The 225,892-nt window shown below is 59.7% G+C and carries 213 protein-coding genes, 6 tRNA genes and 9 rRNA genes (2 of these 228 cut by a window edge); 92 read left to right on the plus strand and 136 right to left on the minus strand.

The window, feature by feature from the left end; all coding sequences use genetic code 11:
• Positions 1 to 1,993, plus strand: the 3' portion of a protein-coding gene (locus tag JDW18_RS20690) for a cytochrome P450/oxidoreductase (protein ID WP_218241477.1). Its footprint begins 359 nt before the window's first position; only the last 1,993 of its 2,352 coding nucleotides appear in the window; the start codon falls outside the window, past its left edge; its stop codon occupies positions 1,991 to 1,993.
• Positions 1,994 to 2,004: 11 nt separating this feature from the next.
• On the opposite strand, the gene JDW18_RS20695 is transcribed toward JDW18_RS20690, so the two are convergent.
• The 18 genes from JDW18_RS20695 to JDW18_RS20780 all read right to left on the minus strand — a co-directional run bounded on the left by JDW18_RS20695 (position 2,005) and on the right by JDW18_RS20780 (position 20,596).
• The gene (locus JDW18_RS20695; protein ID WP_218241478.1) at positions 2,005 to 2,835 is read right to left on the minus strand and encodes an urease accessory protein UreD; all 831 of its coding nucleotides are present in this window, start codon (positions 2,833 to 2,835) and stop codon (positions 2,005 to 2,007) included.
• A gap of 10 nt (positions 2,836 to 2,845) precedes the next feature.
• Entirely contained in the window at positions 2,846 to 3,538 is a 693-nt protein-coding gene (gene urtE / locus JDW18_RS20700) for an urea ABC transporter ATP-binding subunit UrtE (RefSeq protein WP_218241479.1), read from the minus strand.
• A 183-nt stretch (positions 3,539 to 3,721) separates the two neighbouring features.
• The gene (gene urtD, locus JDW18_RS20705) at positions 3,722 to 4,597 is read right to left on the minus strand and encodes an urea ABC transporter ATP-binding protein UrtD (protein ID WP_218241480.1); all 876 of its coding nucleotides are present in this window, start codon (positions 4,595 to 4,597) and stop codon (positions 3,722 to 3,724) included.
• A complete protein-coding gene (gene urtC / locus JDW18_RS20710) occupies positions 4,594 to 5,790 on the minus strand; it encodes an urea ABC transporter permease subunit UrtC (protein ID WP_218241481.1) in 1,197 nt (398 codons plus the stop codon). The genes urtD and urtC overlap by 4 nt, the downstream gene beginning before the upstream one ends.
• A gap of 3 nt (positions 5,791 to 5,793) precedes the next feature.
• Positions 5,794 to 7,407, minus strand: a complete 1,614-nt coding sequence (gene urtB, locus JDW18_RS20715) for an urea ABC transporter permease subunit UrtB (RefSeq protein WP_218241482.1) — start codon at positions 7,405 to 7,407, stop codon at positions 5,794 to 5,796.
• Between the two features lie 107 nt (positions 7,408 to 7,514).
• Positions 7,515 to 8,783, minus strand: coding sequence for an urea ABC transporter substrate-binding protein (gene urtA / locus JDW18_RS20720; protein ID WP_218241483.1), 1,269 nt, complete (start codon positions 8,781 to 8,783; stop codon positions 7,515 to 7,517).
• A 270-nt stretch (positions 8,784 to 9,053) separates the two neighbouring features.
• A complete protein-coding gene (locus JDW18_RS20725; protein WP_218241484.1) occupies positions 9,054 to 10,454 on the minus strand; it encodes an FAD-binding oxidoreductase in 1,401 nt (466 codons plus the stop codon).
• Between the two features lie 87 nt (positions 10,455 to 10,541).
• Entirely contained in the window at positions 10,542 to 11,324 is a 783-nt protein-coding gene (locus tag JDW18_RS20730; protein ID WP_246610581.1) for an ABC transporter permease, read from the minus strand.
• A 116-nt stretch (positions 11,325 to 11,440) separates the two neighbouring features.
• Positions 11,441 to 12,253 carry an ABC transporter ATP-binding protein gene (locus tag JDW18_RS20735; RefSeq protein WP_218241486.1) on the minus strand — a complete coding sequence of 271 codons (813 nt, stop codon included), beginning with the start codon at positions 12,251 to 12,253 and terminating at the stop codon, positions 11,441 to 11,443.
• Positions 12,254 to 12,309: 56 nt separating this feature from the next.
• Positions 12,310 to 13,302 (minus strand): ABC transporter substrate-binding protein, encoded by a 993-nt coding sequence (locus JDW18_RS20740; RefSeq protein WP_218241487.1) that lies wholly within the window; start codon positions 13,300 to 13,302, stop codon positions 12,310 to 12,312.
• Between the two features lie 49 nt (positions 13,303 to 13,351).
• A complete protein-coding gene (locus JDW18_RS20745; RefSeq protein WP_218241488.1) occupies positions 13,352 to 14,209 on the minus strand; it encodes a creatininase family protein in 858 nt (285 codons plus the stop codon).
• A gap of 33 nt (positions 14,210 to 14,242) precedes the next feature.
• The gene (locus tag JDW18_RS20750; RefSeq protein ID WP_218241489.1) at positions 14,243 to 14,704 is read right to left on the minus strand and encodes a RidA family protein; all 462 of its coding nucleotides are present in this window, start codon (positions 14,702 to 14,704) and stop codon (positions 14,243 to 14,245) included.
• Positions 14,701 to 15,996 carry an amidohydrolase family protein gene (locus JDW18_RS20755; RefSeq protein WP_218241490.1) on the minus strand — a complete coding sequence of 432 codons (1,296 nt, stop codon included), beginning with the start codon at positions 15,994 to 15,996 and terminating at the stop codon, positions 14,701 to 14,703. The genes JDW18_RS20750 and JDW18_RS20755 overlap by 4 nt, the downstream gene beginning before the upstream one ends.
• 11 nt (positions 15,997 to 16,007) lie before the next feature.
• Positions 16,008 to 16,595, minus strand: a complete 588-nt coding sequence (locus tag JDW18_RS20760) for an NAD(P)H-dependent oxidoreductase (RefSeq protein ID WP_218241491.1) — start codon at positions 16,593 to 16,595, stop codon at positions 16,008 to 16,010.
• A 12-nt stretch (positions 16,596 to 16,607) separates the two neighbouring features.
• Positions 16,608 to 16,922: a 2Fe-2S iron-sulfur cluster-binding protein gene (locus JDW18_RS20765; protein WP_218241492.1), complete on the minus strand. Its 315-nt coding sequence runs from the start codon at positions 16,920 to 16,922 to the stop codon at positions 16,608 to 16,610.
• A 140-nt stretch (positions 16,923 to 17,062) separates the two neighbouring features.
• Positions 17,063 to 17,692, minus strand: a complete 630-nt coding sequence (locus tag JDW18_RS20770) for a TetR family transcriptional regulator C-terminal domain-containing protein (protein ID WP_218241493.1) — start codon at positions 17,690 to 17,692, stop codon at positions 17,063 to 17,065.
• Between the two features lie 76 nt (positions 17,693 to 17,768).
• Complete coding sequence (locus tag JDW18_RS20775) at positions 17,769 to 18,500, minus strand: DUF4198 domain-containing protein (RefSeq protein ID WP_218241494.1); 732 nt, start codon at positions 18,498 to 18,500, stop codon at positions 17,769 to 17,771.
• A 14-nt stretch (positions 18,501 to 18,514) separates the two neighbouring features.
• A complete protein-coding gene (locus JDW18_RS20780; RefSeq protein WP_246610141.1) occupies positions 18,515 to 20,596 on the minus strand; it encodes a TonB-dependent receptor in 2,082 nt (693 codons plus the stop codon).
• Between the two features lie 365 nt (positions 20,597 to 20,961).
• Between JDW18_RS20780 and JDW18_RS20785 the strand changes: the two genes are divergently transcribed.
• From JDW18_RS20785 to ureC, 4 genes are all read left to right on the plus strand, one after another.
• On the plus strand, positions 20,962 to 21,264 hold the full coding sequence (locus JDW18_RS20785) for an urease subunit gamma (protein ID WP_218241495.1): 303 nt from the start codon (positions 20,962 to 20,964) through the stop codon (positions 21,262 to 21,264).
• Between the two features lie 63 nt (positions 21,265 to 21,327).
• Positions 21,328 to 21,939, plus strand: a complete 612-nt coding sequence (locus tag JDW18_RS20790; RefSeq protein ID WP_218241496.1) for a HupE/UreJ family protein — start codon at positions 21,328 to 21,330, stop codon at positions 21,937 to 21,939.
• Positions 21,940 to 21,952: 13 nt separating this feature from the next.
• Complete coding sequence (locus tag JDW18_RS20795) at positions 21,953 to 22,258, plus strand: urease subunit beta (protein WP_218241497.1); 306 nt, start codon at positions 21,953 to 21,955, stop codon at positions 22,256 to 22,258.
• A 1-nt stretch (position 22,259) separates the two neighbouring features.
• On the plus strand, positions 22,260 to 23,978 hold the full coding sequence (ureC, locus tag JDW18_RS20800; protein WP_218241498.1) for an urease subunit alpha: 1,719 nt from the start codon (positions 22,260 to 22,262) through the stop codon (positions 23,976 to 23,978).
• Here the strand turns inward: ureC and JDW18_RS20805 are convergent.
• Positions 23,963 to 24,478 carry a gamma-glutamylcyclotransferase family protein gene (locus JDW18_RS20805; protein WP_246610143.1) on the minus strand — a complete coding sequence of 172 codons (516 nt, stop codon included), beginning with the start codon at positions 24,476 to 24,478 and terminating at the stop codon, positions 23,963 to 23,965. The genes ureC and JDW18_RS20805 overlap by 16 nt on opposite strands.
• Positions 24,479 to 24,550: 72 nt before the next feature.
• Here JDW18_RS20805 and ureE point away from each other — a divergent pair, with 72 nt between their 5' ends.
• The 4 genes from ureE (at position 24,551) to JDW18_RS20825 (ending at position 27,613) form a co-directional block, all read left to right on the plus strand.
• The gene (gene ureE / locus JDW18_RS20810) at positions 24,551 to 25,102 is read left to right on the plus strand and encodes an urease accessory protein UreE (RefSeq protein ID WP_218241499.1); all 552 of its coding nucleotides are present in this window, start codon (positions 24,551 to 24,553) and stop codon (positions 25,100 to 25,102) included.
• Positions 25,056 to 25,802, plus strand: coding sequence for an urease accessory protein UreF (locus JDW18_RS20815; protein ID WP_425514755.1), 747 nt, complete (start codon positions 25,056 to 25,058; stop codon positions 25,800 to 25,802). The genes ureE and JDW18_RS20815 overlap by 47 nt, the downstream gene beginning before the upstream one ends.
• Positions 25,799 to 26,458 (plus strand): urease accessory protein UreG, encoded by a 660-nt coding sequence (gene ureG, locus JDW18_RS20820; protein ID WP_218241500.1) that lies wholly within the window; start codon positions 25,799 to 25,801, stop codon positions 26,456 to 26,458. The genes JDW18_RS20815 and ureG overlap by 4 nt, the downstream gene beginning before the upstream one ends.
• 636 nt (positions 26,459 to 27,094) lie before the next feature.
• Positions 27,095 to 27,613 carry a GNAT family N-acetyltransferase gene (locus JDW18_RS20825; protein ID WP_218241501.1) on the plus strand — a complete coding sequence of 173 codons (519 nt, stop codon included), beginning with the start codon at positions 27,095 to 27,097 and terminating at the stop codon, positions 27,611 to 27,613.
• A gap of 83 nt (positions 27,614 to 27,696) precedes the next feature.
• Here JDW18_RS20825 and JDW18_RS20830 read toward each other — a convergent pair whose 3' ends face one another.
• The 3 genes from JDW18_RS20830 to JDW18_RS20840 form a co-directional block, all read right to left on the minus strand.
• Positions 27,697 to 29,052, minus strand: coding sequence for a uracil-xanthine permease family protein (locus tag JDW18_RS20830; RefSeq protein ID WP_218241502.1), 1,356 nt, complete (start codon positions 29,050 to 29,052; stop codon positions 27,697 to 27,699).
• A 115-nt stretch (positions 29,053 to 29,167) separates the two neighbouring features.
• Positions 29,168 to 30,568 (minus strand): guanine deaminase, encoded by a 1,401-nt coding sequence (guaD, locus tag JDW18_RS20835; RefSeq protein ID WP_218241503.1) that lies wholly within the window; start codon positions 30,566 to 30,568, stop codon positions 29,168 to 29,170.
• A 320-nt stretch (positions 30,569 to 30,888) separates the two neighbouring features.
• Positions 30,889 to 32,019, minus strand: a complete 1,131-nt coding sequence (locus JDW18_RS20840; protein ID WP_246610145.1) for a 3-deoxy-7-phosphoheptulonate synthase — start codon at positions 32,017 to 32,019, stop codon at positions 30,889 to 30,891.
• 155 nt (positions 32,020 to 32,174) lie between these two features.
• Between JDW18_RS20840 and JDW18_RS20845 the strand changes: the two genes are divergently transcribed.
• The 3 genes from JDW18_RS20845 to JDW18_RS20855 are packed head-to-tail and all read left to right on the plus strand — an operon-like array spanning position 32,175 to position 36,262.
• A complete protein-coding gene (locus JDW18_RS20845; RefSeq protein WP_218241504.1) occupies positions 32,175 to 32,945 on the plus strand; it encodes a gluconate 2-dehydrogenase subunit 3 family protein in 771 nt (256 codons plus the stop codon).
• Between the two features lie 3 nt (positions 32,946 to 32,948).
• Entirely contained in the window at positions 32,949 to 34,736 is a 1,788-nt protein-coding gene (locus tag JDW18_RS20850; protein WP_246610147.1) for a GMC family oxidoreductase, read from the plus strand.
• 11 nt (positions 34,737 to 34,747) lie between these two features.
• Complete coding sequence (locus JDW18_RS20855; protein WP_246610150.1) at positions 34,748 to 36,262, plus strand: c-type cytochrome; 1,515 nt, start codon at positions 34,748 to 34,750, stop codon at positions 36,260 to 36,262.
• A gap of 45 nt (positions 36,263 to 36,307) precedes the next feature.
• On the opposite strand, the gene JDW18_RS20860 is transcribed toward JDW18_RS20855, so the two are convergent.
• Positions 36,308 to 36,625, minus strand: a complete 318-nt coding sequence (locus JDW18_RS20860) for a DMT family transporter (protein ID WP_218241505.1) — start codon at positions 36,623 to 36,625, stop codon at positions 36,308 to 36,310.
• A gap of 327 nt (positions 36,626 to 36,952) precedes the next feature.
• Between JDW18_RS20860 and JDW18_RS20865 the strand changes: the two genes are divergently transcribed.
• A complete protein-coding gene (locus JDW18_RS20865) occupies positions 36,953 to 37,756 on the plus strand; it encodes an SDR family NAD(P)-dependent oxidoreductase (RefSeq protein WP_218241506.1) in 804 nt (267 codons plus the stop codon).
• Between the two features lie 63 nt (positions 37,757 to 37,819).
• Here the strand turns inward: JDW18_RS20865 and JDW18_RS20870 are convergent, their stop codons facing one another.
• The 34 genes from JDW18_RS20870 to JDW18_RS21035 all read right to left on the minus strand — a co-directional run bounded on the left by JDW18_RS20870 (position 37,820) and on the right by JDW18_RS21035 (position 68,839).
• Positions 37,820 to 41,578 (minus strand): pilus assembly protein, encoded by a 3,759-nt coding sequence (locus JDW18_RS20870; RefSeq protein ID WP_218241507.1) that lies wholly within the window; start codon positions 41,576 to 41,578, stop codon positions 37,820 to 37,822.
• 10 nt (positions 41,579 to 41,588) lie between these two features.
• Positions 41,589 to 42,242 carry a pilus assembly PilX family protein gene (locus JDW18_RS20875; protein ID WP_218241508.1) on the minus strand — a complete coding sequence of 218 codons (654 nt, stop codon included), beginning with the start codon at positions 42,240 to 42,242 and terminating at the stop codon, positions 41,589 to 41,591.
• A complete protein-coding gene (locus JDW18_RS20880; protein ID WP_218241509.1) occupies positions 42,239 to 42,763 on the minus strand; it encodes a PilW family protein in 525 nt (174 codons plus the stop codon). The genes JDW18_RS20875 and JDW18_RS20880 overlap by 4 nt, the downstream gene beginning before the upstream one ends.
• 303 nt (positions 42,764 to 43,066) lie before the next feature.
• Complete coding sequence (locus JDW18_RS20885; RefSeq protein WP_218241510.1) at positions 43,067 to 43,858, minus strand: DNA adenine methylase; 792 nt, start codon at positions 43,856 to 43,858, stop codon at positions 43,067 to 43,069.
• Between the two features lie 9 nt (positions 43,859 to 43,867).
• Positions 43,868 to 44,011, minus strand: a complete 144-nt coding sequence (locus JDW18_RS20890; RefSeq protein ID WP_218241511.1) for a Com family DNA-binding transcriptional regulator — start codon at positions 44,009 to 44,011, stop codon at positions 43,868 to 43,870.
• A gap of 142 nt (positions 44,012 to 44,153) precedes the next feature.
• Positions 44,154 to 45,500, minus strand: coding sequence for an NHL repeat-containing protein (locus tag JDW18_RS20895; RefSeq protein ID WP_218241512.1), 1,347 nt, complete (start codon positions 45,498 to 45,500; stop codon positions 44,154 to 44,156).
• Between the two features lie 2 nt (positions 45,501 to 45,502).
• Complete coding sequence (locus JDW18_RS20900; protein WP_218241513.1) at positions 45,503 to 48,223, minus strand: phage tail protein; 2,721 nt, start codon at positions 48,221 to 48,223, stop codon at positions 45,503 to 45,505.
• Positions 48,213 to 48,455, minus strand: coding sequence for a hypothetical protein (locus JDW18_RS20905; RefSeq protein ID WP_246610152.1), 243 nt, complete (start codon positions 48,453 to 48,455; stop codon positions 48,213 to 48,215). The genes JDW18_RS20900 and JDW18_RS20905 overlap by 11 nt, the downstream gene beginning before the upstream one ends.
• Entirely contained in the window at positions 48,455 to 48,670 is a 216-nt protein-coding gene (locus tag JDW18_RS20910) for a hypothetical protein (protein ID WP_218241514.1), read from the minus strand. Before JDW18_RS20910 ends, JDW18_RS20905 begins: the two co-directional genes overlap by 1 nt.
• A 9-nt stretch (positions 48,671 to 48,679) precedes the next feature.
• Positions 48,680 to 49,492 carry a phage BR0599 family protein gene (locus JDW18_RS20915; RefSeq protein ID WP_218241515.1) on the minus strand — a complete coding sequence of 271 codons (813 nt, stop codon included), beginning with the start codon at positions 49,490 to 49,492 and terminating at the stop codon, positions 48,680 to 48,682.
• Positions 49,489 to 50,691 (minus strand): hypothetical protein, encoded by a 1,203-nt coding sequence (locus JDW18_RS20920; protein WP_218241516.1) that lies wholly within the window; start codon positions 50,689 to 50,691, stop codon positions 49,489 to 49,491. Before JDW18_RS20920 ends, JDW18_RS20915 begins: the two co-directional genes overlap by 4 nt.
• On the minus strand, positions 50,691 to 53,840 hold the full coding sequence (locus JDW18_RS20925; protein WP_218241517.1) for a phage tail length tape measure family protein: 3,150 nt from the start codon (positions 53,838 to 53,840) through the stop codon (positions 50,691 to 50,693). Before JDW18_RS20925 ends, JDW18_RS20920 begins: the two co-directional genes overlap by 1 nt.
• A gap of 127 nt (positions 53,841 to 53,967) precedes the next feature.
• Positions 53,968 to 54,516, minus strand: a complete 549-nt coding sequence (locus JDW18_RS20930; RefSeq protein ID WP_218241518.1) for a DUF6631 family protein — start codon at positions 54,514 to 54,516, stop codon at positions 53,968 to 53,970.
• Between the two features lie 3 nt (positions 54,517 to 54,519).
• Positions 54,520 to 55,308, minus strand: coding sequence for a phage tail tube protein (locus JDW18_RS20935; RefSeq protein ID WP_218241519.1), 789 nt, complete (start codon positions 55,306 to 55,308; stop codon positions 54,520 to 54,522).
• Positions 55,309 to 55,336: 28 nt separating this feature from the next.
• Positions 55,337 to 55,543 (minus strand): DUF7210 family protein, encoded by a 207-nt coding sequence (locus JDW18_RS20940; RefSeq protein ID WP_218241520.1) that lies wholly within the window; start codon positions 55,541 to 55,543, stop codon positions 55,337 to 55,339.
• A 7-nt stretch (positions 55,544 to 55,550) separates the two neighbouring features.
• A complete protein-coding gene (locus tag JDW18_RS20945; RefSeq protein WP_218241521.1) occupies positions 55,551 to 55,988 on the minus strand; it encodes a phage tail terminator protein in 438 nt (145 codons plus the stop codon).
• A 7-nt stretch (positions 55,989 to 55,995) separates the two neighbouring features.
• Positions 55,996 to 56,514 carry a gp436 family protein gene (locus tag JDW18_RS20950; protein ID WP_218241522.1) on the minus strand — a complete coding sequence of 173 codons (519 nt, stop codon included), beginning with the start codon at positions 56,512 to 56,514 and terminating at the stop codon, positions 55,996 to 55,998.
• Positions 56,515 to 56,528: 14 nt separating this feature from the next.
• Positions 56,529 to 57,443: a Mu-like prophage major head subunit gpT family protein gene (locus JDW18_RS20955; protein WP_218241523.1), complete on the minus strand. Its 915-nt coding sequence runs from the start codon at positions 57,441 to 57,443 to the stop codon at positions 56,529 to 56,531.
• Between the two features lie 44 nt (positions 57,444 to 57,487).
• Positions 57,488 to 57,892, minus strand: coding sequence for a hypothetical protein (locus JDW18_RS20960; protein ID WP_218241524.1), 405 nt, complete (start codon positions 57,890 to 57,892; stop codon positions 57,488 to 57,490).
• Positions 57,893 to 57,930: 38 nt separating this feature from the next.
• Positions 57,931 to 59,076: a phage protease gene (locus JDW18_RS20965; protein ID WP_246610154.1), complete on the minus strand. Its 1,146-nt coding sequence runs from the start codon at positions 59,074 to 59,076 to the stop codon at positions 57,931 to 57,933.
• Between the two features lie 60 nt (positions 59,077 to 59,136).
• Positions 59,137 to 59,688, minus strand: a complete 552-nt coding sequence (locus JDW18_RS20970; protein WP_218241525.1) for a phage virion morphogenesis protein — start codon at positions 59,686 to 59,688, stop codon at positions 59,137 to 59,139.
• A gap of 110 nt (positions 59,689 to 59,798) precedes the next feature.
• Positions 59,799 to 61,046, minus strand: coding sequence for a PBECR2 nuclease fold domain-containing protein (locus tag JDW18_RS20975; protein ID WP_218241526.1), 1,248 nt, complete (start codon positions 61,044 to 61,046; stop codon positions 59,799 to 59,801).
• On the minus strand, positions 61,039 to 62,640 hold the full coding sequence (locus JDW18_RS20980) for a DUF935 domain-containing protein (protein ID WP_218241527.1): 1,602 nt from the start codon (positions 62,638 to 62,640) through the stop codon (positions 61,039 to 61,041). The genes JDW18_RS20975 and JDW18_RS20980 overlap by 8 nt, the downstream gene beginning before the upstream one ends.
• A 166-nt stretch (positions 62,641 to 62,806) precedes the next feature.
• Positions 62,807 to 64,345: a terminase large subunit domain-containing protein gene (locus JDW18_RS20985; protein WP_218241528.1), complete on the minus strand. Its 1,539-nt coding sequence runs from the start codon at positions 64,343 to 64,345 to the stop codon at positions 62,807 to 62,809.
• A complete protein-coding gene (locus JDW18_RS20990) occupies positions 64,345 to 64,929 on the minus strand; it encodes a phage protein Gp27 family protein (RefSeq protein ID WP_218241529.1) in 585 nt (194 codons plus the stop codon). The genes JDW18_RS20985 and JDW18_RS20990 overlap by 1 nt, the downstream gene beginning before the upstream one ends.
• A gap of 3 nt (positions 64,930 to 64,932) precedes the next feature.
• Complete coding sequence (locus JDW18_RS20995) at positions 64,933 to 65,247, minus strand: hypothetical protein (protein WP_218241530.1); 315 nt, start codon at positions 65,245 to 65,247, stop codon at positions 64,933 to 64,935.
• The gene (locus JDW18_RS21000; protein WP_246610156.1) at positions 65,237 to 65,578 is read right to left on the minus strand and encodes a hypothetical protein; all 342 of its coding nucleotides are present in this window, start codon (positions 65,576 to 65,578) and stop codon (positions 65,237 to 65,239) included. Before JDW18_RS21000 ends, JDW18_RS20995 begins: the two co-directional genes overlap by 11 nt.
• Positions 65,575 to 65,793 (minus strand): TraR/DksA family transcriptional regulator, encoded by a 219-nt coding sequence (locus tag JDW18_RS21005; RefSeq protein ID WP_218241531.1) that lies wholly within the window; start codon positions 65,791 to 65,793, stop codon positions 65,575 to 65,577. Before JDW18_RS21005 ends, JDW18_RS21000 begins: the two co-directional genes overlap by 4 nt.
• A gap of 105 nt (positions 65,794 to 65,898) precedes the next feature.
• Entirely contained in the window at positions 65,899 to 66,315 is a 417-nt protein-coding gene (locus JDW18_RS21010; RefSeq protein WP_218241532.1) for a hypothetical protein, read from the minus strand.
• Positions 66,312 to 66,935 (minus strand): transglycosylase SLT domain-containing protein, encoded by a 624-nt coding sequence (locus JDW18_RS21015; protein WP_218241533.1) that lies wholly within the window; start codon positions 66,933 to 66,935, stop codon positions 66,312 to 66,314. The genes JDW18_RS21010 and JDW18_RS21015 overlap by 4 nt, the downstream gene beginning before the upstream one ends.
• A gap of 3 nt (positions 66,936 to 66,938) precedes the next feature.
• Entirely contained in the window at positions 66,939 to 67,379 is a 441-nt protein-coding gene (locus JDW18_RS21020; protein ID WP_218241534.1) for a putative holin, read from the minus strand.
• 106 nt (positions 67,380 to 67,485) lie between these two features.
• Entirely contained in the window at positions 67,486 to 67,869 is a 384-nt protein-coding gene (locus JDW18_RS21025) for a hypothetical protein (protein ID WP_218241535.1), read from the minus strand.
• 16 nt (positions 67,870 to 67,885) lie between these two features.
• Entirely contained in the window at positions 67,886 to 68,281 is a 396-nt protein-coding gene (locus JDW18_RS21030) for a hypothetical protein (RefSeq protein ID WP_218241536.1), read from the minus strand.
• An 84-nt stretch (positions 68,282 to 68,365) separates the two neighbouring features.
• Positions 68,366 to 68,839, minus strand: a complete 474-nt coding sequence (locus tag JDW18_RS21035) for a helix-turn-helix domain-containing protein (protein WP_218241537.1) — start codon at positions 68,837 to 68,839, stop codon at positions 68,366 to 68,368.
• 160 nt (positions 68,840 to 68,999) lie between these two features.
• Here JDW18_RS21035 and JDW18_RS21040 point away from each other — a divergent pair, with 160 nt between their 5' ends.
• Positions 69,000 to 69,245, plus strand: coding sequence for a DNA-binding protein (locus tag JDW18_RS21040; protein WP_218241538.1), 246 nt, complete (start codon positions 69,000 to 69,002; stop codon positions 69,243 to 69,245).
• 51 nt (positions 69,246 to 69,296) lie between these two features.
• Here JDW18_RS21040 and JDW18_RS21045 read toward each other — a convergent pair whose 3' ends face one another.
• On the minus strand, positions 69,297 to 69,629 hold the full coding sequence (locus tag JDW18_RS21045; protein ID WP_218241539.1) for a hypothetical protein: 333 nt from the start codon (positions 69,627 to 69,629) through the stop codon (positions 69,297 to 69,299).
• A gap of 96 nt (positions 69,630 to 69,725) precedes the next feature.
• Here JDW18_RS21045 and JDW18_RS21050 point away from each other — a divergent pair, with 96 nt between their 5' ends.
• The 19 genes from JDW18_RS21050 (at position 69,726) to JDW18_RS21140 (ending at position 79,823) form a co-directional block, all read left to right on the plus strand.
• The gene (locus JDW18_RS21050; protein ID WP_218241540.1) at positions 69,726 to 70,205 is read left to right on the plus strand and encodes a hypothetical protein; all 480 of its coding nucleotides are present in this window, start codon (positions 69,726 to 69,728) and stop codon (positions 70,203 to 70,205) included.
• Complete coding sequence (locus JDW18_RS21055) at positions 70,202 to 70,513, plus strand: hypothetical protein (RefSeq protein ID WP_218241541.1); 312 nt, start codon at positions 70,202 to 70,204, stop codon at positions 70,511 to 70,513. The genes JDW18_RS21050 and JDW18_RS21055 overlap by 4 nt, the downstream gene beginning before the upstream one ends.
• On the plus strand, positions 70,510 to 70,815 hold the full coding sequence (locus tag JDW18_RS21060) for an IclR family transcriptional regulator (protein ID WP_218241542.1): 306 nt from the start codon (positions 70,510 to 70,512) through the stop codon (positions 70,813 to 70,815). Before JDW18_RS21055 ends, JDW18_RS21060 begins: the two co-directional genes overlap by 4 nt.
• A gap of 27 nt (positions 70,816 to 70,842) precedes the next feature.
• A complete protein-coding gene (locus JDW18_RS21065; protein ID WP_218241543.1) occupies positions 70,843 to 71,838 on the plus strand; it encodes a hypothetical protein in 996 nt (331 codons plus the stop codon).
• 21 nt (positions 71,839 to 71,859) lie between these two features.
• Positions 71,860 to 73,647 (plus strand): helix-turn-helix domain-containing protein, encoded by a 1,788-nt coding sequence (locus tag JDW18_RS21070; RefSeq protein ID WP_218241544.1) that lies wholly within the window; start codon positions 71,860 to 71,862, stop codon positions 73,645 to 73,647.
• A 10-nt stretch (positions 73,648 to 73,657) separates the two neighbouring features.
• Positions 73,658 to 74,974 carry an ExeA family protein gene (locus JDW18_RS21075; protein WP_218241545.1) on the plus strand — a complete coding sequence of 439 codons (1,317 nt, stop codon included), beginning with the start codon at positions 73,658 to 73,660 and terminating at the stop codon, positions 74,972 to 74,974.
• Positions 74,967 to 75,389 (plus strand): hypothetical protein, encoded by a 423-nt coding sequence (locus tag JDW18_RS21080; protein WP_218241546.1) that lies wholly within the window; start codon positions 74,967 to 74,969, stop codon positions 75,387 to 75,389. The genes JDW18_RS21075 and JDW18_RS21080 overlap by 8 nt, the downstream gene beginning before the upstream one ends.
• Positions 75,382 to 75,585, plus strand: coding sequence for a hypothetical protein (locus JDW18_RS21085; RefSeq protein WP_218241547.1), 204 nt, complete (start codon positions 75,382 to 75,384; stop codon positions 75,583 to 75,585). The genes JDW18_RS21080 and JDW18_RS21085 overlap by 8 nt, the downstream gene beginning before the upstream one ends.
• Entirely contained in the window at positions 75,582 to 75,827 is a 246-nt protein-coding gene (locus JDW18_RS21090) for a hypothetical protein (RefSeq protein WP_218241548.1), read from the plus strand. Before JDW18_RS21085 ends, JDW18_RS21090 begins: the two co-directional genes overlap by 4 nt.
• Entirely contained in the window at positions 75,824 to 76,441 is a 618-nt protein-coding gene (locus JDW18_RS21095) for a hypothetical protein (protein ID WP_218241549.1), read from the plus strand. The genes JDW18_RS21090 and JDW18_RS21095 overlap by 4 nt, the downstream gene beginning before the upstream one ends.
• Positions 76,431 to 76,664, plus strand: a complete 234-nt coding sequence (locus tag JDW18_RS21100; RefSeq protein WP_218241550.1) for a hypothetical protein — start codon at positions 76,431 to 76,433, stop codon at positions 76,662 to 76,664. Before JDW18_RS21095 ends, JDW18_RS21100 begins: the two co-directional genes overlap by 11 nt.
• Positions 76,665 to 76,678: 14 nt before the next feature.
• Positions 76,679 to 77,332, plus strand: a complete 654-nt coding sequence (locus tag JDW18_RS21105) for a DUF3164 family protein (RefSeq protein WP_218241551.1) — start codon at positions 76,679 to 76,681, stop codon at positions 77,330 to 77,332.
• A gap of 140 nt (positions 77,333 to 77,472) precedes the next feature.
• A complete protein-coding gene (locus JDW18_RS21110; protein ID WP_246610158.1) occupies positions 77,473 to 77,763 on the plus strand; it encodes a host nuclease inhibitor protein in 291 nt (96 codons plus the stop codon).
• Positions 77,760 to 77,939, plus strand: a complete 180-nt coding sequence (locus JDW18_RS21115; protein ID WP_218241553.1) for a hypothetical protein — start codon at positions 77,760 to 77,762, stop codon at positions 77,937 to 77,939. The genes JDW18_RS21110 and JDW18_RS21115 overlap by 4 nt, the downstream gene beginning before the upstream one ends.
• Before the next feature lies 1 nt (position 77,940).
• Positions 77,941 to 78,225, plus strand: a complete 285-nt coding sequence (locus tag JDW18_RS21120) for a hypothetical protein (RefSeq protein WP_218241554.1) — start codon at positions 77,941 to 77,943, stop codon at positions 78,223 to 78,225.
• Positions 78,212 to 78,379 (plus strand): hypothetical protein, encoded by a 168-nt coding sequence (locus JDW18_RS21125; protein WP_218241555.1) that lies wholly within the window; start codon positions 78,212 to 78,214, stop codon positions 78,377 to 78,379. Before JDW18_RS21120 ends, JDW18_RS21125 begins: the two co-directional genes overlap by 14 nt.
• A 58-nt stretch (positions 78,380 to 78,437) precedes the next feature.
• Entirely contained in the window at positions 78,438 to 78,710 is a 273-nt protein-coding gene (locus JDW18_RS21130) for an HU family DNA-binding protein (protein ID WP_218241556.1), read from the plus strand.
• Between the two features lie 78 nt (positions 78,711 to 78,788).
• Positions 78,789 to 79,436, plus strand: a complete 648-nt coding sequence (locus JDW18_RS21135; protein WP_218241557.1) for a gp16 family protein — start codon at positions 78,789 to 78,791, stop codon at positions 79,434 to 79,436.
• 12 nt (positions 79,437 to 79,448) lie between these two features.
• Positions 79,449 to 79,823 carry a Mor transcription activator family protein gene (locus JDW18_RS21140; protein ID WP_218241558.1) on the plus strand — a complete coding sequence of 125 codons (375 nt, stop codon included), beginning with the start codon at positions 79,449 to 79,451 and terminating at the stop codon, positions 79,821 to 79,823.
• Between the two features lie 136 nt (positions 79,824 to 79,959).
• On the opposite strand, the gene JDW18_RS21145 is transcribed toward JDW18_RS21140, so the two are convergent.
• The 6 genes from JDW18_RS21145 to JDW18_RS21170 all read right to left on the minus strand — a co-directional run bounded on the left by JDW18_RS21145 (position 79,960) and on the right by JDW18_RS21170 (position 84,158).
• A complete protein-coding gene (locus JDW18_RS21145; protein WP_218241559.1) occupies positions 79,960 to 80,529 on the minus strand; it encodes a PilW family protein in 570 nt (189 codons plus the stop codon).
• Between the two features lie 5 nt (positions 80,530 to 80,534).
• Positions 80,535 to 80,954, minus strand: coding sequence for a type IV pilus modification protein PilV (gene pilV, locus JDW18_RS21150; protein ID WP_218241560.1), 420 nt, complete (start codon positions 80,952 to 80,954; stop codon positions 80,535 to 80,537).
• Between the two features lie 7 nt (positions 80,955 to 80,961).
• On the minus strand, positions 80,962 to 81,573 hold the full coding sequence (locus JDW18_RS22895) for a GspH/FimT family pseudopilin (RefSeq protein WP_425514756.1): 612 nt from the start codon (positions 81,571 to 81,573) through the stop codon (positions 80,962 to 80,964).
• Entirely contained in the window at positions 81,561 to 82,055 is a 495-nt protein-coding gene (locus JDW18_RS21160) for a type IV pilin protein (protein ID WP_246610161.1), read from the minus strand. The genes JDW18_RS22895 and JDW18_RS21160 overlap by 13 nt, the downstream gene beginning before the upstream one ends.
• 334 nt (positions 82,056 to 82,389) lie before the next feature.
• Complete coding sequence (locus JDW18_RS21165) at positions 82,390 to 82,875, minus strand: PIN domain-containing protein (RefSeq protein ID WP_218241561.1); 486 nt, start codon at positions 82,873 to 82,875, stop codon at positions 82,390 to 82,392.
• On the minus strand, positions 82,872 to 84,158 hold the full coding sequence (locus tag JDW18_RS21170; protein WP_218241562.1) for a THUMP domain-containing class I SAM-dependent RNA methyltransferase: 1,287 nt from the start codon (positions 84,156 to 84,158) through the stop codon (positions 82,872 to 82,874). The genes JDW18_RS21165 and JDW18_RS21170 overlap by 4 nt, the downstream gene beginning before the upstream one ends.
• Positions 84,159 to 84,309: 151 nt before the next feature.
• Between JDW18_RS21170 and JDW18_RS21175 the strand changes: the two genes are divergently transcribed.
• From JDW18_RS21175 to JDW18_RS21190, 4 genes are all read left to right on the plus strand, one after another.
• Complete coding sequence (locus tag JDW18_RS21175) at positions 84,310 to 84,648, plus strand: tRNA-binding protein (RefSeq protein WP_218241563.1); 339 nt, start codon at positions 84,310 to 84,312, stop codon at positions 84,646 to 84,648.
• Between the two features lie 61 nt (positions 84,649 to 84,709).
• Positions 84,710 to 85,462, plus strand: a complete 753-nt coding sequence (locus tag JDW18_RS21180) for a hypothetical protein (protein WP_218241564.1) — start codon at positions 84,710 to 84,712, stop codon at positions 85,460 to 85,462.
• A gap of 138 nt (positions 85,463 to 85,600) precedes the next feature.
• Entirely contained in the window at positions 85,601 to 86,527 is a 927-nt protein-coding gene (locus tag JDW18_RS21185) for an aspartyl/asparaginyl beta-hydroxylase domain-containing protein (protein ID WP_218241565.1), read from the plus strand.
• Positions 86,528 to 86,687: 160 nt separating this feature from the next.
• Positions 86,688 to 87,356 carry a TetR/AcrR family transcriptional regulator gene (locus tag JDW18_RS21190; RefSeq protein WP_218241566.1) on the plus strand — a complete coding sequence of 223 codons (669 nt, stop codon included), beginning with the start codon at positions 86,688 to 86,690 and terminating at the stop codon, positions 87,354 to 87,356.
• Between the two features lie 92 nt (positions 87,357 to 87,448).
• Here the strand turns inward: JDW18_RS21190 and JDW18_RS21195 are convergent, their stop codons facing one another.
• The 9 genes from JDW18_RS21195 to JDW18_RS21235 form a co-directional block, all read right to left on the minus strand.
• Positions 87,449 to 89,827: a membrane-bound PQQ-dependent dehydrogenase, glucose/quinate/shikimate family gene (locus tag JDW18_RS21195; RefSeq protein ID WP_218241567.1), complete on the minus strand. Its 2,379-nt coding sequence runs from the start codon at positions 89,825 to 89,827 to the stop codon at positions 87,449 to 87,451.
• 279 nt (positions 89,828 to 90,106) lie between these two features.
• On the minus strand, positions 90,107 to 91,702 hold the full coding sequence (locus JDW18_RS21200) for an RNA polymerase factor sigma-54 (RefSeq protein ID WP_218241568.1): 1,596 nt from the start codon (positions 91,700 to 91,702) through the stop codon (positions 90,107 to 90,109).
• A 67-nt stretch (positions 91,703 to 91,769) separates the two neighbouring features.
• The gene (gene lptB, locus JDW18_RS21205; RefSeq protein WP_218241569.1) at positions 91,770 to 92,561 is read right to left on the minus strand and encodes an LPS export ABC transporter ATP-binding protein; all 792 of its coding nucleotides are present in this window, start codon (positions 92,559 to 92,561) and stop codon (positions 91,770 to 91,772) included.
• Positions 92,558 to 93,214: a lipopolysaccharide transport periplasmic protein LptA gene (gene lptA / locus JDW18_RS21210; RefSeq protein ID WP_218241570.1), complete on the minus strand. Its 657-nt coding sequence runs from the start codon at positions 93,212 to 93,214 to the stop codon at positions 92,558 to 92,560. Before lptA ends, lptB begins: the two co-directional genes overlap by 4 nt.
• Before the next feature lie 111 nt (positions 93,215 to 93,325).
• A complete protein-coding gene (locus JDW18_RS21215) occupies positions 93,326 to 93,976 on the minus strand; it encodes a thiol:disulfide interchange protein DsbA/DsbL (protein ID WP_218241571.1) in 651 nt (216 codons plus the stop codon).
• A 160-nt stretch (positions 93,977 to 94,136) separates the two neighbouring features.
• Positions 94,137 to 94,877, minus strand: a complete 741-nt coding sequence (locus tag JDW18_RS21220) for an SPOR domain-containing protein (protein WP_218241572.1) — start codon at positions 94,875 to 94,877, stop codon at positions 94,137 to 94,139.
• 24 nt (positions 94,878 to 94,901) lie between these two features.
• Complete coding sequence (argS, locus tag JDW18_RS21225; protein WP_218241573.1) at positions 94,902 to 96,611, minus strand: arginine--tRNA ligase; 1,710 nt, start codon at positions 96,609 to 96,611, stop codon at positions 94,902 to 94,904.
• A 146-nt stretch (positions 96,612 to 96,757) separates the two neighbouring features.
• Positions 96,758 to 97,204 (minus strand): DUF2214 family protein, encoded by a 447-nt coding sequence (locus tag JDW18_RS21230; RefSeq protein WP_218241574.1) that lies wholly within the window; start codon positions 97,202 to 97,204, stop codon positions 96,758 to 96,760.
• Positions 97,205 to 97,289: 85 nt separating this feature from the next.
• Positions 97,290 to 98,225: a LysR family transcriptional regulator gene (locus tag JDW18_RS21235; protein WP_218241575.1), complete on the minus strand. Its 936-nt coding sequence runs from the start codon at positions 98,223 to 98,225 to the stop codon at positions 97,290 to 97,292.
• 396 nt (positions 98,226 to 98,621) lie between these two features.
• On the opposite strand from JDW18_RS21235, the gene JDW18_RS21240 reads away from it, so the two are divergent.
• Positions 98,622 to 99,863, plus strand: a complete 1,242-nt coding sequence (locus JDW18_RS21240; protein ID WP_218241576.1) for a sensor histidine kinase — start codon at positions 98,622 to 98,624, stop codon at positions 99,861 to 99,863.
• 11 nt (positions 99,864 to 99,874) lie between these two features.
• Positions 99,875 to 100,561 carry a response regulator transcription factor gene (locus JDW18_RS21245; RefSeq protein WP_218241577.1) on the plus strand — a complete coding sequence of 229 codons (687 nt, stop codon included), beginning with the start codon at positions 99,875 to 99,877 and terminating at the stop codon, positions 100,559 to 100,561.
• Positions 100,562 to 100,648: 87 nt separating this feature from the next.
• Here JDW18_RS21245 and JDW18_RS21250 read toward each other — a convergent pair whose 3' ends face one another.
• Positions 100,649 to 101,008, minus strand: a complete 360-nt coding sequence (locus JDW18_RS21250) for a hypothetical protein (protein ID WP_218241578.1) — start codon at positions 101,006 to 101,008, stop codon at positions 100,649 to 100,651.
• Between the two features lie 458 nt (positions 101,009 to 101,466).
• On the opposite strand from JDW18_RS21250, the gene JDW18_RS21255 reads away from it, so the two are divergent.
• The 5 genes from JDW18_RS21255 (at position 101,467) to JDW18_RS21275 (ending at position 105,416) form a co-directional block, all read left to right on the plus strand.
• Positions 101,467 to 103,656, plus strand: coding sequence for a malate synthase G (locus JDW18_RS21255; protein ID WP_218241579.1), 2,190 nt, complete (start codon positions 101,467 to 101,469; stop codon positions 103,654 to 103,656).
• A 184-nt stretch (positions 103,657 to 103,840) separates the two neighbouring features.
• A complete protein-coding gene (locus JDW18_RS21260; RefSeq protein WP_218241580.1) occupies positions 103,841 to 104,074 on the plus strand; it encodes a cysteine-rich CWC family protein in 234 nt (77 codons plus the stop codon).
• Between the two features lie 60 nt (positions 104,075 to 104,134).
• Complete coding sequence (locus tag JDW18_RS21265) at positions 104,135 to 104,323, plus strand: 4-oxalocrotonate tautomerase (RefSeq protein ID WP_218241581.1); 189 nt, start codon at positions 104,135 to 104,137, stop codon at positions 104,321 to 104,323.
• Between the two features lie 36 nt (positions 104,324 to 104,359).
• Positions 104,360 to 104,548 (plus strand): 4-oxalocrotonate tautomerase, encoded by a 189-nt coding sequence (locus JDW18_RS21270; RefSeq protein ID WP_003060524.1) that lies wholly within the window; start codon positions 104,360 to 104,362, stop codon positions 104,546 to 104,548.
• 100 nt (positions 104,549 to 104,648) lie between these two features.
• Positions 104,649 to 105,416 carry a class II glutamine amidotransferase gene (locus JDW18_RS21275; RefSeq protein WP_218241582.1) on the plus strand — a complete coding sequence of 256 codons (768 nt, stop codon included), beginning with the start codon at positions 104,649 to 104,651 and terminating at the stop codon, positions 105,414 to 105,416.
• 184 nt (positions 105,417 to 105,600) lie between these two features.
• Here the strand turns inward: JDW18_RS21275 and rrf (JDW18_RS21280) are convergent.
• The 22 genes from rrf (JDW18_RS21280) to JDW18_RS21385 all read right to left on the minus strand — a co-directional run bounded on the left by rrf (JDW18_RS21280) (position 105,601) and on the right by JDW18_RS21385 (position 132,892).
• Positions 105,601 to 105,713 (minus strand): 5S ribosomal RNA (gene rrf, locus JDW18_RS21280).
• Between the two features lie 172 nt (positions 105,714 to 105,885).
• Positions 105,886 to 108,763 (minus strand): 23S ribosomal RNA (locus JDW18_RS21285).
• A 421-nt stretch (positions 108,764 to 109,184) separates the two neighbouring features.
• Positions 109,185 to 109,260 (minus strand) — tRNA-Ala (locus tag JDW18_RS21290).
• Between the two features lie 28 nt (positions 109,261 to 109,288).
• Positions 109,289 to 109,365, minus strand: a tRNA-Ile gene (locus JDW18_RS21295).
• Between the two features lie 102 nt (positions 109,366 to 109,467).
• Positions 109,468 to 111,002, minus strand: a 16S ribosomal RNA gene (locus tag JDW18_RS21300).
• Between the two features lie 349 nt (positions 111,003 to 111,351).
• A 5S ribosomal RNA gene (gene rrf / locus JDW18_RS21305) occupies positions 111,352 to 111,464 on the minus strand.
• 172 nt (positions 111,465 to 111,636) lie between these two features.
• A 23S ribosomal RNA gene (locus JDW18_RS21310) occupies positions 111,637 to 114,514 on the minus strand.
• 424 nt (positions 114,515 to 114,938) lie between these two features.
• Positions 114,939 to 115,014: transfer RNA gene (locus JDW18_RS21315), tRNA-Ala, on the minus strand.
• A 28-nt stretch (positions 115,015 to 115,042) separates the two neighbouring features.
• Positions 115,043 to 115,119 (minus strand) — tRNA-Ile (locus JDW18_RS21320).
• A 102-nt stretch (positions 115,120 to 115,221) separates the two neighbouring features.
• Positions 115,222 to 116,756: ribosomal RNA gene (locus JDW18_RS21325) — 16S ribosomal RNA — on the minus strand.
• Between the two features lie 349 nt (positions 116,757 to 117,105).
• Positions 117,106 to 117,218 (minus strand): 5S ribosomal RNA (gene rrf / locus JDW18_RS21330).
• A gap of 172 nt (positions 117,219 to 117,390) precedes the next feature.
• Positions 117,391 to 120,268 (minus strand): 23S ribosomal RNA (locus tag JDW18_RS21335).
• A gap of 421 nt (positions 120,269 to 120,689) precedes the next feature.
• Positions 120,690 to 120,765 (minus strand) — tRNA-Ala (locus tag JDW18_RS21340).
• A gap of 28 nt (positions 120,766 to 120,793) precedes the next feature.
• Positions 120,794 to 120,870: transfer RNA gene (locus JDW18_RS21345), tRNA-Ile, on the minus strand.
• A 102-nt stretch (positions 120,871 to 120,972) separates the two neighbouring features.
• Positions 120,973 to 122,507 (minus strand): 16S ribosomal RNA (locus JDW18_RS21350).
• The 16S, 23S and 5S rRNA genes sit together here with 6 tRNA genes alongside, the layout of an rRNA operon.
• Positions 122,508 to 122,924: 417 nt before the next feature.
• Positions 122,925 to 123,869: a glutathione synthase gene (gene gshB, locus JDW18_RS21355; protein ID WP_218241583.1), complete on the minus strand. Its 945-nt coding sequence runs from the start codon at positions 123,867 to 123,869 to the stop codon at positions 122,925 to 122,927.
• Positions 123,870 to 123,946: 77 nt separating this feature from the next.
• Positions 123,947 to 125,125: a benzoate/H(+) symporter BenE family transporter gene (locus JDW18_RS21360; protein WP_218241584.1), complete on the minus strand. Its 1,179-nt coding sequence runs from the start codon at positions 125,123 to 125,125 to the stop codon at positions 123,947 to 123,949.
• Positions 125,126 to 125,263: 138 nt separating this feature from the next.
• The gene (locus tag JDW18_RS21365; protein WP_218241585.1) at positions 125,264 to 127,132 is read right to left on the minus strand and encodes a potassium transporter Kup; all 1,869 of its coding nucleotides are present in this window, start codon (positions 127,130 to 127,132) and stop codon (positions 125,264 to 125,266) included.
• A 79-nt stretch (positions 127,133 to 127,211) separates the two neighbouring features.
• Positions 127,212 to 128,507, minus strand: a complete 1,296-nt coding sequence (gene gshA / locus JDW18_RS21370; RefSeq protein ID WP_218241586.1) for a glutamate--cysteine ligase — start codon at positions 128,505 to 128,507, stop codon at positions 127,212 to 127,214.
• 78 nt (positions 128,508 to 128,585) lie between these two features.
• Positions 128,586 to 130,052, minus strand: a complete 1,467-nt coding sequence (locus tag JDW18_RS21375) for a TrkH family potassium uptake protein (RefSeq protein WP_218241587.1) — start codon at positions 130,050 to 130,052, stop codon at positions 128,586 to 128,588.
• A 9-nt stretch (positions 130,053 to 130,061) separates the two neighbouring features.
• Positions 130,062 to 131,522, minus strand: coding sequence for a Trk system potassium transporter TrkA (trkA, locus tag JDW18_RS21380; RefSeq protein WP_218241588.1), 1,461 nt, complete (start codon positions 131,520 to 131,522; stop codon positions 130,062 to 130,064).
• A gap of 89 nt (positions 131,523 to 131,611) precedes the next feature.
• The gene (locus JDW18_RS21385) at positions 131,612 to 132,892 is read right to left on the minus strand and encodes a glutamate-5-semialdehyde dehydrogenase (protein WP_218241589.1); all 1,281 of its coding nucleotides are present in this window, start codon (positions 132,890 to 132,892) and stop codon (positions 131,612 to 131,614) included.
• A 105-nt stretch (positions 132,893 to 132,997) separates the two neighbouring features.
• On the opposite strand from JDW18_RS21385, the gene JDW18_RS21390 reads away from it, so the two are divergent.
• Positions 132,998 to 133,303: a hypothetical protein gene (locus JDW18_RS21390; RefSeq protein ID WP_218241590.1), complete on the plus strand. Its 306-nt coding sequence runs from the start codon at positions 132,998 to 133,000 to the stop codon at positions 133,301 to 133,303.
• Between the two features lie 157 nt (positions 133,304 to 133,460).
• Positions 133,461 to 133,649: a hypothetical protein gene (locus JDW18_RS21395; RefSeq protein WP_218241591.1), complete on the plus strand. Its 189-nt coding sequence runs from the start codon at positions 133,461 to 133,463 to the stop codon at positions 133,647 to 133,649.
• Positions 133,650 to 133,719: 70 nt separating this feature from the next.
• On the opposite strand, the gene JDW18_RS21400 is transcribed toward JDW18_RS21395, so the two are convergent.
• The 4 genes from JDW18_RS21400 to leuS form a co-directional block, all read right to left on the minus strand.
• Positions 133,720 to 134,253, minus strand: a complete 534-nt coding sequence (locus JDW18_RS21400) for a pentapeptide repeat-containing protein (RefSeq protein ID WP_218241592.1) — start codon at positions 134,251 to 134,253, stop codon at positions 133,720 to 133,722.
• A 121-nt stretch (positions 134,254 to 134,374) separates the two neighbouring features.
• Positions 134,375 to 135,424, minus strand: coding sequence for a DNA polymerase III subunit delta (gene holA / locus JDW18_RS21405; RefSeq protein ID WP_218241593.1), 1,050 nt, complete (start codon positions 135,422 to 135,424; stop codon positions 134,375 to 134,377).
• 168 nt (positions 135,425 to 135,592) lie between these two features.
• Positions 135,593 to 136,102, minus strand: a complete 510-nt coding sequence (locus tag JDW18_RS21410; protein WP_218241594.1) for an LPS-assembly lipoprotein LptE — start codon at positions 136,100 to 136,102, stop codon at positions 135,593 to 135,595.
• Positions 136,103 to 136,275: 173 nt separating this feature from the next.
• Positions 136,276 to 138,984: a leucine--tRNA ligase gene (gene leuS, locus JDW18_RS21415; protein ID WP_218241595.1), complete on the minus strand. Its 2,709-nt coding sequence runs from the start codon at positions 138,982 to 138,984 to the stop codon at positions 136,276 to 136,278.
• A 620-nt stretch (positions 138,985 to 139,604) separates the two neighbouring features.
• Between leuS and JDW18_RS21420 the strand changes: the two genes are divergently transcribed.
• Positions 139,605 to 140,831, plus strand: coding sequence for a mechanosensitive ion channel family protein (locus JDW18_RS21420; protein WP_218241596.1), 1,227 nt, complete (start codon positions 139,605 to 139,607; stop codon positions 140,829 to 140,831).
• Positions 140,832 to 140,839: 8 nt separating this feature from the next.
• Here the strand turns inward: JDW18_RS21420 and JDW18_RS21425 are convergent, their stop codons facing one another.
• Positions 140,840 to 141,421, minus strand: a complete 582-nt coding sequence (locus JDW18_RS21425; RefSeq protein WP_218241597.1) for a hypothetical protein — start codon at positions 141,419 to 141,421, stop codon at positions 140,840 to 140,842.
• A gap of 139 nt (positions 141,422 to 141,560) precedes the next feature.
• Between JDW18_RS21425 and JDW18_RS21430 the strand changes: the two genes are divergently transcribed.
• The 3 genes from JDW18_RS21430 (at position 141,561) to JDW18_RS21440 (ending at position 143,901) form a co-directional block, all read left to right on the plus strand.
• A complete protein-coding gene (locus JDW18_RS21430; RefSeq protein ID WP_218241598.1) occupies positions 141,561 to 142,739 on the plus strand; it encodes a cyanophycinase in 1,179 nt (392 codons plus the stop codon).
• Positions 142,740 to 142,839: 100 nt separating this feature from the next.
• Positions 142,840 to 143,421, plus strand: a complete 582-nt coding sequence (locus JDW18_RS21435) for a DJ-1/PfpI family protein (protein WP_158393985.1) — start codon at positions 142,840 to 142,842, stop codon at positions 143,419 to 143,421.
• Between the two features lie 129 nt (positions 143,422 to 143,550).
• Entirely contained in the window at positions 143,551 to 143,901 is a 351-nt protein-coding gene (locus JDW18_RS21440; protein ID WP_218241599.1) for a ribbon-helix-helix domain-containing protein, read from the plus strand.
• Between the two features lie 15 nt (positions 143,902 to 143,916).
• On the opposite strand, the gene JDW18_RS21445 is transcribed toward JDW18_RS21440, so the two are convergent.
• The 6 genes from JDW18_RS21445 to trxA form a co-directional block, all read right to left on the minus strand.
• Complete coding sequence (locus tag JDW18_RS21445; protein ID WP_218241600.1) at positions 143,917 to 144,423, minus strand: META domain-containing protein; 507 nt, start codon at positions 144,421 to 144,423, stop codon at positions 143,917 to 143,919.
• A gap of 82 nt (positions 144,424 to 144,505) precedes the next feature.
• Entirely contained in the window at positions 144,506 to 145,285 is a 780-nt protein-coding gene (locus JDW18_RS21450; RefSeq protein WP_218241601.1) for a glucose 1-dehydrogenase, read from the minus strand.
• A gap of 161 nt (positions 145,286 to 145,446) precedes the next feature.
• Complete coding sequence (locus JDW18_RS21455; RefSeq protein WP_218241602.1) at positions 145,447 to 147,315, minus strand: GDYXXLXY domain-containing protein; 1,869 nt, start codon at positions 147,313 to 147,315, stop codon at positions 145,447 to 145,449.
• Complete coding sequence (locus JDW18_RS21460) at positions 147,312 to 148,304, minus strand: DUF2157 domain-containing protein (RefSeq protein ID WP_218241603.1); 993 nt, start codon at positions 148,302 to 148,304, stop codon at positions 147,312 to 147,314. Before JDW18_RS21460 ends, JDW18_RS21455 begins: the two co-directional genes overlap by 4 nt.
• 77 nt (positions 148,305 to 148,381) lie before the next feature.
• Entirely contained in the window at positions 148,382 to 149,359 is a 978-nt protein-coding gene (locus JDW18_RS21465; RefSeq protein ID WP_218241604.1) for a nuclease-related domain-containing protein, read from the minus strand.
• Positions 149,360 to 149,516: 157 nt separating this feature from the next.
• Positions 149,517 to 150,467, minus strand: coding sequence for a thioredoxin (trxA, locus tag JDW18_RS21470; RefSeq protein ID WP_218241605.1), 951 nt, complete (start codon positions 150,465 to 150,467; stop codon positions 149,517 to 149,519).
• A 288-nt stretch (positions 150,468 to 150,755) separates the two neighbouring features.
• Between trxA and JDW18_RS21475 the strand changes: the two genes are divergently transcribed.
• The 5 genes from JDW18_RS21475 to JDW18_RS21495 all read left to right on the plus strand — a co-directional run bounded on the left by JDW18_RS21475 (position 150,756) and on the right by JDW18_RS21495 (position 155,918).
• Positions 150,756 to 151,754 carry an ABC transporter ATP-binding protein gene (locus JDW18_RS21475; protein WP_218241606.1) on the plus strand — a complete coding sequence of 333 codons (999 nt, stop codon included), beginning with the start codon at positions 150,756 to 150,758 and terminating at the stop codon, positions 151,752 to 151,754.
• The gene (locus JDW18_RS21480; protein ID WP_218241607.1) at positions 151,751 to 153,154 is read left to right on the plus strand and encodes a hypothetical protein; all 1,404 of its coding nucleotides are present in this window, start codon (positions 151,751 to 151,753) and stop codon (positions 153,152 to 153,154) included. Before JDW18_RS21475 ends, JDW18_RS21480 begins: the two co-directional genes overlap by 4 nt.
• A 98-nt stretch (positions 153,155 to 153,252) precedes the next feature.
• Complete coding sequence (purE, locus tag JDW18_RS21485; RefSeq protein ID WP_218241608.1) at positions 153,253 to 153,747, plus strand: 5-(carboxyamino)imidazole ribonucleotide mutase; 495 nt, start codon at positions 153,253 to 153,255, stop codon at positions 153,745 to 153,747.
• Positions 153,744 to 154,910 carry a 5-(carboxyamino)imidazole ribonucleotide synthase gene (locus JDW18_RS21490; RefSeq protein ID WP_218241609.1) on the plus strand — a complete coding sequence of 389 codons (1,167 nt, stop codon included), beginning with the start codon at positions 153,744 to 153,746 and terminating at the stop codon, positions 154,908 to 154,910. The genes purE and JDW18_RS21490 overlap by 4 nt, the downstream gene beginning before the upstream one ends.
• A 9-nt stretch (positions 154,911 to 154,919) precedes the next feature.
• The gene (locus JDW18_RS21495) at positions 154,920 to 155,918 is read left to right on the plus strand and encodes an L-threonylcarbamoyladenylate synthase (RefSeq protein WP_218241610.1); all 999 of its coding nucleotides are present in this window, start codon (positions 154,920 to 154,922) and stop codon (positions 155,916 to 155,918) included.
• Between the two features lie 16 nt (positions 155,919 to 155,934).
• Here JDW18_RS21495 and JDW18_RS21500 read toward each other — a convergent pair whose 3' ends face one another.
• From JDW18_RS21500 to JDW18_RS21515, 4 genes are all read right to left on the minus strand, one after another.
• Positions 155,935 to 156,411, minus strand: coding sequence for a hypothetical protein (locus JDW18_RS21500; RefSeq protein ID WP_218241611.1), 477 nt, complete (start codon positions 156,409 to 156,411; stop codon positions 155,935 to 155,937).
• Positions 156,412 to 156,445: 34 nt separating this feature from the next.
• Positions 156,446 to 158,467: a S8 family serine peptidase gene (locus tag JDW18_RS21505; RefSeq protein WP_218241612.1), complete on the minus strand. Its 2,022-nt coding sequence runs from the start codon at positions 158,465 to 158,467 to the stop codon at positions 156,446 to 156,448.
• A 167-nt stretch (positions 158,468 to 158,634) separates the two neighbouring features.
• The gene (locus JDW18_RS21510) at positions 158,635 to 159,306 is read right to left on the minus strand and encodes an OmpW/AlkL family protein (RefSeq protein WP_218241613.1); all 672 of its coding nucleotides are present in this window, start codon (positions 159,304 to 159,306) and stop codon (positions 158,635 to 158,637) included.
• Positions 159,307 to 159,340: 34 nt separating this feature from the next.
• Positions 159,341 to 160,492 (minus strand): SGNH/GDSL hydrolase family protein, encoded by a 1,152-nt coding sequence (locus JDW18_RS21515; protein ID WP_218244021.1) that lies wholly within the window; start codon positions 160,490 to 160,492, stop codon positions 159,341 to 159,343.
• Positions 160,493 to 160,700: 208 nt separating this feature from the next.
• Here JDW18_RS21515 and JDW18_RS21520 point away from each other — a divergent pair, with 208 nt between their 5' ends.
• Positions 160,701 to 160,889: a hypothetical protein gene (locus tag JDW18_RS21520; protein WP_218241614.1), complete on the plus strand. Its 189-nt coding sequence runs from the start codon at positions 160,701 to 160,703 to the stop codon at positions 160,887 to 160,889.
• An 11-nt stretch (positions 160,890 to 160,900) separates the two neighbouring features.
• On the opposite strand, the gene dacB is transcribed toward JDW18_RS21520, so the two are convergent.
• On the minus strand, positions 160,901 to 162,349 hold the full coding sequence (gene dacB / locus JDW18_RS21525) for a D-alanyl-D-alanine carboxypeptidase/D-alanyl-D-alanine endopeptidase (protein WP_218241615.1): 1,449 nt from the start codon (positions 162,347 to 162,349) through the stop codon (positions 160,901 to 160,903).
• Positions 162,350 to 162,541: 192 nt separating this feature from the next.
• Between dacB and tsaB the strand changes: the two genes are divergently transcribed.
• The 4 genes from tsaB (at position 162,542) to corA (ending at position 165,887) form a co-directional block, all read left to right on the plus strand.
• Positions 162,542 to 163,252, plus strand: a complete 711-nt coding sequence (tsaB, locus tag JDW18_RS21530; protein ID WP_218241616.1) for a tRNA (adenosine(37)-N6)-threonylcarbamoyltransferase complex dimerization subunit type 1 TsaB — start codon at positions 162,542 to 162,544, stop codon at positions 163,250 to 163,252.
• Positions 163,249 to 163,764 carry a ribosomal protein S18-alanine N-acetyltransferase gene (gene rimI, locus JDW18_RS21535; RefSeq protein WP_218241617.1) on the plus strand — a complete coding sequence of 172 codons (516 nt, stop codon included), beginning with the start codon at positions 163,249 to 163,251 and terminating at the stop codon, positions 163,762 to 163,764. The genes tsaB and rimI overlap by 4 nt, the downstream gene beginning before the upstream one ends.
• Positions 163,755 to 164,687: a uracil-DNA glycosylase family protein gene (locus JDW18_RS21540; RefSeq protein ID WP_218241618.1), complete on the plus strand. Its 933-nt coding sequence runs from the start codon at positions 163,755 to 163,757 to the stop codon at positions 164,685 to 164,687. The genes rimI and JDW18_RS21540 overlap by 10 nt, the downstream gene beginning before the upstream one ends.
• 213 nt (positions 164,688 to 164,900) lie before the next feature.
• Positions 164,901 to 165,887 carry a magnesium/cobalt transporter CorA gene (gene corA, locus JDW18_RS21545; protein WP_218241619.1) on the plus strand — a complete coding sequence of 329 codons (987 nt, stop codon included), beginning with the start codon at positions 164,901 to 164,903 and terminating at the stop codon, positions 165,885 to 165,887.
• A gap of 116 nt (positions 165,888 to 166,003) precedes the next feature.
• Here the strand turns inward: corA and JDW18_RS21550 are convergent, their stop codons facing one another.
• From JDW18_RS21550 to JDW18_RS21565, 4 genes are all read right to left on the minus strand, one after another.
• Entirely contained in the window at positions 166,004 to 166,759 is a 756-nt protein-coding gene (locus tag JDW18_RS21550; protein ID WP_218241620.1) for a 5'-methylthioadenosine/adenosylhomocysteine nucleosidase, read from the minus strand.
• Between the two features lie 93 nt (positions 166,760 to 166,852).
• Complete coding sequence (locus JDW18_RS21555) at positions 166,853 to 167,650, minus strand: aspartate dehydrogenase (RefSeq protein WP_218241621.1); 798 nt, start codon at positions 167,648 to 167,650, stop codon at positions 166,853 to 166,855.
• Positions 167,651 to 167,843: 193 nt separating this feature from the next.
• A complete protein-coding gene (locus tag JDW18_RS21560) occupies positions 167,844 to 169,520 on the minus strand; it encodes a long-chain-fatty-acid--CoA ligase (protein ID WP_218241622.1) in 1,677 nt (558 codons plus the stop codon).
• Positions 169,521 to 169,618: 98 nt separating this feature from the next.
• Positions 169,619 to 170,344 (minus strand): Crp/Fnr family transcriptional regulator, encoded by a 726-nt coding sequence (locus JDW18_RS21565; protein WP_218241623.1) that lies wholly within the window; start codon positions 170,342 to 170,344, stop codon positions 169,619 to 169,621.
• Between the two features lie 187 nt (positions 170,345 to 170,531).
• Here JDW18_RS21565 and JDW18_RS21570 point away from each other — a divergent pair, with 187 nt between their 5' ends.
• Genes JDW18_RS21570 through JDW18_RS21580 form a run of 3 tightly spaced genes read left to right on the plus strand, consistent with a single transcriptional unit; the run spans position 170,532 to position 175,034 of the window.
• A complete protein-coding gene (locus tag JDW18_RS21570; protein WP_218241624.1) occupies positions 170,532 to 172,697 on the plus strand; it encodes a TonB-dependent receptor in 2,166 nt (721 codons plus the stop codon).
• Positions 172,698 to 172,699: 2 nt separating this feature from the next.
• Positions 172,700 to 173,965, plus strand: a complete 1,266-nt coding sequence (locus tag JDW18_RS21575) for an MFS transporter (protein WP_218241625.1) — start codon at positions 172,700 to 172,702, stop codon at positions 173,963 to 173,965.
• Positions 173,955 to 175,034: a siderophore-interacting protein gene (locus JDW18_RS21580; protein ID WP_218241626.1), complete on the plus strand. Its 1,080-nt coding sequence runs from the start codon at positions 173,955 to 173,957 to the stop codon at positions 175,032 to 175,034. The genes JDW18_RS21575 and JDW18_RS21580 overlap by 11 nt, the downstream gene beginning before the upstream one ends.
• 105 nt (positions 175,035 to 175,139) lie before the next feature.
• Here the strand turns inward: JDW18_RS21580 and fba are convergent, their stop codons facing one another.
• From fba to JDW18_RS21595, 3 genes are all read right to left on the minus strand, one after another.
• On the minus strand, positions 175,140 to 176,204 hold the full coding sequence (fba, locus tag JDW18_RS21585) for a class II fructose-bisphosphate aldolase (RefSeq protein WP_218241627.1): 1,065 nt from the start codon (positions 176,202 to 176,204) through the stop codon (positions 175,140 to 175,142).
• Positions 176,205 to 176,334: 130 nt separating this feature from the next.
• Positions 176,335 to 177,690 (minus strand): histidine kinase dimerization/phospho-acceptor domain-containing protein, encoded by a 1,356-nt coding sequence (locus tag JDW18_RS21590; protein WP_425514820.1) that lies wholly within the window; start codon positions 177,688 to 177,690, stop codon positions 176,335 to 176,337.
• Between the two features lie 5 nt (positions 177,691 to 177,695).
• A complete protein-coding gene (locus JDW18_RS21595) occupies positions 177,696 to 178,391 on the minus strand; it encodes a response regulator transcription factor (protein WP_218241628.1) in 696 nt (231 codons plus the stop codon).
• Between the two features lie 171 nt (positions 178,392 to 178,562).
• Here JDW18_RS21595 and JDW18_RS21600 point away from each other — a divergent pair, with 171 nt between their 5' ends.
• The 3 genes from JDW18_RS21600 to JDW18_RS21610 are packed head-to-tail and all read left to right on the plus strand — an operon-like array spanning position 178,563 to position 180,558.
• Positions 178,563 to 179,150 (plus strand): phosphatase PAP2 family protein, encoded by a 588-nt coding sequence (locus JDW18_RS21600; RefSeq protein WP_218241629.1) that lies wholly within the window; start codon positions 178,563 to 178,565, stop codon positions 179,148 to 179,150.
• A gap of 56 nt (positions 179,151 to 179,206) precedes the next feature.
• Positions 179,207 to 179,938, plus strand: coding sequence for a phosphatase PAP2 family protein (locus JDW18_RS21605; RefSeq protein ID WP_218241630.1), 732 nt, complete (start codon positions 179,207 to 179,209; stop codon positions 179,936 to 179,938).
• A 44-nt stretch (positions 179,939 to 179,982) separates the two neighbouring features.
• On the plus strand, positions 179,983 to 180,558 hold the full coding sequence (locus tag JDW18_RS21610) for a phosphatase PAP2 family protein (RefSeq protein WP_218241631.1): 576 nt from the start codon (positions 179,983 to 179,985) through the stop codon (positions 180,556 to 180,558).
• Between the two features lie 173 nt (positions 180,559 to 180,731).
• Here JDW18_RS21610 and pyk read toward each other — a convergent pair whose 3' ends face one another.
• The 4 genes from pyk to JDW18_RS21630 form a co-directional block, all read right to left on the minus strand.
• Positions 180,732 to 182,168: a pyruvate kinase gene (gene pyk, locus JDW18_RS21615; RefSeq protein ID WP_218241632.1), complete on the minus strand. Its 1,437-nt coding sequence runs from the start codon at positions 182,166 to 182,168 to the stop codon at positions 180,732 to 180,734.
• A gap of 312 nt (positions 182,169 to 182,480) precedes the next feature.
• Entirely contained in the window at positions 182,481 to 183,251 is a 771-nt protein-coding gene (locus JDW18_RS21620; protein WP_218241633.1) for an abortive infection protein, read from the minus strand.
• Positions 183,252 to 183,270: 19 nt separating this feature from the next.
• Positions 183,271 to 184,653 (minus strand): aminopeptidase P N-terminal domain-containing protein, encoded by a 1,383-nt coding sequence (locus JDW18_RS21625; protein WP_218241634.1) that lies wholly within the window; start codon positions 184,651 to 184,653, stop codon positions 183,271 to 183,273.
• Positions 184,650 to 185,528 (minus strand): sulfite exporter TauE/SafE family protein, encoded by an 879-nt coding sequence (locus JDW18_RS21630; RefSeq protein ID WP_218241635.1) that lies wholly within the window; start codon positions 185,526 to 185,528, stop codon positions 184,650 to 184,652. Before JDW18_RS21630 ends, JDW18_RS21625 begins: the two co-directional genes overlap by 4 nt.
• Before the next feature lie 227 nt (positions 185,529 to 185,755).
• On the opposite strand from JDW18_RS21630, the gene JDW18_RS21635 reads away from it, so the two are divergent.
• Together JDW18_RS21635 and JDW18_RS21640 are read left to right on the plus strand one after the other, a co-directional pair.
• On the plus strand, positions 185,756 to 187,051 hold the full coding sequence (locus JDW18_RS21635; RefSeq protein ID WP_218241636.1) for an MASE1 domain-containing protein: 1,296 nt from the start codon (positions 185,756 to 185,758) through the stop codon (positions 187,049 to 187,051).
• Positions 187,044 to 188,531 carry an acyl-CoA-binding protein gene (locus JDW18_RS21640; RefSeq protein ID WP_246610164.1) on the plus strand — a complete coding sequence of 496 codons (1,488 nt, stop codon included), beginning with the start codon at positions 187,044 to 187,046 and terminating at the stop codon, positions 188,529 to 188,531. The genes JDW18_RS21635 and JDW18_RS21640 overlap by 8 nt, the downstream gene beginning before the upstream one ends.
• A 102-nt stretch (positions 188,532 to 188,633) precedes the next feature.
• Here JDW18_RS21640 and JDW18_RS21645 read toward each other — a convergent pair whose 3' ends face one another.
• A complete protein-coding gene (locus tag JDW18_RS21645) occupies positions 188,634 to 189,386 on the minus strand; it encodes a nucleotidyltransferase family protein (protein ID WP_246610166.1) in 753 nt (250 codons plus the stop codon).
• Between the two features lie 165 nt (positions 189,387 to 189,551).
• Between JDW18_RS21645 and tkt the strand changes: the two genes are divergently transcribed.
• From tkt to JDW18_RS21670, 5 genes are all read left to right on the plus strand, one after another.
• Positions 189,552 to 191,597 carry a transketolase gene (gene tkt / locus JDW18_RS21650; RefSeq protein WP_218241637.1) on the plus strand — a complete coding sequence of 682 codons (2,046 nt, stop codon included), beginning with the start codon at positions 189,552 to 189,554 and terminating at the stop codon, positions 191,595 to 191,597.
• A gap of 141 nt (positions 191,598 to 191,738) precedes the next feature.
• Positions 191,739 to 192,740, plus strand: a complete 1,002-nt coding sequence (gene gap / locus JDW18_RS21655) for a type I glyceraldehyde-3-phosphate dehydrogenase (protein ID WP_218241638.1) — start codon at positions 191,739 to 191,741, stop codon at positions 192,738 to 192,740.
• 184 nt (positions 192,741 to 192,924) lie between these two features.
• Positions 192,925 to 194,952 (plus strand): S8 family serine peptidase, encoded by a 2,028-nt coding sequence (locus JDW18_RS21660; protein ID WP_218241639.1) that lies wholly within the window; start codon positions 192,925 to 192,927, stop codon positions 194,950 to 194,952.
• Positions 194,953 to 195,017: 65 nt separating this feature from the next.
• A complete protein-coding gene (locus tag JDW18_RS21665) occupies positions 195,018 to 195,497 on the plus strand; it encodes a hypothetical protein (RefSeq protein ID WP_218241640.1) in 480 nt (159 codons plus the stop codon).
• Between the two features lie 191 nt (positions 195,498 to 195,688).
• Positions 195,689 to 197,191, plus strand: a complete 1,503-nt coding sequence (locus JDW18_RS21670; RefSeq protein WP_218241641.1) for a rhomboid family intramembrane serine protease — start codon at positions 195,689 to 195,691, stop codon at positions 197,189 to 197,191.
• Positions 197,192 to 197,203: 12 nt separating this feature from the next.
• Here JDW18_RS21670 and JDW18_RS21675 read toward each other — a convergent pair whose 3' ends face one another.
• Positions 197,204 to 198,517 carry a hypothetical protein gene (locus tag JDW18_RS21675; RefSeq protein WP_218241642.1) on the minus strand — a complete coding sequence of 438 codons (1,314 nt, stop codon included), beginning with the start codon at positions 198,515 to 198,517 and terminating at the stop codon, positions 197,204 to 197,206.
• A gap of 221 nt (positions 198,518 to 198,738) precedes the next feature.
• Between JDW18_RS21675 and JDW18_RS21680 the strand changes: the two genes are divergently transcribed.
• Complete coding sequence (locus JDW18_RS21680; protein WP_218241643.1) at positions 198,739 to 199,140, plus strand: OsmC family protein; 402 nt, start codon at positions 198,739 to 198,741, stop codon at positions 199,138 to 199,140.
• A 64-nt stretch (positions 199,141 to 199,204) separates the two neighbouring features.
• On the opposite strand, the gene JDW18_RS21685 is transcribed toward JDW18_RS21680, so the two are convergent.
• Positions 199,205 to 199,486: a hypothetical protein gene (locus tag JDW18_RS21685; protein WP_218241644.1), complete on the minus strand. Its 282-nt coding sequence runs from the start codon at positions 199,484 to 199,486 to the stop codon at positions 199,205 to 199,207.
• A 235-nt stretch (positions 199,487 to 199,721) separates the two neighbouring features.
• Here JDW18_RS21685 and JDW18_RS21690 point away from each other — a divergent pair, with 235 nt between their 5' ends.
• The 3 genes from JDW18_RS21690 (at position 199,722) to JDW18_RS21700 (ending at position 202,966) form a co-directional block, all read left to right on the plus strand.
• A complete protein-coding gene (locus JDW18_RS21690) occupies positions 199,722 to 200,654 on the plus strand; it encodes a pirin family protein (protein ID WP_218241645.1) in 933 nt (310 codons plus the stop codon).
• Positions 200,655 to 200,970: 316 nt separating this feature from the next.
• Entirely contained in the window at positions 200,971 to 202,371 is a 1,401-nt protein-coding gene (locus JDW18_RS21695; protein ID WP_218241646.1) for an aspartate ammonia-lyase, read from the plus strand.
• A 211-nt stretch (positions 202,372 to 202,582) separates the two neighbouring features.
• Positions 202,583 to 202,966 (plus strand): VOC family protein, encoded by a 384-nt coding sequence (locus JDW18_RS21700; protein WP_218241647.1) that lies wholly within the window; start codon positions 202,583 to 202,585, stop codon positions 202,964 to 202,966.
• Positions 202,967 to 202,991: 25 nt separating this feature from the next.
• On the opposite strand, the gene JDW18_RS21705 is transcribed toward JDW18_RS21700, so the two are convergent.
• The 5 genes from JDW18_RS21705 to JDW18_RS21725 form a co-directional block, all read right to left on the minus strand.
• On the minus strand, positions 202,992 to 203,681 hold the full coding sequence (locus JDW18_RS21705) for a YoaK family protein (RefSeq protein WP_218241648.1): 690 nt from the start codon (positions 203,679 to 203,681) through the stop codon (positions 202,992 to 202,994).
• A gap of 16 nt (positions 203,682 to 203,697) precedes the next feature.
• Positions 203,698 to 204,126: a DoxX family protein gene (locus JDW18_RS21710; RefSeq protein ID WP_218241649.1), complete on the minus strand. Its 429-nt coding sequence runs from the start codon at positions 204,124 to 204,126 to the stop codon at positions 203,698 to 203,700.
• 42 nt (positions 204,127 to 204,168) lie between these two features.
• Complete coding sequence (locus tag JDW18_RS21715) at positions 204,169 to 206,064, minus strand: amidohydrolase (RefSeq protein ID WP_218241650.1); 1,896 nt, start codon at positions 206,062 to 206,064, stop codon at positions 204,169 to 204,171.
• Between the two features lie 112 nt (positions 206,065 to 206,176).
• Positions 206,177 to 206,446, minus strand: coding sequence for a XapX domain-containing protein (locus tag JDW18_RS21720; RefSeq protein ID WP_218241651.1), 270 nt, complete (start codon positions 206,444 to 206,446; stop codon positions 206,177 to 206,179).
• Between the two features lie 101 nt (positions 206,447 to 206,547).
• A complete protein-coding gene (locus JDW18_RS21725) occupies positions 206,548 to 207,240 on the minus strand; it encodes a hydrolase (protein ID WP_218241652.1) in 693 nt (230 codons plus the stop codon).
• Between the two features lie 193 nt (positions 207,241 to 207,433).
• Between JDW18_RS21725 and JDW18_RS21730 the strand changes: the two genes are divergently transcribed.
• From JDW18_RS21730 to JDW18_RS21760, 7 genes are all read left to right on the plus strand, one after another.
• Positions 207,434 to 208,351 carry a LysR family transcriptional regulator gene (locus JDW18_RS21730; RefSeq protein WP_218241653.1) on the plus strand — a complete coding sequence of 306 codons (918 nt, stop codon included), beginning with the start codon at positions 207,434 to 207,436 and terminating at the stop codon, positions 208,349 to 208,351.
• 73 nt (positions 208,352 to 208,424) lie between these two features.
• Positions 208,425 to 208,667, plus strand: a complete 243-nt coding sequence (locus tag JDW18_RS21735; RefSeq protein ID WP_218241654.1) for a hypothetical protein — start codon at positions 208,425 to 208,427, stop codon at positions 208,665 to 208,667.
• A 71-nt stretch (positions 208,668 to 208,738) separates the two neighbouring features.
• On the plus strand, positions 208,739 to 209,350 hold the full coding sequence (locus tag JDW18_RS21740) for a class I SAM-dependent methyltransferase (RefSeq protein ID WP_218241655.1): 612 nt from the start codon (positions 208,739 to 208,741) through the stop codon (positions 209,348 to 209,350).
• 75 nt (positions 209,351 to 209,425) lie between these two features.
• Positions 209,426 to 210,241, plus strand: coding sequence for a tRNA-uridine aminocarboxypropyltransferase (locus JDW18_RS21745; protein WP_218244024.1), 816 nt, complete (start codon positions 209,426 to 209,428; stop codon positions 210,239 to 210,241).
• Between the two features lie 174 nt (positions 210,242 to 210,415).
• Positions 210,416 to 211,375: a transporter substrate-binding domain-containing protein gene (locus JDW18_RS21750; protein WP_218241656.1), complete on the plus strand. Its 960-nt coding sequence runs from the start codon at positions 210,416 to 210,418 to the stop codon at positions 211,373 to 211,375.
• Between the two features lie 50 nt (positions 211,376 to 211,425).
• Positions 211,426 to 212,205, plus strand: coding sequence for a sterol desaturase family protein (locus JDW18_RS21755; RefSeq protein WP_218241657.1), 780 nt, complete (start codon positions 211,426 to 211,428; stop codon positions 212,203 to 212,205).
• Between the two features lie 403 nt (positions 212,206 to 212,608).
• A complete protein-coding gene (locus JDW18_RS21760; RefSeq protein WP_246610168.1) occupies positions 212,609 to 213,694 on the plus strand; it encodes an acyltransferase family protein in 1,086 nt (361 codons plus the stop codon).
• A gap of 53 nt (positions 213,695 to 213,747) precedes the next feature.
• Here the strand turns inward: JDW18_RS21760 and JDW18_RS21765 are convergent, their stop codons facing one another.
• Positions 213,748 to 214,410, minus strand: coding sequence for a DUF924 family protein (locus tag JDW18_RS21765; RefSeq protein ID WP_218241659.1), 663 nt, complete (start codon positions 214,408 to 214,410; stop codon positions 213,748 to 213,750).
• 299 nt (positions 214,411 to 214,709) lie between these two features.
• On the opposite strand from JDW18_RS21765, the gene JDW18_RS21770 reads away from it, so the two are divergent.
• Positions 214,710 to 215,261 (plus strand): DUF1439 domain-containing protein, encoded by a 552-nt coding sequence (locus tag JDW18_RS21770; RefSeq protein ID WP_246610170.1) that lies wholly within the window; start codon positions 214,710 to 214,712, stop codon positions 215,259 to 215,261.
• Positions 215,262 to 215,326: 65 nt separating this feature from the next.
• On the opposite strand, the gene JDW18_RS21775 is transcribed toward JDW18_RS21770, so the two are convergent.
• Positions 215,327 to 216,145 (minus strand): substrate-binding domain-containing protein, encoded by an 819-nt coding sequence (locus JDW18_RS21775; RefSeq protein ID WP_218241660.1) that lies wholly within the window; start codon positions 216,143 to 216,145, stop codon positions 215,327 to 215,329.
• A 163-nt stretch (positions 216,146 to 216,308) separates the two neighbouring features.
• Between JDW18_RS21775 and JDW18_RS21780 the strand changes: the two genes are divergently transcribed.
• The 4 genes from JDW18_RS21780 (at position 216,309) to JDW18_RS21795 (ending at position 219,811) form a co-directional block, all read left to right on the plus strand.
• Entirely contained in the window at positions 216,309 to 217,196 is an 888-nt protein-coding gene (locus JDW18_RS21780; protein ID WP_218241661.1) for a LysR family transcriptional regulator, read from the plus strand.
• 55 nt (positions 217,197 to 217,251) lie between these two features.
• The gene (locus JDW18_RS21785; RefSeq protein WP_218241662.1) at positions 217,252 to 217,968 is read left to right on the plus strand and encodes a glutathione binding-like protein; all 717 of its coding nucleotides are present in this window, start codon (positions 217,252 to 217,254) and stop codon (positions 217,966 to 217,968) included.
• A 141-nt stretch (positions 217,969 to 218,109) separates the two neighbouring features.
• The gene (locus JDW18_RS21790; protein WP_218241663.1) at positions 218,110 to 219,168 is read left to right on the plus strand and encodes a pirin family protein; all 1,059 of its coding nucleotides are present in this window, start codon (positions 218,110 to 218,112) and stop codon (positions 219,166 to 219,168) included.
• Between the two features lie 157 nt (positions 219,169 to 219,325).
• On the plus strand, positions 219,326 to 219,811 hold the full coding sequence (locus JDW18_RS21795; protein ID WP_218241664.1) for an FKBP-type peptidyl-prolyl cis-trans isomerase: 486 nt from the start codon (positions 219,326 to 219,328) through the stop codon (positions 219,809 to 219,811).
• A gap of 144 nt (positions 219,812 to 219,955) precedes the next feature.
• Here the strand turns inward: JDW18_RS21795 and JDW18_RS21800 are convergent, their stop codons facing one another.
• Positions 219,956 to 220,873, minus strand: a complete 918-nt coding sequence (locus JDW18_RS21800) for a phosphoribosylaminoimidazolesuccinocarboxamide synthase (protein WP_218244026.1) — start codon at positions 220,871 to 220,873, stop codon at positions 219,956 to 219,958.
• A 445-nt stretch (positions 220,874 to 221,318) separates the two neighbouring features.
• On the opposite strand from JDW18_RS21800, the gene hpf reads away from it, so the two are divergent.
• The 3 genes from hpf to hprK all read left to right on the plus strand — a co-directional run bounded on the left by hpf (position 221,319) and on the right by hprK (position 223,389).
• Positions 221,319 to 221,678, plus strand: a complete 360-nt coding sequence (hpf, locus tag JDW18_RS21805; protein ID WP_218241665.1) for a ribosome hibernation-promoting factor, HPF/YfiA family — start codon at positions 221,319 to 221,321, stop codon at positions 221,676 to 221,678.
• 156 nt (positions 221,679 to 221,834) lie between these two features.
• Positions 221,835 to 222,308 carry a PTS sugar transporter subunit IIA gene (locus JDW18_RS21810; protein ID WP_218241666.1) on the plus strand — a complete coding sequence of 158 codons (474 nt, stop codon included), beginning with the start codon at positions 221,835 to 221,837 and terminating at the stop codon, positions 222,306 to 222,308.
• Between the two features lie 121 nt (positions 222,309 to 222,429).
• The gene (gene hprK / locus JDW18_RS21815; protein WP_218241667.1) at positions 222,430 to 223,389 is read left to right on the plus strand and encodes an HPr(Ser) kinase/phosphatase; all 960 of its coding nucleotides are present in this window, start codon (positions 222,430 to 222,432) and stop codon (positions 223,387 to 223,389) included.
• Between the two features lie 3 nt (positions 223,390 to 223,392).
• Here hprK and JDW18_RS21820 read toward each other — a convergent pair whose 3' ends face one another.
• Both JDW18_RS21820 and JDW18_RS21825 read right to left on the minus strand, forming a co-directional pair.
• Entirely contained in the window at positions 223,393 to 224,607 is a 1,215-nt protein-coding gene (locus tag JDW18_RS21820) for a DUF1501 domain-containing protein (RefSeq protein ID WP_218241668.1), read from the minus strand.
• 21 nt (positions 224,608 to 224,628) lie between these two features.
• On the minus strand, positions 224,629 to 225,892 hold the 3' portion of the coding sequence (locus JDW18_RS21825; RefSeq protein ID WP_218241669.1) for a DUF1800 domain-containing protein. 338 nt of this gene lie beyond the right edge of the window; the window shows 1,264 of its 1,602 coding nt (coding positions 339-1,602); the start codon falls outside the window, past its right edge; its stop codon occupies positions 224,629 to 224,631.

A 225,892-nucleotide genomic window follows, 5' to 3' on the forward strand; every position in this document is an offset into this window, starting at 1 on the left:
CAACGAGGACGAGCCTGCCCATATGCCGCGCCGCCGTGCGCTGATGGAGCCGTTCACGCCCGAAGCGCTCAAACACCACGAGCCCATGGTGCGCAAGCTGGCGCGCGAATATGTGGACCGCTTCATCAACGATGGCCGCGCCGATCTGGTCGACCAGATGCTGTGGGAAGTGCCACTCACCGTCGCCATGCACTTCCTGGGCGTGCCCGAGGACGATATGGACGCGCTGCGCGAATACAGCATTGCCCACACCGTCAACACCTGGGGCCGCCCCAAAACCGAAGAGCAGGTGGCCGTGGCCCATGCCGTGGGCAACTTCTGGCAATACGCGGGCAAGGTGCTGGACAAAATGCGTGCCAACCCCGAGGCCGATGGCTGGATGCAGTACGGTATCCGCAAGCAAAAGGAAATGCCCGAAGTCGTCACCGACTCCTATCTGCATTCCATGATGATGGCCGGCATCGTCGCCGCGCACGAAACCACGGCCAACGCCACAGCCAATGCGATCAAGCTGCTGCTGCAGCACCCCAAGGTCTGGCAGGAAATCTGCGACGACCCTTCGCTGATTCCCAATGCCGTGGAGGAATGCCTGCGCCACAACGGCTCGGTCGCTGCATGGCGACGCCTGGCCACCAAGGATGTGGTGATTGGCGGCCAGGCAATTCCCGCTGGCAGCAAGCTGCTGATCGTCACCTCCTCGGCCAACCATGACGAGCAGCATTTTGTGGATGCCGACCTGTTCGACATTCACCGCGACAACGCCAGCGACCACCTGACCTTTGGCTATGGCTCACACCAGTGCATGGGCAAGAACCTGGCGCGCATGGAGATGCAAATCTTCCTGGAAGAATTCACACGCCGCATGCCGCATATGAAGCTGGCCGAGCAAACCTTCAGCTATGTGCCCAATACCTCCTTCCGCGGCCCCGAGCATCTGTGGGTTCAATGGGATGTGAACCAGAACCCCGAGCGCAGCAACCCAGCGGTGCTGCAAGCCCAACAGCCCGTGCGCATTGGCGAATCGTCCCAAGGCGGCGTAAGCCGCAGCATGCTGGTGGACAGCGCCGAGCTGATTGCGCAAGATGTGCTGCGCGTGCGCCTCAAAGCGCCCGATGGGCGCGATCTGCCGCGCTGGACACCCGGCTCGCACATTGATCTGCAATGCGGCGACACCGGTATCTCGCGCCAGTATTCGCTGTGCGGCGACCCAACCCAAGCCGATGTGTATGAGGTCGCCGTGCTGCGCGAAGAAGCCAGCCGTGGCGGCTCGGCCTGGGTGCACAGCGCACTTCAGCCTGGGATAAAAGTACAGATGCGCGGCCCGCGCAATCACTTCAAGCTTGATGAAACAGCAAAGCACCTGATTCTGGTGGCTGGCGGCATAGGCATCACGCCCATTGCCGCCATGGCTGCCCGCGCCAAGGCGCTGGGAATTTCCTATGAAATTCACTACAGCTGTAGCCAGCGCCAGCGCATGGCGCTGCTGAATGCATTGCAGGCTCTGCATGGCGACAAGCTGCACACCTATGTGGGCGCGGAAGGCCAGCGTGCCGACTACTTTGCCCTGCTGGCCACCGCCCAGCCCGGTGCACAAATCTATGCCTGCGGCCCGCAGCGCATGCTGGACGGGCTGGAGCAGGCCAGCAGCCACTGGCCCGAGGACAGCCTGCGCGTGGAGCATTTCTCCAGCACCCTTGGCGCCCTGGACCCCAGCAAGGAGCATGGCTTCGAGGTGGAACTGCGCGAGTCAGGCATCACGCTGCAGGTGCGCAATGACGAAACCCTGCTCGACGCGCTTCGAGGCGCCAATATCGATGTTGAATGCGATTGCCGCGAAGGTCTGTGCGGCTCCTGCGAAGTACAGGTGATCGAGGGCGATATCGACCACCGCGACATGGTGCTGACCCGCGCCGAACGCGCGGCCTGCACCAAGATGATGAGCTGCTGCTCTCGCGCCAGAAACGCAGAACAAAAAATCGTGCTGGCCCTGTAAGCCTCGGCAACTCACATGCTCCAGATTCTGGGGGCTGTGCCCTCCAGCCCCCAGAGTTCTTTTCTCCAAAGCATCCACAGTTTTTTCCACAGTATCATCACAGGCTCAACCACAGGTGATACACCGCGCAAAACCAGCATGTTTTCATTCGGGGAAGTCACACCACTCCACACACCTTCCGGGGCTGCGCCCAGCAGTTCATGCGATGCCTCCAGCAAGGCTTCGCGCTGAGCGCGTGCAATAGGAGTACCGCTGGCAAAAATAAGGCTGGCCAGGCAGCGATGTCCCGCCAGCCCCAGGTCACCGTTGAGCAGCAAATCATCCTGTGCATTGACCACGCCACGCTCCAGAAAACGACCAGGCCACTCGATATGCTGCTCGAACACTCCATCCTCAAAGGGCTGAGCAGCCAGTGGCAAACCCAGCGCAGTCACATCCCAGGTCAGCAGCTGCGCATCTTCGGCAAGGTCAAACTCCAGATGGTTGACGGCATCGCAGGCGTTGTACGCAATCGCCTCCAGCGGTAGCCACTCCAGCCTTGCACCTTGCAACAGCTTCAGCTTTGTGCGCTGCAGTGCCTGCTTGCCATTGCTCTTGTAAAAGCGCGTAGCACCAGGCGTGGTCACCAGCGCGTGCGCGCCTGCTTCGACCTCGACGTCAATGTCGAGTACATCCCCCCCCACCAGCCCACCCGGCGGATGCACCAGCACGTTGTGGCAGATACCCGGGCCTTCTGGGTACAGGCTTTTGAGAATGCGCAGCGGCCCATCATGGGTGAAATGCACCGAAGTCTTATCCGCCTGCAGCGCGTAATTCAGCGCCAGTTTTGCGTGCCATGTCATAGCGGCTTTCTCAAATCGCCACCAACGAACGCACGTTCTTCTCCTGCATCTCGCTGCCAGGGCCGGATGCAATCACCTCGCCGCGTTCCATCACTACGTAGTGGTCGGCCAGTTCTTCGGCAAAGTCGTAGTACTGCTCGCACAGCAAAATCGCCATGTCACCGCGATTGGCCAGCATGCGGATGACGCGGCCGATGTCTTTGATGATGCTGGGCTGAATGCCCTCGGTGGGCTCGTCCAGAATCAGAATTTTGGGCTGAGGCGCCAGCGCACGCGCAATAGCCAGTTGCTGCTGTTGACCACCCGAGAGATCGCCGCCACGGCGGTGCAGCATTTGCTTGAGCACCGGGAACAGCTCGTACAGCTCAGCCGGAATTTTGGTGCGCGCTGAGCAGTAAGACAGCCCCATACGAAGGTTGTCTTCGACCGATAGCCGCGAGAAGATTTCACGCCCCTGGGGTACAAAGCCAATGCCGCTACGTGCACGCTCATAGGGCGTGCGCTTCGCAATATCTTTGCCCTGCCATTCAATGCTGCCGCTTTTGATGGGCACTAGGCCCATCAGGCTTTTCAACAAGGTGGTCTTGCCCACGCCATTGCGGCCCAGCAGCACCGTGACTTTGCCAATCTCCGCCGTGATGTTCACATCCCGCAGGATGTGCGAGCCGCCGTAGTACTGGTGCAGGTTTTGAACTTTAAGCATTTTTGAACTCCGACGCTTACACATCAAGCGCAAGCAGCTACATTTTTCATAGTACACATCTGTCGCACAGGCATATCCCAACCCAGGACACCGAGCAAGAGCCGCCCCGCGGCGAAGGTGTCGTCCCCTTTCCGAAGAGAAGGGGGAAGGCGCGGAGCCGCCTAGGCGAAGCGGCTCAGAGGGTTAACGTCCCAGATACACCTCAATCACCCGCTCATCCGCCTGCACCTGCGCCAGCGTTCCCTCGGCCAGCACCGATCCATCGCACAGCACGGTGACCTTTTCGCTGATGGTGTCGATAAAGCTCATGTCGTGCTCCACCACCATCAGCGAATGCTTGCCTTTGAGGCTCAGAAACAGCTCGGCCGTGCGCACGGTTTCTTCATCGGTCATGCCAGCCACGGGTTCGTCGAGCAGCAGCAGCTTGGGCTCTTGCACCAGCAGCATTCCGATCTCCAGCCATTGCTTCTGGCCGTGGCTCAGCAAGCCTGCCTGCCGCGTCACACTGCCGGCCAGGTGAATGGTGTGCAGCACCTCAGCGATGCGGTCCTTTTGCGCGCCGCTGAGCTTGAACAGCATGGAGGCCGCGATGCCCTTGTGCGTCTTGAGCGCCAGCTCCAGGTTTTCGAACACACTGAGCTCCTCGAACACCGTGGGCTTCTGGAACTTGCGGCCAATGCCCATGGCGGCAATCTCGGGCTCCTTGTAGCGCAGCAGATCAATGGTGGAGCCAAAGAACACTGTGCCGCTGTCGGGCCGCGTCTTGCCGGTGATGATGTCCATCATCGTGGTCTTGCCCGCGCCGTTGGGGCCAATGATGCAGCGCAGCTCGCCGGGTGCGATATCGAGATTCAAGCCGTTGATGGCCTTGAAGCCGTCAAAGCTCACATGCACGTCTTCGAGGTAAAGAATGCGGCCATGGGTCACATCTACTTCACCCGCTATCACAGGGCGCGCCAAACTGGCGCTGCGGCCACCCGATTCGGTGTGCAGCGCGGCTTCGCGCAGTTGATAGTCGGCCAGGCGCTGCGCGCCTTCCTGCATCAGATCCGGGGTCATGCGCGGGCTCCTTTCAAGGCAGCGGTGGCACCGCCCTCTTGCGTCATGGATTCGCCAACGGGGCTATGCACGGTTTTCGACTGAGCCTTGCGTTTTTCGCGCCAAGCGTGAAGCTGCTGCGGCAAGCGAATTAGGCCACCGGGCATGAACAGGGTCACGATGATGAACAGCGCGCCCAGCACATACAGCCAGTATTCGGGTGCAGCCACGGTGAGCCAACTTTTGCCCCCATTGACAGCAAACGCACCCATGATGGGGCCGACCAGTGAAGCACGACCTCCCACGGCCGTCCACACAGCCATTTCGATGGAATTGCCCACGCTCATTTCGCTGGGGTTGATGATGCCCACCTGCGGCACATAGAGAGCGCCGGCCAGACCGCACATCATGGCCGAGATGACCCAGATCGACAGCTTGTAAGGCAGCGGGTTGTAGCCGCAAAACATGGTGCGCGTTTCCGCATCACGCACGGCCTGCAGCACACGGCCGTATTTGCTGCGCACCAACCAGCGCGAAAACAGAAAGCAGCCCAGTAGCGCCAGCCCCGACAGCGCAAACAGCAGCACATGCATGGTTTGCGTGTTCAGCGAAAAGCCAAGCAGCGTCTTGAAACCCGTGAAGCCATTGTTGCCGCCAAAGCCCGTCTCATTGCGAAAGAACAGCAGCATGGCGGCATAGGTCAGCGCCTGGGTGATGATGGAGAAATACACACCCTTGATACGCGAGCGGAAGGCGAAATACCCAAACAGCCCGCCAATCAAACCCGGCACCAGAAACACCAGAACCACAGTGGCAACAAAGCTGCCGGACAGGGCCCAGTGCCATGGCAACGTTTTCCAGTCCAGAAAGCCCATGAAAGCTGGCAATGCATCGGGGCCTGCGGCCTCGCGCATCAGGTACATGCCCATCACATAGCCGCCCAGCGCAAAGAACAGGCCGTGCCCCAGGCTCAGAATGCCGGTGTAGCCCCAGATCAGGTCAATGGCCAGCGCACAGATGGCGTAGCACATGAACTTGCCCAGCAGGCCCACCATGTAGTCCGACAGATGCAGCGCGCTGCTTTCAGGCAACCACAGATTGAGCGCGGGAGCGACGGCGCAAATGACGATCAACGTCAACAGAAATGCTGTCCAGCCTTTGCCGCTAAGCAAGCGCTCTGGCGCAGGAAGTTGAAGCGTGGGATTTGTAGTCATAGGTCAGGCTTCCGCGCTGCGACCTTTCAGGGCGAAGATTCCCTGCGGACGCTTTTGAATAAACACCACGATGAACAGCAGCACGGCAATCTTGGCCAGTACAGCGCCCGTCCAGCCTTCGAGCAGCTTGGACAGCACACCCAGGCCCAGCGCCGCATAAACCGTGCCCGCGAGCTGACCCACGCCACCCAGCACCACCACCAGAAAACTGTCCACGATGTAGTTCTGCCCCAGATCCGGGCCCACATTGCCGATCTGACTCAGGGCGCAACCTGCAAGCCCTGCAATGCCAGAGCCCAGCGCAAATGCATAGGTGTCGGTACGTGCCGTGTTAACCCCCACGCAGGAAGCCATGGCGCGGTTTTGCGTGACGCCGCGCACAAACAGGCCCAGCCGCGTTCTGGCAATCATGAAGGCCACGCCTGCCAGCACGGCGAACGCAAACACGATGATGGCGATGCGGTTGTATGGCAGCGTGAGATTGGGCAGCAGCGCAACGCCGCCGCTCATCCAGCTGGGGTTTTCCACGCCCACGTTCTGCGCGCCAAACAGGCTGCGCACGGTTTGCTGCAACACCAGACTGATGCCGAAGGTGGCCAGCAAAGTCTCCAGCGGGCGACCGTAGAGGAAGCGAATCACGCCGCGCTCCAGAATCACCCCAACCAGTGCCGCGGCCAGAAAGGCGACAGGAATCGCCACCACCAGATACCAGCCAAAAACTGCCTCTGGCACAAAGCGCTGAAACAGCAGTTGCACCACATACGTGGCATAGGCGCCGATCATGATCAGCTCGCCATGGGCCATATTGATCACGCCCATCAAACCATAGGTGATGGCCAACCCCAGCGCAGCCAGCAGCAACACCGAGCCCAGACTGATGCCGCTGAAAATGGCGCCCAGCCTGTCGCCCCAGGCCAGGCCATCGGCAATACTGGCCAGTGCCGTCTTGATGGCTTTTTGCACGCCAGGGTCGGTCTCTTCGGACAGGCGCTGGTTCAGCAGAAGCTGTGTCTCCGGCGTCTGCTGATGCGAGAGCTGCTCCACCGCCTTCAGGCGCTGGGGCACATCGTCACTGCCCAGCAGGCTCGCCGCCATGCTGCGCTCCAGCAGGGCCTTGACCTGTTCATCTTTCTCGGTGGAAAGCGCTTTTTCCAGCAAAGGCAAACGCGATGCATCCGGCTCCAAAGCCAGTTGCTCTGCGGCTTTGCGGCGGGCCTGCACATCGCTGCTGCCCAGCGCCAGCGCGGCCTGTGCCGTGTCGATCACGGAGCGCAGATAGTTATTGCTGACCACTTCCTCGGCATCCGCAGGAAGTGTGACGGGCTGACCTGTCACCGGGTCGGTCGCCGCATCGCCACGCATCACATAGACCTTGCCCTGAGACACGCGCACCTCATCGCCGGAAAGGGCGCTGAGATATGCCGCCAGGCGGCCACCATCGGCCTGTGCATCCGGCGCCAGCACGGCCTGCTTGATGGCCAGCGCGCGTTGCTCTGCGTCATCTGCAGCAGCCATGGCATAGGCCTGTTCAGTTGTCAGTGCGTGACTGGCAAAGCTCATCAATGAGCCCAGCCCGGCGGCCAATGCCAGCTTCCATGACTTGCGCAGTATGTTCATAAGGAATCTCGGATATCTAACGCGGAAGCCCTTGCCAATAAAGCGCAAGCAGCTATCTTTTCAGGACTGGAGAGCCCACCAGACCTCTCCAGCCCATGGGCGGTGAATCAGGAGCTTTTGCCGTTAGGCTCGTCCTTTTTCTTGTCATTGCCTTCGATGAACGGGCTCCATGGCTGAGCCTTGATCGGGCCCTTGGTCTTCCACACCACGCTGAACTGGCCATCGGCCTTGATCTCGCCCACCATCACCGGCTTGTGCAGGTGGTGGTTCTTCTCATCCATCTTCACGGTGAAGCCATCAGGCGCCACAAAGGTCTGGCCCGCCATGGCGGCAATCACCTTGTCGGTGTCCGTGCTCTTGGCTTTTTCCACGGCCTGCTTCCACATATGAATGCCAATCCAGGTGGCTTCCATCGGGTCGTTGGTCAGTGGTTTGTCTTTGTGGCCTGCAATGTTCTTGGCCTTGGCGTAATCACTCCACTGCTTGATGAAAGCGCTGTTGGTGGGGTTCTTCACGCTCATGAAGTAGTTCCACGCCGCCAGATGGCCGACCAGTGGCTTGGTGTCCACGCCGCGCAGTTCTTCCTCGCCCACGCTGAAGGCCACCACGGGCACATCCTTGGCCTTCAAACCGGCGTTGCCCAGCTCTTTGTAGAAGGGCACGTTGGAGTCGCCGTTGATGGTGGAAATCACCGCCGTCTTGCCGCCGGTAGAGAACTTCTTCACATCGGCCACGATGGTCTGGTAATCGCTGTGACCGAAGGGGGTGTAGGTTTCCATGATGTCGGAATCCTTCACACCCTTGGACTTGAGGAAGGCACGCAGAATCTTGTTGGTGGTGCGCGGGTACACATAGTCGGTACCCAACAGTACAAAGCGCTTGGCAGCACCACCTTCCTTGCTCATCAGATATTCAACGGCCGGAATGGCTTGCTGGTTGGGCGCAGCACCCGTGTAGAACACGTTCTTGGAAAGCTCCTCACCCTCGTATTGCACGGGATAGAACAACAGGCCGTTGTTCTGCTCGAACACCGGCAACACGGACTTGCGCGAGACGCTGGTCCAGCAGCCGAACACCACAGCCACCTTGTCCTGGGTGATCAACTGCTTGGCCTTTTCGGCAAACAGCGGCCAGTTGGAAGCAGGGTCCACCACCACGGGCTCCAGCTTCTTGCCCAGCACGCCGCCCTTGGCGTTGATGTCGTCAATCGCCATCAGCACCGTATCCTTGAGCACAGTCTCGGAGATGGCCATGGTGCCCGAGAGGCTGTGCAGCACGCCCACCTTGATGGTGTCTGCAGCCAGCACCTGCGAGCACAGTCCAAGGCCCAATGCCATGGATGCAGCCAGAGTAGTTAGAGTTCCGCGACGATTCATTTCAGCACTCCCAGGAGGGTTTGTTCGATCACATTGACCGCAAAACCTCAACTGCAAGGACCGTGCCAAACCTGATTTGCAGAGGAGCACCGCCAAGAACCGGTGCAAGGCGCTGCCGATTTTTCCTCTTCGGTCAGCTCAATCGGCAATCACGCGAGCATAGAAATGCGCAGATAGCACCATTTCAGTGCAAAACACTCCATCAGCATGAGTCTTGAGCTATGCGAGTGCATGGCAGCGGAGTAAACGGGATCTCATGCACCGGGGGTCTTACGCAACCCCAGCTGCCTTCACACAAGCCGGAAGCGCCGCACTGCGCAGCTTGCCCGGATTGAGCAGATTGAAAGGGTCCATCTCGGCCTTGGTTTGCAGCAATGCAGGGTCAAGCTGATTGTTGACCTTGCCATCTTCGACCACATAGACATGCGGATTGTTGATTTGCACTCCATGCTTGCGATAGATGTCCATGATGGCGTTCAGGCGCTCTGGCGTGGTGAAACGCACCAACTCCAAGCCGCTGCAGTTGAATTGCCCCTCCTTGGTGCGCAAAAACTCCAGGTGAAACAGCACCTCATCGCCCAACTCGCTGCGCAGCGCCTGCAACTGCTCGGCAAAACGACCAGGGACATAGCCGGTTTGCAGATAGGTCAAGCTCTTATCAAGCTTGAGCGCATGCAAGGTGGTGTGATTCCAGCAATATTCAATCAGCGATTTATAGCCGGACACGGCCTGCTCTGCAGGCCATTTGCCACGCTCGCAATAGCTCAGCGTGCCGCCGTGCCTCTCCACCAGCAGTTGCATGGCTTCTTCGGCTTCTGGTGCCACCAGCACGATGACAGCGTGGCAATCCTTGGGCAGATGCTCGGCCAGGCTGGTGAAGTACGCAGGAATCGGCGCTGCCATCAGGCTTAGCTCTTTTTTGCGAATGCCAGGTGCATTGCCAATCTGCTGCGCAAACGCCAGCGCACCATCAAAGTCGGTGAAGGTCGCAATGCATTCTGTCCAATTGGTGGCCTCGGTCAGCGCCACTTCAATCTCCAGCACAATGCCAGTTGTGCCGTAGGTATGGTGCAAAAGCATGGCGTCAGCACCGCGCAGCTCCAGAATGCGCGGCTCGGACTCTACGGTCATCACACGCACGGCCAGCACATTGCCCGGCGCAGCCAGAGGACCGTAGGTGATGGAGCCAGCTCCGCCAAAGCCGCCGCCGAACAAACCACCCAAAGTGGCACTGCGATAAGTGGATGGCAGCCAACGTAGTTCCTGGCCGCGGGCTCTCGCCAATTGGTCAAAATCTGCCAAACGTATGCCAGCCTGCGCCCGTCCCACACTGCCGCGTACCCAGCACAGGCTGTTGTAGCCACTTAAATCCAGTATCACTCCGCCATGCAAAGGTGTGCTTTGGCCATAGTTGCCTGTACCGCTGCCGCGCACAGTGAGGGGAATGCCTTGGCGTGCGCAATGGGCAACAACATCCGCAATCTCGGCCTCGGTACGCGGGCGCACGGCGATATCACCACGCTTGCCATGCAATGCTTCTTTGAGCACCGGACTGAACCACGAAAAGTCTTGCGAGAGACGAGAGACTTTCATGCTGTCGGTAATCCAGTCCAGCGCTGGCAGAGCGCTTGGCAGTTGGCTGCTGGTTTGGGCAATCAGATGGCTTGTCATGGGATATTTCTCAAAATTTTGGATGAATTAAGCCCCATGTCTATCAATTAATTGGACATGTTGCTATCAAAACTGATGTTTCAGAACTTAGTCGTTAGCCGACTCGCTGGCATGCCAGCTACCCAGCGCTTTGCGTGTGCACCAGGCCATCAGCACAAACAGCGCGACGCCAGTCAGGGAGATCAGCAGCAGTGCAGCAAACATGCGCGGGATATTGAGCTGAAAGCCAGCTTGCAGAATCTGATACGCCAGACCTGCCCCCTGTCCGCCGGTGCCAGCCACAAACTCTGCCACGACCGCACCGATCAACGCGAGCCCGCAGGAGATACGCAGCCCGCCAAAGAAGTAAGGCAGAGCACTGGGGATACGCAAACGCTTGAGCACCTGCCAACGGCTGGCGCGGTTGAGCTTGAAGTAAGCCAGCAGGTCAGGCTCCACACTGCGCAAGCCCAGCGTTGTGTTGCTGATGATGGGAAACAAAGCCACCAGTGCCGCACAGATCACCATGGACAGCACAGGGTCCTTGACCCAGATGATGATGAGCGGCGCTACGGCCACAATCGGCGTAACCTGCAGCAGCACGGCATAGGGGAACAGAGCGGTTTCGATCAGCTTGCTTTGCACAAACAAAAAGCTGATCAGTACACCCGCCACCGTTGCCAGGCCAAAGGCCAGCAAAGTGATCTTGACGGTTACCCACAAGGACCAACCCAGCGGGGCCCAATCGATCACCAGGGTCTGCATCATCAGCACCGGTGATGGCACCAGATAAGGCGGCAACTCCAGAACCGTCACCAGCGCCTGCCAAATCAGCAGCAGGACCACGCCCACGAGGGAAGGCAGCAGTACACGCTGCACCTTTGGCTGCATCAACCAAGGCGTGCTTTGTTTCTTGGTCTTCGCAGACTTAGCAGATCGGCCGGTCGCGGAGGACTTAGCAGCGTCATCGGCCATAGAAGCCGGCAAAGTTGAAGAAGGTATGGCGCTCATGACAAGCTCTCCTCTTGCGATGCGCTGGCACGCAGCAAACTCGATTGAAGCTGCTGGGCGCGTTGATTGAACTCTGGGCTGACCATGAACTCGGCTGGGCGCGGGAAGGGCGCATCAATGCGGAACTCTTCCACCACGCGGCCTGGGCGCGCCGCCATCATCACCACACGGCTTGAGAGATAGACCGCCTCGTGAATCGAATGGGTCACAAACATCACCGTGAGCTTTTTCTTGTTCCACAGCTCCAGCAGCTCGGCATCAAGCTTATGGCGCGTGATTTCATCGAGTGCGCCGAAAGGCTCGTCCATCAGCAGCAGATCAGGCTCGGTCACCAAGCCGCGCGCAATCGAAACCCGCATTTGCATGCCACCCGATAGTTCACGCGGCAGGGCTTTGGCAAAGCGTGACAGCCCCACCAGCGCCAGCGCATCGTTCACGCGCGCATCAGCCTCTGCACGCGACACGCCCGCCAGATCCAGCGGCAGCCGCACATTGGTGTGCACATCGGACCAGGGCATCAGCGTGGGCTGCTGAAAAACGAAAGCCATCTTCTTGCCGCTCGCCTGCAACTGCTGCACCGGCTTGCGCCATAGCAGCAGCTTGCCATCGCTAGGCTCCAGCAGGCCCGCCACCATCTTGAGCAAGGTACTCTTGCCGCAGCCGGAAGGGCCCAGCAGCGTGACAAACTCACCTTCTTCAATGCGCAAATCAACGGGCAGCAGCGCCTGCGTGCCTCCGGGGTAGGTTTTCTCGGCAGACAGCACCTCGACGGCGGGAGTTGCTGTTGCCAGGGTTTCAGAGCCAGTCATAGCCACCTTTCACTATCGCAGCGGCTTGCGCCACCGCGTCATTCATCTACCCCCAATCAGGGCATAACCTTGATGTTCTGAATCAGGCTCAGGTTGTAGGCATCAGACTGCTTGACCTTGGCTGAGTCAATCAGTTTGGCCCTGACCAGAAAGTCGTAGCTGGCTTTGACACGTGCTTCTGTCATGGCTCCGATACCGAGCTTGCCGGCATCGCCACCGGTAACCATGCCCATCTCCTTGAGCTTGCCAACGCTATAAGCCAGCTGCTCGTCAGTCATATTGGGGTTGTCTTTTTTGATCAGCGCATTGCCGGGTGCAGGGTCTGCCAAATAGCTCTTCCAGCCTTCCATCGTGGCCTTCACAAACGATTCCACGGCCTTGTTGCGCTCCTTGATGGTCTTGTCCATGCAGGAGATGGTGGTCGCATAGGCCGGAAAGCCCTGGTCGCTGAACATCAGTGTGTTGGCCTTGACTCCAGCCTTTTGAATCGCAAACGGCTCCGAAGTCAGATAGCCTTGCTGGGCCGAGTTCTTGTCCACCAGAAAGGGCTGGATGTTGAAGGTGTAGGGACGGGTCTGCGCATCCGTAAAGCCATACTTGGCCTTGAGCCATGGCCAGTAGCCGCGCTGCGCAGAAGAAGCGATCAGGATGGTCTTACCCTTGAGGTCTTCAAATTTTTTCACGTCCTCATGCGCGATCAACACCTGCGGATCTTTCTGGAACACCGCAGCCACCGTGGTAACAGGCACACCACCTTCACGCATCTGCACCATCTGCAAATCACTGGACCCCATCACACAATCAGCTTGGCCTGCAGCCATCATCTGTGTGATATTGACCTGTGGCCCCCCCATCTTGATGCTGACATCCAGACCCGCTTTTTTGTACAAACCCGTTGCCAACGCTTGGTAGAAGCCGCCATGCTCAGCCTGGGCGTACCAGTTGGTCATATAGGTGAACTTCTCTTGAGCAAGGCTGATGTTGCTCAGGCCGCAGGCAAGCAGGGCCGCGCAGGCCAGAGGTTTGAGGTGTTTGGCAGTTTTCATCATGGCGCTTCTCCGTAAGGGTGGGTAAACAGTGAATTCGGTCTGAACAATCTCAGGCCAGAGCAGGCTCTACATGACCCTGGTGCTGGGCACGGCCCCAGGTGGCCTCTTCACGCGCTGCCCACTGCAGCTCGTGCAATTCAGTGATGGCAGCAGCCCAGCTCTTGGCCAGCGATTCCAGAATCTCCTGCCCCTGCTCTGCCGTGGCCGGCGTGGGGTCACCAATCACGCCGCTCGGACCAAAGTCACGCGCCGTCCAAGCGCAGGCGGGCCGACCATCGGGCGACAGCAGGCTTGATGGAAATGCGGGGGGATAGTTGATGACGGCACGCTCCATATGCACGGTCTCGGGTGCCAGAGCCAGCATCAAAGCGGTCTCGGCATGGCCAGCATGCATGGCCAGCTTCTTCTCCAGTGCAGACAAATACTGCCCTGCCACATGCGGCACGCGCCAGGTAAAACTGGGCACCACAATAAAGTCGCCATGGCGCAAACGCAGCTCGCGTGCGGCAATCTCCAAGACCTGTGGCTGACCGCCATGACCATTGACAAACAACAGCTTGCGAAAGCCCGCGCGGTACACGGACTCGCCAATCTCATTGATAGTGGCCAGCAAGGTCTCGCCAGTCAGCGTCACGGTTCCGGGGAAATGCAAATGCTCTTCGGACTTGCCATAGACGATGGGGGCCATGGCGAAAGCCGGCACATCGGCAGGCAAATGTGCGAGCGCATGGCCCACCACCCCTGCAGCAATGGTGGAGTCCACCGAGCACGGCAGATGTGGGCCGTGCTGCTCCATAGCGCCCACGGGCAGAACTATCACGGTGTTGGCCTTATCGGGCAGCTCAGCCACTTCTGTCCAGCTCAGGTAAGGAAGAAAGCGGTTGGCGGGGGTATATCCGTGCAGCATGGGGTTCTCCGGTATCAGTGATGGATGGCTGCTTTAACGCAGTGGCAGATAGGCCGAGGCTTCGACTTCGATCAGAATTTCTGGCGTGGGCAACATGGCCGAGACTTCCACCACCGTGGATGCCGGCGGCTCACCCGGGAAGAACAGCTTGCGCACACGGCTGTAGTGCGGAAAGTGATCCAGATTGCGGAAGTACTGCACCAGCTTGAAGACATCGCTCATCTGCCCGCCTGCGCTCTCTACCGTCTGGCGAATGCTGTCCAACACCGCCCAGCTTTGGGCGAGGATGGGGCCTTCCTTGATATCGGAGCTGAACTCGCCCGTGCGCCCCAGCAGCGTTGCAGCGTCTGCCGGAATGTCGTCATAGCCACGCACAATGCGCTTGGCAGCGGGGTCCACCGCAATCACGCCAGACAGAAAAATAAAGTCGCCTGCTCTGCGCCAGGCCGCATAGCGCGCCAGCGGTTGGGCAATGCCGGTGTTTGCGCTGCTCATGCGGCACTCCGTTCGATACAAGGGTTGAACCAGTTGGCCAGAGGCTCGCCATTGCCGACGCGGCCCGCGCGCAGTACCACGCGGCGCTGGGTACGGGATGGAAAGCCGCTGGCATTGGCTTGCGGGAAGATAATCAGATCTGCTACAGAGCCGGTTTGCAGCGGCATGGCACCTGCTTCGCGGCGCAACCAGTCGCTGCGGCAAACGCTATCGCTCCACAGATCAAACGCTGGATTGAGCTGTGCCGCCGCCACGCCTGTTGTCAGCGCGTCCAGCGGGTCAAAGCTGCCCAGCGGACAGAACGGGTCTTGCACGTTGTCACTGGCCACTAGCAGCGGTATGCCGCGTGTTCTGGCTTCTTTCACCAGCGTCAATCCACGCTGGCGCGGCGTGCTGCCGGTTTGCGCATCCTGCAGCAGTAGATTGGTCACCGGCAAGGTCACCATCGTGATGGGAACCTGCGCCACAGCATCCAGCGTGCGCAAAGCCTGCTCCAGCGGCTGCGCGGCCAGTGCACAGGTATGACCACAGACCACGCGACCTTCAAAGCTCAATTCCTTGAGCAAGGCCGCAGTCGTAGCAAGACCTTGGGCTGCAGGGTTGAGCTCTTCATCCACATGCAGGTCCACATCCAGATCATGTGCTTGCGCGGCTTCAAACAGATTGCGCAGGGCCGCGGCGCTCCAGTTCGTGGAATGCACAAAGCCGCCCAGCAAAGCGCCCGGGCCGCTGGCTGCCACCTGGGCCGCCAGCTTCATGGCCAGACTGCGGTCTTCATACAGATGAAGGGGGATGAGGCTGACGCGCTCCAACACCAGTTTGGCGGCCCATTCCTGCGCCAACTCCTTGAGCACATTCCAGGCTACCGGTTGGCCTTCTAGCTCCCACCAATCGCAATGGGTCCGTGCATGCGATACACCCGCTTCATAAGCCCATTGCAGGCCCAAGCCTGCACGGCGGCGCACATCGGTTGCCGTCCATTGGGCTTTGTCCACCATCATGGCGTCGATAGCGCCTAGCAAGCCAGGCTGCACCTCGCCCATGCGTTCCAGCGTGAAAGCCTTGTCCAGATGCAGATGCGCATCCACCATGCTTGGCAAGACCAGAGCGCCTTCCAGATCCCAAAGCTCTGACCCGACGGCACGCGGGTGTAATGCAGCCTCGGCCCTGATCGATGCAACACGGCCTGCAAGGATCTCGACGCGCACCAAAGCGTTTTCAGCAGCGATACCCAAGCCGGAGAACAACCAGCGCGGCAGGCGTGCATTGCAAAGTGTCAGATGTGGCGACATATGCATCTTCCTCAGGCAAAGCGGCGCATGGCCTGACCCACCCGCTCTTTAAACGCAGTCAGGCGCGGCGTCGTCGCCACATTCATGTGGTAATACGCGTGGTAGTCAATGCGCGCCTTGCCGCCCGTGAGAATGCGCAGATAGCGCTTGATGCATTTGCGTGGTGGATCGCCCATGAACAGAGCTGTCCAGCGCGGGCGGCCATAGGTCACCACTGCGGCGATGCGCTTGAGATGGGTCAGCGCAGGTTTGACGTTCTGCGGATCGCTGATGTCAAAAGCCACACCGGGCATGAGAACGCGGTCAAAAAAGCCTTTGAGCATGGCGGGCAGGCCAAAGCACCAAGTGGGAAAGCAGAACACCACAGCCTCGGCCCACAGCAGACGATCCACATATTTCTGTACGGGAATCTGGTTGTGCGGAACCTCGTGATAGCCCAAGCGTTCCTCACGTGACATCACGGGGTTAAATCCTTCGGCATACAGATCGCAGTCATCAACCTCATGCCCTGCCGCACGCAGTTGCTGCACCACTTCGGCATGCAACGCGGCCTGGTAGCTGGTTTCTACGGGATGAGAGAAGATCACAAGCACTCGCATCTTGTGCTCCTCTCACAGATCCAAAGTCAGCGTTGCATTGCGATTGCGCGCACAGCACAAAGCCACATGGGTGCGGCGCTCAGCTTCAGTCAGGCAGCTGTCGTGATGCTCAGGATCACCATCGACCCAGCGCGTTACGCAAGTGCCGCAAATACCTTGCTCGCACACGGTTTCGATCTCAACACCGGCCAGTTGCAGCACATCGGTGATGCTCTCGCCCGGCTCTACCGGCAGGCGCAGGCCCTGGCGTTGCAATATGAGTTCAAAGCCTTGCGCAGCACCATTTTCAGAAGGTGCTTCGAGTGTGTTCACAGCCGTGTTTTGCATGATTGACCATCCGATTTGATCGATTGGTCAAATTAAGCAAGCGCTGTGCCAGATCAACACGACAGGGAGAAGCTCTGGCTAGCGCGCAGCCTCCAGCCTGAACATGCACCAAGCCCGCGCGACCAAGCTTTAAACAACCCTCAAATTGGTGCCATTCCGCAGCCCAGCAGCACAGAATTGGTGAGCTCGCGCGCGATGTGTTCGCGGTCTATGGGCTGATCAATTTCCAGGCCCAACATCACCCTGGCCTGCACAGCGTAGTCGGCGTAATGCTGGGTCATGCCCCAGATCTGCATCAGCAGCACACGCGCATCGAGCTTGCGCATGCGACCCTGCTCCATCCACTCGCCCATCAGCTCAACTTTTTGCTGGGTCGATGCCAGCGCCAGCGGCCAGTATTTGTCCAGACGTGAACCACCACCCAGCACCTCGTTCGTGAAAATGCGCGACAGCTCGGGGTTGTCCAGCGCGTAATCAAGCTTACGCCGCACATAGTTGCCAATGATCTGGGCGGGATCATCAAGCGCGGGATCAAACGCAAACGCAGCCGACCAGCCTTCAAGCAATGCATAAAGCAGCTCGTCATACAAAGCCTGCTTGCTTTCTATGTAGTAGTGCAGCTGAGGTTTGGTGAGACCCGCACGCTCTGCAATCGCCTGCGTGGAAGCGCCTTTGAAGCCATGGCTGCTGAACTCTGCAATCGCAGCTTCGCGGATGGCGAGCTGAATCTGTTCTCGAGTACGACGAGCGACGGGTGTGGAATCAGTCATAAGGACGGAAAAAACTGCAGGAGCCGGCGGCATCCATCGCACAACCGGAATTGACATCAAGAATAACGGCTGTCACTCAATGCACGGCAAAGCGCAGCAAATATTCGTAGCTGTTCTCCGTGGTTTTGGCGTCGCCCTGCACCGCTTCACGCCAGATGGCCTGTAGCGTGTTATTGCCGGCCATTGGCGTCATCAAAGCAAGGCCTTGTGCATCCGTCATCGTCGGGGCTCCACTTTCACCCCAGGAAAGGCGCACGCCCGCCTGAGGCTTGCCATTGAGAAGAACCTGCAACCTAAGCGGCTGGCCTGCATGGGGTGCCAGGCCCTGCTGCGGCACCACCTCAAACATCTGGCCCAGCGGCTTTTGCAAGACAGCGCCCCACTGCACCACGGTCTTGTGAAATTTGCGCGCATGCACGCCGCGCACCGCACCGGGGTTCTTGTCCATGGGCAGGGGCAGCATCTCGCCCTCAGGCCTGGTGCTGCTGAAGTAGCCGTTGTCCAGCTCCACCGCAATCAGCGCGGCCCGTGTATCGGGCTTGACGCGTATGCCGCCCTTCACGGTTTTCACATCGCAAGCCACTTCACGCCCGCGCAGATCGTAAGCGTGCACGCGTTGCAACTTGGCGGGGTCAAAGGTTTCGGTCTTGCCTTCATGACCACCGAACTGCATGACATAGCCGCCACGTGCATCAGGCTCCAGCCAGACGTTATGGGCATGCACAGGATTGGCGCAAAGCAGCCATGCGGCAGCGGTGGTGCACAGAATACGCGCCACGATGTTCTGGCGGGTCAGAGAAAAAGACATGAAAGCTCCGGAAATCAAAGAGAAAACTGCAGGCCCAGTTGCAGGCTGCGCGGTGCGCCGGGCGCTACCAGACGCTGGCCATCAATCAAGGTGGTGGTGCTGGCATAGCGGGTGTCTGCCGCATTGCGCAGCCACAGGTTCAGGCTGGCATTGCGTGCCACGCTGGCGGGCAGGCGGTACTGAAGGCCCAGATCAAGCCAGTGGTAGCTGCCCGCCCATTCGGTATTGCTGGTATTGATAGGTGCGCGCCCCACATGGCGCAGCACGCCATGCACAGTGATGTCGCTGCGCGGCATCCAGCGCGCATGCAAGGTGCTGGCGTATTCAGGCACCGCCACCACACGCTGACCCAGCAGCGCCGCGTTGGCGTTCTGCGTCACTTCTGACCGGTTGCGGCCATACGCCCATTCAATATGCCAGGCGCGCCCAGGCAACCAGTGCAGCTGCAACTCCGCGCCCTTGCGCAGCGTTGCGCCCAGGTTTTCGTACTCACCAGGCGCGGTGTTGCGAATCTCCTGGCTGGAGGTGATGCGGTAGAGCGATGCATCCAGCAGCCACTGGCTGGATGGCTTCCACTGCACACCCAGCTCGGTCTGGCGAAAGATGTTGGCACGCAGCTCGCTGTTGCGCAGCGCGTATTTGGCAAAGTCGCTGGGCAGTGCAAAGCCTTGCGACCAGCTGGCACGTACTGCCGTCTGTGCATTGAGCTGGGCCAGCGCGCCCAGCTTGGGGCTGGCCTGGCTGCGGCCCGGCATGCGGTGGCACTCATCGCCCCCTGTCTCGGCACCCAGCAGGCGGCAACTGCCATCGAAGTGATCCCAGCGCAGCGCTGCCGAAGTCTGCAGCCAGCCCGTGGCCTGCCAGCTGCCTTGCCCATAAAGGGCGGTGTTGTTGAGCCGTGTGTTGCGGTCATCCAGCGCAGCAGCCGTGCGCTGGCGGTTGATCAGACCGTCCCAGTAACCGTAGTCGGTGGACTCGCGCACCTGCTCCAGCCCCAGCATCCAGTTCAGCTCGCGCGCGGCCAGCTGGCTTTTGCCATTCAGATTCAAGCCCGCGCCCAGCACGCTGCGGTCATAGCGCTCTTCGCGCTGCATCCAGCTGCCGCTGCGCGGGCGGGTGAACCAGCGCACAAAATCCTGCTGTGTGCCATACACAAAGCCCAGCAGGCGCGTGTTCGCATTCAGTGCGTACTGCGCATCCAGCCGCAGCGTGCCGAAGTGCTTGTGGGCCCCATCCCCTTGCACATGGCTGTCCTTGCCCTGCGCATCCTGGCGCCACTGCGCTTCGGTCAGATAGCTGGGCGAATCGCCACGCGCCTCATGCCAGCGCCCGGACAGCGAGATATCCAGCTTTTCATGCACATGGTGCTTCCAGGTGCCGCTGACGGTGCTGCGCTCAAAACCCGCGCTGGGACGTGTACCATCGCCCCGCGAATGCTGGGCAGCCAGATTGAGCTGATCGCCACCCGCCAGCTCGCGCCCCAGCGCGGCCTGCGTATCCCACAGGCCATACGATCCCGCGCTGACATCAAGGTCCGTGTAGTTGCCGCTGCGGCGCGTGCGCAGTTCCACCAGCCCCGCGCGGTTGTAGTTGCCCTGCAGCACAGACACCGGGCCGCGATAGACATTGACCTTGTCCAGCTCCAGCGGCACCACCACGTTCAGATCGAAATAGCCATCGGCGTGGGATGTGGCTTCGTTAAGCGCAATGCCATCCAGCGTGGCCGCCACATCACCGCCATGCCCGCCGCCCCCAAAGCCGCGCAGCACCAGCGCATTGGCCACGCCGCTGAGCTGGTAGTGGTGCACATGCATGCCGGGCACCTTGCTCCACAGCGACTCCACTTCCGCCCTGGGTTGCTCGCCCAGTTCATCACGCCCCAGCTCGGTGACCGAGAAAACGCGCTGCGCCTTATCCAGCGCCTCGCCTTTGACCTGCGCCAGCACCCTCACCTCAGGCAGCGCCGCAGCGGCCTCTTGCTCGCCCTGCGCCAGCGCCTGTCCCACCATCAGCCCCGTGCAGGCCAGGCTCAGCACCGCCCGCTTTGCCGCAACCCCCAGCGGCGGCTGGCCTCTTGTTTGTCGTTCCTGATTCATGCACCAGAAAGAGCAAGCTTCATGCCACACCAGCCGGTGTTACCCACCTGAATGCGCACCAAAAAGCGCCACAGCACCCAGCCTTGTCATGGCTTGGTGCGATTTTCCGTTCGGACTGCACCATCGCTGTGCATGCACTGAAACGATCCGCCAATGGCTCGCTGGCATAGCACTTGCTACATCTCAGTGCACAGACATTGAGTCAAACGCAATGGGACTGACTCCTCGCGTTCAGCCGCCGCAAACGGCTGCGCGAGCAAGCGACCTCAAAAGATGGAGTGAAACGCAATGGAACTGACTCCTCACGTTCAGCCGGCGCAGACGGCTGCGCGAGCAAGCGACTTCAAAAGATGGAGTGAAACGCAATGGAACTGACTCCTCGCGAAAAAGACAAGCTGCTGATCTTTACCGCAGCCCTGCTGGCCGAGCGCCGCATGGCGCGGGGGCTCAAGCTCAACTACCCCGAATCCATCGCGCTCATCAGCGCTTTTGTGATGGAAGGTGCTCGCGACGGCAAGACGGTGGCCCAGCTCATGAGCGAAGGCCGCAGCGTGCTGACCCGCGCCGATGTGATGGAAGGCATACCCGAGATGATTCCTGACATCCAGATCGAAGCCACCTTTCCCGACGGCACCAAGCTGGTCACCGTGCACGAGCCCATTGCCTGAATGCGCAGCAGCAACTTCAAACCTTTTAGCCCGCTAGCCCTTACACATCAAGCACAGACAGCTATGAAATTCAATAAATTCCTTGCCGCCACCACCGCTGCAGCAACAGCTCTGCCCCTGTCTGCATTCGCCCATGTAGGCGCCGATGGCGGTGCTGGCCACCACCATTTTCTGGACAGCCTGACGCATGCCTTTGCCCATCCGTTCACAGGCCTCGACCATCTGGCCGCCATGCTGGCCGTGGGCGCCTGGAGTGCGTTGACCGTCACGCCCGCCTGGCGTGCTCCTGCGGCCTTTGTCGCATTGCTGCTGGCCGGTGCGCTGGCAGGCTTTGCGGGCCTGTGGGTGCCAGGTGTGGAGCCGATGATTGCTGCCTCGGTGCTGGTGCTGGGCTTGCTGGTCGCGGTGCAAAAAAAGATGCCGTGGATTCTGGCTGCAGCACTGGCGGGCGTTTTTGCCTTCTTCCACGGCGCAGCCCACGGGTTTGAGCTGGCGGGCGATAGCGGCTGGGCCACCGTGGGTGCGCTGGTTGGCATTGCGCTGGGATCTGGCCTGCTGCACATCACCGGCATGGTGCTGGGCAAGGCGGTGATGCAGCGCCACCAATGGCTGGCCAAGCTCGGCGGCGCGGCCACGGCGGCGCTGGGTGCCGTCATGCTGATGCGTCTGGCCTGAACGGGAGCCGCACATGATTCCCGGTGAACTGCTTCTTGACGCGGGTGCGCACACCCTCAACCCCGGCCGCCGCACCGTGACGCTGGTGGTCAGCAACGCCAGCGACCGGCCCATCCAGGTCGGCTCGCACTACCACTTTGCCGAGACCAATGCCGGCCTGTCGTTTGACCGCCAAGCCGCTCACGGCATGCGCCTGAACATTGCCAGCGGCATGGCCGTGCGCTTTGAGCCGGGCCAGCAACGCACGGTGGAGCTGGTGGACATTGGCGGTGATCGACAAATCTACGGCTTTCGCGGCCTGGTTCAAGGAGCGCTCTGACATGGCAACCATGGACAAACGAGCCTACGCCGAAACCTTTGGCCCCACGGTGGGCGACCGCGTGCGCCTAGCCGACACCGAACTCATCGTTGAAGTCGAACAAGACTTCACGCTGGCCGCAGGCGGCTATGGCGAAGAGGTGAAGTTTGGCGGCGGCAAAACCATTCGCGATGGCATGGCGCAAAGCCAGCGATCGCGCGAACAAGGCGCCATGGACACGGTGCTGACCAACGCCCTCATCATCGACCACTGGGGCATCGTCAAAGCCGACATTGGCTTGCGAGGCGGGCGCATTGCCGCCATTGGCAAAGCGGGCAACCCCGACACGCAGCCGGGCGTGGACATCGTCATCGGCCCGGGCACCGAGATCATCAGCTGCGAGGGCAACATCGTCACCGCAGGCGGCATCGACACGCACATTCATTTCATCGCGCCGCAGCAGATTGAAGAAGCGCTGACCAGCGGCGTGACCACCATGATTGGCGGCGGCACCGGCCCGGCCACCGGCACCTTTGCCACCACCTGCACGCCCGGCCCCTGGAACATGGAACGCATGCTGCAGACGGCAGACGCCTTCCCCATGAACCTGGGCTTTCTGGGCAAGGGCAACGCCAGCCTGCCGCACGGCCTGCACGAGCAGATCAGCGCCGGCGCCATTGGCCTGAAGCTGCATGAGGACTGGGGCAGCACGCCAGCGGCCATCAGCAACTGCCTGGATGTGGCGGAAGAGACCGACACGCAAGTCGCCATCCACACCGACACGCTCAACGAGAGCGGCTTTGTGGAAGACACTGTGGCCGCCTTCAAGGGCCGCACCATCCACACCTTCCACACCGAAGGCGCGGGCGGCGGCCATGCGCCCGATATTTTGAAAGTGGTGGGCGAGGCGAACGTGCTGCCCAGCTCCACCAACCCCACGCGCCCCTACACCATCAACACGCTGGACGAGCATGTGGACATGCTGATGGTGTGCCACCACCTGGATGCGGGCATTGCCGAAGACCTGGCCTTTGCCGAAAGCCGCATCCGCAAGGAGACGATTGCGGCCGAAGACATCCTGCACGACATCGGCGCGATCAGCATGTTCAGCTCGGACAGCCAAGCCATGGGCCGTGTGGGCGAGGTGATCCTGCGCACCTGGCAGACCGCGCACAAGATGAAGCTGCAGCGCGGCCCATTGCCCGGTGACAGTGCGCGCCACGACAACTTTCGCATCAAGCGCTACATCGCCAAATACACCATCAACCCGGCCATTGCCCACGGCATCAGCCACGAGGTGGGCAGCATCGAAGTGGGCAAATGGGCTGACATCGTGATCTGGAAGCCCGCCTTTTTTGGTGTGAAACCGGCCTGCATTCTGAAGGGCGGCTTCATCGCCATGGCGGCCATGGGCGACCCCAACGCCAGCATTCCCACGCCGCAGCCCGTGCACTACCGGCCCATGTTTGGCGCCTTTGGCGGTGCCATCGCCAAGACATCGCTGACCTTTGTGTCGCAAGCTGGTCTGGCGGCGGACATTGGCCAGCGCTTTGGCCTGCACAAAACGCTGTCCGCCGTCAAAGGCATTCGCAGCGTGAAGAAGCAGCACATGATTCACAACGACCTGGCGCCGCACATGGAGGTGGACGCCCAGACCTACGCCGTGCGCGCCAATGGCGACCTGCTGACCTGCGAGCCCGCAGTCAGCCTGCCCATGGCGCAGCGCTACTTTTTGTTCTGAGCGGAATTGAGCGAAAACGCGGTGTCCGGATGCTGAATGCCTTTGCTCTCAAACCACTGCAGCCAGTCGCTGACTTCCAGCACTGGTGCAGTGCCCACGGTGGTAGGCAAGGCTTCATAGACCAGCACCGTCATCATCTGCTGACCACCCTGCACCAGCGCCACCGGCAATGTCAGCAGACGCTTGGTGTACTCGCCCATGTCCTCGGGCCACAGCCCCTCAATGCGGTCCATGGCCTGCTCCAGCGCGGCGTCCATGGCATAGACCTCGGCCAGCACGGGCTGCCTGCCCTCAAGGCGCAGCCCGGGGTACCAGCCAAGGTCGTGCAGAGTGCCTGTCAGCTCGGTTTTGCCCAGACAGACAGTGCCGTGCTGCAGCCTGGCAATATCGTTCACGCCACCTGCACGCAAAGTGCCGTAGACCGCCACATAGGCCGCGCCGCAGGATTTCCAGCCCGTCGAAGATTCTTTTTCCATCACCGCATCCAGAGAGTTTTTCAACAGTTTGGCTGCAGCAAAAAGCACGCCAGCCTGTTGAATGATCTGCGAAGCACGCTCCTTTTTTGATTGCCCATGCTGACTGCCAACAAACTGCTGCCTCAGGGCCAAGGCCTTTCTACCGCACTGCTCAAGCGTGCCGCCACCATTGAGCTGGACTGGGATGTGCGCCAGAAATCACGCTTCGCCACCACCGACAGCCAGGGGCGCGAGCTGGCCATTTTTCTGCCACGCGGTCAGGCCGTGCGCGGGGGCGATGTGCTGGTGGCTGAAGATGGCTCGCTGATTCGCGTGCTGGCCGCACCGCAAAAAGTGCTGTGCATTTCGGCCTGCGCAGTGCATGGCACGCCGTTTGATCTGATGCGCGCCGCCTACCATCTGGGCAACCGCCATGTGCCCATCGAGCTGCAGCCCGACCATCTGAAGATCGAACCCGACCATGTGCTGGCCGACATGCTGCGCAGCATGCATATGACGGTGGTGGAGGCCGACTTGCCGTTCGAGCCCGAAGGCGGTGCCTATGGTGGCCATGTCACCAATGATGGGCACAGCCGCCATCACCACGGCCATGGACACGCGCATGACCACGACCACACGCATTCCCACGGTCACCCCCATGAGCACTGAACCCAGCCTGGCCCTGAATCAGCACAGCTTTCTGCAGCTGATGTGGCTGGCTTCGCCCGCGTTGCCGATTGGTGGTTTTTCATACTCCGAAGGACTGGAAGCTGCCATCAATGCTGCGCTGGTCACTACAGAAACAGAAGCAGGCAACTGGCTGGTGCAGCAGCTGCACCTGACCCAGTCGCGTGGCGATATGGCGGTGATTGCGCAGGCAGCAGTGGCCTGGCAGAAGAACGAGCTGCCACGCATTGCAGCGCTCAACCAATGGGTGCGCACCACGCGCGAGACCAGTGAGCTGCGGCTGCAGACCGAGCAAATGGGCCGCTCTCTGACCGAATGGCTGCGCAACCGCTATGCCGGCGAAGCTGCGCACCACACATCCATTGAGTGGCTGGCCCAGCAAGATGCCAGCTACCCCATTGCCTTCTCGTTTGCAGCCCACTGCACCGGCGCTGCGGCACGCGATGCGCTGCTGGCCTATGCCTTTGGCTGGGCCGAAAACATGGTGCAGGCCGCCATCAAGGCTGTGCCACTGGGCCAAAGCGCAGGCCAGCGCATTCTGGCGCGCCTGACCGCCGACATTCCGCAAGCCGTGGAATATGCACTGGCCTTGCCAGACCACGCACGGCAAGCTTTTTCGCCCATGCTGGCCATTCTTTCGGCCCAGCATGAACATCAATACTCACGCCTTTTCCGATCATGAGCACTGCACTGCACCACATCCCCAACCGCACCAAAAAGCTGCCGCCGCTGCGCGTGGGCATTGGCGGCCCCGTGGGCTCGGGCAAAACCACGATTCTTGAAATGCTGTGCAAGGCCATGCGCGAAAAGTGGGACCTGATCGCCATTACCAACGACATCTACACCAAGGAAGACCAGCGCCTCCTGACCATCAGCGGCGCGCTGCCTGCCGAGCGCATCATGGGCGTGGAAACCGGCGGCTGCCCGCACACCGCCATCCGCGAAGATGCTTCCATCAACCTGGAAGCCATTGACCGCATGCTCAAGGAATTCCCCGACGCCGACATCGTGTTCATCGAATCCGGTGGCGACAACCTGGCCGCCACCTTCAGCCCCGAGCTTTCAGACCTGACCATCTATGTGATCGACGTGGCCGCGGGTGAGAAGATTCCGCGCAAAGGCGGGCCAGGCATCACCAAAAGCGACCTGTTTGTCATCAACAAGACCGATCTGGCCCCGCATGTGGGCGCCAATCTGGACATCATGCGCAGCGACACCATCAAGCAGCGCACCACACCCAAAGGGCTCAAGCCTTTTGTGATGACCAACCTCAAGACGCTGGACGGTCTGGACGAAGTGGTGGCATTCATCGAAAAGCAGGGCTTGCTGGCCGCCTGAACGCCAGATTTCAGACGAAAAAAAGCCGCCTCAGACGGCGGCTGTTTCTCACCAGTGCGGAATTACTGGTTTGCCAGATCCAGATGGAACTCACGGGCTTCCTGGATGAATTCGATCAGGGAATTGATGGCTTGGCGCATGATGAACTTTCTATGAACTCAAGAGATGCACTTCAAGCGATGGACAGTACGCATCTCAAGCACTGTCATTCGCGGGCAGTCACCGCAGTGAAGCACCCTAGGGTTAACCCTTGAATCTAAGTATAAACCACTAGTTGTTTTTTGCAAAGCGCCATATTGCGCTGAAATGGCAACAGCCTTCATCTTCCTGCAACAGGGCTGCAATTTGCACCGCCAAACGCAGCAATTTCGCGCATTTTTGCGGGATTCCTTCACTCAAATCGTCATGAATCCGCAGCGATTCGCTGACGCGATGCCTGGTTTATGCGCAGGCTGCTACGCTATGGGCTGTTAACAATTCAGAGAAGCCAGCGACTGCTGCTGGCTGGCGGAAAGCGGAAATGGTGTGTGATCGAGGTTTGCTGCAGATGACCAGGGCTCTGGGTCGTCCCATGAATGCCATCATCCAGCCAGGCAGCCCCTGCTGCGCCCTTGCCAGCATTGCGCAGGAGGTCGCATGAGTACCTCCAGGCTCTCTGACTCCAGCCGCCCCGCCGCATGGCACATCACCTCTATGAACCCGGCCGAGGCCCCCTGGCCCTTGCTGCTGCTGGCTGATCCTTCGCGTGAAAAGGTCAAGCGCTATTTGCCGCGCTGCGTCTGCTATGCGGCGCGTCAGACGGCTCAGTTCACACCCAGCGGGCTAGGTGCACTCATCGGTGTCTGCGCCTTGCAGCCGCCCCAGGATGAACAAGCCCAGTGGGAGCTGATGAACATGGCCGTCTCCCCCGCCTGGCAGCGCAATGGCATTGGCTCTGCCTTGCTGCACCACGCCATTCGAGAGCTGCGCAAGCGTGGCGTTCAGCAGCTGGAGGTGGGCACGGGCAGCTTTGGCGATCAGCTGCTGTTCTACCAGCGCCTGGGCTTTCGCGTCAGCCGCATCGACCACGACTTCTACCTGCGCAACTACACGACACCGCTGTGGGAGCGGGGCGTGCAGCTCAAGGACATGATTCGTCTGACGCTGGCGCTATGAACAACTCCTGATTTGATAGCTATCAGCGCTTTTATTGACTGGACTGCTGGCTGTTTGAGTCCATAAACCTGCAGCTCGCAGGTTTACGCGGGCTTTGCAGCCGCTGCGCGCGGCAGGATCAGGTTGAGCACCATGGCGGCCATGGCGCCCAGCGTGACGGACGAGCCCAGCAGGTACTGCAGCATGTCGGGCAGCGACTTCACCCAGGCCTGCGGGGCCAGCGTTGCAAAGAACGAGAAGATGATGGGTACACCCACCACCAGCATGGCGCGCTCGTCCAGGTGCACATGGCGCAGGATGCGGATGCCTGCCATGGCAATGGTGATGCACACCACGGCAAACATGCCCCCAATCACCGGCGCGGGGATGGCCGCAATCGCTGCCGAGAACTTGCCGAAAAAGCCCAGCACCGCCAGCACCAGACCGGCCGCCACAAACACCATACGGCTGGCTACGCCGGTGATGGAGATCACACCGGCATTGGTCGAATAGCCGGTGACCGGCGTGCCGCCCACCAGCGCTGCCACGCCGCAGCTCAGGCCTTCGCCAATCGCGCCGCGGTCCAGCTGCTTGTTGGTGATGGGCTGGTCGATCACCGCCGATACCGCCAGCCAGGTGCCTGTGGTTTCGGCAATCACCACCAGGTAGATCACCACAAAAGTCAGGATGGCGGGCAGCGAGAAGTGCAGCGCGTAGTCCACACCCACCAGCTTGGGCAGCGTGAACCAGGGCGCGGCGGCAATGCTCTCCCACGAGAACAGGCCCATGGCCCAGGCCACCAGCGTGCCACCAATCAGCGCAATCACCACCGAGGACACGCGCATCCACACCCCCAGGCGGTTGTTGTAGCGCAGGCCCAGCATCATGGCCACGATCAGCAGCACGGCAGACGTTGCAGCCAGCACCAGCGACTGGTTGAGCGTGGTGTCGCCATGCACGGTGAACACATTGGCCGTCAGCGCAATCGGCAGCAGCGACAGGCCCACCACCAGGATGATGGTGCCCCCCACAATCGGCGGCACCAGCCAGCGCACCAGTCGGTGGAACCAGCCCGTCATGCCCAGCAGCATGACCATCAGCGCACCAGGAATCAGTGCGCCAAACACCGTGCCCAGCCCCGCGTAACCGCCGCCCGCCGCAAATGCGATGGTCAGAATGGCGCCCAGCGGGATATACGACGGCCCCTGCGCCACCGGCATGCGCATGCACCAGACCGTCTGAATGATGGTGCCAATACCCGCCGCCAGAAAGGTGGACTGGATCAGCGAGGCCGAATCAGACGCCGACAGCGCCAGCGCCGAGGCGATGATGAAGGGCACGACATACACATCCATGGCCATCACATGCTGCAGACCCAGCAGCAGAGCTTTGGACCAGGTGACGCGGTCGTCCGGGCGGGCAATCAGCTGCCCTTCGTAAGCGGTTTGGGGTTCGTTCATGGCAGAAAGTGAAAGTCCACAACACAGCAGCAGCGCCTATTTTCAGGGGCACTGCGCTATCAATAAATGGGGTATGTCTGTGGGCGCCGCATAGGGTGCCCACATCACAGGGGCTTTAGCCCCGGGCGTGCACCCGCTGGCCCTGCACCCACACCTGCGCCACATTGGCGCGGGTGGCGTTGTGCATGATTTTTTGCAGCACGTCGGCATCGCTGTCTTCGCCATCCCACAGCCAGATATTGCTGTCAGGAGCGCTGCAGTCCACGGCGATGGCATCCATGGCGTAGCCGGGCTCGATGCGGCCAATGGGCAAGTCCAGCGCATGGCCGCCAGCGGCCGTGGCCAGCCACAGCGCAAACACATGGTCGATCTTCGCCGGGCGGCCTTGTGCAGCGCGGCCGCGCGCGGTGCTGGGCTGGTCAGGGTCGGTGCCTTCGTGCAGCGCCAGTGCGGCCGTCATGGCGTGGCGGCAGGCGTCGAACATGCTGGGACTGTAGCCGCCCGAAATATCGGTGGCCAGGCCCATGCCCAGCGCTTGTTGATTGCCTGTGCGCGCCGGGAACACGCTGTTGGCAAAGTAGAAGTTGGACAGCGGGCAGTGCGCCACCGATGCACCGGTGCGCGCCATCAGTGCCACGTCGTCGGGCGTCAAAAAATTGGCGTGTGCCACCACGGTGCGGCGCGTCAGCAGGCCAAAGCCGTGCAGCGCATGGGCATCGGTGGTGCCGGTGCGCTCCAGCACATGGCCGTGCGCCCAGTCGCTTTCGGAGCAATGCGTTTGCACATGGGCGCCCGTGCGCTGGGCCAGGTCGCCCAGGCCTTGCAGTAATTCGTCCGTGCACGACGGGATAAAGCGCGGCGTGATGACGGGCAGCACGCGCTGGTCGGCGTTGTCCGGGTGGCTGCGCAGCCAGTCCATAAAGGCTTCGGTATCGGCCACGGCCTGGGCTGCGCTGGCGTCCTTGTAATACGGCGGGCACTGCGTGGGCTCGTCCATGGCCACCTTGCCCACCAGGGCGCGCTGGCCATGGGCCAGGCAGCGTTCGGCCAGCACCTGGTTGCCGGCGTTGTCCACGCTGCCAAAGTACATGGCGGTGGTGGTGCCGTTGGCCAGCAGCGTGGGCACGACCACGTCGTACACGCGCTGGGCGAACGCGGGGTCGCTGTAGCGCGCCTCCAGCGGGAAGGTGTTGTCCTGCAGCCAGACTTCTAGCGGCACATCCAGCGCCTTACCGTTTTGCGGCCACTGCGGGGCGTGCACATGCAGGTCCACCATACCGGGCAGCAGGTAGCTGCCGGCGGGCAGGCTGCGCAGCGTGCCGGCGGCGGCATGGGCCTCTTTCTGCTCTGCCCAGCGGGGATCGCTTTGCTGCAGCACGGCCTCAATCACGCCCTGCGCATTCACGCAGATCAGCACATCGGCCTGCACGCGCAACCGATCGGGCGTGGGCGCATCAAAGGCCGTGCATTGCAGCGCCCAGGCGCCGGAAGGGGTGTGAGTAGAGGACAGGTTCATTGCGCAAACTGCGGGCAGCAGAGCCCGCTTTCAGCCATGCGCCCCGGCTTGGCAAGGCGCGCAGAAAACAATGCGCCAACCCGGTCAGCAAAGTGATTGCTCATACCCGTGCTGGCGCCACAGGCTGCACTTTAGCCATTGAGCGAGCGCTCTGCAGACGCGCACAGGTTTGCCCACAAATGCCGATTGGGCACCTACCCCGCTATCGAATTTGATAGCTCTTTCCGCAATCACCCAGTCATTTCCGTCATGAATTGGCCTGAAATGACTGCAGATACTGCGGTGGCAGCTCTTGTTTTAAGAGCTACCTTCTCCATCACTCAGGCCTTGACCGCCCGGCGTGCACGCACCGCTTGCGCCAGTTGCTGCAGCACGGGAATGGTCTGCTCCATGCTGATGCAGGCATCGGTCAGCGACACGCCGTATTGCAGCTCCTGGCCTTCCACGATGTCCTGGCGACCTTCGTGAATATGACTTTCGATCATCACGCCGGTGATGCGTGCGTCACCGCCTGCCACTTGCTGGGCCACATCGGCGGCCACGTCGATCTGGCGGCGGTGCTGCTTGCTGCTGTTGGCGTGCGAGAGGTCAATCATCACCTGCTCACGCAGACCTGCCTTGGCCAGCAATTCGCAAGCCGCCTGCACATCTGCCGCGCTGTAATTGGGCTGCTTGCCGCCGCGCAGAATCACATGGCAATCCTGATTGCCACGTGTCTCAAAAATCGCGCTCTGGCCCATCTTGGTCATGCCCATGAAGGCGTGCGAAGACTGTGCAGCCAGAATGGCGTCGCTGGCCACCTTCACGCCACCGTCGGTGCCGTTCTTAAAGCCCACAGGGCAGCTCAGGCCGCTGGCCAGCTGGCGGTGGCTCTGGCTTTCGGTCGTACGCGCACCGATAGCGCCCCAGCTGACCAGATCGCTGATGAACTGCGGCGACAGCAGATCGAGAAATTCCGTACCCACAGGCAGGCCCAGCGCCAGCACATCCAGCAGCAGGCGGCGCGCCAGCTCCAGTCCTTCGTTGATGGCAAAGCTGCCGTCGCGGTAGGGGTCGTTGATATAGCCCTTCCAGCCCACGGTGGTGCGCGGCTTTTCAAAGTACACGCGCATCACGATCAGCAGATCATCCTTGAGCGCATCGGCCTGCACTTTCAGCTGCCGTGCGTAATCCATGGCCTGCTCGTGATCGTGAATCGAGCAAGGGCCGACCACCACCACCAGTCGGTCATCCTGACCGTGCAGCACGCGCGAAATGGCTGCGCGGCTGGATTCCACCAGTTGATGGGCCTCATCGGTCACGGGCAGCGACTCTTCCAGCAGAGCCGGGGTCAGCAGCGGACGCACGATCTTGATGCGCGTGTCATCAATGCGGGTTTTGTCCAGCGTAGTCAGACGAGGTGCGGGCTTGCGCGCCGGTGCGGCAGATGTGGGTGTGGAGCTTGCAGTCATGCCCTCTATTGTCGCAGCGCACCGAAGCCTTCACCGTGCACGCTGCTTCAACCGGTGATTCTGCGGCGACTGACAGGCAATACGCCTGCAATCTGACAAGAGCGCCAAGTTCGAGGCCCAACAGTGAGGGCTGGATTCAACCTCGCCCCACAACCATGGACAACAACAACCAGCCTGGCAATCCGCAGCGGCGCGCTTTCTTTCGCCGTTCATTGCCCATCATTCCCGTTGCCGCTGTTGCCGCAGCGGGCGGTGCAGCAGCTACTCTGGCCACCGTCGATAGCAACCATCTGCCCGTAGTGCCCGGCCCTGCCGTCAACACCGCCCTGCGCGATGCGGCCAAGTACCAGCCCACTTACTTCAGCGCCGATGAATACCGCTTTCTGCAAGCGGCCGTCGCACGGCTGATTCCCAAGGACGACCTCGGCCCCGGCGCGCTGGAAGCGGGAGTGCCCGAGTTCATCGACCGCCAGATGAACACCCCTTACGCAGCGGGCAGCAACTGGTATATGCAAGGCCCGTTCAACCCGGCCGCCGTCAAAGAGATGGGCTACCAGCTCAAGCTCAATGTGCGTGAGATTTATCGCCTGGGCATTGCCGCTGCCAACCAGTGGTGCAGCAAAAACCTGGGCAAGGCCTTTGCGGATTTGTCTGCCGAAGAGCAGGACAACGCCCTGGCCGCCATGGAAAAAGGCGTGGACAGCGCCGATGGTTTTGACGCCCTGCCGTCGTCCACCTTCTTCTCCATGCTGTGGGGCAATACCAAGGAAGGTTTTTTCAGCGACCCCATGCACGGCGGCAACAAGGACATGGTGGGCTGGAAGCTCATTGGCTTCCCCGGCGCGCGCGCTGATTTCATGGACTGGATTGAGCGTGACGTGGCCTACCCGCTGCCGCCCGTTTCCATTCGCGGACAAAGGGGTTAAGCCATGGCCAAAACAATGCCTAAAAAAGATGTGGTCGTGATCGGCTTTGGCTGGACGGGCGCCATCATCTCCAAAGAACTGACCGAGGCCGGCCTGAACGTGCTGGCCCTGGAGCGCGGCCCCATGCAGGACACAGACCCGGACGGTGTCTATCCACAAACCATGGACGAGCTGACCTTCAACTCGCGCAAAAAGCTGTTTGTCGATGTGTCCAAAGAGACCGTCACCATCCGCCACACCAGCGCCGACACCGCCCTGCCCAACCGCCAGCTGGGCGCCTTCCTGCCCGGCAACGGCGTGGGCGGTGCAGGCCTGCACTGGTCGGGCGTGCACTTTCGCGTAGACCCGATGGAGCTGCGCATGCGCAGCCACTACGAAGAGCGCTACGGCAAAAAATTCATCCCCGAAGGCATGACGATTCAGGACTTCGGCGTGACCTATGACGAGCTGGAGCCGCACTTCGACTTTGCCGAGAAGGTGTTTGGCACCTCGGGCACGGCCTATACCGTCAAGGGCGAAAAGGTGGGCGCAGGCAAGGGCGGCAACCCCTTTGCGCCCGACCGCTCCAGCGACTTTCCGCTGCCCGCGCAGATGAACTCGGTCTCGGCCATGCTGTACGGCAAGGCGGCAGAAAGCGTGGGCTACCACCCCTACAACATGCCGTCGGCCAACACCTCCGGCCCCTACACCAACCCCTACGGTGCGCAGATGGGGCCGTGCAACTTCTGCGGCTTTTGCAGCGGCTACGCCTGCTATATGTACAGCAAGGCATCGCCCAACGTAAACATCCTGCCCGCGCTGCGGCTGGACCCGCGCTTTGAGCTGCGCACGCTGTGCCAGGTCACGCGCATCAACCTGGCAGCCGATGGCAAAACCGCCACCGGCGTGACCTATATCGACGCATCGGGCAACGAGGTGATTCAGCCCGCCGACATCGTCGCCGTGTGCAGCTTCCAGTTCAACAACGTGCGGCTGATGCTGCTGTCGGGCATCGGCAAGCCGTATGACCCCGAGAGCAACACCGGCACCGTGGGCAAGAACTTTGCCTTCCAGAACATGGCCACCATCAAGGTGTTTTTTGGCAAAGACCAGCACCACACCAACAACTTCATCGGTGCAGGCGGCAACGGCATTGCGGTGGATGACTTCAACGCCGACAACTTTGACCACGGCCCCGCAGGCTTTGTGGGTGGATCGCCGTTCTGGGTCAACCAGGCAGGCGCCAAGCCCATTGCAGGCACACCCACCGCACCCGGCACCCCCAACTGGGGCAGCGGCTGGAAGAAGGGCGTGGCCGAGGCCTACACGCACAACGTGTCCATGGATTCGCACGGCGCCCACCAAAGCTACCGCGCCAACTACCTGAGCCTGGACCCCACCTACAAAGACGCCTATGGCAACCCGCTGCTGCGCATGACGTTTGACTGGCAGCCCAACGACATCAAGATGAACCAGTTCATGCAAGAAAAAATGGGCGCCATTGCCAAGGCCATGGGCGGCAAGGCCATGAGCGTATCGGGCAAGAAAGAAGGTACGCACTTTGACACCAACAGCTACCAGACCACGCACCTGAACGGTGGCGCCATCATGGGCACCGACCCCGGCACCAGCGCCGTCAACCGCTACCTGCAAAGCTGGGATGTGCACAACGTCTTCGTGCTGGGCGCATCGGCCTTCCCGCAAGGCCTGGGCTACAACCCCACCGGCCTGGTGGCAGCCCTCGCCTACTGGTCGGCCCGCGCCATCCGCGATCAATACCTGAAGCAGCCCGGCGCGCTGCTCAAAGCCTGAGGAGGATGGACATGAAGCACACATCCACACTCCGCACAAAAACACTGCAACGCGGCGCTATTGCTACGGTAGTGATAGCTGCCAGCGCGCTGGGGATCAGCGCCTGGGCACAAAAAGAGGCTGCACCTGCTTCTGCAGCATCCGCAAGCACTCCTGCCCCAACATCCGCGCCAGCGGCCAGCAACATCCCCGCCACGCGCGGCCAGGTCGGCCCGCAAGACATGGTGACCGTGGCCCCGCACCTGCCCGAGGCCAAGATAGACGGCGCCAGCGCCAAAGACCCGCTGGTGCGCGGCGAATACCTGGCCCGCATGGGCGACTGCGTGGCCTGCCACACCGCACCCGGCGGCAAGCCTTTTGCAGGCGGCCTGCCATTGGGCTCGCCCATTGGCACCATGTACTCCAGCAACATCACGCCGGACAAGACCGCAGGCATTGGCAGCTACAGCTTTGAAGAGTTTGACCAGGCCGTGCGCCACGGCAAGGACAAGCGCAAAGGCAGCCTCTACCCCGCCATGCCCTACCCGTCGTACGCGCAGGTCAGCACGCAAGACATGCAAGACCTCTACGCCTACTTCATGCAAAAGGTCGAGCCCGTCAGCGCCCAGGTGCCAGACAACGACATCCCCTGGCCGCTGTCCATGCGCTGGCCCGTCTCCATCTGGCGCGGCATGTTCGCCCCCAATGCCGACAAGATCCAGGCCAAGGCCGAAGCCGTAGCCCCCACGGCAGACGCCAAACTGCGCGGCGCCTATCTGGTCGAAGGCCTGGGCCACTGCGGTGCCTGCCACACGCCGCGCTCCTTCACCATGGCCGAAAAAGGCCTGGACAGCAGCGACAGTCGCTTTCTGAGCGGCGGCAACGCCCCCATGGACGGCTGGGTCGCCAAAAGCCTGCGCGGCAACGATGCCGACGGCCTGGCAGCCTGGAGCGAGGCCGACATCGTCGCCCTGCTCAAAACCGGCCGCAACAACCACACCGCAGTGTTTGGCGGCATGGGCGATGTGATCGCGCACAGCACGCAGTACATCAGCGATGGCGATTTGAAAGCGATTGCGGTGTATCTGAAATCGCTGCCCGCGCAGGACAAGCAAAAGAGCCGCTTTACCGCCAGCTCCGACACGGCCAACGCACTGTGGAGGGGCGACACCAAGCAGTACGGATCGGCCTTGTACCTGGACAACTGCGCGGCCTGCCACCGCACGGATGGCAAGGGCTACCAGCAGGTTTTTCCCGCGCTCGCGGGCAATGCAGCGGTGCTTAGCGATGACCCCAACAACCTGATTCGCATCGTGCTGCAAGGCGGCAAGCTGCCCGCCACGACAACGCGCCCGTCCACCTTCACCATGCCCGCATTTGCATGGCGCATGAGCGACCAGCAGGTGGCCGATCTCGTCACCTTTGTGCGCAGCAGCTGGGGCAATCAGGCGGGTGCCGTTTCTGCCACGCAGGTCAAAGACATTCGCAAGTCACTGCCTGCACCACCGCCAGCAACGGCACAAACAGCGCAAGCCAGCAAGCCCTAAGCAGCGCTGCAGCCATCCCCAAAAGACCGCTCAGGCGGTCTTTTTTTACGAAGAGGAAAGCTTCATCAGCACCAGACCGCTGACGATCAGCACCGCCGCGCTCACACGCATGGGCGTCAGCGCCTCGCCCAGCACCGTCACTCCCACCACAAACGCGCCCACGGCGCCTATGCCCGTCCAGATGGTGTAGGCCGTGCCCAGCGGCAGCGTGCGCATCGCCACCGACAGCAGGCCAAAACTGGCAATCATCGCCACGATGGTGATGGCGCTGTATTTGAGGTTGGTAAAACCGTGCGACTGCTTCATGGTGAAAGCCCACACCACTTCCAGAACACCCGCGACCAACAGATAAACCCAAGCCATATAAACCTCCGAAAAAGTTGCATGACCAGGTCGTCCCGGCGATTTGAAAAGACTGCGCGACACACGCAGTGCAAGGTCGTCCCTGCAGTGCAAATCCTATCGTGCAGAGCCAATTCCGTAACACCCTGGGTGGTTGCTGCACAACACCTGTAGCGGCATCAGCAACGAACACCAGACAGTGCTTGCAGACGGACTGACCCGCCATGCCAGCCATCGTCCACATCAACGATGACGCTCTGAGCGACTGCCCGCACAGTGCCATTTGCAGTTGCCCATGCCCCAGCATCTGCACGCACCTGTTTTCGGGGTTGCAGAGAAAAACACAGCATGAAACGACTGCAAGACCGCATTGCACTGATTACCGGCGCAGCCGCCGGCATTGGCAAAGGCGTAGCCCGCCGATTTGCCGCAGAAGGCGCCAGCCTGTGGCTGGCTGATATCAATATCGCAGCAGGTGAGGCTGCGGCCGAAGAAATACGTGCGGAATTTGGCGTGGAAGTCGCCTTCGCACCGGCAGACGTCAGCCAGCATGCCGCTATGCAGGCCATGATCGATGCCGCACAGGCACGCTTTGGTCGCATTGATATTCTGGTCAACAACGCATGGGGGCGCCGCCCCGGAAGTGCGCCCGGCTTTGCCAGGGTAGAGAGCCTGAGTGATGTGGATGCCGACTGGGCCTGGCGCATTGGCACCCAATCGGCGCTGTGGGCCATGCAGGCCGTGTTCCCCGGCATGAAGGAGCGCGGCTGGGGCCGGGTCATCAATATGTGCTCGCTCAACGGCGTCAACGCCCACCCCTATTCGGTGGACTACAACATGGCCAAGGAAGCGCTGCGCACCCTCACCCGCTCTGCCGCGCGCGAGTGGGCGGCCTTTGGCATCTGCTGCAACGCCATCTGCCCCGGTGCAGCCACCGAGGCCTACCAAAAGTTCGCCACAGCACAGCCCGAAAACGCAGCCGACATGCTGCGCCTGAACCCCATGGGCTATATGGGCGACCCCGAGCGAGACATCGGCGGCGCGGCGCTATTTCTGGCCAGCGAGGACTGCCGCTATGTGACGGGCAATACGCTGTTTGTCGATGGCGGCAGCCATATCAATGGTGTGCCGTGGCTGCCCAAGCAGAAATAAACGCTGCAAACAAAAAGCCCTGAGGAAACTCTCAGGGCTTTTTTGATTTGGTACAGCCGTTTATCAATCCACAGCTTTCAACTCTCTCCAGTTGATAAGCCGCACAATCATGGACGCCTTCTTGTTGAAAGCGAGGTCCTGAGCCTTGCCCCCCGCATCGCCAGCCACACCACCCAAAGTTCCATCCTTTTTGACAATTACGTTGTCTGTAGGAGCGCTGCTCATGCCTAGATAGGCGACTGTGTCAGACGGATTGGTCTTGCTGGCAAGAACAGACTCCCCACTGGCGTAATCGACGGCATAAGCCCGCCCCTGCCCAGCAGGACTGCATGCATCGCCGCTGGTTAATGTTGCAGTGAACAAGGCTATGCCATCTGCCGCTGCAGGCGTAATAGTGATTCGCCATGCCACCCCGCTATCTCTAGGCAGATCGTGATACCAACCACGCGATGTTTTCGGGATCGTCACAGAAGTCGTCAATGACGCTACCTGCGTGAGCTCACTGCGTGTTAGAGCGGAAGTTGGAGCCGCAGCAAACGCAGTGTTATTGCCATCGATGACTGCATAAAAGCTCTGGCGCTGAGTCAAGCTGACATCCTGTCCATCCAGCAGCTTGCCGGTACCAAACAGAACCATGCGGTTACGCGTGGAAGGGTGAATTTCAGAAATAGGCGCGGAAGTAATAGGCTGCGCTCCTCCATCTGGAGATGCCGTTTGAAACAGCACTACGGGCGCATCGAAAGAGCCAGTCGTTTTGGTCAAATCAAAACGCCACAGCTTGCCATTCAGGTCGCCAACGTACACCGCGTCAGCAATCCCATCCATGTAGTTCTTGATAAAGGCAGACGCATGGGTCAAACCTGGCGCTGCTTGGCCTGTACCAATGGTTTCCAGCAAATCACCCGTGCGTGGATTTACCAAGAAAAGATAGCCTTGACCATCTGCATTGTTGTAGCCAGAAGTCAGAATCAATGTCCAGCCATATTTGACGGTTTTCACCATCACTGGCACACCAAAGCTGTAGCCTAGATTCTCAAAGCCCGTCGTAGAACTGCTGATTTCCCAGAGCACCTTACCTGCAGCATCGGCCTCTGTACTCATCGCACCAGGGTCTGTGATGTCCATTGCATAAAAGCCCTTTCCACCTTTACCCAAGCCGCCCACGACCATCGTCTTCCATGCAGGGTTGCTAAGGCCGGAAGCGTAAGTCTTGGCAAAATCGATATCAAACACCTGAGGAGTTGCATCCACGTAATAGCGGTGCTCATAGGCAGGATTACCAATTGCCGCCAAACCATTAGTATTCGCATGAGTGGCACTGCTGCCGTCTGGCCCGTAGTAGGTCTGGGCTGGTATATATGCAAAGACTTCCTGACCTGCGGATGTCCCGGAAGTACTGGCATTCAGTGCATGCAACATGCCATCATTTGCACCAAACAGCACCAGGGGCGTGCGCGACGCATATGCAGTCTTGAAAGCTGCATAGCCCTTGTTGTACACCTCCGAGTAGCGCATGCTTGGTGCACTGGAAAGTACCAACTTGGAGTTCACCACGTCTCCCAGCGGAGCGCTTCGTGTCCTATAGGTGTGTGTCCCTGTTGTAGTCCCCACCTCATTGGCCTTGTCACCACGCAGGTAGTTCAGATAGCTCGCGGAATCATCATTGGCTACATAGCTAGTATTCAGTGCTGCCTTCATAGTGGTAGAAAGACTATTCAACCGGAATGGAACTCCGCGAGCACCGCTCGAATGGTCCTTGTTCCAAGTAATCACACGACGGCCTGTATCCCAACCAGATCCGGCAAGTTGCGTTGCCATGGTCGTATCTGAACTCCAGATATCCGTCAATTGAGAGCCATCACTGCCAAACGACAAAGTTGCAGCCTTGATAGAGCCAGACCAGTTTTCACTGCCATAACTGGCGGAATACGAAGTCGTTCCCGCGCTGGTAAAAACGTTAGAGGATGGTGTGACCGCCGTGGTGAATGCATTGACTGATGCTGCAATACTGGTAAAGGCCTGCGTCAAGCCATCCACCATCTGCGCTGCATTACCTGCGAGGAAGTAGTTGCTTGGTCTTTGGCGCTCTTGCTTATTGTTGTTGGGATTAGATGCTGAAAACTTTCCCTTAGCGTACATGGGAACCGTATCACCGGCCGTTGTCCACCACTCACTTTTCCAAGCCTGAGTTCCGTCATATCCTGCCGGAACATTAAAGCCACCATACTTTGCAGCAAGCCAATATGGATTGAGATCCTGAGCATATTGCCCTTCCATCACATCCATCCAGTAGGTGTTCACAGTTTGCTTACCTACCAGATCTGGTCTCATGTCGTTCACGTGATTGCCATAGGCTAATCCCGCAATATACCCAGAGCCATCATTGCCCCATGCCATATTGCGTGTGGCAACATCACCACCTTCCTTATTTTCTACCCATTTCGTCCACTCATCCGATTTATTGAAATCATCCGCATTCACCAATGGTGGCTTGGTTCGCCCAGTTCGCACCAAACTTCCACCACCCGTATTTTTATCGTAGTGTGTATTGCTGTCGCCAATACCTAAAACAAAATTCTTCTGACAAGAGTAAAGAATGGGGTCCGACCAAGTTGCGGGCGCAGGGAAGCTGTCCTTTCTCCCTACATTACTTCCACTGGTATTATTTGTCCATTCAGGAACATTTCCAATATTTTGAAAATAACGCATGACCGCATAATACATCTCACTCACATTATCATTTGACATGTATTTTTCAGATGCATTACCAAACTGATTCAAATAGTTCATAACACCACTATTTGAAACATCACTATCCAAACCTGAGTCAGGATTGGAATTCATCACCCCCGACGACTTACTCCATTCTGCATTAAGATTATCCTCAGGATTGGTAGACATAGGCACCGGTTTTTCAGGACCAATGAAACCCATTTTTGCCCGTAAAACACCACCCTGCCTATTCGTCCCACCTTCATAAAGATAACCAAAAGCACTGTATCGAATTTTGTTGGAAAACTTCTGCATCAAGCCTTCAGGCTTGTAGTTACTCCCATACTTGACACAATTTTCTTCCAATCCACCAGCTGCACTTGAACTGTCACAAACCTTCACTCTAATTCTGACAGAATAGTTTTCATCTTTACTAGTGCTTCCATTTCCATAATGCTGCAAATTAGAGGGGCTATCATTCTGATATCCACTCGAGTCTTTGGTGGTAAATTGCATTACCACACCTTTCCCCCATATGCGGGAGCTAAAATTGCTCCCCGAAAAAGGGGTTACTTTAGGAACATCTGATGCTGAAAGTTTATTGTTTGCAGAACCCTTTGTTCCACGATACGGATAGTTAGACCCTGCATCTCCTTGAGCAGATCCATACGCCTTCTGAAGAATCGTTAGACTTTCCGTATCAGTGGCACGGTAGCCCCCAGTCAAGGCCCAACGGAATGGGTCAATGGTGGGCATTGCCACCCAGTTCATGAAATTTCCACTCCACTTACCCGAGCAGGTGTGATTGCTGGCTTTACCTGCGGGCTGAAAATAACTGTTATCAGGGTTTTTTTTATCGTATGAATAGTCGTAGCATTTTTCCGGGTCAAAATACCCCAGATATTTTGTGCTGTGAACGTAGTCACCCAAGTTAGCAACGCTAATAGCTGTCGGATATTCCACCGATAATGCCAGTGCCAAGTTACCTGGGACACTGGTATTGGAAAAAATAGGAGCATCCGACAAATTGACGGCCAAGGCTGGCTGCAGAAAAGAGGCAGCAAAAGCGACGACTCCCAAGGCCTGGGCAAATTGATATTTCTTGATCACGGAAACCTCATCAATTCGGCTTAGTAAAGGTGTTCTGCAGATAGGCTTCTGAACCGCGCGGCCCTTGTATGCGCACAGAGACACGGTAGACCGGCGCAAAGCCTGGCCGGATGCCGGAGCCAGCCCCCTGGCTGCTGCCGCCCAGAATGGGATTGGGGTCCGGTTCATGAATGCAATGCTCACGCCCCAGTGCGCCAGACTCTCCAGCCTGATCACACAGACGTTCAATCACATATCTGATGACGGTGTTGCTGGCATCGTCCTTGATGTCGTTGCTGCTCACTCCAACTTCATCAAATTTGGTATCACTGATCAGAGCCAGCGGAACGCCCTGCTTATTGGTATTCAAGGCCACGGCGCTGTAGTTGCTGCTCTTGCTGGAATTGGCCAGATTTGCCTCGGTGGACAGCGCCCCTCCTGATCGCAGCAGAGAAAATATCTTGACATTGGCCACGTCGGCACGCGCCAGAATGTCCTGCTGAAATGCGGCATTGCCACTGGTAAACAGGCTGGAGCCGCTTGACTGCATGACCGAGACTGCGGCGACCAACAAGATGATGAGAGCAATCAACGCAAACAATAGCGAAAAGCCGCTCTGGCGACGACGCAAATAATGGCGGCTGCGGGCTTTGGCTTGCAACACGCTCAAGTTGGCATGGGTCATGAGTCAATCTGCAAATTGTTGCGCACAGGAATGACAATTTCCATCACGCGATATCGCTGGGAGCGTTGTGTAGAGCTCAGGCTTACCTCCCGCTTCAGGCTGTCGCCAAGGCTTGCAAAGGCTTGCAGAGTGGCGGGGCTGACATTGGCTTGATTGACGCCCTGCGAGCGCGCAATAACTGCCAGACGCACAGCCAATATCTGCCGTATCTTGAGAGACGAAGCCATGACCTCTGTCGCGGTCCAGCCAGACGCCGAGGGGCTGACCCAGGAATCGACTTTCCCATCCTCATCGGTATCCACACCGTAAACCGCCATCAAGTGAGAGACACCCTCTGTGATTGCTTGGGGAGTCTTGCCCTTGAGGTTCAGCAAGTCATACTGAAACAGCACATCGCCCTCCCCGACGCCCAGCAGCCGCATGGCTGGATAGGCGGCCGCTGTTCCCCCCAGAGGGGCAATGAATGCAGGGGAAGTAGCGGCGATGGTCTCCAGGGACTCGGCTCCATCCCGCGAAGCCAAGTAATAGTTGCCGCCCAATGTCACAGAGTTCGGAGTACCAGAACCCTCCGATGCACCGCCACTTGAAGCGCGGCGCGATAACTGGGCGCTGTGAGGTGTGATAAATCGCCTCAGTCTCGGTTTCAATGGGTGCAATGAAATTACAGAATCAGCGCCTCAGACAAAAAAGCCAGCATCCGCTGGCTTTGCTGTTTCTGAATCGGAGATGGGGCAGGATATCTGCCGTGGGGTAACGCCACGGGTTGCGCCTTGCAGCTGGCCCTTTCAGACCTGCCCCATCGCCGGTGACTATATCAGTCCACCCTAGAACAGGCCTGCGGGCTCGGCTGATCTGTCCCAGCTGTAGATCACCAGCTCCCCACGCTCGACCCGGTTTGCGCCACCGCCTACGGTGTAGTCCAGCTTTAGCGCTTCCATCTCAAAGTCCTTGAAGCACTCCCTGATGGCCGGATGGTCGTTGATACTGATCACCGCCTTGCCCTTGATCGTCCTGAGCTTCTTGGCCATCAGCTCGTACTGCTCCCAGGGGAACGGCACGCCATACCCTTCGGTCTCCCAGTACGGCGGGTCCATATAGAAGAGCGTGTGGGCGCGGTCGTAGCGGTCCATACAGGAAGCCCAGTCGAGCTGCTCTATATATGTACCGCCCGCCATGCGCAGGTGTGCGGCCGACAGGTTCTCTTCGATGCGCAGCAGATTGATGGCCGGGGCCGTGGTCGCGGTACCAAAGGTCTGGCCAGAGACCTTGCCGCCAAAGCTCTGCTGCTGAAGGTAGAAGAACCGAGCCGCCCGCTGGATGTCAGTCAAGGTCTCGGGGCGGGTGTCCTGCAGCCACTTGAAGACCTGGCGGCTCGTCAGCGCCCATTTGAACTGGCGCACGAACTCCTCCAGGTGGTGCGTCACCACTCTATATAGATTGACCAGGTCGCCATTAACGTCGTTCAGCACCTCGACCGCGGCTGGATGGCGGGAAAAATAGACGGCCGCTCCACCGGCAAAGACCTCCACGTAGCAGCTATGGTCAGGAAAGCGCTTGAGCAGCATGTCGACAAGGCGGCGCTTGCCGCCGATCCAAGGAATAATGGGATTTGTCATTTATCTCAGCTACTGGCCCGCTTGGGGCTCTTTCGGGGCGCTCTGGGCGCTCAGCTGATTGAAGGCCCCGCAGCGGGGGCACTTGATGGCCAGGCGGATGTATTCGCCCTCGGCCAGTTTCTTGCGGCAGTTGCCGCATCTAATTTCAGTCATTGCAAGCCAGTTTCAACTGTTGAAAGACGATAGACTTGCCGGGCTCTCGAGAGCGGCGGGTCTTCGCCTGACTTGCAGGTCTACTCTGCGGGTCGGGGGCTTGGCCAGGTGTTACCGCACCCGACCAGGTCGCCCGTCTTTTTTATAGTTTGTTGAGGAATGGTGAGCGGCACAGGGCCGCAGGTAGTGCGGGGACGCCAGCGCCCGGAGAAATAATCAGCACACCCGCCGCACTTTCAGGCATTCCATAGATCTTCCCATTGGGTGCCAGCACCCCCGTATAGAAGGCCGACGCAGGCGTCCAACTACCACCCAGAGCGGAGCGGGTCGCAGTGCCCGCAAGAGGGTCGATGATCAAAATGTTAGAGACAGAAGATGGGATGCAATAAATTTTGCCGTCCGGTCCGAGGGCTCCGCCAGAAAACTTTGACGAATCGCTCAGATTCGCTCCCATGGCGGATCGGGTTGCTGACCCCAATGCAGTGTCAATGATCAGAATCTCACCAGCTCCAGTCGGGACGCCGTAGATTTTCCCATCTGGGCCAAGCACTCCGCTCGCCCACTTGCCCGCACCGTTGAGGCTCGCACCCATGGTTGACCGAGTCGCGGTGCCAGCAGCCGGGTCGATGATCAGAATGTCGCTGGCATTGTCAGGAATTCCATAGATCTTCCCATCGGGCCCAAGAACTCCACCCACCCACTTGGCGGGGCCGCTGAGGTTAGCCCCCATGGCTGACCGGGTGGCAGTGCCAGCAGCCGGATCGATGATCAGGATGTCTGTAGCGTTGGCTGGAATGCAATAGATTTTCCCGTTAGGGCCAAGCACTCCGCCTCGCCACTGCCGGGAGCCCGACCAACTGGCCCCCATCGCTGATCGGGTCGCAGTGCCCGCAACTGGGTCGATGATCAAAATGTCTGTTGCCGTGTCTGGGACACCATAGATTTTCCCGTTCGGGCCAAGTACTCCACCCACCCACTTCACATCGCCGCTGAGGTTAGCCCCCATGGCTGATCGGGTCGCAGTGCCAGCAGCCGGATCGATGATCAGGATGTCGCTGACAGAGGCAGGGATTCCATAGACCTTACCGTCGGGCCCAACGCATGCGGATGCCCACTTGGTGGCATCAGTCATAGATACACCAAAGTTAGAGACGGTTGCAGACGCAGTCACCCCATGGTGCCTGGAGGCGGCATCGCGCAGTAAGAACTCCACTGGCTCCTGCTCATACCAAAGCCCGGTGAATGCGGCTGTCCGTACAGATATCGGCTCGCTGAAGCTCTCTCTTGATGAGGAGACACTGGAAACGATGTAGTGATAGTCCGTGTCTGGGAGCACTGAGTCGTCCAGATACTCCATCACGTTCGCTGGAACTGTTGCCAGTGCCGGAGGCATGTTGCCTACATCCATCGGTGATGTGCTGCGATAAATACGCTGCGATGTCTCTCCATCGCTCACATCTGCCCATTTGAGAAGCACGGAAGTCGTCATGACTACTCCAAGGTGTATGCGCGCAGGCTCTCTGGCGCATTGATAGTGGCGCTTGCTGCGTCAACGACATAGCCCCGCAAATTGCGTGGTGCCGAGTCGTCATTTTTGAAAACGTGCACAACGGGTTGCCAGCTCCGCAGGCCTTCACGCACGCTGTACAGCTCAATTCGAGTGCGCAATGGAAAAGAAATGCCTGACAGGGCCATGGCCGTGTCAGTGATCCCATCTGTCTGACTGACCAGTGTGTCTGTGAGATCGTCGTAAATTGACACGCTATACGTTGTGCCGGCCTCTGGCACAACGCTCGCAGCCGCCGCATCAAGCAACATGTCGGCCTGTGTAATGCGGTTTCGAGACGCCCAGCTCAAAGATGACGCATTGAGTACCAATGCAGGGTAGCGCTCACCGTTGATGCGGAAATCGCCAGGCGGATAAGGCCTCGCAGCCCTGCTCGCAAATGTCAGCGACTGCGTGGGGGCCAGGGATGGGTTTAGCGTGCCGCTACCCGTGCGGGATAGCAGCTTGGCCTCCACAGTGACGCCGTGGGTGTACTCGCGCTGGTCGTCACCGCCCCAGCCGTCATAACACAGCAATGGCGTGCCTGCGACATGCGGTGCGGGAACCGTATCCGCACAGCCCCGGCCTATGGTCAATGTGCCTGCGGCGGTATCCACAGCATCGATGCGTACGATTTCATCACCCAGCAAAGCGGCAGTGCCGAGCACAATCTGCGACAGGTCGACTGAATCGTCCAAGCTGACCTGGGCATCAAGGCGTCCGACTGGCACAGCCAGCTTACCGCCAGGGCACCAAGCGCCTTGCTCTGCCGCTGTGCTGAACTCAGAGGGCACAACTCGGGTCTGCAGCTCAAAGCCATGCATCATCCCCGGTCGTACCGCGTTTGCAGTCAGAAAACCTGCTGAATGGTCGAGCATGGCCAAGTCCGCAGCGCCCATGCTCTGCGCCAGCTCACGGTATGGGGCCTCCATCAGCCCCTGAATCGTTGGCACCCGTGGTGTGACATCAGGCGGCACATAGGCGTTATCTTCGGGCTCGCGTAGTACTGCTGCGGGCAGTCCAAACACATCCTGAAGGGCAGTGATCGTTATGCGGCCGTCAGTGATGGTGCCGAACTCAGACCGCCCAGCGCGCAGCACCATATTTGCAATGCCCCGTGACGGATCTGAGATGCGAAACACATGACCAGGCATGATGTCTTTGCCGCGCCTATCCAGCACAACGGTGAACCGCTTGATAAACCCGCTCTTGGCCTGCAGATCGCGCCGGGCAATGCGGCGGGCCAGTGCCTCAGTTGGAATTCCGGGGTAGCTGACCTCTTCAGTGACTGTGACCCCCTTGGCTGCCATGATGGAGCCCAGGTTTTTCTCGCGCACAGCCCCTTCTTTTTTATTGAGCACGTCCGTGTACTTCACCACGATTTCATTGATGCCGCTGGTCTGAGCGGTCGACTGATCGTCTTCAATGGCCAATAAACCTGTGTCGGGCGTAAAGAGCGGCAAGTCGTCCAGGTCATAGTCACCACGGATCGGCTTCAGTACAAGCTTTGCGGTGCGGCGCGATGTGTAAACCGCCGCCCCTGCGTGGTTGATGACTTCACCTGCAAATTCAGCGACGGAGCCCGATCTGCTCCACTTCATGCACAGGCCCAGCCCCTCAGTGTGAAAAACGTCTGCTGCGGCAATCCACGATGCTTCGTCAATCCGGGTTGCTGCATCCAGGCCACGGCCGATTAGGGGGTCTGTATAGAGGCGGCGCAGTATGTGGGCAGGGTTCATGCCATACACCTGCACTCCGTCTTGCCCCCCAACCTCTACACGTAAGGATTGACTCGGAGACAACTGCAAATCGTTGATTGCAAGAGCTTTGAGGGTCAACGTCGCATTGCCTGCAATTTCGGCAATAAACGACTCTCCGTTATAGAAGGTGCGGTTGTAGTGCTCGGCTACGTTCGTGTGATTGAGATAAAAGACCGTGGGCGGGTTGCTGATTTCAAGCGTGTACTGGTTGTGGCCAGGCAGGGCTGCCGTGGGAGCACCGCCTTTCATCACACTTTGCAGCGGCTGCAGCGCCCCGCCAGCGTAGGGGCGGCATTCCACTGCACCAAACAGCTTCAACTCATAGGAGCGCACCTCTGCAGTGCCCGTCAGGGTTACAGTCTGGATTGAGTCATGGGTAACGCATTCTCCTGGCATGCCACCTGGAGCCAAGCAGGGAAGATTCCAGCCTGAGCCTGCGAACACGGTGGCGACCTCATTTCCCGAGGCCATCAGCATCTCGCACTTCTCTGGGTACCAGCTCTGATCCTTGTGCCACCCTGCCTTGGTCTTTTGCACCAGGTACGACCATTCCTTGGGGTACGGTGACATGGCACACACAAGACCGTCAAAAAACGTTGTGGTAACGCCTCTGAACGCGCTGACAAGTCCACCCAGCATGGCCGCAAGAGAGTCATTACGGGTCTGGTCTGGGGCACCCATCATGATCTGCAAAGTGCCGTCGATGCCGCCTTCCTGCTCCTCACCGCCGAACAGATTGGGTTGGTTGATGTTGATGCTCGTGTTGCCAGTGGCCTTGCCCGTCCATGCTGTTTTGTCACCCACACGGATCTGGCGAATGGCATCAACGGGGCCACGGCAAAGGCCCATGAACAGGCCCATGTAGTACTTGTAGCCGATGGTCGTTTTTTTCTTCTTACCGCCCATTCACACGCTCCTGGTCTTTGGCATGCTCGACAAGCGCAAGTGCCAAGGGGTCTCCGGTTGCCTCGAAGCGGCTTGCTTCAAGACCCTCTCTCACAAACTCAGCCCAGCTCAGGCCGTTAGCAGCAAACCATTGGCGTGATCCGGCAGCGCAATAGCCCACGCGACCAGAGAAGGGAACGCTGTAAAGGTGCTTTGGCCAGATACGCAGCTCGGCTTTGTCCATGTCTGCCATCACTTTCTGATGGGCGATGTGCGGAAGTTGCCCGCGCCCAGCACCATCCAGTTGTCCACCCAGCAGGTACCGAACACCTCCACCTGGGGGGTTCCTTCGGCCCCTTGGGGGAAATTGAAATCTTCCAGCGTGGAGGCCTTGGGCGTAGCTGTTTTCGGCCGCGCTGCATAGGAGATGACGACCGAGACAATCAGGATGGCAATCTGCACCCACATATCAAAACCTCACCACAGCCGTTTGCCATAGATGGATTCGCCCGGCATGTGGGGGAAGCCTCCATGGTTTGGCAGGTTGTTAAAGCGGTCATTGCAGGTGCTGCGCAGCCCATCACAGCCTGGGTACAGCGTGACTGTGTCGCCTATGGCTAAGCCGTCCGTGCCGCCAATCAGTTGGGCGCGAGTGCCGTTGGCCACTTCAATGCCTCGCATTTCAGTCGTGCCGTCAACATGCCATTCCGCCGCGCCATAACAAAAAGCACCGATATCGGTGATGTTTGAGGTGCCGAACCAGATGTGAGTGCCATTCAGCTCAGTGACGACCACGGGTGTGGCATGCAGCGCCTTGACTGCCCTGCAGCTATCGTCATAGACGCTATGCGGGCAAGAGCGCTCATAGCGCAAGCGAAGTCCACTTCTTTGCATAGACGCAGACAGCGAGTCGCAGACCAGCTCAGCTTGCCCAGCCCTCGGGAACGCCACGCTGCTCACACTACCCACCCAGCACACCTCCGCATCGGCCGCAGTCGCGTCGTAGTCGTAAACCGTCAGAAATATCTCTTCACTGGGCGGCGTGCTGCGAAACAGCTGGGCCACGGCTGCAGAGGCTGGGAGCGTCACACGCACCGTATCGGCCGACGCCTCGCCCGTCATGCGGATACCGTCATCGCTGATCGGCAGCGGTGACCAGTCGTGGCCGTCGAACTTGAAGGAGCGGTCGGCACTGGTATACCGCCACACCACAGTCGCGCTACGGTCAAACTGGTACAGGCGGGCAGACTGGCCCTCGCTGGTGCTGGTTTCAAAGTCGTTGAAGCTCATACGCTGGCGGCCTCCAGGTCTGCGCGCACGCCCCGAAACTTGAGCGTGGCCTTGGCCAGCCCATCGGCATCGGTGTGGTGGGTGATCTCAGCGCTGTCATCTGCCAGGCGGCACAGCGCCATAAAGCTGATACGGGAGATGTCCGAAGCAGACACGCCAGCAGGCAGTGCCTGGTCAAGCGCCAGAGTCTCCAGCGTGGCCCCTGCCGCTGCGGCCGTGATACGGCGGTGCAGGGCCTCGCCGGTGACCAGCTCGATGCGGATGTCCTGTCGGCCCATGCGCGCCTTGCCAGTGTTCACCAGATCGGCATAGCCACAGGGCTGCACCTGCAGGGTCTGGCCTTGCGTCTGGCCAGCCGCGAACAGGTCGGCGGCATGTGTCGGCACCCAGATGGCAGCCTGGCGGCCGCGCAGCCCATACAGCAGGCTCCGAAAAGCCGTGTGCTCGTCACGTCCCCACATTGCCCAAGCATGCTGCTGCAGCACAAAGCCATAGCCCGAGGTATCGGTGATGCGCGGGATGCCGACTTCGTTATCAAGGCGCTGGGTCAGACGCTCATAACCCAGCGTCAGGTCGTTGGACTCATCGGGGCGGAACTCCAGCACTGGCTTGCCACGGTACAGAGTGGCGGGCAATTGAGCTGGCCAGGAGCTGGGCTCCAGCAGTTCAAATGCCACACTGGCGCGGGCCAGCTCATCGGTCAGACGCACGGGTTCTGGCAGCGTCTTGAGCATGGCTTTGCGCACCGGCAGCAGGCGCGAGCCTGCTGGCCAGCTACGCAATGCGGGGCTGGCAAGGGTCAAGTCAGCTGCAGAGACCTGTTCAACGTCGACCAGCTCCCAGGTGTCCAGCTCGTCGCTGGCAAGTGCCGCCAGGCCGCCCGCTGCAAAGTCATAGCCTGCGGTACTGGCCACAATGACGCTGCTGCCTGCAGCCACCGGCATGCCAAGGTACTGGGCATCGGTCCAGATTGGCAAAGCCAGCGGCTGAGCACCCAGCACATGCGCCCACAAGTCAAAGCGCGTGCGCTCAGCTTGGTGCACGAGCACTTCAAACGAGAAGCTGCGGCGCGGTGCCAGGCGCAGGGCCCGGCGCTGCTCTGCCCCGCTGGGGCTTTGCAGCACATCGGTCAGCCATTCCAAGGTTTCCTTGAACGAGCTACCCCAGTTAGGCGGGAAGGTCCACAGAGGCAGGGCCATCAGCTCACCCCCAACAACTGACGGAACTTACCGGGGTTGCGGCTGATCATGACTGCAAGGGCTTTCTCGCCTTGCTTGCTGCCCATCATTGAGGCAATGCGATCCGGGTCATCGATCAGGTAAAAGGCCTGCTGGTTGTCCACTGTTGTATTGCCTGCAGCAGGCGCGGCGGGCTTGAAATTGCCCACGGACGGCAGGCCCAGGGAGACATTGCCGCCCATGACCAGACCGCCGTCTGCATAGGGCAACCAGTCATTAAGCGCGGCCATCCCAACCTGGTTGAAGCGCGTCAGGAAAGCCAATGCGCCAGGCTGGCCAACGACTTCCTTGCGGTGGACGAACTCATCTGCATGGACCACGCCTGCATACTGGTATTTGCTGCCAGGGCCGGTCCAACCGCCGCTGGAGAAGCCCGCGCCCATCGCGCCAATGCCGGCACTCAGGGCGCTGCTGGCACCAGAGCTGGCCGAAGACGCCGCCACAGCCTGCAGCGCCACGGCAGCCGCTGTAGCAGCAGTGGCCATGGCTGTGGTGGCTGCGGCCGCAGCCGTGGTGGCCGCAGTGTCGGCAACAGTGGCAGCAGTAGACGCGGCAGTGGCTGCAGCCTCGGCAGCAGCACCAGCGGTGTCCACCACTGCGCCAACGCCTGCGGCCGCAGTGCTTGCCACCGAGGTCACAGCCCCCGCACTCGCTGCCGTCTTGCTTGCGCCGTTGATCAGCCCCATGACGCCTTCTTTGGCTTGCATGGCCAGCTGCTGAGCCGCCCACTCGCCCATGCCTGCAGCTAGATTGCTCAGCAGCGACCTGACGGCCTCGCCCAAGGTAGCCGTGCCATCTGCCAGGCTCTTGAGTGAGTTGTTAAGACTGCTGCCGAACGCTTGTCCAAATGCTTGGTTGACTTCATTGGCCTGTGTGCGCAGGCCCTTTATCTTTTCCTCCAAGTCCTTGACGCGGTCGACTGCGGCCGGGTTGCCGGTGATTTCGGCCAGCTCACGCATCTTGGGCAGCAAGGCCTCAATCTGCGCAGCCGTGCTGGTGTTGATGTTCAGGATCTGGCGCTTGGCCTCAAGCTCGCCGGTCAGGCCCGCCGTGACCTGATTGGCCAGGGACTGCTCGGTGCGCGACTGGTCCGAGAAAATACGCTCTGTCTGCTGCTGCAGGCTCTCCAACTGGGCGCGGGCGCTCTCAATGTTCACCAGCTGGTCGACCTTGGCCAGGCCCGCCATATTGCCGGTCTTGCCCAGGTCGTCGCGCAGCTTCCGAAACCGCTCCTCGATCCGGGTGACCGCAGCCTCGGCCGAACGGCCCTGCGCCTGGCTGATGCCTTCATCCACGGCGGCCAAGCCTTGGGTGATGCGCTCATTGCGGGCCTTGGTGTCCTGCAGGTCCTTGGTGGCTTTGTGCAGGCGGTCGGTCTCGGCCGCAACTTCCCGCAGCTTGGCAATGCGGGCATCGTCCAGCTTGAGGGCATTTTTGTTGACGGCCAGCCAGGCTTCCAGCTTGGCCGTGGCCTGGTCGGTGCTGCTGCCCACGTTGTCCTGGGCGTTCGCCAGCCCCTGCTCAGCCTGGGCGCGGGCCTGCTGCAGCGTCTGCAGCTGGCTCTGGTAGGCGGTGTCTACGGGGTTGACCTTGGGGCCGCCACCAGTCTTGGGCAAGTACCGCTTACGGAATGCGGCCTCGGTCTGGGCAATCGTTGCAGGGTTCAGAAGCTTGCTGCCAGGATCGACTTTGCGGATGTCGTCAAGCTGGGCGTGGTATTGCTCCAATGCAGCTGTGAGCTGTTGCTGTGGTGACAGTGCAGCCTTATTGGCGGCAGTGACAGCGTCAATGGCTTTTAAAGCAGCTTGATTTCGTTTTGCTTTTTCCGCATCGTCTTCGGCCGTCTTGTCGTTCACCGTCTTTTGGCCCTGCACCGACTGCAGATTGGCCTCGGCTGCAGCCAACTTCGCAGTGATGTCGCCAGTCGCAAGCCCGCGTGCCTGTCGTTGAGCCAGCTTCTGACGGAGAAAATCGACCTGCTTTTCCGCTGTTGAAATCAGTGCGTCATCTGTCGAAGGCCGACCAATGGAAAGAATTGCATCCCATGTCTCACGAACTACATCGCGGACGCCACGCCAAGCTTTCTCCAGCGTGCCGGCATTGGCAGCCAGTTTCGCAGTGCGCTCATCCATGGCGGCAGAGAAGGTCTTTTGGGCCAACTCTGCGGCTTCATCCTCCTTGCGCTGGTCCATGAGCGCTCTGATCTGGGCGTAAACAGAAGCGGTCAGGTAGTTGTACGACTCATTGAGCTTGCGGCTGGCCTCGACGGGCGAACGGCCTAGCTCATTGAATTGCTCAACGGTGGTGCTGATTGACTGGCCCATCACGCGCTCCATGCGCACAGTGGTGGTTGCCAGTTGCTCAATGTTTTTGCTGGAGACTTGACCTGTGGATGCCAGCGCGGCCAAGGCCTGGGCGGCGTCGTAGGTTGTACCGACTACGCCGTCAATGCGTGTAGCCATGATGGCCAGTTGGCTTGTTGTCGCACCCACGGCGTTGCCAGTCATCACAATGGACTGGTAATACGCGTCGCTTTCCTTGGAACCCTTAGCGTAGCCCGCAATCAGTACAGCAACGGCTGCGGCCGTGGCGGTCAGTGGGTTGACCATTCCCATCACAGCACCGCTCACAGCCTTGGCAGCTGGGGCAATGCCGCCGTACATGTCCTTGAGCTGCCCGCCTTGCTGCAGCGCAACGGTAAACGGGTTTTGTCCCGTGGCCAGGCCCACGGTGATATCGGTCATCTGCGCTGGCAGCATGCGATTCGCTGCTGCGAGCTGCTTAGCAGAGAGACCCGCCGCTTGGTTGGCCTTGGCTGCGCCGTTGACCGCCTTTGCCTGAGCTTGTGCCGCAGCTGCTGCGGCGGCACTGGCATCGGTCTGGGCCTTGATATCTACACTGGCTGTTTTGGCTGCCGTGCCCATGCCCTTGGTGGCGGTACCGGCCTGCTTGGCGCTGTCGGCCAGCTTGTCAATGGGCGCAACGTCGATCTTCTGAGCGCCCTGGCCAACAGCCTCGGCGTCAGCGCGCAAGGCCTTCAGCTCGGCCCGCGCCTGGCTCACATCGGCTTGAAAGCGAAGCGCGACGTTCATGTCGCTGCTGTTGCCCATGACTATTTCCTCAGCTCGTTCATTCGTTCCTTGGCAGCGTCACCACCGGCCATACCGGCGTTGACGTCTGCCAGCCGCATGGCGCTGCGCTGGCGTTCCAGCTGCAGGGCCTGCTTGTAAAACAGCTTCAGCTGCCGCTCGGTGTAGTGGCCGAGTTCGCTGCGCTGGTGCCCGTTGGCGATGAGGGTGGCGTAGATGGCACCCCAGCCGATGCCACTGCCTTCGCGGCCTGCGCCACGATTTGCTCCTTCCGCACGGCGCAGGCCCGCTCGACGGCCTGGCGAATTCGGGCGCGCCGCACGAAAAAATGGCCGTTCACTCCCCACCAAAGCATCAGCAGGTTCTCAACGTCATCTGCGGATAGAGATTCCAGCCAGTCCATATCACGGTCGGCGGCCTGCACGATCAAGGGCAGCACGCCATCGGTGTGGGTTGAAATGGCGTTCAACACCACCTCATAGCTGGGCTCATGGGGGCTGGCGATCATTTCTGCAATAGCCGCGACCATGGGTTCAGCGGCAGGAAGCAGGCGTAGCCATTCCACATTGCCGTATTCACGCATGGTCACAAGTTCGCCGCCCAGCGGCAGGGTGCGCTCGGGGTGCAGCACCTCCATGTCGCTTGGCTCGCGCTCTGCAGCGTCCGCTGCAGAGGCTTTGGAGACTATTTGGGCCATGGCTTAGGGCTGGATAGCGTTGATGGCCACATAGCGGCCAAAGCGGCCGAAGGGGCCAGATGCTGGGCGCGTGGGGTCTGCAAGGCACTTGGCGTCAATGCTGATGCCCGCCAGATCATTGCCGCTGGCAATAAAAGGAAGCTCCTGCAGCGGGGTTGTGCTGACCTTGTACCACTCGGCAATCACGGGTGCGTTGTCTTCGGTCAGGTTGATGCCTTCGTAACGCAGCTGGATGAGCTTGGGCGCGGCATTGAAGAAGGCCACCTGACGGGCTCCTGCCTGTTTATATGCGGCCTTGAAAGGCTGAGTCAGACCCGGCGCAGTGGGCAGGCTCAGCAGCTCAATACTGCCGTGCTCAAGGAAGGCGTCATAGTGCTCAGGGTCTAGAGTGACGGGTGCACCTGAGCTGTCGGTAATGACCAGTTCGGAGACGTTATAGGGCTTGTCCAGCTTGATCACGTCGCCCACTGCAACGGGGTTGGGGAATAGTTCCCCAGTCACGGAACCGGCTGCAATTTCCGTGATGGTGCCGCGCAAGTGCTGGGCCAGCTTGTCTGGGTCGATTTGGTGAGCTGTAAGCTTGATCGTGCATTCACCGCCAATGCTGAAGCTACGCACTTCGGACTTTTGACCGCTGTAGCTTTCTTTGTGAGAGGCCGTCTCATCGGTACCGCCGAATGTCAGGGCAGAAACATCGCCCCACCACCCCCAGCCACTGTTACCCACAGACCCAAAAGGGCGGGAAAAAACACGGCCTTGGCCGTAGAAATAGGTTTCAACTGTCTTGCTCATGAGAGTGATCTCCTGTGAATGTGGTCAATCAGGTCTTGTCAGCCGCAACTGCAGGGGCGGCGGTCTGGGCGGTTTCCACCACACCGGCATTGCGCAGCCAGGCGGCGGTGGACTTGCCAACGATCAGCTCAGCGCCTGCTTCGTAGTCCTTGCCTGCGTGGGTGTGGGGCTTGGCCAGCTTGACCTTCTCGGTCTCTTCGGTCTTGGCAGCGGCATCGGGCTTGGTGTTGCTCATGAGGTCCTCACTTTTGGAGCAGGTTGGTCAGTTGATAGGAGTCGACGTACAGCACAGTCGAGTTGTCGTAGTCCATGACCTGGCCTTCTTCCCAAGTCAGGGCCGTTGCGCCAAGCACAGGCGGAACCCAGCCAATCAAGGCAGTGCGGGTCAGGCCAATGAACTTGCGCAGCTCGTCGCCCAACTGGTCACCGGCACCAGGGCGGTAGCTGCGCACGGCCAGTACCACGCCAAAGCGGGTCACAGCGGGCTGCACACGGGCACCACGCGGCCCTGCAGCCCCGCCAGACTCACCCGCAAAAATCACATAGGAGCTGGGTGTCTGGAAACCGCGCAGGTCCATCACGGCGGCATATTCAGCAGCGCCGCTGACCTCGCGGAATTCGGGCACCAGGTCCTTGAGGCGCTTCACGACCAGGCTGGTGTCAAAGGGTTCAAAGTTCATGGCGGCATTACCTGAAGCTGTTGAGCTGCTTGCGGCCGAAGACCGGCTCGGGGTAGCTGAAGCGCACATCGGTGCCGCTGCCGCCTGTGGCCACAACGTCATCCGCGCCCAGGCTGAACTTGCCGTCAGCTGTGAGCTGCAGCAGCTTCAGGGCATCGCGGTAGTCGCGCACGATGGGGTCGTTGGTCTCCATGCTGATGCGGCTCTTGTGGAGCAGATAGCGAGCAATGGAGCGGCTCCAGCCGGTCACAAGCTTGGGCACAGGGGCCAGCGGCAGCGCATAGCCGCGCTTGGCCAGGAAGCCGTCAATCAGCGAATCCGCCTCAGAGACGGCGTCTTGAATGCGAGCCATGGCTGCATCGGCATCGGCCTGGTCTGCGGCGCTCCAGGCGCTGCGGTCGCCACCGCGCAGGGTGGCGTCCATGAGCGCGGTGTCCGCAACGTGCTTGTCCTCGGGCGTGGCCACTTGAGCCAGCTCGCGGGCACCGGGGCGCTCAGCCAGGTCGATGGGGGTGATGTAGGCCATGGCAGGTGCGGCCCTTACAGCCAGCCGGACACGACCACTTCCAGTCGGTCCTTGAGGTCGTTGGTTTCGGTGGTGACTTCGGCACCCACCTGAACGGGCACCAGCTCGGCTGTCATCAGCTTGTTGGCTGCGCGCTGCAGCGCCGTTGGCACGACCAAGGTAGTTGCCTTGAGGCCAAGCGGGCGACCGGTATCGCCCTTGCAGCCCTCAATCGCGTTGATTGCTGCCCACAGGTTGTCCGCATTCAAAGGCTTGTTGCTGGCATAGGCCATTTGCCAGAAGCCAAAGCCCACGTTGCAGCGCGAATCCACACCGTACTGAAACTCTGCCTTGGTGAAGACGTTGGGGTCGGTCTCCGCAGTCATGGCCACAAAGTTGGGGTTCTTGCGGTTCTGGAAGATCAGCGGCTTGATGGAGCGGCTGGTGTCCAGCACAAACCACCAGGGACCGTCACCGCCAGAGTCCACGTTGCTGACGCTTGTGGTCTTGCCTTGAGCGTTCTTAACGGGATGGTCAGCCGCAAAGAAGGGTTTGCCGTCGTAGCACTTTTCCGTGGTGCCAGTGGCCAGCAGGCCAAACGCCAGCTGGTCAGGGTGCGCTGCAGCCGCACGGCCCAGCTCGCCCATCAAGGGCGTGTAAACACCGAAGGTGTCATCTTCGATGGTGGTACGCGGCACGCCGACGGTCAGCTCAAAGGGCTTGTTCTTGATGCTGTAGCCATGGGCTTCCAGGCCATGAATGGCGCGCTCGCCAATCCACTGGCGCATATTGGGCATTTGACCCAACCAGCCATATTCCTCGGAGGCCGTGGTGCTGGACACCACGGTGGCGAGCTTCTGGTAAATGCTCTGCGCTTCGTTCAGGCCGCCCTGAAAAGCGGTTTTGAAGCCCGTGAAAAGGGTTTTCAGATTGGTGGGGGTGAGTTGCATTGCTGTGCCTCTACGTTGATTGAGGGAATGACCTGCCGGTGGGCTTAGGCCGTGGTGGGCACAGCGGCGGTGCCAATGGCCACCCAGACGCCCAAGTCGTCGATATCGATGACTTCGCCCGCAATGGAGCTACCGGTCTTGGAGACCGTGTGGTCGTCCGCCACATAGGCATTGCTGCCAATGTCCCAGCGCTTGATCTCGCCAGCGCCTGCACTGTTTTCAAAGCAGAAGACAGCACGCTCGCCCTTGACCAAGTCGGAGCCAGCGTCAACACGCTCAGTACAGACGGCACGTACCGGCTTTTTGTCGGCCGCAACAGCGGGCTTGGCTGCGCCCGTGGCGTCCAGCGTGTACATGGCACCGGCCATGATTGCGGCAGCGACGGTGTCGGCCACCTGGAAGGTGTTGCCACGGCGTGGCGTGTTGCGGTCTTGGGTCAGGCTGGGCATGTCAGTCCTTGGAGTGGTGGGTCAGGAATAGCGCCAGCTCAGGCCGCAGCCTTGGTCTTGGCAAAGTCTTCGGGGCTCAGGCCCATGGCGCTGCAGGCCGCCAGTTCGTCCTGGCTCAGGCCGTGGGCACCCGTGGCCTGGGTGCCAGCCGGTGGCTTGCCGCCGGTCTGGGTACCCGACAGCGCGGCAACGGGCTGGGCTGTCTGCAGGAAGGTGGTCAGTGCGGCCATATTGGTTTTGCCCAGATCACGTGCCCAAGGCTCCATGGCAGGCAGCAAGCGGCCATCGGCCAGTGCGGGCTGGATCAGCTTGTCGACCTGGTCAGCCTGCTGCTGGGCTGTTAGCGCAGCCAGTTGGCCCTGCAACTGGGTGAGCGCATCGACCGGCACGTACTTGGCAGGGTCCGGGGTCTTGGCCACCAGCGCACTGCAGGCGGCAGTGACAGCCGTGGCACCGTCTTCAGCCTTGAGCGCCAGCGCAGTACGGGCGGCATCCGCGATGGCCATGTGGGTTTGCACAGCCGTCAGCGCGGCCTGCTCGGTGGTGGTTTCTGGCATGCCGAGAGCAGCCAGCAATGCTTTGAGCGTTGGGTTCATGGGTTCCTCGGTGGGATGGGTTTGCGGGACAGAAAACTGCGCAGATGCAGCGGCCTGCATGGCGTTGAGTGCCTGCATGCCGTGAATGGCGGGGTTGTTGGTGAGCGCGCCCATGGTGATTTGCAGCACCTCACCGGTGTCGGGCGCATACAGAAACACGGGGCTGAAATAGCGGTACTCGCCCGAGGCAATGGCCTGTAATGCGCGGGCCGTCAGCTCAACCTCGGCGTACAGGCCCGAGCCCTCAACCCAGCGCAAACCGTGAATCCAGCCCGCAGCGGGTGCAGGCTGACCGTTGGTTTCTTTGTAGAGCGTCTGATGCTCGTAGTCGATAACCGGCGGCTGGGCCGCGTTGAAGCGGCTTATGACCTGGCTGGCGATGGCCGCATTGATGCGCCAGGCAGGCACATCCATGGGGCGGCCGTCACTGGGCGTGAAGTCCTGGGCTGGCGTGAGCTGCAGCAGATAGCGCCCATTGCTATTGGGCTGCTGGGTGTTGATGTCACCCAGACCAAAGGTGCAGGCTGCCACTGCGGCAGTGAGTGCGGCAGCGGTCAGTACAGCGAGGCGAGCGGTTTTGGAAGGCATGCCCGCCATGGTCGGCAGCGGGCGGCGGGCCGTATTCTGACGGGTGTCAGAGCTTTACTGTCACCGGCCGTTCAACCAGTCCAGCACTCGCAGGTGAATCTGCTGCTGGTCGGCTGCGTTGACGCCCAGATAGGGCCGCGCCGGGATGTTGACCTGGTGCGCGCCGATGCTGACCTGCTGGCTGCGCTTGGCCTTGCCCTTTTTCACAAACAGGTGCTTGTGTTTGCCAGCTCCGAAGTGAACGGTGGACTGGCGGGCGGGCCGCTGAATGGTGCCACCAAACTGGTGGATAGCGCCATATTTGGCGTTGGTGCCGACCAAGACTGCATCGTCGCCATCGGGCTGCCAGCGAATCCATCCTCGCAGGTAGCCACTCAATGTCAGTATCTTGTCCTTGTTCTGCTTTTTGCGGCGCTGGTAGCGGGGCTGCAGCGGTTTCCAGGCGGAGCCGTCTGGGCCCGAGTGAGAGTCAAATCGCTGACGAGTTTCGCCCTTCAGGTATTCGCCAATTTTGGACAGCAGCGGCGTCGTGTTGCCAAGGGCCTCATCCATGCGGGCCAGAGAGTCTGGGCCGGTGATGACCGTATCGACCTTGAAATGTGCTCCTGCCATTTTTGGCTCCTTTGCGTACAATGGCCCTCAGGTGGGCAGCCCCTGCAAGGGCGTCCGATCCCCGCCTGATGGGCCAGCGTGTTGCAGCATGCTGGCCTTTTTGTTGGCGGCTATTCCTCGCGTTGGTAGAGGCGCACCCCCACACGCAGGCTGTCCAGGTATTCGGGCGAGCCCGCTTGAAACGCCGTTACACCGGCCCAGCCGTCCACGCCCAGCTCGAACACAGCCAGGGCCGGAACCTCTTGCCCTTCCACCGAGTACTGCGCCACATAGCGGCGGCGCACCACGGCTTTTTCCAGCGCGTAGATCCACTCCAGGCGAACCCAGATTTCATCGGGTGACAGCAGCGCTTTGGCGAGCAGCTGCAGGAACTGCTCGCGCCCGTTCTTGAGCACCTTCCACTCGCCTTGGGCTGTGGTGAACAGCTCTTTGCCCACCACCAGGCGCTCGCCCAGCACATCCTTGAAGATGGCGGGCAGCTCCAGACTGGCACCGAACGGAGCCAGAAATGCTTTGACATAGCTCTCAGGCGGCAGGCCTTGCGGCATCAGTGCCGAAGCAGGCATGGGCTGGGGGGTAGGCAAAGGCCCCAGCGGCAAGGTATTGGGCAGGCCTTGGCCGTGCACGCTCCCCGCGCCGCCGGGGCGAATGCCGCCTGGCCGCTCTGGCGGTATGGCACTGCGCAGCCTGGCACTGCCTGGTGCGTACTCAAAGCCGGGGTCAATGCCCTCGGGCACTGTGACGGTGCGCGGGCCATTGGGGCTGCGCTGGCCAATGATGTGATCGGTCCAGTTGATCTCTGGCGTGGGGTCTGGCCCGTCTTTGCCCAGGCGCATCAAGTCGCGCAGCCACAGCCCTTTGACCTTGCACTGGCAGCCCCAGCCATTGGGCGGGAAGTAATACTTCCACCAGGGGTTGTCGCGTTCCAGCACCAGGCCGTCAAAGCCCACATGCTGCACCCGTGGGTGCTCCACCCAGTCGCTGTGCTCGTACTGCCAGTACGGGGCGCTCTGCAGCTGCTCCCAGCGCCCAGCGGCAAAGCTGGTGGCCAGGTTGGTTTCGTAGATGACTTTGCTGCGCCAGTTGCGGCCGCCGTTGTAGTCCCAGCCATGCTTTGCGACGATGCGGTCAAAGTCCTTGCGAAAGTCTTCCAGAGTGCTGCCGCCCTCGATGGCCTTGTCCACCGCCGTGCGGAAGTCCGAGACGATGGCGTCCCGGTTGGCACCGGCCACCACAAACGCCCAGTCATGCTCGTGGGTGTAAATGTCCGTCCAGCTCTCAGTGGGCAGGTTCAGCTTGCGCCGGAAGAACTGGGCCTGCTCTTTGAAGGGCAGCGAGCCATAGGCCGCATTAGCCATTGGCACCTCCGGCTTCCTGAAGCACCTCATAACGTCCGAGCAACTGCGCAGCCGCCATGGCATCAGCCATGGCCTGGGCATATTGGTCCAGCGTCATGTTTGGGATGATCTGCTCTAGTCCGTCGCGGATTTTCTCCAGACTGGCAGCAGACTCCACCAGTTTGCGAATCTGTTCAAACCAGGGGCTTGTGGCTTTTTCCATAGTGTTGGCCATTTGCGGAATAAGGGCCATTGCTGCCGTCGGCGGGGCCTCTGCAGGCGCAGGCAGAACAGCCGTCAGCGCGGCCTTGCCTGTTGGGGCTGGTGGCGCGGGCTGCAGCACCGGCGCCGCACCCAGCACCACTTGACCAGGCTGGGGCATGGGAATGCCCAGCTTGTTGTTGGCCCAATCCTGCGGCACCTGCACGCCAATGGCCACCAGCTTGGGCAGAGCTTCGGACAGAACCTTGATGTCTTCGGTCTCGCCGGTGATCAGTCCAAATTGCGGGCAGCGCTTGATGCCGTCTGGTGCCAGCCCGTTCATGGCCGCAATGGCATAGACCAGGTCACGGGTCAGCGTGCTGTTGAGCTGGCGGATATCGCCGTCGCGCAGGTCCTTGCGCACTTCGTTGTGCACATTGCCCAGCGCATTGGTGCTGGCCGCGCCATCGGCCCCGCTGGTCAGCGTGCCGCCCAGGATGACCTTGGACTGGTTGCGCTCGCACCAGCTGATCATCAGCTCGAAAGCCTTGGGGTCGCCAGTGGCAGCGTCTTTAAAGTCGATCAGCATGCCCTCGGGGATGATGCCCGCTGCGTTATGGCCAATGCCCACCAGGGCGCGCAGCAGCGTGGCTTTCTCGCGCTCGCTGGCATTGGGCGGGTATTTGCCCAGACGCACGGGGATGCCGTAGATCTCCAGAAACTCGGCCAGGTCGCCCACGCTGTAGTTCTTGAACAGGTAGGTCCAGACGAGCTGGCGGAACAGCGCAGTGCGCTCCAGGTAGCCGCTCTTGGCTTTGTGAACGTGGGTAATCCAGCCGAACTGGTTGAGCGCCGTGCCTTGGATGCCGTTGGCGTCCGTGGTGTTGGTGCGCAGGCGCAGCTCCTGGCGGTAACCACGGTGCAGCTGGAACCAGCTCTGTGGGCGGTGCGTGAGGGTCTTGGGCAGCCACAGACCCTCCGGCCGGTGCCATTCGATTTCAAGGCATGCAAAGCCTTTTCCGATGGCGTCCGTCGTGTCAAAGAGCACATCTTCAAAATCGGGGATGGACTGCACCAGCTCGCCCAGCTGCTCGGCGTTGCGCTTTTCCTGCTCGCTGGCGTTGTCTGGTGCAGTGATCTCCCAGTCCAGAATCAGGGCGCGGCGGCGTTTGCCCATCTCGCTGGCAATGTGGCCGTCCTTTTCTTCCATGTCTTCGTACAGGTCGAACTGGGCCGAGAGGTCGCCTTGCTCGGCTGCGTCCAGGATGGTGGCCAGCTTGGAAGGCGTGAGGCCTCGGGTCGGGTGGGTCTGCAGCTCGCGCTGCAGATGGCCCAGTCGGGAGGTCTGGGGCTCGTCCACGACGGCCATGTCGATGGGCTTGCCGTCAGCGCCCAGAATTACGCTTTTTGCCATGTCGGCACCTCGCTTTGTGTTTTGTAGTTGGGCATGCGCAGCCCGTACCCAGCGGCAAGGCGTTTACGCGCGTTTACGAAGGCCCGAATGCAGTAAACCGGGGGCATTGCATGTCCACCGGCTAAAAATCGCTTAAATCGCGTTTTTGAGGCTTGGCGGTTTTGCATCACCAGCCCTCGGCTTCAGGAATGCGGAAATCGTGGTCTTGCTGTTCCTGGCTGGCCAGGTTGTCAAAGCCACGGGCGTGACCTGGTACCTCGATGTAGCCGATGGGAGCAATCTGCAGCTTGGCGGCCGCATGGGCATAGACGCAGGCCATGGCGCGGTCACCGTGGCTATCACCATCGGTTTTGCCGTCTGGGATACGAGCCACGCCGCGCACCAGCTTGAAGGCACGGTGGTCCTGCAGCAGGCCGTCGTTCTTTGGCAGCGTGATGGTTCCGTCTTCAAACGCGGCCTTGTAGCCGGGCATGTTGTCGCGGTACCAAGCCTCTGTGGCCATCAGCTTGAGAACGATGGAGCCATAGCGGTCTTCTGCGGCTTCCCCGATGTAGCTGCCATTGCCTCGGCTGTCGATCACGATGCCAGAGCAGCGCGGCAGTACATCGCAGATGGCGAACAGCACCTGCAGCTGCTGGTTGTAGGGCACGTTCTTGAGCTCGACCAGGAACGGCACGCGCTCGTGCAGATTGCTGGCCACTTCCACCGGCGCGATCACGGACAAGTCCCCCGAGCGGGCAAAGTCCATGCCCAGGGCATGGCGCAGCTCAGGGTTCAGGCGCTTGAGCAGAGGCTTCAGCTCGGTGTCGATCCACTCCTGCATCAGCACCTGGCGTACCGCTGGGCTGGACTGGTTGAAATCCTTGGTGCCCGTGAATCGGATCACCGGGGCTTCGACCATGCGGCTTTCCACCAGCACGCGAGTCAGCCAGGCACCACCGCCCTGGGCTGGGACGCAGAACAGTTCCTCATCCTGGTTGGGCCGATAGCGCGCAATGATCTCTTCGCGCCAGGTGGCCTCGCCCTCGGGCGTCCAAGGCTTGTTGTTGACCGCGCAAATCTTGCGGTACAAGCCATCACGCAGGGCATCGTCAAAGTCCACGCGGTGCAGGCTGTAGGGGTAGCGGCCAGCCCGCACATCGTTGATCAGCTCATTGAACGGGTTGTCCTCGCCGTTGTGGGTGCTGATGATGCGGATCTGCCCGCCCCACATGGTCATGGCCATGGCGGCCTTGAGCAGCTCCTTGATGTCATCCACAAACGCGGCTTCATCAATCACAAGGCGCTCGCCTGGGCGTCCCTTGGAGCGTAGGTTGCGCGGGTTGCTGGTGAAGGCCTGAATCTTGTGACCGCTGTCGAAGTTGATGGTGTAGGAGAGGATTTGCTTGTCCTCTTCCTGCAGCACCGACTCTTCAATCTGGCCTGCAGCTGCATTGAAGGCCTTGGCCCAGCTCGCGCAGTCCTGAATAAAGCCTTGGGTCATCTCCTTGTTGTAGGAGATGTAGTAGACATTGGCCCCCTCGGCACTGGCTGCATAGAGCACATCGTCGGCCGCTTCGGAGTAGCTCAAGCCAATGCGGCGTGACTTCTCCATGATCTTGACCGGAGACTGGTCTTCCACCCACTTGACCTGGTAGGCCATGAAGATGGCCTGGCTCAGCGCGGTGGGCTCGGGCTTCTGCAGCTCAGAAGGGGCCTGGATCATCACATAGCCCCCATGATGGCGGCGCGCAATGCGGCTACACCGCCTGCCGACAAACCTTGCGCCTTGGCCGATTTTTCTGCCGTGGCTGCAGCTTCTTCAAAGGCGCGCTTGCGGGCGCGCTCTTCAACCTTGGCCTGGAATTCCTTGAGGTTGACGCTGGAGCGGGTCAGCGTGGCGATGTTCTTGGCGGCCTTGGACAGCAGCTCCACGCGGGTGGCTGGGTCCACCTTCTCGTCCTCGCCCTCGATGGCCTCCTGCAGCTCCAGAATGGCCTCAAACAGCTCGGTCTGCACCATGGCCGTCAGTGCCTCGCTGCGAGCGTCCTTATCGTCGCCAGCGTGCGCCTGGATGATCTTGGCTGCTTCAGTGCTGGCACGGATGGCCGCCAGGCGGCGGTCCAGCTTGGCACCGTAGCGATGCAAAGCCGAGCGGCTAGGCAGCTCACCGGCGGTCGCTTCGGCGGGGAAGCGCTGCTGCAGGTCTGCGATCAGCTCGTCCAGCGTCTGGCTGCCCGTGGCCAGCATGGCCTGGATATAGGCCTTGACCTCGGGTGTCATGCGGTCGATGGAGCTTTTACGGCCCATGGCTCAGCCCGCCCAGTACTTGGCGGGTCGGGCAATACCCGGCTCGCAATCAATCGTGTACTCAGCAATGTCCACGCCAAAGCGGGTCAGCTCGGCATACCAAGGGCCGCTGGGTGACTTGGTGATCTTGACCAGTTCGCGGTCTTCTAGATAGTCCAGCTCGCGGCGCATTTCCAGCGCTGTGGCATCGGGATAGATGGACTGAGCCACGGCCAGAATGGGCGACTCTTGCGCGCCCATAGGACGAGCGTTGTTCAGGGTGAGGATGATCAGCCAGCGCAGAGACTCGCGGCGGATCTTGGCTTGATCAATTTGCATTTCTGCCCCTTTGCATGGCGATGAGGGTTGAGGTGCGTTCAGCCAGTGCGTCGAGCTTGGCTTCGATCACGCTCTGGTTGCGGATGTAGTCGGGCCGCATGACGTACTGCAGCGGCAGCTGGGCCTGGTGCTCCAGAAATTTGCGTTCCAGCTCGTGGATGGCAGTGGTGTCCGTCTTGCGGGCGTTCTCAATGGCGTCGAACCGCTCGTCCTGGTGCTTTTGCGCCTGGACCAGCAGCAGCTTGACGATGCCGCCCACGACGCCAGCCACAAAGATCAGCAGCGTGACGGCCGTGCCTACCAGCCAGGTCAATTCCAACTCCAGCTTCATCGGGCAAGCCTTTCCTGCACGGTCTGGCATCCCACGCAGCGCTGCACGCCGTGAATGGCCTGGCGGCGAGCCTCGGGGATGGATGCACCGCAGTCTTCGCATGCCAAGGCCGACACGGCACCCAGGCCATTGCGGGCACGGCGCTGCTGTGCGGCCAAGGCATCGCTCAAAATCTCAGCCTCTCGGGCGGCGGCGCGGTCGTAAAAATCAGTCAACGCAGGGCCTCCGATTCGTGCCACTTGATGTGCTCGACCACGCGGCCAGCACACACGGCATATAGGCCATACATCTGCACCAGGGCCACGGCCACGGGGTCTACTTCACCGGTCATCGGCGGGGCCTCCGGTGGCTGCGGGCACGGTGTCGACGACTCCGTGGGCTGCTGCTGTGGCAGCGCTGTCACGGGCGGCGCTGATGCTGCGCATGACGCCAGCAGGAAACACGCAGCCAACGCGATCAGTGGCCGTGCTTTGCAATTCATGACGGAAGTCCTTGATGTTCTGGGCTTGGGCCAGCTGCAGGCTGGCTGTGGCCTTGCGGATGGCCTGGCTGGCCTCGGTGCTGCGCTTGGCTAGGTCTGCGCTGGCGGTCAGCGTGCTGGTGAGCTGCTGCAGGGCCTTGGAGTTCTGGTCGGCTTGCTGGGCTTGACGCTCGCTGTGCTGACCCCACAGCACGCCGCCAGCTGCGCCGACCAGACAGGCCAGCAGCAGCGACAGGGCAATGGCGGCGCGGCTCATAGACCCGGCCCCCAGCTCAGATAGCGCGGCTGCAGGTCGACCAGGATGCGCTGGGGGTAGCCGAGGTTTTCACGGCAGTGGACGGCCGCGCGGCGGGCTTTGCCGCAGGCCGCATCCACTTGCTGCCGTGTGGGCTGAGCGGCCCCGGAAACCGCCGCTTCACGTTGCCAATGGCCAAGCCCGCCGTTGTAGCCACGCAAGGCCACCCACATGCGGTCGTACTCGCTGTAGCGGGTGGGCGTGCGGTCGTAGAGGTACTTGTCGTAGCCCACCAAGGCGCGCAGCGCCCAGGCGGTGTTGTGGGGCTGGCAGACCGAAGGTGCCAGCTTGTTCAGCTCGCACCACCAGCTGGCCGTGGACGGCATGAACTGCGCCAAGCCACGGGCACCCACGCCGCTGACGGCCTCGGGCTTCCAGGCTGACTCTTGGTGCACCTGGGCGGCAAATACGGCCACCGGGGCACCCAAGCCCCATGTGGCATTGGCTGTGCGTACCAGCAGCGTGCGGTGCTGCTGGGCGGCTGCGGGCACCTGTGCCTGGGCTTTGCTGCAGTAGGCCAGCGAAGCCGAGAGCAGTGCCGCCCCAACCAAGATGGTTGCGCGAAGGTAACGGCTGCGCATGATTCAACCGCCCAGGCTGATGGCAAGGATGGCGGCAGACATGATGAGCGCACGGCGCAGCATGCAGCCCAGCATGAAATACAGCGGGGTTGGGTCGATGGGGCCGCACAGAGCTTCTGCCAGACAGTCCACCGGAATCTTGCGGCCGTCATCGGTCAGCACATAGCCACGCTCAATCTCTTCGGCAGATAGCTCCACCTCATAGTCGGCCTGCAGCCAGCTCAGCGCCGACGATTGAGGGCGCGCATAGGGGAAGACCTTGCGGTCAATCCAGTAGCCAGCCACGGCGGCCAGCGCGATGAGATTGAGCTTGTAGATGCTGACCGGCAGCTGCTGTGGCGCGATCAGAAAGACGGCCAGGGACAGGACCAGGGCAATCAGCCACCAGCTGGTCAGGCGCGGCAGCTTGGACTTGCGGGGGCTTTGAGTAGCAGTGGGTGGCATGACGTCCTCAGAGGTGTGAGCTTTCGGGTTTGAAAGCTCACACTCTGGACGTCAGGAAAGGTTTGGTCTTATGACGGGTGTCACTATGGAAATGTGCTGGATACGGTCAGGCTGCGGGCTTTTTTATGCAGTCAACTTCCCAGTGCACGACCTCGAAAAGCTTGCTATTCGGTTCGGGCTCTATTTCCAATTCGAGCAACTCCATTTCACTGCCGCCGATCCGTTTCCCGTACAACCCCATAAAGCGAAGTCTTCCGTCATAAGCACCAAAGGAGTTTTTCGCAGCAACATCCCCGCAAACGCTGCGTACATTGGTGTATTTCGTGCTCTCTTCTTCCTTTGGCACGATGAATGCTTCACCGAATTTGGCTGAATCCGGGTCTTTGAGCTTTGCCCGAACTGCCTCCTGGGTGGTATTGATCAGGCTCGAATCAGAACTGGAGCAGCCTGTAAACACGCAAGCTACCGCAATCAGCAATGCTGTCTTCATGGCGTAGTTCCCTCTCTTAGGCGCGTTGTGCAGTGGCCCGCTGAATGCAGGCTTCAAGATATTTTGTCGTCCGGACGCATTCAAAGTCACTGAGCTTTTTAACTCGGTCGGTTTCAAACTCACGCCGCATAAAAGCTTCTGCGCGGGCTTCAATGGCGGGGCTGGAAGCCATAAAGCGCAGCAACTCACGCTGGGCCGTAGTGGCCTCTGCAGCTTTCTTTGGTTGAGCCGTCGGAGCAAGCTTTGGGGGCTGCAACTCCGTTGGAGCTTGCACCGTTCCGTCTTCGTTGGATGCGCTCTCTGAGCTGACAACCACAATGTTGTAGATCGTCTGGTTGGTAGTGCTCAGGTGATTGTTCAGGTCCCCGTCTACACGCCCTGCCTGGATGTTCCCATCACCCAGGTCTTGCATCTTCTGCTTGGGCAATAGCTTGCTGAGCCATTGCAATAACTCCCTCAACTTCACCCTGTCTCCCTTTCAGTCTTTGCTGTTTGGCTACTTGGTTCTTTTTCTTGCAGGTTTGGACGCTGGGTTGTAGTCCCCGCCGATAGTGCCTATTTGGACGTTACCGCTTCCTAGGTTGGACATGTTCATGCTTCCTGCTGCCGTCCGAGTCTTTGGTGCAGTGACAGGCTTTGGCGCAGAGGCTGGCGGCATGCCTGCCGCATACAGCACCGATGACTGCAACAGGTTTTGCTTGGCCTCCAACTTGCATCGTCTGAAGTTATCCAGCAGAAGCTGCTCACTGGCATCTGCAGCAGGCTGAGCGCTCAGTCGCTCCCCCGTTAATACGAAAAAAACGTCCACCCCATTCAGCGCAAACGATGCCAATTGGTGTGCATCGGGCGCTGTTTTGTTGCTTTCCCAGGAGAACAAGGTCTGCTTTGTTGTCCCGGCAATTTCTGCAAATTTGGGCTGACTGAGCCCAAGCCGCGTTCGCTCCTCCCGCAAGCGATCACCAATAGTCATAAAAATTTTCCCAAAAACTATTGCGGAGGAAAGTTTTCTTTCCCATAATCGCACCTAACCCAACCTAGCGCGGCCTAACTACACCGCACTAAGGGCAAAAAAAGCAGAAGCCCCTCCACAGAGCAACTGCACCCATTCACATCAACCGACACATTTTGACATGAAGAAGCTACGCACCGCCGCTGAAGCCCGCGCATGGCTTGATTACCAAGGCATCACGATTGCCCAGTGGGCACGCGATCATAAAAAGAGCGACAGCCTGGTCCGCGAGATCCTGGCCGGCAAGAAGAAGTGCCACCGTGGTGAGAGCCACAACATTGCAGTCCTGCTGGGCATGAAAGAAGGCGTGGTGACTACCCGTCCCGCTCGCGTCTCGCCTATGGCTCTGCAAGGCGCAGCGGCATGAAGCAGCCTCGCTACAGCCTGAGCCCAGTATGGCTTGCCCACTGCCAGGCCCTCAATCTTGATATCGCTGGCGTACAGGCACTGGCTGCCCAGGGATCAGTGGTGGAGGCTCATCACCGTCTACTGCGCCTGATAGCTGGCACAGGTAATGGTGCCAGTCACCCCACACAGCCATCGACTCGGCCCTTTGTTTGCGGCCCTCGGCCACTGCCAGTTGGTCAAGACGGTGCGCAGTGTCCAGCACTGCCTGGCGAGGCATTTGCCGCACTAGCTCTGTCAGCACCCAGTGGTGTGCCCACAGCTGGTCTTGCAGCGGCTGCAGCTGCTTTTGCACTGCGCGCTCTACCAGCTTCTCAAGCAGGGAAGTCTCGACGTTTTCGCCCATTGGTTCGCTCCAGGTTGTTGCTGGTGGCCAGTGTCAATGCGCGCCGCATTTCCATGCAGATTTTTGTTTTGAACAAGGTTCTGGGGAGGACTTCCAATGCCCGTGCGTAACTGGAAACGCTTTCGCGCTAACAACTTGCGCGATGCCATGCGTGCCTGCAAGGACTTCGCCCTGGAAAAGCGCCAGCTGTCTGTAGCCCGCATTGCCGAGCTGATGGGCGACGTGACAGAGGACAGCCTGTATGGCTGGCTGAGCAAGGGCAGCATGCCTACCCGCCTGATCCCCACTTTCGAGATGGTGTGCGGCGCGCACTTTGTGAGCGAGTGGCTGGCAGCGTCTGCTGGCCGAATGGTGATTGCCATGCCCAAGGGCAGCAAAGCCAACCAGGCCGAGCTGATGCAAATCACCACCGACTGCTCCACTGCCATGGAAAAGCTGGCCGCGTTCTACGCCGACCCCAGCAAGGTGGACACCGCCGAGCTGCTGGAGCTGCTGCAGCGCCACCTGGAGCAGGTGGCCTTTCAGCACCACAACGTGGGCCAGTACATCGCCCCCCAGCTGGAGTTTGAAGCATGAGCACCAAGACGATTCCCCTGGGCGCAGTGCGCGTGGCCCTGACTGGCGCCTTGATCAAGAGCCAGTCCCCCCAGATGCGTGCCCGTACCGCTGCCATGACCAGCTACGCACCACTGGCCCGTTGCTGCGGCAGCCACCGCCCGCACGTTGAGGCCAAGACTGTGCACTTTGGCGTGATGGAGAACGGCGAGCTGCGCAGCCTGATCAAGCGCGTGCAGCTGGAGCAAGGCGTGGCCGAGGTGCGCAAGACCTGGGGCCAGGGCGTGAAGGCTTTGCTGGCTGATGTAGGCACGGGGGTGATGCGATGAGCAGCACACCCGCAACCACCAAGAGTGCCCAGCCCGTGCTGCTGGTGATGGAGATTCTGTGCGGCTTTGCAGAGAACGGCGCTACCAACAAAGACCTGGCTGAAGCCTGCCGCCTGAGCGCGGTGGCCATCACCCGCGCCACGCAGACCCTGATTGCCTTTGGCTGGTGCCGCAAGAGCGAAGAGACCGAGCGCTTTTACCCCACGGCCAAGTTCACCCGCCTGACGTTTCAGGTAGCGGACTCATTCGACAAGGCACAGCGCCGCCTGGATGACCGCCGCCATTCCATGACTTCCTACTGATCACCCAAAAACAAGGAGAGATGACTTATGTCCCGTACAGCAACAAAAACGCAGGAACCCGTGACCGATGTGGTCTTGGACAAGAACGCGGTGGCCAATATTGAGAAGGCGCAGGACTTGGCTGCAATTCATGAGCATGAAAAAGCCGAACTGATGGACCTTGGGCGTCGTCTTGGTCAGATGGAAACAGCCGCCTTTATTGGAAATATTTCCGATGGACTTCTCCTCTCGTCTTTCGAGAATGTAAAGAAATCAAAGGCTTGGAAGCTCCTGAAAAACAAATCCGGCGAAATATTTCCAAGTCTGGAGGCCTTTTGCACTGAGCGATTCGGTTTCTCTGCGCGTCGTTTGTCTCAGATACAAGGCAATCGAGACATTCTTGGTCAAGAAACCTTCAATCAAGCGGAACAGCTTGGTCTTAGGCAGATCGACTACAACGCCATCAAAGCTCTACCAGCCCCCGATCAAGAGCTGATGCGCCGCGCCGTTGAAGAGGCCCAGAGCCGCGATGAAGTGCTGGACCTGCTGCAAGAGCTGGCTGCCCGCCATGCCAAGGAAAAAGAGGCAACCGCCAAGGAGATTGAACAGCTCAAGGTGGACAACCAGGTCATTGGTGAGAAGTACGAGCGTGAAGAACAGCGCGCCGACAAGGCAGAGAAGGCACTGCGCTCTGGTGGCCCTCAAACCCGCAGCCTGGAAGAACGCGTGGCTGATTTCAGCAAAACGGTGAATCTGCAGCAGGAAGCCGCCATGGACGCGCTGCTGGTGATGGACCAGCAGATCAAGGCACTGGACACCTGGTATATGGAATACGTGGCAAAACAGCCTGGCTATGAGCCCGGTGATCGCGTGGAAATGCCTGTAGAAGTGCTGGCCTTGGTGCAGAAACTGAACGGCAATGTGAACCGCATTGCCTCCAGCGTGGGCGGCCTGCAGCACCTGATCGGCACCACCTTCGGCCATGAGCTTGAGGGCGTCACGATTCATCAGATGCAGACCTCAACTCTGGTTGAGACTGAGTAAGTCATGGAGGAGATGGACACCATGGCGCTCACCCCTGAAATCTGCGACTACCTGCGGGAGCTGGCACGCAAGCTGGTTGCCGCTCCCCACGGCGGCGCAGGTTTGCTGGTGGACGAAGCGGCCCAGTTTTTGGGCATGAGCAAGCAGACCATCTACCGCCACCTCAAGGCGGTAGCGGGCTGGGAGAGCGGCCGCAAGTGCCGCTCTGACAAGGGCAGCACCAGCGTGGATAGCGATGCGCTGATGACCCTGGCAACGATGCAGCGCGAGAGCGTGCGCGACAACGGCAAGCAGACCATGAAGACCCCGGTGGCGCGCAGCGTGCTGCAGGCCAACGGCCTGGAAGTGGGCGTAAGCAATGCCCAGCTGAACCGCCTGATGCGTGACCGTGGACTGAACGTGGAAGCCCAGCAGCAGGCCGCGCCTGCCCAGCAGATGCGTGCACTGCACCCCAACCATGTGCACCAGGTGGACCCCAGCCTGTGCCTGGTGTACTACCTGAACGGCCGCCAGCAGATCATGGAGGACCGCGAGTTCTACAAGAACAAGCTGGAGAACTTTGCGAAGGTGAAGTTCAAGGTCTGGCGCTATGTGCTGTGGGACATGGCCAGCGGCGCGATTCAGGTCTGGTACTGCGAGGCTGCAGGCGAGAGCCAGGCCAATATGTTCAGCTTCCTGATGCATGCCTGGGGCAAGCAGGACGGCCGTTTGTTCCACGGCGTGCCCAAGTACTTGTATTGGGACAAGGGCAGCGCCAACGTGGCCACGGCCATCCAGTGCCTGCTGCGCAGCCTGGAGTGCGAGAGCCGCACCCATGAGGCCGGCAATGCCCGCGCCAAGGGCGGCGTGGAAGGCGGAAACAACATTGTTGAAACCCAGTTTGAATGCCGTCTGCGCTTTGAACCGGTGGACGATGTGGACGGTCTGAACCGCGCCGCCACTGCTTGGAGTGAGGCTTATAACGCCAACCTGATCCCAGCTCAGGACACACGCCTGCGCCGCACCGGCCTGACCACACCTGTGGCCCGCTATGACCTGTGGCAGCTGATCAAGCCCGAGCAGTTGCGTCTGCTGCCCCCGGTGGAGGTGTGCCAGGCGCTGATGACCGGCAAGGAAGTGGAGCGCAAGGTGGACGGCCACCAGCGCGTTTCCTACCGCCACCCCAAGGGCGAGCGCGCGATGACGTACAGCCTCAAGGGCATGGACGGCGTGAACGTGGGCGACATGGTCGCGGTGCGCCCCTTGGTTTATGGCGAGCTGGCCATCCAGATCGAGCTGCCCCGCTTTGATGGTGAGCCTCTGGTGTACCGCGTGGAGCCTGAGCAGGAGTTTGACGAGTTTGGCAGCCCGCTGTCTGCGGCGGTGTTTGGCGATGAGATGAAGTCCCACGCCGACACCCCGGCCATGAAGGCGGGCAAGGCGATGGACGAGCTGGCCTTTCCCGGACAGGACGCCGACCAGGCACGCCAGAAAAAAGTCACGCCCTTTGGTGGGGAGATCAAGGCGCACAGCTACCTGCAGGAAGTGGAGCAGCCGAGCTATCTGCAGCGCCCAGGCGTCGATATCGCCACCCCGGCCCACGCGCAGCCTGCTGCGCCTGAGCTGCTCAACGCGGTGACCGTGATGCTGCGCATCCGCGCCGAGCTGGGCCGCAACCTGACCAGCGATGAAAACCAGTTCATGCGCAGCCGCTTCAAGGACGGAGTGCCTGAAGACCAGCTGCAGGCGCTGATCGACCAGTTCAAGAACCCGGCCCAAGCCGACCAGGAGCAGCCCATCCGAGCTGCCGGTGGCCTGCGCGCTGTCTAAGGAGGAATAGATGTATCGCCAGCCTGAGACCAACCAGCTGCAGCTCCATCTGAAGGGTGTGCTGACCGAGCTGAATGTGACCCAGAGCGGTTTGACCCGCCACCTGCGTACCTACATAGGCGGTATCTCTACCGGCACGGTCAGCCTGATCTGCAACTACGACCAATGGCCCAGGGGCCGCAACCAGAAGAAGGAAGACCTGATCCCCAAGATCGTGGAGTACCTGGTTCAGAACGATGCCAGTGAGGCACAGATTGCACGGGCATTTGACCGTGTGTATGGACCCCGTGTGTACGGAGCCAAAAACGGAGGTGAGCAACAGAAGCGCGGCAACGCTGCTGTTGCCCCTTATTCCCCCGGCCAGCAGGCCAACCAAGAGCAAGAGGACCTTATGACGCTGTTACGACATCAACGACTTACCCAGGAAGCACGCCAGCACTTTCGGATTCTACGGGACCCGTTTGTGAACGAGATGAGCGGTGCCGATGACGTGTTTGTCAGCGATGACATCCGCTATGTACGCAGCGCCGTGCGTCAGACGGCCCAGCATGGCGGCATGCTGGCAGTTACTGGCGAATCCGGCAGCGGTAAGAGCACGATCCGCAAGGACCTGCAGGCCTGGATCAACGCCAACGATGAAAGCATCACGGTCATTGAGCCTTATGTGGTGGGCATGAGCGCATCCAACAAGGGTGGTCGCCCGCTGCTGGCCAGCGACATCACTGCGGTGGTCATTCGTGCCCTTGCCCCCAGCGAGGCACCCCGTCTGAGCCATGAACGCCGCACTGAACAGATGCACACCATCCTGCGTGAGAGCGCACGCCTGGGCAACAAGCATGTGCTGATCATTGAAGAGGCCCACGACCTGGCTACCCCCACCCTGAAAGCCATGAAGCGCTTCTACGAGCTGGAGGATGGGTTCAAGAAGGTGCTGTCCATCATCCTGATTGGTCAGCCTGAGCTGGCACGCAAGCTCAGCGAAAAGAACCCCGAGGTGCGCGAGGTGGTGCAGCGCTGCGAGCTGGTGACATTGCCCCCGCTGGACAACAACGTGGGCGAGTACCTTGCGCACAAGTTCAAGCGCGTAGGCATGGAGGCCTCGGCAGTGCTGGAGGCTGACGCGGTGGACGCCATCCGCTCGGTACTGCGCCGCAATGTGACCGAGACCTTTGGCGGCCGTAAGCAGACACGCGATCAGTCCCTGTGCTACCCGCTGGCCATCAATAACTTGCTGACCCGCGCCATGAACCAGGCAGTGAGTATTGGTGAGCCCAAGGTGAATGCGGCACTGGTCCAGGCGGCTCTCATGGGAGGTGGCGATGCATAACGCCCAGATTGTTGCGCATGAGGCCGCAGCGCTGCGCCGCTGGACAACCAAGCGCGCTGACGGCTCAGCTGTTCCTGGCGAGGCTTTCGGTATTTGCATGCTGGACTACTCCTCCCTCTTGGACTTGGATTGTCTGAAAGCAAAGGACTACTACTTCAGCATCGGCCCACGCGACGGCCGCCTGGAGCTGGTTGTGGACTCGTATGAGTGCAGCGGCCGTGGCACTCAGGCTGGTATGGCATGGGACGTCGATCAGTGGGACGCCGAAAAAATCGTCATTTCGGCCAATCCCACTCGCTGCGGATTTCGAGTACTGGCTCGCATCGGTCGAACCTTGGTAGCGGGCCGTGATGTGGTGCTGTCGGATGGTTCTTTGGTATCTGGCGTCCGCAAAGTGGGAGGTGCCCATGCCTAAAAAAGTCGTGTCCATGGCCGCATACAAGGCCTTGCGCCTGGCTTGGATCAAGCGCCGCGCCCGCATGCTGCAGCGCGCCTTTCGCACCGACTCGGCCACGGCCGATCTTGAGGCCACGGTGGACTGGTACCGCTTCAACGGCAAGTCCTTGCCCAACCGAGTTGCCCGCCGAGTCCAAGAGGAGGTGTCTGCATGAAGCGCTATTTCTTTGAGCCTGGTGCCGTCCAGTGCTACCGCAAATCGGGCATCAAAGCCCGACTGATACGCGGTGGCCAGATTATTCGCGGCGTGCTTAATGCCTGCCTCGGTGATGCCCCATCGGACAGCATCGGCAACTTTGTGCTGATCGCTGCTGCGATGTGCGCCGTCGCAGCCTGTGTGGGCGCATTGGCCGGTTATGTGCAGTTTGAGCTGCAGGGTATGGGGGTGATTAGATGAGCAAAGAGCCATCCATGGCTTGCCCCGTGTGCCGCACCGAGCTGAGCATTGCCCAGCTTTTCATCAGCGAGGAAGCGCAGCGCACCTTCAACCGCCTGGCGGTGCTGAGCATCCCCTTGGGTGTGCGAGTGCTGCGCTACCTGACGCTGTTCACGCCGCCCAAGACCCGCCTGACGCAGGACAAGCAGCTCAAGCTGATTGAGCAGCTGCTGCCCGACCTTGAGCGCGGTGCCATCACCGTGGGCGGGTTGGACTTTCAGGCCCCCAAAGGACTGTGGGACATGGCGTTTGACCGTGTGTTTGCGGTGGCCGATGACGGGAAGCTGTCGCTTCCACTGACCGGCCACGGCTATCTCTACAGCACGATCCGCGACCAGTCCAACAAGGCCGCCGCCAAGGCTGAAGTCCAAACCGAGCAGGACCGCCGCAACACGCCCCAGCGCGGTCCCCTGCAAATCAATGGCGGCCTAACCAGCATCGGCGCGGCCCTTGGCAACCAAGACCCAGCGCTGGCCGATATGGAGCAGCGCAGCAGCCAGGCAGTCAAGCCCAGCAACGAAATCCGCAAGCGCATTGCAGAAATCACAGGGAAAGGAGGCCCCCGTGCTGAATGAAAAGCAAGAGCAGACAGCGCAGCTGGCATACCAACTGGTGATGCTCTGCGACCCGGAGACCATTCCCTTAGAGACGACTCTGAACGCTCTGGCGATTGCGTTCTGCAGCTTTGCCAAAGCAAACCCGGCATTGATGGCCATGGCTGCGAGCCACCTGATTTCAGTGGGCAACCTGCTCGCGGCAGAGGCGACATCCACGACCGGCGCTATCCATATTCATTGAAGGAGCAACGACAAATGTCCCAACAAAATATTCCCGAAACCATTCCCGAGGGCTACAAGAAGAACGCTCTGGGCCACCTGGTGCCTATCGCCTCCATCCGTGAGCAGGACCTGTTGCGCGACGAAGTAGCCCGCCGCGTAGCTGCCAAGTGGATGGAGCTGCACGAGAAGATGAAGGCACTCAAGGCCGAAACCTTTGCAGACGTCAACGACATCATCCGCATTTCTGGCGACAAGTACGGCGTTGGGTTGGGGGGCGAAAAAGGGGGCGTGACCATTGCAACCTACGACGGCTCTATCAAGCTCGTGCGCTCTGTAGCTGATGTCATCACCTTTACTGAAGAAATTGAGTCTGCCAAGGCTTTGATTGAACGCTGCCTGGATCGCTGGAGCGCGACAGCTGTCACCGCCGATAGTGCAGCGGGCATCCAGAACCTGCGCGCCATCGCTGGCCGTGCCTTCGCCAAGAACCGCAACGGCAATCTGAAAAAAAACGACGTGCTGGACTTTCTGCGCACCGATATCGACGACCCGGACTGGAAGCAAGCGCAGCAGGCCATCCGCGACAGCATCCATGTGAGCGGCACCTCCACCTATATCCGCCTCTATGTTCGCAAGGGTGAAGCAGGTCCGCACGTAGCCATTCCTCTGGACATCGCATCAGTATGAGCACATTGAACACACTCATGAAGTGCTGCCGCTGCCGTCATCAGCACACTGGTGCCGACCGGATTGATGTGCCCAGCAAAAGGTTCGCTAATGCAAAGGAGTCAACATGTCCCAAATGCGGCTGCCAAAGCTTCTACGACATGACGCCCCAGATCGCCTGGTGCTGGGCCTCGGGCCTGATCGAAATCGGTGCTGAGCTGCCCAGCTCCAATGCCATTGAGATCGCTCGCGGTCCTCATTTCGCAATCAACGGCCAAGTCAGCGTGTATGCGCGCCATGGCTATGGCGAGAGCAAAGGCAAGCTGCTGGTACCTGGCGTTCCAGAAGCTGCAGACCAGGCTGAAGGCCTGGAAGCCCTCAGCCAATGGCTGAAGCAGATCAACAAACGCAAGCCCCGCGATGGCGTGGTTTTTGCCAAGGAGGTGACATGAGCACACCCACCAAGAAGCAACTGGCTGCCCAGCACGCCCGCCGCCTCAAGACTATGCAAAAGCAGCTCATGGCGATGGCTGAGCAGTGGGAAGACATGGACCAGTTCTGTGTCAACACTCTGGTGGAACTGGCCGACCAGGCAAAGAAAACCGCAACCGATTTGAAGGAAGACTGAGATGACCGAGAAATCCCAATTACTCCAATTTGTGGAGCGCGTTCAAGAATGGCACGAGGCACGGCTGGATTCGGCGCGGGACATCCAAGCCGCCTCCAAAGAAGGCAACACCATCAAAGTCATCGACGGCTCAGGCAAAGAAATAGAAGTCCAGCTTACGAAGCGCGAAGCAATGATCTTTTCGATGGGCATGGAGGCTGGAATCGCCCATTTTGTAAAGCTGCCGTTCTCCGTGTCTGTTGTTACCCCAGAAGAAGATAAGGACGAAGACGATGAAGAGCTTTGAAACCATCGCCCACGAGGCCTACGACACCTTCCTTGCGGCCATTACAGACGGCGCAGCCCGTTTGGCCGCCTGGAGCGATCTCCCCAGAGAGACGAAGGATGCCTGGATTGCAGCCACTCGCAAGATGGCCGAAGAAATCCAGCAAGTCCACTGATCACTAGGCCGCCCGGTGCCTCAAACCGGGCAAATCCCTTAACTATCGAAAGTGAACCATGAACAAGACCGAATTGATCGAACGCATTGCACAAGACGCCGATATCTCCAAGGCAGCAGCCGAAAAAGCCGTGAACGCAACGATTGACACCATCAAGAAGACCCTCAAAAAGGGCGACAGCGTGGCACTGATTGGCTTTGGCACCTTTAGCGTGGGCAAGCGCGCTGCGCGTACCGGCCGCAACCCCCGTACCGGTGAAGAAATCAAGATCAAGGCCGCCAAGGTGCCCAAATTCACCGCTGGCAAGGCCCTGAAAGAAGCCCTGAACTAAGGCCAACCCATGCAACAGGCCCCCACGCAGGCGCGCAGCCCGCTGGGGGCCTTTTCTTTGCCCCAAGGACCCCAAGACATGACCACAAAGCCCTCCAAAGAGTACCGAAACGGCCTGATCAAGCTGATCCACGTAGCCCGCCGCGACCTGAACCTGGACGAGACCAACTATCGAGCCATCCTGTTCGCCCAAGGCGGCAATGAGTCGCTGTCTGCCATGCCCATCGACGGCATGAAGAAGGTGCTGGACTACCTGAAAGCCCAGGGCTTCAAGGTTCGCAAGACCAGCACAGACCGCAAGCAGGCCACAGGCATCGACGCCAGCAAGGTGCGTGCCCTGTGGCTCTTCCTGCACGAGCTGGGCGCTGTGCGCGACCCGTCAGAAGCGGCGTTGACGGCGTATGTGAAGCGCATTGCCAAGGTCGAAGACCTGCAGTGGATGCGCGGAATGCGCCTTGTTGCTTCTGGCAATCGTCAGATGTTCAAAGCCCGCGTCGAAGTGGTCATTGAGACCCTTAAAAAATGGGCTATGCGCTTTCTGCCAGGTGCAGTGGCCGCGCTCAACATCGAAGTGCGGGATCGGTATAACAACGGGCTGCTGAGCCCCGTGGAGCTTGATTGTGCCGCTCACGCATTTAAGCGGCAAATGGAAGGCGAAGGGTTTGATGTTCTCTGGGAAGCATGGGAGAATCTGCGCACCGCTGCAGGGCGCAAATTCCCAAGCTGAACTCTGATCTTTATGGCCACCTACGTTGATCGTGACTCCAACATGGCAGTCCGCAGAAACCAGTTTCTGACGGACTTCATGGACTGGGCGCGCTCGCACCTTGGCCAGCACGTATCTGCAGCAGAGGCCGACCTCATCGCCAGCGACATGACAGATCGACTGACCGACCACTGGGGCGGCCAGACCCTCATCATCCCCAAGGACTACCACTGGAAGCTCAGCCAACTGGACGACCAGATCTATCGTGAGTTCACCGGCAACAACTACGCCGAGCTGGCCCAGAAACATGGAGTCCACGAGCGCACGTTGCGTCGAATCATCAAACGAGTGCAGCAACGCATCAAAGAGGCCGCCGACAAGCGCAGTCGGGACCTTTTCAACGACTAAGGCCCCAAAGTCTGGGGCCTTGTTCTTGTTTCAACTGGTGTAAGTGAGTTTCAAAGGCGCATTTCGATATATCCACAAGCGTCCCCGAAAATCCCGATTTATCGCGCCACATACACTACCTTTATCTCACCTTCGTTCAGCCACTGCCTGCCTGCACCGAATCAATTTGCGAGAGATAGCAGTCCTGCTTGCCCTCTGCGGCAACCACCAGAACATCCTTGCTTGCCAGGCCAATGACATTCTCAAAATTCAGCGTATTGCCTGCTGCTTGGCTCACAAGACGCGGCACATTGGAATAGGCACCGTTTCCGCCCATGACAAACAGCACATCGGAGCCATTGGCCCCCACCCCGGCCTCAACGATCAGCGGCGCCATCACCGGAGCCGCCAGAGCCGTGACGTGATCAAAGGGAGCTGCCAGCGTTGCAGGCAGCAGCACTACCCCATCCTTCGCGGCCTGAAGATGGCAACCAAAAAAGCCCAGCTTCCAGCCATTGGAAAAGCCTGAGCCCGCACTGCGCACATAGTGATCGAGCTGCGACAAGGCGGCTGTTACAGCTTGGTCACGCGCGTTGACAGAACCGGTGATACTTTGCTGGCGCAAGGATTGAACAATGACCCCGGTAATGCCCAGCGCCAGAAACAGGCCGACCGTCAAAGCCACCATCAGCTCGACCAGCGTCATGCCACGCTGTCTGTTGTGCATGCGGCTCATTGCGGAATCACCACCTGGGTTATGAACTGGCTTTTGGCTTCACCACCGGATTGATCCGATGTCTTGTCAGCCACCTTGCGGGTCGGCGCCATCCACTTGACAGTGATCGTGGCATCAACCCCGGCGGTGTTCTGCGTCACTTCACCCTCTCCATTGGGCAAAATGCTCTTGATCTGCTCTTTCCATGCAGACACGGCGCTGTCTCCCAGTGACGTGCTTTTGATCACCCACATCTCGCTGGCCAGGCTCTGCGCCAGCATTGCCGCCTGAGAACGATCCTGAGCATCCGTGCTGGCTTGCAGAGCACGCACCTGCACCCCCATCAAACCGACAACGCCCAGCGAAAAGATCAAAAGAGAAACCAGAACCTCGATCAATGCGAAGCCCTGACTGGAGTGAAAAGGTTTGCTTGCCATGCTCATCTCAGGAACAGGAGAAAGTACCGCTGGAGTCCTCGACCCCCACGCAGGTGGAAATCTTGCCCATGGGGCTGATGCTGACTCGCCAGACCTTGCCACCGCGCGAGGCATACAGCTTGACGTTGGCTCCGTTCGTGGAGTTCACGGCACAGCTCGCACCACTGACCCCGGTGGAAGAATTCACCTTTAGCGAGCCATCGGGCAGGAAACAAAGGCCTGCCGAGCTTGCCGCCACCTCCACATCGGCGCTGTTTTCTGTAAAACCACCGACGGAAATGATTTCGGGCTTATCGCTGTCACTACCAGCCAGTGGCAAAGCAGCGCTGGCCCAGCTTTTGCCACTGGAGTCTCCCGCCAAAGAAGCAGAAGGCTTGATGCTGGAAGTGAATGTGAAAAGCACCTCTCGATTACGACGAGATGCCTCGAACTGCGCAGTCTGCACAGCTGCTGCAAGCTGCGCGGCCTTGCTTTTGGCCCGGTTCTCCGCCATAAAAGTAGAAAAGGACGGCATGGCCACAGCAGCCAATACCGCCATCACCGCCACGGTGACCATCAGCTCGATCAACGTGAACCCACGCGCCCTGACCTGTGGCAGGTCCCGCATCACTGCGGGCATTGCTGACCCTTTTTAAGCATCCAGCCATTGCTGCTCGTCGTACAGGTGCTGTAGCCGGCGCCGCTGCGAACTGTCGTCGTAAAACGCTCGTTGAGTTGATTGACGGTATATGTAAAGCCGCTGGCAATCCCTTTGCCCACAGCCTGAACGGTATAGGTCTTGTTGTCGCGTGTGCCTGTGCAGTTGAGATTGAAGGCTTCAATAGAGCGCGTACTTGCACAAGGGGCCGAAGCTCCAGCGTAGGTCCGGTTGTCCTGATAGAAGCGCTCCATATCAGTACGCAGACCTTCCATGGCCCCGGCTGCTTCGGAAATTCTGCTGCGCAAGACGTAATCTTGATAGCTGGGATAGACCACTGAAGCCAGTATTCCAATGATGGCCACAACAACCATCACTTCAATCAGCGTGAAACCACGCACCCGTTTCCGCATATTCTTCATAGCCACCAGATAGGACAGATCGCCGATGCGCCTATCTGTCAAGGCAATCAGCTCAAAGCAGGTACTGACATAGGATCAGTTGCCACTCCTGCTGCACAAAGAAGTCAGGAGACACCCTTGGCAGCCGTATCTGCGAGGCGTCAAAGCGCTCACAGCAACATCTTGATCCTACATTGAAACAGGCTTTTATCCTACGATTTAAGCCTCTGTGCTTGCTTTCGATCATCCCTTGACCGCATGTTTCATACAGCGACTCCAGCACAATGAAGCCCAATCACTCCTAAAAAAGGAGCAACCAGTCTATACAAAACAAGGGCATGAGGCTGGTTTAGCTAATTTCCAACAATCCGGCGGTCGTTTGGTAGCTTGACGCGGCTTAAGCGACGACTTCTTCCAGCACCACCACATTCCCCACCGTCGCCCCATAGTGCGTAGCCACGCGCTTGCGCTGCTTGAGCACAGCGCGGTCTTTGCTGACGAGCACGGCCTTGTGCAGGCTGGCCAGGTCCAGGAAATGCTGGTCGTCTGGATCAGTACAGGTAAAACGAATTTTGGGCGCTTCGGGCACGTATTCGACGGCTGCATCGAAGGCCGCCATCACACCTTCCGGCGTCTTGCCATAGAAGCTCACACGCGGTGCGATCTGGCTGTAGTGCAGCACACGGCCCAGTTCGATGCGCTGGGCTTCGTCGGCAATCCAGCGCACCTCGCCTCGGGCTACCAGCTCGCGGATGGTGGGGATGTCGGGGTCGTCAAAGATCAGCATGTCCAGCACCACATTGGTGTCCAGAATCATGGGGCGCGGCAAGGGGCCGTCGTAGCCGGCGTTGCAGGCCGGCCAGCGCAGGGGAGCGAGCTTCATGGCTGTGCGTCGCCCTGAATATTGCCTTCTTGCGGCTTGCGTGGCTTGGTCGAGCCTTTGACCATATCGAAGCGGAACAAGCGGCATTCAATCGGGCCGTTCCACATGGGAGTGCGGCGCGACTCTTTCAGGCGCATCTTGCCGGGCAGTTTCAGGTCGGGCGTGAGCATGTAAGCGCTCCAGCCGCTGTAGTTTTTCTTCCAGTGGCTGGCCAGTTGGTTGAAGAACTCACCGCCGTCTTCGGTCTGAGCAGTTTCGCGGCCTGCACGCTCCACCTGACCCATGCGCTCTGCGGCATTGCGGCCTGCAGAGCCAGCAGCGGCAATACGCTCGCCATAGGGCGGGTTCAGAATCATCATCCCGGGCACATCACAGGGCGGCATGCGCTGCAATGCATCGCCACCGCGCAGATTGACGGATTCGGCCACCCCTGCACGCTCGGCATTGCGCTGGGCAAAGTCAACCATACGGAAGGCAATATCTGAGCCGTAAATGCCCACGGGCGATTCGGGCAGGATGGCGGCTTCGGCCTCATCCAGCATGGCTTCCCAGACATGGCGCTGGAACGGAATCAGCTTTTCAAACGCAAAGCGGCGCAGGATGCCAGCGGGAATCTTGCGTGCAATCTGGGCAGCTTCGATCAGCACCGTGCCGCTGCCGCAGCAGGGGTCGTACAGCGGCTGTGGGTTGTCGCCATGCGGGTTCCAGCCACTGGCAGCAATCATCGCGGCGGCCAGCGTTTCCTTCAGAGGCGCATCGCCCTTGTCCTCGCGCCAGCCGCGCTTGAACAATGCGTCACCCGAGGTGTCGATGTAGATGGTGGCTCCATCGGTGGTCAGGTGCAGGTGCACGCGCACATCGGGGTGATGGGTTTCCACGCTGGGGCGCACACCATGGCGCTTTTCGCGGAAACGGTCGGCAATCGCGTCTTTGACCTTGAGTGCTGCAAAGTTCAGGCTGGTCAGCGGGCTGTGCTGGGCCGTCACTTCAATCTTGAAGGTTTCCTTGGGCGTAAACCAGATCTCCCACGCAACTTCGCTAGCAGCGCGGTACAGATCGTTTTCGCTGCGGTACATGGTGTGTGACAGCTCGATCAGCACGCGCTGCGCCAGGCGGCTGTGCAAATTGAGCAGCATGGCGTCGCGCCACATGCCGCGCAGCATGACGCCACCCCGGCCCACGAGCAAATCCTGCCCGGTGGCGCCAGTGATGGCGTGGACCTCGTCGGCCAGATAGCCCTCAACGCCGGCGGCGCAGGGCAAAAACAAATGCAGTTGGTTCATAAAAATCGGTGCGCACCAGACCGCTTGCCCGGCGCGTTTCAGGGCATAAGCATACGCGCTAGGCCTTTTCCAGTGCCCGCGCACGACAAGCGTTGCTCTACAGATTCCACCTCAGCCGCAGGCATGATGCCCAGCCAAGGAGCCCAAAAACATGCAAGAGATCAGTTGGAACGACTTTATGAAGGTAGAGCTGCGCGTAGGCCGCGTGCTGCAGGCCGAAGTCTTCAAGGAAGCCCTCAAGCCCGCCTACAAGTTGCTGGTGGACTTTGGCCCCGAACTGGGCCAGCGCAAGTCCAGCGCACAGATCACGGCACATTACCAGCCTGAGGAATTGGTCGGCCGACTGGTGGTGGCGGTGGTGAATTTCCCGAAAAAGCAGATTGGCCCGTTGATGAGCGAATGCTTAGTCACCGGCTTTCACGATGCCAATGGCGCCGTGGCCCTGTGCGTGCCCGACAAGGATGTGCCGCTGGGCACGCGGCTGTTGTAACAAGCCCCTGCTCTGGCGGCCTTTCTATAATTCGCCGCGACATCAATCACCAAGGATTGCCATGGCTTTTGCCGGAGTGGGACTGCACGTCATCATCGCCCTGTTCTTTGCCGTGCATGCGGTGCGCACGGGGCAGAACAACTACTGGCTGTTCATCCTGCTGGCCTTTCCCTTTCTGGGCAGCGTGGTCTATGCGATTGCCATCTACCTGCCCAATTCGCGGCTGGAACGTGGTGCGCGCCAGATGGCGCGGCAGGCCGTCAAGTCGCTGGACCCGACCCGCGACCTGCGCAACGCTCAGGCCGCGTTTGACTACTCGGCCACCGCGCAGAACGAAATCCGTCTGGCCCAGGCCTTGCAGGAAGCTGGCCAACCCCAGCAAGCCTTGCAGCACTTCGAGGCCAGCATGAAGGGCCCATTTGCCAATGATCTGGAAATTCGATGGAGCGCAGCACGCGCGGCCTTTGATGCGGGGAAGGCCCAGGCAGCGCTGCAGCACCTCAAAGTCATCGCCCAGACCGATATCAACTACCGTGCCGACGAGGTGGGCCTGCTGATCGCCAGAGCCTATGCCGCCCAGAGTGACAGCGCCATGGCTCGCCAGTCGTTCGAGTTTCTGCAGGAGCGCTCAGGCAGCTTCGAGGTGCTGGCCGAATATGCCATCTGGTGCGCCGAGTCGGGCGACTGGGGCACGGCACAGCGCCTGAAGAACGAGCTGGACAAAGCCCAGACCCACTGGAGCAGCCACCAGCGCGGTCTGAATCGCGAACTGCTGCAGCGCATTCAAACAGCCTTCGCCCAGAAATCTCATTAAAAACCAGCCGTAGCGCTTATAAGAAAAGCGCTAGCAGCTATGAAATTTGAAGCAATAGCCATCCCCTGAACAACGGCAGCACCATCGTTTGACCTGCGCCATAACCAGTTTGAAGTGGCCCCGGTAAAATTGCAGGCTATGGCAAAAATCATTGTTCTGGCCCTGGTGCTCATGTTCTTCGGCTGCGGCCTGTACATGCACCTGCGCGGCAAGGTGCGTCACAAGGTGGTGAAGCAGTTGTTCGACCACTCCACCTTCACGGCACCGTTCAACGTCTTCATGCTGATGTTCAGCAAGGTGCCGCGCACGCCCTATCTGCCCACCAGCACCTTCCCCGAGCTGGCACCACTGCAGGCCAATTGGCGCGAGATCCGCGAAGAAGCCGTCAATTTGCAGAAAAACATGCAGATCAAGGCTGCCGCCAACAACGACGATGCAGGCTTCAACTCCTTCTTCAAGACTGGCTGGAAGCGCTTTTACCTGAAGTGGTACGGTGACGCCCACCCATCCGCCATGGAGCTGTGCCCCAAGACCACGGCACTGGTCAAGTCCATCCCCAGCGTCAAGGCCGCCATGTTTGCCGAGCTGCCGCCCGGCGCCAAGCTCAACCTGCACCGCGACCCGTATGCTGGCTCGCTGCGCTACCACCTGGCCGTGCTGGCGCCCAATGACGACCGCTGCATGATCGAAGTGGACGGCACGCCGTACAGCTGGCGCGAAGGCGAAGGCGTGATCTTTGACGAGACCTATATGCACTGGGCCGAGAACCGCAGCGAAGGCAACCGCATCGTGCTGTTTTGCGATGTGGAGCGCCCCATGACCAATGGCTTTGCCCAGTGGCTCAACCACTGGCTGGGCAAGAACGTGGTGGCTGCTGCCAGCTCGCCTAACAATGAGGGCGACCCACGCGGCATGATCAGCAAGCTGTTCAAGGTCTCGTTCTACATGGGCAAGTACCGCCGCAAGTTCCGCGACTGGAATCCGGCCTTTTACAAGCTCCTCAAATTCGGTCTGATGATTGCCGTGCTGGCACTCTTTATCTGGTGGCTGCTCCCCACGAAATAAGCACTTGCCAGAATCACAAAAAGCCGCTGTGCCATGCATCAGCGGCTTTTTTTGTGGCGCCAGCACTCGGTGCGCAACGACTGCAGGGCCAGAAGCAAGCCAGCGCCAAAGTCACTAAGATCAGACTTCTGCCTTTCTCGGCGTATCTTTGCTTTCCGTTATGACTCGCTCCTCACCCGATTCTGCCCCTGTCACGCGGCGCCGCACGCGCGGCCCCAGCCCGCAGAAGACCGAGTTGACCCGCAGCGAAATCGTGACCGCCGCGATTGCCGAATTCATGGACGTGGGCATCACCCGCGCCACGATGGACAAAATTGCCAAGCGGGCCAACTTGGCCAAGGGCACGCTATACCTGCACTTTGCATCCAAGGAAGAGCTTCTGCTGGGGGCCCTTGAGGTGACATTCAGCGAATCCGCCTTGTCTGCCTTGAGCCTGCCGCGCCATGACGGCGAGAGCATGCATGCCTATATTTCCCGGCTGGTCACACCGCCGATGGTGCGTTTTCACCAGTCGGTGCGAGCCGACTTGGCTCGTCTGGTGCTGGGCGAAGCCAAGCGTTTTCCCATGCTGGGCCAGTTCTATCTGGAGAGGATTTTTTCACCCTGGCACGCACTGGTAGAGCAGTTGTATCAGCGCGCCCTGGATGAAGGCGAGCTGCAAGGCATCTTGCCAAGCACTGCAGCCATGCTGACCGGATCACCATTCTGGGTCTATCTGGCCAACGACTCCATGCAAGGCGTCGTCAAAGCTGGCTGCCAGCCTGCCGAGCTTTCACAGGTGCAGATCGATGCCATTTTTGGCCGCTACGCCCCCAGCCCCGCCAGGTAGCCAGCCATCAAAAAACCCCGCCGGCTTTGCGCACGGCGGGGTTAATTTTCAGTTCTCAGCTTTCAGCTCTTGGACAGAGGCCAGAGAGGGCCTCACTTCTGGGGCAATGCGTAGGCAATGATGTAGTCGCCACGGTCATCCGTCATGCGGGCGCCCCCAGCCACGGTCACCACAAACTGGCGGCCCGATTTGGGCGAAAGATAGGTCATGGGCGTGGCCTGGGCCCCCACGGGCAGGCGGTCTTTCCAGACCTCTTTGCCAGTCTTCACGTCATAGGCACGGATGTAGTAATCCTGCGTGCCGACGTGAAAGACCAGGTCACCCGCCGTGGTGATGGGACCGGACAGCGATGGCATACCCAGTGGCACAGGCAGCGAAGCACGCACGCCCTTGAGCACACTGTCTTCCACCGTGCCCATGGGCACTTGCCAGGCAATCTTCCGGGTGGTCAGGTCAATGGCGGTCAGATTGCCCCACGACGGTGCGTGGCAGGGGATATCCAGCGGCGAGTTGAATGCACCGCGAATCGCCACATACGGCGTTCCCTTTTGCTGGGGTACGCCCGCACCCTTGCCCATGGTCTTGGCAATAGCCTTGGCTTCGTCGAACTTGTCCTGCGGCATCAGCCAGCCAATTTGCGGCATCTTCATGTCGTTGACGATCAGCAGATTGCGCTTCTTGTCCACCGACATGCCGCCCCAGTTGAAGCCACCGTAGTAGCCAGGCCAGATCAGCGTGGGCTTATCCGTCATCTTTGTAAACATGCCGTCATTGCGCAGTTGCTTGAACTTGATGCGGCAATACAGCTGATCGAACATGGTGGCACCCCACATATCGGTTTCTTCCAGCTTGTCCTTGGCCAGTTGCGGCATGCCAACCGAGAAGGGCTGCGTCGCAGCAACGCGGTCACCGGGCAACATCTCTTGCGACACGGGACGGTCTTCCACCTGGGCCACGGGCTTGCCATCGCGGCGGTCCAGCATGAACAGCTGGTGCGTCTTGGTCGCCATCACCAGTGCAGGCGTTTCGCCGCCCTTGCCATCGGGCAGGTCAACCAGAGTGGGAGGCGAGGCAACGTCATAGTCCCACGTGTCATTGCGGATGCCCTGGAACTTCCAGGCCAGCTTGCCGGTGTCGGCATGCAGCGCCACCATGGAGCTGGAATGCGCATCGGTTTCCTTGCTGCGGTGGCCACCCCAGAAGTCAGGTGTTCCGTTGCCCAGCGGCAGATAGATCAGGTTCAGCTTGGCGTCATAGGCGCCAGACGACCACCAGTTGGGCGTGCCCTTGGTGTAGGTTTCACCTTCGGGAGGCAGCTTGGTGATGCCGGGGTTGGCCAGATCCCATGCCCAGTCAATCTCACCCGTTTTCAGGTCAAACGCACGCACCACGCCCGAAGGCTCATCGGTGCGCTGGCTGTCCCAGACCCAGCCGCCCACAATGACGCGGCTGCCCACCACAAAGGGCTGCGAAGTGGGCATGTAGAAATGCTCTTCATACGGGCCCATGCCTTCGGACAAATCAGTCGAGCCGTTTTTGCCGAAGCTGGAGCACACCTTGCCGGTCTTGGCATCCAAGGCCCACAGCCGGGCATCCTTCATCGTGGTGATGATGCGGGTGTCGCACAAGCCATCGGCCGACTTCATCTCCTGGGGCATCTCGTAATACGCCACACCACGGCAGCGATTCCAGAACGATGCTTCCTTCACATGAGGATTCCACTCCCAGCGCTTTTCGCCAGTCTCGGCATCCAGCGCCATCACGCGGTTTTCTGGCGTGCAGATGTACAGGCTGTCGCCAATCTGAATAGGCGTGTTCTGGTCTTCGTAGTTTTTGCCAGTTTTTGAACCTGTATGGAAAGTCCATGCCACTTTCAGCTGGTTCACATTGGCAGCATTGATCTGGTCCAGCGGCGCATAGCGGGCACTGTCGGCATCACGGCCAAATTGCAGCGATTGATTGTCGGCACTGCTGGCATCAGACACCGTGGCCACTTCGCGCACCGGGGTCTCGCCCAGCTTGGCGGTGTTTTGCACCGTATCGTGCGGCGTGAAGATGGACACCGCACCGGCCAGCAGCACAAGAGCTTGCACAGCGGCGGCGGGGATGGCCAGCTTGTTTTGCTTACCAGAAAGCGTCCGAACACACAGCGCTGCCAAAAAGCCCAGCACCAGCACCGGCGCCAGGCGAGGCACCAGGCCCCAGAAAAAAGCACCGACTTCGGCCAGCGCCCAGATCACCGTGCCGACCACGACCACCAGGTACAGCAGGCCGCCCTTGGCATTGCGCTTGACCAGAAAGACACCGGAAATAACCGTCAGCAAACCGGCGATAAGGTAGTACCAGGACCCACCCAGCGCAGCGAGGCGAATGCCGCCGATCGCCAGAACCAGGCCCACCAGCACGAGAACCACGCCAAAAATGCGTGGCAGTAAGCCACCAGAGGGCTTGGCTGTTTGTGTTGTAGACATAAATGCACCATCAAGAACAGAAAACCGGCATCAGATCCGGGCAAGAGCAGCCATGCAAAACAATCCGGCATCAACTCTTGTACATGAACTATACCAATCAGTCATTTTTAATAGGCAACGAATCAAAAATGACCATTTGGTATTGTTTTTATAAATTTCTGAATAAATTGAAAACTCATGCGATCCACAAATCAGCCGAAAAGAACACAGAAGTCACCCGCCCACAAAAAAGCCGCTGTGCAATGCATCAGCGGCTTTTTTGTGGGCGGCAGCGAGCTTTTACAGCGCCTTGCGCAGCGTGGTCGTGGGTATCTTGAGCTGTTCGCGGTATTTGGCGACGGTGCGGCGGGCACATTCGATGCCTTGCTCCTTGAGCATATCGGCCAGTTTGGCGTCTGATAACGGCTTTTTCGTGTCTTCCGCGTCCACAAACTGCTTGATCAGCGCACGCACTGCCGTGCTGGACGCGCTGCCGCCGGTTTCTGTGCCCAGGCCTGAGCCAAAGAAGTACTTCAGCTCGAATGTGCCTTGCGGCGTGGCCATGTACTTGGCGGTTGTCACACGGCTGATGGTGGATTCATGCAGGCCCAACTGGTCTGCAATATCGCGCAACACCAGCGGGCGCATGGCCAACTCGCCATGCACGAAGAAGTTTTTCTGCCGCTCCACAATCGCTTCAGAGACGCGCAAGATGGTGTCGAAACGCTGCTGAATGTTCTTGATGAACCAGCGGGCCTCCTGCAGACGCTGCTGCAGTGCGGCATGGCTTTCGCTGTTTTTGTGGCGGCGCAGCACGCTGGCGTAGATATCGTGCACACGCAGCTTGGGCATCACATCGGGGTTGAGCTGCACGGCAAAATCAACGCGGCCTGAACTGGCGCGCACAGGGCGCACGATGACATCAGGCACCACGATCTGGCGCTCCACATCCATAAACCGGCGCCCTGGCCGTGGCTCCAGCCGTGCAATCAGTGCCATGGCTTCGCGCAAAGCCTCTTCACGGGCGCCGCACAGGCTGGTGAGCTTGCGCAGATCACGCCGCGCCAGCAGGTCCATGGGCTGGGCGCAGATGTTTTGCGCCAGAAGCAGCAGATTCATGTGCGCTTGTGTCGTGCCCTCGTCCTCGGCCTCGCGGATCAGATCGCGCAGTTGCAGCTGCAGGCATTCAGCCAGGTCGCGCGCGCCAACGCCTACGGGCTCCAGACTTTGCAACAGTTTGAGTGCAATGGAAAAGCGCTGCTCCAGCTCTTCACGCTCCTCAAAGTCATCACCAGCCAGGCTTTGCGCCAGCTCTTGCAAGGGGTCTTCAAGGTAGCCGTCGTCACTGAGCGACTCGATCAGAAAACGCAGCGCAGCCATGTCTTCTGCCCCGAGGTGCAGGCTCAGCGCCTGGCGATGCAGAAAGTCGGTCAGGCTCACATGCTCGCGGGCCAGGTCAATGGCATCGACCTCATCGTCACTGTCCCGGTTGCTGCCAGAGCCGCTGCCACTGAGCGATGGGCTATCCCACTCGCTGCTGGATTCCCCGCCCCACTCGCCATCCTGGCCATCAATGCCATCGGCTTCCCAGTTCAGGTTTTCCGGGGTTTCTGCGGTGGCGGGCTCTGCTATGGATTCTGAAGCTGCCTGCGCTTTCTCAGTCTCTTTTTCTGATTGATATATCTCTGAAATGCTTGAGTTGTTTAGGCTGGCTGCTATTTCATCAGGAGCGCCCGCATCCTCCGCATCGCGCTCAAGAAAAGGGTTGTCGATCAGCATCTGCTCGACTTCCTGCGCCAGCTCCAGAGTGGACAGCTGCAGCAGCTGAATCGATTGCTGCAGCTGCGGCGTCAGCGACAGATGTTGCGATACGCGTAGCGACAGCCCTGGTTTCATTGGGGGGACACCCGGCGCGGGGGAAGTGAGTACATGAAGTAAGGGAACGTGGGGGCCATACTACCCATCACATCCTGAAATGCTCGCCCAGATAGACGCGGCGCACATCGGCGTTCTCCACGATCTGCTCTGGTGTGCCTTCGGCCAGCACATGACCGTCGCTGATGATGAAGGCGTGATCGCAAATGCCCAGCGTTTCGCGCACGTTGTGGTCGGTAATCAGAACGCCAATGCCGCGCTCCTTGAGGAAGCCGATGATGCGCTGAATTTCGATCACCGCGATAGGGTCGATACCGGCAAAAGGCTCGTCCAGCAGAATGAAACGCGGCTGCGTGGCCAGCGCACGGGCAATTTCCACGCGGCGGCGCTCACCACCAGACAGCGCCAGCGCCGGAGATTCACGCAGATGGTCCACGCGCAGTTCCTGCAGCAGGCCCGTCAGGCGCTTTTCCACCTCTTCACGGCTCAGCGTCTTGCCTTGCTCATCTTTTTGCAGCTCCAGCACGGCGCGCACATTGTCTTCCACGCTGAGTTTGCGAAAGATCGAGGCTTCCTGAGGCAGATAGGAAAGACCCAGACGCGAGCGCTGATGAATCGGCATATTGCCCACAGCGTGGCCGTCGATGAAGATCTCGCCACCATCGCTGCGCACCAGACCCACAATCATGTAAAACGATGTGGTCTTGCCCGCGCCATTGGGGCCGAGCAGACCGACCACTTCGCCTTTTTGCACGGACAGGGATACGTCCTTGACCACCTTGCGGCTGCCATAGGACTTGGCCAGATGCCGGGCCTCCAGACGGCTGCCGGCCTCTCCGGTGCGGCTGCCGCTGGCGTCAGAGAAAGTGGGCTCGATCATTTCTTCTCGTCAACTTTCTCGCCGCCCAGCGTCATGCTCTGGCGCAGCTGCGTTGCAGGTGTCGCGGGCTTGGGCTGAGCGCCGGGCGTGCCGTCCTTGGGTGCCATGACAGCGCGGACACGACCACCCTGGCCTACGGAAGAGCTGGGCAGGCCGCCGCTAGTCTTCTGACCATCGACCGTGTAAACGTCGGTGATGTTGTTGTAGATGATGATGGAGCCCGTCACCTGGTCATTGAGCTGCCCACCGCGATAGCGGCGCATTTCGCCGCGGCGAATGAACTTGACGATATCGGCCTTGCCGTCGTACTCAATGGTCTCGCCTTCGCCTTCAATGAACTCTTCGGGCTGGCCTGGCACGGTATCGCGCTTTTGGCGGAAGAAGGCACGCTTGCCGGGTTCCGCCACGATGACGCCGTACTGGTAACCCTCTGCGTCCTGGCGCACATCCAGCTGCGCACCACGCAGCACGATGGAGCCCTTGGTCATCACCACATTGCCGGTGAAGACGCTGGTCTGCTTGAGCTCATCATGACGCAGAGCGTCCGCCTCGATGTTCATGGGCTTGGCACTGTCGGCCTTTTCGGCATGGGCGATGCCAGTCGCTGCCGCCAGAGCGCAGGCCAGCGCAAGAGGTAGGAGTGTTTTATTCATGAGAGGCACGTTTCTTGCGTTCATTGTAGTCATTCCCTTTTAGCAAGCCCTGCATAAATCTCCAACAAAAAAGCCCGCACAAAGGCGGGCTTGCGAGACTGCTGACGGAAATCAGGCTTTGCGGCTGGATGCCACCAGCGCATTCACCACGCGCAGCACGTTTTCCATGTTGCCGGCCTTGGTGCCGTCTGTGTAGTAACGACCCGCCACGCCCATGGCAGGCACGCCTTCCACGTCGTACTCGTTTTGCAGCTGGCTAGCCTTGCGCACCTGATTGTTCACGGTGAAAGAGTTGTAGACGGTCTTGAACTTGGCCAGATCCACACCCTGCTTGCCAACCCACTCGAAGATGGCGTCATCGGTCTTGAGCAGGTTGCGCTCCACGTGAATGGTGCGGAACACCTTGGCATGCAGCTGGGGCAGCAGGTTCATGCCTTCCAGCGTGAAGTACAGCTTCTGCTGGGGGACAAAGGATGCATTGAACGCCACAGGCACGCGCTGCACCACGACATCGGCAGGCTGGCTCTTGACCCAGGCTTCAAACTGAGGCTCGAAGGCATTGCAATGGGGGCAGCTGTACCAGAAGAACTCAATCACCTCGACCTTGCCTGCCGGTGCACTGACCGAAGCGGGCTTGCCCAGCTTGATGTAGTCCTTGCCTTCCTTGGGCGCAGCGCCCTGGGCCCAGCTAGAGGAAGCGCCCAAAGTCAGAGCACCAGCAGCAGCTGCCGAGGCAGCCATAGAAAATTCACGGCGTTTCATTCCAACAAACTCCTTGAGTTCAAGTCTGCAATATCTGAGGCGCCAGCCTCTAAAAAGTTCAACTGGCGCAATCTAAACCAGAGGCATCAAGCAAGGGCCGCCCCGCAGCGAGGATGCCGTCCCCCTTGGGGGAAGGCGCAAAGCGCCTCAGGGGGTAGCGTTATTTCGCCGCACGCACCAGCGAAGAATCCACGCCAGCCCCATCCAGCTTGCCCTTGAGGGACTCCGCATCATCGCGCTTGCCAAACGGGCCTACACGCACGCGGAAGATGGTGATGCCGTTTTGCTCACGTTCGCTGATGCGCGACTCCCAGCCCAGCATGGCCAGCTTGGCGCGCTGTGCCTCGGCTTCGCTCTGGCCGCGGAAAGCACCAGCCTGCACAAAGTAGTTGAATGCAGCGTCGCCCGACTGAGCAGCCTGAGCCGCCGCCTTTTCACGCTCTGCACGGGCCTTTTCAGCCTTGTCCGCCTTGTCAGCAGCGGCAGAGCGCTCCTTGACCAGATCACCCAGCGGATCTGCGGCTTGCGCGGGCTTGGTCGGCTCGGGCGTAGCAGGCGCTGCGGGAGTGGTTGGCGTCGTGGGTGTCGTTGGTGTGGCCACGCCGCCCGTCGATGTGGGCTGCGCCGGTGTGGTGGGCGGCGTCACGGTCACATCGCTGGGCGCTGTGGGCGCTGCCACAGGTGGCGGCGCTGGCTGGCGGCTTTGCAGCGGAGCGTTGGGGTCCCAGTTTCTGTTGCGCTCGGCTTCCGCCGCATCTCTTTGCGTGTTGTTGCCACCCTTGGTCAGGAATGGCACTGGCACCTTGGTCACATAGATAGCCACGGCCAGCGCTGCTGCCAGACCGATGACCATGCCAAAGATAAGCCCCAGAATGGTGCCACCGCGTTGCTGCTTCTTCATAAGTCGCTTTGTTTACGCTTCAAATTACATGCGCTCGGGTGCACTGACACCCAGCACGGCCAAGCCATTGTGCAACACCTGAGCCGTGGCCGCGACCAGTGCCAGTCGCGCCAGCTTGACCTTCTCGTCGTCCACCAGAATGCGCTCGGCGTCGTAATAGCTGTGGTAGCTGGAGGCCAGATCGCGCAGGTAGAAGGTCACGTCGTGTGGCGCATTGCCTGCAGCGGCGGCCGTCAGCATCTCGGGGTACTTCGCCAGCAGCAGCATCAGGGCCTGGGCCTGTGGGCCTTCCAGCGCGGACAGATCCACATCACCCAGCGCAGGCACGCCTGCGCCACCGGCCTCTTGCCAGGCGCGCAGCACGGACTGGATACGGGCATGGGCGTACTGCACGTAGTACACGGGGTTGTCGTTGTTCTGGGCCACGGCCAAGTCCACGTCAAAGGTGTACTCGGTATCAGGCTTGCGGCTCAGCAGGAAGAAGCGCACGGCGTCCTTGCTGGTCCACTCGATCAAGTCGCGCAGCGTGACGTAAGAACCCGCACGCTTGCTGATCTTGACCTCTTCGCCATTGCGCACCACGCGCACCATGGTGTGCAGCACGTAGTCGGGGTAGCCCTGGGGGATACCCACATTGGCTGCCTGCAAGCCGGCGCGCACGCGGGCGATGGTGCCGTGGTGGTCCGTGCCCTGGATGTTGACGACCTTGCCATAGCCACGCTTGAACTTCTGGATGTGATACGCCACATCAGGCAGGAAGTAGGTGTAGGTGCCGTCGGTCTTGCGCATCACGCGGTCTTTGTCGTCACCGTAGTCGGTGGACTTGAGCCACAGCGCGCCGTCCTGCTCGTAGGTGTGACCGCTTTCGATCAGACGCTTGACGGTGTCTTCCACATGGCCGTTCTTGTACAGGCTCGACTCGAGGTAGTACTCGTCAAACTTGAGGTTGAAGGCCTGCAAATCCTTGTCCTGCTCGTTGCGCAGATAAGCCACGGCGAAGTTGCGGATGTTCTCGTAATCCTCGACATCACCGTTGGCGGTGAACTCGCGGTCATCGGCCTTGACGGTTTCCTTGGCCAGAAAGGCCTGGGCGATGTCGGCGATGTAGTCACCGTTGTAGAAATTCTTGGCCAGCGGGTTTTCGCTGTCGGTAGGCCAGCACTCGTCACCGGGCTTAAAGCCCTTGGCACGCAGCTGGGTGGACTTGGTCAGCGTGTCGATCTGCACGCCCGCGTCGTTGTAATAAAACTCGCGGTGCACCTTCCAGCCCTGGGTGCTGTACAGATTGCTGATGGCATCGCCAATCGCCGCCTGGCGGCCGTGGCCCACGTGCAGCGGGCCGGTGGGGTTGGCGGAGACAAACTCCACCAGGATGTTCTCGCCACGGTCGGCCTGGTAGCCGAACTTCTCGCCCTGCGCCAGCACTTCGCGGATGATTTCCTGCTTGGCAGCGGGCTTGAGGCGAATGTTCAAAAAGCCGGGGCCGGCGATCTCGATCGCATCCACCCACTTCTGGAAAGCGGGCGTGGCTTCCAGCGCGGCCTTGAGCTGTTCGCCCAGTGCGCGGGGGTTGGCCTTCAGGGGCTTGGCCAGCTGCATGGCCGCCGTACAAGCGAAGTCGCCATGGGCTGCCACTTTGGGGTTTTCAAACGCAGCGCGTGCGCCGGCGCCGGGCGAAAGGGTTTCGAGCTCCGCAGCCAGGGCGGCGAGCAATTCTTGTTTGACGGAAAGCATCCGGCGATTTTACGTGGCTGCCCCGATCTACGCTGCCAAGCTGGATTGCATCGGCGCAACAAGGCGTTGCAAACCGGCCGCGCGTATGCTGCAGCGCACACTGGCGCACCCGCCAATCACAGCCAGCTCTGGCTGTGGCGGCGGATTTACATGCCTCGCGCCCAGAAGACGGCGATGACGGCAATGACGGGAATCAGATGACCTTGCCACATCACCCACTTGCGCGTCTGCTTGACTTCCTCAGGGGCTGGCAGCTGGCCTGTGGCGTCCAGCGTCTTCTTCCAGCGGCGGAAGGTGAAGGTAGGCTTGAGCGACAGCAGCACCGCCACGACGAACAAGGTCATCTTGATGTGAAACAGGGGCGAAGACACATAGCCACCAACGCCCTTGACGCCCCAAACCAGGCGCGCAATCCCCGTCAACAGCAGAATCACGGCGGCAATGCCGTAAATCATGTCCAGGCGCGCCAGGCGCTGCACGACGGCGGCGCTCATCCACTCCACCCGGCACAGTGCGGCCTGGCTGGTCAGAAACACCACCAGAGTCAAAATGGCCAGCAGGTGCACGCTGGCAAGGACGGCTTCAAAAGTCATGGCTAAGCGATAAAAAATGGACTGGAATGCCGCGCCACAAGCTGTGGGGCGGCGACCAGTCCATTGTCCACGCTTTCAAGCCCGCTCAGGAATCCAGACCGAGACGGAAGAACTCCGGCTGGTTGTAATGGTGCTTGAGGTAGTCAATCCACATGCGCACACGCAGCGGCATGTGCTTGCGCTGAGGGAAGACAACGAAGATGCCGTTGGGCGGCGCGGCAAAGTCTTCCAGCACCGGCACCAGACGGCCTGCGGCGATTTCGGCCTCCACCTCCCAGGTGCTGCGCCAGGCAATGCCCCAGCCGCCCAGGCACCAGTCGTGCAACACCTGGCCGTCAGAGCAGTCCAGCGGGCCACCGGGTTTGAAGTGCACGACTTCGCTGGTACCGCTTTCGGGGTGAGGAATGCGGAATGCCCAGCCACGCGTCTGCGAAGCGTCGGAAGACAGCGTCAGGCAGTCGTGCTGGGTCAGCTCGCTGGGGTGCTTGGGCGTGCCACGGCGCTCCAGATAGGCGGGCGTGGCCACGCACAGGCGGCGGTTGTCGGCAATGCGCACGCTGACCAGGGCTGAGTCGGGCAGATCGCCCACGCGCACGGCACAGTCAAAACCTTCACCGGCCAGATCGACCACGCGGTCGCTCAGGTTCAGCGAAATCGTCACATCGGGGTGCAGATCACGAAAACGTGGCACCAGCGGCGCAACGTGGCGGCGGCCAAAACCGGCAGGCGCCGTGATGCGCAGATGGCCTGTGGCCTTGACGCCGCCCGCAGAAACGCTGGCTTCGGCATTGCACACATCGGACAGCAGGCGCTGGCAGTCCTCCAGAAATGCGCTGCCTTCATGCGTCAGAGAAATACGACGGGTGGTGCGCACCATGAGCTTGACGCCCAGATGCTCTTCCAGCGCGTCCAGGCGACGCCCCATGATGGCGGGGGCTACGCCCTCGGCCTTGGCGGCGGCAGTGAGGCTGCCCCGTGTTGCGACTGATACAAATGACTCAAATGCCTTGAGTTTGTCCATGACCGCTGCTCCTGTCTGTTCCTTGTTGTCTCCTGCGCAGCGTTGAACCACTACCAATTTAGTAGCATTTACCGCGCAAGCAGCTTTGATTTTTAAAGTGTTTTTATTGGAAGTCTTTGTACTTCAAGGGCTGGCTGCTATCAGTATTCATTCAGCCAGTCAGATTTCAACCGCTTCATAAGGTCTATGTATGAAACAGTTATTTTTTATATCTTACCTAGAAGTCACAAGTCAAAATCAAATCATGGGTATTTATATACGTTTAAATCAAAATTTAAAGGTATTTCGACACTGGCATATCGGTTATTCGCACCGGCTATGAGCCCATTCAGCCGCACCCGTCTTTGCTCTATGATTTTGAGAGCGCCTTTGCCCGATACCTGATGGCCCACTGTCATGAGCGATTCACCGCAATTCAATAGCCCCAGCCCCTCAGCGGCTCTGGTGTCAGAGTCACCTGAGCAGCCTGCGCTGCCCGGCCTGCTGGGTCAGGCGGGACTGGGCTGCGCCCTGTGGGACGCGCAGGGGCGGCTGCAACTGGCGACACAGCCCTGGCTGCAATGGTTTGGCGTTCAGACACCTGAGGCATTGGGCCAGACAGTGCAAGCGCTGTTGCCGTCCCACATCTGGCGCAGCCACGCCCAGCACATTGCCGCAGCGGGCCAGGGCCTGGCCCAGGAATACGACGAAAGCCGCGAGGATGAGCTGGGCATGCCCCAGCACCAGCGCATTCAGCTCAGGCCCGGCCCTGCCAGTGCAGATGGCCGCCACAGTGTGCTGATGCTGATGCACGATGTCAGCCGTGAATATGCGCGCAGCGAGGTCGTGGCCCGCCAGCGCGAACAGCTTCAGACCCTGCACCAGCAACTGCGCAGCAGCCAGCATGCGGCAGGCGAGATGGACAAACTGCGCACCCTGCTGGACTGGCGCACCGCCATGCTGGCCGAGCACAATGAAATGCTGCAGCTGCTGTCGCACGAGATTCGCCAGCCGCTGAACAACGCCTCTGCTGCCATGCAGGCCACGCTCAAAGCCATTGACGACCTGCATCTGCCCGATGCCACCCCCGCCAGCAAAGCCCTGCTGCGGGCCGAGCATGTGCTGCAGCAAGTCATAGGCACGCTGGACAACACGCTGGCCGCAGGCACCATCCTGGCCGTGGGCGGCAAGGCCGGCGCCTCCAGCGAAACCGACCTGCCCACCCTCATCAAGCTGGTGCTGCACGATATTGCGGCAGATCAGCGCCCCCGCATCGACGTGCAATGGTTGACCCAGCCGCGCACCGTGCAGCTGCACTCCGCACTGATGCGGCTGACGATTCGCAACCTCCTCAACAACGCCCTGGCCTATGCGCCAGGCGAGTCCCAGGTCGTGCTGCGCATTTCGGAATCTGATGAGCCGCTGGCCCTGATTCTGGAAGTGGTGGACACCGGCCCTGGCATCTCTGACGAACTGCGCCCGCGTCTGTTCGACAAAGGCTCACGCGGCCACAACAGCCGCCACCGCAATGGTGCAGGGCTGGGGCTGTTCATCGTGCGCTCCGTACTGGAGCTGCACCAAGGTACAGTGGAGGCTCTGCCCAACCAGCCGCATGGCACCGTCATGCGACTGCTCATTCCTCAAGGCCTCGCCGAATAAAAGTCACAGACATGCTGCCTTCCACCCTTGCCCTGGTTGACGACGACACCGAGTACTGTGAATTTCTGGCCCAGCATCTGCGCAGCCAGGGCGTGGACGTCACCGCCTACAGCGACAGCAGCGACCTGCTGGCCGATGAAGCCCCCTACCGCTTTGACTTCTATGTGCTGGACCTGATGCTGCCCGGCGTGGGCGGCACCGAGCTGCTGCGCATCATCCGCAGGCGCACACAGGCCGGTGTGCTCATCGTCTCCGGGCGCCTGGGCTCCGAAGTGTTTGCCGAAGTCATCAACGCCGGTGCAGACATGTATCTGACCAAGCCTGTGACTTTCGAGCAGGTGGAGTTGGCCGTGCGCGCCGTGCACCGCCGCATCATGACCACGGCCAAGACGGCCACCGCCTGGAAGCTGGACAGCCGCCGCAGCATCCTCACCGCCCCCGATGGGCAGACCGTAGAACTCAGCGCCACCGATCTGATGCTGATGGAGTGTTTCCTGCAGGCCAATGGCGACACCGTCAGCCGCGACCATATCCGCAGCCTGCTGGGGTTGAGCCATGCCGCCGATTCGGACAACAGCCTGCACGCCACCATCTATCGCCTGCGCCGCCGCATCGAGCGCGTGACGCCGCTGGCCGTGCCGCTGCAGTCGCAGCAAAAAGTGGGCTACCAATTCCGTGCGCCGCTGATTGCAGCTTGATATCGCGGCCTGATTCAGCCCCAAAAACAAAAACGGACCCGAGGGTCCGTTTCCTGTCTTCAGGCCGCAGCCCGACCAAGATCCCGATTACATCGTGATCTTGGACTCCACGTCAGAAATCTTGCGACGGGCCAGAGCCAGGTTGGCACGACCGCTGTCCAGCACGTAATAGATGAAGATGCCGTTGATCTTCTCGGCAGGACGCAGGATGTGGTACTGCTTGCCCAGGGTAATCAGAATGTCTTCAATGCTGTCGTTCAGGCCCAGAGACTTCATGGTCTTCATCTTGGCGCGCACCACTTCGGTGTTACCAGCCGCAGCCAGTTCCAGATCCACACCAGTACCGATGCTGCCCAGCAGCATGCCGCTGTTGTAGTCCACCACGGCTGCGCACAGAGCGCCGTCCAGGGTCATCAGATCTTGCAAGCTTTCATTCAGATTTGCCATTTGGGCCTCCTAAGTCAGAAATTACTGATTGAGATCAACATCGATCACATGAACGCAGTGTAGCCAATCATTTCTGATTGCAAATGTGAATTTATGACAGACAAGTTCCCGACTTACGAGAGCATGCACTCACATCAAATTAAGGCTTTTCAGAAGAAAAATACGGTGATTTCTGCCTGAAGTCTTTATGGAACATGCGCCATACGCTATGAATTTAAGTAGCACTCACGTAGCCACTCCAGCCATCAGACACGATAGCCCGCAGAAGCGACTGCAAGGAAATTCATCAGAACTGATCTCACTGGTCACCAAAGCTTTCATTGCATATAAAAACATCACCAGTTTCAAACTTTTTAATGTGTTTATGTACTCAAAGAATTCAAATACAGTGTCATGACACGCTGCCCGTGATGGGCAACGCCTCCTGAATATCTAGAGACATCAACCAGAGGTTTCCTATGACTGATCGCACCCAAGTCCACGGCCTGCAAGTCGCCACCGAGCTGTACAACTTTGTGAACACCCAAGTGCTGCCTGGCACGGGCGTGGACCAGGACGCCTACTGGAAGGGCTTTGACGCCATCGTGGCCGACCTGGCCCCCAAGAACGCCGCCCTGCTGGCCGAGCGCGACCGCCTGCAAGCCGAGCTGGACACCTGGCACAAGGCCAACCCCGGCCCCATCACCGATATGGCGGCCTACCGCCAGTTCCTGACCACCATTGGTTACCTGGTCGAGTCGCCCAAGGGCGCCAAGGCCACGACCGAGAACGTCGACGCCGAGCTGGCCATCCAGGCCGGCCCTCAGTTGGTCGTGCCTATCCTGAACGCCCGCTACGCACTGAACGCCGCCAATGCACGCTGGGGCTCGCTGTATGACGCGCTGTACGGCACGGACGTGATCAGCGAAGACGGCGGCGCCGAAAAGGGCAAGGGCTACAACCCCGCCCGCGGCGCCAAGGTGATCGCATTTGCGCGTGACTTCCTGGACCAGGCCGTGCCTCTCGCCGCTGGCTCGCACAAGGATTCCGCGGGCTACGCTGTGGAAGGCGGCAAGCTGGTCGTGACCCTGAAGGACGGCAGCAAGACCGGCCTGAAGGACGAAGCCAAGTTCATCGGCTTCCAGGGCGACGCTGCTGCTCCCTCCTCGGTACTGCTGAAGAACAACGGCATCCACATCGACATCATCATCAACAAGGCCACGCCTATCGGTGACTCTGATGCTGCTGGCGTGTCCGACGTGGTGGTGGAAGCTGCGCTGTCCACGATTCTGGACTTGGAAGACTCCGTGGCCGCTGTGGACGCCGAAGATAAGGTCAACGGCTACGCCAACTGGCTGGGCATTCTGAAGGGCACGCTGACCGAGTCCTTCGAAAAGGGCGGCAAGACTGTGACCCGTGGCCTGAACCCCGACCGCGAATACACCGGCGCCGACGGCAAGCCTGTGAAGCTGCACGGCCGCTCGCTGATGTTTGTGCGTAACGTGGGCCACCTGATGACCAACCCCGCTGTTCTGTGGGGCGCGGACAAGAAGGAAATCCCAGAAGGCATCATGGACGCACTGGTGACCACCGCCATCGCCATTCATGACCTCAAGGGCGGCGCCAACGGTATCCGCAACAGCCGCACTGGCAGCGTCTACATCGTCAAGCCCAAGATGCACGGCCCTGCCGAAGCCGCTTTCGCCAACGAACTGTTTGGCCGCGTTGAAAAGGTTCTGGGCCTGCCCGAGAACACGGTCAAGCTGGGCATCATGGACGAAGAGCGCCGCACTTCGGTGAACCTGAAGGCCGCTATCGCTGCTGCGCCTGCACGCGTGGCTTTCATCAACACCGGCTTCCTGGACCGCACCGGCGACGAAATGCACACCGCCATGTACGCTGGCCCCATGGTCCGCAAGGCCGACATGAAGACCTGCGCCTGGCTGCCTGCTTACGAAAAGAGCAACGTGCTGGTTGGCCTGGGCATGGGCCTGCGCGGCCGCGCCCAGATCGGCAAGGGCATGTGGGCCATGCCTGACCTGATGAAGGCCATGCTGGAGCAAAAGATTGCCCAGCCCAAGGCTGGCGCCAACACCGCCTGGGTGCCCTCGCCCACTGGCGCTACCCTGCACGCGCTGCACTACCACCAGGTCAATGTGGCCGAAGTGCAGCAAGAGCTGGAAAAGACCGACGCCGACGCCGCACGCGACGACCTGATCAACGCCATCCTGCAAGTGCCCGTGTCCACCAACCCCAACTGGTCCGACGCTGAAAAGCAGCAGGAAGTGGACAACAACGTTCAGGGCATCCTGGGCTATGTGGTGCGCTGGATTGACCAGGGCGTGGGCTGCTCCAAGGTGCCTGACATCCACAACGTGGGCCTGATGGAAGACCGCGCCACGCTGCGCATCTCCAGCCAGCACATCGCCAACTGGCTGCAGCATGGCATCGTGACCGAAGCCATGGTGCGCGACAGCTACACCCGCATGGCCAAGATCGTGGACGAGCAAAACGCTGGCGACGCCGCCTACAAGAGCCTGGTGGCCAACCCCGACGGCGCGGCTTATCAGGCCGCTCTGGATCTGGTTTTCAAGGGCAAGGAACAGCCTTCAGGCTACACCGAGCCTCTGCTGCACGCCTGGCGTCTGAAGGTCAAGGCTGCGGCTTAAGGCGCGGCAAGGCTGACCGCTCTGTTAATCAGAGCGGTCAGCGCTTGATGTGCAATGGGTTTTGGTACTTTTTCAGTCATAACCCATGAAATACAGGCGCAAGCAGCTATCAAAAATGCACTCCATGTCTGCGCATCGAGTGCATTTTTCTTGGCAGCCGCAGTGAGCCATCTACACTTCGGCCATGACATCTGCCGCCAAGATTTCCAGCCTTGATACCAGCGCCTGCCCTCTGTGCGGCCAGCCCAACCAGTGCGCCATCAGCGCGGGCCTGCCGCCAGAAAGCTGCTGGTGCATGCAGACGCCTGTATCCCAGGACGCCCTGGCCCGGTTGCCCGCTGAAGCACGCGGCAAAGCCTGCATCTGCCCGGCGTGTGCACAGCCTCATCCAGGCAACCCAACCCATTCCCGCCCCTGAACACGCACCGCCTTGGCCTTGTGCAGTTCAGGCGCTTCAAACCACTACAGGAGACTTTGAATGCCCACCTATCACATCGAACTGTTCGAAGGCCGCAGCGTTGAGGAAAAGCGCAAGCTCGTCGAGGCCGTCACCCGCGTCACCACCGAAGTTCTGGGCAGCTCGCCCGAGTCTGTGGACATCGTCATCACCGACATCAAGCGCGAAAACTGGGCCACCGGCGGCAAGCTCTGGTCTGAACGCAGCTGATTTATCATCGGCGCTTCATTCAGCAGGAGAGAACCCATGCCCACCTACCATGTCGAAATGATGGAAGGCCGCACCGTCGAACAAAAGCGCAAGCTGGTCGAAGAAATCACCCGCGTCAGCGTCGAAGTGCTGGGCGGCTCGCCCGAATCGGTGGACATCATCATCACCGACATTAAGCGCCATGACTGGGCTACCGGCGGCAAGCTCTGGCTGGACCGCGAATAAGCCCTGCAAGCCCCATACCAAGCAGCTCAGGCTGCTTTTTTCATGCCTGCACCCAGTTGTGGGCTATAAAGCTTTTTTGCTTGAAAGATGTGACGACGCCATGTGCCAGCTGCTTGGAATGAACTGCAACACGCCCACCGATGTGCGCTTTAGCTTCTCGGGCTTCACCCAGCGCGCAGGCAATACCGGCGACCACACCGACGGATGGGGCATCGCCTTCTTTGAAGACAAAGGCCTGCGCCACTTCGTCGATCACGAACGCGCCGTGGACTCCCAGATCGCAAAGCTCATCCGCGAGTACCCGATCAAGAGCACCAACGTCATCGCCCATATCCGCAAGGCCACCCAGGGCGTCGTCAGCCTGCAAAACTGCCACCCCTTTGTGCGCGAACTCTGGGGCCGCAACTGGGTGTTTGCGCACAACGGTGACCTCAAGAACTTCGCCCCCAAGCTACACGCCCACTTCCAGCCCATAGGCAACACCGACAGCGAACAAGCCTTCTGCTGGATCATGCAAGAGCTGTGGAAATCCCACGCCGGCGTTCCCAGCATCGAAGAGCTGACCCACACCCTGCGCGAACTGGCCGCCAAGATCGCACCGCACGGCACCTTCAACTTCCTGCTCTCCAATGGCGAAGCACTCTGGGCCCATGCCACCACCCACCTCTGCTACATCGAGCGCCAACACCCCTTCGCCCAGGCCCAACTGGCCGATGAAGACCTCAGCGTGGACTTCTCCCGCGAAACCACGCCGCAAGACAAGGTCGCCATCATCGTCACCGCCCCATTGACTCAGAACGAGCAGTGGACCTCATTCCAGAACGGCGAACTGCGAGTGTTCGTCAACGGGCAAGCAGCCCCTTACTGAGCACACTCCTCGCCTCAAATTCAGTCCTGCAAATAAAAAGAGAGCGCCTAGCGCTCTCTTTTTTTAGGTATCCGGTATTTATCAGCCCCAGATCATTTCCTGACCTACGCCAGGCGCTCCCACTTTTGAAGCATCCAATAAAAAACCCCGTAGCCTTTCGACTACGGGGTTTCTCTCTGTAAGAGCCTGACGATGACCTACTTTCACACGGGAACCCGCACTATCATCGGCGCAAAGTCGTTTCACTGTCCTGTTCGGGATGGGAAGGAGTGGTACCAACTTGCTATGGTCATCAGGCATAAACTTTTTGTCAGATTAATCGGCTGCCATTAACTTCTTAATGACTTCCCTCTCAATCCAACGAATTCATAGAGTCTCAATCAGCTTTTCGATTGCGCCTTTTCGGCATAACTTGAATGTCCGTCTCCAGATCATTCAGTCTTAAATTCTGAGCTAAACCCAAAGTTATAGGGTCAAGCCGCACGGGCAATTAGTATTGGTTAGCTTAACGCATTACTGCGCTTCCACACCCAACCTATCAACGTCGTGGTCTACAACGACCCTTCAGGGGGCTCAAGGCCCCGGCAGATCTCATCTTGAAACGAGTTTCCCGCTTAGATGCTTTCAGCGGTTATCTCTTCCACACTTAGCTACCCTGCGATGCCACTGGCGTGACAACAGGTACACCAGAGGTGTGTCCACTCCGGTCCTCTCGTACTAGGAGCAGGCTTCCTCAAATCTGCAGCGCCCACGGAAGATAGGGACCAAACTGTCTCACGACGTTTTAAACCCAGCTCACGTACCTCTTTAAATGGCGAACAGCCATACCCTTGGGACCGACTACAGCCCCAGGATGAGATGAGCCGACATCGAGGTGCCAAACACCGCCGTCGATATGAACTCTTGGGCGGTATCAGCCTGTTATCCCCAGAGTACCTTTTATCCGTTGAGCGATGGCCCTTCCATACAGAACCACCGGATCACTATGTCCTGCTTTCGCATCTGCTCGACTTGTCAGTCTCGCAGTTAAGCACGCTTATGCCATTGCACTATCGTCACGATGTCCGACCGTAACTAGCGTACCTTCGAACTCCTCCGTTACGCTTTGGGAGGAGACCGCCCCAGTCAAACTGCCTACCATGCACTGTCCCCGATCCAGATAATGGACCTAGGTTAGAACCTCAAACGCACCAGGGTGGTATTTCAACGTTGGCTCCATGCGATCTAGCGACCGCACTTCAAAGCCTCCCACCTATCCTACACAGATCCGTTCAAAGTCCAATACAAAGCTACAGTAAAGGTTCATGGGGTCTTTCCGTCTTTCCGCGGGGAGATTGCATCATCACAAACATTTCAACTTCGCTGAGTCTCAGGAGGAGACAGTGTGGCCATCGTTACGCCATTCGTGCAGGTCGGAACTTACCCGACAAGGAATTTCGCTACCTTAGGACCGTTATAGTTACGGCCGCCGTTTACTGGGACTTCAATCAAGAGCTTGCACCCCATCATTTAATCTTCCAGCACCGGGCAGGCGTCACACCCTATACGTCCACTTTCGTGTTTGCAGAGTGCTGTGTTTTTATTAAACAGTCGCAGCCACCAATTTTTTGCAACCCCTTTGAGCTCCATTTGTACAACTTCACTTACTTGGGGTACACCTTCTCCCGAAGTTACGGTGTCAATTTGCCGAGTTCCTTCTCCTGAGTTCTCTCAAGCGCCTTAGAATACTCATCTCGCGCACCAGTGTCGGTTTGCGGTACGGTCGTATGTAGCTGAAGCTTAGTGGCTTTTCCTGGAAGCAGGGTATCACTCACTTCGTGTGCAAGCACACTCGTTATCACCCCTCATCTAAGCCTGGCGGATTTGCCTACCAGGCACGACTACAGGCTTGAACCAACATATCCAACAGTTGGCTGAGCTAACCTTCTCCGTCCCCACATCGCACTACATATCGGTACAGGAATATTGACCTGTTTCCCATCAGCTACGCATCTCTGCCTCGCCTTAGGGGCCGACTTACCCTACGCCGATGAACGTTGCGTAGGAAACCTTGCGCTTACGGCGAGGGGGCTTTTCACCCCCTTTAACGCTACTCATGTCAGCATTCGCACTTCTGATACCTCCAGCATCCGTTACCAGACACCTTCACAGGCTTACAGAACGCTCTCCTACCACGTGCAATAAATTGCACATCCGCAGCTTCGGTAACTGGCTTAGCCCCGTTACATCTTCCGCGCAGGACGACTCGATCAGTGAGCTATTACGCTTTCTTTAAATGATGGCTGCTTCTAAGCCAACATCCTGACTGTTTTAGCCTTCCCACTTCGTTTCCCACTTAGCCAATTTTAGGGACCTTAGCTGGCGGTCTGGGTTGTTTCCCTCTTGAGTCCGGACGTTAGCACCCGGTGCTCTGTCTCCCAAGCTGTACTCGTCGGTATTCGGAGTTTGCATAGGTTTGGTAAGTCGCCATGACCCCCTAGCCTAAACAGTGCTCTACCCCCGACGGTAATACTTGAGGCACTACCTAAATAGTTTTCGGAGAGAACCAGCTATTTCCAAGTTTGTTTAGCCTTTCACCCCTATCCACAGCTCATCCCCTAATTTTGCAACATTAGTGGGTTCGGACCTCCAGTACCTGTTACGGCACCTTCATCCTGGCCATGGATAGATCACTTGGTTTCGGGTCTACACCCAGCGACTAGTCGCCCTATTCGGACTCGATTTCTCTTCGCCTCCCCTATTCGGTTAAGCTTGCCACTGAATGTAAGTCGCTGACCCATTATACAAAAGGTACGCCGTCACCCCTAAGGGCTCCGACTTTTTGTAAGCATACGGTTTCAGGATCTATTTCACTCCCCTCCCGGGGTTCTTTTCGCCTTTCCCTCACGGTACTGGTTCACTATCGGTCGATGATGAGTATTTAGCCTTGGAGGATGGTCCCCCCATATTCAGACAGGGTTTCTCGTGCCCCGCCCTACTTGTCTGCAGCCTAGTACCACCGATCGGTTTTCACATACGGGACTATCACCCACTATGGTCGGCCTTTCCATGCCGTTTTGTTAACCGGTCGACTATCACTGCAAGGCTCTTCCGAATTCGCTCGCCACTACTATCGGAATCTCGGTTGATGTCTTTTCCTCTGGGTACTTAGATGTTTCAGTTCTCCAGGTTCGCTTCGCATACCTATGTATTCAGTATGCGATACCTCTTGCGAGGTGGGTTCCCCCATTCAGAAATCTCCGGATCAAAGTTTATTTGCCAACTCCCCGAAGCTTATCGCAGGCTATCACGTCTTTCGTCGCCTATCATCGCCAAGGCATCCACCATATGCTCTTAGTCACTTGACCCTATAACTTTGGACTCTCTTGCGAGAATCTAAGCTCTAGATTTCAAAGACTGGTGAGGTCTTGCACCTCACGCGTTATGCCGTAATGTGAATATCTTTGGCTGCATCTTTCAATGCAGCTTAGAGAATATTCGTCATTACTAGATAAATTTGCATTCGCAAAATATCTGTTTTGACGCAATCAAAAAGTTGCTGATGGCACGGTGCACAAACCTTGATTTATGCTTTCCACCAGCAACGCTGATTTCGACTCTATGAATTTTTAAAGAACAGCCTATTGATCAAAGATCAATATAAAATCAGTCTGATGCAGACTGCTTTTATATTGAATTTTGTTTTTTCGCTTCCACTCTGCTTTTGCTCCGCTTGCGCTTCACATCTGCTGAGCCAACGATTATAGCACCTTCCGGCGCCATCTTTTTTGGTGGAGGATGACGGGATCGAACCGACGACCCCCTGCTTGCAAAGCAGGTGCTCTCCCAGCTGAGCTAATCCCCCGGGATCCTCGAACCAGACATTGGAATCTTGGTGGGTCTAGTTGGGCTCGAACCAACGACCCCTGCGTTATCAACACAGTGCTCTAACCAGCTGAGCTACAGACCCATTCCACTCCTGGCCATCATCGATTTCTCGACTTCAACCAGACTTGGCTTGTTCCAACAACCGATAAGTGTGGACGTTCAATTTTAAGCAGCGTTTTTCCAGAAAGGAGGTGATCCAGCCGCACCTTCCGATACGGCTACCTTGTTACGACTTCACCCCAGTCACGAACCCCGCCGTGGTAAGCGCCCTCCTTGCGGTTAGGCTACCTACTTCTGGCGAGACCCGCTCCCATGGTGTGACGGGCGGTGTGTACAAGACCCGGGAACGTATTCACCGTGACATTCTGATCCACGATTACTAGCGATTCCGACTTCACGCAGTCGAGTTGCAGACTGCGATCCGGACTACGACTGGCTTTATGGGATTAGCTCCCCCTCGCGGGTTGGCAACCCTTTGTACCAGCCATTGTATGACGTGTGTAGCCCCACCTATAAGGGCCATGAGGACTTGACGTCATCCCCACCTTCCTCCGGTTTGTCACCGGCAGTCCCATTAGAGTGCTCAACTGAATGTAGCAACTAATGGCAAGGGTTGCGCTCGTTGCGGGACTTAACCCAACATCTCACGACACGAGCTGACGACAGCCATGCAGCACCTGTGTTACGGCTCTCTTTCGAGCACGAATCCATCTCTGGAAACTTCCGTACATGTCAAAGGTGGGTAAGGTTTTTCGCGTTGCATCGAATTAAACCACATCATCCACCGCTTGTGCGGGTCCCCGTCAATTCCTTTGAGTTTCAACCTTGCGGCCGTACTCCCCAGGCGGTCAACTTCACGCGTTAGCTTCGTTACTGAGTCAGTTAAGACCCAACAACCAGTTGACATCGTTTAGGGCGTGGACTACCAGGGTATCTAATCCTGTTTGCTCCCCACGCTTTCGTGCATGAGCGTCAGTGCAGGCCCAGGGGATTGCCTTCGCCATCGGTGTTCCTCCGCATATCTACGCATTTCACTGCTACACGCGGAATTCCATCCCCCTCTGCCGCACTCTAGCCTTGCAGTCACAATGGCAGTTCCCAGGTTGAGCCCGGGGATTTCACCACTGTCTTACAAAACCGCCTGCGCACGCTTTACGCCCAGTAATTCCGATTAACGCTTGCACCCTACGTATTACCGCGGCTGCTGGCACGTAGTTAGCCGGTGCTTATTCTTACGGTACCGTCATGACCCGAGGATATTAGCCTCAGGCTTTTCGTTCCGTACAAAAGCAGTTTACAACCCGAGGGCCTTCATCCTGCACGCGGCATTGCTGGATCAGGCTTTCGCCCATTGTCCAAAATTCCCCACTGCTGCCTCCCGTAGGAGTCTGGGCCGTGTCTCAGTCCCAGTGTGGCTGGTCGTCCTCTCAGACCAGCTACAGATCGCAGGCTTGGTAAGCCTTTACCCCACCAACTACCTAATCTGCCATCAGCCGCTCTAGTAGCACAAGGCCCGAAGGTCCCCTGCTTTCATCCGTAGATCTCATGCGGTATTAGCCACTCTTTCGAGTAGTTATCCCCCACTACTAGGCACGTTCCGATGTATTACTCACCCGTTCGCCACTCGCCACCAGACCGAAGTCCGTGCTGCCGTTCGACTTGCATGTGTAAAGCATGCCGCCAGCGTTCAATCTGAGCCAGGATCAAACTCTATAGTTCGATCTTGAATTTAAAGTCTTTCGACTGCTCATTCACTTGACGGAAATCAGAAGATAAATCTTCTTCATTACTGTTTTTGTGAACGTTTGATAACTCCGAAGAGTTTGTTCCGTAGAACTGGCTGCTTGCCACCAAACGCCCACGCTTATCGGCTGTATTTTTTTAAGGATCTGAATTCAAAAACCGGTAAAACCGATTCAAATTTCTTGCTTTGCTGCGATCAGCGAAGCCTTAGATTTTAGCACAGTTTTCACTGCACTTTTAAAACGTTTTTGCGTTTTCTTCTCACCCCTCTTTTTGAAGAGAGAGAAGAAAACGCCTGGCGTGAGCCAGGCGTTTTGGCGTAAGAGCCTGACGATGACCTACTTTCACACGGGAACCCGCACTATCATCGGCGCAAAGTCGTTTCACTGTCCTGTTCGGGATGGGAAGGAGTGGTACCAACTTGCTATGGTCATCAGGCATAAACTTTTTGTCAGATTAATCGGCTGCCATTAACTTCTTAATGACTTCCCTCTCAATCCAACGAATTCATAGAGTCTCAATCAGCTTTTCGATTGCGCCTTTTCGGCATAACTTGAATGTCCGTCTCCAGATCATTCAGTCTTAAATTCTGAGCTAAACCCAAAGTTATAGGGTCAAGCCGCACGGGCAATTAGTATTGGTTAGCTTAACGCATTACTGCGCTTCCACACCCAACCTATCAACGTCGTGGTCTACAACGACCCTTCAGGGGGCTCAAGGCCCCGGCAGATCTCATCTTGAAACGAGTTTCCCGCTTAGATGCTTTCAGCGGTTATCTCTTCCACACTTAGCTACCCTGCGATGCCACTGGCGTGACAACAGGTACACCAGAGGTGTGTCCACTCCGGTCCTCTCGTACTAGGAGCAGGCTTCCTCAAATCTGCAGCGCCCACGGAAGATAGGGACCAAACTGTCTCACGACGTTTTAAACCCAGCTCACGTACCTCTTTAAATGGCGAACAGCCATACCCTTGGGACCGACTACAGCCCCAGGATGAGATGAGCCGACATCGAGGTGCCAAACACCGCCGTCGATATGAACTCTTGGGCGGTATCAGCCTGTTATCCCCAGAGTACCTTTTATCCGTTGAGCGATGGCCCTTCCATACAGAACCACCGGATCACTATGTCCTGCTTTCGCATCTGCTCGACTTGTCAGTCTCGCAGTTAAGCACGCTTATGCCATTGCACTATCGTCACGATGTCCGACCGTAACTAGCGTACCTTCGAACTCCTCCGTTACGCTTTGGGAGGAGACCGCCCCAGTCAAACTGCCTACCATGCACTGTCCCCGATCCAGATAATGGACCTAGGTTAGAACCTCAAACGCACCAGGGTGGTATTTCAACGTTGGCTCCATGCGATCTAGCGACCGCACTTCAAAGCCTCCCACCTATCCTACACAGATCCGTTCAAAGTCCAATACAAAGCTACAGTAAAGGTTCATGGGGTCTTTCCGTCTTTCCGCGGGGAGATTGCATCATCACAAACATTTCAACTTCGCTGAGTCTCAGGAGGAGACAGTGTGGCCATCGTTACGCCATTCGTGCAGGTCGGAACTTACCCGACAAGGAATTTCGCTACCTTAGGACCGTTATAGTTACGGCCGCCGTTTACTGGGACTTCAATCAAGAGCTTGCACCCCATCATTTAATCTTCCAGCACCGGGCAGGCGTCACACCCTATACGTCCACTTTCGTGTTTGCAGAGTGCTGTGTTTTTATTAAACAGTCGCAGCCACCAATTTTTTGCAACCCCTTTGAGCTCCATTTGTACAACTTCACTTACTTGGGGTACACCTTCTCCCGAAGTTACGGTGTCAATTTGCCGAGTTCCTTCTCCTGAGTTCTCTCAAGCGCCTTAGAATACTCATCTCGCGCACCAGTGTCGGTTTGCGGTACGGTCGTATGTAGCTGAAGCTTAGTGGCTTTTCCTGGAAGCAGGGTATCACTCACTTCGTGTGCAAGCACACTCGTTATCACCCCTCATCTAAGCCTGGCGGATTTGCCTACCAGGCACGACTACAGGCTTGAACCAACATATCCAACAGTTGGCTGAGCTAACCTTCTCCGTCCCCACATCGCACTACATATCGGTACAGGAATATTGACCTGTTTCCCATCAGCTACGCATCTCTGCCTCGCCTTAGGGGCCGACTTACCCTACGCCGATGAACGTTGCGTAGGAAACCTTGCGCTTACGGCGAGGGGGCTTTTCACCCCCTTTAACGCTACTCATGTCAGCATTCGCACTTCTGATACCTCCAGCATCCGTTACCAGACACCTTCACAGGCTTACAGAACGCTCTCCTACCACGTGCAATAAATTGCACATCCGCAGCTTCGGTAACTGGCTTAGCCCCGTTACATCTTCCGCGCAGGACGACTCGATCAGTGAGCTATTACGCTTTCTTTAAATGATGGCTGCTTCTAAGCCAACATCCTGACTGTTTTAGCCTTCCCACTTCGTTTCCCACTTAGCCAATTTTAGGGACCTTAGCTGGCGGTCTGGGTTGTTTCCCTCTTGAGTCCGGACGTTAGCACCCGGTGCTCTGTCTCCCAAGCTGTACTCGTCGGTATTCGGAGTTTGCATAGGTTTGGTAAGTCGCCATGACCCCCTAGCCTAAACAGTGCTCTACCCCCGACGGTAATACTTGAGGCACTACCTAAATAGTTTTCGGAGAGAACCAGCTATTTCCAAGTTTGTTTAGCCTTTCACCCCTATCCACAGCTCATCCCCTAATTTTGCAACATTAGTGGGTTCGGACCTCCAGTACCTGTTACGGCACCTTCATCCTGGCCATGGATAGATCACTTGGTTTCGGGTCTACACCCAGCGACTAGTCGCCCTATTCGGACTCGATTTCTCTTCGCCTCCCCTATTCGGTTAAGCTTGCCACTGAATGTAAGTCGCTGACCCATTATACAAAAGGTACGCCGTCACCCCTAAGGGCTCCGACTTTTTGTAAGCATACGGTTTCAGGATCTATTTCACTCCCCTCCCGGGGTTCTTTTCGCCTTTCCCTCACGGTACTGGTTCACTATCGGTCGATGATGAGTATTTAGCCTTGGAGGATGGTCCCCCCATATTCAGACAGGGTTTCTCGTGCCCCGCCCTACTTGTCTGCAGCCTAGTACCACCGATCGGTTTTCACATACGGGACTATCACCCACTATGGTTGGCCTTTCCATGCCATTTTGTTAACCGCTCGACTATCACTGCAAGGCTCTTCCGAATTCGCTCGCCACTACTATCGGAATCTCGGTTGATGTCTTTTCCTCTGGGTACTTAGATGTTTCAGTTCTCCAGGTTCGCTTCGAGCACCTATGTATTCAGTGCACGATACCTCTTGCGAGGTGGGTTCCCCCATTCAGAAATCTCCGGATCAAAGCTTATTTGCCAGCTCCCCGAAGCTTATCGCAGGCTATCACGTCTTTCGTCGCCTATCATCGCCAAGGCATCCACCATATGCTCTTAGTCACTTGACCCTATAACTTTGGATTCTCTTGCGAGAACCGAAGCTCTAGATTTCAAAGACTGGTGAGGTCTTGCACCTCACGCGTTATGCCGTAATGTGAATATCTTTGGCTGCATCTTTCGACGCAGCTTAGAGAATATTCGTCATTACTAGATAAATTTGCATTCGCAAAATATCTGTTTTGACGCAATCAAAATGTTGCTGGCGGCACGGTGAGAAGTAGATCGAATCTCTTCTCTTTCCACCAGCAACGCTGATTTCGACTCTATGAATTTTTAAAGAACAGCCTATTGATCAAAGATCAATATAAAAGCAGTCTGCTTCAGACTGCTTTTATATTGAATTTGGTTTTTCGCTTTTACTCTGCTTTTGATCCGCTTGCGCTTCACATTTGCTGAGCCAACGATTATAGCACCTTCCGGCGCCATCTTTTTTGGTGGAGGATGACGGGATCGAACCGACGACCCCCTGCTTGCAAAGCAGGTGCTCTCCCAGCTGAGCTAATCCCCCGGGATCCTCGAACCAGACATTGGAATCTTGGTGGGTCTAGTTGGGCTCGAACCAACGACCCCTGCGTTATCAACACAGTGCTCTAACCAGCTGAGCTACAGACCCATTCCACTCCTGGCGGTCATCGATTTCTCGACTTCAACCAGACTTGGCTTGTTCCAACAACCGATAAGTGTGGACGTTCAATTTTAAGCAGCGTTTTTCCAGAAAGGAGGTGATCCAGCCGCACCTTCCGATACGGCTACCTTGTTACGACTTCACCCCAGTCACGAACCCCGCCGTGGTAAGCGCCCTCCTTACGGTTAGGCTACCTACTTCTGGCGAGACCCGCTCCCATGGTGTGACGGGCGGTGTGTACAAGACCCGGGAACGTATTCACCGTGACATTCTGATCCACGATTACTAGCGATTCCGACTTCACGCAGTCGAGTTGCAGACTGCGATCCGGACTACGACTGGCTTTATGGGATTAGCTCCCCCTCGCGGGTTGGCAACCCTTTGTACCAGCCATTGTATGACGTGTGTAGCCCCACCTATAAGGGCCATGAGGACTTGACGTCATCCCCACCTTCCTCCGGTTTGTCACCGGCAGTCCCATTAGAGTGCTCAACTGAATGTAGCAACTAATGGCAAGGGTTGCGCTCGTTGCGGGACTTAACCCAACATCTCACGACACGAGCTGACGACAGCCATGCAGCACCTGTGTTACGGTTCTCTTTCGAGCACGAATCCATCTCTGGAAACTTCCGTACATGTCAAAGGTGGGTAAGGTTTTTCGCGTTGCATCGAATTAAACCACATCATCCACCGCTTGTGCGGGTCCCCGTCAATTCCTTTGAGTTTCAACCTTGCGGCCGTACTCCCCAGGCGGTCAACTTCACGCGTTAGCTTCGTTACTGAGTCAGTTAAGACCCAACAACCAGTTGACATCGTTTAGGGCGTGGACTACCAGGGTATCTAATCCTGTTTGCTCCCCACGCTTTCGTGCATGAGCGTCAGTGCAGGCCCAGGGGATTGCCTTCGCCATCGGTGTTCCTCCGCATATCTACGCATTTCACTGCTACACGCGGAATTCCATCCCCCTCTGCCGCACTCTAGCCTTGCAGTCACAATGGCAGTTCCCAGGTTGAGCCCGGGGATTTCACCACTGTCTTACAAAACCGCCTGCGCACGCTTTACGCCCAGTAATTCCGATTAACGCTTGCACCCTACGTATTACCGCGGCTGCTGGCACGTAGTTAGCCGGTGCTTATTCTTACGGTACCGTCATGACCCGAGGATATTAGCCTCAGGCTTTTCGTTCCGTACAAAAGCAGTTTACAACCCGAGGGCCTTCATCCTGCACGCGGCATTGCTGGATCAGGCTTTCGCCCATTGTCCAAAATTCCCCACTGCTGCCTCCCGTAGGAGTCTGGGCCGTGTCTCAGTCCCAGTGTGGCTGGTCGTCCTCTCAGACCAGCTACAGATCGCAGGCTTGGTAAGCCTTTACCCCACCAACTACCTAATCTGCCATCAGCCGCTCTAGTAGCACAAGGCCCGAAGGTCCCCTGCTTTCATCCGTAGATCTCATGCGGTATTAGCCACTCTTTCGAGTAGTTATCCCCCACTACTAGGCACGTTCCGATGTATTACTCACCCGTTCGCCACTCGCCACCAGACCGAAGTCCGTGCTGCCGTTCGACTTGCATGTGTAAAGCATGCCGCCAGCGTTCAATCTGAGCCAGGATCAAACTCTATAGTTCGATCTTGAATTTAAAGTCTTTCGACTGCTCATTCACTTGACGGAAATCAGAAGATAAATCTTCTTCATTACTGTTTTTGTGAACGTTTGATAACTCCGAAGAGTTTGTTCCGTAGAACTGGCTGCTTGCCACCAAACGCCCACGCTTATCGGCTGTATTTTTTTAAGGATCTGAATTCAAAAACCGGTAAAACCGATTCAAATTTCTTGCTTTGCTGCGATCAGCGAAGCCTTAGATTTTAGCACAGTTTTCACTGCACTTTTAAAACGTTTTTGCGTTTTCTTCTCACCCCTCTTTTTGAAGAGAGAGAAGAAAACGCCTGGCGTGAGCCAGGCGTTTTGGCGTAAGAGCCTGACGATGACCTACTTTCACACGGGAACCCGCACTATCATCGGCGCAAAGTCGTTTCACTGTCCTGTTCGGGATGGGAAGGAGTGGTACCAACTTGCTATGGTCATCAGGCATAAACTTTTTGTCAGATTAATCGGCTGCCATTAACTTCTTAATGACTTCCCTCTCAATCCAACGAATTCATAGAGTCTCAATCAGCTTTTCGATTGCGCCTTTTCGGCATAACTTGAATGTCCGTCTCCAGATCATTCAGTCTTAAATTCTGAGCTAAACCCAAAGTTATAGGGTCAAGCCGCACGGGCAATTAGTATTGGTTAGCTTAACGCATTACTGCGCTTCCACACCCAACCTATCAACGTCGTGGTCTACAACGACCCTTCAGGGGGCTCAAGGCCCCGGCAGATCTCATCTTGAAACGAGTTTCCCGCTTAGATGCTTTCAGCGGTTATCTCTTCCACACTTAGCTACCCTGCGATGCCACTGGCGTGACAACAGGTACACCAGAGGTGTGTCCACTCCGGTCCTCTCGTACTAGGAGCAGGCTTCCTCAAATCTGCAGCGCCCACGGAAGATAGGGACCAAACTGTCTCACGACGTTTTAAACCCAGCTCACGTACCTCTTTAAATGGCGAACAGCCATACCCTTGGGACCGACTACAGCCCCAGGATGAGATGAGCCGACATCGAGGTGCCAAACACCGCCGTCGATATGAACTCTTGGGCGGTATCAGCCTGTTATCCCCAGAGTACCTTTTATCCGTTGAGCGATGGCCCTTCCATACAGAACCACCGGATCACTATGTCCTGCTTTCGCATCTGCTCGACTTGTCAGTCTCGCAGTTAAGCACGCTTATGCCATTGCACTATCGTCACGATGTCCGACCGTAACTAGCGTACCTTCGAACTCCTCCGTTACGCTTTGGGAGGAGACCGCCCCAGTCAAACTGCCTACCATGCACTGTCCCCGATCCAGATAATGGACCTAGGTTAGAACCTCAAACGCACCAGGGTGGTATTTCAACGTTGGCTCCATGCGATCTAGCGACCGCACTTCAAAGCCTCCCACCTATCCTACACAGATCCGTTCAAAGTCCAATACAAAGCTACAGTAAAGGTTCATGGGGTCTTTCCGTCTTTCCGCGGGGAGATTGCATCATCACAAACATTTCAACTTCGCTGAGTCTCAGGAGGAGACAGTGTGGCCATCGTTACGCCATTCGTGCAGGTCGGAACTTACCCGACAAGGAATTTCGCTACCTTAGGACCGTTATAGTTACGGCCGCCGTTTACTGGGACTTCAATCAAGAGCTTGCACCCCATCATTTAATCTTCCAGCACCGGGCAGGCGTCACACCCTATACGTCCACTTTCGTGTTTGCAGAGTGCTGTGTTTTTATTAAACAGTCGCAGCCACCAATTTTTTGCAACCCCTTTGAGCTCCATTTGTACAACTTCACTTACTTGGGGTACACCTTCTCCCGAAGTTACGGTGTCAATTTGCCGAGTTCCTTCTCCTGAGTTCTCTCAAGCGCCTTAGAATACTCATCTCGCGCACCAGTGTCGGTTTGCGGTACGGTCGTATGTAGCTGAAGCTTAGTGGCTTTTCCTGGAAGCAGGGTATCACTCACTTCGTGTGCAAGCACACTCGTTATCACCCCTCATCTAAGCCTGGCGGATTTGCCTACCAGGCACGACTACAGGCTTGAACCAACATATCCAACAGTTGGCTGAGCTAACCTTCTCCGTCCCCACATCGCACTACATATCGGTACAGGAATATTGACCTGTTTCCCATCAGCTACGCATCTCTGCCTCGCCTTAGGGGCCGACTTACCCTACGCCGATGAACGTTGCGTAGGAAACCTTGCGCTTACGGCGAGGGGGCTTTTCACCCCCTTTAACGCTACTCATGTCAGCATTCGCACTTCTGATACCTCCAGCATCCGTTACCAGACACCTTCACAGGCTTACAGAACGCTCTCCTACCACGTGCAATAAATTGCACATCCGCAGCTTCGGTAACTGGCTTAGCCCCGTTACATCTTCCGCGCAGGACGACTCGATCAGTGAGCTATTACGCTTTCTTTAAATGATGGCTGCTTCTAAGCCAACATCCTGACTGTTTTAGCCTTCCCACTTCGTTTCCCACTTAGCCAATTTTAGGGACCTTAGCTGGCGGTCTGGGTTGTTTCCCTCTTGAGTCCGGACGTTAGCACCCGGTGCTCTGTCTCCCAAGCTGTACTCGTCGGTATTCGGAGTTTGCATAGGTTTGGTAAGTCGCCATGACCCCCTAGCCTAAACAGTGCTCTACCCCCGACGGTAATACTTGAGGCACTACCTAAATAGTTTTCGGAGAGAACCAGCTATTTCCAAGTTTGTTTAGCCTTTCACCCCTATCCACAGCTCATCCCCTAATTTTGCAACATTAGTGGGTTCGGACCTCCAGTACCTGTTACGGCACCTTCATCCTGGCCATGGATAGATCACTTGGTTTCGGGTCTACACCCAGCGACTAGTCGCCCTATTCGGACTCGATTTCTCTTCGCCTCCCCTATTCGGTTAAGCTTGCCACTGAATGTAAGTCGCTGACCCATTATACAAAAGGTACGCCGTCACCCCTAAGGGCTCCGACTTTTTGTAAGCATACGGTTTCAGGATCTATTTCACTCCCCTCCCGGGGTTCTTTTCGCCTTTCCCTCACGGTACTGGTTCACTATCGGTCGATGATGAGTATTTAGCCTTGGAGGATGGTCCCCCCATATTCAGACAGGGTTTCTCGTGCCCCGCCCTACTTGTCTGCAGCCTAGTACCACCGATCGGTTTTCACATACGGGACTATCACCCACTATGGTCGGCCTTTCCATGCCGTTTTGTTAACCGGTCGACTATCACTGCAAGGCTCTTCCGAATTCGCTCGCCACTACTATCGGAATCTCGGTTGATGTCTTTTCCTCTGGGTACTTAGATGTTTCAGTTCTCCAGGTTCGCTTCGCATACCTATGTATTCAGTATGCGATACCTCTTGCGAGGTGGGTTCCCCCATTCAGAAATCTCCGGATCAAAGTTTATTTGCCAACTCCCCGAAGCTTATCGCAGGCTATCACGTCTTTCGTCGCCTATCATCGCCAAGGCATCCACCATATGCTCTTAGTCACTTGACCCTATAACTTTGGACTCTCTTGCGAGAATCTAAGCTCTAGATTTCAAAGACTGGTGAGGTCTTGCACCTCACGCGTTATGCCGTAATGTGAATATCTTTGGCTGCATCTTTCAATGCAGCTTAGAGAATATTCGTCATTACTAGATAAATTTGCATTCGCAAAATATCTGTTTTGACGCAATCAAAAAGTTGCTGATGGCACGGTGCACAAACCTTGATTTATGCTTTCCACCAGCAACGCTGATTTCGACTCTATGAATTTTTAAAGAACAGCCTATTGATCAAAGATCAATATAAAATCAGTCTGATGCAGACTGCTTTTATATTGAATTTTGTTTTTTCGCTTCCACTCTGCTTTTGCTCCGCTTGCGCTTCACATCTGCTGAGCCAACGATTATAGCACCTTCCGGCGCCATCTTTTTTGGTGGAGGATGACGGGATCGAACCGACGACCCCCTGCTTGCAAAGCAGGTGCTCTCCCAGCTGAGCTAATCCCCCGGGATCCTCGAACCAGACATTGGAATCTTGGTGGGTCTAGTTGGGCTCGAACCAACGACCCCTGCGTTATCAACACAGTGCTCTAACCAGCTGAGCTACAGACCCATTCCACTCCTGGCCATCATCGATTTCTCGACTTCAACCAGACTTGGCTTGTTCCAACAACCGATAAGTGTGGACGTTCAATTTTAAGCAGCGTTTTTCCAGAAAGGAGGTGATCCAGCCGCACCTTCCGATACGGCTACCTTGTTACGACTTCACCCCAGTCACGAACCCCGCCGTGGTAAGCGCCCTCCTTGCGGTTAGGCTACCTACTTCTGGCGAGACCCGCTCCCATGGTGTGACGGGCGGTGTGTACAAGACCCGGGAACGTATTCACCGTGACATTCTGATCCACGATTACTAGCGATTCCGACTTCACGCAGTCGAGTTGCAGACTGCGATCCGGACTACGACTGGCTTTATGGGATTAGCTCCCCCTCGCGGGTTGGCAACCCTTTGTACCAGCCATTGTATGACGTGTGTAGCCCCACCTATAAGGGCCATGAGGACTTGACGTCATCCCCACCTTCCTCCGGTTTGTCACCGGCAGTCCCATTAGAGTGCTCAACTGAATGTAGCAACTAATGGCAAGGGTTGCGCTCGTTGCGGGACTTAACCCAACATCTCACGACACGAGCTGACGACAGCCATGCAGCACCTGTGTTACGGCTCTCTTTCGAGCACGAATCCATCTCTGGAAACTTCCGTACATGTCAAAGGTGGGTAAGGTTTTTCGCGTTGCATCGAATTAAACCACATCATCCACCGCTTGTGCGGGTCCCCGTCAATTCCTTTGAGTTTCAACCTTGCGGCCGTACTCCCCAGGCGGTCAACTTCACGCGTTAGCTTCGTTACTGAGTCAGTTAAGACCCAACAACCAGTTGACATCGTTTAGGGCGTGGACTACCAGGGTATCTAATCCTGTTTGCTCCCCACGCTTTCGTGCATGAGCGTCAGTGCAGGCCCAGGGGATTGCCTTCGCCATCGGTGTTCCTCCGCATATCTACGCATTTCACTGCTACACGCGGAATTCCATCCCCCTCTGCCGCACTCTAGCCTTGCAGTCACAATGGCAGTTCCCAGGTTGAGCCCGGGGATTTCACCACTGTCTTACAAAACCGCCTGCGCACGCTTTACGCCCAGTAATTCCGATTAACGCTTGCACCCTACGTATTACCGCGGCTGCTGGCACGTAGTTAGCCGGTGCTTATTCTTACGGTACCGTCATGACTCTCCTGTATTAGAAGAGAGCTTTTCGTTCCGTACAAAAGCAGTTTACAACCCGAGGGCCTTCATCCTGCACGCGGCATTGCTGGATCAGGCTTTCGCCCATTGTCCAAAATTCCCCACTGCTGCCTCCCGTAGGAGTCTGGGCCGTGTCTCAGTCCCAGTGTGGCTGGTCGTCCTCTCAGACCAGCTACAGATCGCAGGCTTGGTAAGCCTTTACCCCACCAACTACCTAATCTGCCATCAGCCGCTCTAGTAGCACAAGGCCCGAAGGTCCCCTGCTTTCATCCGTAGATCTCATGCGGTATTAGCCACTCTTTCGAGTAGTTATCCCCCACTACTAGGCACGTTCCGATGTATTACTCACCCGTTCGCCACTCGCCACCAGACCGAAGTCCGTGCTGCCGTTCGACTTGCATGTGTAAAGCATGCCGCCAGCGTTCAATCTGAGCCAGGATCAAACTCTATAGTTCGATCTTGAATTTAAAGTCTTTCGACTGCTCATTCACTTGACGGAAATCAGAAGATAAATCTTCTTCATTACTGTTTTTGTGAACGTTTGATAACTCCGAAGAGTTTGTTCCGTAGAACTGGCTGCTTGCCACCAAACGCCCACGCTTATCGGCTGTATTTTTTTAAGGATCCGAATTCAAAAACCGGTAAAACCGATTCAGATTTCTTGCTTTGCTGCGATCAGCGAAGCCTTTTATTGTAGCACCGTTTTCAGCGATAGAGAGAAAGTTTTTTCTTCTCTATCGCTTAACAAGAAGTTCATCTCGTTCAGCGCAGCCTTGCATTGTACACAGAATTTTGCGCTTCTCGCAACTCACGCCAAGACGAGGCCAAAAAGAAGCCCGGCAGGCCAAGCCTGCCGGGCTTCTTTTCAAGCATCAGGCAGCGGCTTGCTCCAGAGCATCTATAAAGAGCGCCGCTACATCGCAGCCGGTTTGATCAAAGATTTCCTGGAAGCAGGTTGGGCTGGTGACGTTGATCTCTGTGACGTTATGACCAATGACGTCCAGACCGATCAGCAGCAGACCACGCTGCACCAGACGTTCGCCGATAAATTCCGCGATTGCCCGGTCCTGCTCGACCAGGGGCTGAGCCACACCCTTGCCGCCAGCCGCCAGATTGCCACGCACTTCATTGCCTTGCGGGATGCGAGCCAGACAGAAGGGCACGGGCTTGCCGCCAATGATGAGGACTCGCTTGTCGCCGTGGACGATGTCGGGCAGAAACTTTTGCACCATGACACTGGTGGCGCCGCCCTGATTCAGGGTTTCGATGATGCTGCCGAGGTTGCGCCCATCTTCCCCCACCCGGAAGATGCCCATGCCGCCCATGCCATCCAGAGGCTTGAGGATGATGTCTTTGTGCTCAGCGTGAAAAGCCCGGATGTCTTGCGCCTTGCGCGTGACCAGGGTTGGCGAGATGAACTGTGCAAACTCCATGATGGCCAGCTTTTCCGGGTGTTCGCGCAGGGCACTGGGCTTGTTGAAGACCTTGGCGCCTTCACGCTCGGCCTGGCTGAGCATATGCGTGGCGTAGAAGAACTCGGAGTCAAACGGCGGGTCCTTGCGCATGACGATGGCGTCGAAGTCGGCCAGCTCCACGACCTTGCTGTCTGTTTCGGAGAACCACAGGTTTTTGTCGCCGGTCAGAGAGATATAGCGCACCTGCGCCTTGACCTTGCCGCCGCTTTGCCAGGAAATGTCCTTGGGCTGGCAGGCCACGATCTGGTGGCCACGGCGCTGGGCCTCGCGCATCATGGCAAAGGTGGAGTCTTTGTAGATGACAAAAGATTCCAGAGGGTCTGCAACGAACAGTATTTGCATGGTGATGAACTCGTTTGCTCTATATATGAAGGGCATCATGCCCAGCATGGCATAACACTACAGAAGAATGGGATGGCTCAGGCCTTGCGAGCCCTGAAGCTCTGAATAAACAAGGCCAGACTGCCGGCAACCACGCCCCAGAAGGCAGAGCCCACGCCAGCGATGACTACGCCACTGAGCGTGACCAGAAAGGTAATGAGCGCCGCTTCACGGTGCTTTTCTTCCTTGAAGGCGGTTGCCATGCCGCCGCCGATGGAGCCCAGCAAGGCCAGGCCCGCGATGCAAGCCACCAGCTCTTTAGGGAAAGCGGTCAGCAGCCCTGTGACAACAGCGCCAAAGATGCCTATCAAAATATATAGCAGCCCGCACACGGCAGCAGCTGTGTAGCGCTTGTTTCTGTCTTCGTGTGCCTCATCACCCATGCAGATGGCTGCCGTGATGGCGCTGAGGTTGAGCGCATAGCCTCCAAATGGAGCCAGCAGCAAAGTGGCCACGCCCGTCATGCTGATGACTTTGGAGACAGGGATGGGGTAGCCCGTGGCCCGGATGACGGCTACGCCTGGCAGGTTCTGAGATGCCATGGTCACCACAAACAAGGGCAAGGCCAGGCTGACCAGCGCCTGCAGGGAGAACACGGGGGCGGTGTAAACAGGAATCGCCAGCCCAGCGTGTACGGCCGACCACTGCATCTGCCCCATCAAAGCCGCCCAGACAGTGCCCACCAGCAACGTGATGATGACGGCATAGCGCGCCGCGAAGCGACGAGACAGCAGGTAGGCCAGCAGCATGACCAACACCAGCGACAAATTGGTTTCTGCCGCCGAAAACGCCTGCATGCCGAACTTGGCCAGCACCCCTGCCAGCAGGGCAGACGCAATTTCCATGGGGATGCGGTTCATGATGCGCTCGAACCAGCCGGTAACGCCCACCAGGATGATGAGCGCCGCACTGACGATAAAGGCGCCAATGGCTTCACCCATGGAAAAACCTCCGGCCAGCCCCGCCGTTGCCAGAACTGCAGCGCCCGGGGTGGACCAGGCCACCATGACGGGCATGCGCAAGATCAGGGAGGGCACCAGTGAGCACAGGCCCATGCCCAGGCCCAGCGCCCAGATCCACGAGGTGATTTGCTGCGGCGTGGCATGAAACGCCTGTGCCGCCTGAAACACCAGAGCCACCGAACTGGTGAAGCCCACCAGCACCGCCACAAAACCTGCGGCCATGGCGGCAGGACTCAAGTCTTTGAAAAAGCGCATCTGCGCATTCTGGCATCAGGCCCACGCAAAGGCAGGCCATTTAGGTGACCGCGAATGGCGAGGCCCATCATCACTCCCAAAACAATAGCTTCCAGCGCTTTACTGATAAGCGATTGAGCACTATTTGACTAAAAGTCTTCAGAGTTCGATCTTGGAGCCCAGCTCTACGACGGAGTTGCTGGGCAGGTGCAGAAAGTCTGAAACCCGGCTGGCATTTTTGTGCATCTGGGCAAACAGCTTCTCGCGCCAATGGGCCATGGAGTTGTTCATGCGCGGGATGATGAGGTCACGCGACAGGAAGTAGCTGGTGGACATGGCATCCAGACTGCAGCCCTGTGTGCGCAGCTGCGCCAGCGCCGCTGGCACGTCCGGCTCATTCTTGAAGCCGTAATTGATGACAACCTCCCAGCAATCGCCGCCCAGTGCCTCGGCCTGCACACGCTTGTCCATGCTGACCCATGGCACTTCGTGGTTGTGCACCGTCACAAACAGGTTACGCTGGTGCAGCACCTTGTTGTGCTTGAGGTTGTGCAGCAGCGCATGTGGCACCGTTCCCAGCTCACCAGAGAGAAACACCGCCGTGCCAGGCACGCGCGTGGGCGGGTGGCGCCAGGTGGATTCCAGAAACTGGCGCAGGTCCAGCGCGTCCGCCTGCAGCTTGCGATGCAGCAGCTCCCGGCCCTTGCGCCAGGTCATCATCAGCGTGAACACGCTACCGCCAATCAACAGCGGGAACCAGCCACCGTCAAACAGCTTCAGAAGATTGGAAGAGAAGAAAGCCAGATCCACGAGCAGGAAAAAGCCCGTAGCCAGCAGACACAGCGCCAGCGGGTACTTCCAGCGGTAGCGAATGACGAAATAGGTCAGCATGGTGGTGATGAGCATGTCCAGCGTCACCGCAATGCCATAGGCCGCCGCCAGATTGCCGCTGCTTCTGAACAGCAGCACCGCCAGCGCAATCGCCACAAACAGGCCCCAGTTGACCAGCGGCATGTAAATCTGCCCCATTTCCTTCACGCTGGTGTGGCGCACTTCAAAGCGCGGCAGATAGCCCAGCTGGATGACCTGGCGCGTGACGCTGAAGGCACCGGTAATCAGTGCCTGCGAGGCAATCACCGTCGCCATGGTGGCCATGATGACCAGCGGCAGCAGAGCCCAGCTGGGAGCCATCATGAAAAACGGGTTTTTGACCGCATCCGGGTTGGCCAGCAGCAACGCGCCCTGACCAAAGTAATTCAGCGTCAGCGCGGGCATGGCAATGCTGAACCAGGCCAGGCGAATTGGCTTTTTGCCGAAGTGCCCCAGGTCGGCATACAGCGCCTCAGCCCCGGTCACGCACAGCACCACCGCGCCCAGAATGATGAAACTGGTGCCAGGGTTGTTCCAGATGAAGCCGATGGCGTAATGCGGACTGAGACCTGCCAGAATTTCGGGGTGCCCGATGATCTGGCGCACACCCAGCAAGGCGATACAGGCAAACCAGGCCACCGTGATGGGGCCGAAGAACTTGCCGATGCCTGCCGTGCCGCGCTTTTGCACAAAGAACAGCAGAAACAGAATCACCAGCGTCAGCGGAATCACGGCCTTGGTGAAGTGGGGCGAGATGACTTCCAGCCCCTCCACCGCCGAGAGCACTGAAATGGCCGGGGTGATCACCCCATCGCCGTAGAACAGCGAGGTGCCGAACATGCCCACCAGAAACAGGGTGCTGGAGAGGCGGGGCTTGTCCTTCACGGTTTGCGAGGCCAGAGCCAACATGGCCACCAGCCCGCCTTCACCATTGTTGTCAGCACGCAGCACCAGCACCACGTACTTGAGGGAGACGATGACTGTCAGCGTCCAGAACAGCACGGACAGCACGCCGTACACATTGGCCGGGGTAAAAGGCACATGTCCCGAGCCAAAGACCTCCTTGACCGAGTACAAAACACTGGTGCCTATGTCTCCATAGACAACACCAATAGCGCCCAGCGTAAGGGCGAACAGGGAGGATTTCGAGTTTTGCACGGTTCAGGAAGCGACTCGTAAGGCAGTCACCAGATCATCAAAGTTGCGGGATTGTGCGCTGACTCATGGATGTCTGCGGTCAGTCGTAAATTTCTGCATCTGGATTAGTGGCTTCCAGCTCATAGCTGGCTGCCAACATGGCCAGACGTGCAATCACACCGTACATATAGAAGCGGTTGGGCGCGCTGGCACCGGGGCGGGCGCTGGCCTGGGGCAGATGGTTGCTCTGCTGGAAGGCCAGAGGCACATAGCCGGCGCCGGGGGCGTTGAGGTTTTCGTCCTCGCCGCGCTCGGGGTGCATGCGGTAGAAGCCGCCCACCACATAGCGGTCCATCATGTAGACCACGGGTTCGGCCACGGCGTTGTGCATACGCTCATAGGTCAGCACGCCTTCCTGCACGATGACGTCGTGCACGGTCTGGCCGTCCTTGATGACGCCCATCTTGTTGCGGCTCTTGCGCGGCAGCGCGGCCAGCTCCTTGGCGTCGCGCACGGTCATCACGCCCATGCCGTAGGTACCGTTATCGGCCTTGACCACGGCAAACGGCTTTTCCTTGATGCCGTATTCCTTGTACTTGCGGCGCACCTTGGAGAGAACAACATCCACCTGGTCGGCCAGTGCATCCATGCCTGTGCCTTCAGCGAAGTCGATGTTCTCGACACGACCGAAGATGGGGTTGATCAGCCAGGGGTCGATACCCAGCAGCTTGCCAAAGCGCTTGGAGACTTCTTCATAGCTCTGGAAATGGCGGCTCTTGCGGCGCACATTCCAGCCTGCGTGCAGCGGGGGCAGCAGGTATTGCTCGTACAGCTCTTCAATAATGCCGGGCACGCCTGTGGAGAGGTCGTTGTTGAGCAAGATGGTGCAGGGGTCGAAATCCTTGAGTCCCAGGCGGCGCTTGGTGCGAATGACCGGCTCCAGCTTGATCTCGTCGCCCAGCGGCAGCGTGATGGACAGCGTCTTCTTGATCTCAGGGCTGATGGAGCCGATGCGCACATTGAGGCCCGCCATGCTGAAGATGCGCTTGAGCTGCAGCACGCTGGCCAGATAGTGGGTGTTGCGCGTGTGGTTCTCGGGAATGATGAGCAGGTTGCGCGCTTCAGGACATATCTTTTCGATAGCAGCCATCGCAGCCTGCACGGCCAGCGGCAGCATTTCGTCGGTGAGATTGTTCCAGCCACCTGGAAACAGGTTGGTATCCACCGGTGCCAGCTTGAAGCCCGCATTACGAATATCCACCGAGCAATAAAACGGTGGCGTGTGCTCCATCCATTCCAGACGGAACCAGCGCTCGATCGCTGGCATGGAGTCCAGCACGCGCTGCTCGAGTTCGTTAATGGGGCCGGTCAAAGCCGTGACAAGATGTGGAACCATAAATACCCTCAGGAGACGGTGGTGGGGGGCAATTGTAGAGACTGGCGCAAGAAATAGGTGTTTCCCCTAGTCTTTGTCTTATCGGCGCCAGAACGCCGGGGAGAGCAAAGCCATGAAACTCAATATTTCCAGTCGACCTAACAGCATGGCCAGAGTACACACCCACATTTGGAAGTCAGTCAACACCGTGTAGTTAGATGCGGGACCGATGGCGCCCAGCCCGGGCCCCATGCAGTGCACACTCGCCAGTACGGCGGAAAAAGCGGTAACGGGGTCCAGATCGGTCAACAGCAGCACCATGCTCAGCACGATGACGGTGGCTCCGTAAACCAGCATATAGGCCAGCACCGAAAAAATCATCGGGTTATCAACCACTGCATCGCCCAGCCGCACGGGCTGCACGGCACGCGGATGCACCAGGCGCGTCATCTCGCGCCGGGCCTGCTTGACCAGAATCAGCATGCGCACCATCTTGATGCCACCACCCGTGGAGCCCGCGCTGGTAGCCACACCCGACAGCAAAAGCAATAGCACAGGTATGAAAACCGGCCAGGCCAGATAGTCGGTGGTGGAAAAGCCCGTGGTCGTGGCCACAGAAACCGTGTGGAACATGCCCAGACGCAGCGCATCCAGCGGCCCGTACACGCCCTTGACCCAGAGCAAGAGCGCCACCAGCAGGCCAGAGCCCACCAGCACGCCAATCGTGGCGCGCATTTCGGGGTCGCGCATAAAGCTGTCCAGCCGCCCCTTGCGCATGGCCACGAAGTACAGCGCAAAGTTGCAGCTCGCCAGCAGCATGAAGATCAGCGCAACCACTTCCAGCACCGGCGAATTGAAATAGGCAAAGCTGGCATCGTGCGAAGACAGGCCACCCAGACTCACGGTGGCAAACATGTGCATCAGCGCATCGAGCGGCTGCATGCCGAAGACCCAGAAGGCCAGAAAGCAGCCAATGGAGAACAGGGCATACACGCCCCACAACCCCTTGGCCGTCTCAGTAATACGGGGAGTTAGCTTGGTATCCTTTACCGGGCCTGCGGCTTCCGCTCTGAAAAGCTGAGCACCACCAATCCCCAGCAGCGGCAAGATGGCAACGGCCAGAATCAAAATACCCATGCCGCCCATCCACTGCAAAAACGTGCGCCACACGTTGATGGAGACGGGCAGATTGTCCAGCCCGCTCAGCACCGTGGCGCCTGCCGTGGTCAGACCGGAGACAGCTTCGAAATATGCATGGGTGAAGCTGATCTGAATGCCCACGCGGCGCAAGCCCAGAATCAGCGGCACCATGGCGCACAGCGGCAGCACCACCCAGACCAGTGTCACCAGAATCACGCCATGGCGCGGCTGCAGGTCCTGCTTGTAACGGTACAGACTGCCCCATAGCAGCAGGCCCACGCAAACCGTCAGCCCAATTGCCCAGGGGTAGATGCGCCAGATACCGTCCTGCGTGAACCACGAAACGCCAAAGGGCAGCAGCATGGCCCCTGCGAACATGACCATCAGCATGCCCAGCACACGCAAGACAGGTAGCAAATCTTTCATGGCTGCCGCTTAGAAGAAGGTGGCACTGACGCGGAACAGGTTTTCCACGTTTCGCACCAGCCGTTTGTTAGGCAGGAAGAAAACCACGTGGTCGCCAGATTCGATCATGGTGTTGCTGCGCGGAATGATGACCTCGGTCTGCAGCGGCGTGCCCGCCACTTCCTCGCAGGTCTTGCCCTCGGGAATGCCACGCACGATGAGGCCGATGTGCACATCTTCGGGCAGACGCAGGTCTTCCACCTTGCGCCCCACCACGCGAGAGCTTTTGCGGTCACCACGCGCCACGATTTCCAGCGCCTCGGCCACACCCCGGCGCAGACTGTGCACGGCCTGCACATCGCCCCGGCGCACATAGGCCAGAAACTCGCCCAGCATGGCCTGCGCAGGCGACAGCGCAATATCAATCTGCGTGCCGTGCATCAGATCGGCATAGGCGCGGCGGTTGATGAGCGAGAGCACGCGACGCGCGCCCATGCGCTTGGCCAGCAGACTGGACATGATGTTGTCTTCATCATCATCCGTCAGCGCCAGGAACAGATCGACCTCTTCAATCCCCTCTTCGGCCAGCACATCTTCGTCCGTGGCATCCCCCTCCAGCACCAGCACTTCGGCAGGTAGCACGGATGACAGACTCAGGCATTGCTGCTCGTTGTGCTCAATGATCTTGATGTGAAAACGCCCCGGCGTCTGCGCCAGCTTCTTGGCCAGACGCAGGCTGACCTGACCGCCACCAGCAATCATGATGCGATAGACCGGGCGCGAAGGTCGGCCCTGGGGCAGATTGATGACCTTGAGCGCCTCGGGAACATTGTCCGTCGCGGCCAGCATGAAGACTTCATCGCCGGGCTCGATGCGCGTGCTGCCATCGCAGCGCACAAAACGGTCAGGCTCATCCATGAAGCGGCGATAGATGGCCACGATGCGCATGGCCAGATCGGGCATGCGCTCACGCACCTCGGCAATCTGCAGGCCCACCGCCGGCGCACCGGCGCGAGCGCGCACCGAAGCCAGCGCTGCACGGCCGCCCGCAAAAGCGCGCACCTGCATGGCTTCCGGATATTCGATGAGCTTGCGGATGTAGTTGGTCACCGATTCCTCGGGGCAGATGATGCGATCGACCGCAAAACCATCCTTGCCCAGCACGGGATCGTCCGCCGCAAAGCTGGACGAGCGCACGCGCGCAATGCGCGTGGGAATGTCGAACATGGCCTGGGCAATCTTGCAGCAGACGAGATTGGTCTCATCCATGGACGCACAGGCAATCAGCAAATCCGTATCCTTGGCGCCCGCTTCTGCCAGCACCTGGGGATCAATGCCGTTGCCGACCACGCCGCGCAGATCAAAGCGCGACTCCAGTTCGCGCAGCGCCTTGGCGTCGGTATCGATGACGGTGATGCCGTTTTGCTCGGACACCAGGCTCTCGGCCACAATCTGACCGACTCGCCCGGCACCCAAAATAATGATTTTCATGGTGTTGTAGTGTTGGACCCAAGCAGCGGCGCAAATTTACCAGTCTTCAGCCCCTGCGCAGCCATATGGCCTACGCAGGGCTGACGACTTCAGGAGCGCACTTCGCCGTCGCCCAGAACCACGTATTTGAGCGAGGTCAGCCCCTCGATGCCCACAGGACCACGGGCATGAAACTTGTCGGTGCTGATGCCGATCTCGGCGCCCAGACCATATTCAAAGCCATCGGCAAAACGCGTGCTGGCGTTGACCATGACGCTGGCCGAATCCACCTCGCGCAGGAACTTCTGCGCATGCTGGTGGTTGGTGGTCAAAATGGCCTCGGTGTGGTGGCTGGAGTATTTGTTGATGTGGGCAATAGCCTCATCCACGCCATCGACCAGCTTGATGCTGATGATGGGCGCCAGGTACTCCTCGCTCCAGTCCTGCTCTGTGGCTTCGGCCAGTTGCGCATCCTTGACGGATTTCAGAATGGCCAGCGCCTCAGGGTCACAGCGCATTTCCACGCCCTTGGCCGCATACACCGCACCGATCTTTGGCAGGAATTGCGCCGCCACGGCACGCGCCACCAGCATGCTTTCGCTGGCGTTGCAGGGGCTGTACTTGTTGGTCTTGGCGTTGTCTGCCACCTTCACGGCCATGGCAATGTCGCAGGGGTCATCCACATAGGTGTGGCAGTTGCCGTCCAGATGCTTGATGACAGGCACCTTGGCATCACGGCTGATGCGCTCGATCAGGCCCTTGCCGCCACGGGGAATGATGACGTCCACATAGTCGGGCATGGTGATCAGCTGGCCCACGGCTTCGCGGTCCGTTGTCTCGACCAGCTTGACGCCGTCTTCGGGCAGGCCTGCTTCCGTCAGCGCCTGCGCCACCAGCTTGGCCAGCGCCTTGTTGGAATCAATGGCTTCCGAGCCGCCGCGCAAGATGCAGGCATTGCCGCTCTTGATCGACAGGCTGGCCGCTTCAATGGTCACATTGGGGCGGCTTTCGTAAATCATGCCGAACACGCCCAGTGGCACGCGCATCTGGCCCACGCGAATACCGGTGGGCTGCTGCTTGAGGCCAATGATCTCGCCAATCACGTCGGGCATGGCCGCCAGCTGCTCGCACCCCAGCGCGCAGGTCTCCAGCACCTTGGGCGTCAGGCGCAGGCGGTCCACCATGGGCGCTGCCAGACCATTGGCCACGGCACGCTCCAGATCCCTGGCATTGTCGATCTGCAGCGGCTCGATATGCTCGCGCAGCAGACGGGCAAGCGCCTTGAGTGCTTTGTTTTTGGTAGCTGCAGACGCACTGGCCATATGGGCAGAGGCAACTTTTGCCTGCACACCCAGGTTGTGCATGTATTCGACGGTATTGAGCGCGTTCATGCCGTGATTTTCGCCGAGAAGCGCGCTTTGCGCAGACAAACCCGTACAAGCGCATATTTCGCGCTGCCAGCAACCTACACTTCCCGCTAAAACACAAGGAAACGCATGACTTCGACAACATCCCCCGAGCTGCTGGAAGCCACACGCCAGTTGCAGCAACTCAAGAGCGGCATGGCACAGCTGGCGCAATCGCAGATCAGCGCCTCGGCCCTGGGCCAGCAGGCCCGTGCTGCCCAGGCCCTGCTGCAAACACTGCCCCCACGCTATGGTGAAGTGCTGCTGAACCTGCTGGACCGGCTCGAATCCAGCGCCCTGTTTACCGAAGAAAGCTGCTCATTCAGCCAGAAAGACCTGCTGGACAATCTGCAGACCTGGGCCACCAAGGCCGAAGATCAACTTAACAAAGGCTGAATTTCACTGCAAAATCATGGACTTGCAGGCCACTGATTTGCAAACAAACGATGCAAGTATGAATTTTCATGTCTGCTGGTAAAAAGCCGCAAAAGAGCTGGCGCAAGCCACAGGCCATCGCTACCTTGAGCACCTCATTACTCACCTGGAGGTTCACATGGGACTGCTCAACGAAATCGTAGGCGCGGTGGTTGCGGAAGAAGCGCTGGACAAGGCCGACCCCAATGCCGGCTTCCTCAAAAAAGGCATGGCGGCGATTGCCGGTTTTGAGGGTGAAAAAGTGATTGAGGAAAAAATTGACGAGCACCTGCAGCAAAACCAGCAAACCGATGGTTCGCAGCAGTAAGTGATGCGCTTCATCGCCCCACAAAAAAAGGATGCCGCTGGCATCCTTTTTTCATGCAACCAGGGGATTTCTAGCGCTTTTGCCCATTCGTCCAGACCGCCCCTTGCAGGGCAGCGCCCTCCAGTGCCACATTGACCAGCCTGGCACCGCTGAGGTTCGCGCCAGTCAGATTGGCATTCTCAAGGCTGACGTTCTCCAGCACCGCACCTTGTAGATTGGCGCCCGCCAGATTGGCATTGGACAGATCCACATTCACAAAACGATGACCAGAGAGATCTGCCCTGGCGAAGTTCTGACCAGACAGATCGGCGTTGACATGCTCGCGGCCGCTGCCAGCCTTGGATGCGCCAGCGCCCCCTGATACAGCGGATGCACCCGATGCCCCGGTTACCGCACCGGCTGTGCCCGCCTTCGCAGAACCAGCTTTGACCGAGGCCGCAGAGCCATTGCCCGCCTTGACGTGGGCACCCGGCGCACTGACTACGGCACCTGCACTGCCTGCGCGAATTTCCACGCCAGGCGCAGTCACGGTCTGGGCCCATACCGAGCTTGCTGCCATCAGCCCCAAAGCGGGCGCCACTGCCGCCATCCAAGATTTGCGCATCACTTGCCTCCTCTGAAAAACAAAGGCAAGGCTAGCGGCTCAGCACCGCCTGACTTGTGACAAATACAAGTCAAATTGCAAGCATGCGTGCGCGCACCAATGACAAAAATAGTGACGAAACTCAGGCCCGGCCCGCTTGCGCCAGTTGCATGGCCAGCTGGCGCAGGGCCTGCCAGCTATCGCGTGGCCAGCCCTGACTGGGCAGGCCTTTGACAATGCCGTCCACCGCGTGGGCCGACTGCAGCAGCTCGGCAGCGCGTGCATCACTGACGCGGGGCAGCAGCCGCTCCATCAGCCGCTCTTTCGGCCCCCAGATGCGGTTTTCGCGCAGCGCCATGGGCAGCGGCTTGCCCGCCGCCATCGCGTCTTTCACACGCTTGATGTTACGAATGTCTTCGGCCAGTGACCAATGCACCAGCACTTCGGCCTCGCCTTCGGCCTGCAAACCATCCAGCATGCGCATGGTGCGCGCCAGTTGCCCGGACAGCACGGCCTCAGACAGCTTGAACACGTCATAGCGCGCCACATTGAGCACGGCCTGTTCGACCTGCTCGAAGCTCAGCTCACCCTCGGCGTGCAGCAGCGCCAGCTTTTGAATCTCCTGGTGCGCCGCCAGCAGATTACCTTCCACCCGGTCGGCAAAAAACTGCAGCGTGCGCTGGCCTTCCTCGCCCGCAGCTACGCGCTGGTTTTGCAGCGACAGCCGCTGGGCAATCCAGTGCGGCAGCGCAGCGCGCTCTATCGGATCAATCTGGATGGAAACGCCATTGGCATCAAGCGCCGAGAACCAGGCGCCGGTGCGTGTAGCCTTGTCCAGGCGTGGCAGGGTGATGAGGGTTAGCGTGCTGTCATTGCCCTGCGCACTGCTGGCCAGCTGCTGCAGTGCAGCACCACCGTCCTTGCCGGGCTTGCCGCTGGGGATGCGGATTTCCAGAATCTGCTTGTCGGCAAACAGGCTCAAGCTGCCGCCCGCCGCCAGCACGCCACTCCAGTCAAAGTGCGCGCCCATGACGGTATAGCTGCTGCGCTCGGTATAGCCCTGCGCCCGCGCCGCGGCACGAATCGCGTCTGCCGCCTCCTGCTGCTGCAGCGGCTCGTCGCCATGCAGCACATAGAGCGAGCGCAAGCCCTTGGCCAGATGGGAATGAAGCTGGTTCAGCGCAAGCTGCATGGAGATTTATTTACTCAAATATGCTTCAAGCGCTTATCTATCAAGCGCTTTCAGCTATTAAAAACATACTAACTTACACACCTGACTCATGCGAGAAACAGCAAGCAAGGGCTAGGCGGCCCCAGCCGCCCCGCAGCGAGGCTGTCGTCCCCCTCGGCGCAAAGCGCCTCAGGGGGTTAGCGTTTTTACTGCGGCCAGACGGCGGATGATCTGCTGCACTATGTCATTGCGCATGTCCTTGTTCAGCATCTCTTCTTCTGCCGCCTTGGACAGTGCAACAGTTTCGTTATAGGTCACGTTGCGAATCTGGCGAATCTCCGTCGGCTCGATCACCTCGTCACCGCCAGGCGTGCGCAGCGCGAACTTGACGATCAGGCGCAGCTCAATTTCACGCACCTGCCCCGCGACGTTGGAGCCCACAATGACGCGCTGGGCCTGCTCGCTGACGATCTGGCAGATCACTTCCGCTGTATCAGGCGACTCAGGGTCTTTGACAACCACCAGATTGTCGCTGGAGCTATCGAGGTTGCGGCGCAGCAGCACACCTACGGGCGAACCACGACCGGCTTGCACATAGATGGAGCTGAACACGAAATTCGGCATGCCCCGCAGGCGAAAGCCACAGGCCCCGAGCAGAGGCGTCAAGGCCATGGCGGCCAGCAGCGTACGTTTTTGCATCAACGGTCCTTATCTGGAACTCTACATACCCTGCCGCGTGCATCGCCCCTTGCTCCAGAAATACCGAGCAAGGGCCGCCCCGCAGCGAAGGTATTGTCCCCCTCCCGATGCAAAGCATCGAGAGAGGGGGAAGGCGTGGGGCCGCCTAGGCAAAGCGCCTCAGGGGGAGTGATTTACACCACAATATTTACCAAACGCCCCGGCACCACAATGATCTTCTTGGGTTCCCGGCCTTCGGCAAATTTCTGGTACTCCTCGTTGGCCAGCGCAGCGGCTTCGATAGTGGCCTTGTCGGCACCCGCTGCCACCAGAATCGCGCCGCGCAGCTTGCCGTTGACCTGCAACACCAGCGAGATTTCGTCCTGCACCAGCGCCTTGGGGTCCACCTGAGGCCAGGGGGCGTCGAGCAGATCGCCAAGGTGGTTGGCATAGCCCAGCTCACTCCACAGCACGTGTGCCAGGTGAGGGGTTGCGGGGTAAAGCACGCGCAGCAGAATGCCAAAGCCTTCAATCAGGGCAACCTGACCACCAGCTTCGTCAACCGCCTTGAAGTCTTCCAGCGCGTTGATCATCTTCATCGCGCCGGACACCACGGTGTTGTACTGCATGCGCGAGTAGTCATAGTCCACCTGCTTGAGCACGTTGTGGATTTCCAGACGCAGGGCCTTGGCGGCCTTGCTGAATTCCACATCGTCCAGCGACTTAACACCGGCCACGCCAGCGACGGCCACCGCCATATCCATGCCCGCCAGCTTGGCGCCGAAGTTGTACACACGGCGCAGGAAGCGGTAGCTGCCTTCCACGGCGGCATCGTTCCACTCCAGTGTCAGCTCGGGGGGCGAGGTGAACATGGTGTACAGGCGGGCCGTGTCGGCGCCGTACTTCTCGATCAGCTCCTGCGGATCGACACCGTTGTTCTTGGACTTGGACATGGTGCCCACGCCCTCGTAGTCAATGGCTGTGCCCACCGGCAGCATGCCGTCGGCGCTGTCCATTTCCACCTTGAGCTTGGCGCCGACGATCTTGCCGGTCTCGTCAAACACATGCTCCACATCCTTGGGCCAGAAGTATTCCTTGGCACCCTTGGCCGTGCGGCGGCTGTAGATGTGGTTGAGCACCATGCCCTGCGTCAGCAGCTTGGTGAAAGGCTCGTCGATCTTGAGCAGGCCCAGATCGCGCATCACCTTGGTCCAGAAGCGGGCGTACAGCAGGTGAAGAATGGCGTGTTCCACACCGCCGATGTATTGATCCATCGGCATCCAGTAGTCGGCCCCGCCGGCCACCATTTTTTCGGAGTTCTTCGCGTCGCAATAGCGCATGAAGTACCACGAGCTGTCCACAAAGGTGTCCATGGTGTCCGTCTCGCGGCGGGCAGGCTTGCCGCAGCAGGGGCAGACCACGCCAGCGTGGAAGGCTTCGCTCTTGATGAGCGGGTTGCCGGAACCATCGGGCACCAGGTCCTGTGGCAGCACCACGGGCAGGTCTTTCTCAGGCACGGGCTGGGCACCGCAGTCTTCGCAGTGGATGATAGGGATAGGTGTGCCCCAGTAGCGCTGGCGGCTCACGCCCCAGTCGCGCAGACGCCAGGTGGTCTTGAGCTCGCCCAGACCCTTGTCGGCCAGCACCTTGGCAACGGCTTGCACGCCATCCTTGTAATTCAGGCCGTCAAATTCGCCGGAGTTGATCAGAACGCCGCGTTCCTTGTCGCCATACCAGTCCGCCCACTTCTTGTCGTCGTAAGCATCCTGGCCTTCCACGGCCACGACTTGCTTGATGGGCAGGTTGTACTTATTGGCAAAGGCAAAGTCCCGCTCGTCGTGGGCGGGCACGCCCATCACGGCGCCATCGCCATAGCTCATCAGCACATAGTTACCAATCCACACCTCAACTTGCGCGCCGGTGACGGGATGGGTGACGAACAAGCCCGTGGGCTTGCCTTCTTTTTCCTTGACGGCCAGCTCAGCTTCGGTCGTGCCGCCCTTTTTGCATTCTTCGATGAAGGCAGCCAGTTCGGGCTTGGATGCGGCTGCGTGCTGGGCCAGAGGATGCTCAGGGGCCACAGCGCAGAAGGTCACGCCCATGATGGTGTCGGCACGCGTGGTGAAGACAAACATCTTGCCGTCGCCAATCAGCTTGCCATCGGCACCCTTGATGTCGTGCGTGAACGCAAAGCGCACACCGGCGCTCTTGCCGATCCAGTTTTCCTGCATCAGGCGCACCTTGTCGGGCCAGCCGTTCAGGGTTGCCTTGTCGTTGCCGATCTGCACATGGTCCAGCAGCTCTTGCGCGGAGTTGGTGATGGCCAGGTAGTAGCCCGGAATCTCGCGCTTTTCCACCAGCGCACCGGTGCGCCAGCCGCGGCCGTCGATGACCTGCTCATTGGCCAGCACCGTCTGGTCCACCGGGTCCCAGTTCACCACCTGGGTCTTGCGGTAGGCAATGCCCTTGTCCAGCATCTTCAGGAACAGCCACTGGTTCCACTTGTAGTACTCGGGGTCGCAGGTGGCCACTTCGCGGCTCCAGTCGATGGCCAGGCCCATGGCCTGCATCTGCTTTTTCATGTACGCGATGTTCTCGTACGTCCACTTGGCGGGCGGCACCTTGTTCTTGAGCGCAGCGTTTTCGGCGGGCAGGCCGAAGGCATCCCAGCCCATGGGCATCAGGACGTTGTAGCCCTTCATGCGCAGCTGGCGCGTGAGCATGTCGTTGATGGTGTAGTTGCGCACATGGCCCATGTGCAGCTTGCCCGAGGGGTAGGGCAGCATGGAGCAGGCGTAGTACTTGGGCTTGCTCTTGTCCTCGGTGACGCGGTAGGCGTCCTTGGCTTGCCAATGATCTTGCGCGGCGCGCTCGACCTCAATGTGGTTGAATTTTTCTTGCATGGTGCAGTGCAGTGGCCGCCAGCCCGCTTGGGACACGGCAAGGTAGAAATCTGAAATCAACAGGGATTTTAGGCTCCCCGCCCGCTTGCGCCGGTTTCAGCCCGCATGACCGCAAAACGCGCTGCGCCATCCGGCCCGCCTTCCTGCACGCTGCACTAGGAAATACGGCTTTGCGTAAGCTAGGGTCTGTTGAGAATTAGGCGGGGATCGCGTTGCGGCGACAGGAGGCTGGATGCTAGGCGCATGACCGAAGCAATGCTCATGCCTTGCAAGGGCATGCAACAACGCAGACGGCCTCCTGTCGCTGCAACCCGAAGGGAAGGACTCTGGCCGCCCGCCACTCGTCGTTGCGCTCCTTGTGCGTGTGGGCACCCGCACGGCGTCACGCGCCTAGATTGGCAAGCGGCCAGAATCCTTCGCGACCCCGCTCAATTCTCAACAGACCCTAGTAACTGTTCACAAATTGCTGAACTTTTTGCACGTTCGCCCATCTGGCGAACCCGCACCGCCATCGCCCGTGCCCATCTGCGGCACCCGGCTTGCGCCCTCTTGTCTTTATCTTGTCCGAGGAGCTTTTTTTGCTTTCCCCCTGGTCTTTTGTTTCCGAATGGGAGCCTGCCATGCAAACCCTGGCAGCCCTGTGTGTGCTTGCCCTGCTTGCCTTGCTGGCCGGCTGGCTGACTCAGTGGCTGGTGCTGAAAGTCTTTCGCCACATGCGCGAAACGCTCAAGACCGAGTGGGCCGAAGTCCTCATGCACGACAAGGTGCTGCGCCGTCTGGCCAAGGCCGTTCCCTCGCTGATCATTCAGTTCGGCATCATGGGCGTGCCCTATCTGCAGCCGCGCTGGACCACGCTGATCACCAATGTGGCCAGCGCCTTCACCCTGTACCACCTGGCGCGTGCGCTGTGCGACCTGCTCAACGCCATGAGCCAGGCACATGGCCGCAACGCGCAGCGCAAGGCCGAGCAAACCCACTCCATCAAAAGCTATATCCAGCTGGGCAAGCTGCTGATCTGCAGCTTTGCCGCCGTGCTCATCGTGGCCACGCTGCTCAACCGCTCGCCCCTGCTGCTGTTGTCGGGCCTGGGCGCCATGTCGGCTGTGCTCATGCTGGTGTTCAAGGACACCATCCTGTCCTTTGTTGCAGGCGTTCAGCTCAGCGGCAACGACATGCTGCGCGTGGGCGACTGGATTGAGATGCCCCAGGTCGGAGCCGATGGCTTTGTGGTGGACATTGCCCTGAACACGGTGAAAGTGCAGAACTTCGACAAAACCATCACCACCATCCCCACCTGGAAGCTGATGAGCGAGAGCTTCAAGAACTGGCGCGGCATGTTCGAAGCGGGCGGGCGCCGCATACGCCGCTCGCTGTCCATCGATGCTCACACCATTCATTTACTCTCAAAAGAAGAGCGTACAGCGCTTTCCAGCATTGAGCTGCTGCGCAATTACTGGGATGAAAAAACAGGTCTGCGCGCTGTTGATGACGCCAAACCCGGCACCATAGACCACAGCAGCGGCCACCTGATTGCACCCGACCAGGTCAGCAACCTGGCCGCCTTCAAGGCCTATGCCTATGCCTATCTGCTGGCCCACCCCCGCATTCATCAGGGGCCTGGCATGTTTTTGCTGGCCCGTACGCTGGAGCCCTCGCCCCACGGCGTACCGCTGGAGCTGTACTGCTACACCAACACCACCATCTGGGTGGAATATGAATCCGTGCAGGGCGAAATCTTCGACCACCTGATCGGCATGCTGCCGCGCTTTGGCCTGAAGCTGTATCAGCGCTCTTCGGACTACGGCATGCATTACCCAGTACCGGTTTCGGCCAAGCCACAGGTTTAAGAGCCGCTCTAAGTGCTGACGCGCTCCTCGATGGGCTGAACCTTGCTCCCCAGCTGCTGCTGCAGCCAATGGACCCAGGCATCCAGCTCCGGGCGAGAAGCGCAATCCAGCACCAAAGAGCCGCGCTCCAGCTGCAGAGACAGTCCGCCACCACCACCGTCATAGCTCAGCGGCAGAATGCTGCTGATCTCTGCAAACGCAATGCTTTTCCTGCGCGTTCCGTAAATCGCCACGCGCTGCACGATCTCCAGCTTGTGCGCAGACGCATCAAAGCGAAAAAACTCCAGTTGCGGCAGCAAATGCAAAAGTATAGGCACCACGCCTAACGCCAGCGCGATGCACAGGCCGCCCAGCCAGAGATCACCGTCCAGCCAGCCGGACGCGATCTGAAACCAGTCCTCCCCACGCCACAGCACAAAGGGCGTGACCAGCATCAGCGCAATCAAAGCCACCACTTGCATGATGAGCGCGAAATAGGCCGTCAGCGCGAGACTGCCGACCAGCACATCCCACAGGCGCACCGGTGCATCGCCGCTCCTCCAGAGCAGCTCAGCTTCTGGCGCAAGGGTCTGCGTCTCTGGGGTTTGCATGGTGCGAGCATAGCGGGTCGGCCGTTGCTGTGGGTAAGACTGCCACTGCCTCATCCAGTTGAGTTTCTGAGGTCCTGAAATAAACGCCAGCAACGCCCCCTATAGCATCGCAGCGAAACGACTCTCACTGGTGCGACTGATGCTCTCTCGCTTTCTCTTACTGAGCCTTGTAACTTTGCTGCTGACAGCCTGCGGCGGTGGCGATTCGGCTCAACCATCACCGCCCCCACCAGTCACCTATGAATACCTCTCTGTCGGCCAACCCCAGGCCCTGGTATCCGCGTCCCCGCCGCAAGAGCCATCCACCATGATCATGGGCGGCGGCGCTGCCGATGTGGACAGTGCATTCCAATGGATGATTGAGCGTAGCGGCGTCAAGCCCGGCACGGGCGGACGTTTTGTCGTACTGCGAGCCGTGCGCCCAGAGGTCGAGGAGTACGGCCCCTACGTCTACTACAGCAACAACCAGAAAGCCACAACCGGCCCTGCGCAAAGCGGCTGGGTAGGAGGTGCCGCCATGGGACTGACTTCGGTAGAAACCTTGATCATCCCCGACCGCGCTGCCGCCAACGACCCGTTCGTCAATCAGGTCCTGGCCCGTGCGCAGGCCGTCTTTATTTCAGGGGGCGATCAGGCCAACTACATCCGCTACTGGAAAAACACCGCGCTGCACACCACGCTCAACCAGTTGATGGCCAATAACGTTCCCATCGGCGGCACCAGCGCAGGTTTGGCCGTGCTGGGGCAGTTTGATTTTTCCGCCCTCAATGACAGCGTCAGCTCTGCCGAAGCACTGGCTGACCCTTACAACACCTTCATGACGCTGGACCCAGACCCGCTCAGTCTGAGCGGTGGATTTCTCACACCCGGCAGCTTCAAAAACGCCATCCTCGACAGCCACTTTGATGAGCGCAATCGCATGGGCCGTTTGATGACTTTTGTCTCCAGACTGGTGGCGCCGGTGGGTACCAGTGGCTGCGCAGGCGGTATTCTGGCCGCTGGCACATCGCCCATCAATGGCGCCCGCGCCGTTGGCGTGAGCGAGCAAGCGGCCCTGCTGGTCGAGGGCGACGGCCAGCGCAAGCCTTACACGGCCCGCCGCGCAGTCAACCCGGATCTGGTCATGGCCGGTGCCATCTACTTTGTGCGCCCGCTGCAAGCCGCCACCACCTGCCAGCCTGGCAAGCCATTGACCGCCTACAGCATGGAGATCAGCAAACTGGACGATGACCAGGTCTTCAATCTCAGTGACTGGACCGGCTTGCCCACCTACACCATCGACGTGGTCGACGGCGTGCTGAGCCGCGAGCCTTACTGAGCGCTCTATGGCCCCAGCCTGTAGTAACCGGTTAACACCCGCTGCACCCACCGACTGTCCACAATGATCTGCACCCAACCCTAAACACTAGGAGACAGACATGGCTGGCAAGAAGATTCTGATGATCTGCGGCGACTACTGCGAGGACTATGAAACCATGGTCCCTTTTCAGGCGCTGCTGGCTGTGGGCCACACGGTGCACGCCGTCTGCCCCGACAAAAAAGCGGGCGACCAGATCAAGACCGCCATTCATGACTTTGAAGGTGCGCAGACCTATAGCGAAAAGCCCGGCCACAATTTCACGCTCAACGCCACGTTTGCTGATGTGAAGGCTGCCGACTACGACGCCCTGGTCATCCCCGGCGGGCGCGGCCCCGAATATCTGCGTGGCTATGAAAGCGTGCGCGCTGCCGTGCGCCACTTCTTTGACACCAACAAACCCGTGGCCGCCGTCTGCCACGGTGCGCAGTTGCTGGCCGGTGCGGGCGTGCTCAAGGGCCGCACCTGCTCCGCCTACCCGGCCTGCCGCGCCGAGGTGGAACTGGCGGGCGGCACCTATGCCGACATTCCCGTCGATCAGGCCCACACCGAAGGCAATCTGGTCAGCGCCCCCGCATGGCCTGCCCATCCTGCATGGATTGCGCAGTTCCTGGCCTTGCTGGGCACCAAGATTTCTCATTGAAATCAGCCCCTAGCGCTTATGCATCAAGCGCAGGCAGCTATGGTTTCAAGAGTTTTCTGAACCAAGCACTTGACGCCGCGCACACCGGGCCACACCATGGCCCGGTTTTGCTTTGAGCAGGATTCAGCCATGTGCAAAGTCTTTATCAGTGCCGACCCTCAGCTCTGGGCCCACAAGGCTCGCTCCATTCGCTTGCACGGAGTGGCGACCAGCATCCGGCTGGAAAACCTGTTCTGGCAAGTGCTTGAAGAAATCGCCACGCGCGATGGCTACACCGTGCCCCAGTTGTGTACCAAGCTCTACGACGAACTACTGGCCGAACGCGGCGCGGTGGACAATTTCAGCTCCTTCCTGCGCGTGTGCTGCACCCGCTACCTGGCATTGCAGCTATCGGGCGATATTCCGCAGGACATGGGGATTCCGATTCGTTCCGTGCAGACGGGAACCACACCTCAAGCTGCCCATCTGCGGGCGCATTGAGCGCTGCGGCCCCATTCAACGCAGATACACCGCCTCAAACCGCAGCAGCACCTGCCCATCGGCATCGCTGAGCAGCAGCTTTTGGCCCTGCACCGAATAGCTGCGCACCTGTGCCAGCGTGGTGAGAAACATCTGTTCCATGCGCCGCCCCTGCGGGCAGGCCATGCGTGTGCTGGCTACGGCAGACAGGCGAAGCCAGCGCCCGTCCAGGCTGTAATTGCCATGCAGCCGGTTGCAGCCGCCTGCGCCATGAAAACGGCTGGAGCCTGATTGCAGCACCAGATGCGGCTCGGGCTGGTTGTCGAACGCGCTGACATGCGAGCCGTCGCCCATCTGGCGCAGCTTCCAGTAGGTGTTGAGCAAGGGGACTTGCACTTCCGCCATGGCCTGCGCCTCCCCAGACGCGCTGGGTGGCTCCGCAGAAATGCCGCCGTCAGCCGCGCAGCCCGCCAGCGCCCAGAGCACGCCAATCGCACCCAGTACCAGCCGGGGCAGTTGACTCAGGCGAATAATCCCGCTCATGGCATGCATAGAGTTTCCAGAAAAAAGTGCCTGAAGCGCTTACGTATCAAGCGCATCGAGCTCATATTCCAGGAGCAGCACATCAAACGCCCGGCGCCCCTGGCAGACCTTGATAGTAATGGCCAGCCGTCATGCCGCCATCCACCACGATCTCGGCGCCCACCATATAGGACGATTCATCGCTGGCCAGAAACAAGGTGGCCGCCGCCACTTCATGCGGCTCGCCCACGCGCTGCAGCGCGATATTGGTAAAGCCCTGGTTGACTTCGTTGCGTGAGCGCTGGCCGGGGTTGCCCATCACCGTATCCACACCGCCCGGATGCACGGAATTCACGCGCACGCCGCGGTGACCCAGTTCCATGGCCGCCACCTTGGTCAGGCCGCGCACTCCCCACTTGCTGGAGGCATAGGCGGCCAGCCCGTTGGCGCCCTTCATGCCATCAACCGAAGAGATATTGATGATGGAGCCACGTCCGCGCTCGACCATGCCTGGCGCCACGGCCTTGATGCCCAGAAACTCGCCCACCAGATTGACTTTGAGCACGCGCTCATACTCCTGCAGCGTGGTCTCCAGCAGCGTGCGAAACATCAGCATGCCCGCGTTGTTGACCAGCACATCTACCGCCCCCAGATCCCGCTGCACACCTTGCACCAGCGCGGCCCAGGATTCCTCACTGGTCACATCGTGGTGATAAAAGCGCGCTGCATCGCCCAGCTCTGCAGCCAGCGCCTGCCCTTCGCTGTTCAGCAGATCGGCGATGGCAACTTTCGCCCCCTGCGCCACAAACAGGCGACAGGTGGCAGCCCCCATGCCACGCGCCCCGCCAGTGATGATGGCAACCTTGCCAGCCAGTCGATTCATGGTTGTGTCTCCTCATTGGGGTGATGACTTGCCCACCCCTGTCGTTATGAAAAAAGCCTTGTGGCTAGGCACAAGGCTTTTTCATTATTGGCTGCCGCTGCTTTCAAACGCATGGCAAACGCTGCTCGCATATACCTAGGCTGAACAGATGTTGCGCAGCCTTATGGCGTATTGACAGGAGGCGCGACGTCCGGCGCCTGCGTCGCATCGTTGGCTGCTTTACGCGCCTCTTCCAGCGACAGCTCTGCCGCGGCATTCGGCGCTGGCTGGGCAGGCTCATCCATATCGAGCTTGCTGCGACCTTCAAGATCCATTCTGCGGCGCTCCTCATTCAGCCTTTCGGCGGCGGGGCGTGCGTCCCAGATGGAGCCCCCGGGTAGCGGCTTGATCTCCTGCCCCTGCCCATCCGCCAGCCCCACCAGCAAAGCGCGCCCATCCGGCAGCACGCGCAGATCGCCAAAGCGGCCCTGCGTGAAATGATCGCCCTGGCCTTCGGGGAAGAAATACGCATCCGTCACCAGCACCCAGCGGCCTTTGAGCCGCTTGAGTGGCAGAATGACTTCGCCCGCGCCGGGCGTTTTTGCAGCATCGGCCAGCGCCTTGACCGACGCCACGCCTTGCGCATCCACCGTCGCGCTCACGTAGGCGACGGGGGCGTTGATGGCTTCCAGGCCTTCCTGAACCTCGGCGGGCAGCGCAAAGCGCAAATCCATATAGTCGCCCTGCATCAGCGATCGGGGATCGACGGGCACCAGGGGCACCAGAATGCGCTGACCATGGGCAATGACCTGTTCCTTGCCACGCACATCCCAGTTGACCAGACCGAACACCAGCACCGCGCCCAGTGCGATCAAACCCAGCTGCAGCTTGCCCGCACGGCCAGCAGCGGCAGGCTGCACCTCAGCGGGGAGTGATGTCTTGCGCTGCGCCAGCAAGCCCAGCAGCAGCACGGCACCCAGCGCCGCAACCCCAATGCCTTTGATGGCCAGCGGCCAGTGCAGCAGGTAGTAGAAATGCCCCAGCAGGCTCAACGCCACCAGTGCACACAGAATGGCAATGCGCCAGCGTGCCGCCAGCAGCGCGCCTGCGGCAATCAAAGCAATGACGCCCAGGTTGGGGCTGAACCAGGCACACACCGCCAGCAGGGCGCCCGCCAGCATCAGCATGCGCTGCAGGGCAGGTGTCAAAGCCCCGCGCTGCGCCCACACGCGCAGCAGCAGGGCCGTGGCCCCCAGTACCGCTACCACATCCAGCCCGCGCGTCAGCCAGAACAGCCAGCGCAAGCGGTCCACCTCATCACCATCGCGCCACAGGCTGCTGCTGAGCAGCTCCGAAAGCGGCACGCCATAGCCGCTGAAAGCCATGCTGCACAGCAGCCCGACGATGGCCGCATCCACAAACACCGCCCAGCGGGGCTGAGCCCACCATGGCCCCGACTGGGCCAGACGCGAAGATTCGCCACGCAACCAAAGCAGCCACAGCAACGCAATACCCATGGCACCCAGCCACATGGGCAGCAGCCAGACCATCCAGCTTTGCAGCACCACCAGCAAGCCATACACCGCAGCCATCCAGCTCAGGCCCATGATGGCCTGTATCCAGCGCGCCCCGGTCAGCCAAGCACCCACCATCTGCAGCACAGCGGCCAGGGCACACAGCATCAGCAGGTTCTGGCGCGATTCCAGGTGATCGACCCCCAGGTTAATCAGCAGCAAGACACCGCCCAGCACCCACAGCACCAGCGCTGCGCAGCAGATAAAAGCATGCTCTGCCTTGCGCAGCAGCACGCCGCCCGCCACCATCAGCGACAGGCTCAGCGCCATGCCGGTCACGCCCATCAGCGCATGCTCGCCAATGCCTAACAGCACAAATGCGCCCAGCGGAACCATGCAGACCAGCACGCCCAGCATTGCCATGGCAATGACCAGCACCGCTGGCTCATGGGCATCCAACTCAGGGGCATCGCCCTGCACCAGTTGCTGCTGGCGGGCAGCAGGCCACCAGCGGGGCTGTGATTGAAAGCGGTTCATGGCGCCACCTCCTGCGCACGCAGGCTTCGCTGCACGCCCATCAGCCAGCGCACCGACAGGCCCAGACAGCCCATGGCGATCAGGCCAAAGATGAGGAATGACTCCACACCAATGTCTTGCGCCACCCAGCGCCCGACCAGCGCCAGCACCAGCGCATTGACTGCCAGCGTTGCCAGGCAAATGCACACAAAGTGTTGAAAACGCCCCTTGAGCGAAAGCCACAACGCGCCGCCGATCAGCAGTGCAGCGACCATGAGTACCGGCACAGAAATATGACCGTCGTAGCCCGCCAGCACCTGCATCACCCCCAGACCCGTCCAGCCTGCAAGCGCACAGCCCAAGGCCACCCGGTGCGACCACCAGCCCATGCCGCCCTGCACGCGCAAAACCGAAATCTGCGACACCAGCGCGGGCACAACGGCCAACAGCAGCCACAGCGCCATATTCAGCAGCGCCTGCGTCTGTGAGTCGGGGCCATCGGAAAGACCATCCCACAGGTCGAAACGGCCCGTCCACATCGCAATCCCCGTGGCAGCAATCAAGACCCACAGCAACCACAGCCAGTCACTGCGCGACAAGGCCACCCAGATCAGCGCCAGCGCGGCCCACACAGCAAAAAGCTGCCAGGCATCGGCCCCTGTCTGATAGGTCTGCCCCACAAAAGCCAGCAGCCCGCCCAGCACCAGCGTCGCGCAGAACAAGGCCGCTGGTCGCACACGCGGCCACAGGCAAGCCGTCAGAACGGATACCAGCAGCGCCCCTTGAATCAGGCCCAGGCGGAACATGCGCGACTGCTCCTGCCAGTTGGCGGCTACCCAGAAAATCAGCCCGCAACCCAGCAGCAAGGCGGCCACCACCCATAGCCCTTTGCGCACATGCGATTCGAGGCCGGATGCCTCGCCAGGAGACACAGCCAGCGCATAAAGCCTTGCCACGCGCCCTTCATCGGGCGAAAGCTGGCTGGCAGCCTGATACAGATTGGGGTCCATCAAGATCTCCACTTCAATCTGTTCATCATGCACACAAGCCCTGTGGCTGCCAATCAGCCCGCATGCACAGACTGCGCTTAGGAGTCGCCCCGCACAAAACTGCAGGCCGCGCTATTGGTGCAGCGCCAGACTGCCTGCCCAGCCAGCGGACCGCGTTGCATCAGCAGCTTGCGCAGCGGCCATTCGCACTGCGGGCACACAGGCACATCAACCACCGGCCGCACGGGCACAGGCGGTGATGCCGGGGCGGCCAGCTCAGGCCCATCCAGCAGCACATCCACATGCATCAAAGGCTCGGGCGCCGAGGCAACTGGTGCTGCCGGTGTTTCAGGCACAGGGGAGGCAGGCATATCCGCCACTTCTGGCGTAGGTTGCCTGACGGGCTTAGGTGCACGCGCAGTGCGCTTGGCAGTCTGCAAGTCCTTCACATGCGCCACATGCTGCTTGTCCGTAGCGCGCCCCGGCTGCAGGCGCACGGCCTCCAGCTTGTCGAGCAGAGCCTGCATCTCCTCGGGCTGCCAGACCGTCTGCGCAAAGCTCTGGATATAGGCCACAAAACCATCGCCGCGCGTGACCTGCGGCGGCATCTCGGTCTTGAGTTCGCAATCGCCCACAAAGGCGATGACCGAATGCACATGCTCGGCCCCAATGCCCAGCAAGTCCTGCAGCGTCTTGGTGTGCTTGTAGTTCTGGCGCAGCGGGTTCTGAAACTTGCTGCGCTTCCTGAAAATCTGCTGCGTCCACTCACGCTGCTTTTCCGTGCCAAAAATCCAGCCCTGGTAGTTCTTGGTCTCCAGCACAAACAAGCCGTAGGGCGAAAAAATCAGATGGTCAATCTGCGTGCTGCCACCACCCGTTGTGGGCAGGGTGACGTTGTGCAGGTCCACATAGACCAGTGGGTTCAGGCGCTGCGCAATCAGCCGCTGCACCGCCCGCTCTCCCCGCCAGCCCTTGAAGCGCGGCGAGCGCAGCACGCCCACCAGCACCATGAAAACCAGCGCCAGCCCCAGATAAACAAAAAGGCCCTGAAAGGCCACTGAAAAGATCTGATTCATCACGAATCTCATTCAACGCAACCGCCAAAAACTGGCGCCCCCCCCAACAAGGGGACAGCAAGCAAGGGCCGCCCCGCAGCGAAGCTGTCGTCCCCCTCCCCTAGCGCGCAGCGCGTAGAGAGAGGGGGAAGCGGCAAAGCCGCTCAGGGGGTGATGCCTAGTTCAACGCCATGCTAAGACGGCGACGATAGCTATTGACCAGCGCCGTGGCCTCATCCTGCTCGGCACCGCTCTTGCCCAGCAGCTCGATACCACCAGCGGTCTTGCCGGGCACGGAGTCCTGCTTCTTGGGCTTGGGCGGGGTCAGCAGCTCCAGCACGCCGACGATGAGCTTGCGCGCAGCCTGATCGTTCCAGACCTTGTCACGCATGATGATTTCCAGCAGCTCATCCATGGCCATGGTCCACTGGCTGTGGGCCAGCAGCGCACAGGCACGGCCAAAGCGGGCATCGAAGTCGCGCTTGTTGGCGACGATGGCGGCGTCGTACTTGCTGACATCGGCGTTGTCGCCCTGCATGGCAAATTCCAGCGCTTTGAGCCACTGGTTCAGCGCCTCAAAGCGCAGAGGCTGGGGAATGCGCTTGATGGGCTCGGCCAGCAAAGCATGGGCTTCGTCAAAGCCGCCCGTGGCAATCAAGAGGCGCACATAGTCAAAGCGGGCATCATCATTGGCCGGGTCGGCAGCCAGCGCATCGGCCAGTTTCTGCAGCGCGGCCTGGGTATCGCCAGACTCCAGCAGGGCCTGTGCTTCGTCCACTTCGGCTTCTGCCGCCATGGCACCCTCTGAGGGCAGGTGCTTGTCGAGGAACTCGCGCAGCTTGCCTTCGGGTTGGGCGCCCATGAAACCGTCCACGGGCTTGCCGCCAATCATCAGCACGCAGGTAGGAATGGAGCGAATGCCAAACATGCTGGCCAGTTGCTGCTCCTGGTCGGAGTCGATCTTGACCAGCTTGAAGCGGCCTTCGTAGGCAACTTCCAGTTTTTCCAGAATCGGGCCCAGCGTCTTGCACGGGCCGCACCAGGGCGCCCAGAAATCCACCAGCACAGGCACGGCCATGGAGGCAGCTACAACTTCGGATTCAAAATTCTCGATGGTGACGTCAATCATGTGATTCCCAACTCAAAGCTTGGTGCACGACCCTGAAACAGGTCGCAGACAAAAATTCAGCCGCCTGTTGCGGCGGCGCATGGCGCGATTCTCCATGCAAACGCGACTCTTGCCCGACATGGGGCTGCAGCGCTACGGTCTCTGCAGATGAAGCCCTGCCGCATTGTTTCAAGAGGTTTCCAGATCAAATCGAGCCCAAGCCATTGATCCGCATGCGCTGGTAGCTATTGTTTTTGCAAGGTATATTGCAGTGCATCAGCCGCCCAGAGCGATCCAAGGAGCGACGACTTGATTGAAGTTTCACAACTGGTGTTCGAGTACCCCGGCCACCGCGCACTCGATGGGGTCAGTGTCTCCATCCCCGCAGGCAGCGTGACCGCGCTGGTCGGCCCCAATGGCGCGGGCAAATCCACGCTGATGCGCTGTATCGCCGGGCTGGACCAGCCGCTGTCCGGCCATATCCGCGTCAAAGGCCTGTCTGTGGAAGAGCAGCCACGCGAGGTGCACCGCCATCTGGGCTATCTCTCAGACTTCTACGGCCTGTATGACCGCCTGACAGTCACGCGCTGCCTGCAGTATTCGGCCCTGTCCATGGGCGTGGCGGAAGACCAGGTCGCCGCACGCGTGCAGCAGGTGGCGGCCCAGCTGGGGCTTTCCGAATTGCTGCAGCGCTACCCTACCGAGCTGTCGCGCGGCCAGCGCCAGCGTGTGGCCATCGGGCAGGCCATTGTTCACCAGCCCAGCGTGCTGCTGCTGGATGAACCCGCCAGCGGTCTGGACCCTGATGCGCGCAGCAGCCTGTCGCAGCTGTTTCGCCAGCTGCAGGCACAGGGCATGACCCTGATCGTCTCCAGCCACATCCTCAGCGAGCTGGATGAGTACTGCACCCACATCCTCAGCATTCGCAACGGCCGTATTGAAAGCCACGAAGCGCTGCAGGATGGCAGCGCGGCGCAGACCACACCTGGCGTGGCCGCCGCTACTGATGCACTGGCACTGTTCGCGCTGGAAATTGCACCGCCCAACGACGCAGGCTTTGAGGCTCTGCTGCGCCAGGCTCTGCAGGGCACCACGGTGCAAGACTTTGACGCCACCGGCAGCCGCCCCATTCAGCTGTGGCTGCCCAATGCCGCCAGCGCCCGCGCTGCCTGGATTACCAAGCTGGTGCAGGCTGGCATTCCCGTCGCAGCCCTGGCCCCCATGCGTGAACGCCTGCAAGACCGCTATGCCCGCACGGTGCAGGCCCGCGATCTGCCACAAAACAGCACCAGCAAGGAGCAGCCATGACCGCGCGCAACCCCGAATTTCAGCGCCAGCTCTGGCTGAACTGGCGCCCCTCTCTGCTGGCCTGGAGCGTGGGCCTGACTTTGCTGGTCATGGCGCTGCCTCTGGCGCTGTCCGAGCCCAAGAACCTGCCCGGCATGCTCAGCTCCACCGCCATGGCGGGGCTCTGGTTTGCCTCTGCCCTGTACGGCAGCGTGCTGGCCGGTCGCAGTCTGGCCGAGGAAGCCAGCCAGAACACCTGGGACTGGCAGCGCCTGTCCGCCCTCTCGCCCTGGCAAATGGCCTGGGGCAAGCTGCTGGGCGCTGTGCTGCCTGCATGGCTGTATGTGCTGTGGTTTGCAGTGGCCCTTGCCATCGTCGCCACCTTCTGGGTGCTGGAGCCGCTGAGCGTGCCCCATATGCTGGGCCTGGCCGTACTCTGGGGTCTGGGTCTGCAGACCTGGGCCATGAATTCGGTGCTGATGAGCTGGGGCCAGCACGACATGCCCGTCAACCGCAGGCGTGCAGCGGTTCTGCCTTTGCTGCTCCTGTTTTTCATACCCGGCCCGTTTCTGGGCAAGGTCTACGACGGCATCTTTGAAAACGAGTCCGAGCCCGTGCTGTGGTGGGGCATGGATGTAGGCGGTCTGGGCCTGGCCTATCTGGCCGGTGGCCTGGTGCTGGCACTGGGCCTGCTGGGCCTGTGGCGCATGCTGTGCACGCGGCTGGATGTGCGCACCCTGCCCTGGGCCTGGCCCCTGGGGATTGTGGTCAGCGGCATCTTTGCGGGCGGCACCTTCAGCGGCGGCCTGCCCGCTTTTCTGGGCAGCACCGCCTGGATTGCGCTGCTGGGCACGGTGTATGTGGCGCTGCAGCACATGGACCAGCACCTGCGCGCCTGGCGTCAGGTGCAATGGTCTGTCAGCCAGAGCCGCTGGCGCGAAGCACTGGAAGCCCTGCCGTTGTGGCCCGTCAGCCTGCTGCTGGGTCTGATCGTCTCCATCCTCGTGATCTTCATGCCTGATGCCTATGAAGTGGAAATGATGGGCGCTCTGGGCAGCTTCTCGGTGCTGATGTATCTGCAACTGCTGCGCGACTGCCTGCTGCTGACCGGCTTTGCGCTGCTGGCTGGCAAGCTCAAATCACCCATGGTGTCCTTTGTCATCGCCTGGCTCATCCTCAACGTGGCAGCACCTTTGCTGGCCTACGGCGTGGCTGGCGTCAACGGGGCCACGCTGGTGCAACCTGTCATGTCCGGCTGGGTGAACAGCATTGACGCATCGGGCGAATCCTCTACCTGGAATGGCGTGCTGCCCTGGGTCTCTCTGGGCATTCAGATTCTGGTGGTTCTGGGCTGGGTCATCCACGTTTTCAAGGACCGCGTACTGGGCTTTGCACGCGACAACGCCGCCTCGCGGATTTAGGCAACATTCAAGAGGAAGACCCAGAACCGCCCATTCATATGGCAAAACCGTAAAATCAGGGGTTCCACTAGGCCGGGCGGCAGCCGCCCTCACGAGACATGAACCCCATCCAAGTTGGCGTGGTCATGGGTTCCAGCAGCGACTGGGACACCATGCAACACGCAGTTGCCATCCTCCAGCAATTCGGTATCGCCTTCGAGGCCAAGGTCGTTTCGGCCCACCGCATGCCGGACGACATGTTCCGCTTTGCCGAAGCTGCCGCTGACCGCGGCATCAAGGCCATCATCGCCGGTGCCGGCGGCGCAGCCCACCTGCCCGGCATGATTGCCGCCAAGACCACCGTGCCCGTGCTGGGCGTGCCCGTGGCCAGCCGCCATCTGCAAGGTGTGGATTCGCTGCACTCCATCGTGCAAATGCCCAAGGGCGTGCCCGTGGCCACGTTTGCCATCGGCAACGCCGGTGCGGCCAACGCGGCCCTGTTTGCTGTGGCGCTGCTGGCCAACGAAGACCCGGCCCTGCGCGCCAAGCTCGAAGCCTTCCGCGTGGAGCAGACCGAAGCCGCCCGCGCTATGACCCTGCCGGTGAACGCATGAGCAACACTGATGTGATCTTGCCCGGCGCCACGCTGGGCGTGCTGGGCGGCGGCCAGCTGGGCCGCATGTTTGCCCACGCCGCGCAAGCCATGGGCTACTTCACCGCCGTGCTGGACAAGGACGCCACCAGCCCCGCCGGTCTGGTCAGCCACCACCATGTGCGCACCGGTTACGAAGACGCACAAGGCCTGGCCGAGCTGGCCAAGCTGTGCGATGCCGTCACCACCGAATTTGAAAACGTGCCCGCCGGCAGCTTGAACAAGCTGGCCGAAAGCCTGCCCGTATCGCCCGCGGGTTCTGCCGTGGCGATTGCCCAGGATCGCGCTGCCGAAAAAGCCCACTTCATGAAGTGCGGCGTGCCTTGCGCGCCCTACGCCGTGATTGAAACGCCTGCGCAACTGGCCGCCGTGAATGACGCGCTGCTGCCCGGCATTTTGAAGACCGCCCGCATGGGCTACGACGGCAAAGGCCAGATCCGCGTCAAAACCCGTGAAGAACTGGCCCAAGGCTGGAACGAGCTGGGCAACGTGGCCTGCGTGCTGGAGAAAATGCTGCCGCTGGCGCATGAGTGCTCGGTCATCGTGGCGCGGGGTCGTGATGGCTCTATCGTCAACCTGCCCGTGCAGCGCAATCTGCACCGCGACGGCATTCTGGCCGTCACCGAGGTTTACGAAGGAAATGTGCCTGCAGCGCAAGCAGAACAAGCGGTAGCAGCTGCAAAGTCTGTAGCAATCGGCCTCGACTACGTGGGCGTGCTGTGCGTGGAATTCTTTGTGCTGGACAACGGCCAGCTGGTGGTCAACGAGATCGCCCCGCGCCCGCACAACAGCGGCCACTACAGCCAGAACGCGCTGGATGTATCGCAGTTTGAGCTGCAGGTGCGCTGCATGACCAACCTGCCCCTGGTGCAGCCGCGCCAGCACAGCGCCACCATCATGCTGAACCTGCTGGGCGACCTGTGGTTCAAGGATGGCGACACCGCCAAGACGCCCGCGTGGGACCAGATCCTGGCCCTGCCCGGCGCCCACCTGCACCTGTACGGCAAGGTCGATGCCAAGCGCGCCCGCAAGATGGGGCACCTGAACATCACCGCCGCCACGCCTGAAAAGGCGCGTGAAACCGCTTTGAAGGCGGCTGCAATCTTGGGCATTGCGCCCTTCTAAGGAAGCATTGTGATTCTGGATGGAACGCTGGACGCCTCGGTGCAAGCCGCTGCCGTGGCCCTGCAACAAGGCAAGCTGCTGGGCCTGCCCACTGAGACGGTCTATGGCCTGGCAGCCGACAGCGACAACGACGCGGCCGTGGCGCAGATCTTTACCGCCAAGGGCCGCCCGGCCAACCATCCGCTGATCGTGCATGTGGCGGACGCCGCCGCCATCACCCGCTATGCCAAGGAAGTGCCGGTCTTTGCCCAACAGCTGATCGACGCTTTCTGGCCCGGCCCGCTGACGCTCATCCTGCCCCGCCTTCCCCATGCCGCCAAGGCATCCACCGGCGGGCAGGACAGCGTGGGCCTGCGCTGCCCATCGCACCCGGTTGCGCATGCCGTACTCAAAGCCTGCCAACAGCTGACCCCACCCGTGTGGGGCGTGTCCGCCCCCAGCGCCAACAAATTTGGCCGCGTCAGCCCCACCACCGCTGCACATGTTGCTACGGAATTTGGTGACGATCTACTGGTGCTGGACGGTGGCGCCTGCGAGGTTGGCATTGAATCGACCATCGTGGACTGCACGCGCGGCGTGCCCGTGCTGCTGCGCCCCGGCGCCATCACGCGTGACGATATTGAACGCGCCTGCGGCACCCGCCCACTCTCGAAAGAAGAGCTGCCTGCGCACACCCCGCGCGCCTCAGGCACGCTTTTGGCCCATTACGCACCCAATGCCAAGGTGCGGCTGATGGATGCCAAACAGCTGCAGTCCGCACTGGAAGTGCTGGGCAGCGAAGGCAAGAACATTGCCGTGTACCACCGCAGCCCTTTGCGCTGCGCCAGCCCCGCTATCCACCTGCGCGCCATGCCGCAACAGGCGCTGGCCACGGCGCACGAACTGTTCGGCACGCTGCGCGACTTTGACGAGATCGGCGCAAAGCTGATCTGGATTGAAACCCCGCCCGACACCGCCGACTGGGAAGGCGTGCGCGACCGCCTGCAGCGCGCGGCTGCGGCGGGCTAAGCCACCTTCATTGAATTTACTGGGATCTAGGCTGACTGAAGCTAATGGGCAAACCCACTGCAGCACCAGGCATAGCCGCGCGAATATCGACCAGACCCTGAATAGCCTGCTGCAGCGTGGCGTAGCGCACCAGGGTAATGCTCATATGGTCATAATATTTCACCGACTTGGCCTTGCTCAGGACTGCTGAAAGCTGGCTACGGACCTTGTCCGTAGGCTGCTCCACAATGCTGACCTGATTACCGGTACGCCCCAAGCGCAGGTTACCATCGATCACAACACTGCCCTCGCCCCCAGCCTGGAGCGGAAGCACCCAATAGCTTCTACCGTCCAACTCCACACTGGGCAAGGTACCCAGAGCCTTGAATTGCTCCTGGCTCAACACCTGCCCAGACGGCATGGCCACAATTGCAGAGAAATCCTGGGCCAGCACCATGCTTCCCCCCAGCAAAGCAAGACAGCTCAGCAAATATTTTATGGGTTTGATCAACATAAAAGCTCCTGAATTTTTAACTGGCTATAAAGCATTATTGAGAAATAATCCGAGCTTCGACGCCAAGAACCGCATTCTTTGCTACAGTTCCTGACACAGGTGCAACTGGACATTTCTGAGGATTTCCATCCTTTTGACTTGGAAAAAAGTTTGGGTTAGAGGCAGCACTGTAAATCTTCCATATCCCCTTTGCACTTTCACCGTAAAAGGCATAGCTACTTAAACCAAAATTTTCAAAATCGTGGGCCCAACTCACAGCAGAAAAATGATCCAGCGGCATCTTGAGATAAGACTTGGTTCCACTCGGTGACTCCACGATTATTCCCATAGAGCCTAGGCAGATATTCTCGCCACTTAAACGCACCTGAAATGCATCCACTGTTGATGCATCTCCCTCAAACTCACCGATTTTTTTAAGTTTTTGATATTCAAATCCCTGAAGTACATTGATCTTGCTAAAGCCCGGAACCTTCTGCATAGAAGGCTTGGATTTTGCCAGATTCTTTTTATACTCCAAGGCCAATTGCACTGCTTTTAGTGCATCAGGAACACCAAAGCCATACCAATTCGAATGGTAATTTCCAGCAGTATTCATCTGCCAACCCAACTCCACTGGAACCTGTGTAGCGCCTTCTACTAGATTGTCTTTTGTACCATTTTTCCCAACAAATGAATTACTGGTCAGATCAAAAAGTGAATTATAAGAATACTCTAACGTAGCACTAGTGTCTGATCTCATTCTTTTTTCGTAACCCATATCCACATTTCTAGCAGACAAACGTAAAATATCCCGCACATCACGCCAAGTCAGATCAGGGTTGGCACTCAACATCAAGGCAATCACCCCGCTAATGGTAGGAGCCGAAGCAGAAGTACCATTCATTGCAGAGTAATCACAATTTACATTATCTTTAACTCCAGGTTGCAACTCAGACTCTCCCTTTTCGAAAGTAGTAAAGCCTCCAGCATATGAATACCCAGCCTCGCAACCTCGTACATCTGTTGAATATATTTTAGGGCCTTGCTTAGTAAATTTTTTGGAGCTTCCATCTTTCCGAGTTAATGTCCCATCAGATACTTCTCCATATTTTCCAAAGTATCCACCTTCACCACCCAGCCCTGTAATCCATACAACTGATCCAGCGCTGCTATAGGAACTAGCTTGCCCCTTAGCATTCAATGCAGCAGTCACAATGGCAGTAGGCTCCAGTGTTGACACATCATTCGATGGGTTGAGGCAAGCAAGAGCGCCATACAAATCACCACAATTTATTCCATTAATTTTATTCTCACTATCAAAAGAATTCCCTGCAGATTTTACGTAAATGATTCCCCTGCCATTTCTCAAGCCTCGCATAGCTCTCAATGCAGAAATATCTACATTTTCTTCAGCTGAATAGCTACCAAAGCCTACATCTCCTCCATATGAGGCATTAATAATATCCGCCTTTTGTGACCATGTAGCGCCACCCAATGCATCAACATGAGTTTCATTCATATTTTCGGTAGAAAGCCATAGCGCGCCACCAATTTTCACTTGGGGTGCAATTCCCATGACGCCCTTACCATTCTGCGCAGCAGCAATAATTCCGGCCACATTGGTGCCGTGAGCACCAGCACCAGCAATTTTGAGCGGCGATGGATCATTGGTCGCAGTTCTAAAATTCCACGACATGCTTAAATCTATATTTTGTTTTAGATCCTCATTTTCAATATCCACCCCTTCATCCACCACCAACACATTAACGCCCTGCCCCTTGTAACCCATGCGATGCACAGGTTCTACATTGAGGTCTACTCCTCCACCAAAAGCATCTGCATCCGCATTATTGGTGAAATAGCTTTTTGCGTAGTTCAACGCCCATTGCAGGCTGTACAACGGCTCGGTTTCACCGGACTTACAAGCGTAATCTCCTTTTTCCAAACAGTTGCTTGCAACGGACTCTTCAGAGTTACTTCCACCACCACAAGCTACCAAGCTCGCAGCGGCAACGGGAAGCAAAAGATACTGAAAAATCTTTTTCAGATGGCTTGAACGAGGTGACTCATAAGGCATGATGCATCCTTTCCCAGGGAAATTCTCTAGCATAGAGATGCATATTCCAGCAGATGAGGCCTCTACTTTTATTTCAATTTTTCAGGACCAATCTATGGCGAAATCAGGTTTGATTTCGCAAAAAAAATGGCTGGAAACTCCAGCCATTTTTGTTGAGGCAAGAGCTATCAGAAACGATAGCCCACCGCCAGCGCAAACACATTGGGATCCAGCTTGACGTTGATGCTCTGGCCCGAAGACAGATGGATCTTGGTCTTCAAAAAACTCTTGGAGTAGGACGCATCCACAAACCAGCGCTCGTTGAAGTTGTAGACAAAACCCAGCTGCGCCAGGGCGCCAAACTTGTTGTCCACCTTGGCCGTGGTGGGGTTGGCCAGGGTGCCACCCGTCAGGCCGTTGAGCGTGGCGGTGGTCTTCTCATCGTAGAAATAGGCGTAGGTCACACCCAGGCCCACATAGGGTCTGAACGCCGCGTTCGCTTCATTGAAGCGGTACTGCATCATCAAGGTTGCAGGAATGGCCTTGGTACTGCCCAGCTTGCCCACACCTGCAATCGCGCCATCGCCGGTCAGATCATGTTTGAAGGGCGTTGCCAGCGGCACATCCACCGCCAGGTTGTCCGTCAACATATAGGTGATGCCGCCGCCCAGCTGGGTATTGCTTTTGGCATCCACCTTGGTGTTGGGAAACGATGGCGCTGACAGGTTGCCACTGTTCACATCCGGCGCCAGATGGGTCACGCCAACGCGTGCCAGCCAGCTCCCTGCCGACTGCGCACTGGCCAGCTCGCAAGCCGCCAAGGCTGCAGCCGCTGCAATGATCCGCACAGAATTTTTCATGATTTTGTCTCCTTGTTATCAGGTGCGGACGGGATTACAGCCAGCCCTTTTGGGCCAGGGTGCGTGATACCAGTTGGCCCATCTGCTGATAGCCATAGGGCGTGGGATGGAAGTCGTTGGCAAACACATAGTGCTTCCACCAGTCGGCGCTGGTCTCCCCCACCGGGATGGCAGCAGACAGCGCATCGGCAGAGCAGTACTGGATGTTCTCGTTGGCGTTCGCACTCAGCAGGCCGCAGGCGGCCACCGTGGAGTTGGTGAAGTTGTACTGCGCGGGGTTGGAGATCTGCCCTTTGAACTCGGTATAAAAGTCCACTACGGCAATACGGCTCTCAGTGCCTGCGGAATCGCTTAATGCTGCGTTGAAAGCATTGACCCAGCCATCAAGCAAAGCACCTGCCTGTGCGGAAGCGGCGGCACCCTGGTCATTCGCGATCTTGGTCAGCACCTTGGTGAACTTGGGCGTCATCGAGATGGCCGGAATGTTCAGAATCGTCACCCGAGTCGCGCCCTTGCCCAGCAAATTCGTCTGCACGGCAGCTGTCAGCTTCTTGGCCAGAGTCTGCATATACAGCCCGCCCGCCTTGACCAGACCATCACTGCCCTGGGCCAGCAATGCGCCCAGCGTGGCGGCATCAATCTGGGTCAGCAAAAAGGTCTGCAGCGGAACAATGGCCGTGGCCTGCGGCATGCCCGCAGCCACCTTTGCCTGATACGTCAGCACCGCGGTAATCAGATCTGCAGCGTCGTTGGCGCCACCATCAATCAGGATCAGATCATCTGCAGTAACGCCCGCTGCACCAGCGTCCTTGATCTGGTTGTAGATAGACATGGCCGTGGCTGCTGCAGCACCTTGCGGGCTGAACGTTGCCCCGCCAATAGCGTAGTTGGTGCACGAAGCAGTGGCCACCGCCATGGTGGGGCCGTAATGCGGGCACAGCGTGGTGTTGTAGAGCCCGGCGATGCGCTCCGTCCAGACCTGGTAGGGCTTGCCGGTGGTCGGGTCGTTGCCCTGCACCGTGAACTTGAAGCCAAAGGTGCCGCTGTCAGAAAGGCTGTCACCCATGACCTTGACCGAGGTGACCTTGGCCTTGGGTGTGGTGTCTGCCCCACCGCCACCGCCGCAGGCGGCCAGCAGGCCCGCAGTTGCCAATGCAGCCGCCAGAAGTTTGAGTTTGCTTGTCACCATAAAGTCTCCATCATGTTGTAAATAGCACGGTCGTGCTTTTATGGATGACCCCATCGTAGCCACAGTGCTGTGCTTGCACATATCGGGCAACTACCGATAGCGCTGAATTTCGCTGTCGGCGGGACCTTCTGTCGCAGAGTTCTATTTGATGGAGGCGAATGACGCCTGGATACTTCGCGGGGTGCAAACTCAGCCCACGAGAGGCTTGCATGTCCGATTTCGCGCTCAACAAAACGGCTCAGTACCGCCTGCGCGATGGGCTTGCGCCATTGCCACGTCGGTGCTGATGCTGACGGCCTGCAGCACGGGCATGGAACCTGTCACAGAGCCTGCACTGGGCCCACAACAGATACAAGCCGCCCCGGCAGAGCGCGATATCGTGAATGTGGCCTGAATAACAGGCGCTTACTGCGCCGCTGTCCAGTCCACCAGCGCTTCCCAGGCGGTGCGGGCCGCCGCTGCATTGGCATGGTTGGCCATGGCCACCAGCACATAGCGGTGGCCGCTGGCACCATCCACATAACCGGCCAGCGCGGCAGAGTCGCGCAGCGTGCCGGTTTTGAGATGGGCTGCGCCCGCTGATTTGCTGCGGCTGCGGCGCAGCGTGCCATCCACGCCGACGATGGGCATGGAGGCCACAAATTCCGGCATCACGGGTGATACCCAGGCGTTTTGCAGCATCAGCGCCAGGCTGTTGGCGGTGATGCTGGCGTTGCGGCTCAGGCCTGCGCCGTTGTCCACCACGGGCTGCTCTGCCCCGCCCCAGCGGCTTTGCCACCACTGGGCCAGCACCTGGCGCGAGTTGTCGAAATTGGCCACGCCTGTGCGCTGCATGCCCAGCGTCAGAAACACATGCTGGGCCATGATGTTGTTGCTGTATTTGTTGATGTCGCGCACCACTTCAGACAGGGAAGGCGATTCCAGCTGAAACGCAGGTTGCAGGCCCTGCGGCACGCCGCCGTCGCGCACGCGGCCCGTGATCTTGCCGCCCAGATCGCGCCACATGCCTTCGATGGCCTTGGCCGCAAATTGTTCGGGCTGGGCTGGGGCGATGGACCAGCTCTTGTCACCACAGGTGGCCGGGTAGCTGCCCGTAAAGGCAATGCGCTGCGGGTTGGCCATATCCAGGCCCAGCTTGGCACGCCAGTCACCGCAATCGGAATTCGTAGCACTCAGCGGCACCGTTGCCTGGTTTTCCATGCCAGACATCGGTGGATCGTACTGAATACGGGCGATACCAGCTCCCGTATCAGGAGCAATATTCAGCGCCACGGCCTTGTAGTTGATGAGCAGCGCATCGGGCGATGCGTTGTAGGGCCGCCATGGCTCGTTGTCAAAACCGGCCGCATCATGCGCGGGCAGCTGGAAGGCGCTGCGATCCAGCACGATATCGCCCAAGATGACTTTTACGCCCATGCCCTGCAGGCGGCGCAGCATCAGCCACAGGCGCTCCAGCACCAGCTTGGGGTCGCCCTGGCCCTGAATGTAGAGGTTGCCGCGCAGCGCGCCCTCCACCACCGGGCCGCCCAGGTACACAGGCGTGCGCCACACGTAGGCCGGGCCCAGTTGGTCGAGCGCCGCATAGGTGGTGACCAGTTTCATGACCGAAGCGGGGTTCATAGGCTGGTGCGTGCGCCAGGCCAGGCGCGGGGCCGATTTGCCATCCACATCCATCACCATCAGCGACACGGCTTCGCGCGGAATCTTGGCGCGCTGCAGGGCTGACTCCACAGCAGCGGGGATGCGGGCATCAGCCTGCGGGCTCTGCGCCTGCGCCGAAGTGGCCAGCAGCGCCAGCAAAGGGGCGCACAGCGCGGTCAGGGTCTTGCGAAGAATGGTCGGGGTCTGCAGCATGGTGCGCAAGTCTACGCCGAGCGTCGCCACGCCGGGCGTCGCTACAGCAACTGGGGCTGTGACTTGCGATGCCGGGCATTGGCAGCGCCAGCGGCAAGGCAACGGCGCTCATCCGATAATGTCAGCCTTGCCCCTGCCCGCCAGTGCAGCACGAATAGCGCTCCAGCCCCTTGCGGCTGACGCCCGCCGAACATGAATCTCCTAGCCCTCGACACCAGTACCGATACCCTGTTTGTAGCCGTCCAGCGCGGCGATGCCGTCTGGCAGTACAGCGGCCCGGGCGCGCAGCAGTCGTCGGCCCAGTTGCTGCCCGCCATCCGCCAGCTCATGCAGGATGCAGGTCTTGCGTTCAGGCAGCTCGATGCCATTGCCTTTGGCCGAGGCCCCGGCTCCTTCACCGGTCTGCGTACGGCCTGCGCCATCACGCAAGGTCTGGCTTTTGCCGCCAAGGTGCCAGTGCTGCCTGTGGATTCGCTGCTCACCGTGGCCGAAGAGGCCCGCCACCTGCATGGCTGCACCGAACTGCAAGCCGTGCTGGATGCCCGCATGAACGAGGTTTATCACGCGCCATTTCGCTATGTGGATGGTCAGTGGATCGAACCCGAAGATTTTGGCCTGTGCGCCCCTGAAGCCATGCAAGTGGCAGCGGGCCTGACCGTGGCTGGCAACGCCCAGCATGTTTACCCCGAACTGCTGGCCCCCGCCGCCACACATGTCCACGCCCTGCCCACTGCGACCGCCATGCTGCGCCTGGCCCCGGCCCTGTTGGCAAAAGGCTGCGCCGTGCCTGCCGAGCAGGCCCTGCCCCGTTACATCCGCGATAAAGTGGCAAAAACCACGGCCGAACGCGAAAGCGAAAAAGCTGCGGCCGCACACGCTGAAAAAAACCAAGTCGCGCAATGACACCACCCAGCAGCCCGGACCTGCCCACCGCTGAAGCCATCACAGACGACGCCGCCTCCCTCGTACATTTCGAGCCGCTGTCTGCACTGTGGCTGGACACCTTGCTCCCGATTGAAGAGCAAGCCTATCCCCACCCATGGACGCGCGGCAACTTTCAGGATGCGATGGTGGCAGGCTACGAGACGCAGTTGCTGGTCGATGCCAACCATCAGTTGCTGGGCTACTTTGTCGCCATGTCGGTGCTGGACGAAGTGCACCTGCTGAACATCACCGTCAACCCCGCTTTTCAGCGCCAGGGCTGGGCGCGCGTGCTGCTGGATGCACTGGCACTGTGGTCACGCCAGAAAGATGCCCAGTGGATCTGGCTGGAAGTGCGCGACAGCAATGCGCGGGCGCGTGAGGTTTACCTCAAGCACGGCTTTGCCGAAGTGGGCCTGCGCAAGAACTATTACCCCAACCCCAACGGCCCGCGTGAGAACGCCGTGCTCATGAGTCTCAAACTATGGCCCTGAATCTGGACGCCCGCCAGCGGGCCATGCTGGAAGCCATGGGCATCACCGTCTGGCTGCCCGAATCTGCTGAAACCGCGACAGACACTGCCGTGGCCGTGGAAGCGCCGCGCATGGCTGCAGTGGAAGCCGTACCCACCGCGCCTGTTGCGCCTGTTGCACCGGCTTTGCCTTCCACACCAGTAGCCGCGCCCATTCCAGCCACCATCCCAGCTCCCGCGCCTCAGGTTTCGGCTCCTGCTGCGGCAACACCCGCCCCGGTCCCCTCGGCCCCCTCGGCCCCTGTGGCTCCGTCGCGGGCCGCCCCCATTCTTTCCAGCCACAGTGGCGAGCCGCATCACTTTGTGCAGCAACCCGCCGCTGGCCCTGCGGGCGAGCCGGGTCTGGGCTGGACCATCAGCCCCGCTCAGCTGGTCTATCCGCACGCGCCCCAGCATGTGCAATCTGCGCAGCAAGGCGGCTGGCTGATTCTGATGGAGCCTCCGGCCAACCCGGCCCTGCTCAGCCCTGCACAAAAACCCAGCGCAGACAGTGCGCAGACCGCGCTGCAAGGCGATGCCGCACGGCTTCTGGACAATATGCTGCGCGCCCTGCAGTTGCAGGAAAAGCCACGCGTCTTCAGTGCTGCGTTGCACCGCGCGCCACCCGATACGGACCTGACCCACGCCCAGCCGCTGCAGCCCGCACTGGAAGCCGTGCTGCGCGAGCTGCGCCCCGACTGCGTGCTGGTGCTGGGCCTGGCCAGCGCCCGCGCCGTGCTGGGCCGCCACGATGCGCTGGGCCGCCTGCGGGCAGAGCCACACCACATTGCCGGCGTGCCCACGGTCGTTACCTACGACCCCAACTACCTGCTGCGCGCACCGCAGGCCAAGGCGGGAGCCTGGGCCGATCTGGTGCAGGCGCAGGGCTTTACAAAGCCCGTATGACAGGGAAAAGACAAGCCCTGCTTACCCACTCCCCCATGTAGGCTGCGCGCGACATGCTGCAGTGCAACGTTGCATAATCATTGGCTTCGATCAACTGAAAGACATCTGTGGACAACTATCCCAGTTGGTAGCTTTCAGCTCCCGGTTCGCATGTATGGGGGTTGAAAGCGCCCCGATCCCTGCAGAAACTCAAGAACAACCGGGAGTGAGCTGATGCTCAACATCTTTACGCTGGCCAATGGCCGCCTCGTTCAAGAAGAAATCGAGTCCCTGGAAGACCTCGAACGCTTTCGCCCCATCTGGGTCGATCTGGAATCGCCCACGGTCGAAGAAAAGCGCTGGATCAAGCAACACTACGAACTGTCCATCCCCGAAGACGCGATGGACGACGACATCGAGGAGTCGGCCCGCTTCTACGAAGAAGACAACGGCGAGTTGCACATCCGCAGCGACTTCTTGATTGACGATGTCGAGGACCCGCGCTCGGTGCGCGTGGCCTTTATCCTGAACGAACACAACCAGAATCTGCGCAGCTGCGGCGTGCTGTTCTCCATCCACGATGAAGACGTGCCCGTGTTTCGCCTGCTGCGCATGCGCGCCCGCCGTGCGCCAGGGCTGATCGATGAAGCCAAGGACGTGCTGCTCAAGCTGTTTGACGCGGATGCCGAATACTCGGCCGACACGCTGGAGCGCATCTACGACGATCTGGAAAAAGCCAGCAAGATGGTGCTGTCCGGCGATGTGACCGACGACAAGGCCAAGGAAGTGCTGGGCGCCATTGCCCGCCAGGAAGACTTGAACGGCCGCATCCGCCGCAACGTCATGGACACGCGCCGCGCCGTCAGCTTCATGATGCGCTCCAAGATGCTCAACGCCGAACAGTTCGAAGAATCACGCCAGATTCTGCGTGACATCGAATCGCTGGACAGCCACACCGCCTTCCTGTTCGACAAGATCAACTTCTTGATGGACGCCACCGTCGGTTTCATCAACATCAACCAGAACAAGATCATCAAGATCTTCTCGGTGGCCAGCGTCGCCCTGCTGCCGCCTACGCTGATCGCCAGCGTGTACGGCATGAACTTCAAGTTCATGCCCGAGCTGAACTGGGAATACGGCTATATGTATGTGATTGGCCTGATGGTGGCCAGCGCCGTCGGACCCATGCTTTATTTCCGCAAGCGCGGGTGGTTGAAGTAGAGGCTCCCCCTGAGGCGCTTCGCGCCTTCCCCCTCTCTCGCTACGCGGGAGGGGGACGACAACTTCGCTGCGCGGCGGCGCTTGCTCGTTGTCTCTGATGGGGTGCTGTGGCGGTTTTAAGCGGCGATGCGCTTGCACAGGTCTTCGATCACGGCCTGGGCGTAATGGCTGGCGATGCTTTGCACAAACTTCGGGAAGTCCACATGGGCGTAGTCATCGGCGCGGTCCGAGATGCTGCGCATGGCGGCGAAGGGCAGGCCGTAGTCGGCGCAGACCTGGGCAATGGCCGCGCCTTCCATTTCCACTGCCAGCGGCTGCAGACCGGCTTGTTCCAACCCCTGGCGCAGTTGCAGCGATTCATCGGCACCTGAGACAAAACGATCACCGCTGACAATCAGGCCTTCGTGCATGTGCGGCGCGGGCAAGCCCAGTGTTGCCGTCCATTCCGCAGCCTGATGGCGCACGCAGTGCTGTACGGCCTGAGCCAGCTTGTCAGTCAATGCCGGATCACATGCAAAGCGCTGGCGACCATAGCCGGGCACTTCGTAGCGCGGGAACAGGGGCGATGCATCCATATCGTGCTGCACATAGTCACGCGCCACCACCACGTCGCCCACATGCACATCACTGCCCAGACCACCGGCCACACCGGTGAAGACCATGGCCTGCGCGCCAAAGCGCTCAATCAGCGCCACGGCCGTAGTGGCTGCAGCCACCTTGCCAATGCCAGAGAGCACGCAGACCACCTCTGTGCCATGCAGTTTTCCGCGCCAGAACGTACGCCCTGCATGCGCTATCTGCTGCATATCTTGTAGCAAGTGAACCAGCCCGTCCTGCTCGTCGGCAAGGGCACTGAGAATGGCAATCGGCATCATGAAACTTCGGTCAAACAAAACAAAAGCGGCTTGCAAGCCGCTGTTCTGATTGTGCCCCATGGGCCTGACCTGCCAGCGGCAGCAAAGACCTCAGATGCTCAGCGGCGCTGCCTTGTTCAGCACCGCCCTCACCACACTGAACACCGTCAGTGCCGATGTTTTGGGGTTGGCCGCCAGTGGCTTGCCGCGCAGGGTCAGCTCCATCTGACCAAAGCTGCCACTGGCCTGCACCTGATGCACGTTCTCCGTCACCGCCGGGTCGGCCCACAGCTGCACACGGGTGCGATCCAGACCCAGCCCGGCGATGGAGAGCGTGGCGGCAACGTTGGCATTTCTGGGGTAGCGCTGCGCCGCTTCGCGTGCAGAGCCGTCAAAGATGCAAAAGGCCTCGCTCAGCGATTTCAGGTCACAGAGCTGCTCAGCCGGTGTGCCTATCCATGCCTGCGGCGGCTTGCGCCCTGTATAGCTCACGGCATCTAGCCCCCCGATGCGCGCTGCGGCCAGCGCGTCGATGCCGCCCATCGCACCGGGCAGCAGTTGCAGCTGGGTGCCACCTGCCAGCGCAGCGGCCTCCAGCTGTTCGGCCATGCCTGGCTCGCTCAATGCGCCCACCGAAGTCACCAGTGCGGAAATGCCGCGCGACAGCGCAGGGGCGACATGCTGGGCCAGTGCTGCGTGAGCTGCACATTCCACCAGCAGATCAGGCTTTGCCTGCGCTGGCAGCGCCGTCAGCAGCTGCGCCTGCGGCGCCAGGCGCTGAACCAGTTCAAGACGCTGGGGTGTGACCTGGGAAACCAGCACCCAGCCCACCTGCAGCCGTGTTTCGCTTCTGAGCAAATCCAGCACGCCGGTGCCTATGGCCCCCAGCCCGATCACGGCAATCTTCATCGTCTTCACCTCTTGCAAACCTGCACTCACGTTGTGCAGAAGTATCGACCGGATTGCACCTGCAGCGAAGGTTCAGGCCAGCTTGCTTTCATATTCAGAGCAGCCAGCGCAAGACCTGCTTTGGCTTCAGCCCTGTTTTCCATAAAAAAGGGCGCCGAAGCGCCCGTCAATTGCCTTGGAGAGCAAGATGAAATCACGCGTCGCGCAGTTCTCTGCGCAGAATCTTGCCCACGGGCGTCTTGGGCAGTTCGGTGCGGAAAACGATGTGGCGTGGGCGCTTGTAGCCCGTCAGGTTGGCGTGGCAATAGTCGCGCACGGCCTGCTCGGTCAGCGCCGGGTCTTTCTTCACCACAATGAGTTTGATGGCCTCGCCGGACTTTTCATCGGGCACGCCCACCACCGCGCATTCCAACACGCCGGGGCAGTTGGAAACCACGTCTTCCACCTCATTGGGATAGACGTTGAAGCCGCTGACGATGACCATGTCCTTTTTGCGGTCCACGATCTTGACGTAGCCGCGCTCGTCCATGGTGCCGATATCGCCGGTCAGAAAATAACCGTCGGCCGTCATGACCTTGGCGGTTTCGTCGGGGCGCTGCCAGTAGCCAGCCATGACCTGCGGACCCAGCACCGCAACTTCGCCGGGCTGACCCAGCTCCGTCACATCCTGGCCGTCGCCGCCAATCAGCTTCACATAGGTGCTGGGCAGGGGCACGCCAATCGTGCCGGAATACGCCGTGGTCGTTACGGGGTTGCAGGTGACTGAAGGGCTGGTTTCCGAGAGACCGTAGCCTTCGCAAATCGGGCAACCAGTCTTCTTGAGCCACAGCTCAGCCACCGCACTTTGCACCGCCATGCCGCCGCCGACCGAGACTTTGAGATGGCTCCAGTCCACGGTATTGAAGTCGGGGTGATTGGCCAGTCCATTGAACAGCGTGTTCACCGCAGGCAGACTGTGGAAACGGTGCTTTGACAGCTCCTTGAGCGTGGCCTTGAGGTCACGCGGATTGGGGATCAGCACGGTTTTGCCGCCGGTGCGCATGCTCAGCATCATGTTCACCGTGAAAGCGAAGATGTGATACAGCGGCAGCGCGCAGATGCTGGTGGGCTGCTCACCCGCAGGCACCTTGCTCATGGCGGGCTCGTTCCAGGCCTCGGACTGCAGCACATTGGCAATGATGTTCTTGTGCAGCAGCACCGCGCCCTTGCTCACGCCCGTGGTGCCGCCCGTGTACTGCAGCAGGGCCATGTCGTCAGGCTTGATGACAGGCGCGGCAAACGCTGCACTGCGCCCCTTGGACAGGGCTTCATGGAAGCGCACCGCACCAGGCAGGCTGAAAGCGGGCACCATCTTCTTGATGGAGCGCACCACAAAGTTGACGATCGCGCCCTTGACCAGACCCAGCTCATCCCCCATGGCGCACAGCACGATGTGCTGCACGGCGCTGCCATGCATGCCGTCCTGCAGCGTCTTGGCAAAGTTCTCGATGATGACGATGGCCTTGGCACCAGAGTCCTTGAGCTGGTGCTCCAACTCGCGTGCGGTGTACAGCGGGTTGACGTTGACCACCACAAAGCCCGCGCGCAGCACCCCGGCCACGGCAACCGGGTACTGGGGCACATTGGGCATCATCAGCGCCACGCGATCGCCGCGCTGCAGGCCCAGGCTTTGCAGATAGGCGGCGAAGACCTTGCTCTGTGCATCGACCTGCGCAAAGGTCAGCTCCTTGCCCATGAAGGAATAGGCAACCTTGCTGGCGTGCCTGGCAAACGCCTCCTCCATCAGCGCAACCAGGGATGGGTACTGCGATGGATCGATATCTGTAGGAACTCCCTCTGGATAGGCGCTGAGCCAAGGACGGTCACTCATTCTTTTCGTCTCCATGTTCTTATGGTCTGATCGAATCATTCTCATAAAAAGCACGATCGTTCGATACTGTGATAACCCTAGGGCAAGTCTCTAGACGCCTAAGCGACAGACGACATTTCCAGCACCCCGCTGAAGCTGCGCAAGCCCTGTAAATCCACCAGTTGCACGCTGCGGTAGCCCACCGCGATCAGGCCTGCGCGGTGAAGCTGGCTCAGCGCTTCGCTGAGCCGCGAGCGTGAGACGTTGCAGTAATCCGCCAGCTCGCTTTGCGGCACATTGAGCCAGTGGCCTCGCTCCGAAGGAAAGTTCAGCGGCGTGATCAGCGCCCCCAGGCAGCGGGCCACACGCGCCACGGTGCCACTGTGCTGCTGGGCCGTTATCAGGTTCATCAGCTGCAGATTGCGCTCGGCCAGCAGTTGCAGCAAAAAGCTCTGAAAACTGGGCACCTGCGCTGCCAGCTGCTTGAAGACTGCTCCCGGCAGTTGCACCACGGTCAGGTCGTGCAGTGCCACCGCGTCACAGCTGTAGCGCACGCTGCGCAGCAACTCCATCTCGCCAATCCAGCTGCCCGCCACACTGCACAGCGTGACAGCGCGACCATCTTCCAGCTGCACGCACAGCTTGGCCGCCCCGCCCAGCACGCCCATCCAGTGCAAGGCGGGGTCGCCCTGGCGCCAGATCGTCTGCCCCGCCTCCAGGTGGCGCACCTGCAGTGATGGCAACACCAGCTCTTGCATGAGATCAGCTGGCACATGGCCAGCCCAGATGCACTCGCGCCACCGCTCCAGCATCTGTTCTTTGGAGTAATGCGTCGTTGCAATCATGCCAATTGTTCTCAAAAGAAAAGAATTCTCATTTGCATTTAAATAGATTGGCCGTGTTTTAGCACATTCCTGCTCACCCCAGGCCAGCCGCGCCATGCCTCTTCTCTATCCATCCCCGACTTCTTCCTCTGTGCAAACCGGCACCCCGATGCGCCTGCTGCCTATCAGCCTTGCTGCCATGCTTTTGATGCATTTTCATGCTCAAGCCAATACGGAAATTGCGCAAGCAGCTCCCGAATCAATAGCAGAAGCAGAGCTGGCCACGCAAACTGTCAGCAGCTCGCGGCTGGCACAGAACCGTGGTGAGCTCACCTCCACCGTCCAGATCATCGACAGTGCGGAGCTGCAGACGCAGATGCAGGCCGGGCTGAATCTGAAGGAAGCGCTGGGCCATCTGGTGCCGGGCATCGACCTGGGCAACCAGGGGCGCAGTGCCTTCGGTCAAAACCTGCGTGGCCGCCCCATGCTGGTGATGATTGATGGCGTCTCCCTCAACTCCTCTCGCGCCACGGCGCGGCAGCTGGATTCCATCGACGCTTTCCACATCGAGCGCATTGAGGTGCTTTCCGGCGCCAGCGCCCTGTATGGCGGCGGCGCCACGGGCGGCATTGTGAACATCATCACCAAGAAGGCCGGAGACAGCCCCACGCGCTACAGCAGCGAAGTGGGGCTGACCAGCGGCTTTGCAGGCAGCGGAGACCATCAGTGGCGACTGGCCCAGTCGATTGCGGGCGGCAACGAAACCGTGCAGGGGCGGCTGGGCATTGCGGTGCAGGATGCCGGTGATTTCTATGACGCCAAGGGCAACAAGGTTCGCACCGATATCACCCAGACCGATCTGCAGAACACGCGCAGCATGGATGTGCTGGGCAATCTGCAATTCAAGCTGGGCGCGCAGCAGCACCTGAGCCTGACGGGCCAGTACTACCGCAACAAGTTCGACGGCGGCAGTTATCTGTACGCCGGGCCCAATCTGGCGGGTATTTTTGGCCGCCCTGAGCTGCTGGAGCAGCGCAAGGGTTTCCAGAGCGATGTCATGCCCATGACCGAGCGCTTCATGCTCAACGCCGACTACAGCGCGGGCAATGTGCTGGGCGGGCAGGACCTGTATCTGCAGGCCTTCTACCGCAAGGAAAACCTGGACTTCGCGCCCTATCCCGGTTCCTATATCTCGGCCACCCATCAGAACACCGATGTCTTTGGCTTCAAGGCCGCCTTGTCCAAACAGTTTGGCGACCTCAATCTGCGCTACGGGCTGGACTGGGATGACGAGCGTTTTGACTCCAGCCAGACCATTTTTGACCGCAATCTGGGCCTGGCCTCGGGCGGCATGGTCAACAAGGCTTTTGCCGAAACAGGGCGCTACCCCGACTATCGCGTGCGCAGCGCCGCATTGTTTGCCCAGGGCGAGTGGAAGCTCAACGAGCGCACCACGCTCAATGCGGGCCTGCGCCACCAGCGCATGCGCCTGAGCGTGGACGATTTTGTCTCGGCCACCCAGCAGGTCATGCCGCTGTACGGTCAGGGCAAGACGGCCGACGCCGTGCCGGGCGGAGGGAATAGCTACAACGTCAGCCTGTTCAATCTGGGGCTGAACTTCAAACCCGCCAAGGGACATGACAGCTGGGTCAGCTATTCCGAAGGTTTCGAGCTGCCCGACCCCGCCAAGTACTACGGCCAGGGGCAATATGTGCTCAATGGCACTCACTGGCAGCTGGTGCGCGGCGTAAGCCCCTCCAGCTCGCCACTGCAAGGCATCAAGACTCGCCAGGTAGAGCTGGGCTGGCGCGGCAATATGGGCCCGCTGAAGGCGCAGAGTGCCGTGTTCTATGCATGGTCTGACAAGAACATGCTGCTGTCGCCCGGGACACTGGTCATTGATGTGGTGGACGACAAACGCCGCAACTTCGGCTGGGAAGGGGCACTGGACTATCAGGTCAACAACCAGTGGACCGTGGGTGGCAGCTGGCTGTGGATTCGCTCTGAAAACAAGAGCAACAACCAGTGGCAGCGCCAGAGCATCATGACGGCCAGCCCCTCCAAGCTGACAGCACATGCCACATGGCGCTATCAGAACTGGAACACCCGCCTGCAGGCCACGCATATGGCATCGCTCAAGGACTCCGCCGGCCAGCGCATGAAGGGCTACACCACGCTGGACCTGATGAGCACGGTGAAGCTGCCCGTAGGCCAGTTGCAGCTGGGCGTGCAGAACCTGCTGGACAAGCAGTACCTGAGCACCTGGTCCCAGCGCGCCATGGCCTTGTATGCCGTGCCGCCTGTCTCGCGTGACACCTTTGCCTTCTATGGCCGGGGCCGCACGCTCAGCGTGACTTACCGCGTGGACTATTGAGCATGGCAGAAGTCACACTGAGCGCCGAGCCATCTGCCTCCGGCGCAGCAGCAGGCCGCCAGCGCTGGGCGCTGGTGGCCGCGCTGTATCTGGCGCAGAGCATTCCGTCCTATCTGCTCATCATGGCAGTGCCCGCAGCGCTGCGCTCTCTGGGGCTGGGGCTGGACAAGGTCGGCATGCTGTCGGTGCTGATGCTGCCGCTGATTCTCAAATTCCTCTGGGCACCCCTGGTGGACCGCACCCGCTTTGGCCGTCTGGGCCATCGCCGGGGCTGGGTCGTCATCACGCAGCTGTGCACCAGCGCAGGCATTGCGCTACTGGCGTTCAGCGACCCCGGCCACATCACCGCCGTGCTGCTGGCGGGCATGCTGATTGCCCTGTCGATTGCCACACAGGACATTGCCACCGACGGCTATGCCACGCGCCTGCTGCGCCCCAGCGAACGCGCCACAGGCAACGGCATTCAGGCCGGTGCCGTTGCCGTGGGCGTGCTGCTGGGCGGCACGCTGTCCATGTGGCTGTTCGAGCGCTGGGGCTGGTCCGCCACCTTGCTGCTGATGGCCAGCCTGTCTCTGCTGCCACTGGCCGCACTGCCCTGGATGCGCGAAAGCCCTGTGAGCACGCTTGAGGTGCAAGAGCGCGCCTCTCTGCGCAGATTCTTTCAGCGCCCCGGCGCCTGGAGCATTCTGGGCCTGGCACTGGTGTACCGCGCCAGCGAGGGCATGGTGCGCACCATGGAGAGCAGCTACCTGATGCACAACGGCCTGCGCCTGTCCGAAGCCGGAGGCCTGCTGGGCAGCTCTGCCACGGTTGCAGGGCTGATAGGCAGCATCCTGGGCGCCAGATGGCTGATGCGCAGCACCCCCGACAAAGTGCTTTTGAGCCTAAGCGGGATGCGGGTAGCCTGCTATCTTCTTTTTGGAATCCACGCACTGGGCATGCTGGCCATGCTCGGCCCCATGGCTCACACGCCCATGCTAGGCTTTCTGGCCATGTCGCTGAGCATGCTGCGCTATATGGAAATGGTGGGCCTGTACGCCTTGTTCATGGAAGCCGCTTCGCCCAGGCAACCCGGCACAGACTTCAGCGTACTGGTCTGCGCAGAACTGCTGAGCTACATGCTCAGCGCCATGGCGGGGGGCTATATCGCCAAGCAACTGGGCTTTGCCGCCATGTTCGGTGTAGCCACAGCACTGGCACTGCTGTCCTGGTGGGCGGCCCGCGCACTGCTTGCGCGCTACCGCAAGGTGCTCTCTCATGACCGCTGAGACACCCGCTTCTGCCCGCGCCACACTGCACATGCCGCTGGCCCCGGCTTACCTGCAATGGCTGATGGAGCACTTGCAGCAAGAAGGCGTACAGGTCACAGCAGGGAGCGCAGCCGGCAGTCACCGGCTGATGATGGATAGCGTGGGCACGCTGGAGCTGAACACCCGCGCAGATGAGATGCTGGAATGCGAAGTCTGGCCCGTGGACGCACCCATGCTGGCCTTGATCAAGATGTCGCTGCTGGAGCACGCGCAGGAATTCTTGAGCGAGCAGCAGCAAGACCCCCAGCGCATCTCTATCGTCTGGAGCGATGCAGACGGCGACGATGCGCTGGCCCGCCCCGGCTTTCAGCGCCTGCGGGTGCTGCAGCGCACCGACATCACGGCGCGCATGCGGCGCTTTCGACTGCAGGCAGAGCACCTGCCCAGCTTGATTGACGGCGACGGTCTTCACCTGCGCCTGCTGCTGCCTGCGCCCGGCCAGCCAGCCCTGTGGCCCACCATGGGCAGCGAAGGCCGACTGCAATACCCCGAATCCGCACCACCGCTGCCGCAGCGCATCTACACCATCGTCCACAGCCATGTGCAGGAAGGCTGGATAGAGATCGACATGCTGCGCCATGGCCATGCCACATCAGCCGCCGATGCACCGGGCAGCCACTGGGCAGACATGGCGCAGCCCGGCGACGAGGTGGGAGCCATCACCCCGGCTGGTGGTCGCCTGCACAGCGCATCGCGCATGGTGCTGGTGGCAGACAACTGCGCCCTGCCTGCGCTTGCCAGGCAGCTGCAGAATCTGGCACCCGATGCGCAGGTTCAGGTGATTGCCATGGTGGAAGATGCCGCAGAAATCCGCAGCCTGCCACTGCCCGAAGACCACAAGCTACGCTGGCTGGTCGCCCCCTCACCTCAGATGCTGCTGCAAACCATGGAGCGGCTGCGGTGGCAGGGCAATCCGCCCGAACGGCTCTGGGCCGCCTGCGGTGATGCCCATGCCAAGGCCTTGCGCCACTGGGTGCGAGAGCAACAGCCGCAGCTGCGCTCGCAGATCAGCAGTTACTGGCGCTAAGGCCAAGGCCACAAAAAAGCCCGCAGGGCAAACCTTGCGGGCTTTGATTGTTTTGAGCCTCAGGCGCTTTACAGAAAAGCGCCAGCAGCTATCAAAACAGAAGTATTACTTGACCAGCTGGGCCAGATCGCCAGCGGAGTACTTCTTGGCCATTTGATCCAGGCTGTAGCCCTTGATCTTGCCCCCCTGGCCTTCGCAGCCGAACTCGATGTAGCGAGCCTTGCAGACCAGCTTGGCGGCTTCGCGGGCAGGCTTGAGCCATTCGCGGGCATCGAACTTGTCGGGGTTCTCGGCCATGAACTTGCGCACGGCGCCCGTCATTGCCAGGCGGATGTCGGTGTCGATGTTGATCTTGCGCACGCCGAACTTGATGGCTTCCTGGATTTCTTCCACGGGCACGCCGTAGGTTTCCTTCATCTTGCCGCCGTACTGGTTGATGATGGCCAGCAGTTCCTGGGGCACGGAAGAAGAGCCGTGCATCACCAGGTGGGTGTTGGGGATGCGGGCGTGGATTTCCTTGACGCGGCTGATCGCCAGAATGTCGCCTGTAGGCTTGCGGCTGAACTTGTAGGCGCCGTGGCTGGTACCAATGGCGATGGCCAGAGCATCCAGCTGGGTGGCCTTCACGAACACGGCAGCTTCTTCGGGGTCGGTCAGCATCTGGCTGTGGTCCAGCTTGCCTTCAGCGCCAATGCCGTCTTCTTCACCGGCTTCGCCAGTTTCCAGATTGCCCAAGCAGCCCAGTTCGCCTTCGACGGTGGCACCAATCTTGTGGGCCATGGCCACCACTTGCTGGGTCACGTCCACGTTGTAGTCGAAGGACGAAGGGGTCTTGCCGTCGCTCATCAGCGAGCCGTCCATCATCACCGAGCCAAAGCCCAGGTTCAGTGCGCCCTGGCAGATATCGGGGGTCGTACCGTGATCCTGGTGCATCACCAGAGGGATGTGGGGGTACTGCTCGGCAGCGGCTTGAATCAGGTGCTTGATGAAGGGCTCACCGGCGTACTTGCGGGCGCCAGCGCTGGCCTGCAGGATCACGGGTGCGCCGACTTCGTCAGCTGCCGACATCACGGCCTGCACCTGTTCCAGGTTGTTCACGTTGAAGGCGGGGATGCCATAGCCGTTTTCAGCAGCATGGTCCAGCATTTCGCGCATCGAGATCAAAGGCATGGTGGGTTCCGTTCAAAGTTTTTGAGAGGTAACGCCCCCGGCAATGAATGACTGCAGTGCGCCGCACAACAGCTGTGGCCTGGGGAAAGACCAGCGGTCCCTTTCGGTAACCGCTTAGTAACCGGCTATTTTAACCGGCTGATGGCATTTCCATGCGGTAGCAGGTGGTGAAGCCTTGCGGCGCATCAGTCTGGATGAAACGCCCGCCATGGGCGCGCATGACGCGGTCCACGATTTCATGGCCCAGGTGCAGGCTGTCCACCGGGGGCTGGTGCTCAGGCGCCGCATCGCGGCGGCCATCGTCGCAGACCTGTATCCAGGCCATCTGCTGCTGCGCATCCAGCCCGGCCTGCACTTCGATCTGCGTGCCGCAAGGGGTGTGGCGCACAGCGTTTTCCACCAGGTTGCGCAGAGCGGAATCCAGCAGCAGTGCATTGCCACGAACCGTCAGGGCTTGCGGCGCCTCCACCGCAATCACGTCTTCGCGCTGCCAGGCCTGCTGGGCCTGGGCTGCGGCCACATCGCGGGCAATGTCGGCCCAGTTCACCATCTTCAGCGGCGCATCCTGCATGCCGCGCCCGGCTCTCGCCAGCGTCAGCAACTGATCGAGCACATGTCCTGCATGCATGGCGTCCTTGCCAATGCGCTGCAGGGCGGCATGCATGACAGGGTCAGCGCCTTCCCCCGAGCGCGTTGATTCCAGCGCCCGGGCCTGCAGCACGATGGAGGCCAGCGGCGTGCGCAGCTCATGGGCCACCTCATTGGCCAGATTGCGTTCACGCACCAGTGCCTCCTGCTGCCGGTCCAGCAAGGTGTTGATGGCGATGACCATGGGGGCCAGCTCACGCGGCACAGCCTCATCAGAGACCCGCTGGTCCTGATTCAGGTTCAGCCCCTGCACGCGCTGCGTGAGCTGATTCAGAGGCCTCAGCCCCCGGCGCATGGCCACGCCCAGCGTCACCACGATGATGGGCAGCAGCCAAAAGCCCGGCTCAATCATCTGCATCGCGATGTCATTGGCCAGGCTGTCGCGCTCGGCCAGCGAAATCATGACGACGACCTTGGCTTTTTTATCCGCACTCCACTGCGTGTAACTGCGCCAGGATTCCTTGGGCTTGCTGCCAATCGTGGCAAAGCCCTGCTCGATACCGAAATCGGGCAAGGGCGCCTGACCTGTGCGCGAAACGACGGCGCCGTTTTCGTTCCAGAGCACCACACTGAGCGACTCCTGATAGTCATGGGCATGCAGCCCCGCAGGCGGCTTGACGGGTGTGCTCTCCCGCACAGGAACATCGTCTTGCACATGCCAGTTCAGGGCCAGCGTGGCCACACTGGCTAGGTGCCCGTCGGTCAGCTCGTCGGCCTCATGCACACCCGTCTGATAGCCCCAGATGACAAAGCTGGCCCAGACCACGGCCAGCGCCGCCAGCATCCATGCCAGCAGCGTCAGCTGCAGCGAGCTGCGTCCCTGCGTCTTGGGTGCCAAGCTTTTCACTCCTGCTCCTGCGGCATGAAGTAGCCCACGCCACGCATGGTCACAATGACCTGAGGACCCAGCTTTTTGCGCAGATGGTGAACATAGACCTCCACCGCATTGCTCTCCACGGCTTCGCCCCAGCTGTAGAGGTGCTCCTCAATCTGCGCGCGCGACAGCACGCGGCCCCGCACCTGCAGCAAGGCCCACAGCACGGCAAATTCACGCGGGGACACTTCCACCTTGCGCCCAGCCTGCTTCAGCGTTCGGGATGCGGGGTCTATCTCCAGATCGCCATGGCGAATCACCGGCGATGCCTGCCCTGCAGCGCGGCGCATCATGGCGCGCAGCCTTGCTTCCAGCTCATCCATGTCAAAGGGTTTGACGAGATAGTCATCCGCCCCCAGATTCAGGCCCGCCACCCGGTCCTGAACCTGGTCTCGCGCGGTAAGAATCAGCACCGGCGTGGTCGGGTCTGGCAGCTGCGGCACGCCGGGGCGGGCCGTTTGCGCACGCAGGCGGCGCACAATCTCGCTGCCATCACCATCCGGCAAGCCCAGATCCAGCAGCACGGCATCAAAGCGCTCGCTGCTCAGCGCATGCCAGGCCTGTGCCACGCTGGCACACATGTCCACGGCATAGCCACGCTGCATGAGATTGGTACGCAGGCCCGCCGCAATACCTTCGTTGTCCTCGACGACCAGAATTCGCATGGCTGCATTGTGCGGGGCAATCGAATATCCACCGGGTTCACACGCCAACCGCAGCCCAGCGCACTTTTAGCAGAGGCTGGCTGCGCCCCGCCGTGCAGGCCTTGCCGACCGACATTCTTCGCCCTCTGGTTTGCGTTTAACATTTTGGCAATTCAACCCAGCAGCGCACCCATGTTCTCTTTCGACCCCCTGTTGTTTGCGCTGTTCAATGCCGACGCCCAGACGCCCTGGTACAGCATCCAGCTGGCGCGCATCCTCTCGCAATGGGTGCCCAACCTCAGTGCCGTACTGGTACTTGGCACCCTGGTCTTCGGCTCCCCCGCCCTGCGCCGCAATATGCTGATGCTGCTGCTTTCCATGGCGCTGGCCTGGCTGATGGTCAGACTCATTCGCTGGGGCTTTCCCACGCAGCGCCCCTATCAGATGGAGCTGGGCACGCTCTGGGTGCATCACGGCGGGCGCTCCAGCTTTCCCAGCCAGCACGCCAGCGGTGCCTTTGCGCTGGCAATGGCCATCAGTCTGGGTGTCACCCGCCATCGCAAATGGCTGGTCGTTCTGGCCTGGGGCGCGGCCATTGCCATGGCCTGGAGCCGGGTCCACCTGGGCGTGCACTTTGTGTCCGACGTGCTGGCGGGTGCCCTGCTCGGCATGCTCAGCGCCTGCCTGATCTGGCGTGCCACCCTCCAGCTGCGACGACGCCGTCATCTGCGCGTGCTGCCCAGAATCCGGCAGCTGCGCCTGCGCTGGTCCGGCGGGTAACCCCCTCACCAGCCGCTTTAAGCGCGCATTAAGACGCGCTTTCTATGGTGGCGGTCATGCGTTCCTCTGCCGCCCTTGCCCCCACCACCCACGAAGCCACACCACTCAAGGTCCTGAGCTGGACGCTTGTTTCCCTGGCCTGCGTGCTGGCCTGGGACCTGAGCGGGCTGGACATGCCCATGGCCCACTGGTTTGGCAACAGCCAGGGCTTTGCGCTGAAAAATGACTGGTTCATGGTCAATATTGCCCACGAAGGTGCGCGCAAGCTGGCCTGGGTCATTGTTCTTGGCCTGAGTCTGATGATCTGGTGGCCGCAGGGCCTGTTGCGCAAAGTGCCTTATTCACGCCGCGTTCAGCTCGTCGTGGGCGCCTTGCTTTCGCTGATCGTCATGGCGCTCATGAAGCGCGTCAGCGCCACCAGCTGCCCCTGGGACATCAGTGATTTCGGCGGTGTCGGCCACTATGTCTCTCACTGGGCCTGGGGCGTGACGGACGGTGGCGGCGGGCACTGCTTTCCGGCTGGCCATGCCTCGGCAGGCTTTGCCTTCATCAGCGGCTATTTTGCGCTGCGCCACTCCCTGCCGCGCACCGCCCGGGTCTGGCTGGCAACGGCCTTGCTCGCAGGCTTTGCACTGGGGCTGGCGCAACAGATGCGAGGCGCCCACTTTATGAGTCACACGCTGTGGACAGGCTGGCTGTGCTGGGCCTGCGGCTGGATCTGTGACCTGGTCGTCACCCGCCAGCAGGCCCAGCGCGACCTGGGCGACGCCGCACTCGCGCAGGACTGAGCCAAGACCGAGCGCCCGACCCATATTTTCAGAAAGACTTTGCCATGCTGCCCTTCGACCCACCCGTCTTTCATTTTCTGAATGCCAATGCCCAGAGCCCGCTGTGGTGGATACAGGCATCGCGCTTTGCCTCCAACTGGCTTCCCACCCTGTGCGCCCTGCCCGTCATTGCGGCCATGCTGGCACTGGGCAAGGGCTGGCGACGCAGCCTGCAACTGGCTCTGCTGTCCATGGCTGTTGCGTGGATTGCCTGCCGCCTGATTCGCTGGGGCATCCCCATGCCCCGGCCCGCCCAGCTGGGCATGGGTCATCAGTGGATACAGCACGGCTCCAGCGCCAGCTTTCCCAGCATGCATGCGGCGGGCGCATTTGCTCTGGCCATGGGTGTCAATCTGGGCGTAGGCCGGCACCAGCGCTGGCTGCTCATCTGCAGCTGGACCCTGGCCATCGGCGTCGCCCTCAGCCGCGTCGTGCTGGGCGTGCACTTTCCGTCCGACATACTGGCCGGCATGCTGACTGGCGCCGTCAGCGCCGCCCTGGTCTGGCGCAGCACCCTGCACATCAAACAAGCCCAGCGCCGCAAACGCCTGAAACAGCGCCTGCAACCCCAGACCAGCTAAGCACCGCTATCAAAACAAAAGCTGCCAGCGCTTATCAATAAAGCGCTGGCAGCCTTTTTCTTAGAACTAGCACACCCCAACAAAGAGACACCGAGCAAGAGCCGCCTCGCGGCGAAGGTGTCGTCCCCCTCCCGAAGAGAGAGGGGGAAGGCGCAAAGCGCCTCAGGGGGAGATCACTCCACCCGACAAATCTTGAGCATATTCGTCCCACCGGGCTGGCCCATGGGCTCGCCGCAGGTGATGGCGTACACATCGCCGGACTGCACGATGCCGCGTGCCAGCAAATGGCCCTTGGCCTGGTCCAGCGCCATGTCGCGCTCGGCGCTGGTATCCATCAGCAGAGGGCGCACGTTGCGGTACAGCGCCATCTTGCGCTGCGTGGCCAGCTTGGGCGTCAGGGCATAGATAGGGATGTGAATGCGGTGGCGGCTCATCCACAGCGCGGTCGAGCCGGAATCCGTCAGCGCCACGATGGCCTTGGCACCCAGGTGGTGCGCCGTGAACAGCGCGCCAATAGCGATGGCCTGGTCGGTACGCTTGAACTGGCTGTTGCTGAAGTCGGCATCCTTGACGCGGTCTTCAGCCGCTTCGGCGGCAGCGCAGATGGCGGCCATCTCGCGCACGGTTTCCAGCGGGTACTTGCCGGCTGCAGTTTCGGCGCTCAGCATCACGGCGTCCGTGCCATCCAGCACGGCGTTGGCCACGTCGCTGACTTCGGCGCGGGTCGGCACGGGGTTGGTAATCATGGACTCCATCATCTGGGTCGCAGTGATGACCACCTTGTCCATATCACGCGCCATGGTGATCATTTTTTTCTGCAGCGCAGGCACGGCTGCATTGCCCACTTCCACGGCCAGATCGCCACGGGCCACCATGATGCCGTCGGAAACCTTGAGGATTTCCTCCAGACGTGGAATGGCTTCAGCACGCTCGATCTTGGCAATCAGGCCAGGCTTGTGGTTGTACTGGGCAGCGGCCACATTGCACAGCTGGCGGGCCATTTCCATGTCGGTGGCGTTCTTGGGGAAGCTCACGGCCACATAGTCGGCCTGGAAGGACATGGCAGTCTTGATGTCTTCCATGTCCTTGGCGGTCAGCGCAGGGGCCGTCAGGCCACCACCTTGCTTGTTGATGCCCTTGTTGTTGGACAGTTCACCACCGAGCTTGACGACGGTGTGCACTTCTTCGCCGCGCACGGCATCCACCGTGAGCACGATCAGGCCGTCGTTGAGCAGCAGCACATCGCCTGCCTTCACGTCGCGGGGCAGTTCCTTGTAATCGAGGCCCACGCCGTTGATGTCGCCCAGCTCGGTGCGTGATGCATCCAGCACAAAGCGTTCGCCCGGCTCCAGCATGACCTTGCCTTCTGCAAACTTGCCCACGCGAATCTTGGGGCCCTGCAGGTCGGCCATGATGGCCACTTCACGGCCCGCACGCTGTGCCGCTTCACGCACCATGGTGGCGCGGTCGATGTGATCCTGCGCCTTGCCGTGGCTGAAGTTCAGGCGCACGACGTTCACGCCTTCGCGCACCATTTGCTCAAGCAGTTGCGGATCGCTGGAAGCGGGGCCCAATGTGGCGACGATCTTGGTTGCACGACTCACTTGCATGAAATGTCTCTCTCGCGATGGATTGATGTAATCGGGTTTCAATTCTTGCACGGAAGCGGTTACATGGCTGCATCTTCGGCGCTGCCGCAACAACGCCGCCACCCGCTGCCGGCTACCTCAAACAGTAGCGGCTTGCGCAGGTCTACCCTGAAAAATTCAATCAATAGCGATTAGAACCAATACAGAACATGCGCCAGCAGCTATCAATAATAGAGCGCTTCAGAGTCAGAAAAGCGGCGCACTGAGACTCTTGTGCACTGCATCAAGCAAGGCGTTGAAACAGTTTTGCCCGGCGGGTTCTAATGCCCGCCCTCACACCAGACCGTGTGACAGCAAATAGGCCACCAGATGGGCCAGAATGGCGGACTCCAGGCCATAGCGCCAGAACAGCACCCCCGCCAGCAGCCCGTAAACCACCTCGCACAGCAGCAGCATCACGCTAGGCAGTGGCGCCTGCAGCAACCAGGACAGAAGCACGGGAACCAGCCCCACCAGCAGGGCTGAGATGAGCACAGCCAGCCAGCCCAGCCGCTCACTGGGGCGGCGCCGCGCCTGCCCGAACAGCCGCCAGACGGACCACATCACCAGCGTCAGCACGCCGTAGCGCAGCAGTAACTCGCTGGTGATGGCGCCATACAGCAGCTTGGGCAGCAGCGGCAGGCTGTAGATCGGGTCCACCACCGAAAGGCTCTCGGGCCAGAACATGACCAGGGTCACCAGCCAGGCCGCACCGATGATGCCGCCCGCCAGCCCCGGCAGGCTCAGAAAACGAATTCCGCGCCAGGGCGAGCGCCCCTGCAGCGCAATGGTGAACAGCGGCGCCCCCAGCCCTACACGCGGCCCCAGCGTCACACCAGACAGGACAGCCAGCGCCAGCAGCATGCTCAGGCACAGAGCCACAGACCAGCGCTCCACCGGCATGGAGAACATATCCTCCAGCTGGATCAGCCAATTCGTCTGCATGGAAAGCGCCAGCGAAAACACGCCCGGCATGCCCAGCAGCCACAGCATCAGCCCCAGCCGCCAGCTACGGCTTTCCTGAGGAGGGCGGTGAACCGCATTCTGGGCAAACGATGGGCGCATGGTCGGGCGGCCTCTTGCGTCAGCCGCGCATCAGGGCTTCGATCTCATCGGCCTTCACGGGCACGCCGCGGGTGATGAGTTCACAGCCTGTAGCGGTGACGATGGCATCGTCTTCGATACGAATGCCGATGTTGTGGAACTGCTCTGGCACGCCCGGCGCGGGGCGCACATAGATGCCGGGCTCAATGGTCGTCACCATGCCGGGCTGCAGAATGCGGCTGGGGCGGTTGGCAATGGTTTCGCCCGAAATCGGATCCTTGCGTTCACTGACCACGCCCAGCTCGCTCGGCTCCACATAGCTGCCGCAGTCATGCACATCCATGCCCAGCCAGTGGCCGGTGCGGTGCATATAGAACTGGAAGTAGGCACGCGACTCAATCACGTCCTGCGCCGTGCCGTATTTGGTCCTGTCCAGCAGGCCCAGGTCCAGCATGCCCTGCGCCAGCACGGCCACCGTGGCATCGTGCGGGTCATTGAAGCGGTTGCCTGCCTTGGTAACGGCCACGGCTGCATCCTGACTGGCCAGCACCAGGTCATGCAGCGCACGCTGCGGGCCAGTGAACTTGCCGTCGGCCGGGAAGGTACGCGTGATGTCACTGGCATAGCCATCGAGCTCACAGCCTGCATCAATCAGCACCAGCTCGCCGGGGCGCACCAGCGCCTTGTCGGCCTGATAGTGCAGCACGCAGGCATTGGCGCCCGCCGCCACGATGGAGCCGTAAGCCACATATTGCGAGCCATGCTGGCGGAACTCGTGCAGCAGCTCTGCATCCAGATGGTATTCACGCACTTCCTGCCCCTGGCGAATCATGCTGGCAGAACGCTGCATGGCGCGAATATGGGCCTGGGCGCTGATCTGCGCGGCGCGGCGCATGATGTCCTGCTCGTGCGCGTCCTTGACCAGTCGCATCTCATCAAGCAGCGCGCAGGCATCGCCCTGCTGTGTGGGGCACAGCACGCCAAAGCGCGAACGGGCACGCACCTGGCCCAGCCAGCCTTCCACCTGCTCCGCCAGCCCCTTGTGCGTAGCGAAGGGGAACCAGACGCGCTCGCGGTTTTCCAGCAAACGCGGCAGGCGGGTGTTGATTTCATCACTGGAATAGGCCTTGTCCACGCCCAGCTTGTTCAGCGCAGCGTCCGGGCCCAGGCGGATGCCGGTCCAGACCTCGCGGTCAATGTCCTTGGGCTGGCAGAACAGCGTGCTGCGGCCGTCGCTGGTCAGCACCAGGCAGGCGTTGGGTTCGCTGAAGCCCGTGAGGTAATAGAAATAGCTGTCGTGGCGATACAGATACTCGGTATCGCGGTTGCGGTGCAGCTCGGGGGCCGTGGGGATGATGGCGACGCCACCGTCGCCCAACTGGGCGGCCAAGCGTGCGCGGCGTTGGGCGTAAACAGAAGTCATCCGCCTATCGTACTGCCGGTTGAGCCACAGCACACTGTGGGCCGATAAGGTATGTCAGCTATCGCGGCCTTCGCTGACGTCGCACTGAACAGAGACGCCATCGCATCATCAGGCACCACAGGCTCGGGCTGGCCCGCCTTGAAGCCTGACCACAGCAGGCTCAGCCCCGAGAGAATCAGCAAACTGCAGACCAGCCACTCCACCAGTCTTCTGGGCAGGGCTGGCGGGTGTCGGGCGCTCCACCATGTCACACCGGTGACTACCGGGAAGGCAATCGCCGTCCACCCCAGCACAGCCCAGTTCAGTTGCCCCTGCGCCGCCACCATCACTGCCCGCAACAGTGCACAGGTGATAAACATGGCAAACAGACAATGGCGCACCAGCATGCGATCCATGGGCTGGCGGTAGAGGTGATAGACCATGGGCGGGCCAGGCGTGGCAAACAAGCCGCCCAGCAGCCCTGAAGACAAGCCCGCAAACCACAGGGCGCCCGGGCCTGAGGGTTTGTCCAGCGCCTTCTTCTGCGTCAGCAGCAAAAGCGCGCAAAGCACAATCACCACGCCCAGCAGCATGCGCAAGCCGCTCAGCGCATTGCCGCTGAGCCAGTGCAGCATCAGCACGCCGCCGATCACCCCCAGCACGCTGCTGATGAGCATGGGCTTGAGCATCGTCCAGTTCGCCTGAAAACGGTAGGCCCGCATATAGCTGACGCCATTGATGATGGACAGCAGGCAGGCCACATTGGCCGCATCGGCGATAGGCATCAGCTGCGTGGCGCCTGCGACGCCCACAAAGATCAGGCCAAACGCAAAGCCTGTGAGGTTCTGGCAAAAGCTGGCCAAGGCGACCAGTGCCATCAAGAAAACGATTTGCATGCAATCACCCGATGACGGCCACAAATGGGACTGTGGGATTGCATCCGGTTGCGCCAGTCAGAAAGCCAAAAAGCATAGCAGACGGCGAGAGCTTCACACCCTCAGGAATTTCTGTAATCAAAATTGGCCGCCGGCTTTTTATATTGGCAGGGAAGTGGCTGCATCGCGGCCTCTGTTTCAACGCCTGGCGGGCCTTCAAGGGTTCGCCGCCTGAGGAATCACCCGGCATGCCTACCAAATACGAACGCCCCGCCTGGCACCGCGCCATCACCTTGTTTGCCCTCTATCTGCTGGTGGGCTACGGCTGCTCATGGCTGGTGCGGGGCCAGAGCCAGTCCGCTCCCGTATGGCTGGGCGCTGCTGTGCTGTTTGCCTTTTTCATGCATGGCCGCAGCATGGCCTTGCTGTTTGCCAGCGGCTGGCTGGCCGCCACCTTCTGGGGCTGGCAGGCCCACAACCTGGGGCTGCTGCAAGCGCTTGCCTTCGGCCTCATAGAAACAGGCTGCGCCTGGCTTGGCGCCAAGGCTTTCAGCTATCGTTCCAAGAGTGAACCACTTGCCATGCAGACCACATTGCGCCTGCTGGCCGGTGGCGTCATCACCGCCGCACTGGGCGCGGCACTGGCGGCGCAGTTCTGGACCTACCTCAACCCCGCCACCCTGTGGCGCCTGGAGTGGCGAACCTGGGCGTTTTCCACCCTGCTGGGCATCTTGCTGCTGATTCCTGTGGTGCTGGCCTACCAGGGCTTTCGGCCACGCCGATCCGGCGGCATGACACGCAACCAGTTTCTGGCCGGGCTGGTGGCTTTTATCCTCTTCGGTGTGCTGGCGCTCAGCGTGTTCTCACCAGACGTGCAGCGCTGGGGTACCTCTGCCACCACGCTGGCCTATCTGCCCATGCCCTTCCTGCTAGCAGCGTCCATGCTGTGGGGGCCACGCGGCGGCTCCGTCGCCATGCTGATTGGCGGCCTGCTGATCGTGGGGCGCAGCGCCACGGGCGCGGGGCCTTTTGCGGTGCAGGATGCCTTTGCTGGCGAATCCGCGCTGGAAGCGCAGGCCTTTGTCGCCATCTGGGCTGTGCTGCTGCTGTTTGGCCGCAGCCTGGAGGATGAACGTCACCGTGCCTTGAACACGGCCAAGGACTGGCAGCTGCGCTTTGCACGCACGCTGGCAGCCACCGGTGTTCTCAGTGCAGAGTTTGACCCCTTCACTGGCGAAGCCACCTGGAACCCCGGTGCCGAGCAGATTGTGGGCGCGCATCTGGACAGTCTGCAGACCATGGATGACTGGCTGTCTCATGTAGATGCCGCCAGCCAGCCCATGGCCCATGCTGCCTGGGAGCGCGCCAAGTCCGGCCACAACGTGCAGGCCGACCATTACGAGGTGCTGCTGGGCGGCATCAGCTACTGGGTAGAAGCCTCTCTAGCCCCCATCTTCGGCCCCGATGGCGCCGTAGAAGAAGTTGCTGCCGTAGTGCGCGTGATGCCTGCCGCACCTGTAGCCACAGGAGCCGCCCGTGGCTGAACCCGCCGTCTTTCTGATTCACGGCCTGGGCGGCACACAGTACGACCTGGGCTCCATGCACAAGCGGCTGAAAAATGCGGGCTTTGTGACCTATTCACTGATGCTGCCCGGTCACGGAACCACGCCCCAGGATCTGGTGGGCGTCACCGCCGAGGACTGGATAGAAGCCGTTCGCCAGAAGTACCTGGAAGTCATGTCCTTGCACGAAGAGGTGCATGTGATGGGCATGTGCATGGGCGCCCTGCTGGCCATAGAAACCGTCAAGCGCGAGCGCCACACCAAAGGCAAGCTGATCGCGCTGGTTCCGCCTCTGTTCTATGACGGCTGGGCCACGCCCTGGTATGCCTTTGTACGGCACATTCTCTACCCCATTCCCGGCGTTGCGGCGCGTTGGAAGATTGAGGAAGGCGACCCCTACGGCATCAAGAACGAGCAACTGCGCGCCATCGTTAAAGCCAAATTCGCACGCGGTGACAACTTTCACTACAACTGGTTCCCGCTGGAATGCGTGCGCCAGGTGGATCGTCTGCGCGCCATGGTGCGCAAGGACTTGCGCAAGATCGTCGCACCCACACTGGTCATTCACGCGCGAGAGGACGACCTCACCAGCCTCAGCTCTGCCAACTATGTGGTGCAGAACATCAACGGCAAAAAGGGGCAGACCAAAGCCCGCATGGTGGTGCTGGAAGACAGCTATCACATGGTCTGCGTGGACAACGACAAGGAAATCGTTGCCAAGAGTGTGCTGGAGTTCATCGGCGCCAACGCCGCCGGATCGCTGGGCGTGCCCACCGCCGATGCAGGCATGACGCTGCAGCAAATGCAGGAGCTGTCTGCACAGGCGTGCGGCGACCTGGAAACTGGCGACTTCGCGGCGCTCTATGCCCGTGGCATTCCAGACTTTGCCTGGTTTCAGCCCGGCCACAACCGCACCACAGGCTGCCATACCGGCCACAAAGGCCTGGCGCGCCTGCAGCAATGGGCTGCGGCCAGCGATGCTGCGCCAGCCATCAAATTCACCACATTTGGCAGCGCCAGCCTCAACAGCGGCATGGTGGTGACGCCTGCGGTTTTGAGCCACGGCGCGCTGCAATCGCCGGGTGTGCTGGCCCTGTCCATGCGCAAAGGCAAGCTGCTGGAGGCGCGTTGGTTCCCTGACGATGTCGAAGCCGAAGACACGCACTTTGGTGGCGAGCCGGTGCAAGACGGCCCATCGCCCGCCGAAAAGGCCTTTGAGCAGGCTTCGGTCACCTCCAAAACCTTGCAAAAAGCGCCCGACAACGACACGCTGCTGGCTCTCTATTCGCTCTACAAACAAGGCAGCGTGGGCGACTGCAGCGGCACTCGCCCCGGCGTGATGGATGTGGTGGGCCGCGCCAAGTTTGATGCGTGGATGGCGCGCAAAGGTGCAGCACGCGATGCGGCCATGAGCGAGTACGTGGCGCTGGTCACCCGGCTCAAGCAGGAAGACAGCGCATAACGCTCACTATTTCATAGCTGCATGCGCTTTATTAGCAAAGACTACAGCATGAAATGGTTTGATTTTTGAAGCAGCAGGCCTGCCGCCGCTACCACCTCAGGTTCAGCCCTGATTGAGCAGCTCCAGCCGCTCTGGCGTGCCCACATCCACCCAGCGCCCGGTGTACAGCGACGCACCCACACGTCCATCGGCCATGGCGCGGCGCAGCAGCGGCGCCAGCGGTGCGCGCACGCCTTCTGGGTTGCCAGGCTCTACGTCAAACCAGGGCTGCGCAAACAGCTGCGCTTTCAGTAGCGCAATGGTGCTGTAGGTGTAACGCTGGCGTTCATCATCGGCGGGCAAATCCAGCGCCTTGCCGCCCTCCAGCCCAAAGTCGCCACGCGGGTTGTGCGCAGGGTTGGGCACCAGCCACAGATGGGCCAGTTCATCGCTTTGCGCAAAGGCCTGTGCAGCATCGGCAGCAAAGGTGAAATCCGGCGCGTACACATCGCCCGCAGCCAGCCAGAAAACCTCGCCCAGCTGCGGCAGGGCGCGGCTGATGCCGCCTGCGGTTTCAAACGCTTTTTCAGGCTCTGCAGAGTATGAAAGTGATAGCAGTTTGCGCTCACCCTGAGCAGGCTGCAGCACAAATTCATTACCAAAGTACGCAGGAATCTGCGCGCCCAGCCAGCCAGTGTTGATGACCGCCTTGGGCACGCCCGCAGCAATCAACGCCTGCATATGCAGTTGCAGCAGCGGCACGCCCTGCACCTTGAGCAAGGGCTTGGGCGTGACATCGGTCAGCGGCCGCATCCGTTCGCCACGCCCGGCTGCAAGCAACATGGCTGCAGGTTGAACAATGGTTGGGGGAGTCATTTCAGCAGTCATGCACGGTCAACTTTCGAGAAACTTTCATGCAGGCCCAAGCCTGTTTTCAGGACAGCACTGTAGAGCATTGACCCGCACCGCGCCTGCGAAAATTGGGCCTCTATTAAAATGCTGGGCTTAGCAGAATTACTCCCTCCTTTTCGGAGCGCCCTGATGGCCAACACTCAAAATATGGCGAATGCAATCCGTGCACTCGCAATGGATGCCGTTCAACAAGCCAATTCCGGTCACCCCGGCGCCCCCATGGGCATGGCCGACATGGCCGTTGCGCTGTGGAGCCGCCACCTCCAGCACAACCCCGTGAACCCTCACTGGGCCAACCGCGACCGTTTCATTCTGAGCAACGGTCACGGCTCCATGCTGATCTATTCGCTGCTGCATCTGACCGGCTACGACCTGCCCCTGGATGAGCTGAAGAACTTCCGCCAGCTGCACAGCAAGACCGCTGGTCACCCCGAAGTGGGCGTGACTCCTGGCGTGGAAACCACCACCGGCCCTCTGGGTCAGGGCATCACCAATGCCGTGGGCTTTGCGCTGGCTGAAAAGCTGCTGGCTGCCGAGTTCAACCAGCCCAAGCACGAGATCGTCGATCACCACACCTACGTGTTCCTGGGTGACGGCTGCCTGATGGAAGGCATCTCGCACGAAGCCGCTGCACTGGCTGGCGCCTGGAAGCTGAACAAGCTGATCGCTCTGTACGACGACAACGGCATCTCCATCGACGGCAAGGTCGCCCCCTGGTTCATCGACAACACGCCCGAGCGCTTTGAAGCCTACGGTTGGAACGTGATCCGCGCCGTGGACGGCCACAACGTGGACGCGCTGGACAAGGCCATTGCCGCCGCCAAGAAGAGCGCCGACAAGCCCACACTGATCTGCTGCAAGACCAGCATCGGCAAGGGCTCGCCTAACCGCCAGGACACCTCCAAGGCACACGGCGAACCTCTGGGCGCCGAAGAAATCGCGCTGACCCGCGCCGCTCTGGGCTGGACATACGGCCCCTTCGAAATCCCCGCCGATGTCTACACCGACTGGGACGCCAAGGACCAGGGCGCCAAGGCCGAAGCTGGCTGGAACGAAAAGTTCGCCGCCTACGCCGCCGCCTTCCCCGAGCAAGCCGCCAACTTCACCCGCCGCATGGCTGGCGATCTGCCCGCCAACTTCGGTGAAATCGCTGCCAAGATCGCTTCTGACGCGCACGACGCCGGTGCTACTGTGGCCAGCCGCAAGGCCAGCCAGTTGGCTCTGGAAGGCCTGACGGCGGCTTTGCCTGAGCTGCTGGGCGGCTCTGCCGACCTGACAGGCTCGAACCTGACCAACACCAAGTCCACCCCCGCTTTCCGCGTGGACGACAAGGGTGCCGTGGTCAAGACCGAAGAAGGCCAGATCGGCCGCCACATCAACTACGGTGTGCGCGAGTTCGGCATGGCCGCCATCATGAACGGTGTGGCGCTGCACGGCGGTTACATCCCCTACGGTGGCACCTTCCTGACCTTCTCCGACTACAGCCGCAACGCCATCCGCATGGCCGCGCTGATGAAGCAGCGCGTGATCCATGTGTTCACGCACGACTCCATCGGTCTGGGCGAAGATGGCCCCACTCACCAGTCCATCGAGCACGCAGCCAGCCTGCGCCTGATCCCCGGTCTGGACGTGTGGCGCCCCGCTGACACCACAGAAACCGCTGTGGCCTGGACGGTGGCCCTGAGCCAGAAGAACAAGCCCACAGCCATGCTGCTGAGCCGCCAGAACCTGGCTTACTCGCCCAAGTCCGAAGACGCGCTGGACAACATCGCCTGCGGCGCCTATGTGCTGAGCGAACCCAAGGACATCGGCTTCAAGAAGAAGGCTCAGGCCGTCATCATCGCCACCGGCTCCGAAGTGCAACTGGCTCTGGCTGCCCAGAAGCTGCTGGCCGAACGCAAGATCGCCGTGCGCGTGGTCTCCATGCCCAGCAACACCACGTTCGACCGCCAGGACGTGAAGTACAAGAAGGCCGTGCTGCCCGCAGGCCTGCCCCGCATTGCCGTGGAAATGGGCGTGACGGACGGCTGGTGGAAGTACGGCTGCGACGCCGTGGTCGGTATCGACACCTACGGCGAGTCCGCTCCCGCACCCGTGCTGTTCAAGCACTTTGGCTTCACCGCCGAGAACGTGGCTGACACTGTGCAGGTTGCCCTGCAGCGCGCTGCCAAGTAAGCAAAAGGGGCCTAGTGCCCCTTTTTTCCGGCTGAAATGCAGGCTTTTGCTGCTATCAGCCATCCGGACGAGGCCATCGGCCTGCCAGTCCGGGCACAATCCGCTCCGGTTTTTTCATTACTCACTATTGACGAGGCAACTATGACGATCAAGGTAGGCATCAACGGTTTTGGCCGCATCGGCCGCAACGTGCTGCGCTCTGCAGTGCAAAACTTCTCCGACATCGAAATCGTCGGTATCAACGACCTGCTGGAACCCGACTACCTGGCTTACATGCTGAAGTACGACAGCGTGCACGGCCGCTTTGACGGTGAAGTTTCCGTCGAAGGCAACACCCTGGTCGTCAACGGCAAGAAGATCCGCCTGACCCAGGAGCGCGACCCCGCTGCTCTGAAGTGGAACGAAGTCGGTGCCGACATCGTGATCGAATCCACCGGCCTGTTCCTGACCAAGGAAACCGCCCAAAAGCACATCGACGCTGGCGCCAAGAAGGTCATCATGTCGGCTCCTTCCAAAGACGACACCCCCATGTTCGTCTTCGGCGTGAACTGCAAGACCTACGCTGGTCAGGCCATCATCTCCAACGCTTCGTGCACCACCAACTGCCTGGCTCCCGTGGCCAAGGTGCTGAACGACAAGTGGGGCATCAAGCGCGGCCTGATGACTACCGTGCACGCTGCTACTGCTACGCAAAAGACCGTGGACGGCCCTTCGAACAAAGACTGGCGCGGCGGCCGCGGCATTCTGGAAAACATCATCCCCTCCAGCACCGGCGCTGCCAAGGCTGTGGGCGTGGTGATTCCTGAGCTGAACAAGAAGCTGACCGGCATGTCCTTCCGCGTGCCTACGTCCGACGTGTCCGTGGTTGACCTGACCGTGGAACTGAACAGCGAAGCCACCTACGAAGAAATCTGCGCCGAAATGAAGGCCCAGTCCCAAGGCGCTCTGAAGGGCGTGCTGGGTTACACCGAAGACAAGGTCGTCGCCACCGACTTCCGCGGTGAAACCTGCACCTCCGTGTTCGACGCCGAAGCCGGTATCGCGCTGGACAAGACTTTCGTGAAGGTCGTGTCCTGGTACGACAACGAGTGGGGCTACTCCAACAAGTGCCTGGAAATGGTGCGCGTGGTCGCCGCCAAGTAATCTTTGCGGATTACCAACCAAAACGGGCTCTAGCGCTTATCTGCTAAGCGCTAGCAGCTATCAAAAAGCCAGCATCGGCAACGGTGCTGGCTTTTTTCATGGCTCGCAAAATACCAAATTTCAGTGATATGCATTTTTTGACAATCACCACACCATGGCCGCTCATCCACATGAGGAGCGAGACATGCAGTCACATGGTGAACCCACCCTGAACCCATCCAGATTGCGCTGGGCCGTGCTGGCTCCGCTGGCGGCTGCAGCGCTTGTGGCCTGCGGAGGCGGCGGGGGCGGTAGCAGCAGTGAACAAACCGCAGATGCCTGCCCCGAAACCGGAGCCTATGCCTGCAAGAGCGGCGAGACCGAGCCGCTGTATACCTTTCAGTGGGCGCTGAACTACGCCAAGAGCTGGTTTATGGACAACGCCGACGGGGGAGCATATGGCGGCGGCTACGACTTGAACGTGGAGCCTGTGCATAAACAAGGCATCAAAGGCCAAGGTATCAACGTGCTGGTGATTGACTCCGGCGTGGATCTGGCTCATGAGGATTTGAAAGACAACGCCGATATTGGCATGTCCTGGAACTTCGAGACCGACATGCCAGACCCCTCCCCTGCACTAACAACGCAAACTTCTAGCTCGGGCCACGGTACAGCTGTGGCGGGCATCATCGGAGCTGCTCAGAACGGCAAAGGGGTGATGGGTATTGCGCCACGCGCCCGCATCGGCGGCGCCGCCATAGTGACTGACAATAGCGACATCTGGACGCTGGCCAACTTCACCTCCGCCTTCGGGGGAGCATCTTGGTCAAGCAAAGTGGATGTCATCAACGGCTCCTACGGCGGTGACACTGAACTCCAGCCTTACAACCTCACCGACTCTGCAGAGATTGCCCCAATTCGCAGCAGCAAAAACATGCGCAATGGAAAAGGGGTTGTCTTTATCAAGGCAGCGGGCAATGAATTCGATGACGCCGCCGCTGGCGAAATCAACTGCGGCCCTTTAGAAGGGTTGTTTGGATGTATCAACCCCGCCAATGACCCCGCCACGCTGGAGCCCAACACCATCGTGACTGCGGCCCTGAATACCAAGGGACAGGCCAGCTCCTATAGCAGTGCCGGATCTGTGTTGTGGATTACCGGTCTGGCTGGCGAGAGTGGCGCTTTGGGCCGCTACGGTGAGCTTTCCGGACGCACACCAGCCGCGATTGCCGCAGGAGGTACGGGCGACGGACCCACGATTTTCTCCACTGATATCAGTAGCTGCTCGGCTGGCTTCAGTCAACAACCCAAACCACTATTTGGCGGCGATTTCATGAAAGGCCTGTCGGAGCTCATTGCCGGAGTGCCCGACAATCCAAACTGCGACTACACCTATATGAACGGTACGTCCTCAGCGGCTCCGACCATTGCGGGTGTCACGACCTTGATGCTGAGCGCCAATCCCGATCTGACCTGGCGCGATGTCCGCGATATCCTGCGCCTGTCAGCAAGGCAGGTCGACCCCAACTATGCAACGCGCACACGCAATGACCAGTTGCTTCAGGTACCTTTGCCCTATAACGCACTTTTTGACCTCAAGACCAATAGCTTTGTCGCACAAACAGGCAGCGCCAAAGACATCGTCGCCGGGGCCACACAGATCCCTGTGGAGCTGGGGTGGGTGCGTAATGCAGTGGGGGCTGTCTATTCCAACTGGTATGGCTGGGGCTTGCCCGATGCAGCCAAAGCGGTGGAACTAGCGCAGCTCTACAAAAAGGAGCCATCACGCAGTCGCTCGGCAACCCAAGTCATTCCAAGTTTTAATACCGTCGCAGGGTCCGCTCCAGTACCCTACCAGCAGGTAAGCCAAATTGCCCAGTTCGAGGGCGACAATCAGATCGTTGATGAGTTTCAGGTTCGCCTAAACAGCCAGAACACCTGTCTTGGCTCCGTCGGAATCGTGGTGGAATCGCCGTCGGGCACCAAGTCACTGCTTAAGTTGCCGATAGATCATTTCGTCAACCGCCAATCTGCTCCTCAATCGATCAGTCAATATGGCTTAGGTAGCTATGCCTTCTACGGCGAAAGCGCCAAAGGCACGTGGAAAATCTATGCCGCAGCATCCAATCCAGTGATAAATGGCAACCCCACGCCCGCTTGTACCCCCCTGGATGGAGCGGGACAGGCTAACGGGGCGACCATCACTGTGGAAGCACGAGTCATTGCACAGTGAGGACTCATTCCATGAAGCCATCGCACCGATACCACATATCCCCTTCATTTCGATTTGGAGCAAACATGCTGCACTTCCATCGACTCCTTTCATTGATTCTGCTTGGCTGCACTTTCATGGCGCCAGCACTGCAAGCTCATGCCCAAACCAGTTACAGCACGGGCCAGCGCCTGAGTGAAGTGCAGATTTCCGCGCTGAATGCTCAGCCGTCCATTGACATCAAAGGCCAAAACTATCGCTTGCTATCTACTGGTACTTCTTCACAAGGCCTGCCATTTAGCCTGGTGCTTGGTCCCAACGGTGTAGTAGGACAGTCTTTTCACGAACTGCTGATCGCTGAGATTCCAGTGCAAACCGTGCGAGCACAGTTTTCCGATGTGATCGCACAAGCAGCAAGCGTGCAATATCAGGAAGCTGCTGACATGACGATTTTGCGCTTCACAACACTGGCACAAGCGGCTGCGGCATTAAGGCAAATTCAGAAGCTAAAGTCTGGCGTGGAAGCGGGTATCCCCATCACTTTCGAACTTCCTCGGACCCGTTGAATCCTCTCTCCGATCTATTAAGAAAAAGCCTGTATCTTTTACTCAGTAGTCGTTGAATGCTATCAAAAATGCAGCTCCGTTCCGGTGCTGCATTTTTGTTTGCGTGCATCTCCACGCATATTCACTGCAAAACAAATGTCCTAAGCTAAAGTCATCTGCACCCACCAAACGCCGATTTTGCCGCCGAGCCCATGTTTCTTGCCATCCCTCTTGAAAACAAGCCTTCCTGGCGCTCACCGCCGTGGATGACCGTGCTGCTGATCGTGATCAACTGCGTGATTTTCTGGGGCTGGCAAGCGCCTGAGGAAAAGGCGGTGGAACGGGCCGCTCAGGTCTATGCCAAAACGGATTTACCAGCGATTGAGCTGCCGCTGTTTCTGAACCACCTCAAGGAGCAGGTGGCACAGGGCAGTGCACGCTATGAGCGCAATACGGTGCAGGCGGCCGAGTCTCTTTTCAAGCACAAGGCCTATGGTCAGCTTTATGCGCTGATGTGGCAGGAAAAGAAGTTTCGCCAGCAGTTGCAGGATGGGCAGATCATCACAGCCAGCCACCCCAGACATGCCGAGTGGCAAGCGGCACGCCAGCAGTTTGCGCCGCTGGAGCCACGTAGCAGTTTTACCGAGCGCTGGTCCATGAGCTATGAGCCCGGCGCGGGCTGGCAGCCGCTGCAGGCGTTTACCTCCATTTTTCTGCATGGCAGCACCGGCCACCTGCTGGGCAATATGGTGTTTCTGTTCTTGTTTGGCTTCACACTGGAACTGGCACTGGGCGCTTTTACCTATCTGGCGTTTTATCTGATTGGCGGTGTGGGAGCCTCGTTGTTTGCTCTCATTTTTTATGCAGGCATGGGGGGTTATGGCCTGGGTGCATCAGGCGCGATTTCGGCGCTGATGGCCATGTATGCGGTGATGTACCGCATGCGGCGTATCCGCTTTTTCTACATGCTGCTGTTCTATTTCAACTACGCCACCTGGCCAGCGCTCATCATGCTGCCAGTGTGGATGAGTGTGGAGTTGCTGCAGCATTTCTGGGGTGGCAAGCAGGTGGCCTATATGGCCCACTTTGGCGGGCTGCTGACGGGTGCCGTGCTGATGTGGGTCTATATGCGTTTGCAGACGGTACAGGCACCGGTCAATGAAGATGAACTGGCACGCGCCACGGCCAAACCGCTGACCGATGCCATGGCGCGCGCCCAGCGCTTTACCGATGCACTGGATTTTGGGCGTGCCGCCCCTGCCTGGCGCGAAGCGGCGCGGCTGGCACCTAAAAATCTGGAGGTTCTCAAGGCCTGGTTCGAGAGTGCTCGCCATCACCCCGGCAGCGAGGATTTTCATGGTGCTGCCCGCCTGATTTTCAAGCTACCCGCAAGTACTGATGCGGAGCGCCAGCTGCAGTTGAGCAGTTACCGAACCTACCGCCAGCGTGCCAAACCCTCTGCGCGCATGAGCGTGGACACCATGCATGGGCTGGTGCGAAATTTTGTGCGCATCGGTGCTTTGCCCGAAGCAGAAAAGCTGTGCCAGTCTCTGCACAAGGCCAGCGATCATCCGCACTGGCCCGCTACCTTGCTTTTGCTGGTAAACGGCATGGCTCAGGCGGGGCAGATACAGCAGGCAAAGTCATGGCTACCCGCCCTGCAACAGGCTGCACCGCAAGACCCGGTGACGCGCTGGCTGGCCCAGCAGGGGTAGCCTGAGCGTGGCCTAACTGCCGAGCTTTTCCAGCTCCTCACGCAGCACCCATTCGACTTCCTTGGTGCTCGCATGCTCAGGAAATAACTGCTTCATGCGCATATAGACATGAACGCCTTGCATGGGCTGCCCCATGCCCTGTTTGTAGGCTCTGACCACCAGTTCCAGCATGGCTGGAACCTGGGGCTGGCCTGCAAAGCGTTTTTCAAAATGCTTTGCCAGAATCAGCACATATTTCGGCTTGCCCGCACGCCAGGCCTGCTGTGCCAGGTCGTAGCTGACCTGTGCCGATAGCAACTGAAAATCTGGCTTGCGTTTCACGCAGCTGACCCAGGCCTCCAGCGCCTCGCTGGCTTTTTGCTGCACCATCAGCAAGGGGATGAAGCGCTGCGCCAGCTCGGCCATCGCATCTGCTTTGTCAGTCAGCTTGAGCACACGGAAGTAGCGGCGCATATCTGCCAGACTTTCAAGGTCTTCACGCTGCCATTCGCGGGCCTGATTCACCGCCTCGTCCATCTTGTTGTCCTGCACCAGGCGTGCAATCGCCGCATCACGCCGCTTGGCCTCCAGCTCTCGCGGGTCGGCCACTACTGCGGTCACACCTTCGGGGGCCTGCACGGGCTCAATATCCAGCGCGGCATGGTGCTGGTACATGACATAGCCAATCATGGCGGCCATGACCCAGGAAAAGTAAATCGTCGCAAAACACACCAGCGGCAGGACCAGCGCAGGCTTGGCCCGCGTCAGCAGCAGCTCCAACACCATGGGCGCGCCCTGCTGCAGCAAGAACAGGAAAAAGCACAGCAGCAAATATGATTTGCCGATACCAAAAATCGTGGCCAGCAGCTCAAAGGGGTTGATGGCTGAGCTCAGGCGCTGGGTGTTGATGAGCACCATCCAGGTCGCTGGAATCAACAGCGCTACAAGCAGATTGGCAATCACACCCAAGGTCAGGCTACGGCTGGCTAAAAAACCGATAAACAGCCCGAATACAAAGAGCACACCAAAGAATTTCCACGGCAGCCATTTCCAGTCTGCATCTTCCTGGTCCCGACGGAAATCCGAGCTGTGCGTAATACCCCGTGATGCAAATGCGGAGACCTTGAAGCCATAGCGGCTGATGGCCAGCAGCAACCCAAGCCCCACCGCAAAAATGCCGATAGGCCCGAACATCAGGCCATAGCTGCAGGCAGAGAGAACCAGTGCATAGATCAGCGGCTCCGTCTGCAATGGAAACAGAAAAAAGCTATTGAGCTTTTGCCAGAAAGGCGGAATTTTCCATTCAGAACTATCTTCCGGCTGACGCACGCCACGTATGGAGTTCAATGCCGTTCTCCCTGTTTTTTATAAAGACCTCTTCCATTCATCGGCACGGCAAACGATTGGCAATCGCACCTCCGAAAATGGCTTTTCTTCTATTCTGATTCAGCCCGGTTCCAGGCTGCTTTTTCATTCACGCGAGTTTCGCGGGCATATTGCCAGACAGCGCAAGCCAGAGCTTTGCGCACTCTGCACGTAAAGTGATGCTGTTTTATGGAGACTTCGCAATGATTCACAGTGCACATGCACAAAGCAGCCCTCAGTCCTACCGTGTCACACTGACCGATGCCCAAGGCCACACCTGGCACGCCGATGAGCCCACCGCTCTGGGCGGCAGCGATACTGCTCCCAATCCCATGGATCTCATGCTCTCGGCACTGGGCGCATGCACCGCCATTACCCTGCACATGTACGCAGGCCGCAAGCAGTGGCCGCTGAGCCATGTGGATGTGGACCTCAAGCTCAACCCCGAGAGCAAGCCCGCCGACGGCAACCAGATCACACGCAGCATCACCCTGCATGGCGAGCTGGATGATGAGCAGCGCCAGCGACTGCTGCAAATTGCCAATGCCTGCCCGGTGCACAAGCTGCTGGAAGGCAAAGTGGAAATTCCCACCGCCCTGGCCTGAGACCCCCAACAAAAAAAGCCCTGCAAATTCTTGCAGGGCTTTTTTGTTGGCTGAAGTAACCCGATTACACAGTCACTTCCAGCGCACCGACTTCCACATAGTGTTCAAACTCACGTTTGGCCAGATAGGCGGTTTCGGGCTGCTGGTCCTTGGGATCAATCCAGGACAGCACATAGCTGGCAATGGCGGTATCCACCTTCATTGCCGTGCCAACGGGAATCGCCTCGGATGGACCATCGCCCACACGATGCTCGACCTTGCCAGTCACTCGGGCCTCAAAGTGCTCAGGGTACTGCTGAACTTCGATGGCAGAGATCTGGTTGCCATGGGTAGTTTGTTCGGTCATCTGTATTCCTCCTGCCAGTGTTGGATTCTCAGCGCGCGAGTGGCGCCTGTCGAAGAGCCACTGTGCGTGACCCGTGCCTTCAAAATAAACGGCCCTGCGCTGGACCGCTGTCAGCCATTTGGCTGAATCGCCTTGAGGATGTAACCCAGTGCAAAGCGTTGACTGATTCTGCCGTCTGATTGCGCAAAAACCGCATTTCCCTGCACACTCAAAGCCCTTGCCGTCAGGATTTGTCATGAGTGAATCAAAGAACTTACAACGCCTTCCCACCCGTATCGCCGATGTGGGCGGCATCCCCATCCACCGAGCCATTCCCCAGCGCGCCCTGCGCAAAGTCGGAGCCTGGTGCTTTCTGGACCATGCAGGCCCGGCCGAACCACCACCGCCCGGCATGCAGGTTGGCCCTCACCCCCATATTGGCCTGCAGACCTTCACCTGGATGATTCACGGCGAAGTGCTGCACCGCGACAGCCTGGGCAGCGAGCAGATTATTCGCCCGGGGCAAGTCAACCTGATGACTGCCGGGCGGGGCATTGCGCACTCCGAAGAAAGCCAGACCACCAAGGTGCATGCAGCCCAGCTGTGGATTGCGCTGCCAGACAGCCACCGCAATATTCCACCGCGTTTTCAGCACTACCCCGACCTTCCCGCGCAACAGGTGGGCGACTATCAAGCGACCGTGCTGGCGGGCGAATCGCTGGGGCTGACTGCCCCTGCCGAAGTGCACTCCCCCCTCATGGCGGTGGATTTGCATGCCGCAGCCAGCGCCCAGCCAGCGCGGGCCAGCTTTCCTCTGCGCGCAGACTTCGAACATGCCGTGATGAGTCTTTCCGGCCATGTGACGGTAGAAGGCCAGCACCTGCCCGAACAGGAACTGTTTTACCTGCCCGCAGGCACCACATCGGTCGAGCTGGAATGCAGCCCTGACAGCCGCCTGCTCATCATTGGTGGCGAGCCCATGGATGAAGCCATTTTGCTGTGGTGGAACTTTGTGGCCCGCACCACGGAAGAAATGCAGCAAGCCCGTGCGCAGTGGGAAGCCGAAGCCGCCACCGACGCCCTGACAGTCAATGGCGCAGCGCGGCGATTTGGCCCGCCAGTCACCTCGCCACTCAGCGCCTTGCACGCACCTTCGCTGGAAGGCGTGGCACTTCGAGCCTCGAAATAAGCGGTTTCCTGAAAATTCCCCGCTTTCATTTCGCACCAAAACAGTGCGAAATGAAAGTCACGGAATCAGAAGTTAATTGCAATTAAAAACTTTTACAAGAATTTAGCTGATTTAAAGCGCAAAGCAATCACCAGCCATTCGGCACCCAAACGTTATGCATGAAACGTTTGGACTCATGCATTTCTTGCTTTCATAATTCAACCCAACGCCCTGGCCACGAGAACGCGACCGCTGTTTTCTGTCCGGGGCGTTGCCACGTTTGAACACTCATCAGACGCGGGCAAGGTTTTTTTATCCAACTCAAGAAAGCAGATCCATGCGTCAAGAACACGACTTCATCGGCATCAAAACCATCCCTCCCGACGCGTACTGGGGCGTTCACTCCGCACGCGCAGTGGAAAACTTCCCCATCACTGGTCATTCGGTGGCGCACATGCCCGAACTGATCCGCGCGTTTGCCTTTGTCAAAAAGGCCGCAGCCCAAGCTAATCTTCAGTTTGACGCTATCAATACCAAGCAAGCCACCGCCATCGCCCAAGCCTGTGACGACCTGATCGCCGGCCAACTGCACGAGCAGTTTGTGGTGGACGTCATTCAAGGCGGCGCAGGCACCTCCACGAATATGAACGCCAATGAGGTGATCGCCAACCGTGCCCTAGAGCACCTGGGATTGCCCAAAGGCAGCTACGACGTGATTCACCCGAATGACCACGTCAACGCTTCGCAGTCCACCAACGACTCCTACCCCACCGCCGTCAAGCTCGCCACCTTTGCTGGCATCCAGAAGCTGCTGACCGCCCTGGCCGAGTTGCGCGCTGCATTTGAAGCCAAGGCTGGCGAATTTGCCCACATCCTGAAAATCGGCCGCACACAATTACAAGACGCCGTGCCCATGACGCTGGGCCAGGAATTTGCCGCTTTTGCCGCCATGATTGCCGACGATGAAAAGCGTCTGCGCGAGTCCGCCTATCTGATGACCGAAGTGAACATGGGCGGCACCGCCATTGGCACCGGCATCAACGCCCCCGTGGGCTACACCGACGCGGTGGTCAAGGCGCTGGCCGAGATCTCGGGCGTGCCCGTGGTCAAGGCTGCGGACCTGATCGCCGCCACTGGCGACACCGGCGCTTTTGCCGACATTTCCGGCATCCTCAAGCGCGTGGCGGTGAAGCTGTCCAAGATCAGCAACGACCTGCGCCTGCTGTCCTCCGGCCCTCAGGCTGGCGTGGGCGATATCAAGCTGCCTGCACGCCAGGCAGGCTCGTCCATCATGCCCGGCAAGGTCAACCCCGTGATCCCCGAAGTGATGAACCAGGTCTGCTTTGAAGTGATCGGCAACGACGCCGCCATCACCATGGCCGTGGAAGCTGGTCAGCTGCAGCTCAACGCCTTCGAGCCACTGATGGCCTGGGCACTGCACAAGAGCCTGAACCACCTGAGCAGTGCCTGCAAGACGCTGCAGGTGAACTGCGTGGAAGGCATTGTGGCCAACCAGGACCTGCTGGACGCGCGCATTGCTGAATCGGTGACGCTGGTGACCGCACTGAACCCGCTGATTGGCTACGAAAAGGCCGCCAAGATTGCCAAGACCGCCATCGCCAACGGCAAGCAAATTGCCGTGGTGGCAGAAGAGCTGGGCATCATGAGCGCAGCCGAGATGAAGAAGCTGCTGGTGGCCGACAAGCTGACGCAAGCCGGTGCACTGACCGCAGCCTGATGCGCCGGGCCGCCTGCGGCTCAGACATCAGCACACACCAAGGGCATGTCCATGCGGGCATGCCCTTTTTGCATTCAAACTATCAAAAACATAGCTGATAGCGCATATTGAATAAGCGCTGCAGCCCCAAAATGCCTTGATTGATCAGCAGGAATACCAGCACCAGTGCAGGCTGCAGTGGCTACCATGACAAGCTTTCAAGGAGAGCACCATGTTTAGCCACATCATGCTGGGCGTTGACGATCTGGAGTCCGGCAAACGTTTTTACGATGCCTTGCTGGGCCAGCTGGGCATTGCGCCCGGCGTTGCCAACAAAAAGCGCTTTGCCTACCGCAGCCCCACTGGCATGTTCGTTATCACCATCCCCCTCAACGGCGCTGCCGCCACTGCGGGCAATGGCTCAACCACAGGCTTTGCCGCGCAGTCGCCAGAGCAGGTCAACGCTGCCCATGCAGCAGGCCTTGCGGCGGGTGGTGTTGCAATTGAAGATGCCCCCGGCTGGCGTGGCGAAGGCCCTGGCGCCCTGTACCTGGCCTATTTGCGCGACCCTGCCGGCAACAAGATCTGCCTGCTGCATCGCCCGGCCCAGGCTTGATGAAAGAAGGCGCAGAGCAGCCGCATCAGGCCTGCGCCTCGCCACGGACAAAGCCCATGCTGATCAGCGCCAGCAAGGGCGGCAGGGCAAAACACCACATGCCCAGCCACACATAACCCAGCGCGCCCAGTGCACAGCCCAGTGCAAAGCTGCCAATGGCGGGCAGCATTTTTTGCAACCGCGCATTGATGCTGCGGCGCTCATCCCCCTGCGCACCTCGAAGCAAATCGCTCAGATCCATCATCACCTGGGTGGTGTTGCCGGTCATCAGCGTCGAAGGCGGCAACTGGGGCAGATGCATGCGCTGCATGGCGTTCTGCACGGCCATGGCGCAGATCATCAGCATGCCCGCCGCAAAGGCTGGCGGCTGATCACCATCACTGAATGGGCCATAGACAATCATCAGTGCCGCGGCCACCAGCAGCAGCGCCACCTTGACGGCAATGAGGCTGGGCATGGGCGGTTTGTGCCTGGCCACCAGTGCATTGCTGCCAAAGCGCGCCAGCATGACGGCTAGGCAGAAAACCGGCAAAGCCAGCAGCTTGGAAACCGCACCCGCATTGCCCTGAATCAGTGCCGCCCCCAGGGTGACGAAGTTACCCGTGACGTGGGCGGTAAACAGACCGCCCAGCGCCAAAAAGCCCGCGGTATCCACATACCCGGCGTTAAAGCCCAGGATATGGCTGAGTGTGCGTGAAACAGGTGCATCGGCCATGGTCAAAAATCCAGTTTCAAGGGCGTTGCGTGTTCTGCAAATCCAGCCATGCCACCAGCAAGAAGCCACCGATCAGGCCCAGGTGCTCAAAGAAGGAATTGGCCGCCATGAAGCGTTCCTGGCCGACTGGTAGCTCCCAAAAACGAAGCGCCACAAAAGTCGCCATCAAGGTAAACGCGGCCAGAGCCAGCGCCCCCAACCAGCGCAGCTTGCCGCTGAGAATCATGACGGAAGCCCCCAGCTCCAGCGCAATGACCAGACCGGCCAGCAGTGAAGCGGGAGACAGGCCAAAATGACTCATTTCACCCACTGCGCCCTGAAAATCCATCAGCTTGTTGAGACCGCCTTGCAGATAGGCTGCGCACAGGCCCAGATAGGCCAGCCAGCGAATGGCATGACTGCCGAAGACAGGCCGTGCCAGACGAGATAGAGCAGACGTTTGCATGAATCTTCTCCTGTTGAGGGTAATTTCAGGACGCGGTGGTTGTTACATCCAGCAGGAGCAGCCCAGGGCGCCGAAGAAGCCCTTGAGATCGGAGGCTGGCACGCTGGATGCCCAGGCGCTGGCGTGCTGGTGGCCGTGCATGCCGCAGCTTGTGCCGCAGCCGCAGGCGGCTGCCATCTGGCGATAACGCACAGGGTTCAGCGAGTTCTTGCCTGCGCCTTCGGGCTCACCCCAGGCGGCAAAGCCACCAAAGCGGCGCACGGGCGACCAGTCGGGCATGGCGGGCGGCACGGGGTTGTCGTCATGCGAAGCAAAGCTGCCTGCGCCATACACCACGCGCCCCCCCACCACGGTCAGGTCGCTGGTGAGGAAGGAGATATCGTCCTCAGGCACCTTGAAGTAGTCTTTGTTGGGCACGATCAGGTCGGCGAAATGGCCCACTTCAATGCGGCCACGCTTGCCCACTTCATTGCTGAACCAGGCCACGTTTTCAGTCCACATGCGCAGTGCGGTTTCGCGGTCCAGCAGATTGCGCTCTGGGTAAATCTTGGAGCCGCCCACGGTCTTGCCGGTGACCATCCACGACAGCGAAACCCAGGGGTTGTAAGAGGCCACACGGGTGGCATCCGTACCGGCCGAAACCTTGACGCCACGCTCCAGAATTTTCTTGACGGGAGGCGTGGCTTCGGCGGCCTTGGCGCCGTAGCGCTCCACAAAGTATTCGCCCTGGTAGGCCATGCGGTGCTGCACGGCAATACCACCGCCCAGCGCCGCAATACGGTCGATGGATTTGTCAGAGATGGTTTCCGCGTGGTCAAAGAACCAGTTCAGGCCATTGATGGGTGTTTCGCGGTGCACTTTCTCAAACACATCCAGCGCGCGGCTGATGGTTTCGTCATACGTGGCATGCAGGCGCCACGGCCACTTGTTCTGCACCAGGATGCGCACCACATCTTCGAGTTCGTTTTCCATCTGCGGCGGCATATCGGGGCGGGGCTGGCGGAAGTCTTCAAAGTCCGCTGCGGAATAGACCAGCATTTCGCCCGCACCGTTGTGGCGGAAGTAGTCGTTGCCCTGCTTGTATTTGACGCTCTGCGTCCACTGCAGAAAGTCCTCTTTTTCTTCCTTGGGCTTTTGCGTGAACAGGTTGTAGGCCAGACGCACGGTGATCTGTCCGTCCTTGTCGAGCTGCTCGATGACCTTGTAGTCATCAGGATAATTCTGTGAGCCACCACCGGCATCAATCACGCCCGTCACGCCCAGGCGGTTGAGTTCACGCATGAAGTGGCGTGTGGAGTTGACCTGGTAGTCAAACGGCAGCTTGGGGCCCTTGGCCAGCGTGGCGTAGAGGATGGTGGCGTTGGGCTTGGCCAGCAGCAGACCCACGGGGTTGCCCGCGGAGTCGCGCACGATCTCGCCACCTGGTGGCTGTGGTGTGTCCTTGGTGTAACCCACGGCGCGCAGCGCTGCGGCATTGAGCAAGGCGCGGTCATAGAGGTGCAGCAGGAACACCGGGGTATCGGGTGCCACTGCGTTGATTTCTTCCAGCGTGGGCAGGCGCTTTTCCACAAACTGGTGTTCGGTAAAGCCGCCGACCACACGTACCCACTGCGGTGCGGGCGTGTTGGCCACCTGGCGCTTGAGCATGTCCATGGCATCTGCCAGAGAACGCACGCCGTCCCAGCGCAGCTCCAGGTTGTAATTCAGGCCACCGCGAATCACGTGGGTGTGATTGTCAAACAGGCCGGGCAGTGCACTACGGCCCTGCAGATCAATCTTGCGGGTGCCGCTGCCCGTCAGCGCCAGTACTTCGGCATCAGAGCCCACCGCGACAAACTTGCCATCCTTGACCGCTACTGCGCTGGCCACAGGCTGGCTTTTGTTGAGCGTAGTGAATTGACCGTTATGGAAAATAACATCGGGTGTGGTGTCGGACATGGCGGCTCCTGAGTGGGAATTTGCGCGGGTGGTGCAGCCCAGCAGACTGCCCATGGCAAGGGTGGCTGCGGAGCCGAGTACTTTGCGGCGGGTGCTCATTGAAGGATCTTTCTCAAGCTTTGTGGGAGGTCTTTTCAGCAGAGGCCGTACGCCCCGGAAGCTGGCCCAGCACATGACTGGTGGCCTGCGTTCCATTGCATGCGCTGTGAAAACTGCTTCCTTGCAGTAACTGCTTTCCGACAGGGATAACTTGCTCACCGAGCAAGATGCCCAACAGGCCGACCAGAGCTATGAGGGGAGGTGCGGGAGAACGCACCTGCAAAAGGCTATAAACCACACCAACCAGCAAGCCAGCGGCCAGGGAGAAAACATAGAGCTTCATGGCAATTGCTCCTATCTATCTTGAAGAAAGAGGTGGCCAACAGCTGTCAGCCTCGAACGCGCATCAAAGAGGGTCGAGGCCCAAGCTTTGGCACAGCCATTTCAACGTGCGGGGTTAGGACCCACTGTTGCGCCATGCTGCACACGCTCTGCAGCCTTGTGCACCATCGTGTAGGCGTAATCCACGCCCATGCCGTAGGCCCCGGAGTGTTCACGCACGATGTCCATCACGGCGTCGTAGGTGCCGCGCTGGGCCCAGTCACGCTGCCATTCCAGCACCACTTGCTGCCAGGTCATGGGCACCACGCCAGCCTGCACCATGCGGTCCATGGCGTAGTTGTGTGCGTCCAGCGAAGTGCCGCCAGAGGCATCGGCCACCATGTAGATTTCGTAGCCGGCGTCATGCATGGCGCTCAGCGCAAATGTGGTGTTGCAGACCTCGGTCCACAGGCCGGAGACGATGATTTTCTTGTGACCCTTGGCAACATTCGCAGCCAGTGCATCACGCACGTTCTGGTCGTCCCAGGAGTTCATGGAGGTGCGCTCCAGCAGGGGCGCCTGGGGGAACACGTTCAGCAGCTCTGGGTAGGTGTGACCGGAGAAGCTCTCGGTTTCCACCGTGGTGATGGTGGTGGGAATATTGAATGCCTTGGCAGCCTTGGCCAGACCTACAACATTGTTCTTCAGTGTCTGACGGTCAATGGACTGCACGCCGAATGCCATCTGGGGTTGCTGATCGATGAAGATGATCTGGCTGTTGGCGGGGGTCAGAACTTCCAGGAAATGCTTGCTCATGATGGTGATCTTTCGTAAAGGGTTGCGGTCGTTAAGATGAGTTTTCGCAATCACTTCTCGACTGCGATGACTGAAGTCTATTTTTTGACGCCAACAAAGAAAATAGAAAAGATCGAATAGCATCCTTTCCATTTTCGACATCTCAACCGGCGCTGTTTGCGCTGGAGCACCACTCTCCGCAGTGAGCTGATTTATGAAAAAACTGCCAGATCTGGAAGCCTGGGCCATCTTTGCCAAAGTGGCGGAAACCGGCTCGTTTGCGCGCACGGCGCAGGATTTTTCGCTGTCGCAAGCCACCGTTTCCAAGGCCATCACGCGGCTGGAAACACGCATGAAGACAGTGCTGTTTCACCGTACTTCCCGGCGCATTGCGCTGACCGAAAACGGCCTTGCCGCGCTGGAGCGTGCCTCGCGCATTCTTCAGGAAGGCGAAACGGTGGAGGCCGATGTCATGGATCGCTCTACCAGCCTGCGCGGGCTGATACGGGTGGCAGCGCCCATGTCGTTTGGCATTCAGCGCCTGGCACCGCTGCTGCCAGAGTTCATGCAGCAGCACCCTGAAGTGGAGCTGGACCTGAGCTTCAACGATCAGCAGATGGACTTGATTGGCGAGCGCGTGGATATGGCCGTGCGCATTGCCAATCTGGTGGACTCAACACTGCTGGCGCGCAAGATGTGCAACGTCAAAATCCTGCTGGTCGGCTCGCCTTCCTACTTCGAAAAATATGGCCACCCGCAGCATCCACGCGACCTGGCCCAGCATCGCGGGCTGATCTACAGCCACTCGCCAGCGGGCAGCAACTGGCGCTTTCACCATGCAGAGCAAGGCAACCACACGCAGGCCATTCCTGAACTGCTGAAAGCCAATAATGCCGATGCGCTGACACCCGCGCTGCTGGCTGGTCTGGGCCTGGCGCTGCAGCCCTCTTTTTTGGTGTGGCAGCAGCTGCAGTCGGGCGAGCTTGAAACCACCATGGATGGCTGGAGCGTGGACTGCATCGCCATGCATCTCGTCACCCCGCCGGGCCGCAGCCGGCCAGCGCGGGTGCAGGTGCTGATGGACTACCTGACCCAGCGATTTGCCAATGAACCCTGGGCTGAAGCCACCTGAGCACCTCGGACAAGCGTAGAACGGCACAATATCGCCAAGGCGGCATGGGTTCCGCCGCATTTTCTGGATCTTTATGAGCAACAACACAGCGCCATCCGAAGAGCATCTGTGCACCTCCTGTGCCGGTATTCAGCGCAACTGGCGCAAAGCCCCCGGCCATGCCGAGCTGATGCAGCGCGGCAACCGCAAGGAAGAACGCGGCGCAAACACCGTGACGGTGACTCGCTATGTCTGCGAGCATTGCGGCACGGTCTGGGACTACGAAAACAACAAGCACAATCAAAAAGCAGGCTGGTCGGTGATCGGCCGCATCTGATCGCGCCCTCCCCGCTCGCCACAACGGTGCCTTTACGGCGCCGTTTTGTTTTCTGGAATTAAGGAGGCTGCATGCAATCCGCAAGCAACGAATGGTTTGACGAAGCGTATTACCAGCGCTTTTACTTTGACAAAAAAACCAGCGTAATCGACCCCGAACACGCCAAACGTCTGGGCACCTTCGTTTGCTCCTATCTGTCGTACCTTCGCGTGCCTGTGCAGCGGGTGCTGGATGTGGGCTGCGGCATTGGCCTGTGGCGTGAAGCAGTGCAGCAGCACTTTCCCGGCGTGCAATACCAGGGCGTGGAATTCAGCCCCTATCTGTGCGAGCGCTATGGCTGGGAGCAAGGCTCGGTGGTGGACTGGCAGCCCCAAGATCGCCAGCCCTTCGATCTTGTGATCTGCCAGGGCGTGCTGCCGTATCTGAACCCCGGCGACCTGAAAAAAGCGCTGAACAATCTGGGCTCGCTCTCCCGCGGCGGCCTGTATATCGAGGCCGTGGCCAAAGAGGATTACGAGCGCGACATCATCGATGAAGAGCTGACCGATTCGCGCCTGTACCGCCACCGTGCCGAGCTGTACCGCCGAGGCCTGCAGCCTTATTTCAAGGAACTGGGCGGCGGCGTTTGGCTGAGCCGCAAGACCGACCTTCCTCTGTTTGAGCTGGAGTGCGTCAACGGATAAACCTTCTGCGTGAACTGCCGCCCCTCCTGAGCGAAGCGGGCCGCAGGCAGCCGAAGTATTGAGACCATGCAAGCGATGAATACCCACACCGATGTGCCCGTGCGGATGACGAATCTGCTGACGGTGGAATCCAGCGTAGCGCCCCATGCCGTGGCCCGCCTGCGCACGGCGCGGCAGGCACTGAGCACCCGGCCTTTTCTCGCACGCGGCGGCCCCAGGGGTGAGCGCTGCGAAGGCTGCCGTCTGCGCCCCACGCACTGCATGTGCGCTCTGCGGCCAGACCTGGAAACCCGCGCCGGCTTTTGCCTGCTGATGCATGACGCCGAACCGCTCAAGCCCAGCAACACCGGCTGGCTGATTGCCGATGTGGTCAAGGACACGTTTGCCTATGGCTGGTCGCGCACTGAAATTGCACCGCAGCTGCAGGCCTTGCTCAATGATCCGCAGTGGCAGCCTTTTGTGGTGTTCCCTGGCGAATACGCCCAGCCCCCCAAGCGCGTGGTGCATGCGCTCCATGAAGGCTCTGCACCGCTGCAGCCCGGCAAGCGCCCGCTGTTCGTGCTGCTGGATGCCACATGGTCCGAAGCCCGCAAGATGTTTCGCAAAAGCCCTTACCTTGATGGCTTTCCAGTGCTCAGCCTGCACCCAGAACAGCTTTCGCGCTATCAATTGCGCAGATCAAAGCGGGATGACCATTTCTGCACCAGCGAAGTCGCAGCCCTGTGCCTGGAGCTGGTGGGCGATGCGCCAGACACCCGCGCAGGCCAGGTGCTGGAGTCTTATCTGGGGGTGTTCACCGAGCGCTATCTGCAGGCCAAAAACCAGCTGCCCGCTGATGCGCAAAGCCCCGCCCATCAATGCCTGCGCGAGCGGATGGGCAGTACCTCGTGAATCACGAGGCAGGCACGCCGCTGCCGGAATAAGCATTCCACTCAAAGCGATAAGCCAGCCGCGACAATGCAGCTTTGGCCCATGCGTTTTGCCGCGTGGGCGCGTGCCGAATTGGGTTGGTGAATGAGCGCCGATGGCCATGGGTCTCGGCGCTTTTGTTTTCTGGAGCGGGTGATGAACAAGTCGTTGAAATGGGGTTGGCTGGCCGCAGCGCTGGTGTGTGCAGGCTCGGCCATTGCGGCGGGCAAGGCGAGCAGCGCACCGCAAATCGGCGCCAATATTGATACTGCGGTCGATGTTTCGGCATCCCCCACACTGCAGCGCTGGCAGGCAGGTGGCAATGTGGTGCTGGGCGTGCGTGAAGCGGCGGTTCCCATGTCCTATGTGATTGGTGCCAACGACAAATTCGTCGGCTACCACATGGACCTGTGCGAGCGCGTGGTGCACGCCATCGCCCCCAAGGCCCAGATCAAATACATGGTGCTGACACCGCAGAACACCATGCCGCTGATTGGCAATGGCACGGCAGACTTCAACTGCGCCAGCATGACCAACAACCTCAACCGCCAGAAGCAGGTGGCCTTTGGCCTGACCACCTATGTGAGCGAGGTGCGCATGGCCGTGCGTGCAGATTCGGGCATCACCTCCTTCAAGCAATTGCAGGGCCGCAATGTGGGCGCCATCACCGGCACAACGGCCGTGCAGCTTCTGCGCAAATACGCTGCCGACAACGACCTGAACTTCAAGACGCTGATGAGCAAGGACCAGTTCGAAAGCTTCACCCTGCTGGAGGCAGGCCGCGTGGACGCTTTCGTGCTGGACGACAACATGCTGGCTGGCGTGATTGGTCAAAGCAAGAACCCCAAGGGCTACAAGATCGTGGGTGAGGTGATCGGCGCCGAGCCCATTGCCATTCAGTTCAGCAGGAACGACCCGCAGATCAAGAAAGCGGTGGACGGCGCCATCCTGCAGATGATTCGCTCTGGCGAGATGCACAAGCTCTACCACAAGTGGTTCATGCAGCCCATTCCACCCAAGGGCATGAACCTGAACCTGCCCATGGGCGAGATGCTGAAAAAGCAGCTGGCCGCCCCCAACGACACACCGCTGGAACAATTCGTATTGCCCCAATAACGCGGCAGCGCCGCATCGGCAGATAGACTGCAGGGCCAACCTCAAGGGGAATGCTTGCCGTGCTGGAGTACCTGGTCTATCCGCTGATTGCGCTGATGTTTGTGGCGGTGTTCACGCGTGAAGTGATCGCGCCCGCATCGCGCAACCACTGCGACAGGCGCTGGCTTTTTTATAGCAGCGCCCTGGGTGCGCTGACGCTGGTCTGCACGCTGGCCCTGGGTTATGTGCTGGAGAGCCGCATTCGCCAGCAAGCGCTGCTGGATGTGGGTGCGCGCTGGAACCCCTTGCTGGTGGGGCTGCTGAGCTTTTTCATCACCAGCTTTGTCTTTTACTGGTGGCACCGCGCCACTCATGCCAGCGATCTGCTGTGGCGCATGTTTCACCAGTTGCATCACAGTGCGCGGCGCATTGAGGTGCTGACTTCGTTCTACGCCCACCCGCTGGATTCCGCTGCCGCCATGCTTCTGAGCGTGATCTCCAGCTACTGGGTGCTGGGTGCCAGCCCTGCAGCCGCCGCCGTGGCACTGGGCCTGACAGCGGCGTTTGACCTGTTCACCCACGCCGACATTCGCACGCCGCGCTGGCTGGGCTATGTGCTGCAGCGCCCCGAAATGCATACCGTGCACCACCAGCACGACCACCATGCGCAGAACTATGGCCTGCCGCTGTGGGACATGCTGTTTGGCACCTGGACCAACCCTGCCGAGCGCGCCCGGAAGCTGGGCTTTGACGACGACAAATCCGAGCGCATTGCCGAGATGCTGCTGTGGCGCGATGTGCGCCTGAGCGACCCCATCTGCCATCGCAAAGGCCGCAATAGCAGCATTTAAATTGATAGCAGACACCGCTTTCCAGCATTACGAAATCATCATTTTTTGTGCGGATTTGTTAACACAATCCTGACTTAGCGCCGATTTCGCCCCATTGCCCTTGCCAACCCGCATATGAGGCTTGGGAGAGGCCTAAAAATCTGTTTAAATCGACCGCGTCTGCCCATGTTTCCCCATGAGCAGCACCCCCGGCTTGGCCTCTGCGCGACCGCGCTGTCGCCCTCCGCCAAGCCTTTGCATGCGGCATCCACTGCACATGCGCCCAGGGCCCAGGCCCCTGCAAAGCGCTGTTACCAGCCTCTTGCGCAAACTTCTGAATACTGCGGTAGCTGGGCCACGCGCCCGGCTGCTTTGCCCATTGCAAGCCCGGCCCCTGCTTGGGCGAAAGGAAAGGTGTCCGGTTTTGGTGGAGTCCGTTTACAAGCTGCGCTACAACCCAGCGCTCGACGGGTTGCGAGGTGTAGCCATCCTTCTGGTGATCCTCTCGCATGCCCACGCTCCCTTGTTTGATGGTGCATTCTTCGGCGTCGATCTGTTCTTTGTACTCAGCGGCTTTCTGATTACATCGCTGCTGCTGATGGAGTTCCAGCAGCACGGCAAGCTGGATTACTGGCGCTTTTACCGCCGCCGGTTCTTTCGCCTCATGCCAGCGCTGGCCCTGTTCCTCGGTGCCTACTGCCTGGTGGCACCCATCCTCTGGCCAGACCTCACCGATATCTATTCGGACGCGCTTGTCTCCATCCTCTACCTGGCCGACTACGGCATCGCCTTCTTCGACAGCCCCGACACGCTGCTGCACATGTGGTCACTGTCCGTCGAAGAACACTTCTATCTGGTCTGGCCGCCACTGCTGGTGCTAATGCTGCGCAAGACCATGCCCGGCCGGGTCTGGGCTCCGCTGCTGGCACTGTGGGTGCTGAGCACACTGTGGCGCATCTTCTGGGTGATGCAGGATCAGAAGTTCTACGAAATCTTCTTCCGCTTCGATACCCGCGCCTCAGGCCTGCTGGCTGGCGCACTGCTGGCCGCGCTGATGCTGGAGCGACCGCAGTGGATCGAGCGCCTGCAATCTCTGCGCGCCTACACCATGTGGTTTGTGCTGGCGGTGCCACTCATCATGGAACTGGAATGGGACAACCAACACGCCATGGTCTGGGGCATCACCGTGGTTGAATGCGCGGCCATCGTGCTGCTGGTTTCGGTGCAAAAGCCTGTTGGCGTGATCTACGAAATGCTGACCACGCCCATGCTGATGCGTCTGGGCAAGCTCTCCTACGGCATCTACCTCTGGCACTACCCCGTGGTTCGCTATCTGCGGGCCGACTATTCATGGCAAGTCACTGTGGTGGCCGGCCTGCTGATTTCCACGGCACTTTCCGCGCTGTCCTTCTACACCGTAGAGCGCTGGGCCCTGCGCCGCCGCGATGCGGGCCAAAGCCCCAAGCCCCGCAAGGAGCCCAGCCTGCGCGAGGTGACTCGCGGGTCTTGAGAGAGAGCCACACGACTTGGTAAACCACGCCCCCCGAGACAAAGGGGCGCCCCTTAAAAGCCCGCGCCAGGCTGGGAAAGATAGGCCTCTTCCTCGGCCGTGCTGGCGCGGCCCAGAATGGGGTTGCGGTGCGGAAAGCGCCCAAAACGCGCAATCACATCCTGGTGGCGGTGCGCATAGTCCAGCGACCCCACCAGATATTCACGCGTTTCATCATCCCCTGCCGCCTGCGCTAGCGCTTCAAAGGCCTGCACACTGCGCTTTTGCATGGCCATATCCTCTGCGTGCTCCAGCGGCAGATACATGAACACGCGCACCACCTCTGGCAGCGCCAGGTCATCGCCCCTGTCCATAGCCTGCAGGGCCAGCGTCAGGGCCAGCGGGTCTCCCGCAAAACTCTGCGGCGTATTGCGATGGATATTGCGGGTGAACTGGTCAAGCAGCAGCACCAGCGCCAGCCGCTCCCAGGGGCCTTGCTCTGCCCAATGTGGCAACGCGCCGCCCAGAGCAGCTTCCACCGCCAGACCAAAGCGTTCCCGCAGTTGCTCATCAAACGCAGGCGACTTGGTAAACCATTGCTGCTTGTGCTGCAAAGCCCCATGGTTATCCGGCCTGGCACTGCCCAGCCAGTGCGCCAGCACCTGATCCGGCAGGGTGGCGTCCGCAATCACAGCGTCCAGCGCCTGAATATGAGTCGGTTTTGCATGTTCAGTCATGGGCTGATTGTGGCCTCAAGCCCATTGCTCCCCCTGTCAGCCAGAGCAGGCAACCGTGCATCGCGCCTCTGTCTGTCAACGTTTTGACGCGATGTGCGTTAAAAAATGCCGTCTCTTGCGACCTGTTGGCCGAAAAAGCAGGAACTTCCATCATCCCCTGCGACTCAGGGGATTAGGGTCCAGAGAGAAAATAACTGCCTCAAAAAACATAGCGCTCTGCGCTGATGTTTCAACAGGTTTCCAGGTTTCAGGTTTGTTTGCAAAGTCAGGCTGTTGTGATGAATAGGCGCTCGTGGTTGATGGTGGCAATGGTCGGCGCAGGCCTGGCCGTCACAGGTTGTTCTGGCAAAGCCATGCCCAGCAGCGTGAGCGTCAGCCAGCAAAAGCTCCAGGAAATGGTCTCCGCCCGCTTTCCCAGGCAGTTTCCCGTGGCAGGCCTGCTGCAGCTGAACCTCAGCGCCCCCCAGCTGACCATGGCACCCGAGCGCAACGCCATCAACGCCCAGATTCCTGCCGAACTCCTTGGCAAAGTGCTCAGGGAAAAATACAGCGGCCAGCTGAATGTGGATTTTTCCCTGCGCTATGAGCCTTCAGACCGCACACTGCGTGCCTACCAGATCAAGGTCAACAGCTTGCACATGGATGGGCTGGCCCCCGCCATGAGCGACATGCTGGCCACCTACTCCACCGCCCTGGCGGAACAGGCGCTGGCACAGGTCGTGCTCTATCAGCTGCAGGACAAGGATCTGGCCCTGGTAGATGCCATGGCCATGGAGCCTGGAGCCATCACCGTCACCCAGCAAGGCCTGACCGTGCAGCTGGTGCAGAAAAAATCTGCCGGCGCCAAGTAAATTTTCAGAGCCCCTGAAGAAGCCCGCAAAGCAGCAGTCTGCGGGCTTTTTTATCCCCGATCCGGTCAGCGGAGTTCAGCGACTGGCTCCAGACCTGTATCCCGGATGGTCTTGGCCGCCGCAGGCGAGGTATAGAACTTGAGCAACTGCTCCAGCCCCTTCGGGTTAGTAGAGGTGCTGGCCATCCCCGCAGAGAAGAAGGTGTAGTGCTGCACCGATGGCGGCAGCGTTCCCACGTAGCTGATACCTTCAATCGGCAACAACTCGCTGACCTGCTGCAAGCCGATTTCTGCCTCACCACGCGCCACAATGGTGCCCACTCGCTCAGTCACGATCTTCTTGCTCTTGGGCATGACCTGATCGTGAATACCCAGCTTCTTGAGCATCTGAGTTTCGTAATAAGTACCGCTGGCACTGGCCGAATAGGCAATGCTCTTGGCATTCAGTAGCACTTGACGCAGCTTGTCTTCGCTGCTGATATCTGGGATGGGTGCCCCCTTTTTCACTGCAATACCCACGGCCGATCGCACCAGATCAACCTGCGTGCCGGGCAGGACCAGCCCCTTGGCCACCAGCTCATCCAGCGCACCACGGGCCAGAATCACCACATCGGCCTTTTCGCCCTTGCTCAGGCGATTGGGAATTGACGTGGGCGATGCGCCCATGGATGAGCCATAGGCTGACTCGACGGCAATCCCGGTCTGTGCAGTGAACTGCGGCGCCAGCAGCTTGTGTGCAGCGGTAAAGCCACCCGAGGTCATCAAGCGTACGGGTTCTTGTGTTGCCTGCAGCTTGGGCGCCTGCTGGGCGCAACCAGCGGCCATGGCCACGGCACCAATCAGCAAGATGCGACGGGCGCGGCACAGATTCAAAGGCGTGTTCATCGACGTGTCTCCGTATTTTTTCAGGCTAGATGGCTTCAAGCCCTTGTTGGTAAAGCGCCAGCAGCTATGTTTGTCATAGCCGCTACACCTGTGAGGATTGTGAAAAGCTACAGCCCTCGGGTCCAATACCGTTTGCGTCTGGACTTGATACGAAAATCGTCCTATGGATTTGCGCCGCCTGACCTGTTTTCTGGCTGTGGCCGATGAGCTGAACTTCAGCCGTGCGGCCCAGCGCTTGCATATGAGCCAACCCCCACTGAGCCAGCAGATTCGCCTGCTAGAGCAAGAAATGGGCGCGCAGCTGTTTGAGCGCTCACGCCGCGCCGTCACGCTGACGCCAGCGGGCCTGCTGTTGCAGGAAAAAGCGCGGCAGATTGTGGAGCTGCACCAGCAAGCGGGCGAGCTAGTTCGCATGGCTGCTGACGGCCTGGCCGGACGGTTGCGCATTGCATTCACAGCCTCGGTGCCGCTGTTCGATGCGTTCTCCGCCATGCTGCGCAAATTTCGCAGCCGTCACCCGCTGGTCGAGCTGGATCTGCAGCACATGACAACGGGCGAGCAGATTGCGGCGCTTACCGCAGGGCATATTGACATTGGCTTCATGCGCCCCTCTCCCGCGTTTCGTATTCCCGTTCCCATTCGCGAGCAAACGCTGTGGCGCGACGAGCTGATGCTGGCCCTGCCAGCCAGTCAGGCCACGACGACTACGAACGATCAGCCTGTCGCACTGAGTCGTCTGGCCGATCAGCCCTTTGTACTGCACCCCGCCGTGCTCGGCGGCGGCCTGCACGAGCACATTCTGGCTCTGTGTAGCGAAGCTGGCTTTGTCCCTCGCATCGCCCAGCCCGCACGCGAAACATCAACCATGCTGGCACTGGTGGCTGCAGGCTTAGGGCTCTCCATCATTCCCAGCGTCTACGAGCGTGTCTGCCCGCCGGGCGTTGTGCTGCGCCCGCTGGCCGATGCAACACGCCACTCGCGCATTGCGCTGGTCAGCATGCAGCAGGCACCATCGCCCTGCGTGCAGATGTTCTGGCAATTGCTGCGCTGAACGGGCTCTGCCTTTACGATGCGGCAGGCAAACCATTTCTTCTGGAGCCACCCCTATGACCCACACCCTCGCCGACTTTTCCGTCACCCGCAAATGGCCTGCCCAACACCCTGAGCGCATTCAGCTGTACTCGCTGCCTACGCCCAACGGCGTGAAGGTGTCGATTGCGCTGGAGGAAATGCAGCTGCCCTATGAGGCGCACCTGGTCAGCTTCCAGACCGAGGACCAGCTCACCCCCGAGTTCGTGGGCACCTTCCCCAACAACAAGATTCCCGCCATCCTTGACCCGCAAGGCCCGGGCGGCCAGCCGCTGGCCTTGTTTGAATCCGGCGCCATCCTGATCTATCTGGCTGAAAAATCTGGCAGTCCTTTGCTGCCCGCGGCCCCTGCCGCCCGCTACGAAACGCTGCAGTGGCTGATGTTCCAGATGGGCGGCGTGGGCCCCATGTTTGGCCAGGTGGGCTTTTTCCACAAATACGGTGGCAAGGACTTTGAAGACAAGCGCCCGCGTGACCGTTACATCAATGAATCCCGACGCCTGCTGGGCGTGCTGGAGCAGCGCATGCAGGGCCGCGCATGGATCATGGGCGAGCAGTTCACTCTGGCCGACATCGCCATCTGGCCCTGGGTGCGCAATATGGTCGATGAAAACGGCTACAACGCGGGCGAGCTGGTGGGCTGGCAGAACTTCCCGCAGCTGCAACGCGTGCTGGCCGCCTTTGTGGCGCGGCCCAGCGTGCAAAAAGGCCTGAATATTCCGCCACGCGGCTAAGCCTGTGGTCTGCGGGGCAGGCACCAACTGTTGCAAAAACGGTGGGTACTGTCCCATGCATGAGGTCTTTCAATAGGTGGTCCCGGCCTTATCTTCCAAGGGTCAGGCTTTGCGGATAGCCGAGCCCATCAGGAGATCACCATGACCACCACGACTCATAACCCCATTTTGGAAAGCGCCCCACTGGGCCCACGCTGGCCCTGCCTGGACCCTTTCCTGTTCTGCGCTCACCACGATGACAGCTACCCTGCCAGCGACGGCAAGATGGGCGTGGAGGCCGTGGAATTCGAAGGCCGCGAAATGGGCAGCGACTTCAGCGCCAAGGACGGCTTTTCCATGTACCACGGCGAGCAGGTGCCCGGCTTTCCCGGCCACCCCCATCGCGGCTTCGAGACCGTGACGCTGGTGCGCAAGGGCCGCATCGACCATGCCGACTCGCTGGGCGCAGCCGCACGCTTTGGCGGCGGCGATGTGCAGTGGCTCACCGCGGGCAAAGGCATTCAGCACTCGGAAATGTTCCCGCTGCTCAATAGCGACAAGCCCAACCCGCTGGAGCTGTTCCAGATCTGGCTGAACCTGCCCGCCAGAAACAAGATGGTGGAGCCGCACTTCACCATGTTCTGGAACGAGCAGATTCCGCGCGCCAGCTTCAGCGATGCTGCGGGCAAGCAGACCACGGTCACCGTGGTCGCTGGTTCACTGCCAGGGGCAGACAAGGCTTTGCCACCGCCCCCCGAATCCTGGGCTTCTCAGGACGGCAGCGATGTCGCCATCTGGACGCTGGAGCTGGAGCCCGGCGCGCGCTGGACCATGCCCCGGGCGGCAGGCGCGGAAACGCACCGCATGCTCTACTTTTTTGTAGGCAAGCGCATGACAGTGGGTGGCCAGGCCGTGGACGGGCACAAGGCCATGCATGTGGATGCCCAAAGCGATCTGGAGCTGGTCAACACCGGCGATGTCACCGCAGAGCTGGTGCTGCTGCAGGGCAAGCCGATTGGCGAGACCGTGTCCCAGTACGGCCCGTTCGTGATGAACACGCAGCAGGAAATCATGCAGGCCATGCAGGATTACCGCCGCACCCAGTTCGGCGGCTGGCCCTGGAAGGACAACGACCCTGTGCACGGTGCCGAAAACCGCCGCTTTGCGCGCTACCCCGGCGCAACGGAGGACGACCTGCCCCCAGCCACGGCTGCCGCCTGAAAATGGCGCGCCGGATGGCGGTTGTTCAAACGCTGCCACAATGTGCGCCTGACCGCCACGACCTTTGCGGGCCGTGGCGGCTTTGTTTTGGAGCCGCTCAGGCCGCAGCCTTCCACAGGCTGGGGCGTGCAGGCATCTCTAGGAACCGCCAACTGCCATGAACATCACCAAAGACACCGCCGTCACCATCAACTACAAGATTCACGAGCTGCTCCCTGGCGGCATCGCCGTCAAACTGCTGGACAAGGGCGACGTGGCCTACCTGCATGGCGGCTATGAAAACATCTTCGCCAAGGTCGAAGCAGCTCTGGACGGCAAGAAAAAAGGCGACACCGTCACCGTGGACCTGTCCATCGAAGAAGCTTTTGGCGAGCGTGATGAAAGCCTCAAGCGCACGATTGCCAAAAGCGAGTTCCCCGCAGGCGTCAAGGTGGGCGGCCAACTGCGCGGCACCAACGATCAGGGCCTGCCCCAGATCTATCACGTCATGAAGATCAAGGGCCAGGAAGTGCTGCTGGACGGCAACCACCCTCTGGCTGGCATGGCCCTGCGCTTTACCGGTCTGGTTAATGAAGTGCGCGAAGCCTCGCCCGAAGAGATCGAGCACCGCCATGTGCACGGCGGTCACGGCCACCACCATTAAAAACATAGCTGGCAGCCTATGCCTTTAAAGGATTTCAGACATTTTTCAATCTGAAATCCTTTATCTAAAAGCGCAAGCAGCTATCAAAACAAAAGGCCCCCGAACCAAAATCCGGGGGCCTTTGTGTATTCAGCGCTTGATCGCTCAGGCGGTCAGGCGATCCAGTGCTTCACGGTACTTGGCAGCGGTCTTGTCGATCACTTCCTTGGGCAGACGGGGCGCGGGCGCCTTCTTGTCCCAGGCCTTGCCGTTGACCTGAGCCTGCTCCAGCCAGTCACGCACAAACTGCTTGTCGTAGCTGGGAGGATTCTCGCCCTTGGCCAGCGCATCCTCGTAGCCTTCCACCGGCCAGTAGCGCGAGCTGTCGGGGGTCAGCACCTCGTCCATTAGCACCAGCGTGCCGTCTTCGGTCAGGCCGAATTCGAACTTGGTGTCGGCAATGATCATGCCCTTGGTCAGAGCAATCTCGGCCGCTTCCTTGTAAATCTGGATAGCCGTGTCGCGAATCTGGGCAGCCAGTTTCTCGCCCACCATTTCCACGGTGCGCTCGTAAGTGATGTTTTCGTCGTGGTCACCCATCTCGGCCTTGGCGGCAGGAGTGTAGATGGGCTCGGGCAGCTTGGCGGCGTTGGTCAGGCCAGCGGGCAGCTTCACGCCGCACACGGCTTGCGATTCCTGGTATTCCTTCCAGCCGCTGCCGGCCAGATAGCCACGCACCACGGCTTCGATCAGCACGGGCTTCAGGCGCTTGACCAGCATGGAGCGGCCTTCCACCTGCTTGACTTCCTCAGGCTTGACCACAGACTCGGGCGCTTCGCCAGTCAGGTGGTTAGGGCAGATATGGCCCAGCTTGTCGAACCAGAACAGCGCCATCTGCGTCAGCAGCACGCCCTTGCCGGGAATGGGCTCGCCCATGATCACGTCAAAGGCAGACAGGCGGTCGGAGGCCACCATCAGAATGCGGTCGTCGCCCACGGCGTAGTTATCGCGGACCTTGCCACGCGCGAGCAAAGGCAGCGAGGCAATGTTGGAAGTGTGCAGAGCAGAAGGCTGGGTGGTCATGGTCGAAATTGGGCTGTCAGGCAATTCAGGCGTGCAGTCGGTCAGCAGGCGCCTGAAAGCCATAGGGGGCTGCCAGCGTCGCAGGCCCGAGAGGCGGCTGCGTAAAAACGCGATTTTAAGGGCGCATCCACAGGCTTTAACCCTCACGGTCTTTGCCAGGCGGCATGCGCTGCCACAGAGTTCGGATAGGCAACCAGGCAAAAGCTCTGCCCAGTTTCCCCAAAGCCACTCATTGTGAAGCCAAAACAGCCCGCCATCAAACTGGGCGACAAGGCCCCTGGCGAGCCTGCGCTATCACCATTTTTTCTTGGCCTTTGCCCAGCCCGGGCGCATAGTGAGTTCACAGGCAAAGACGAATGCGCATTCCGAACTGCAAGGCTGCGGCACCGACCGCCAAGGTGGTGAAACCGCAGTGATTTCACTGAGAGCAAAGGAGTGTTTTGTTATGAATCTGACAATTAGCGGGCATCACCTGGAGGTCACTCCCTCGCTGCGCAGTTACGTCATGGCCAAGCTGGACCGCATTCTTCGGCACTTCGATCAGGTTGTGGACGTGAAAGTACTTCTCACTGTTCACAAGCAAAAGGAAAAAGACAAACGACAACGCGCCGGTTGCACGGTGCGCGTAAAAGGGCAAGACTTGTTCGTTGAAACCCAGCACTTCGATCTCTATGCCGCCGTGGATGCACTGGCAGACAAGCTCGATCGTGTGGTGATGCGCTACAAGACCCGGCAGCAGGACAATCGCTCCATCGCCAAACGCTTGACCCCAGAGGGCAGTCAGGTCGAGGCAGTGTCAGTTTGATGACAGCGAGGCGCAAGCCAAGCGTTTGCGCCGATTTGTGGCAAGGTTGTCGCCTTGTTACAACGCCTGAAGCGCCGCCCCTAGGGGCGGTTTTTGATGGTGATCAGGGTTTCCCCACGGTTTTCAGCGCTGCGGTGCATAATTGTTGATCACACCATGAATCGCCTAGCTTCTATTCTTCCCGCCGCTCAAGTGCTTGTGAGCGTTGATGTCACCAGCAAGAAACGCGCTTTCGAGGAAGCGGGTTTGCTCTTTGAGAGCTTGCATGGTCTGTCTCGTGCCCTGATTACCGATAGCCTGTTTGCGCGCGAGCGCTTGGGCTCCACCGGTCTGGGGCACGGAGTTGCCATTCCCCATGGCCGCATCAAAGGTCTGACTGCCCCCATGGCAGCAGTCTTCCAACTCGCAAACCCCATCGGCTTTGACGCGCCGGATGAACAGCCGGTCAGCCTGCTGATCTTCCTGCTGGTTCCCGAAGCGGCAACGCAAAAGCATCTGGAGATCCTCTCCGAGATCGCCGAGCTGCTCAGCGACAGCCAGCTGCGCGAGCGCCTGAAATCCTGCAACGATGCACCGCAGCTGCACGGCATGATTGCCAACTGGCAATCGTCCGCCGCACCCGCAGTCTGAGATGCACAGCCCTGAGCACTGCATCAGCGCCCAGGGTCATCTGTTCTGTCAGGGCCTTTGCCCGGTGGTCATGTCACCGGCCAGAGGCCTTTTGCTTGCCTGAGCCCCAAGAGATTCACCCATGAGACCCAGCGCCATCAGTGCCGACGTATTGTTCGAGGCCTTTCGCAACTCCAGCCTGCGCTGGCAATGGGTGGCAGGCATTGGCGCCTCGGAGCGCCGCTTTGACGAAATGGCTGTGCGCTCGGCCCGCTCCGGGGCGGACTTGGTGGGCTATCTCAACTACATCCACCCCTACCGGCTGCAGGTGCTGGGCGAGCGTGAAATCGCCTACCTAACCAATGCCACCTCGCAGGACTGCCTGCGCCGCGTGGCCCGCATCGTGACGCTGGAGCCGCCCGTGCTGGTGCTGGCCGACGGCCAGGAAGCGCCTGAAGAGCTGATTTCCATGTGCGAGCGTTCGCACATTCCGCTGTTTTCCACCAAGGAGCAATCAGCCTTCGTCATCGACGTGCTGCGTGCCTACCTGTCCAAGCACTTTGCCGACCGGATCACCATGCACGGCGTGTTCATGGACATTCTGGGCATGGGTGTGCTGCTGACTGGCGAGTCTGGCCTGGGCAAGAGCGAGCTGGGGCTGGAACTGGTCACCCGCGGCAACGGCCTGGTGGCCGACGATGCGGTAGACCTGTACCGCATCAACCAGACCACGATTGAAGGCAAGTGCCCTGAGCTGCTGCAGAACCTGCTGGAAGTGCGCGGCATTGGCCTGCTGGATGTGCGCGCCATCTTTGGCGAAACCGCCGTGCGCCGCAAGATGCGCCTGAAGCTCATCGTGCACCTGGTGCGCAAGGAAACCATGGAGCGGGAATACGAACGCCTGCCAGCCGAGCCGCTGACGCAGGACGTGCTGGGCGTGCCGGTGCGCAAGGTGGTGATTCAGGTGGTGGCCGGCCGAAATATCGCCGTGCTGGTGGAAGCCGCTGTGCGCAACGCCATCCTGCAGCTTCGCGGCATCGACACCTATCAGGAATTCGTCATGCGCCACCGCCGCGCCATGGAAAGCGGCGAGTCGTTCTGAGCCTCAGACCAGCTGCAGCTTTCCAGGCTCAGCCTGCGGAAACACCTGCTGCAGCTGCGTTGCGCTGAGCCCGTACATGCGAGCAAACAAGCTGCCCAGCACGGAGCGATATTCATTGAGCACCGGATAGTCGCGGTTCTGGAACAGCGCTTTTTCGGTCACGTCGATCTGCTCACCCAGCACCTTGCCGCCCGCCTGTGCAGACAGACCTCCACCCAGAAACCAGTACGCCGTGCCATGGCCATGATCCGTACCCTTGTTGCCGTTTTCGCGGAAAGTGCGGCCAAATTCGCTGATGACCGCCACCACCGTGTGGCGCCAGCTTTCCGGACCTATGGCCTGCGCAAAACCCGCCAGCCCCTGACCCAGGTCTTCGAGGCGATTAGCCAGATTGCCGCTAGCGCCGCCCTGGTTCACATGCGTGTCCCAGCCGCCGATATCGACAAAGCCCAGGTCGTACTGATCGCGCATCAGGTGCGCCATGCGCTGGGCCACCAGACCAAAACCTTTGGCACTGATGGCGTCTCGCCCTGCTTTGTCCATCTCTTCCTGCACGCTGCGCTGCACCGCCGTTTGCACCGCAAAACCTTCGCGCACCGGCGCATCCAGCGCCGTGCCTTGGTACATGGAGGCAATGATCTGACTGCGCCTGTCATCCACACCAGCCTTGCGCACCGAAGCCAGCGCCATATTGGCCACTTGGGCATCGCCACGCAGACTCAGCGGCAACTGCGCGGTAAAGGCCATGGGCGTCACTGTGCGGCGACTGTCCTTTTGCAGCACCTGCGCCAGACGGTTCATAAAGCCCGACTGATAGCTTTTGCCCCCGGCCAGCGGCTGGCCCAGCTCGATCGAATCCTGGGTTTCAAAGTGGCTGCGGCTCAGATCATTCGTGCCCGCAAATGGCACAAAACCCAGTTGTCCTTGCTGGAACAAAGGCAGCAGACTGCCTTGCAGCGCGGGATGCAGGCCCCAGCGCGTATCCAGCGGCAAAGCGCCGTTGGCCTCGCCCGGTCTGGCAACCGCAATTGTGGGCCGCGCCTGGTAGTAAAAATCGCTGTGCGTGGGCACCAGCAAGCTGTTGCAGTCATAGGCCCCGCGCAGAAACACCAGCAAAAAGCGTGGCGTTGCAGCCTGCAGCGGCGCTGCCAAGCCGCGCCCCAGATAGCAGGCCAGCGGTGCTGCAGCACCCCAGTGAAGGAATTGGCGTCTTTGCATCACAACATCCTTTGTCTGCGCTCAGCGAAACATCATCTCGGGCGACGACAACCAGTAGGTATTCCAGTCCGCCGGGTTACGCGCCTGACCCAGCGCCGCGCGCGTGGCTGCGCTCAGGCTGCCCATGCGGGCCTGAACCGGGCTGCGCTGCGCCAGATCGGGATAGGGCGGGGTTTCCAGCGGGTCCCTGGCATTGCTGCGGAACAGCACAGCGCCCCGCGCACCTATCTGGCGGGCCACTTCAAAACGGCTGTTCATCTGGCCTGAACTGGACCAGTCCGACTGGCCCGCCGCATAGCCGTCAGGCGTTTCATAGCCATACAAAGGCTGCCCCAGCTGGTTGATCCAGCCCAGTACGGGGCTGATATTGCTGGCCACCCGCTGGTCATAGGCCAGCCGCACGCTACCCAGCACATAATGCACCGGGTCTTTGAAGCGCTGGCCGAACTGCTGTGCCTGCGCGTCCGTCAGCAAGGTGGTCAGCGTTGCCGCAATATCGCCATGGCCGTGTGCAAAGGCCTGGGCAGTGCGTTCCACCACAGCAGGCGCCGGGTTGTCGCCCAGGAAATAGGTGGCCAGCTTGCGTGCTATGAAATGTGCAGTGGCTGGCGAAGAGACAATGCGGTCCAGCGCCTCATTAACCTGTGCCATTCCCGCTTTTTGCAAAGGCTGGCCCAACAGCGTCTGCGGCGCATAGTCATGGCGATTGGGGTTGAACTCGAAAAAGCCCTGGCGCAGATAGTCGCCCTGGCGCTCGGCTCGCAGTTTGGGCGGCGGCGCATCGGCTTCCCGCGTGGTGAAGCCCACACCCGTCAGCACATGGGCCATGGCCTGCACATCGGCCTGTGTGTAGCCGCTGCCCACGCCCATGGTGTGCAGCTCCAGCAGCTCACGCGCATAGTTTTCATTGATATGGCCCACGGCGTTGCTGGCGTTGTCCAGATACAGCAGCATGGCCGGGTGGCGCAGGCTGGCGGCCAGCAGGTCGCGGAAATTGCCCAGCGCATGGGGACGAATGGCCTGCTCCTCATAGTCGCCCACCCACATGCGTACATCGCCCTTACGGGTGCTGACATTGAAGTGGTTCATCCAGAACCAGGTCATCTGCTCCTGCAACTGATGCGGCGAATACAGCGCCCGCCACAACTGGCGCTGCTGCGCTTCGGCACTCAGTTGATTGAGCTGTTTTTGCAGCTGCTGCCGCAGCTTTGCCGAGGCATCCGGGTCTTTCTCGGCCTGCAGCTGCTTTCGCTGCGCTGCAATATCCTGCTGAATTCGCACCATG

Source organism: Comamonas fluminis (assembly GCF_019186805.1).
In the GTDB taxonomy this organism is placed as follows: domain Bacteria; phylum Pseudomonadota; class Gammaproteobacteria; order Burkholderiales; family Burkholderiaceae_C; genus Comamonas; species Comamonas fluminis.

Bases quoted from the DNA above. Each gene is read 5' to 3' on its own strand.
- JDW18_RS20695 (WP_218241478.1), bottom strand. From the start codon at position 2,835: ATGACATGGCACGCAAAACTGGCGCTGAATTACGCGCTGCAGGCGGAT.
- urtE (WP_218241479.1), bottom strand. From the start codon at position 3,538: ATGCTTAAAGTTCAAAACCTGCACCAGTACTACGGCGGCTCGCACATC.
- urtD (WP_218241480.1), bottom strand. From the start codon at position 4,597: ATGACCCCGGATCTGATGCAGGAAGGCGCGCAGCGCCTGGCCGACTAT.
- urtC (WP_218241481.1), bottom strand. From the start codon at position 5,790: ATGACTACAAATCCCACGCTTCAACTTCCTGCGCCAGAGCGCTTGCTT.
- urtB (WP_218241482.1), bottom strand. From the start codon at position 7,407: ATGAACATACTGCGCAAGTCATGGAAGCTGGCATTGGCCGCCGGGCTG.
- urtA (WP_218241483.1), bottom strand. From the start codon at position 8,783: ATGAATCGTCGCGGAACTCTAACTACTCTGGCTGCATCCATGGCATTG.
- JDW18_RS20725 (WP_218241484.1), bottom strand. From the start codon at position 10,454: ATGACAAGCCATCTGATTGCCCAAACCAGCAGCCAACTGCCAAGCGCT.
- JDW18_RS20730 (WP_246610581.1), bottom strand. From the start codon at position 11,324: ATGCAGCCAAAGGTGCAGCGTGTACTGCTGCCTTCCCTCGTGGGCGTG.
- JDW18_RS20735 (WP_218241486.1), bottom strand. From the start codon at position 12,253: ATGACTGGCTCTGAAACCCTGGCAACAGCAACTCCCGCCGTCGAGGTG.
- JDW18_RS20740 (WP_218241487.1), bottom strand. From the start codon at position 13,302: ATGATGAAAACTGCCAAACACCTCAAACCTCTGGCCTGCGCGGCCCTG.
- JDW18_RS20745 (WP_218241488.1), bottom strand. From the start codon at position 14,209: ATGCTGCACGGATATACCCCCGCCAACCGCTTTCTTCCTTACCTGAGC.
- JDW18_RS20750 (WP_218241489.1), bottom strand. From the start codon at position 14,704: ATGAGCAGCGCAAACACCGGCATTGCCCAACCGCTGGCGCGCTATGCG.
- JDW18_RS20755 (WP_218241490.1), bottom strand. From the start codon at position 15,996: ATGTCGCCACATCTGACACTTTGCAATGCACGCCTGCCGCGCTGGTTG.
- JDW18_RS20760 (WP_218241491.1), bottom strand. From the start codon at position 16,595: ATGCGAGTGCTTGTGATCTTCTCTCATCCCGTAGAAACCAGCTACCAG.
- JDW18_RS20765 (WP_218241492.1), bottom strand. From the start codon at position 16,922: ATGCAAAACACGGCTGTGAACACACTCGAAGCACCTTCTGAAAATGGT.
- JDW18_RS20770 (WP_218241493.1), bottom strand. From the start codon at position 17,692: ATGACTGATTCCACACCCGTCGCTCGTCGTACTCGAGAACAGATTCAG.
- JDW18_RS20775 (WP_218241494.1), bottom strand. From the start codon at position 18,500: ATGTCTTTTTCTCTGACCCGCCAGAACATCGTGGCGCGTATTCTGTGC.
- JDW18_RS20780 (WP_246610141.1), bottom strand. From the start codon at position 20,596: ATGAATCAGGAACGACAAACAAGAGGCCAGCCGCCGCTGGGGGTTGCG.
- JDW18_RS20785 (WP_218241495.1), top strand. From the start codon at position 20,962: ATGGAACTGACTCCTCGCGAAAAAGACAAGCTGCTGATCTTTACCGCA.
- JDW18_RS20790 (WP_218241496.1), top strand. From the start codon at position 21,328: ATGAAATTCAATAAATTCCTTGCCGCCACCACCGCTGCAGCAACAGCT.
- JDW18_RS20795 (WP_218241497.1), top strand. From the start codon at position 21,953: ATGATTCCCGGTGAACTGCTTCTTGACGCGGGTGCGCACACCCTCAAC.
- ureC (WP_218241498.1), top strand. From the start codon at position 22,260: ATGGCAACCATGGACAAACGAGCCTACGCCGAAACCTTTGGCCCCACG.
- ureE (WP_218241499.1), top strand. From the start codon at position 24,551: ATGCTGACTGCCAACAAACTGCTGCCTCAGGGCCAAGGCCTTTCTACC.
- JDW18_RS20815 (WP_425514755.1), top strand. From the start codon at position 25,056: ATGACCACGACCACACGCATTCCCACGGTCACCCCCATGAGCACTGAA.
- ureG (WP_218241500.1), top strand. From the start codon at position 25,799: ATGAGCACTGCACTGCACCACATCCCCAACCGCACCAAAAAGCTGCCG.
- JDW18_RS20825 (WP_218241501.1), top strand. From the start codon at position 27,095: ATGAGTACCTCCAGGCTCTCTGACTCCAGCCGCCCCGCCGCATGGCAC.
- JDW18_RS20830 (WP_218241502.1), bottom strand. From the start codon at position 29,052: ATGAACGAACCCCAAACCGCTTACGAAGGGCAGCTGATTGCCCGCCCG.
- guaD (WP_218241503.1), bottom strand. From the start codon at position 30,568: ATGAACCTGTCCTCTACTCACACCCCTTCCGGCGCCTGGGCGCTGCAA.
- JDW18_RS20840 (WP_246610145.1), bottom strand. From the start codon at position 32,019: ATGACTGCAAGCTCCACACCCACATCTGCCGCACCGGCGCGCAAGCCC.
- JDW18_RS20845 (WP_218241504.1), top strand. From the start codon at position 32,175: ATGGACAACAACAACCAGCCTGGCAATCCGCAGCGGCGCGCTTTCTTT.
- JDW18_RS20850 (WP_246610147.1), top strand. From the start codon at position 32,949: ATGGCCAAAACAATGCCTAAAAAAGATGTGGTCGTGATCGGCTTTGGC.
- JDW18_RS20855 (WP_246610150.1), top strand. From the start codon at position 34,748: ATGAAGCACACATCCACACTCCGCACAAAAACACTGCAACGCGGCGCT.
- JDW18_RS20860 (WP_218241505.1), bottom strand. From the start codon at position 36,625: ATGGCTTGGGTTTATCTGTTGGTCGCGGGTGTTCTGGAAGTGGTGTGG.
- JDW18_RS20865 (WP_218241506.1), top strand. From the start codon at position 36,953: ATGAAACGACTGCAAGACCGCATTGCACTGATTACCGGCGCAGCCGCC.
- JDW18_RS20875 (WP_218241508.1), bottom strand. From the start codon at position 42,242: ATGACCCATGCCAACTTGAGCGTGTTGCAAGCCAAAGCCCGCAGCCGC.
- JDW18_RS20885 (WP_218241510.1), bottom strand. From the start codon at position 43,858: ATGACAAATCCCATTATTCCTTGGATCGGCGGCAAGCGCCGCCTTGTC.
- JDW18_RS20890 (WP_218241511.1), bottom strand. From the start codon at position 44,011: ATGACTGAAATTAGATGCGGCAACTGCCGCAAGAAACTGGCCGAGGGC.
- JDW18_RS20895 (WP_218241512.1), bottom strand. From the start codon at position 45,500: ATGACGACTTCCGTGCTTCTCAAATGGGCAGATGTGAGCGATGGAGAG.
- JDW18_RS20900 (WP_218241513.1), bottom strand. From the start codon at position 48,223: ATGGGCGGTAAGAAGAAAAAAACGACCATCGGCTACAAGTACTACATG.
- JDW18_RS20905 (WP_246610152.1), bottom strand. From the start codon at position 48,455: ATGGCAGACATGGACAAAGCCGAGCTGCGTATCTGGCCAAAGCACCTT.
- JDW18_RS20910 (WP_218241514.1), bottom strand. From the start codon at position 48,670: ATGTGGGTGCAGATTGCCATCCTGATTGTCTCGGTCGTCATCTCCTAT.
- JDW18_RS20915 (WP_218241515.1), bottom strand. From the start codon at position 49,492: ATGAGCTTCAACGACTTTGAAACCAGCACCAGCGAGGGCCAGTCTGCC.
- JDW18_RS20920 (WP_218241516.1), bottom strand. From the start codon at position 50,691: ATGGCCCTGCCTCTGTGGACCTTCCCGCCTAACTGGGGTAGCTCGTTC.
- JDW18_RS20925 (WP_218241517.1), bottom strand. From the start codon at position 53,840: ATGGGCAACAGCAGCGACATGAACGTCGCGCTTCGCTTTCAAGCCGAT.
- JDW18_RS20930 (WP_218241518.1), bottom strand. From the start codon at position 54,516: ATGGCCCAAATAGTCTCCAAAGCCTCTGCAGCGGACGCTGCAGAGCGC.
- JDW18_RS20935 (WP_218241519.1), bottom strand. From the start codon at position 55,308: ATGAGCAAGACAGTTGAAACCTATTTCTACGGCCAAGGCCGTGTTTTT.
- JDW18_RS20940 (WP_218241520.1), bottom strand. From the start codon at position 55,543: ATGAGCAACACCAAGCCCGATGCCGCTGCCAAGACCGAAGAGACCGAG.
- JDW18_RS20945 (WP_218241521.1), bottom strand. From the start codon at position 55,988: ATGAACTTTGAACCCTTTGACACCAGCCTGGTCGTGAAGCGCCTCAAG.
- JDW18_RS20950 (WP_218241522.1), bottom strand. From the start codon at position 56,514: ATGGCCTACATCACCCCCATCGACCTGGCTGAGCGCCCCGGTGCCCGC.
- JDW18_RS20955 (WP_218241523.1), bottom strand. From the start codon at position 57,443: ATGCAACTCACCCCCACCAATCTGAAAACCCTTTTCACGGGCTTCAAA.
- JDW18_RS20960 (WP_218241524.1), bottom strand. From the start codon at position 57,892: ATGCCCAGCCTGACCCAAGACCGCAACACGCCACGCCGTGGCAACACC.
- JDW18_RS20965 (WP_246610154.1), bottom strand. From the start codon at position 59,076: ATGCCTTCCAAAACCGCTCGCCTCGCTGTACTGACCGCTGCCGCACTC.
- JDW18_RS20970 (WP_218241525.1), bottom strand. From the start codon at position 59,688: ATGGCAGGAGCACATTTCAAGGTCGATACGGTCATCACCGGCCCAGAC.
- JDW18_RS20975 (WP_218241526.1), bottom strand. From the start codon at position 61,046: ATGGCTAATGCGGCCTATGGCTCGCTGCCCTTCAAAGAGCAGGCCCAG.
- JDW18_RS20980 (WP_218241527.1), bottom strand. From the start codon at position 62,640: ATGGCAAAAAGCGTAATTCTGGGCGCTGACGGCAAGCCCATCGACATG.
- JDW18_RS20985 (WP_218241528.1), bottom strand. From the start codon at position 64,345: ATGATCCAGGCCCCTTCTGAGCTGCAGAAGCCCGAGCCCACCGCGCTG.
- JDW18_RS20990 (WP_218241529.1), bottom strand. From the start codon at position 64,929: ATGGGCCGTAAAAGCTCCATCGACCGCATGACACCCGAGGTCAAGGCC.
- JDW18_RS20995 (WP_218241530.1), bottom strand. From the start codon at position 65,247: ATGCAAATTGATCAAGCCAAGATCCGCCGCGAGTCTCTGCGCTGGCTG.
- JDW18_RS21000 (WP_246610156.1), bottom strand. From the start codon at position 65,578: ATGAAGCTGGAGTTGGAATTGACCTGGCTGGTAGGCACGGCCGTCACG.
- JDW18_RS21010 (WP_218241532.1), bottom strand. From the start codon at position 66,315: ATGAGCCGCGCCGCCATTGCCCTGTCGCTGCTGCTGGCCTGTCTGGTC.
- JDW18_RS21015 (WP_218241533.1), bottom strand. From the start codon at position 66,935: ATGCGCAGCCGTTACCTTCGCGCAACCATCTTGGTTGGGGCGGCACTG.
- JDW18_RS21020 (WP_218241534.1), bottom strand. From the start codon at position 67,379: ATGCCACCCACTGCTACTCAAAGCCCCCGCAAGTCCAAGCTGCCGCGC.
- JDW18_RS21025 (WP_218241535.1), bottom strand. From the start codon at position 67,869: ATGAAGACAGCATTGCTGATTGCGGTAGCTTGCGTGTTTACAGGCTGC.
- JDW18_RS21030 (WP_218241536.1), bottom strand. From the start codon at position 68,281: ATGCAAGACCTGGGTGATGGGAACATCCAGGCAGGGCGTGTAGACGGG.
- JDW18_RS21035 (WP_218241537.1), bottom strand. From the start codon at position 68,839: ATGACTATTGGTGATCGCTTGCGGGAGGAGCGAACGCGGCTTGGGCTC.
- JDW18_RS21040 (WP_218241538.1), top strand. From the start codon at position 69,000: ATGAAGAAGCTACGCACCGCCGCTGAAGCCCGCGCATGGCTTGATTAC.
- JDW18_RS21045 (WP_218241539.1), bottom strand. From the start codon at position 69,629: ATGGGCGAAAACGTCGAGACTTCCCTGCTTGAGAAGCTGGTAGAGCGC.
- JDW18_RS21050 (WP_218241540.1), top strand. From the start codon at position 69,726: ATGCCCGTGCGTAACTGGAAACGCTTTCGCGCTAACAACTTGCGCGAT.
- JDW18_RS21055 (WP_218241541.1), top strand. From the start codon at position 70,202: ATGAGCACCAAGACGATTCCCCTGGGCGCAGTGCGCGTGGCCCTGACT.
- JDW18_RS21060 (WP_218241542.1), top strand. From the start codon at position 70,510: ATGAGCAGCACACCCGCAACCACCAAGAGTGCCCAGCCCGTGCTGCTG.
- JDW18_RS21065 (WP_218241543.1), top strand. From the start codon at position 70,843: ATGTCCCGTACAGCAACAAAAACGCAGGAACCCGTGACCGATGTGGTC.
- JDW18_RS21070 (WP_218241544.1), top strand. From the start codon at position 71,860: ATGGCGCTCACCCCTGAAATCTGCGACTACCTGCGGGAGCTGGCACGC.
- JDW18_RS21075 (WP_218241545.1), top strand. From the start codon at position 73,658: ATGTATCGCCAGCCTGAGACCAACCAGCTGCAGCTCCATCTGAAGGGT.
- JDW18_RS21080 (WP_218241546.1), top strand. From the start codon at position 74,967: ATGCATAACGCCCAGATTGTTGCGCATGAGGCCGCAGCGCTGCGCCGC.
- JDW18_RS21085 (WP_218241547.1), top strand. From the start codon at position 75,382: ATGCCTAAAAAAGTCGTGTCCATGGCCGCATACAAGGCCTTGCGCCTG.
- JDW18_RS21090 (WP_218241548.1), top strand. From the start codon at position 75,582: ATGAAGCGCTATTTCTTTGAGCCTGGTGCCGTCCAGTGCTACCGCAAA.
- JDW18_RS21095 (WP_218241549.1), top strand. From the start codon at position 75,824: ATGAGCAAAGAGCCATCCATGGCTTGCCCCGTGTGCCGCACCGAGCTG.
- JDW18_RS21105 (WP_218241551.1), top strand. From the start codon at position 76,679: ATGTCCCAACAAAATATTCCCGAAACCATTCCCGAGGGCTACAAGAAG.
- JDW18_RS21110 (WP_246610158.1), top strand. From the start codon at position 77,473: ATGACGCCCCAGATCGCCTGGTGCTGGGCCTCGGGCCTGATCGAAATC.
- JDW18_RS21115 (WP_218241553.1), top strand. From the start codon at position 77,760: ATGAGCACACCCACCAAGAAGCAACTGGCTGCCCAGCACGCCCGCCGC.
- JDW18_RS21120 (WP_218241554.1), top strand. From the start codon at position 77,941: ATGACCGAGAAATCCCAATTACTCCAATTTGTGGAGCGCGTTCAAGAA.
- JDW18_RS21125 (WP_218241555.1), top strand. From the start codon at position 78,212: ATGAAGAGCTTTGAAACCATCGCCCACGAGGCCTACGACACCTTCCTT.
- JDW18_RS21130 (WP_218241556.1), top strand. From the start codon at position 78,438: ATGAACAAGACCGAATTGATCGAACGCATTGCACAAGACGCCGATATC.
- JDW18_RS21135 (WP_218241557.1), top strand. From the start codon at position 78,789: ATGACCACAAAGCCCTCCAAAGAGTACCGAAACGGCCTGATCAAGCTG.
- JDW18_RS21140 (WP_218241558.1), top strand. From the start codon at position 79,449: ATGGCCACCTACGTTGATCGTGACTCCAACATGGCAGTCCGCAGAAAC.
- JDW18_RS21145 (WP_218241559.1), bottom strand. From the start codon at position 80,529: ATGCACAACAGACAGCGTGGCATGACGCTGGTCGAGCTGATGGTGGCT.
- pilV (WP_218241560.1), bottom strand. From the start codon at position 80,954: ATGGCAAGCAAACCTTTTCACTCCAGTCAGGGCTTCGCATTGATCGAG.
- JDW18_RS22895 (WP_425514756.1), bottom strand. From the start codon at position 81,573: ATGCCCGCAGTGATGCGGGACCTGCCACAGGTCAGGGCGCGTGGGTTC.
- JDW18_RS21165 (WP_218241561.1), bottom strand. From the start codon at position 82,875: ATGAAGCTCGCTCCCCTGCGCTGGCCGGCCTGCAACGCCGGCTACGAC.
- JDW18_RS21170 (WP_218241562.1), bottom strand. From the start codon at position 84,158: ATGAACCAACTGCATTTGTTTTTGCCCTGCGCCGCCGGCGTTGAGGGC.
- JDW18_RS21175 (WP_218241563.1), top strand. From the start codon at position 84,310: ATGCAAGAGATCAGTTGGAACGACTTTATGAAGGTAGAGCTGCGCGTA.
- JDW18_RS21180 (WP_218241564.1), top strand. From the start codon at position 84,710: ATGGCTTTTGCCGGAGTGGGACTGCACGTCATCATCGCCCTGTTCTTT.
- JDW18_RS21185 (WP_218241565.1), top strand. From the start codon at position 85,601: ATGGCAAAAATCATTGTTCTGGCCCTGGTGCTCATGTTCTTCGGCTGC.
- JDW18_RS21190 (WP_218241566.1), top strand. From the start codon at position 86,688: ATGACTCGCTCCTCACCCGATTCTGCCCCTGTCACGCGGCGCCGCACG.
- JDW18_RS21195 (WP_218241567.1), bottom strand. From the start codon at position 89,827: ATGTCTACAACACAAACAGCCAAGCCCTCTGGTGGCTTACTGCCACGC.
- JDW18_RS21200 (WP_218241568.1), bottom strand. From the start codon at position 91,702: ATGAAACCAGGGCTGTCGCTACGCGTATCGCAACATCTGTCGCTGACG.
- lptB (WP_218241569.1), bottom strand. From the start codon at position 92,561: ATGATCGAGCCCACTTTCTCTGACGCCAGCGGCAGCCGCACCGGAGAG.
- lptA (WP_218241570.1), bottom strand. From the start codon at position 93,214: ATGAATAAAACACTCCTACCTCTTGCGCTGGCCTGCGCTCTGGCGGCA.
- JDW18_RS21215 (WP_218241571.1), bottom strand. From the start codon at position 93,976: ATGAAACGCCGTGAATTTTCTATGGCTGCCTCGGCAGCTGCTGCTGGT.
- JDW18_RS21220 (WP_218241572.1), bottom strand. From the start codon at position 94,877: ATGAAGAAGCAGCAACGCGGTGGCACCATTCTGGGGCTTATCTTTGGC.
- argS (WP_218241573.1), bottom strand. From the start codon at position 96,611: ATGCTTTCCGTCAAACAAGAATTGCTCGCCGCCCTGGCTGCGGAGCTC.
- JDW18_RS21230 (WP_218241574.1), bottom strand. From the start codon at position 97,204: ATGACTTTTGAAGCCGTCCTTGCCAGCGTGCACCTGCTGGCCATTTTG.
- JDW18_RS21235 (WP_218241575.1), bottom strand. From the start codon at position 98,225: ATGGACAAACTCAAGGCATTTGAGTCATTTGTATCAGTCGCAACACGG.
- JDW18_RS21240 (WP_218241576.1), top strand. From the start codon at position 98,622: ATGAGCGATTCACCGCAATTCAATAGCCCCAGCCCCTCAGCGGCTCTG.
- JDW18_RS21245 (WP_218241577.1), top strand. From the start codon at position 99,875: ATGCTGCCTTCCACCCTTGCCCTGGTTGACGACGACACCGAGTACTGT.
- JDW18_RS21250 (WP_218241578.1), bottom strand. From the start codon at position 101,008: ATGGCAAATCTGAATGAAAGCTTGCAAGATCTGATGACCCTGGACGGC.
- JDW18_RS21255 (WP_218241579.1), top strand. From the start codon at position 101,467: ATGACTGATCGCACCCAAGTCCACGGCCTGCAAGTCGCCACCGAGCTG.
- JDW18_RS21260 (WP_218241580.1), top strand. From the start codon at position 103,841: ATGACATCTGCCGCCAAGATTTCCAGCCTTGATACCAGCGCCTGCCCT.
- JDW18_RS21265 (WP_218241581.1), top strand. From the start codon at position 104,135: ATGCCCACCTATCACATCGAACTGTTCGAAGGCCGCAGCGTTGAGGAA.
- JDW18_RS21270 (WP_003060524.1), top strand. From the start codon at position 104,360: ATGCCCACCTACCATGTCGAAATGATGGAAGGCCGCACCGTCGAACAA.
- JDW18_RS21275 (WP_218241582.1), top strand. From the start codon at position 104,649: ATGTGCCAGCTGCTTGGAATGAACTGCAACACGCCCACCGATGTGCGC.
- gshB (WP_218241583.1), bottom strand. From the start codon at position 123,869: ATGCAAATACTGTTCGTTGCAGACCCTCTGGAATCTTTTGTCATCTAC.
- JDW18_RS21360 (WP_218241584.1), bottom strand. From the start codon at position 125,125: ATGCGCTTTTTCAAAGACTTGAGTCCTGCCGCCATGGCCGCAGGTTTT.
- gshA (WP_218241586.1), bottom strand. From the start codon at position 128,507: ATGGTTCCACATCTTGTCACGGCTTTGACCGGCCCCATTAACGAACTC.
- JDW18_RS21375 (WP_218241587.1), bottom strand. From the start codon at position 130,052: ATGAAAGATTTGCTACCTGTCTTGCGTGTGCTGGGCATGCTGATGGTC.
- trkA (WP_218241588.1), bottom strand. From the start codon at position 131,522: ATGAAAATCATTATTTTGGGTGCCGGGCGAGTCGGTCAGATTGTGGCC.
- JDW18_RS21385 (WP_218241589.1), bottom strand. From the start codon at position 132,892: ATGAACGCGCTCAATACCGTCGAATACATGCACAACCTGGGTGTGCAG.
- JDW18_RS21390 (WP_218241590.1), top strand. From the start codon at position 132,998: ATGACTTCGACAACATCCCCCGAGCTGCTGGAAGCCACACGCCAGTTG.
- JDW18_RS21395 (WP_218241591.1), top strand. From the start codon at position 133,461: ATGGGACTGCTCAACGAAATCGTAGGCGCGGTGGTTGCGGAAGAAGCG.
- JDW18_RS21400 (WP_218241592.1), bottom strand. From the start codon at position 134,253: ATGCGCAAATCTTGGATGGCGGCAGTGGCGCCCGCTTTGGGGCTGATG.
- holA (WP_218241593.1), bottom strand. From the start codon at position 135,424: ATGCAGCTTGCGCTGAACCAGCTTCATTCCCATCTGGCCAAGGGCTTG.
- JDW18_RS21410 (WP_218241594.1), bottom strand. From the start codon at position 136,102: ATGCAAAAACGTACGCTGCTGGCCGCCATGGCCTTGACGCCTCTGCTC.
- leuS (WP_218241595.1), bottom strand. From the start codon at position 138,984: ATGCAAGAAAAATTCAACCACATTGAGGTCGAGCGCGCCGCGCAAGAT.
- JDW18_RS21420 (WP_218241596.1), top strand. From the start codon at position 139,605: ATGCAAACCCTGGCAGCCCTGTGTGTGCTTGCCCTGCTTGCCTTGCTG.
- JDW18_RS21425 (WP_218241597.1), bottom strand. From the start codon at position 141,421: ATGCAAACCCCAGAGACGCAGACCCTTGCGCCAGAAGCTGAGCTGCTC.
- JDW18_RS21430 (WP_218241598.1), top strand. From the start codon at position 141,561: ATGCTCTCTCGCTTTCTCTTACTGAGCCTTGTAACTTTGCTGCTGACA.
- JDW18_RS21435 (WP_158393985.1), top strand. From the start codon at position 142,840: ATGGCTGGCAAGAAGATTCTGATGATCTGCGGCGACTACTGCGAGGAC.
- JDW18_RS21440 (WP_218241599.1), top strand. From the start codon at position 143,551: ATGTGCAAAGTCTTTATCAGTGCCGACCCTCAGCTCTGGGCCCACAAG.
- JDW18_RS21445 (WP_218241600.1), bottom strand. From the start codon at position 144,423: ATGAGCGGGATTATTCGCCTGAGTCAACTGCCCCGGCTGGTACTGGGT.
- JDW18_RS21450 (WP_218241601.1), bottom strand. From the start codon at position 145,285: ATGAATCGACTGGCTGGCAAGGTTGCCATCATCACTGGCGGGGCGCGT.
- JDW18_RS21455 (WP_218241602.1), bottom strand. From the start codon at position 147,315: ATGAACCGCTTTCAATCACAGCCCCGCTGGTGGCCTGCTGCCCGCCAG.
- JDW18_RS21460 (WP_218241603.1), bottom strand. From the start codon at position 148,304: ATGGACCCCAATCTGTATCAGGCTGCCAGCCAGCTTTCGCCCGATGAA.
- JDW18_RS21465 (WP_218241604.1), bottom strand. From the start codon at position 149,359: ATGAATCAGATCTTTTCAGTGGCCTTTCAGGGCCTTTTTGTTTATCTG.
- trxA (WP_218241605.1), bottom strand. From the start codon at position 150,467: ATGATTGACGTCACCATCGAGAATTTTGAATCCGAAGTTGTAGCTGCC.
- JDW18_RS21480 (WP_218241607.1), top strand. From the start codon at position 151,751: ATGACCGCGCGCAACCCCGAATTTCAGCGCCAGCTCTGGCTGAACTGG.
- purE (WP_218241608.1), top strand. From the start codon at position 153,253: ATGAACCCCATCCAAGTTGGCGTGGTCATGGGTTCCAGCAGCGACTGG.
- JDW18_RS21490 (WP_218241609.1), top strand. From the start codon at position 153,744: ATGAGCAACACTGATGTGATCTTGCCCGGCGCCACGCTGGGCGTGCTG.
- JDW18_RS21500 (WP_218241611.1), bottom strand. From the start codon at position 156,411: ATGTTGATCAAACCCATAAAATATTTGCTGAGCTGTCTTGCTTTGCTG.
- JDW18_RS21505 (WP_218241612.1), bottom strand. From the start codon at position 158,467: ATGCCTTATGAGTCACCTCGTTCAAGCCATCTGAAAAAGATTTTTCAG.
- JDW18_RS21510 (WP_218241613.1), bottom strand. From the start codon at position 159,306: ATGAAAAATTCTGTGCGGATCATTGCAGCGGCTGCAGCCTTGGCGGCT.
- dacB (WP_218241615.1), bottom strand. From the start codon at position 162,349: ATGCTGCAGACCCCGACCATTCTTCGCAAGACCCTGACCGCGCTGTGC.
- tsaB (WP_218241616.1), top strand. From the start codon at position 162,542: ATGAATCTCCTAGCCCTCGACACCAGTACCGATACCCTGTTTGTAGCC.
- rimI (WP_218241617.1), top strand. From the start codon at position 163,249: ATGACACCACCCAGCAGCCCGGACCTGCCCACCGCTGAAGCCATCACA.
- JDW18_RS21540 (WP_218241618.1), top strand. From the start codon at position 163,755: ATGGCCCTGAATCTGGACGCCCGCCAGCGGGCCATGCTGGAAGCCATG.
- corA (WP_218241619.1), top strand. From the start codon at position 164,901: ATGCTCAACATCTTTACGCTGGCCAATGGCCGCCTCGTTCAAGAAGAA.
- JDW18_RS21550 (WP_218241620.1), bottom strand. From the start codon at position 166,759: ATGCCGATTGCCATTCTCAGTGCCCTTGCCGACGAGCAGGACGGGCTG.
- JDW18_RS21555 (WP_218241621.1), bottom strand. From the start codon at position 167,650: ATGAAGATTGCCGTGATCGGGCTGGGGGCCATAGGCACCGGCGTGCTG.
- JDW18_RS21560 (WP_218241622.1), bottom strand. From the start codon at position 169,520: ATGAGTGACCGTCCTTGGCTCAGCGCCTATCCAGAGGGAGTTCCTACA.
- JDW18_RS21565 (WP_218241623.1), bottom strand. From the start codon at position 170,344: ATGATTGCAACGACGCATTACTCCAAAGAACAGATGCTGGAGCGGTGG.
- JDW18_RS21570 (WP_218241624.1), top strand. From the start codon at position 170,532: ATGCATTTTCATGCTCAAGCCAATACGGAAATTGCGCAAGCAGCTCCC.
- JDW18_RS21575 (WP_218241625.1), top strand. From the start codon at position 172,700: ATGGCAGAAGTCACACTGAGCGCCGAGCCATCTGCCTCCGGCGCAGCA.
- JDW18_RS21580 (WP_218241626.1), top strand. From the start codon at position 173,955: ATGACCGCTGAGACACCCGCTTCTGCCCGCGCCACACTGCACATGCCG.
- fba (WP_218241627.1), bottom strand. From the start codon at position 176,204: ATGCCTTTGATCTCGATGCGCGAAATGCTGGACCATGCTGCTGAAAAC.
- JDW18_RS21595 (WP_218241628.1), bottom strand. From the start codon at position 178,391: ATGCGAATTCTGGTCGTCGAGGACAACGAAGGTATTGCGGCGGGCCTG.
- JDW18_RS21600 (WP_218241629.1), top strand. From the start codon at position 178,563: ATGTTCTCTTTCGACCCCCTGTTGTTTGCGCTGTTCAATGCCGACGCC.
- JDW18_RS21605 (WP_218241630.1), top strand. From the start codon at position 179,207: ATGCGTTCCTCTGCCGCCCTTGCCCCCACCACCCACGAAGCCACACCA.
- JDW18_RS21610 (WP_218241631.1), top strand. From the start codon at position 179,983: ATGCTGCCCTTCGACCCACCCGTCTTTCATTTTCTGAATGCCAATGCC.
- pyk (WP_218241632.1), bottom strand. From the start codon at position 182,168: ATGCAAGTGAGTCGTGCAACCAAGATCGTCGCCACATTGGGCCCCGCT.
- JDW18_RS21620 (WP_218241633.1), bottom strand. From the start codon at position 183,251: ATGCGCCCATCGTTTGCCCAGAATGCGGTTCACCGCCCTCCTCAGGAA.
- JDW18_RS21625 (WP_218241634.1), bottom strand. From the start codon at position 184,653: ATGACTTCTGTTTACGCCCAACGCCGCGCACGCTTGGCCGCCCAGTTG.
- JDW18_RS21630 (WP_218241635.1), bottom strand. From the start codon at position 185,528: ATGCAAATCGTTTTCTTGATGGCACTGGTCGCCTTGGCCAGCTTTTGC.
- JDW18_RS21635 (WP_218241636.1), top strand. From the start codon at position 185,756: ATGCCTACCAAATACGAACGCCCCGCCTGGCACCGCGCCATCACCTTG.
- JDW18_RS21645 (WP_246610166.1), bottom strand. From the start codon at position 189,386: ATGACTCCCCCAACCATTGTTCAACCTGCAGCCATGTTGCTTGCAGCC.
- tkt (WP_218241637.1), top strand. From the start codon at position 189,552: ATGGCCAACACTCAAAATATGGCGAATGCAATCCGTGCACTCGCAATG.
- gap (WP_218241638.1), top strand. From the start codon at position 191,739: ATGACGATCAAGGTAGGCATCAACGGTTTTGGCCGCATCGGCCGCAAC.
- JDW18_RS21660 (WP_218241639.1), top strand. From the start codon at position 192,925: ATGCAGTCACATGGTGAACCCACCCTGAACCCATCCAGATTGCGCTGG.
- JDW18_RS21665 (WP_218241640.1), top strand. From the start codon at position 195,018: ATGCTGCACTTCCATCGACTCCTTTCATTGATTCTGCTTGGCTGCACT.
- JDW18_RS21670 (WP_218241641.1), top strand. From the start codon at position 195,689: ATGTTTCTTGCCATCCCTCTTGAAAACAAGCCTTCCTGGCGCTCACCG.
- JDW18_RS21680 (WP_218241643.1), top strand. From the start codon at position 198,739: ATGATTCACAGTGCACATGCACAAAGCAGCCCTCAGTCCTACCGTGTC.
- JDW18_RS21685 (WP_218241644.1), bottom strand. From the start codon at position 199,486: ATGACCGAACAAACTACCCATGGCAACCAGATCTCTGCCATCGAAGTT.
- JDW18_RS21690 (WP_218241645.1), top strand. From the start codon at position 199,722: ATGAGTGAATCAAAGAACTTACAACGCCTTCCCACCCGTATCGCCGAT.
- JDW18_RS21695 (WP_218241646.1), top strand. From the start codon at position 200,971: ATGCGTCAAGAACACGACTTCATCGGCATCAAAACCATCCCTCCCGAC.
- JDW18_RS21700 (WP_218241647.1), top strand. From the start codon at position 202,583: ATGTTTAGCCACATCATGCTGGGCGTTGACGATCTGGAGTCCGGCAAA.
- JDW18_RS21705 (WP_218241648.1), bottom strand. From the start codon at position 203,681: ATGGCCGATGCACCTGTTTCACGCACACTCAGCCATATCCTGGGCTTT.
- JDW18_RS21710 (WP_218241649.1), bottom strand. From the start codon at position 204,126: ATGCAAACGTCTGCTCTATCTCGTCTGGCACGGCCTGTCTTCGGCAGT.
- JDW18_RS21715 (WP_218241650.1), bottom strand. From the start codon at position 206,064: ATGTCCGACACCACACCCGATGTTATTTTCCATAACGGTCAATTCACT.
- JDW18_RS21720 (WP_218241651.1), bottom strand. From the start codon at position 206,446: ATGAAGCTCTATGTTTTCTCCCTGGCCGCTGGCTTGCTGGTTGGTGTG.
- JDW18_RS21725 (WP_218241652.1), bottom strand. From the start codon at position 207,240: ATGAGCAAGCATTTCCTGGAAGTTCTGACCCCCGCCAACAGCCAGATC.
- JDW18_RS21730 (WP_218241653.1), top strand. From the start codon at position 207,434: ATGAAAAAACTGCCAGATCTGGAAGCCTGGGCCATCTTTGCCAAAGTG.
- JDW18_RS21735 (WP_218241654.1), top strand. From the start codon at position 208,425: ATGAGCAACAACACAGCGCCATCCGAAGAGCATCTGTGCACCTCCTGT.
- JDW18_RS21740 (WP_218241655.1), top strand. From the start codon at position 208,739: ATGCAATCCGCAAGCAACGAATGGTTTGACGAAGCGTATTACCAGCGC.
- JDW18_RS21745 (WP_218244024.1), top strand. From the start codon at position 209,426: ATGAATACCCACACCGATGTGCCCGTGCGGATGACGAATCTGCTGACG.
- JDW18_RS21750 (WP_218241656.1), top strand. From the start codon at position 210,416: ATGAACAAGTCGTTGAAATGGGGTTGGCTGGCCGCAGCGCTGGTGTGT.
- JDW18_RS21755 (WP_218241657.1), top strand. From the start codon at position 211,426: ATGCTTGCCGTGCTGGAGTACCTGGTCTATCCGCTGATTGCGCTGATG.
- JDW18_RS21765 (WP_218241659.1), bottom strand. From the start codon at position 214,410: ATGACTGAACATGCAAAACCGACTCATATTCAGGCGCTGGACGCTGTG.
- JDW18_RS21770 (WP_246610170.1), top strand. From the start codon at position 214,710: ATGGTGGCAATGGTCGGCGCAGGCCTGGCCGTCACAGGTTGTTCTGGC.
- JDW18_RS21775 (WP_218241660.1), bottom strand. From the start codon at position 216,145: ATGAACACGCCTTTGAATCTGTGCCGCGCCCGTCGCATCTTGCTGATT.
- JDW18_RS21780 (WP_218241661.1), top strand. From the start codon at position 216,309: ATGGATTTGCGCCGCCTGACCTGTTTTCTGGCTGTGGCCGATGAGCTG.
- JDW18_RS21785 (WP_218241662.1), top strand. From the start codon at position 217,252: ATGACCCACACCCTCGCCGACTTTTCCGTCACCCGCAAATGGCCTGCC.
- JDW18_RS21790 (WP_218241663.1), top strand. From the start codon at position 218,110: ATGACCACCACGACTCATAACCCCATTTTGGAAAGCGCCCCACTGGGC.
- JDW18_RS21795 (WP_218241664.1), top strand. From the start codon at position 219,326: ATGAACATCACCAAAGACACCGCCGTCACCATCAACTACAAGATTCAC.
- JDW18_RS21800 (WP_218244026.1), bottom strand. From the start codon at position 220,873: ATGACCACCCAGCCTTCTGCTCTGCACACTTCCAACATTGCCTCGCTG.
- hpf (WP_218241665.1), top strand. From the start codon at position 221,319: ATGAATCTGACAATTAGCGGGCATCACCTGGAGGTCACTCCCTCGCTG.
- JDW18_RS21810 (WP_218241666.1), top strand. From the start codon at position 221,835: ATGAATCGCCTAGCTTCTATTCTTCCCGCCGCTCAAGTGCTTGTGAGC.
- hprK (WP_218241667.1), top strand. From the start codon at position 222,430: ATGAGACCCAGCGCCATCAGTGCCGACGTATTGTTCGAGGCCTTTCGC.
- JDW18_RS21820 (WP_218241668.1), bottom strand. From the start codon at position 224,607: ATGCAAAGACGCCAATTCCTTCACTGGGGTGCTGCAGCACCGCTGGCC.